General features: G+C 66.2%; 228 protein-coding genes, 1 tRNA gene and 10 pseudogenes (2 of these 239 cut by a window edge). 114 read left to right on the top strand and 125 right to left on the bottom strand.

Annotated elements, in window-relative coordinates:
• The 23 genes from rpoA to HND92_RS02350 form a co-directional block, all read right to left on the bottom strand.
• A protein-coding gene (gene rpoA, locus HND92_RS02460; RefSeq protein WP_011803867.1) for a DNA-directed RNA polymerase subunit alpha crosses the window boundary here: on the bottom strand, positions 1-428 show its 5' end (the start). The gene continues 565 nt to the left of window position 1, outside the view; the window shows 428 of its 993 coding nt (coding positions 1-428); the start codon lies at positions 426-428; its stop codon lies beyond the left edge, outside the window.
• A gap of 111 nt (positions 429-539) precedes the next feature.
• Positions 540-1,163, bottom strand: coding sequence for a 30S ribosomal protein S4 (rpsD, locus tag HND92_RS02455; RefSeq protein WP_011803866.1), 624 nt, complete (start codon positions 1,161-1,163; stop codon positions 540-542).
• Between the two features lie 88 nt (positions 1,164-1,251).
• A complete protein-coding gene (gene rpsK, locus HND92_RS02450) occupies positions 1,252-1,656 on the bottom strand; it encodes a 30S ribosomal protein S11 (RefSeq protein WP_011803865.1) in 405 nt (134 codons plus the stop codon).
• A gap of 17 nt (positions 1,657-1,673) precedes the next feature.
• Positions 1,674-2,039: a 30S ribosomal protein S13 gene (rpsM, locus tag HND92_RS02445; protein ID WP_011803864.1), complete on the bottom strand. Its 366-nt coding sequence runs from the start codon at positions 2,037-2,039 to the stop codon at positions 1,674-1,676.
• A 23-nt stretch (positions 2,040-2,062) separates the two neighbouring features.
• Entirely contained in the window at positions 2,063-2,176 is a 114-nt protein-coding gene (rpmJ, locus tag HND92_RS02440; RefSeq protein WP_003050535.1) for a 50S ribosomal protein L36, read from the bottom strand.
• A gap of 144 nt (positions 2,177-2,320) precedes the next feature.
• Positions 2,321-3,640 (bottom strand): preprotein translocase subunit SecY, encoded by a 1,320-nt coding sequence (secY, locus tag HND92_RS02435; RefSeq protein WP_011803863.1) that lies wholly within the window; start codon positions 3,638-3,640, stop codon positions 2,321-2,323.
• Between the two features lie 23 nt (positions 3,641-3,663).
• A complete protein-coding gene (rplO, locus tag HND92_RS02430) occupies positions 3,664-4,095 on the bottom strand; it encodes a 50S ribosomal protein L15 (protein ID WP_172205634.1) in 432 nt (143 codons plus the stop codon).
• A gap of 10 nt (positions 4,096-4,105) precedes the next feature.
• On the bottom strand, positions 4,106-4,288 hold the full coding sequence (rpmD, locus tag HND92_RS02425; protein ID WP_012655443.1) for a 50S ribosomal protein L30: 183 nt from the start codon (positions 4,286-4,288) through the stop codon (positions 4,106-4,108).
• A 14-nt stretch (positions 4,289-4,302) separates the two neighbouring features.
• Positions 4,303-4,824, bottom strand: coding sequence for a 30S ribosomal protein S5 (gene rpsE, locus HND92_RS02420; RefSeq protein ID WP_011803860.1), 522 nt, complete (start codon positions 4,822-4,824; stop codon positions 4,303-4,305).
• Between the two features lie 17 nt (positions 4,825-4,841).
• Complete coding sequence (rplR, locus tag HND92_RS02415; protein WP_011803859.1) at positions 4,842-5,207, bottom strand: 50S ribosomal protein L18; 366 nt, start codon at positions 5,205-5,207, stop codon at positions 4,842-4,844.
• 11 nt (positions 5,208-5,218) lie between these two features.
• Positions 5,219-5,752, bottom strand: coding sequence for a 50S ribosomal protein L6 (gene rplF / locus HND92_RS02410; RefSeq protein WP_011803858.1), 534 nt, complete (start codon positions 5,750-5,752; stop codon positions 5,219-5,221).
• Positions 5,753-5,776: 24 nt separating this feature from the next.
• Complete coding sequence (gene rpsH, locus HND92_RS02405) at positions 5,777-6,172, bottom strand: 30S ribosomal protein S8 (protein ID WP_011803857.1); 396 nt, start codon at positions 6,170-6,172, stop codon at positions 5,777-5,779.
• A gap of 20 nt (positions 6,173-6,192) precedes the next feature.
• On the bottom strand, positions 6,193-6,498 hold the full coding sequence (rpsN, locus tag HND92_RS02400; protein WP_011803856.1) for a 30S ribosomal protein S14: 306 nt from the start codon (positions 6,496-6,498) through the stop codon (positions 6,193-6,195).
• Between the two features lie 9 nt (positions 6,499-6,507).
• Positions 6,508-7,047 carry a 50S ribosomal protein L5 gene (gene rplE / locus HND92_RS02395; RefSeq protein WP_011803855.1) on the bottom strand — a complete coding sequence of 180 codons (540 nt, stop codon included), beginning with the start codon at positions 7,045-7,047 and terminating at the stop codon, positions 6,508-6,510.
• A gap of 9 nt (positions 7,048-7,056) precedes the next feature.
• Positions 7,057-7,377: a 50S ribosomal protein L24 gene (gene rplX / locus HND92_RS02390; protein ID WP_011803854.1), complete on the bottom strand. Its 321-nt coding sequence runs from the start codon at positions 7,375-7,377 to the stop codon at positions 7,057-7,059.
• Positions 7,378-7,387: 10 nt separating this feature from the next.
• Positions 7,388-7,756: a 50S ribosomal protein L14 gene (rplN, locus tag HND92_RS02385; RefSeq protein WP_011803853.1), complete on the bottom strand. Its 369-nt coding sequence runs from the start codon at positions 7,754-7,756 to the stop codon at positions 7,388-7,390.
• A 191-nt stretch (positions 7,757-7,947) separates the two neighbouring features.
• Entirely contained in the window at positions 7,948-9,546 is a 1,599-nt protein-coding gene (locus HND92_RS02380; RefSeq protein ID WP_172205632.1) for a glycerol-3-phosphate dehydrogenase/oxidase, read from the bottom strand.
• 102 nt (positions 9,547-9,648) lie between these two features.
• On the bottom strand, positions 9,649-11,382 hold the full coding sequence (locus tag HND92_RS02375) for an ABC transporter substrate-binding protein (RefSeq protein WP_123674860.1): 1,734 nt from the start codon (positions 11,380-11,382) through the stop codon (positions 9,649-9,651).
• A gap of 174 nt (positions 11,383-11,556) precedes the next feature.
• Positions 11,557-11,865 carry a DUF2160 domain-containing protein gene (locus HND92_RS02370; protein WP_011803850.1) on the bottom strand — a complete coding sequence of 103 codons (309 nt, stop codon included), beginning with the start codon at positions 11,863-11,865 and terminating at the stop codon, positions 11,557-11,559.
• 149 nt (positions 11,866-12,014) lie between these two features.
• On the bottom strand, positions 12,015-12,827 hold the full coding sequence (locus tag HND92_RS02365; RefSeq protein WP_012655440.1) for a carbohydrate ABC transporter permease: 813 nt from the start codon (positions 12,825-12,827) through the stop codon (positions 12,015-12,017).
• The gene (locus tag HND92_RS02360; RefSeq protein WP_172205630.1) at positions 12,820-13,716 is read right to left on the bottom strand and encodes a carbohydrate ABC transporter permease; all 897 of its coding nucleotides are present in this window, start codon (positions 13,714-13,716) and stop codon (positions 12,820-12,822) included. The genes HND92_RS02365 and HND92_RS02360 overlap by 8 nt, the downstream gene beginning before the upstream one ends.
• Positions 13,717-13,863: 147 nt before the next feature.
• Positions 13,864-14,934: an ABC transporter ATP-binding protein gene (locus HND92_RS02355; protein ID WP_172205628.1), complete on the bottom strand. Its 1,071-nt coding sequence runs from the start codon at positions 14,932-14,934 to the stop codon at positions 13,864-13,866.
• 1 nt (position 14,935) lies between these two features.
• The gene (locus HND92_RS02350; protein ID WP_103738502.1) at positions 14,936-16,018 is read right to left on the bottom strand and encodes an ABC transporter ATP-binding protein; all 1,083 of its coding nucleotides are present in this window, start codon (positions 16,016-16,018) and stop codon (positions 14,936-14,938) included.
• A gap of 382 nt (positions 16,019-16,400) precedes the next feature.
• On the opposite strand from HND92_RS02350, the gene HND92_RS02345 reads away from it, so the two are divergent.
• The 4 genes from HND92_RS02345 to proC all read left to right on the top strand — a co-directional run bounded on the left by HND92_RS02345 (position 16,401) and on the right by proC (position 21,292).
• Positions 16,401-17,666: a porin gene (locus HND92_RS02345; RefSeq protein ID WP_103738503.1), complete on the top strand. Its 1,266-nt coding sequence runs from the start codon at positions 16,401-16,403 to the stop codon at positions 17,664-17,666.
• Positions 17,667-17,982: 316 nt separating this feature from the next.
• On the top strand, positions 17,983-18,750 hold the full coding sequence (locus tag HND92_RS02340; RefSeq protein ID WP_172205626.1) for a DeoR/GlpR family DNA-binding transcription regulator: 768 nt from the start codon (positions 17,983-17,985) through the stop codon (positions 18,748-18,750).
• Between the two features lie 49 nt (positions 18,751-18,799).
• Positions 18,800-20,296: a glycerol kinase GlpK gene (gene glpK, locus HND92_RS02335; protein WP_135147792.1), complete on the top strand. Its 1,497-nt coding sequence runs from the start codon at positions 18,800-18,802 to the stop codon at positions 20,294-20,296.
• Between the two features lie 165 nt (positions 20,297-20,461).
• Positions 20,462-21,292, top strand: a complete 831-nt coding sequence (proC, locus tag HND92_RS02330) for a pyrroline-5-carboxylate reductase (RefSeq protein WP_172205624.1) — start codon at positions 20,462-20,464, stop codon at positions 21,290-21,292.
• 54 nt (positions 21,293-21,346) lie between these two features.
• Here proC and ubiA read toward each other — a convergent pair whose 3' ends face one another.
• Positions 21,347-22,219 (bottom strand): 4-hydroxybenzoate octaprenyltransferase, encoded by an 873-nt coding sequence (gene ubiA / locus HND92_RS02325; protein WP_011803842.1) that lies wholly within the window; start codon positions 22,217-22,219, stop codon positions 21,347-21,349.
• Positions 22,220-22,413: 194 nt separating this feature from the next.
• A pseudogene (locus tag HND92_RS02320) lies at positions 22,414-23,951 on the bottom strand (CHAD domain-containing protein).
• Positions 23,952-24,181: 230 nt separating this feature from the next.
• Between HND92_RS02320 and HND92_RS02315 the strand changes: the two are divergent.
• The gene (locus tag HND92_RS02315; RefSeq protein ID WP_011804582.1) at positions 24,182-25,144 is read left to right on the top strand and encodes an IS110 family transposase; all 963 of its coding nucleotides are present in this window, start codon (positions 24,182-24,184) and stop codon (positions 25,142-25,144) included.
• 16 nt (positions 25,145-25,160) lie between these two features.
• On the opposite strand, the gene HND92_RS02310 is transcribed toward HND92_RS02315, so the two are convergent.
• From HND92_RS02310 to recG, 3 genes are all read right to left on the bottom strand, one after another.
• Complete coding sequence (locus HND92_RS02310) at positions 25,161-25,679, bottom strand: Dps family protein (RefSeq protein ID WP_011803840.1); 519 nt, start codon at positions 25,677-25,679, stop codon at positions 25,161-25,163.
• A 77-nt stretch (positions 25,680-25,756) separates the two neighbouring features.
• Positions 25,757-26,722 carry a LysR substrate-binding domain-containing protein gene (locus HND92_RS02305; protein WP_012655431.1) on the bottom strand — a complete coding sequence of 322 codons (966 nt, stop codon included), beginning with the start codon at positions 26,720-26,722 and terminating at the stop codon, positions 25,757-25,759.
• A gap of 68 nt (positions 26,723-26,790) precedes the next feature.
• The gene (gene recG / locus HND92_RS02300) at positions 26,791-28,962 is read right to left on the bottom strand and encodes an ATP-dependent DNA helicase RecG (RefSeq protein WP_172205622.1); all 2,172 of its coding nucleotides are present in this window, start codon (positions 28,960-28,962) and stop codon (positions 26,791-26,793) included.
• Positions 28,963-29,020: 58 nt separating this feature from the next.
• Between recG and HND92_RS02295 the strand changes: the two genes are divergently transcribed.
• The 3 genes from HND92_RS02295 to HND92_RS02285 all read left to right on the top strand — a co-directional run bounded on the left by HND92_RS02295 (position 29,021) and on the right by HND92_RS02285 (position 32,368).
• Entirely contained in the window at positions 29,021-30,280 is a 1,260-nt protein-coding gene (locus HND92_RS02295) for an HD-GYP domain-containing protein (RefSeq protein ID WP_172205620.1), read from the top strand.
• Positions 30,281-30,383: 103 nt separating this feature from the next.
• Positions 30,384-31,484, top strand: coding sequence for a tRNA preQ1(34) S-adenosylmethionine ribosyltransferase-isomerase QueA (gene queA, locus HND92_RS02290; protein WP_172205618.1), 1,101 nt, complete (start codon positions 30,384-30,386; stop codon positions 31,482-31,484).
• Entirely contained in the window at positions 31,481-32,368 is an 888-nt protein-coding gene (locus HND92_RS02285; protein ID WP_103738511.1) for a DMT family transporter, read from the top strand. Before queA ends, HND92_RS02285 begins: the two co-directional genes overlap by 4 nt.
• On the opposite strand, the gene HND92_RS02280 is transcribed toward HND92_RS02285, so the two are convergent.
• The 8 genes from HND92_RS02280 to HND92_RS02255 form a co-directional block, all read right to left on the bottom strand.
• Positions 32,369-33,082, bottom strand: coding sequence for a uracil-DNA glycosylase (locus HND92_RS02280; protein WP_103738512.1), 714 nt, complete (start codon positions 33,080-33,082; stop codon positions 32,369-32,371).
• 54 nt (positions 33,083-33,136) lie between these two features.
• Positions 33,137-33,739: a diguanylate cyclase gene (locus HND92_RS19255; protein ID WP_253940090.1), complete on the bottom strand. Its 603-nt coding sequence runs from the start codon at positions 33,737-33,739 to the stop codon at positions 33,137-33,139.
• Complete coding sequence (locus tag HND92_RS19250) at positions 33,736-34,731, bottom strand: PAS domain-containing protein (protein WP_253940136.1); 996 nt, start codon at positions 34,729-34,731, stop codon at positions 33,736-33,738. Before HND92_RS19250 ends, HND92_RS19255 begins: the two co-directional genes overlap by 4 nt.
• Positions 34,619-35,806, bottom strand: a complete 1,188-nt coding sequence (locus tag HND92_RS19245; RefSeq protein WP_253940089.1) for a cache domain-containing protein — start codon at positions 35,804-35,806, stop codon at positions 34,619-34,621. Before HND92_RS19245 ends, HND92_RS19250 begins: the two co-directional genes overlap by 113 nt.
• A 142-nt stretch (positions 35,807-35,948) precedes the next feature.
• Complete coding sequence (gene trpC, locus HND92_RS02270; RefSeq protein ID WP_172205616.1) at positions 35,949-36,749, bottom strand: indole-3-glycerol phosphate synthase TrpC; 801 nt, start codon at positions 36,747-36,749, stop codon at positions 35,949-35,951.
• 70 nt (positions 36,750-36,819) lie between these two features.
• Positions 36,820-36,993, bottom strand: a complete 174-nt coding sequence (locus HND92_RS02265) for a hypothetical protein (protein ID WP_172205614.1) — start codon at positions 36,991-36,993, stop codon at positions 36,820-36,822.
• 10 nt (positions 36,994-37,003) lie between these two features.
• The gene (trpD, locus tag HND92_RS02260) at positions 37,004-38,038 is read right to left on the bottom strand and encodes an anthranilate phosphoribosyltransferase (RefSeq protein WP_172205612.1); all 1,035 of its coding nucleotides are present in this window, start codon (positions 38,036-38,038) and stop codon (positions 37,004-37,006) included.
• A gap of 97 nt (positions 38,039-38,135) precedes the next feature.
• Positions 38,136-38,705 (bottom strand): aminodeoxychorismate/anthranilate synthase component II, encoded by a 570-nt coding sequence (locus HND92_RS02255; RefSeq protein WP_135149597.1) that lies wholly within the window; start codon positions 38,703-38,705, stop codon positions 38,136-38,138.
• 1,158 nt (positions 38,706-39,863) lie between these two features.
• On the opposite strand from HND92_RS02255, the gene HND92_RS02250 reads away from it, so the two are divergent.
• The 32 genes and pseudogenes from HND92_RS02250 (at position 39,864) to HND92_RS02095 (ending at position 65,125) form a co-directional block, all read left to right on the top strand.
• Positions 39,864-40,610: a hypothetical protein gene (locus HND92_RS02250; RefSeq protein ID WP_107220025.1), complete on the top strand. Its 747-nt coding sequence runs from the start codon at positions 39,864-39,866 to the stop codon at positions 40,608-40,610.
• A gap of 118 nt (positions 40,611-40,728) precedes the next feature.
• Complete coding sequence (locus tag HND92_RS02245; protein ID WP_107220024.1) at positions 40,729-40,941, top strand: AlpA family transcriptional regulator; 213 nt, start codon at positions 40,729-40,731, stop codon at positions 40,939-40,941.
• 42 nt (positions 40,942-40,983) lie between these two features.
• Positions 40,984-41,859: a ParA family protein gene (locus HND92_RS02240; RefSeq protein ID WP_107220023.1), complete on the top strand. Its 876-nt coding sequence runs from the start codon at positions 40,984-40,986 to the stop codon at positions 41,857-41,859.
• On the top strand, positions 41,843-42,103 hold the full coding sequence (locus HND92_RS02235; RefSeq protein ID WP_107220022.1) for a hypothetical protein: 261 nt from the start codon (positions 41,843-41,845) through the stop codon (positions 42,101-42,103). The genes HND92_RS02240 and HND92_RS02235 overlap by 17 nt, the downstream gene beginning before the upstream one ends.
• The gene (locus HND92_RS02230; RefSeq protein ID WP_107220021.1) at positions 42,096-43,742 is read left to right on the top strand and encodes a ParB family protein; all 1,647 of its coding nucleotides are present in this window, start codon (positions 42,096-42,098) and stop codon (positions 43,740-43,742) included. The genes HND92_RS02235 and HND92_RS02230 overlap by 8 nt, the downstream gene beginning before the upstream one ends.
• Before the next feature lie 15 nt (positions 43,743-43,757).
• Entirely contained in the window at positions 43,758-44,318 is a 561-nt protein-coding gene (locus HND92_RS02225) for a DUF2857 domain-containing protein (RefSeq protein WP_107220020.1), read from the top strand.
• Between the two features lie 3 nt (positions 44,319-44,321).
• Positions 44,322-45,536, top strand: a complete 1,215-nt coding sequence (locus HND92_RS02220) for an STY4528 family pathogenicity island replication protein (protein WP_107220019.1) — start codon at positions 44,322-44,324, stop codon at positions 45,534-45,536.
• A gap of 441 nt (positions 45,537-45,977) precedes the next feature.
• Entirely contained in the window at positions 45,978-46,778 is an 801-nt protein-coding gene (locus HND92_RS02215) for a PFL_4669 family integrating conjugative element protein (protein WP_107220018.1), read from the top strand.
• Positions 46,775-47,302 carry a DUF3158 family protein gene (locus HND92_RS02210; RefSeq protein ID WP_107220017.1) on the top strand — a complete coding sequence of 176 codons (528 nt, stop codon included), beginning with the start codon at positions 46,775-46,777 and terminating at the stop codon, positions 47,300-47,302. Before HND92_RS02215 ends, HND92_RS02210 begins: the two co-directional genes overlap by 4 nt.
• A gap of 73 nt (positions 47,303-47,375) precedes the next feature.
• Positions 47,376-47,816 carry a single-stranded DNA-binding protein gene (locus HND92_RS02205; protein WP_107220016.1) on the top strand — a complete coding sequence of 147 codons (441 nt, stop codon included), beginning with the start codon at positions 47,376-47,378 and terminating at the stop codon, positions 47,814-47,816.
• A 277-nt stretch (positions 47,817-48,093) separates the two neighbouring features.
• Entirely contained in the window at positions 48,094-50,115 is a 2,022-nt protein-coding gene (locus HND92_RS02200) for a DNA topoisomerase III (protein WP_107220015.1), read from the top strand.
• Between the two features lie 515 nt (positions 50,116-50,630).
• The gene (locus HND92_RS02195) at positions 50,631-52,238 is read left to right on the top strand and encodes a DNA cytosine methyltransferase (RefSeq protein WP_107220014.1); all 1,608 of its coding nucleotides are present in this window, start codon (positions 50,631-50,633) and stop codon (positions 52,236-52,238) included.
• Between the two features lie 243 nt (positions 52,239-52,481).
• Positions 52,482-53,039, top strand: coding sequence for a hypothetical protein (locus tag HND92_RS02190; RefSeq protein ID WP_107220013.1), 558 nt, complete (start codon positions 52,482-52,484; stop codon positions 53,037-53,039).
• A 332-nt stretch (positions 53,040-53,371) separates the two neighbouring features.
• Positions 53,372-53,584 carry a hypothetical protein gene (locus tag HND92_RS02185; protein WP_087746539.1) on the top strand — a complete coding sequence of 71 codons (213 nt, stop codon included), beginning with the start codon at positions 53,372-53,374 and terminating at the stop codon, positions 53,582-53,584.
• 21 nt (positions 53,585-53,605) lie between these two features.
• The gene (locus HND92_RS02180; RefSeq protein WP_107220012.1) at positions 53,606-53,998 is read left to right on the top strand and encodes a hypothetical protein; all 393 of its coding nucleotides are present in this window, start codon (positions 53,606-53,608) and stop codon (positions 53,996-53,998) included.
• A gap of 175 nt (positions 53,999-54,173) precedes the next feature.
• The gene (locus HND92_RS02175) at positions 54,174-54,860 is read left to right on the top strand and encodes a hypothetical protein (RefSeq protein ID WP_107220011.1); all 687 of its coding nucleotides are present in this window, start codon (positions 54,174-54,176) and stop codon (positions 54,858-54,860) included.
• Between the two features lie 80 nt (positions 54,861-54,940).
• Entirely contained in the window at positions 54,941-55,678 is a 738-nt protein-coding gene (locus HND92_RS02170) for an ABC transporter substrate-binding protein (protein ID WP_135149596.1), read from the top strand.
• Positions 55,679-55,772: 94 nt separating this feature from the next.
• On the top strand, positions 55,773-56,051 hold the full coding sequence (locus tag HND92_RS02165) for a uridylate kinase (protein ID WP_135149595.1): 279 nt from the start codon (positions 55,773-55,775) through the stop codon (positions 56,049-56,051).
• Between the two features lie 282 nt (positions 56,052-56,333).
• Positions 56,334-57,158 (top strand): GTPase, encoded by an 825-nt coding sequence (locus tag HND92_RS02160; RefSeq protein WP_172205610.1) that lies wholly within the window; start codon positions 56,334-56,336, stop codon positions 57,156-57,158.
• A complete protein-coding gene (locus HND92_RS02155; RefSeq protein ID WP_172205608.1) occupies positions 57,155-57,373 on the top strand; it encodes a hypothetical protein in 219 nt (72 codons plus the stop codon). The genes HND92_RS02160 and HND92_RS02155 overlap by 4 nt, the downstream gene beginning before the upstream one ends.
• A gap of 92 nt (positions 57,374-57,465) precedes the next feature.
• Positions 57,466-57,819: a DUF3085 domain-containing protein gene (locus HND92_RS02150; RefSeq protein WP_135149322.1), complete on the top strand. Its 354-nt coding sequence runs from the start codon at positions 57,466-57,468 to the stop codon at positions 57,817-57,819.
• A gap of 149 nt (positions 57,820-57,968) precedes the next feature.
• Positions 57,969-58,811, top strand: coding sequence for a phosphoadenosine phosphosulfate reductase family protein (locus HND92_RS02145; protein ID WP_135149323.1), 843 nt, complete (start codon positions 57,969-57,971; stop codon positions 58,809-58,811).
• 4 nt (positions 58,812-58,815) lie between these two features.
• On the top strand, positions 58,816-59,325 hold the full coding sequence (locus tag HND92_RS02140) for an XF1762 family protein (RefSeq protein ID WP_172205606.1): 510 nt from the start codon (positions 58,816-58,818) through the stop codon (positions 59,323-59,325).
• A 264-nt stretch (positions 59,326-59,589) separates the two neighbouring features.
• A complete protein-coding gene (locus HND92_RS02135; protein ID WP_060853092.1) occupies positions 59,590-60,507 on the top strand; it encodes a DUF3577 domain-containing protein in 918 nt (305 codons plus the stop codon).
• A gap of 56 nt (positions 60,508-60,563) precedes the next feature.
• Complete coding sequence (locus HND92_RS02130) at positions 60,564-61,253, top strand: DUF3275 family protein (protein ID WP_151609211.1); 690 nt, start codon at positions 60,564-60,566, stop codon at positions 61,251-61,253.
• Positions 61,254-61,345: 92 nt separating this feature from the next.
• Positions 61,346-61,687, top strand: a pseudogene (locus HND92_RS02125) (hypothetical protein).
• A gap of 102 nt (positions 61,688-61,789) precedes the next feature.
• A pseudogene (locus tag HND92_RS02120) lies at positions 61,790-62,183 on the top strand (hypothetical protein).
• 16 nt (positions 62,184-62,199) lie between these two features.
• A complete protein-coding gene (locus tag HND92_RS02115; protein WP_172205604.1) occupies positions 62,200-62,460 on the top strand; it encodes a hypothetical protein in 261 nt (86 codons plus the stop codon).
• A gap of 78 nt (positions 62,461-62,538) precedes the next feature.
• A complete protein-coding gene (locus tag HND92_RS02110) occupies positions 62,539-63,186 on the top strand; it encodes a hypothetical protein (RefSeq protein ID WP_172205602.1) in 648 nt (215 codons plus the stop codon).
• Positions 63,187-63,224: 38 nt separating this feature from the next.
• Positions 63,225-64,358 carry a DUF6094 domain-containing protein gene (locus HND92_RS02105; RefSeq protein ID WP_256376607.1) on the top strand — a complete coding sequence of 378 codons (1,134 nt, stop codon included), beginning with the start codon at positions 63,225-63,227 and terminating at the stop codon, positions 64,356-64,358.
• A gap of 50 nt (positions 64,359-64,408) precedes the next feature.
• The gene (locus HND92_RS02100) at positions 64,409-64,729 is read left to right on the top strand and encodes a hypothetical protein (RefSeq protein ID WP_023103917.1); all 321 of its coding nucleotides are present in this window, start codon (positions 64,409-64,411) and stop codon (positions 64,727-64,729) included.
• A 90-nt stretch (positions 64,730-64,819) separates the two neighbouring features.
• Positions 64,820-65,125: a hypothetical protein gene (locus tag HND92_RS02095; RefSeq protein ID WP_172205598.1), complete on the top strand. Its 306-nt coding sequence runs from the start codon at positions 64,820-64,822 to the stop codon at positions 65,123-65,125.
• A 16-nt stretch (positions 65,126-65,141) separates the two neighbouring features.
• On the opposite strand, the gene HND92_RS02090 is transcribed toward HND92_RS02095, so the two are convergent.
• Positions 65,142-66,104 (bottom strand): IS110 family transposase, encoded by a 963-nt coding sequence (locus HND92_RS02090; protein WP_011804582.1) that lies wholly within the window; start codon positions 66,102-66,104, stop codon positions 65,142-65,144.
• Positions 66,105-66,443: 339 nt separating this feature from the next.
• On the opposite strand from HND92_RS02090, the gene HND92_RS02085 reads away from it, so the two are divergent.
• Positions 66,444-68,723, top strand: coding sequence for a helicase-related protein (locus HND92_RS02085; protein WP_172205596.1), 2,280 nt, complete (start codon positions 66,444-66,446; stop codon positions 68,721-68,723).
• A gap of 225 nt (positions 68,724-68,948) precedes the next feature.
• Here HND92_RS02085 and HND92_RS19520 read toward each other — a convergent pair whose 3' ends face one another.
• Positions 68,949-69,461: a GrpB family protein gene (locus HND92_RS19520; protein ID WP_216662902.1), complete on the bottom strand. Its 513-nt coding sequence runs from the start codon at positions 69,459-69,461 to the stop codon at positions 68,949-68,951.
• Positions 69,462-69,918: 457 nt separating this feature from the next.
• Here HND92_RS19520 and HND92_RS02075 point away from each other — a divergent pair, with 457 nt between their 5' ends.
• The 23 genes from HND92_RS02075 (at position 69,919) to HND92_RS01965 (ending at position 90,080) form a co-directional block, all read left to right on the top strand.
• Positions 69,919-70,503, top strand: coding sequence for a PilL N-terminal domain-containing protein (locus HND92_RS02075; protein WP_151609205.1), 585 nt, complete (start codon positions 69,919-69,921; stop codon positions 70,501-70,503).
• Positions 70,500-71,144, top strand: a complete 645-nt coding sequence (locus HND92_RS02070; RefSeq protein WP_168728112.1) for a hypothetical protein — start codon at positions 70,500-70,502, stop codon at positions 71,142-71,144. The genes HND92_RS02075 and HND92_RS02070 overlap by 4 nt, the downstream gene beginning before the upstream one ends.
• 14 nt (positions 71,145-71,158) lie before the next feature.
• Positions 71,159-71,884, top strand: coding sequence for a TIGR03759 family integrating conjugative element protein (locus HND92_RS02065; RefSeq protein WP_151609203.1), 726 nt, complete (start codon positions 71,159-71,161; stop codon positions 71,882-71,884).
• On the top strand, positions 71,866-72,456 hold the full coding sequence (locus tag HND92_RS02060; protein ID WP_151609202.1) for a transglycosylase SLT domain-containing protein: 591 nt from the start codon (positions 71,866-71,868) through the stop codon (positions 72,454-72,456). The genes HND92_RS02065 and HND92_RS02060 overlap by 19 nt, the downstream gene beginning before the upstream one ends.
• Positions 72,453-73,001, top strand: coding sequence for an integrating conjugative element protein (locus HND92_RS02055; protein ID WP_151609201.1), 549 nt, complete (start codon positions 72,453-72,455; stop codon positions 72,999-73,001). Before HND92_RS02060 ends, HND92_RS02055 begins: the two co-directional genes overlap by 4 nt.
• A 4-nt stretch (positions 73,002-73,005) precedes the next feature.
• Entirely contained in the window at positions 73,006-75,198 is a 2,193-nt protein-coding gene (traD, locus tag HND92_RS02050; protein ID WP_172205594.1) for a type IV conjugative transfer system coupling protein TraD, read from the top strand.
• Complete coding sequence (locus HND92_RS02045) at positions 75,195-75,944, top strand: TIGR03747 family integrating conjugative element membrane protein (protein ID WP_151609199.1); 750 nt, start codon at positions 75,195-75,197, stop codon at positions 75,942-75,944. The genes traD and HND92_RS02045 overlap by 4 nt, the downstream gene beginning before the upstream one ends.
• A gap of 98 nt (positions 75,945-76,042) precedes the next feature.
• Positions 76,043-76,426 (top strand): RAQPRD family integrative conjugative element protein, encoded by a 384-nt coding sequence (locus tag HND92_RS02040; RefSeq protein ID WP_088138674.1) that lies wholly within the window; start codon positions 76,043-76,045, stop codon positions 76,424-76,426.
• The gene (locus tag HND92_RS02035; RefSeq protein ID WP_053817027.1) at positions 76,423-76,656 is read left to right on the top strand and encodes a TIGR03758 family integrating conjugative element protein; all 234 of its coding nucleotides are present in this window, start codon (positions 76,423-76,425) and stop codon (positions 76,654-76,656) included. Before HND92_RS02040 ends, HND92_RS02035 begins: the two co-directional genes overlap by 4 nt.
• A gap of 16 nt (positions 76,657-76,672) precedes the next feature.
• The gene (locus HND92_RS02030; protein ID WP_088138678.1) at positions 76,673-77,032 is read left to right on the top strand and encodes a TIGR03745 family integrating conjugative element membrane protein; all 360 of its coding nucleotides are present in this window, start codon (positions 76,673-76,675) and stop codon (positions 77,030-77,032) included.
• Positions 77,033-77,044: 12 nt separating this feature from the next.
• The gene (locus tag HND92_RS02025) at positions 77,045-77,455 is read left to right on the top strand and encodes a TIGR03750 family conjugal transfer protein (RefSeq protein WP_047350881.1); all 411 of its coding nucleotides are present in this window, start codon (positions 77,045-77,047) and stop codon (positions 77,453-77,455) included.
• Positions 77,452-78,144, top strand: coding sequence for a PFL_4703 family integrating conjugative element protein (locus tag HND92_RS02020; RefSeq protein ID WP_047350882.1), 693 nt, complete (start codon positions 77,452-77,454; stop codon positions 78,142-78,144). The genes HND92_RS02025 and HND92_RS02020 overlap by 4 nt, the downstream gene beginning before the upstream one ends.
• Complete coding sequence (locus tag HND92_RS02015; RefSeq protein ID WP_047350883.1) at positions 78,141-79,058, top strand: TIGR03749 family integrating conjugative element protein; 918 nt, start codon at positions 78,141-78,143, stop codon at positions 79,056-79,058. The genes HND92_RS02020 and HND92_RS02015 overlap by 4 nt, the downstream gene beginning before the upstream one ends.
• Positions 79,048-80,466: a TIGR03752 family integrating conjugative element protein gene (locus HND92_RS02010; RefSeq protein ID WP_172205592.1), complete on the top strand. Its 1,419-nt coding sequence runs from the start codon at positions 79,048-79,050 to the stop codon at positions 80,464-80,466. The genes HND92_RS02015 and HND92_RS02010 overlap by 11 nt, the downstream gene beginning before the upstream one ends.
• The gene (locus HND92_RS02005; protein ID WP_003050109.1) at positions 80,447-80,896 is read left to right on the top strand and encodes a TIGR03751 family conjugal transfer lipoprotein; all 450 of its coding nucleotides are present in this window, start codon (positions 80,447-80,449) and stop codon (positions 80,894-80,896) included. The genes HND92_RS02010 and HND92_RS02005 overlap by 20 nt, the downstream gene beginning before the upstream one ends.
• Complete coding sequence (locus HND92_RS02000; RefSeq protein WP_003050106.1) at positions 80,896-83,778, top strand: conjugative transfer ATPase; 2,883 nt, start codon at positions 80,896-80,898, stop codon at positions 83,776-83,778. Before HND92_RS02005 ends, HND92_RS02000 begins: the two co-directional genes overlap by 1 nt.
• Before the next feature lie 24 nt (positions 83,779-83,802).
• The gene (locus HND92_RS01995; RefSeq protein WP_003050104.1) at positions 83,803-84,567 is read left to right on the top strand and encodes a thioredoxin domain-containing protein; all 765 of its coding nucleotides are present in this window, start codon (positions 83,803-83,805) and stop codon (positions 84,565-84,567) included.
• A 176-nt stretch (positions 84,568-84,743) separates the two neighbouring features.
• Positions 84,744-85,238, top strand: a complete 495-nt coding sequence (locus HND92_RS01990) for a JAB domain-containing protein (RefSeq protein ID WP_003050103.1) — start codon at positions 84,744-84,746, stop codon at positions 85,236-85,238.
• Between the two features lie 163 nt (positions 85,239-85,401).
• Entirely contained in the window at positions 85,402-85,848 is a 447-nt protein-coding gene (locus tag HND92_RS01985) for a TIGR03757 family integrating conjugative element protein (protein ID WP_087747799.1), read from the top strand.
• Positions 85,845-86,792: a TIGR03756 family integrating conjugative element protein gene (locus HND92_RS01980; RefSeq protein WP_003050097.1), complete on the top strand. Its 948-nt coding sequence runs from the start codon at positions 85,845-85,847 to the stop codon at positions 86,790-86,792. Before HND92_RS01985 ends, HND92_RS01980 begins: the two co-directional genes overlap by 4 nt.
• Before the next feature lie 10 nt (positions 86,793-86,802).
• Entirely contained in the window at positions 86,803-88,197 is a 1,395-nt protein-coding gene (locus tag HND92_RS01975; protein ID WP_003050095.1) for an integrating conjugative element protein, read from the top strand.
• Positions 88,194-88,541: a hypothetical protein gene (locus tag HND92_RS01970; protein WP_003050094.1), complete on the top strand. Its 348-nt coding sequence runs from the start codon at positions 88,194-88,196 to the stop codon at positions 88,539-88,541. Before HND92_RS01975 ends, HND92_RS01970 begins: the two co-directional genes overlap by 4 nt.
• Before the next feature lie 15 nt (positions 88,542-88,556).
• Positions 88,557-90,080 (top strand): conjugal transfer protein TraG N-terminal domain-containing protein, encoded by a 1,524-nt coding sequence (locus HND92_RS01965; protein WP_087747801.1) that lies wholly within the window; start codon positions 88,557-88,559, stop codon positions 90,078-90,080.
• Positions 90,081-90,086: 6 nt separating this feature from the next.
• On the opposite strand, the gene HND92_RS01960 is transcribed toward HND92_RS01965, so the two are convergent.
• The 3 genes from HND92_RS01960 to HND92_RS01950 form a co-directional block, all read right to left on the bottom strand.
• Complete coding sequence (locus HND92_RS01960) at positions 90,087-90,446, bottom strand: DUF3742 family protein (RefSeq protein WP_003050090.1); 360 nt, start codon at positions 90,444-90,446, stop codon at positions 90,087-90,089.
• 84 nt (positions 90,447-90,530) lie between these two features.
• A complete protein-coding gene (locus HND92_RS01955) occupies positions 90,531-91,163 on the bottom strand; it encodes an RES family NAD+ phosphorylase (protein WP_003050087.1) in 633 nt (210 codons plus the stop codon).
• 12 nt (positions 91,164-91,175) lie between these two features.
• Positions 91,176-91,802: a hypothetical protein gene (locus tag HND92_RS01950; protein WP_003050085.1), complete on the bottom strand. Its 627-nt coding sequence runs from the start codon at positions 91,800-91,802 to the stop codon at positions 91,176-91,178.
• Positions 91,803-92,117: 315 nt separating this feature from the next.
• On the opposite strand from HND92_RS01950, the gene mobH reads away from it, so the two are divergent.
• The gene (mobH, locus tag HND92_RS01945) at positions 92,118-93,980 is read left to right on the top strand and encodes a MobH family relaxase (RefSeq protein WP_003050081.1); all 1,863 of its coding nucleotides are present in this window, start codon (positions 92,118-92,120) and stop codon (positions 93,978-93,980) included.
• 50 nt (positions 93,981-94,030) lie between these two features.
• Here the strand turns inward: mobH and HND92_RS01940 are convergent, their stop codons facing one another.
• Complete coding sequence (locus HND92_RS01940) at positions 94,031-94,513, bottom strand: AAA family ATPase (RefSeq protein WP_013520789.1); 483 nt, start codon at positions 94,511-94,513, stop codon at positions 94,031-94,033.
• A gap of 139 nt (positions 94,514-94,652) precedes the next feature.
• Between HND92_RS01940 and HND92_RS01935 the strand changes: the two are divergent.
• The 7 genes and pseudogenes from HND92_RS01935 to HND92_RS01905 form a co-directional block, all read left to right on the top strand.
• Positions 94,653-95,867, top strand: a pseudogene (locus HND92_RS01935) (PHA/PHB synthase family protein); the annotation flags it as partial.
• Between the two features lie 87 nt (positions 95,868-95,954).
• On the top strand, positions 95,955-96,449 hold the full coding sequence (locus tag HND92_RS01930) for a universal stress protein (RefSeq protein WP_003050031.1): 495 nt from the start codon (positions 95,955-95,957) through the stop codon (positions 96,447-96,449).
• Entirely contained in the window at positions 96,449-97,519 is a 1,071-nt protein-coding gene (locus HND92_RS01925) for a lipid A deacylase LpxR family protein (RefSeq protein WP_228111768.1), read from the top strand. Before HND92_RS01930 ends, HND92_RS01925 begins: the two co-directional genes overlap by 1 nt.
• A gap of 150 nt (positions 97,520-97,669) precedes the next feature.
• A complete protein-coding gene (locus tag HND92_RS01920; RefSeq protein WP_172205590.1) occupies positions 97,670-98,566 on the top strand; it encodes a ribose-phosphate pyrophosphokinase in 897 nt (298 codons plus the stop codon).
• A 36-nt stretch (positions 98,567-98,602) separates the two neighbouring features.
• Positions 98,603-100,933 (top strand): xylulose 5-phosphate 3-epimerase, encoded by a 2,331-nt coding sequence (locus tag HND92_RS01915; protein WP_107219998.1) that lies wholly within the window; start codon positions 98,603-98,605, stop codon positions 100,931-100,933.
• A gap of 83 nt (positions 100,934-101,016) precedes the next feature.
• Entirely contained in the window at positions 101,017-102,375 is a 1,359-nt protein-coding gene (locus HND92_RS01910) for an MBL fold metallo-hydrolase RNA specificity domain-containing protein (protein ID WP_020307801.1), read from the top strand.
• Positions 102,372-103,889: a thymidine phosphorylase family protein gene (locus HND92_RS01905; RefSeq protein WP_107219997.1), complete on the top strand. Its 1,518-nt coding sequence runs from the start codon at positions 102,372-102,374 to the stop codon at positions 103,887-103,889. Before HND92_RS01910 ends, HND92_RS01905 begins: the two co-directional genes overlap by 4 nt.
• Before the next feature lie 271 nt (positions 103,890-104,160).
• Here the strand turns inward: HND92_RS01905 and HND92_RS01895 are convergent, their stop codons facing one another.
• Entirely contained in the window at positions 104,161-105,123 is a 963-nt protein-coding gene (locus HND92_RS01895; RefSeq protein ID WP_011804582.1) for an IS110 family transposase, read from the bottom strand.
• 214 nt (positions 105,124-105,337) lie between these two features.
• Between HND92_RS01895 and HND92_RS01890 the strand changes: the two genes are divergently transcribed.
• The gene (locus HND92_RS01890; protein ID WP_172209124.1) at positions 105,338-106,150 is read left to right on the top strand and encodes a LysR family substrate-binding domain-containing protein; all 813 of its coding nucleotides are present in this window, start codon (positions 105,338-105,340) and stop codon (positions 106,148-106,150) included.
• Positions 106,151-106,168: 18 nt separating this feature from the next.
• Here the strand turns inward: HND92_RS01890 and HND92_RS01885 are convergent, their stop codons facing one another.
• A complete protein-coding gene (locus HND92_RS01885; RefSeq protein WP_135147950.1) occupies positions 106,169-106,462 on the bottom strand; it encodes a helix-turn-helix domain-containing protein in 294 nt (97 codons plus the stop codon).
• 106 nt (positions 106,463-106,568) lie between these two features.
• Here HND92_RS01885 and HND92_RS01880 point away from each other — a divergent pair, with 106 nt between their 5' ends.
• Positions 106,569-107,231: a substrate-binding domain-containing protein gene (locus tag HND92_RS01880; RefSeq protein WP_135147951.1), complete on the top strand. Its 663-nt coding sequence runs from the start codon at positions 106,569-106,571 to the stop codon at positions 107,229-107,231.
• A gap of 118 nt (positions 107,232-107,349) precedes the next feature.
• On the top strand, positions 107,350-110,265 hold the full coding sequence (locus HND92_RS01875) for a Tn3-like element IS1071 family transposase (protein ID WP_003049965.1): 2,916 nt from the start codon (positions 107,350-107,352) through the stop codon (positions 110,263-110,265).
• Positions 110,266-110,508: 243 nt separating this feature from the next.
• Here the strand turns inward: HND92_RS01875 and HND92_RS01870 are convergent, their stop codons facing one another.
• The 3 genes from HND92_RS01870 to trpE all read right to left on the bottom strand — a co-directional run bounded on the left by HND92_RS01870 (position 110,509) and on the right by trpE (position 113,815).
• Positions 110,509-111,789, bottom strand: coding sequence for an integrase arm-type DNA-binding domain-containing protein (locus HND92_RS01870; RefSeq protein ID WP_003060765.1), 1,281 nt, complete (start codon positions 111,787-111,789; stop codon positions 110,509-110,511).
• 185 nt (positions 111,790-111,974) lie between these two features.
• Positions 111,975-112,319 (bottom strand): chorismate mutase, encoded by a 345-nt coding sequence (locus tag HND92_RS01865; protein ID WP_011803830.1) that lies wholly within the window; start codon positions 112,317-112,319, stop codon positions 111,975-111,977.
• Positions 112,316-113,815 carry an anthranilate synthase component I gene (trpE, locus tag HND92_RS01860; RefSeq protein ID WP_012655421.1) on the bottom strand — a complete coding sequence of 500 codons (1,500 nt, stop codon included), beginning with the start codon at positions 113,813-113,815 and terminating at the stop codon, positions 112,316-112,318. Before trpE ends, HND92_RS01865 begins: the two co-directional genes overlap by 4 nt.
• Positions 113,816-114,171: 356 nt before the next feature.
• Here trpE and HND92_RS01855 point away from each other — a divergent pair, with 356 nt between their 5' ends.
• A complete protein-coding gene (locus tag HND92_RS01855; RefSeq protein ID WP_011803828.1) occupies positions 114,172-114,774 on the top strand; it encodes a chalcone isomerase family protein in 603 nt (200 codons plus the stop codon).
• Between the two features lie 121 nt (positions 114,775-114,895).
• Positions 114,896-116,638, top strand: a complete 1,743-nt coding sequence (locus HND92_RS01850) for a methyl-accepting chemotaxis protein (RefSeq protein WP_172205586.1) — start codon at positions 114,896-114,898, stop codon at positions 116,636-116,638.
• An 81-nt stretch (positions 116,639-116,719) separates the two neighbouring features.
• On the opposite strand, the gene HND92_RS01845 is transcribed toward HND92_RS01850, so the two are convergent.
• Positions 116,720-117,799, bottom strand: a complete 1,080-nt coding sequence (locus HND92_RS01845) for an IS630 family transposase (RefSeq protein WP_005801445.1) — start codon at positions 117,797-117,799, stop codon at positions 116,720-116,722.
• Positions 117,800-118,079: 280 nt separating this feature from the next.
• Complete coding sequence (gph, locus tag HND92_RS01840) at positions 118,080-118,865, bottom strand: phosphoglycolate phosphatase (protein ID WP_011803826.1); 786 nt, start codon at positions 118,863-118,865, stop codon at positions 118,080-118,082.
• 167 nt (positions 118,866-119,032) lie between these two features.
• On the opposite strand from gph, the gene HND92_RS01835 reads away from it, so the two are divergent.
• A complete protein-coding gene (locus HND92_RS01835) occupies positions 119,033-119,398 on the top strand; it encodes a hypothetical protein (protein WP_011803825.1) in 366 nt (121 codons plus the stop codon).
• Positions 119,399-119,438: 40 nt separating this feature from the next.
• Here HND92_RS01835 and rpe read toward each other — a convergent pair whose 3' ends face one another.
• Positions 119,439-120,119 carry a ribulose-phosphate 3-epimerase gene (rpe, locus tag HND92_RS01830; protein WP_172205584.1) on the bottom strand — a complete coding sequence of 227 codons (681 nt, stop codon included), beginning with the start codon at positions 120,117-120,119 and terminating at the stop codon, positions 119,439-119,441.
• 111 nt (positions 120,120-120,230) lie between these two features.
• Between rpe and apaG the strand changes: the two genes are divergently transcribed.
• From apaG to HND92_RS01795, 7 genes are all read left to right on the top strand, one after another.
• Entirely contained in the window at positions 120,231-120,638 is a 408-nt protein-coding gene (gene apaG / locus HND92_RS01825; protein WP_172205582.1) for a Co2+/Mg2+ efflux protein ApaG, read from the top strand.
• Positions 120,635-122,617 carry a site-specific recombinase gene (locus tag HND92_RS01820; RefSeq protein WP_172205580.1) on the top strand — a complete coding sequence of 661 codons (1,983 nt, stop codon included), beginning with the start codon at positions 120,635-120,637 and terminating at the stop codon, positions 122,615-122,617. Before apaG ends, HND92_RS01820 begins: the two co-directional genes overlap by 4 nt.
• A gap of 181 nt (positions 122,618-122,798) precedes the next feature.
• A complete protein-coding gene (locus tag HND92_RS01815) occupies positions 122,799-124,064 on the top strand; it encodes a cation:proton antiporter (RefSeq protein WP_011803821.1) in 1,266 nt (421 codons plus the stop codon).
• Positions 124,054-125,178: a YbdK family carboxylate-amine ligase gene (locus HND92_RS01810; protein ID WP_012655413.1), complete on the top strand. Its 1,125-nt coding sequence runs from the start codon at positions 124,054-124,056 to the stop codon at positions 125,176-125,178. The genes HND92_RS01815 and HND92_RS01810 overlap by 11 nt, the downstream gene beginning before the upstream one ends.
• Before the next feature lie 15 nt (positions 125,179-125,193).
• Positions 125,194-126,168 carry a thiamine-phosphate kinase gene (thiL, locus tag HND92_RS01805; RefSeq protein WP_172205578.1) on the top strand — a complete coding sequence of 325 codons (975 nt, stop codon included), beginning with the start codon at positions 125,194-125,196 and terminating at the stop codon, positions 126,166-126,168.
• Between the two features lie 63 nt (positions 126,169-126,231).
• Positions 126,232-126,762 carry a phosphatidylglycerophosphatase A gene (locus HND92_RS01800; protein ID WP_011803818.1) on the top strand — a complete coding sequence of 177 codons (531 nt, stop codon included), beginning with the start codon at positions 126,232-126,234 and terminating at the stop codon, positions 126,760-126,762.
• 5 nt (positions 126,763-126,767) lie between these two features.
• The gene (locus tag HND92_RS01795) at positions 126,768-127,307 is read left to right on the top strand and encodes a CinA family protein (protein WP_172209122.1); all 540 of its coding nucleotides are present in this window, start codon (positions 126,768-126,770) and stop codon (positions 127,305-127,307) included.
• Positions 127,308-127,537: 230 nt separating this feature from the next.
• Here the strand turns inward: HND92_RS01795 and HND92_RS01790 are convergent, their stop codons facing one another.
• The 11 genes from HND92_RS01790 to argS all read right to left on the bottom strand — a co-directional run bounded on the left by HND92_RS01790 (position 127,538) and on the right by argS (position 138,661).
• Positions 127,538-128,368 carry a YecA family protein gene (locus HND92_RS01790; protein ID WP_135149295.1) on the bottom strand — a complete coding sequence of 277 codons (831 nt, stop codon included), beginning with the start codon at positions 128,366-128,368 and terminating at the stop codon, positions 127,538-127,540.
• A 481-nt stretch (positions 128,369-128,849) separates the two neighbouring features.
• Positions 128,850-130,151, bottom strand: coding sequence for a UDP-N-acetylglucosamine 1-carboxyvinyltransferase (locus HND92_RS01785; protein WP_172205576.1), 1,302 nt, complete (start codon positions 130,149-130,151; stop codon positions 128,850-128,852).
• Positions 130,139-130,624 (bottom strand): putative toxin-antitoxin system toxin component, PIN family, encoded by a 486-nt coding sequence (locus HND92_RS01780; RefSeq protein WP_172205574.1) that lies wholly within the window; start codon positions 130,622-130,624, stop codon positions 130,139-130,141. The genes HND92_RS01785 and HND92_RS01780 overlap by 13 nt, the downstream gene beginning before the upstream one ends.
• Positions 130,614-131,927 (bottom strand): class I SAM-dependent RNA methyltransferase, encoded by a 1,314-nt coding sequence (locus tag HND92_RS01775; protein WP_172205572.1) that lies wholly within the window; start codon positions 131,925-131,927, stop codon positions 130,614-130,616. The genes HND92_RS01780 and HND92_RS01775 overlap by 11 nt, the downstream gene beginning before the upstream one ends.
• Positions 131,924-132,367, bottom strand: coding sequence for a thioesterase family protein (locus HND92_RS01770; protein WP_172205570.1), 444 nt, complete (start codon positions 132,365-132,367; stop codon positions 131,924-131,926). The genes HND92_RS01775 and HND92_RS01770 overlap by 4 nt, the downstream gene beginning before the upstream one ends.
• Before the next feature lie 3 nt (positions 132,368-132,370).
• Positions 132,371-133,948, bottom strand: coding sequence for an RNA polymerase factor sigma-54 (locus tag HND92_RS01765; RefSeq protein WP_172205568.1), 1,578 nt, complete (start codon positions 133,946-133,948; stop codon positions 132,371-132,373).
• Positions 133,949-134,000: 52 nt separating this feature from the next.
• Positions 134,001-134,753 carry an LPS export ABC transporter ATP-binding protein gene (gene lptB, locus HND92_RS01760; protein ID WP_088888621.1) on the bottom strand — a complete coding sequence of 251 codons (753 nt, stop codon included), beginning with the start codon at positions 134,751-134,753 and terminating at the stop codon, positions 134,001-134,003.
• Between the two features lie 23 nt (positions 134,754-134,776).
• Positions 134,777-135,436, bottom strand: a complete 660-nt coding sequence (gene lptA / locus HND92_RS01755) for a lipopolysaccharide transport periplasmic protein LptA (protein WP_041838776.1) — start codon at positions 135,434-135,436, stop codon at positions 134,777-134,779.
• Between the two features lie 173 nt (positions 135,437-135,609).
• Positions 135,610-136,260 (bottom strand): thiol:disulfide interchange protein DsbA/DsbL, encoded by a 651-nt coding sequence (locus tag HND92_RS01750; RefSeq protein WP_011803808.1) that lies wholly within the window; start codon positions 136,258-136,260, stop codon positions 135,610-135,612.
• A 58-nt stretch (positions 136,261-136,318) separates the two neighbouring features.
• Positions 136,319-136,945, bottom strand: a complete 627-nt coding sequence (locus HND92_RS01745) for an SPOR domain-containing protein (protein WP_172205566.1) — start codon at positions 136,943-136,945, stop codon at positions 136,319-136,321.
• Between the two features lie 12 nt (positions 136,946-136,957).
• Positions 136,958-138,661: an arginine--tRNA ligase gene (gene argS, locus HND92_RS01740; RefSeq protein ID WP_172205564.1), complete on the bottom strand. Its 1,704-nt coding sequence runs from the start codon at positions 138,659-138,661 to the stop codon at positions 136,958-136,960.
• Positions 138,662-138,786: 125 nt separating this feature from the next.
• Here argS and HND92_RS01735 point away from each other — a divergent pair, with 125 nt between their 5' ends.
• On the top strand, positions 138,787-139,119 hold the full coding sequence (locus HND92_RS01735) for a PsiF family protein (protein ID WP_172205562.1): 333 nt from the start codon (positions 138,787-138,789) through the stop codon (positions 139,117-139,119).
• Between the two features lie 100 nt (positions 139,120-139,219).
• Here the strand turns inward: HND92_RS01735 and HND92_RS01730 are convergent, their stop codons facing one another.
• From HND92_RS01730 to HND92_RS01720, 3 genes are all read right to left on the bottom strand, one after another.
• Positions 139,220-139,675, bottom strand: coding sequence for a DUF2214 family protein (locus HND92_RS01730; protein ID WP_011803804.1), 456 nt, complete (start codon positions 139,673-139,675; stop codon positions 139,220-139,222).
• 39 nt (positions 139,676-139,714) lie between these two features.
• Positions 139,715-140,299: a DUF3016 domain-containing protein gene (locus HND92_RS01725; RefSeq protein ID WP_172205560.1), complete on the bottom strand. Its 585-nt coding sequence runs from the start codon at positions 140,297-140,299 to the stop codon at positions 139,715-139,717.
• 91 nt (positions 140,300-140,390) lie between these two features.
• Positions 140,391-141,329, bottom strand: coding sequence for a LysR family transcriptional regulator (locus HND92_RS01720; protein WP_135148174.1), 939 nt, complete (start codon positions 141,327-141,329; stop codon positions 140,391-140,393).
• A gap of 226 nt (positions 141,330-141,555) precedes the next feature.
• Between HND92_RS01720 and HND92_RS01715 the strand changes: the two genes are divergently transcribed.
• The 5 genes from HND92_RS01715 (at position 141,556) to HND92_RS01695 (ending at position 145,749) form a co-directional block, all read left to right on the top strand.
• The gene (locus tag HND92_RS01715; RefSeq protein WP_172205558.1) at positions 141,556-143,757 is read left to right on the top strand and encodes a malate synthase G; all 2,202 of its coding nucleotides are present in this window, start codon (positions 141,556-141,558) and stop codon (positions 143,755-143,757) included.
• 106 nt (positions 143,758-143,863) lie between these two features.
• A complete protein-coding gene (locus HND92_RS01710; protein WP_011803800.1) occupies positions 143,864-144,100 on the top strand; it encodes a cysteine-rich CWC family protein in 237 nt (78 codons plus the stop codon).
• Between the two features lie 23 nt (positions 144,101-144,123).
• On the top strand, positions 144,124-144,312 hold the full coding sequence (locus HND92_RS01705) for a 4-oxalocrotonate tautomerase (protein WP_011803799.1): 189 nt from the start codon (positions 144,124-144,126) through the stop codon (positions 144,310-144,312).
• 33 nt (positions 144,313-144,345) lie between these two features.
• Positions 144,346-145,113, top strand: coding sequence for a class II glutamine amidotransferase (locus tag HND92_RS01700; RefSeq protein WP_011803798.1), 768 nt, complete (start codon positions 144,346-144,348; stop codon positions 145,111-145,113).
• A gap of 126 nt (positions 145,114-145,239) precedes the next feature.
• Positions 145,240-145,749: a DUF4142 domain-containing protein gene (locus HND92_RS01695; RefSeq protein ID WP_172205556.1), complete on the top strand. Its 510-nt coding sequence runs from the start codon at positions 145,240-145,242 to the stop codon at positions 145,747-145,749.
• Between the two features lie 132 nt (positions 145,750-145,881).
• Here HND92_RS01695 and HND92_RS01690 read toward each other — a convergent pair.
• From HND92_RS01690 to HND92_RS01660, 7 genes and pseudogenes are all read right to left on the bottom strand, one after another.
• Positions 145,882-147,046: pseudogene (locus HND92_RS01690) on the bottom strand (zinc-dependent alcohol dehydrogenase).
• Positions 147,047-147,110: 64 nt separating this feature from the next.
• On the bottom strand, positions 147,111-147,572 hold the full coding sequence (locus tag HND92_RS01685; protein WP_012655393.1) for a hypothetical protein: 462 nt from the start codon (positions 147,570-147,572) through the stop codon (positions 147,111-147,113).
• Between the two features lie 212 nt (positions 147,573-147,784).
• Entirely contained in the window at positions 147,785-148,114 is a 330-nt protein-coding gene (locus HND92_RS01680) for a KGG domain-containing protein (RefSeq protein ID WP_088888622.1), read from the bottom strand.
• 276 nt (positions 148,115-148,390) lie between these two features.
• The gene (locus HND92_RS01675) at positions 148,391-149,068 is read right to left on the bottom strand and encodes an HAD family phosphatase (protein ID WP_172205554.1); all 678 of its coding nucleotides are present in this window, start codon (positions 149,066-149,068) and stop codon (positions 148,391-148,393) included.
• Positions 149,069-149,152: 84 nt separating this feature from the next.
• Complete coding sequence (locus tag HND92_RS01670) at positions 149,153-150,571, bottom strand: efflux transporter outer membrane subunit (protein WP_159597435.1); 1,419 nt, start codon at positions 150,569-150,571, stop codon at positions 149,153-149,155.
• Positions 150,568-153,720, bottom strand: a complete 3,153-nt coding sequence (locus HND92_RS01665; protein ID WP_172205552.1) for an efflux RND transporter permease subunit — start codon at positions 153,718-153,720, stop codon at positions 150,568-150,570. The genes HND92_RS01670 and HND92_RS01665 overlap by 4 nt, the downstream gene beginning before the upstream one ends.
• A gap of 10 nt (positions 153,721-153,730) precedes the next feature.
• Positions 153,731-154,861, bottom strand: a complete 1,131-nt coding sequence (locus tag HND92_RS01660) for an efflux RND transporter periplasmic adaptor subunit (protein ID WP_172205550.1) — start codon at positions 154,859-154,861, stop codon at positions 153,731-153,733.
• Positions 154,862-155,083: 222 nt separating this feature from the next.
• Here HND92_RS01660 and HND92_RS01655 point away from each other — a divergent pair, with 222 nt between their 5' ends.
• The gene (locus HND92_RS01655; RefSeq protein ID WP_172205548.1) at positions 155,084-155,857 is read left to right on the top strand and encodes an IclR family transcriptional regulator; all 774 of its coding nucleotides are present in this window, start codon (positions 155,084-155,086) and stop codon (positions 155,855-155,857) included.
• Positions 155,858-156,095: 238 nt separating this feature from the next.
• Here HND92_RS01655 and HND92_RS01650 read toward each other — a convergent pair.
• Together HND92_RS01650 and HND92_RS01645 are read right to left on the bottom strand one after the other, a co-directional pair.
• Positions 156,096-156,171: transfer RNA gene (locus tag HND92_RS01650), tRNA-Arg, on the bottom strand.
• A 52-nt stretch (positions 156,172-156,223) separates the two neighbouring features.
• Entirely contained in the window at positions 156,224-156,835 is a 612-nt protein-coding gene (locus tag HND92_RS01645; protein ID WP_011803787.1) for a TetR family transcriptional regulator, read from the bottom strand.
• A 163-nt stretch (positions 156,836-156,998) separates the two neighbouring features.
• On the opposite strand from HND92_RS01645, the gene HND92_RS01640 reads away from it, so the two are divergent.
• From HND92_RS01640 to HND92_RS01625, 4 genes and pseudogenes are all read left to right on the top strand, one after another.
• Positions 156,999-158,300: an efflux RND transporter periplasmic adaptor subunit gene (locus tag HND92_RS01640; RefSeq protein WP_172205546.1), complete on the top strand. Its 1,302-nt coding sequence runs from the start codon at positions 156,999-157,001 to the stop codon at positions 158,298-158,300.
• A gap of 18 nt (positions 158,301-158,318) precedes the next feature.
• A complete protein-coding gene (locus tag HND92_RS01635; protein ID WP_172205544.1) occupies positions 158,319-161,474 on the top strand; it encodes an efflux RND transporter permease subunit in 3,156 nt (1,051 codons plus the stop codon).
• Positions 161,475-161,498: 24 nt separating this feature from the next.
• Positions 161,499-162,940: pseudogene (locus tag HND92_RS01630) on the top strand (efflux transporter outer membrane subunit).
• A gap of 120 nt (positions 162,941-163,060) precedes the next feature.
• Positions 163,061-163,600: a cytochrome c5 family protein gene (locus tag HND92_RS01625; protein WP_012655387.1), complete on the top strand. Its 540-nt coding sequence runs from the start codon at positions 163,061-163,063 to the stop codon at positions 163,598-163,600.
• Between the two features lie 76 nt (positions 163,601-163,676).
• On the opposite strand, the gene HND92_RS01620 is transcribed toward HND92_RS01625, so the two are convergent.
• The 3 genes and pseudogenes from HND92_RS01620 to HND92_RS01610 form a co-directional block, all read right to left on the bottom strand.
• Complete coding sequence (locus tag HND92_RS01620; RefSeq protein ID WP_012655386.1) at positions 163,677-164,216, bottom strand: DUF2946 family protein; 540 nt, start codon at positions 164,214-164,216, stop codon at positions 163,677-163,679.
• Positions 164,217-164,256: 40 nt separating this feature from the next.
• Positions 164,257-165,260: pseudogene (locus HND92_RS01615) on the bottom strand (YheT family hydrolase).
• Between the two features lie 72 nt (positions 165,261-165,332).
• Positions 165,333-165,782 carry a nuclear transport factor 2 family protein gene (locus HND92_RS01610; protein ID WP_011803781.1) on the bottom strand — a complete coding sequence of 150 codons (450 nt, stop codon included), beginning with the start codon at positions 165,780-165,782 and terminating at the stop codon, positions 165,333-165,335.
• Positions 165,783-165,926: 144 nt separating this feature from the next.
• Between HND92_RS01610 and HND92_RS01605 the strand changes: the two genes are divergently transcribed.
• The 3 genes from HND92_RS01605 to HND92_RS01595 are packed head-to-tail and all read left to right on the top strand — an operon-like array spanning position 165,927 to position 168,036.
• Positions 165,927-166,532, top strand: a complete 606-nt coding sequence (locus HND92_RS01605; RefSeq protein ID WP_011803780.1) for a LemA family protein — start codon at positions 165,927-165,929, stop codon at positions 166,530-166,532.
• Between the two features lie 21 nt (positions 166,533-166,553).
• The gene (locus tag HND92_RS01600) at positions 166,554-167,459 is read left to right on the top strand and encodes a YgcG family protein (protein ID WP_172205542.1); all 906 of its coding nucleotides are present in this window, start codon (positions 166,554-166,556) and stop codon (positions 167,457-167,459) included.
• A 25-nt stretch (positions 167,460-167,484) separates the two neighbouring features.
• Positions 167,485-168,036 (top strand): TPM domain-containing protein, encoded by a 552-nt coding sequence (locus HND92_RS01595; protein ID WP_172205532.1) that lies wholly within the window; start codon positions 167,485-167,487, stop codon positions 168,034-168,036.
• Positions 168,037-168,084: 48 nt separating this feature from the next.
• On the opposite strand, the gene pdeM is transcribed toward HND92_RS01595, so the two are convergent.
• The 13 genes from pdeM to HND92_RS01530 form a co-directional block, all read right to left on the bottom strand.
• Positions 168,085-168,759 (bottom strand): ligase-associated DNA damage response endonuclease PdeM, encoded by a 675-nt coding sequence (pdeM, locus tag HND92_RS01590; protein ID WP_172205519.1) that lies wholly within the window; start codon positions 168,757-168,759, stop codon positions 168,085-168,087.
• Complete coding sequence (locus tag HND92_RS01585) at positions 168,746-171,592, bottom strand: ligase-associated DNA damage response DEXH box helicase (RefSeq protein ID WP_371814884.1); 2,847 nt, start codon at positions 171,590-171,592, stop codon at positions 168,746-168,748. Before HND92_RS01585 ends, pdeM begins: the two co-directional genes overlap by 14 nt.
• Positions 171,593-171,753: 161 nt before the next feature.
• Positions 171,754-173,433 (bottom strand): ATP-dependent DNA ligase, encoded by a 1,680-nt coding sequence (locus HND92_RS01580; protein ID WP_172205517.1) that lies wholly within the window; start codon positions 173,431-173,433, stop codon positions 171,754-171,756.
• A complete protein-coding gene (locus HND92_RS01575) occupies positions 173,433-174,533 on the bottom strand; it encodes a ligase-associated DNA damage response exonuclease (protein ID WP_172205515.1) in 1,101 nt (366 codons plus the stop codon). The genes HND92_RS01580 and HND92_RS01575 overlap by 1 nt, the downstream gene beginning before the upstream one ends.
• A gap of 127 nt (positions 174,534-174,660) precedes the next feature.
• Positions 174,661-175,077 (bottom strand): F0F1 ATP synthase subunit epsilon, encoded by a 417-nt coding sequence (locus HND92_RS01570; RefSeq protein ID WP_172205513.1) that lies wholly within the window; start codon positions 175,075-175,077, stop codon positions 174,661-174,663.
• A gap of 75 nt (positions 175,078-175,152) precedes the next feature.
• The gene (gene atpD / locus HND92_RS01565) at positions 175,153-176,559 is read right to left on the bottom strand and encodes a F0F1 ATP synthase subunit beta (RefSeq protein ID WP_047349360.1); all 1,407 of its coding nucleotides are present in this window, start codon (positions 176,557-176,559) and stop codon (positions 175,153-175,155) included.
• Positions 176,560-176,601: 42 nt separating this feature from the next.
• The gene (gene atpG, locus HND92_RS01560; RefSeq protein WP_172205510.1) at positions 176,602-177,468 is read right to left on the bottom strand and encodes a F0F1 ATP synthase subunit gamma; all 867 of its coding nucleotides are present in this window, start codon (positions 177,466-177,468) and stop codon (positions 176,602-176,604) included.
• 18 nt (positions 177,469-177,486) lie between these two features.
• Complete coding sequence (gene atpA / locus HND92_RS01555; protein ID WP_172205508.1) at positions 177,487-179,046, bottom strand: F0F1 ATP synthase subunit alpha; 1,560 nt, start codon at positions 179,044-179,046, stop codon at positions 177,487-177,489.
• A 46-nt stretch (positions 179,047-179,092) separates the two neighbouring features.
• Positions 179,093-179,635, bottom strand: coding sequence for a F0F1 ATP synthase subunit delta (locus HND92_RS01550; protein ID WP_011803769.1), 543 nt, complete (start codon positions 179,633-179,635; stop codon positions 179,093-179,095).
• A gap of 11 nt (positions 179,636-179,646) precedes the next feature.
• Positions 179,647-180,117 (bottom strand): F0F1 ATP synthase subunit B, encoded by a 471-nt coding sequence (locus HND92_RS01545; protein WP_172205506.1) that lies wholly within the window; start codon positions 180,115-180,117, stop codon positions 179,647-179,649.
• A 35-nt stretch (positions 180,118-180,152) separates the two neighbouring features.
• Complete coding sequence (gene atpE / locus HND92_RS01540; protein ID WP_011803767.1) at positions 180,153-180,401, bottom strand: F0F1 ATP synthase subunit C; 249 nt, start codon at positions 180,399-180,401, stop codon at positions 180,153-180,155.
• A gap of 51 nt (positions 180,402-180,452) precedes the next feature.
• A complete protein-coding gene (atpB, locus tag HND92_RS01535) occupies positions 180,453-181,316 on the bottom strand; it encodes a F0F1 ATP synthase subunit A (protein ID WP_012655375.1) in 864 nt (287 codons plus the stop codon).
• A 22-nt stretch (positions 181,317-181,338) separates the two neighbouring features.
• A complete protein-coding gene (locus HND92_RS01530) occupies positions 181,339-181,827 on the bottom strand; it encodes an ATP synthase subunit I (protein WP_172205504.1) in 489 nt (162 codons plus the stop codon).
• Between the two features lie 240 nt (positions 181,828-182,067).
• Between HND92_RS01530 and HND92_RS01525 the strand changes: the two genes are divergently transcribed.
• From HND92_RS01525 to lipA, 3 genes are read left to right on the top strand one after another with little or no spacing between them, the layout of a single operon-like run.
• Positions 182,068-182,364: a YbeD family protein gene (locus HND92_RS01525; RefSeq protein WP_088887827.1), complete on the top strand. Its 297-nt coding sequence runs from the start codon at positions 182,068-182,070 to the stop codon at positions 182,362-182,364.
• Between the two features lie 11 nt (positions 182,365-182,375).
• Positions 182,376-183,068 carry a lipoyl(octanoyl) transferase LipB gene (lipB, locus tag HND92_RS01520; protein WP_172205494.1) on the top strand — a complete coding sequence of 231 codons (693 nt, stop codon included), beginning with the start codon at positions 182,376-182,378 and terminating at the stop codon, positions 183,066-183,068.
• A gap of 17 nt (positions 183,069-183,085) precedes the next feature.
• Positions 183,086-184,066, top strand: a complete 981-nt coding sequence (gene lipA, locus HND92_RS01515; protein WP_011803762.1) for a lipoyl synthase — start codon at positions 183,086-183,088, stop codon at positions 184,064-184,066.
• Between the two features lie 71 nt (positions 184,067-184,137).
• Here the strand turns inward: lipA and ptsP are convergent.
• The 5 genes and pseudogenes from ptsP to HND92_RS01490 form a co-directional block, all read right to left on the bottom strand.
• A pseudogene (gene ptsP / locus HND92_RS01510) lies at positions 184,138-185,906 on the bottom strand (phosphoenolpyruvate--protein phosphotransferase).
• 18 nt (positions 185,907-185,924) lie between these two features.
• Entirely contained in the window at positions 185,925-186,194 is a 270-nt protein-coding gene (locus HND92_RS01505) for an HPr family phosphocarrier protein (protein WP_011803760.1), read from the bottom strand.
• Positions 186,163-186,612, bottom strand: a complete 450-nt coding sequence (locus HND92_RS01500) for a PTS sugar transporter subunit IIA (RefSeq protein WP_011803759.1) — start codon at positions 186,610-186,612, stop codon at positions 186,163-186,165. The genes HND92_RS01505 and HND92_RS01500 overlap by 32 nt, the downstream gene beginning before the upstream one ends.
• Complete coding sequence (locus HND92_RS01495; RefSeq protein WP_172205492.1) at positions 186,609-187,847, bottom strand: MFS transporter; 1,239 nt, start codon at positions 187,845-187,847, stop codon at positions 186,609-186,611. The genes HND92_RS01500 and HND92_RS01495 overlap by 4 nt, the downstream gene beginning before the upstream one ends.
• Positions 187,844-188,407 (bottom strand): hypothetical protein, encoded by a 564-nt coding sequence (locus tag HND92_RS01490; RefSeq protein WP_172205490.1) that lies wholly within the window; start codon positions 188,405-188,407, stop codon positions 187,844-187,846. The genes HND92_RS01495 and HND92_RS01490 overlap by 4 nt, the downstream gene beginning before the upstream one ends.
• A gap of 253 nt (positions 188,408-188,660) precedes the next feature.
• On the opposite strand from HND92_RS01490, the gene HND92_RS01485 reads away from it, so the two are divergent.
• The gene (locus HND92_RS01485; RefSeq protein WP_011803756.1) at positions 188,661-189,164 is read left to right on the top strand and encodes a TlpA disulfide reductase family protein; all 504 of its coding nucleotides are present in this window, start codon (positions 188,661-188,663) and stop codon (positions 189,162-189,164) included.
• 95 nt (positions 189,165-189,259) lie between these two features.
• Here the strand turns inward: HND92_RS01485 and HND92_RS01480 are convergent, their stop codons facing one another.
• Positions 189,260-189,721, bottom strand: coding sequence for a cytochrome c (locus HND92_RS01480; RefSeq protein WP_012655367.1), 462 nt, complete (start codon positions 189,719-189,721; stop codon positions 189,260-189,262).
• Positions 189,722-189,901: 180 nt separating this feature from the next.
• On the opposite strand from HND92_RS01480, the gene HND92_RS01475 reads away from it, so the two are divergent.
• Both HND92_RS01475 and HND92_RS01470 read left to right on the top strand, forming a co-directional pair.
• Positions 189,902-190,570 carry a cytochrome b/b6 domain-containing protein gene (locus HND92_RS01475; RefSeq protein WP_172205488.1) on the top strand — a complete coding sequence of 223 codons (669 nt, stop codon included), beginning with the start codon at positions 189,902-189,904 and terminating at the stop codon, positions 190,568-190,570.
• Positions 190,571-190,611: 41 nt separating this feature from the next.
• Positions 190,612-191,127 carry a GNAT family N-acetyltransferase gene (locus HND92_RS01470; RefSeq protein ID WP_172205486.1) on the top strand — a complete coding sequence of 172 codons (516 nt, stop codon included), beginning with the start codon at positions 190,612-190,614 and terminating at the stop codon, positions 191,125-191,127.
• A gap of 143 nt (positions 191,128-191,270) precedes the next feature.
• On the opposite strand, the gene HND92_RS01465 is transcribed toward HND92_RS01470, so the two are convergent.
• The 22 genes from HND92_RS01465 to HND92_RS01360 all read right to left on the bottom strand — a co-directional run bounded on the left by HND92_RS01465 (position 191,271) and on the right by HND92_RS01360 (position 206,905).
• Positions 191,271-191,777 carry a peroxiredoxin gene (locus HND92_RS01465; protein ID WP_041835851.1) on the bottom strand — a complete coding sequence of 169 codons (507 nt, stop codon included), beginning with the start codon at positions 191,775-191,777 and terminating at the stop codon, positions 191,271-191,273.
• A gap of 114 nt (positions 191,778-191,891) precedes the next feature.
• Complete coding sequence (gene rpsQ / locus HND92_RS01460) at positions 191,892-192,161, bottom strand: 30S ribosomal protein S17 (RefSeq protein ID WP_011803751.1); 270 nt, start codon at positions 192,159-192,161, stop codon at positions 191,892-191,894.
• Positions 192,162-192,170: 9 nt separating this feature from the next.
• Positions 192,171-192,368 carry a 50S ribosomal protein L29 gene (gene rpmC, locus HND92_RS01455; protein WP_011803750.1) on the bottom strand — a complete coding sequence of 66 codons (198 nt, stop codon included), beginning with the start codon at positions 192,366-192,368 and terminating at the stop codon, positions 192,171-192,173.
• 12 nt (positions 192,369-192,380) lie between these two features.
• A complete protein-coding gene (gene rplP, locus HND92_RS01450) occupies positions 192,381-192,797 on the bottom strand; it encodes a 50S ribosomal protein L16 (RefSeq protein ID WP_011803749.1) in 417 nt (138 codons plus the stop codon).
• A 2-nt stretch (positions 192,798-192,799) separates the two neighbouring features.
• Entirely contained in the window at positions 192,800-193,666 is an 867-nt protein-coding gene (gene rpsC / locus HND92_RS01445) for a 30S ribosomal protein S3 (protein WP_012655363.1), read from the bottom strand.
• 16 nt (positions 193,667-193,682) lie between these two features.
• Positions 193,683-194,015, bottom strand: a complete 333-nt coding sequence (rplV, locus tag HND92_RS01440; protein ID WP_011803747.1) for a 50S ribosomal protein L22 — start codon at positions 194,013-194,015, stop codon at positions 193,683-193,685.
• Between the two features lie 9 nt (positions 194,016-194,024).
• Positions 194,025-194,303, bottom strand: coding sequence for a 30S ribosomal protein S19 (gene rpsS / locus HND92_RS01435; protein ID WP_011803746.1), 279 nt, complete (start codon positions 194,301-194,303; stop codon positions 194,025-194,027).
• Positions 194,304-194,313: 10 nt separating this feature from the next.
• Positions 194,314-195,138, bottom strand: coding sequence for a 50S ribosomal protein L2 (gene rplB, locus HND92_RS01430; RefSeq protein WP_011803745.1), 825 nt, complete (start codon positions 195,136-195,138; stop codon positions 194,314-194,316).
• A 3-nt stretch (positions 195,139-195,141) separates the two neighbouring features.
• On the bottom strand, positions 195,142-195,456 hold the full coding sequence (gene rplW / locus HND92_RS01425) for a 50S ribosomal protein L23 (protein WP_011803744.1): 315 nt from the start codon (positions 195,454-195,456) through the stop codon (positions 195,142-195,144).
• Positions 195,453-196,073, bottom strand: coding sequence for a 50S ribosomal protein L4 (gene rplD / locus HND92_RS01420; protein ID WP_172205484.1), 621 nt, complete (start codon positions 196,071-196,073; stop codon positions 195,453-195,455). The genes rplW and rplD overlap by 4 nt, the downstream gene beginning before the upstream one ends.
• Positions 196,073-196,747 (bottom strand): 50S ribosomal protein L3, encoded by a 675-nt coding sequence (gene rplC / locus HND92_RS01415; RefSeq protein WP_011803742.1) that lies wholly within the window; start codon positions 196,745-196,747, stop codon positions 196,073-196,075. The genes rplD and rplC overlap by 1 nt, the downstream gene beginning before the upstream one ends.
• A gap of 250 nt (positions 196,748-196,997) precedes the next feature.
• Positions 196,998-197,309, bottom strand: a complete 312-nt coding sequence (gene rpsJ / locus HND92_RS01410; protein ID WP_003059431.1) for a 30S ribosomal protein S10 — start codon at positions 197,307-197,309, stop codon at positions 196,998-197,000.
• A gap of 27 nt (positions 197,310-197,336) precedes the next feature.
• Positions 197,337-198,527: an elongation factor Tu gene (gene tuf, locus HND92_RS01405; protein ID WP_172205482.1), complete on the bottom strand. Its 1,191-nt coding sequence runs from the start codon at positions 198,525-198,527 to the stop codon at positions 197,337-197,339.
• 184 nt (positions 198,528-198,711) lie between these two features.
• Positions 198,712-200,820: an elongation factor G gene (fusA, locus tag HND92_RS01400; protein WP_135149840.1), complete on the bottom strand. Its 2,109-nt coding sequence runs from the start codon at positions 200,818-200,820 to the stop codon at positions 198,712-198,714.
• Between the two features lie 155 nt (positions 200,821-200,975).
• Positions 200,976-201,449, bottom strand: a complete 474-nt coding sequence (gene rpsG / locus HND92_RS01395) for a 30S ribosomal protein S7 (protein WP_011803739.1) — start codon at positions 201,447-201,449, stop codon at positions 200,976-200,978.
• A 170-nt stretch (positions 201,450-201,619) separates the two neighbouring features.
• A complete protein-coding gene (gene rpsL / locus HND92_RS01390; protein WP_003059441.1) occupies positions 201,620-201,997 on the bottom strand; it encodes a 30S ribosomal protein S12 in 378 nt (125 codons plus the stop codon).
• A 150-nt stretch (positions 201,998-202,147) separates the two neighbouring features.
• Positions 202,148-203,311, bottom strand: coding sequence for a D-alanyl-D-alanine carboxypeptidase family protein (locus tag HND92_RS01385; protein WP_011803738.1), 1,164 nt, complete (start codon positions 203,309-203,311; stop codon positions 202,148-202,150).
• A gap of 84 nt (positions 203,312-203,395) precedes the next feature.
• Positions 203,396-204,043, bottom strand: a complete 648-nt coding sequence (locus HND92_RS01380; RefSeq protein ID WP_172205480.1) for an alpha/beta hydrolase — start codon at positions 204,041-204,043, stop codon at positions 203,396-203,398.
• 83 nt (positions 204,044-204,126) lie between these two features.
• Positions 204,127-204,468, bottom strand: a complete 342-nt coding sequence (locus tag HND92_RS01375) for a ferredoxin (RefSeq protein WP_011803736.1) — start codon at positions 204,466-204,468, stop codon at positions 204,127-204,129.
• A 9-nt stretch (positions 204,469-204,477) separates the two neighbouring features.
• Positions 204,478-205,575 (bottom strand): VanZ family protein, encoded by a 1,098-nt coding sequence (locus tag HND92_RS01370; RefSeq protein ID WP_172205478.1) that lies wholly within the window; start codon positions 205,573-205,575, stop codon positions 204,478-204,480.
• Between the two features lie 97 nt (positions 205,576-205,672).
• On the bottom strand, positions 205,673-206,101 hold the full coding sequence (locus HND92_RS01365) for a CopD family protein (protein WP_172205476.1): 429 nt from the start codon (positions 206,099-206,101) through the stop codon (positions 205,673-205,675).
• Between the two features lie 210 nt (positions 206,102-206,311).
• Positions 206,312-206,905, bottom strand: a complete 594-nt coding sequence (locus HND92_RS01360) for a ligase (protein WP_253940087.1) — start codon at positions 206,903-206,905, stop codon at positions 206,312-206,314.
• 278 nt (positions 206,906-207,183) lie between these two features.
• Here HND92_RS01360 and hemB point away from each other — a divergent pair, with 278 nt between their 5' ends.
• The 7 genes and pseudogenes from hemB to HND92_RS01325 form a co-directional block, all read left to right on the top strand.
• Positions 207,184-208,191, top strand: a complete 1,008-nt coding sequence (hemB, locus tag HND92_RS01355; protein WP_172205473.1) for a porphobilinogen synthase — start codon at positions 207,184-207,186, stop codon at positions 208,189-208,191.
• Positions 208,192-208,230: 39 nt separating this feature from the next.
• Positions 208,231-209,436, top strand: coding sequence for a magnesium transporter CorA family protein (locus HND92_RS01350; RefSeq protein ID WP_172205471.1), 1,206 nt, complete (start codon positions 208,231-208,233; stop codon positions 209,434-209,436).
• Positions 209,437-209,540: 104 nt separating this feature from the next.
• Positions 209,541-210,056, top strand: a complete 516-nt coding sequence (locus tag HND92_RS01345) for a MarR family winged helix-turn-helix transcriptional regulator (protein WP_172205469.1) — start codon at positions 209,541-209,543, stop codon at positions 210,054-210,056.
• A gap of 58 nt (positions 210,057-210,114) precedes the next feature.
• Positions 210,115-211,668: an efflux transporter outer membrane subunit gene (locus HND92_RS01340; RefSeq protein ID WP_172205467.1), complete on the top strand. Its 1,554-nt coding sequence runs from the start codon at positions 210,115-210,117 to the stop codon at positions 211,666-211,668.
• A 36-nt stretch (positions 211,669-211,704) separates the two neighbouring features.
• Positions 211,705-212,913: an efflux RND transporter periplasmic adaptor subunit gene (locus tag HND92_RS01335; protein WP_172205465.1), complete on the top strand. Its 1,209-nt coding sequence runs from the start codon at positions 211,705-211,707 to the stop codon at positions 212,911-212,913.
• A gap of 10 nt (positions 212,914-212,923) precedes the next feature.
• Positions 212,924-213,847: pseudogene (locus tag HND92_RS01330) on the top strand (DHA2 family efflux MFS transporter permease subunit); the annotation flags it as partial.
• 268 nt (positions 213,848-214,115) lie between these two features.
• Positions 214,116-214,760 (top strand): annotated as a pseudogene (locus HND92_RS01325) (MFS transporter); the annotation flags it as partial.
• Positions 214,761-214,847: 87 nt separating this feature from the next.
• On the opposite strand, the gene HND92_RS01320 reads toward HND92_RS01325, so the two are convergent.
• Entirely contained in the window at positions 214,848-215,537 is a 690-nt protein-coding gene (locus HND92_RS01320) for a dienelactone hydrolase family protein (protein WP_172205463.1), read from the bottom strand.
• Between the two features lie 107 nt (positions 215,538-215,644).
• Here HND92_RS01320 and HND92_RS01315 point away from each other — a divergent pair, with 107 nt between their 5' ends.
• On the top strand, positions 215,645-216,391 hold the full coding sequence (locus HND92_RS01315) for an SDR family oxidoreductase (RefSeq protein WP_172205461.1): 747 nt from the start codon (positions 215,645-215,647) through the stop codon (positions 216,389-216,391).
• Positions 216,391-217,029 carry a MarC family protein gene (locus HND92_RS01310; protein WP_011803724.1) on the top strand — a complete coding sequence of 213 codons (639 nt, stop codon included), beginning with the start codon at positions 216,391-216,393 and terminating at the stop codon, positions 217,027-217,029. Before HND92_RS01315 ends, HND92_RS01310 begins: the two co-directional genes overlap by 1 nt.
• A gap of 3 nt (positions 217,030-217,032) precedes the next feature.
• Here HND92_RS01310 and HND92_RS01305 read toward each other — a convergent pair whose 3' ends face one another.
• From HND92_RS01305 to HND92_RS01275, 7 genes are all read right to left on the bottom strand, one after another.
• Complete coding sequence (locus HND92_RS01305; protein WP_172205459.1) at positions 217,033-217,965, bottom strand: sensor domain-containing diguanylate cyclase; 933 nt, start codon at positions 217,963-217,965, stop codon at positions 217,033-217,035.
• 179 nt (positions 217,966-218,144) lie between these two features.
• Entirely contained in the window at positions 218,145-218,651 is a 507-nt protein-coding gene (locus HND92_RS01300) for a hemerythrin domain-containing protein (RefSeq protein WP_103736819.1), read from the bottom strand.
• A gap of 148 nt (positions 218,652-218,799) precedes the next feature.
• Positions 218,800-219,378, bottom strand: a complete 579-nt coding sequence (locus HND92_RS01295; RefSeq protein WP_011803721.1) for a hypothetical protein — start codon at positions 219,376-219,378, stop codon at positions 218,800-218,802.
• 76 nt (positions 219,379-219,454) lie between these two features.
• A complete protein-coding gene (locus HND92_RS01290; RefSeq protein ID WP_011803720.1) occupies positions 219,455-219,670 on the bottom strand; it encodes a CsbD family protein in 216 nt (71 codons plus the stop codon).
• A 244-nt stretch (positions 219,671-219,914) separates the two neighbouring features.
• Positions 219,915-220,592 (bottom strand): ABC-type transport auxiliary lipoprotein family protein, encoded by a 678-nt coding sequence (locus HND92_RS01285; protein ID WP_011803719.1) that lies wholly within the window; start codon positions 220,590-220,592, stop codon positions 219,915-219,917.
• Positions 220,593-220,609: 17 nt separating this feature from the next.
• Complete coding sequence (locus HND92_RS01280; RefSeq protein WP_172205457.1) at positions 220,610-221,587, bottom strand: MlaD family protein; 978 nt, start codon at positions 221,585-221,587, stop codon at positions 220,610-220,612.
• On the bottom strand, positions 221,587-221,651 hold the end of the coding sequence (locus HND92_RS01275; RefSeq protein WP_172205455.1) for an ABC transporter ATP-binding protein. The gene runs 778 nt beyond the window's last position; the window shows 65 of its 843 coding nt (coding positions 779-843); the start codon falls outside the window, past its right edge — the gene reads right to left on this strand; it ends in the stop codon at positions 221,587-221,589. The genes HND92_RS01280 and HND92_RS01275 overlap by 1 nt, the downstream gene beginning before the upstream one ends.

Genomic DNA, 221,651 nt, shown 5'->3' with positions numbered 1-221,651 from the left:
TCCACCTTGATCTGCATGTCCAGCTTGCCGCCCGCAGACAGCGTGGCAATGACGTGCTCGGGGTTCACGATTTCAACGTCGTGCGGCGTCTGGATGTCGCGCGCCGTGACGACGCCTTCGCCATCCTTGCGCAGGCTCAGCGTGACTTCGTCACGGTTGTGCAGCTTGAACACCACCCCCTTGAGGTTCAGCAGGATGTTGACCACATCCTCCTGAACGCCGTCAATGGACGAGTATTCGTGCAAGACACCGGCAATCGTCACCTCCGTTGCTGCGTAACCCACCATGGAAGAGAGCAGTACACGGCGAATGGCATTGCCCAGCGTGTGCCCGTAACCGCGCTCAAAAGGCTCCAACGCCACCTTGGCACGGTTGGGGCCAAGTTGCTCGACATTGATTGCCTTGGGTTTCAGCAAATTGGTTTGCATGCAGACTTCCTCTCAATACCCCCAGCTCGTTACACCGGTAAGGCTGGTGAAGCGCCTAAACCGCGATGCCTCGCGGTTCAGGGACGATTTCGGCTAACTTAAGGCTATGGTTTAACGCGAGTACAACTCAACGATCAGGGATTCGTTGATGTCTGCGCCGAACTCATCGCGATCCGGGACCTTCTTGAAGGTACCTTCTACCTTGTCGGCATTCACTTCGACCCAAACGGGCATGCCCACCTGCTGCGCCAATTGCAAGGCTTCAACAATACGTGCCTGCTTCTTGGATTTGTCGCGTACCGCAACCACGTCGCCGGCCTTGACCAGATAGGATGCGATGTTGACGCTTTGACCATTCACCGTGATGGCCTTGTGGGACACGAGCTGGCGCGCTTCGGCACGGGTCGAGCCGAAGCCCATGCGGTACACCACGTTATCCAGGCGGCACTCGAGCAGGCCGAGCAAATTAGCGCCTGTATTGCCCTTGAGGCGTTCAGCGGCCTCGAAATAGCGGCGGAATTGCTTTTCCAGCACGCCATACATGCGCTTGACTTTCTGCTTTTCGCGCAGTTGCAGACCATAGTCTGACGTGCGTGCGCCAGAAGTACGGCCATGCTGGCCTGGCTTCGAATCAAACTTGGCCTTGTCCGCGATAGAGCGGCGTGCGCTCTTCAGGAACAGGTCGGTGCCTTCGCGGCGGGAGAGTTTGGCCTTGGGGCCGAGATAACGTGCCACTTTTTATATCCTTGAATCGACTGCCGCAGCGGACTGCGGGAGCCACCATCGCGCCAGGCGATCGGTGGCGGTGGGCTTATGAAACCAATTAAATACGGCGGCGTTTCTGGGGGCGGCAACCGTTGTGGGGCACAGGCGTCACATCCGAGATGGAGGTGATGCGGATGCCGAGAGCGCCCAGCGCGCGCACCGAGGATTCGCGGCCAGGACCGGGACCCTTGATTTCGACATCGAGGTTCTTGATGCCTTGTTCAATGGCTGCGCGACCGGCCACTTCCGATGCCACCTGAGCAGCAAAAGGAGTCGACTTGCGCGAACCCTTGAAACCCTGGCCACCAGAAGAAGCCCAGGACAGAGCGTTGCCTTGGCGATCGGTGATCGTAATGATCGTGTTGTTGAAGGAGGCGTGCACGTGGGCGATGCCGTCCGAAATGTTCTTGCGAACCTTCTTGCGCACACGTTGCGCGGCATTATTGGCAGGAGATTTAGCCATAGTGATCTTTCAGAATCTTACTTCTTCAGTGCCGCTGCACCCTTGCGCGGGCCCTTGCGGGTGCGTGCGTTGGTGCGCGTGCGCTGACCACGCATCGGCAGACCGCGACGATGACGGAAACCGCGATAGCAACCAATGTCCATCAGTCGCTTGATGTTCATCGTGGTCTCACGGCGCAGGTCACCTTCGATGGTGAACTGAGCGATCTGGTCGCGAATCTTCTCCAGATCGGCATCGGTCAATTCCTTGACCTTCTTGGAATAAGCAATTCCGCATGCCTCGCAAATCTTGCGAGCACGGGTACGCCCGATCCCGTAGATGGCCGTCAGGCCAATCTCGGTGTGCTGATGGGGCGGGATATTGATACCAGCAATACGTGCCATGTTCGTCCTCTAATACTTCCCAATCAACCTTGGCGCTGCTTGTGGCGCTGATCCGTGCAGATCACGCGCACAACGCCCTTGCGGCGGATGATTTTGCAGTTACGGCAAATTTTCTTGACCGAAGCCGAAACCCTCATTGCATTCTCCTAAACTTGTCCAATCGTTCCGGCCCAGTGCGCGGAACACAAAATAAGTGCCCGCGATGGATCGAAGGGCATCAATAAGCCGTTGCTTCTTGGCGAACCCGCGACTATAGCGCATTCGCCAAAGGCACACGGACATCAGGTACCTAATGTCGTCTTGAAGTTAGCCTTCTTCAGCAGCGACTCGTACTGCTGCGACATCATGTAGTTCTGTACCTGAGCCATGAAGTCCATCGTCACGACAACGATGATCAGCAACGACGTACCACCAAAATAGAACGGCACGTTGTACTTCAGGATCAGGAACTCGGGCAGCAAACACACGAATGTGATGTAAACAGCCCCGGCCAGCGTCAGCCGCACCAGGATCTTGTCGATGTAGCGCGCGGTATGTTCACCCGGGCGGATCCCTGGAATGAATGCTCCGCTCTTCTTCAGGTTGTCTGCCGTTTCGCGGCTGTTGAAAACCAGAGCCGTGTAGAAGAAACAGAAGAAGATGATCGCCGCGGCGTAGAACATCACATAGACCGGCTGGCCGGGCGTCAGTGCCGCAGAAATATCACGCAACCACCGCATCGACTCTCCCGCACTGAACCAATTCACAATGGTTGCAGGCAGCAGGATGATGGACGATGCAAAGATTGGAGGAATCACACCTGCCATGTTGAGCTTCAAAGGCAGATGGGAGGATTGCCCACCATAGACCTTGTTGCCCACCTGGCGCCGCGCATAGTTCACCAGTATCTTGCGCTGACCACGTTCGACGAAGACGACGAAGTACGTCACCAGTCCCACGACGATCACGATGAAGATGGCTGCCAGGATGCTCATCGCCCCCGTGCGCACCAGCTCCAACAGACCACCGATAGAACTGGGCAGACCCGCGGCGATACCGGCAAAGATCAGGATCGAAATACCGTTGCCCAGGCCGCGCTCAGTGATCTGTTCACCCAGCCACATCAGGAACATCGTGCCGGCGGTCAGGCTGACCACTGCCGTGAGCCGGAAGCCGAAGCCCGGACTCAACACGAGACCTGCGGAGCTCTCCAGAGCCACCGCAATACCCAGCGATTGGAAAATCGCCAAGCCCAACGTTCCATAACGGGTGTACTGCGTGATCTTGCGGCGCCCGGCCTCCCCTTCCTTCTTCAACTGCTCGAATGTGGGCACCACATAGGTCATCAGCTGCATGATGATCGATGCCGAGATGTACGGCATGATCCCCAGCGCGAAGACCGTGAAGCGCGAGAGCGCTCCACCCGAAAACATATTGAAAAGGTTGAGAATGCCGCCCTGCTGGCCACTGAACAACTGCTGCAGCTGCGCCGGGTCAATCCCAGGAACGGGAATGTGCGCGCCGATGCGGTACACAACCAACGCGAGCAGCAGAAAGACCAGACGCCGGCGTAGATCGCCAAACTTACCGGTTTTTGCCAGTTGAGCTGCGTTAGTAGCCACAGATGCCTTTCGTCAGAACCAGATCAGGCCAGGCTACCGCCGGCCGCTTCGATGGCAGCCTTGGCGCCAGCAGTTGCGGTGATTCCCGACAGCTTCACAGCCTTGGAAATCTCGCCACTCTTGATCACCTTGACCACCTTGGCCAGCTCGCCCACCAGTCCTGCGTTCTTCAACGCCAGCACATCCACCTCAGCCAACCCCATGTTTTCCAGGGCGGTCAAGGAGATTTCCGCATTGAACTTCAGCAGGTGCGACTTGAAGCCGCGCTTGGGCAGACGGCGCTGCAAAGGCATTTGACCGCCTTCGAAGCCCACCTTGTGGTACCCCCCGGAGCGGGACTTTTGTCCCTTGTGGCCACGGCCAGCGGTCTTGCCCAGGCCGGAACCAATGCCACGACCAACGCGGCGCGCGGCGTGCTTGGCACCATCTGCGGGCTTGATGCTATTGAGTTCCATCATCAACCTCTCAGAGGACTTTGACCAGATAGCTGATCTTGTTAATCATGCCGCGCACTTCAGGCGTGTCCTTGAGTTCGCTGATGCTGTTGAGCTTGCGAAGACCCAGGCCACGAACGGTAGCGCGGTGCGATTCTTTGGTGCCAATCGGGCTGCGCACCAGTTGAATCTTGATGGTTTGTTGCGTTGTCATTGCACGCCTCCCTATCAGGCAGCGAAGAGGTCTTCGACCGTCTTACCGCGCTTAGCGGCCACTTCGGCCGGCGTAGTGGAATTGGTCAGGGCGTCAAACGTGGCGCGAACCATGTTGTAAGGGTTGGACGAACCGTGGCTCTTGGCCACGATATCGGTAATGCCCATCACCTCGAACACGGCGCGCATCGGGCCGCCAGCGATGATGCCGGTACCCTTGGGGGCCGGGGCCATCATCACCACGGCTGCGCCGTGGTGGCCCGTCACGTTGTGGTGAATGGTGCCGTTCTTCAGCGACACCTTCACCATGTTGCGACGTGCCTCTTCCATGGCCTTTTGCACGGCGGCGGGCACTTCCTTGGACTTGCCCTTGCCCATGCCCACGCGGCCGTCACCATCGCCAACCACCGTCAGCGCAGCGAAGCCCAGAATGCGGCCACCCTTCACGACTTTGGTCACGCGGTTGACCGCGATCATTTTTTCGCGCAGACCGTCGTCCTGACCTTCGCTCTGTACCTTGGGTTGAAATTTAGCCATTTTGTATTCCGCTCCGCTTAGAACTGCAGGCCGGCTTCACGGGCTGCATCGGCCAGGGCCTTCACGCGGCCGTGGTATGCAAAACCTGCACGATCAAATGCAACCTTCTCGACACCGGCCGCCTTCGCCTTCTCGGCGATGCGCTTGCCGATGATCTGGGCTGCAGCGGCGTTGCCACCCTTGCCCGAGCCACCGAGCGACTTGCGCACATCGGCTTCGGCCGTGGATGCGCTGGCCAGCACCTTGCTGCCATCGCCGGAGATCACACTGGCGTAGATATGGAGATTCGTACGATTGACCGTCAGACGCGCGACACCTTGCTGGGCAATGCGGATGCGGGTCTGGCGGGCACGACGAAGACGCTGCTCTTTTTTGGTCAACATGCTGCAGCTCCTTACTTCTTCTTGGTCTCTTTGATCGTGACTTTTTCGTCCGCGTAGCGGATACCCTTGCCCTTATAGGGCTCGGGCGGACGAACGGCACGGATCTCGGCGGCCAGCTGGCCCACCACTTGGCGGTCAGCACCCTTGATCACGATTTCGGTGGGCGTCGGCGTGGCAACGGTGATGCCGGTAGGCATCTCGAAGTTCACGGGATGCGAAAAACCGATGGCCAGGTTCAGCTTGTTGCCGGAGGCTGCTGCCTTGAAGCCCACGCCAATCAGCGTCAACTTCTTCTCAAAGCCCTTGCTCACACCGACCACCATGTTGTTCACCAACTGGCGCACGGTGCCGCTCATGGCATTGGCTTCACGCGAGTCGTTGACCGGCTCAAAGCTCAGCTTGCCTTCGTTGTTAGACACCTTCACCAGCGCGTTCTGCGCCAGCGACAGCACGCCACCAGCACCCTTGACACTGATCTGGTCGTCCTTGATGGACACATCCACGCCTGCGGGGATGCTTACCGGGGATTTACCTACACGGGACATTTCAGTCTTCTCCTCAATGCCACGTTAAGCGACGTAGCAAAGCACCTCGCCACCGACACCGGTAGCGCGCGCCTTGCGGTCGGTCATCACACCCTTGGGCGTCGTGACAATTGCCACACCCAGGCCGTTCATGACTTGCGGAATGGAACCACAGCCCTTGTACACGCGCAGGCCGGGACGGCTCACGCGCTCGATGCGCTCGATCACCGGGCGACCGGCGTAGTACTTCAGGGTGATTTCGAGTTCAGTCTTGCCGCTCTCGGACTTCACTTCGAAGCCGTCGATGTAACCCTCGTCCTTCAGCACCTGGGCGATGGCAACCTTCACTTTGGAAGAAGGCACCGACACGGTGGCCTTGGACACCATTTGTGCGTTGCGGATGCGGGTCAGCAAGTCAGCGATGGGATCACTCATGCTCATGTTGTATCTCTCCTGCCTGCTTACCAGCTGGCCTTGGTGACACCGGGGATGTCACCGGCAAATGCCAGTTCACGGATCTTTGCGCGACCCAGACCGAATTGACGGAAAGTGCCACGGGGACGACCGGTGATTTCGCAGCGGTTACGCTGGCGCGTGGGGTTGGCGTTGCGAGGCAGTTTCTGCAGGCCCAGACGGGCCGCTTCGCGCTCTTCGTCGCTGCGCTTGGCATCGCCGGCAATCGCCTTCAGTTCCGCGTACTTGGCGGCGTACTTGGCGGCCAGTTTTTCGCGCTTCAGTTCGCGCTGGATCAAAGCTACTTTAGCCATACGCTGCCTTTAGTTCTTGAACGGGAAACGGAAAGCCGTGAGAAGCGCCTTGGCTTCTTCGTCGGTCTTGGCCGTCGTGGTGATGCTGATGTTGAGGCCGCGCAAGGCATCCACCTTGTCGTACTCGATCTCAGGGAAAATGATCTGCTCTTTGACGCCGATGTTGTAGTTGCCACGGCCGTCGAATGCGCGACCGGAGATACCACGGAAGTCGCGCACGCGGGGCAGCGCGATCGTCACGAAGCGATCCAGGAATTCGTACATCTGCGCACCGCGCAGCGTCACCATGCAGCCGATGGCCTGGCCTTCGCGGATCTTGAAACCGGCGATAGCCTTCTTGGCCTTGGTCACCACGGGCTTCTGACCAGCGATCTTGGTCAGGTCCGCCACGGCGTTGTCCATGATCTTCTTGTCCGCCACGGCCTCGCTCACGCCCATGTTGAGCGTGATCTTGGTCAGACGGGGAACCTGCATGGGCGAGGTGTAACCGAACTGCTTGACCAGTTCGGGGGCGATCTTGTCGCGGTAGATTTCTTGCAGTCGTGCCATGTGGACTCCTTAGGCAGCCTTGATTTCGGCGCCGCTGGACTTGAACACGCGAACACGCGTGCCGTCGGCCTGCACCTTGATGCCCACGCGGTCAGCCTTGCCGGTAGCGGCATTGAAAATGGCCACGTTGGATTGGTGGATGGGCATGGCCTTTTCCACGATGCCGCCAGTCGTACCCTTCATGGGGTTCGGCTTGACATGCTTCTTGACCAGGTTAATGCCTTCGATGACCAGATGAGAGTCATCCTTGCGCAGCGACACCGTGCCGCGCTTACCCTTGTCGCGCCCGGTGAGCACGATGACTTCGTCGCCCTTGCGGATCTTGTTCATGGCGCGTCCTTCAGAGAACTTCGGGAGCCAGGGACACGATCTTCATGAAGCGCTCGGTACGCAGTTCACGCGTCACGGGGCCGAAGATGCGGGTGCCGATGGGCTCCAGCTTGGAATTGAGCAACACTGCTGCATTGCCGTCGAACTTCACGAGCGAACCGTCGCCGCGGCGGATACCCTTCGCCGTACGCACAACCACTGCGCTGTAGACCTCGCCCTTCTTGACGCGGCCACGCGGAGCAGCTTCCTTCACGCTCACCTTGATGATGTCGCCAACGCTGGCATAGCGACGCTTGGAACCGCCCAGCACCTTGATGCACAGGACGGACTTCGCGCCGGTATTGTCGGCAACGTCTAACCGAGATTCTGTTTGGATCATTTCAATATTCCCAACTTGCACCAGCGGTCGAATGCCCCGAAGCCTTTCAAGGCGGCCGACCTGCCAGTCAGTCTTGGGCCCGTCGTCCACGCCGCAAACCATTTGCGGCGCTTCCCGCTGGGCAGAAACCTCGCGCACTTAACGCGAAGCCCGGCAGTATCGCAAACTTAAAACCGGGCGTCAAGCGCTTTTTATACCGGCACCGTGGCGTAGTGTGCGGCCAACTCTAGGAACGCGGGCAGCTGCGGGTCCTGGCCGGGGATTTCCTCGCGCAGGATGTCCGCCACGCGCGGCGCCAGCGCGGCCGCCAGGCGCGCATCGAGAAACAGCACGCGCGAGCGCCGTGCGAGCACGTCCTCCACGGTGCGTGCGTACTCATGGCGCGCGGCAAAGCGCACCATGGCCTCGCTGAGCCCTTCGGCCAGTTGCACCTGCGAACCCGGAAGGGCTTGCACCCGCGCGGCCTCGTCACCGTAGGAATGCAGACCCTGGGGCGCGTTCATTCCCTGTCGCTCCCGGGTGGCACCGGCTCCTACCAGGGGCAGCGCAACGGTGATCCCGCCCGGGCGGCGCGGCAGCAGGTGTTCGTCCATGCACTTGAGCAGTACATCCTCGGCCATGGCGCGGTAGGTGGTCCACTTGCCGCCAGTCACGGTGACCAGCCCGCTGCGGCTGGCCAGCACGGTGTGTTCCCGGCTGATGCTCTTGGTGGCGGCGGCGTCTTCGTCCGAGGGCTTGACCAAGGGACGCAGGCCCACCCAGATGCTGCGCACATCGCTCGCCTGGGGGGCGCGCCGCAGGTAGCGCGCCGATTCCCCCAGGATGAAGGCCACTTCCTCCCGCATGGCCTGGGGCTCGCGCGCCAGATCCTGGCGTGGGCTGTCGGTCGTGCCCAAAATCACCTTGCCCAGCCAGGGCACCGCAAACAGCACCCGCCCGTCGGCCGTCTTGGGCACCATCAGCGCATGGTCGGAGGGCAAGAACTCGCGGTCCACCACGATGTGCACCCCCTGGCTGGGCGCCACCATGGGCTTGACGGGCTGGCCGCTCACATCGCCATCGCGCTGGCGCAGGGCATCCACCCACACGCCGGTGGCGTTGACCACGCAGCGCGCACGCACCTCGTAGCGCCGCCCGGTCTCGGCATCCTGGCAAACCACGCCCGCCACCTTCCCCCCGTCGTACAACAGGTCGTCCACGGGGCAGTAGTTGAGCAGCAGGGCCCCCCGCTGCGCGGCGGTACGCGCCAGGGCCAGGGCCAGTCGGGCGTCGTCGAACTGCCCGTCCCAATACTTCACGCCGCCCTTGAGCCCGTCGGCCATGGCCGTGGGCAGGCAGCGCAGGGTCTCCATGCGCCCAAGGAATTCGGTAGGCCCCAGGCCCGCCTTGCCGGCCAGGGCGTCGTACATCTTCAGGCCCACACCGTAGAACGGTGTTTCCCACACCTTGTAAGAAGGCATGACGAATGCCAACGGCTGCGCCAGATGGGGGGCGTTGCGCAACAGCGTGGTGCGCTCATGCAGCGCCTCGCGCACCAGGGCGATGTTGCCCTGAGCGAGGTAGCGCACGCCGCCGTGCACCAGCTTGGTGGCACGCGAGGAGGTGCCCTTGGCGAAGTCGTGCGATTCCAGCAGCACGACGGAAAAGCCGCGCGCCGCCGCATCCAGCGCCACCCCCAGGCCCGTCGCCCCACCTCCGACGACCGCCAGGTCGTAGGTCACGGGTTGAGCCAGGCGGGCCAGCAGGTCGGCCCGTACGGTTGCCAAAGGGGTGGAGGTGTCGCTAGTCATAAGGGGAATGGTCCGTAACCCTGGCGGAAAAATCAGGGTTTACCCTGAATTGTGACCGGATCCGCGGGGATGGGCCCGGCAAAGGGCCCATCCGCTGCGGCATCAACGCACCTTGCCGTCCTTCCAGGCCTGCAGCAGGGTGTTGTAGTTGATGGTTTCGCCCTTGGGCTTCTCATTGGCGAGCTTCTTCCAGGGCGCGTGCTGGTCGCTCAGCCACTTGGCCGGGTCACCCTTGGCGTTCAGCTTGGGCGCGCAGCGCTCCATGCCGGCGCGCTGCAGGCGGGCCATCACCTGGTCCATCTCGTCGGCCAGTGTGTCCATGGCTGCCTGCGGGGTCTTCTCGCCCGTGACGGCCTGGGCCACGTTCTTCCACCACAGCTGCGCCAGCTTGGGGTAGTCGGGCACGTTGGTGCCGGTGGGAGACCAGGCCACGCGCGCCGGGCTGCGGTAGAACTCGACCAGGCCGCCCAGCTTGGGCGCCATGTCGGTCATGGCCTTGGATCGGATGTCGGACTCGCGGATCGGCGTCAGGCCGACGACGGTCTTCTTCAGCGACGTGCTCTTGGCCGTCACGAACTGGGCGTACAGCCACGCGGCGGCCAGGCGGTCGGGGTTATGGTCCTTGAAGAAGGTCCAGCTGCCCACGTCCTGGTAGCCGTTCTGCATGCCCTGCTTCCAGTACGGGCCGTTGGGGCCAGGGGCCATGCGCCACTTGGGCGTGCCGTCGGCATTCACCACGGGCAGGCCGGGCTTGGTCATGTCGGCGGTGAAGGCGGTGTACCAGAAGATCTGCTGCGCGATCTGCCCCTGGGCGGGCACGGGGCCAGCCTCGCCGAAGGTCATGCCCATGGCTTCCTTGGGCGCGTACTTCTTCATCCAGTCCACGTACTTGGTGAGCGCGTAGACTGCGGCCGGCGAGTTGGTCGCGCCGCCACGGGCCACGCTGGCGCCCACGGGGGTGCACTTGTCGTCGGCCACGCGAATGCCCCATTCGTCGATGGGCAGGCCGTTGGGCGTGCCGATGTCGGCGCTGCCGGCCATGGACAGCCAGGCGTCGGTGAAGCGCCAGCCCAGCGACGGGTCCTTCTTGCCGTAGTCCATGTGGCCGTAGATCGGCTTGCCGTCGATGTTCTTCACGTCGTTGGTGAAGAACTCGGCGATGTCTTCATAGGCGCTCCAGTTCAGCGGCACGCCCAGGTCGTAGCCGTACTTGGCCTTGAACTTGTCCTTCAGGTCCTTGCGGTCGAACAGGTCGGCGCGGAACCAGTACAGGTTGGCGAACTGCTGGTCGGGCAGCTGGTACAGCTTGCCGTCCGGGGCGGTGGTGAACTTGGTGCCGATGAAGTCCTGCAGGTCCAGGCCGGGGTTGGTGTAGTCCTTGCCCGGGCCGGCCATGTAGTCGGACAGGTTCAGGATCTTGCCGTAGCGGTAGTGGGTGCCGATGAGGTCGGAGTCGCTGATCCAGCCGTCATAGATGGACTTGCCCGACTGCATGGAGGTCTGCAGCTTCTCGACCACGTCGCCCTCCTGGATCAGGTCGTGCTTGACCTGGATGCCCGTGATCTCGCTGAACGCCTTGGCCAGGGTCTTGGATTCGTACTCGTGCGTGGTGATGGTCTCGGAGACCACCGCGATCTCCTTCACGCCCTTGGCCTGCAGCTTCTTGGCCGCGTCGATGAACCACTTCATCTCGGCCATCTGCTGGTCTTTGCTCAGCGTGGAGGGCTGGAACTCGCTGTCGATCCACTTCTTGGCCTCGGCCTCGCCGGCCCAGGCTGCCTGCCCCAGCGCCAGCGCCGCGGCGGCGAACGCGATCGCCTTGAACTGCATCTTCATTGCTGTCTCCTCACAAGAACGCTCCCCGGGGGTTGGATGGGCGCCGGTGCCGGGGGAGAGTCGGCTGGCCCCTTTTATAAAAATGTGAGCTACTGGCGCTCGTTGTTATTGGGTTTTAGATATTTTTCTATCTCAAATCCCCGTAAATCAAGCGCACGCAGCTATCTTTTTTGACTACCCTTTGCGCAGCACCAGCGCCAGCACCAGCATGGACAGCACGAAGCTGATCCACACCGAGGGCTCGGCCTCCAGCGAGAACCACTGGGCCATCTTCTCGCCCAGACCCACCCAGGCCAGGTTGATGTACGCGGCGGTGAGCAGGCCGATGAACAGCCGGTCGCCGCGCGTGGTGGTCATGGGCAGAAAGCCCTTGCGCTCCACCGTGGGGGATTGGATTTCCCACACCGTCATGCCGATCAGCATGAGCACGATGCAGGTGAAGAACACCGCCACCGGGGTGGTCCAGGCCATCCAGTCAAACATGGGTGCCCCCCTGAGCGCCTGCGGCGCTTCCCCCCAGGGGGACGCAGCCGGTGGCCGGGCAAAACCCGTTCCACGGCTGCCGCTGGTATGGGACGCGTTGCGCGTGCCGCTGCGAATTGCGGTGGTTCATGTGTTGGCTTCCCTTCCCGTCAGACGCGGCCCATCGCGAACCCCTTCGCGATGTAGTGGCGCACGAACCAGATCACGATCGCGCCCGGCACGATGGTCAGCACCCCCGCTGCGGCCAGCGTCGCCCAGTCCATGCCGCTGGCGCTCACGGTGCGCGTCATGGTGGCCACGATGGGCTTGGCATTCACGCTGGTGAGCGTGCGTGCCAAGAGCAATTCCACCCACGAAAACATGAAGCAGAAGAACGCCGCCACGCCCACGCCCGCCTTGATCAGCGGCAGGAAGATGGTGAGGAAGAAGCGCGGGAACGAGTAGCCATCGATGTACGCCGTCTCGTCGATCTCGCGCGGGATGCCGCTCATGAACCCTTCCAGGATCCACACCGCCAGCGGCACGTTGAACAGCAGGTGCGCCAGCGCCACGGCGATGTGCGTGTCCATCAGCCCCACGGTGGTGTAGAGCTGGAAGAATGGCAGCAGGAACACCGCCGGCGGCGTCATGCGGTTGGTCAGCAGCCAGAAGAACACGTGCTTGTCGCCCAGGAACTGGTAGCGGCTGAACGCATAGGCCGCGGGCAGCGCCACGGTGAGCGAGATCACCGTGTTGATGGCCACGTAGATCAGGCTGTTGATGTAGCCCGAGTACCAGCTCTCGTCGGTAAAGATGGTCTGGTAGTTGGCCCAGGTGAAGTGCTGGGGCCACAGCGAGAAGCTGGACAGGATCTCCTCGTTGGTCTTGAAGCTCATGTTGACCATCCAGTAGATGGGCAGCACGGCGAACACCAGGTAGGCGATCAGGAACAGCGTGCGTTTCTGGAAGCGGGGCTCATTCATGGCCGGCACCCTCCTTCGGCGTGGTGCCCACGCGCTGCATCCAGTTGTAGAGGATGAAGCACAGCAGCAGGATGATGAGGAAGTAGATCAGCGAAAACGCCGCCGCCGGCCCCAGGTCGAACTGGCCCACGGCCTTGGTCGTGAGGTACTGGCTCAGGAATGTGGTCGCATTGCCCGGCCCGCCGCCCGTCAGCACAAAGGGCTCGGTGTAGATCATGAAGCTGTCCATGAAGCGCAGCAGCACGGCGATCATGAGCACGCCGCGCATCTTGGGCAGCTGGATGTAGCGGAACACGGCGAACTTGCTCGCGCCGTCGATGCGCGCGGCCTGGTAGTACGCGTCGGGAATGCTGCGCAGCCCCGCGAAGCACAGGAGTGCCACCAGCGGAGTCCAGTGCCACACGTCCATGGCCAGCACGGTGAGCCAGGCGTGGGTGGCGTTGCCGGTGTAGCTGTAGTCGAAGCCGATGGCCTCGAACGCCGCGCCCAGCAGGCCGATGTCCGAGCGGCCAAAGATCTGCCAGATGGTGCCCACCACGTTCCACGGGATCAAGAGCGACAGCGCCACGATGACCAGCACCGCCGACGACTTCCAGCCCTGCGCGGGCATGCTGAGCGCCAGCAGGATGCCCAGCGGAATTTCCACCAGCAGCACCGCCAGCGAGAACGTGAGCTGGCGCAGCAACGCGCCGTGCAGTTCCTCGTCGCGCAGCACGGCGGCGAACCATTCCGTGCCCACGAACACGCGGCGCTCGGGGCTGATGATGTCCTGCACCGAGTAGTTCACCACCGTCATCAAGGGCAGGATGGCCGAGAAGGCCACGCACAGGATCACCGGTAGCACCAGGAACCAGGCCTTCTGGTTCACGGGTTTGGTCGTACTACTCATGGCAGTGCTCCAGGGAGTGGGCATTGCCTGCGACGCGCACCACTGGTGCGGCGCAGACGGCGGGGCGCCCAGCAAGGGCCGCTCCGCAGCAAAGGGCGCCGTCCCCCATCCAGGGGGAAGCCGCGCAGCGGCTCAGGGGGTAGCCATTCATGGCAGCAGCTCCTCGTTCTTGTAGAAGCAGGTGTGCTCGCCCAGCACCTGCAGCCAGACCGCCTCGCCCGGCGCGGGCAGCGCCTGCTCGGGCGCGAAACGGGCCTTGAGGGACTGACCTTCCACGGTGGCCGTGAGCATCTGGTGCGTGCCCACGTCCTGCACGCGCGCCACGGTGCAGCGCAACGCGCCGGGCGCATACGCGTCGGCCAGCGCCAGGTATTCGGGGCGCACGCCCAGTTGCACGGCGCCCTCCGGCAGCGCACGCGGCAGAGCCCAGCGCTGCGCGGCCACGGTGATCTCGCCGCCCTGCACCTGCGCGGGCAGGAAGTTCATGCCCGGCGAGCCGATGAAGTGGCCCACGAAGGCGTGCTGCGGGCGCTCGAACAGATCGCCCGGCGTGCCCATCTGCACCACGCGCCCGCGCGTCATCACCACCACCTGGTCGGCGAAGGTGAGTGCCTCCACCTGGTCGTGCGTCACGTAGATCAGCGTGAGCTTCAGCTCGTGGTGGATCTGCTTGAGCTTGCGGCGCAGCTGCCACTTGAGGTGCGGGTCGATCACGGTGAGCGGCTCGTCGAACAGCACGGCCGCGACGTCCTCGCGCACCAGGCCGCGGCCCAGCGAGATCTTCTGCTTGGCGTCGGCCGACAGGCCGGCCGCGCGCATGTCCAGTTGGTGGCTCATCTCCAGCATCTCCGCGATCTGGCCCACGCGCTGGCGGATGCGATCGGCCGGCACCTTGCGGTTCTTGAGCGGGAACGCCAGGTTCTCGGCCACCGTCATGGTGTCGTAGATCACCGGGAACTGGAACACCTGCGCGATGTTGCGCTCCTGCGGGCTGGCGCGGGTGACGTCGCGGCCGTCAAACCGCACCTGCCCCTGCGAGGGCACGAGCAGGCCGGACATGATGTTCAGCATGGTGGTCTTGCCGCAGCCCGAGGGGCCCAGCAGCGCGTAGGCGCCGCCGTCATCGAAGACCATGTCCAGCGGCAGCAGCGCGTAGTCGCTGTCCTGCTGCGGATTCGGCCTGTACGAATGGGCCAGGTCGAGCTGGATGCGCGCCATGTCAGATCCCTCCCCGGCGCTGTGGCGCGCGCAGCAAGGCGCCGTCCGCGCCGAATACGTAGACATCGGCCGGCGACAGGTGCAGCACCAGCGATTCGCCCAGCTCGAAGTAATGCACGCCCGTGAACTGCGCCACCATCTCGCCCCAGGGCGTGTCGGCATGCACGAAGGTGTCCGAGCCCGAGATCTCCGCCAGCTCCACACGGCCGGTGATCGCCACGTCGCCCTCCCGCGGGCGGGCGTGCAGCGCACTGGCGCGCACCCCCAGCGTCAGTCCGGTCGCCGGTGCGTCCGCCAGCGCGGCGTCCGGCAGGGCGAGCACATCGGCACCGGCGGCCCGCACGCCGCCGGGCACGCGCTCGGCCGGCACCAGGTTCATCGGAGGATCGCTGAAGGCCCGCGCCACGCGCAGTGATGCGGGCGCGTGGAAGACCTCGGCCGTGGGACCGTACTGCAGCAGCTCGCCCTCGTGCAGCACGGCGGTGTACCCGCCCAGGAGCAGCGCCTCAGCCGGCTCGGTGGTGGCGTAGACCACGGTGGAGTCGCCCGCCGCGAACAGCTGGGTCAGCTCGTCGCGCAGCTCTTCCCGCAGCTTGTAGTCCAGGTTGACCAGGGGTTCGTCCAGCAGCATCAGCGGCGCCCCCTTGGCCAGGGCGCGTGCCAGCGCCACACGCTGCTGCTGGCCGCCGGAGAGTTCTGCAGGATGGCGCTGCAGGAACATGTCGATGTGCAGCCGTTCGGCCAGGGAGCGCACGCGGGCGTCGACACTCTTCTCGCCCCGCAGCTTCAGCGGCGACGCGATGTTATCCGCCACCGTCATGGAGGGGTAGTTGATGAACTGCTGGTAGACCATGGCCACGTTGCGCTCGCGCACCGGCACGCCGGTCACGTCGGCGCCGTCCACCAGCACCCGCCCGTGGGTCGGGGCGTCCAGCCCCGCCATGATGCGCATCAGGCTGGTCTTGCCTGCCTGCGTGGCCCCCAGCAGCACGGTGACCGCCCCGCTCTGCAGCGACAGGCCCATCTCGTGCAGCCAGGTCTGTGCCCCTACCCGCTTGCCGATGCTCTCCAATACCAGCTGCATGCAGCCACCCCTTGTTTGGTGTGACGCCAGCGCCGGTGCACGCTCGTGCAACGCCCGCTGCGCCAGGGCCAAGATCGTTCGATTGCGATCATTCTTGTTGCTTTGTGAGCGTTTCGAATCAAGGTTTACCCTGGGACTTTTCGTTTTGGTTCGCTTGCACACGGAACGAAAGGCATCAGCACCCCGTCGCAATTTACGAACGACCGTGCGTTTACCAGAGGTCCAACGCAAATACATCGCCGGGTTTTCCCCTGTCTCTAATGCAGCAAGCTCGGTAAAGCCACTCTTTACCGATTGAAACGTACCCCCTAGTCTCTGCTTCCACGGCACCACCCATTTCCTGGACCTGCCGAACCCATTCACCTTGCAACTCGGAGACGTTATGAAAAAAATCCATGCGCTGTCGGCAGTGGCTCTCGCCTGTGTGTCGTCTGTGGCGATGGCCCAGGCCACCACGCCCGGCGCAAGCAGCGTGATGATCTATGGTCTGGTCGACGTGGGCATCAACCACATCACCGGCGCACCCGGCGGCAGCATGACGCGCGTGACCAGCGGCAACATGGAAGGCTCGCGGCTCGGCTTCAAGGGCAGCGAAGACCTGGGCGGCGGCTACAAGGCCATCTTCACCATGGAAGCGCGCCTGGAAGCCGACACCGGCGGCCTGAGCAACCGCCCCATCTCCGGCGGCCGCCTGCCCGACCGCCTGAGCACCGCCACCTCGCTGGGCCTGCCCGCTGCGCTGCAGCCCGCCGTGACCGCGGTGGCCGGCCAGATCGGCAACTCCGTCGGCGTCAACCTGAACAACAGCTTCTTCGACCGCCAGATCTTCACCGGTCTGGTCACGCCGTTCGGCCAGTTCACCGTGGGCCGCCAGTACACGCCCGGCTACCTGGCCACGGCGAACTTCGACGTGATGAAGACCGAGTCCAGCCTGTCCCTGGGCCAGCTGGCGGCGATCCCCGCCTCGTTCGACATCCGGATCAGCAACTCGCTGCAGTACGGCCTGCAGGTCGGCGGCCTCACCGCCACGGCCATGTATGCCGCTGGCGAAGTGGCCGGCCGCACCACCGCACGGCGTCTGCTGGGCGCGATGGCCATCTACAAGGGTGACGGCTACTCCTTCGGCGGCGGCTACAACACCCGCAACAACGAACTGGGCCAGAAGTCCCTGACCACGGCCGTCATCGGCGCCACCGTGGACGTGGGCCCCGGCACGCTGACGGGCCAGTACGCAACCATCAAGGACAACAACCCGAGCGACTTCTCGGCCATCGCGGCGGGCCTGGCGGCCAACCCGGCCACGGCGCCCGTGGCCACCCTGGTGCAGAACGCCTTCCTGCAGGGCTTCCGCCAGGACACCCACCTGTACCAGATCGGCTACCGCCTGACGAGCGGCCCGCACACCGTGGCCGTGGCCTACAACAACATGGACGACCGCCGGCCCTTCAATGCCGACCGCTACTCCTACGGTGCGGCCTACACGTATGCGCTGTCCAAGCGCACCGACCTGAATGCCGTGGTGACGCACCTGGAGAACAAGAACACCTCGCAGGATCTGCTGGGTGGCAACGGCTTCCTGGGCGGCGTGGCCTCGGCCCCAGGCAAGGACGTCAACAGCGTGACGCTGTCCATCCGCCACCGCTTCTGATCGGCAGCGCAGCACCGGCGGTCCCTCGGACCGCTGGTTCACTCGCTTCCACCAGTCCCCCAATCCTCCACCCGGAGGATTTTTTTTGCCCGGCTGCGGAGCCTGCATGGCGGCAGGCTGCGCAAGCCTTGCATCGTCGCTCGCCAGGACGCTCCGGCCTGCGGCTTCAGCGCGTTTGATCGCCGGGCGTGTTGCTTTGTGAGTGTTTGCACCCCACGTTTACCCTGGACCTTTTCGTTTGGGTTCGCTTTACAGTGAGGGCGGCAGTCCTGTTCTCCGTGTTTCGGGCTGCTGCCTAGCCGCTGGAAGCCCCGCCGTGAACACCAACCCCCGCCAACTGCGACTGCTTGAAGAAGTGCGCACCCGCCAGTCCGCCACGGTGGAACAACTGGCCGACACGCTGGGCGTGACGCTGCAGACCGTGCGGCGCGATGTGCAGCGGCTGGCGGAGCTGGGGCTGGTGCGCCGCTTCCATGGCGGCGTGCGGGTGCCGGCCTCGACCGTCGAGAACCTGGGCCATCTGCAGCGCGAAACGCTGCATGCCGAAGGCAAGGCGCGCATCGCCCGCGCGGTGGCCAGCCAGGTGCCCAACGACTGCTCGCTGATCCTCAACATCGGCACCACCACCGAGGCCATCGCCCGGGCGCTGATGCACCACCGGGGCCTGCGCGTCATCACCAACAACCTGAACGTGGCAGCCATCCTGGCGGGCAACCCCGATTGCGAGGTGACAGTGGCCGGCGGCGTGGTGCGCGCGCGCGACCGCGGCATCGTGGGCGAGGCGGCGGTGGACTTCATCCGCCAGTTCAAGGTGGACATCGCGCTCATCGGCATCTCCGGCATCGAGCCCGACGGCTCGCTGCGCGACTACGACATGCGCGAGGTGAAGGTCGCGCAGACCATCATCGAACACGCGCGCGAGGTCTGGCTGGCCGCCGACCACACCAAGTTCAACCGTCCGGCCATGGTGCAGCTGGCGCAGCTCGCGCAGATCGACCGGCTGTTCACCGACGCGCCGCCGCCCGAGCCCTTCCCGGCCCTGCTGCACGAGGCCGGCGTGCAATGCACCGTGGCTGCCGCATGAGAGGCCCTCCCGGCGACTGAACAGCGCCCCAACACGTTACGCTCCGCCCATGACCTACCTGCTCGCACTCGACCAAGGCACCTCCAGCTCCCGCAGCATCGTGTTCGACGAACGTGGCCGCATCGTGGCCCAGGCGCAGCGCGAGCTGCCGCAGATCTATCCCCGCCCCGGCTGGGTGGAACATGACCCGCGCGAGATCTGGCGCACGCAGCTCGCCACCGCGCAGGACGCGCTGCGCGAGGCGCGCATCACCGCGCAGGACGTGCGCGCCCTGGGCATCACCAACCAGCGCGAGACCACCGTGCTGTGGAACCGCCGCACCGGCCAGCCCGTGCACCACGCCATCGTCTGGCAGGACCGGCGCGCCGAGCCCGCCTGCGCGCAACTGCGCGAACAGGGCCATGCCGCCGCCATCCAGGCCAAGACGGGCCTGCTGATCGACGCCTACTTCTCCGGCACCAAGCTGCAGTGGCTGCTGGACCATGTGCCCGGCGCGCGCGACGCGGCCGAGGCCGGCGAGCTGGCCTTCGGCACCGTGGACAGCTGGCTCATCTGGCAGCTCACCGGCGGCAAGCGCCATGTCACCGACGTGAGCAACGCCAGCCGCACCATGCTGTTCAACGTGCACACCAACCAGTGGGACGATGAGCTGCTGCAGCTCCTGCGCATCCCGCGCGCGCTGATGCCCGAGGTGCTGCCATCGGCCAGCGACTTCGGCGCCACCGACGCGGCGCTGCTGGGTGGCCCGATCGCCATTGGCGGCGTGGCAGGCGACCAGCAAAGCGCGCTCTTCGGCCAGGCGTGCTTCACCGCCGGCATGGCCAAGAACACCTACGGCACGGGCTGCTTCATGCTCATGCACACCGGCAGCCGCTTTCAGAAAAGCGAGAACGGCCTGCTCACCACCAGCGCGGCGCAGGCAGGCCGATCGCCCGAGTACGCCATGGAAGGCAGTGTGTTCGTGGGCGGCGCCGTGGTGCAGTGGCTGCGCGACGGGCTGCGCGCCATCTCGGCCAGCTCCGAGGTGCAGGCGCTGGCCGAAAGCGTGCCCGACTCGGGCGGCGTGATGATGGTGCCCGCCTTCACCGGCCTGGGCGCGCCCTACTGGAAGCCCGACGCGCGCGGCACCATCACCGGCCTCACGCGCGGCACCACCATCGCGCACATCGCGCGCGCCGCGCTCGAATCCATTGCCTACCAGAGCGCCGCGCTGCTGGCCGCCATGAGCCGCGACGCCGTGGCCGCAGGCGGCGCCCCGGTGAGCGAGCTGCGCGTGGACGGCGGCGCCTGCGTGAACGACCTGCTGATGCAGTTCCAGGCCGACCTGCTGGGCATTCCCGTGGTGCGCCCCGCCGTGGTGGAGACCACCGCCCTGGGCGCCGCCTACCTGGCGGGCCTGGCGAGCGGCGTGTATGCCAGCACCGACGAACTGTCTGCCCTGTGGCAGGCCGAGCGGCGCTTCACCCCCACCCTGCCGCGCAGCCAGGCCGAGGCGTTGATGGCGCGTTGGGAGCACGCCGTCGCGCAGGCCGTGCTACCCGGTTGACGTAAAAACCATAGCTGCTGGCGCTTGCTGCAACCCATTTTCAGACATAAAACCCTCTGAACTTCCTGCGTAGCAAGCGCGAGCAGCTCCTGTTTTTGAATCACTCTGAATGATGCTGGACGGCGCACAATGCCGCCTGACCTCATCGCTTCCCCGCCCCATCCCATGACAGCCAGCGCATCCCCCCTTCCCCCCATTGCCTTCATCGGCGGCGGCAACATGGCCAGCGCCATCATCGGCGGCCTGCTGCAGCGCGGCCTGCCGGCCGGCCAGATCGAGGTGGTCGAACCCTTCGAGCCCGCGCGCGCTGCGCTGCGGGAGAAGTTCGGCATCACCGCGCAGCCCGCGGCCGGCGATGCGCTCGCGCGCGCCGCGCTGGTCGTCTGGGCCGTCAAGCCCCAGACCTTCAAGGAAGCCGCCGCCGCCACCCGCGCCCACACCGCCACCGCCCTGCACCTGAGCGTGGCCGCCGGCATCCCCACGGACAGCATCGCGCGCTGGCTGGACACGCAGCACATCGTGCGCGCCATGCCCAACACCCCCGCGCTGGTGGGCAAGGGCATCACCGGCCTGTTCGACCGCCCGCAAGTGGACCCGCAGGGCAAGGCGCTGGTGGAACGCGTGATCGCCACCACCGGCCAGTTTGTCTGGGTGGAGGCCGAGGAGCAGCTCGACGCGGTCACCGCGCTGTCGGGCTCCGGCCCGGCCTATGTGTTTCTGTTCCTCGAAGCCATGACCCAGGCCGGCGTGGACATGGGCCTGCCGCCCGCGCAGGCCTACCAGCTGGCCGTGGCCACGTTCCAGGGCGCATCGGAGCTGGCCGCGCGCTCGCCCGAGAGCGCCGAGGTGCTGCGCCAGCGCGTGACCAGCAAGGGCGGCACCACGCACGCCGCCATCACGCACCTGCAGGCGGCACAGGTGCCCGCGCACTTCATCGCCGCCATGCGCGCGGCAGAGGCCCGCGCCAAGGAACTGGCGGCCGAGTTCGGCGCCTGATTCAGGCGTCAAAAATAGCTCCAGCGCTTGACAGTCAAGCGCTGGCAGCTATCACTAGCGTAGCAAATACCCTAGCGCCACGCCGGCAAAGATCGCCGCGCCGATCCAGTGGCTCTTGCTGAAGGCGGTAAAGCACCCCTCGCGCGTGCGGTCCTTGATCAGCGTGAAGTGCCATGCCACCTGCGCCGCCGCCACGCCCAGCCCCAGCCACAGCGGCCAGCCCAGGCCGTAGGGCGCGAGCACCCACGCCGTGAGCCCCAGGCACAGCACGAAGAAGCCCATGATGGCCGCCACGTCGAAGCGTCCCAGCGTGATGGCCGAGGTCTTCATGCCGATCTTCAGATCGTCGTCGCGGTCCACCATGGCGTACTCGGTGTCGTAGGCCAGCACCAGGAACAGGTTGGCCAGCCACAGCACCCAGGCCGTGGCAGGCACCCGGCCCTGCACGGCCGCAAAGGCGATCACGATGCCGAAGTTGAACGCAATGCCCAGGAACGCCTGCGGCATGGCGAAGAACCGCTTGGTGAACGGGTACAGGATGGTGAACAACACCGCGGGCACCGACCAGGCCACCGCCTCCCAGCGCGTGGTGAGCACCAGCACGAAAGCCACCAGCGTGAGCACCACGCCCACCAGCGCGGCCTCCCTCACGCCCAGCTGGCCGCTGGTGATGGGGCGCTGCGTGGTGCGCTTCACATGGCGGTCGAAGTCGCGGTCGGCAATGTCGTTGATGGTGCAGCCCGCACTGCGCATGAGCACCGTGCCGGCCACGAACACCGCCAGCAGGTGCCAGCCGGGAAAGCCGTCCGCCGCCACCCACAGCGCCGCCAGCGTGGGCCACACCAGCACCAGCCAGCCCGCGGGGCGGTTCCAGCGGATCAGGTCGAGGTACAGGGACAGGCGGGAGCGCGGGGCGACAGCGGACATGGAAGCAAGGGAAAACACAGGTTGCGCGGGGCGCCACGGGGCGGACACGGACACCTAAGGCACAAGGCCCGCGGACGACGCAGCACACGGGGGCGGGTGCCCGCCAGCGTGCGCCAAAGCCCGCTTTTATACGCCATGGCGGCCGGCGCGTCCGCGTGGTCGCACGGCACTGTCCTTGACCGGAAGACTGCCGTTCAACGGCGCGCGGCGTCCCGCAGGGGATCCCAGCCGCGCCCCAGCGCGGCGCCGCGCAGGAAGGCAACCACGGCGGCATCGCCCCCGCAGCCAGCCACCAGAGCGGCGGCCTGCGCCCAGTCGCGCTGCGCGCCCAGGCGCTCCTGCCACTGCTCGGCCGCGCCCCGGTGGCGGCCCATGCGACGGGGCAGCAGCGGCGCCAGCGACGTGCTGCCGTAGCGCAACCGCTTGGCGAGAATGCGGGCATGGTGCAGGCCTTCGTCATCGCCCGCCGTTTTGAGCGCCGCGCCCAGGCGCCGCACCAGCCGCTGGACGCGCTTGCGCACCCAGTGCCGCGCCGGCGCGCCGGCCAGGGCATCGCTGGCACAGGCGTCCACGCCGCACTCCCCCTGCGCGGCCAGCGCCCAGCCATGCAACCAGTCCTGCCAGGCCAGCAGCGCGGCGCCCACGGCGGGCCGATGGAGTGCGGCGCGCGTTTGCGCGCGGGCCTGGTCTGCGGCGGCATCCAGCGCGGCCTGCGCTGCCGCCCAGGCGGCGGCCTGCCGCGCGCCGCCCTGCGCGTAGTGCGCGGCCAACGCAGGCAGCGTCTGGGTGCGCGCCACATCCAGGTCGCGTAAATGTCCCAGGGACTGCAGCAGCGGCGCAAGCGCTGCGGCGGCGGGGCCGGCCGCGCGGCACAGGCCGGGGCGAAGAGGCGCGCCAGGCTGCGCAGCCGGCGCCAGCCCACGCGGGCCTGGTGCACCACCTCGGGCGCGTCGCTGCCCTGCTGCAGCGCAAACAGGTTGGCGCAGAACTGGTGGAAAGGCTCCTGCAGCACGCGTTCGGCGACCTGCGCAACCGTCATGCCGCGCTTCAGCGCGGGCGGCTGGGCCTCCAAGGCCGGGCTGGCCGGCGGGTGCAGCAGCGCGTAGCCGCGTGCGGCCTTGCTCGCGGCCAGCGGCAGCACCGGCACGTGCCGCGCGATGCGCCGCGCCAGCGCCAGCAGTGCCTCGGGTGGCCCCTGCAGCAACTCCAGCTCCAGTTCGCACAGCGGCGTGGCATGCGCCGCGCCGTCCACCGTGGCGGTCACGGCGCCCACGTCCAGCGCCACCTCCACCACGGCGCCGCCGCGCACCCGCACACGCCAGCGGGTGCGCACGAAGTCGGTGGTAAAGCACGGTTGCAGCGCGGCGGCCAGCACGCCATCGGGGTCCATGGCGGGCCAGGGCGTGCCCTCCAACCGGTGCAGCTCCAGCGCCGGGCCGGCCACGGGCATTTCCCACTCGCCGCGCTGGCTCAGCGCGGACGTGGTGTCGCCCGCGGTCTTGAGGGTCTGCAGCCAGCGGGCACCCGCGCCCTCAGGCCCCTCGCGGCGCAGGCGCAGGGCGACGCGCTGGCGCAGCAGGTCCTGCGCAGGCGTGTCGTGGTAAAGGCTGACCAGGTGCTCACGCACCGGCGTGGCCCGTGCCAGCGCCGGCACGCGCATGAGGCGCACCGCCAGCGCCGCCGCATCGCGCGGGGGCAGCGCCAGCTTGAGCTCTGTCTCGGTGGCGGACATGGCTCGGCCCGCGTGCGCAGCTGCGCTTGTATCTTTAAACCAGACCAGCGCGGTAGAGTCTGAACGCCGTTGAGGCGGCCAGACCGGCCCGTGCAGTTTGGTAGGCGCTGGGGTGATAGAGCCCGTGACTGAGTACAGAACGCATGGCCGCCGCGCTGGTCTTCGTGAAGCCCGAACGGTTACGCGCGCCTTGATTGAGCGCGCATGCACAAGCAAGGGATCTGAAGATCATGTCTGTTACCTCTGTGACGGTGGGCATCGACGTGGCCAAGGCGCACGTGGATGTCTGTGTGCTGGGTGCCAAGAGCAGCGCCCAGCGGTTTGACAACGATGCCGAAGGCCACTCGGCGCTGGCGGCTGCCCTGCAGCCCCTGGACGTGGGTCTGGTGGTGATGGAGGCCACCGGCGGCTACGAGGCCGCGTTAGCGTGTGCCCTGCAGGCCACAGGCCTGCCCGTGGCGGTCATCAACCCGCGCCAGGCGCGCGACTTCGCCAAATCCATGGGACGCCTGGCCAAGACCGACGCGGTGGATGCGCGCACGCTGGCCGAGCTGGCAGCGGTGCTGCTGCGCCGCGACGATCTGCAGCGCTTCTTGCGCCCCCTGGCCGATGAGCGCCAGCAGTGGCTCGCGGCCCTGGTCACGCGCAGGCGCCAGTTGCTGACCATGCTCCATTCGGAGCGCCAACGGCTGCAGATCACGCCCAAGAAGCTGCACGCCAGCATCGAGGCCATCGAGGCGGCGATCAAGGCGCAGCTCGATGAGATCGAAGAGCAGATGGTCACGCATGTGCGCGAGCACTTTGGGGAGCTCGACACGCTGCTGCAGTCGGCTGCGGGAGTCGGCCCGGTGGCCAGTGCCACGATGATTGCCGAGCTGCCAGAGCTGGGCCGGCTGAACCGGCGCGAGATCGCTGCATTGGTGGGCGTGGCGCCCATGGCCAATGACTCCGGCGGCAGCAAGGGCAGGCGGCGCGTACAAGGCGGGCGCTTCGAGATCCGCCGCGTGCTGTACATGGCAACGCTCACGGCCACCCGCTACAACCCGGCCATCAAGGCCTTCTACGAGCGTCTGAAGGCCGCTGGCAAGTTGCCCAAGGTCGCCCTGGTCGCTTGCATGCGCAAGTTGCTCACCACGCTCAACGCCATGGTGCGCACTGGAAAACCTTGGGACAAGTCGCTTCATTGCGCTTGACTTCGAAGACGGTTACTCAGTCCTCCAGCAGCGAGCGCAGCATCCAGGCCGTCTGCTCGTGCACCGTGAGGCGCTGGGTCAGCAGGTCGGCCGTGGGCTCGTCGCTGGCCTTGTCGGCCAGGGGAAACAGCTCGCGCGCAGTGCGGGCCACGGCCTCATGGCCTTCCACCAGGATGCGGATCATCTCGGTCGCCTTGGGCGGCTGGGCCGGCACGTCGGGCAGGCTGGTGAGCTGGCCGAACTGCGCGTAGGAGCCCGGCGCCACATGGCCCAGCGAGCGGATGCGCTCGGCCACCGGGTCCACGGCGTTCCACAGCTCTGTGTACTGCGCCATGAACATGGTGTGCAGCGTGTTGAACATCGGGCCCGTCACGTTCCAGTGGAAGTTGTGGGTCGTGAGGTACAGCGTGTAGGTGTCGGCCAGCAGGCGCGACAGGCCCTGCGCGATGGCGGCCCGGTCCTTGTCGCTGATGCCGATGTTGATGCGCGGTGCGCCGCTCTTGGTGCTGACGGATTTGCTGCTGGGCTTGGCCATGGTGCGTCCTTTCTGGGTGGTTGGGATGACTCTGCCATGACTGTACCAACTGCCGCGCCGCGCAGCATCGCCCTGCGTCAAGACAAGCGCGTGACGCCGGGCAACTCGCAGGCGTAGACAGCGTTGCGCAGCGCGGCGATGGCCTCGTAGCGCGTGAAGCTGCGCCGCCAGGCCAGCACCACGCGGCGCATGGGCGGCGGGCTGCCGTCGCTCTCCTTGATGGGCAGGTAGCGGATGTGCGTGTCGTCGCTCTTGCGCCGGCGTGCGCCCGTGTGCAGCGCATCCCGCGGCACCGACAGGCGCGGCACCAGCGTCACGCCCATGCCGGCAGAGACCATGTGCTTGATGGTCTCCAGCGACGAGCCTTCGAACGTGCGGCGAATGCCTTCGGCATTGCTCGCGTAGCGCGCGAACTCGGGGCACACCTCCAGCACGTGGTCGCGAAAGCAGTGGCCCGCGCCCAGCAGCAGCATGGTTTCGTTCTTGAGTTCCGACGCCGAGACCGCATCGCGCTCGGCCAGCGGGTGGCTGCTGGGCACGGCCGCCAGGAAGGGTTCGTCATACAGCGGCGCGATGGCCAGGCCGGTGTCGGGGAAGGGCTCGGCCATGATGGCGCAGTCGATCTCCCCGGTGCGCAGCATCTCCAGCAGCTTCACGGTGAAGTTCTCCTGCAGCATCAGCGGCATCTGCGGCGTGCGCGCGATGGCATGGCGCACCAGCTCGGGCAGCAGGTAGGGGCCGATGGTGTAGATCACGCCCAGCGTGAGGGCGCCGGCCAGCGGGTCCTTGCCGCGCTTGGCGATCTCCTTGATGGCGGCGGCCTGCTCCAGCACGCTCTGCGCCTGGCGCACGATTTCCTCGCCCAGCGGCGTGACGGAGACATCGCCCGCGCTGCGCTCGAAGAGCTTGACCTCCAGCTCGTCCTCGAGCTTCTTCACCGCTACCGACAGCGTGGGCTGCGAGACATAGCAGGCTTCGGCGGCGCGGCCGAAGTGTTTTTCACGCGCAACGGCGACGATGTATTTGAGTTCGGTAAGAGTCATGGCGAATCCGGCCGGCAGAATCGGCCATTGTGCAACGCCCGCCGCGCTGTGCGGCCACGGGCGGCCCATCAGGCTTTGAGATAGTCCGATTTTCCGCCAAGCCAGCGCTGGATGTGGCGCTCGGCCAGCAGCGGGTGGCGGTCCAGCATCTGCGGCGCCGTCTCGCGCGCCCATTCCAGCAGCAGCGTATCGGTGGCCAGGTCGGCAAAGCGCAGCAGTGCGTCGCCCGACTGGCGAGCGCCCAGGAACTCGCCAGGCCCGCGGATCTCCAGGTCGCGCCGCGCGATCTCGAAACCGTCGGTGGTCTCGGCCATGGCCTTCAGGCGGCCCTGCGCAGTCTCGCCCAGGCGGCCCGAGTCGCCCGTGGAGTACAGCAGCACGCAGGCCGAAGCCGCCGCGCCGCGCCCCACGCGCCCGCGCAGCTGGTGCAGCTGCGACAGGCCGAAGCGCTCTGCATGCTCGATGACCATGAGCGAGGCGTTGGGCACGTCCACGCCCACTTCGATCACGGTGGTGGACACCAGCACGCCCATTTGCCCGCCCTTGAACAGGTCCATCACGGCCTTCTTCTCGGCGGCGGGCATGCGCGAGTGCAGCAGGCCCACCATCACCGGCGCGCGCCCGTGCGCCGCGTCGCCCTGCAACGCCTCGCTCAACTCGGCGTGCGTGGCGGTGGCGTTGGACAGGTCCAGCGCCTCGCTCTCCTCGATCAGCGGGCACACCCAGTACACCTGCCGGCCCGCCGCCACCTGCGCACCGATGCGCTCGACCACCTCATCCTTGCGGCTGTCCGCGATCAGCTTGGTGACGATGGGCGTGCGCCCGGGCGGCAGCTCGTCGATGGTGGACACGTCCAGATCGGCGTAGTAACTCATGGCCAGCGTGCGCGGGATGGGCGTGGCACTCATCATCAGCAGGTGCGGCTCCATGCCGGCGTGCTCCAGCTTTTTGCGCAGCGCCAGGCGTTGTGCCACGCCGAAGCGGTGCTGCTCATCGATCACCGCCAGCGCCAGGTTCTTGAAACGCACCTGCTCCTGGATGACGGCGTGCGTGCCCACGACCAGCGCGGCCTCGCCGCTTTCGATGCGCGCGAGCATCTCGGCGCGCTCCTTCTTCTTCTGCCCGCCCACCAGCCACGCCACCTGGCGCCCGCGCGCGGCCAGCAGCGGCTGCAGCCAGCCGATGAGCTTGGCGAAGTGCTGCTCGGCCAGGATCTCGGTGGGCGCCATCAGCGCGCACTGCCAGCCCGCGTCCATGCACACCGTGGCGGCCAGCGCGGCCACCACGGTCTTGCCCGAGCCCACATCACCCTGCAGCAAACGGTGCATGGGCACCGGCCGGGCCAGATCGCGCGCGATCTCCTCACCCACGCGGCGCTGCGCGGCCGTCAGGCTGAAGGGCAACACGCCCAGCAATTGCTCGTGCAGCGGCGTGCCCCCTGCCTGCGTCTGCGGGCGCAGCGCCGGTGCGCGCAGGCGGGCGCGCTCGCGCTTGGCGGTGAGCTGCGACAGCTGCTGCGCCAGCAGTTCTTCGGCCTTCAGGCGCTGCCACGCCGGGTGGCTGTGGTCCTGCAGCGTGGCCAGCGCCACATCGGGCGTGGGGTGGTGCAAAAACAGGAGCGCCTCGCGCAGGCTCCATGGGTGCTGGAGGCCGTTTTGGCCATCAATCCGCACCCCCGAGGGAACCGCGGGGGGCTCCAGCCCCGGCGGCAGCGTCTCGGGCAATTCCACGCGCGTGAGGGCGCTCGCCACCGCGCGGCGCAGGTACGCCTGAGGCAGCTGCGCCACCGTGGGATAGACGGGGGTCAGCGCCGCGGGCAAGTCCCCTTCGGCCTTGCGGAACGCCGGGTGCAGCATCTGGCGGCCCCAGAAGCCTCCCTTGATTTCGCCGCGCACGCGCAGGCGCGCGCCAACGGCCATGGTCTTCTGGTGCGAAGGGTAGAAGCTGAAGAAGCGCAGCTCGCAGCTGCCGGTGCCGTCCTCCACGGTCACCACCAGTTGCCGGCGCGGGCGCATCTGCACCTCGCTGGCGGTCACCGTGGCCTCGATCTGCACCGTGTCGCCATCGCGTGCGCTGCGGATCGGCGTGATGCGTGTCTCGTCCTCGTAGCGCAGGGGCAGGTGCAGGGCCAGGTCAATGTCGCGCACCAGCCCCAGCTTGACGAGGGCCTGCTGTGCAGGGCTGGGGGCGGGCTTCGCGGAGGACGAGGCGGAGGTGGAGGAACGTGTGGGTCTGGGCACGGCAAAAAGGCTATCATGCCCGTAGTTACCGCACGTTACCGTCTCGTCGTCTCCCGTCATGCTCAAGCGTATCGAAGTCAAACATCTCACCCTGGGCATGTACCTGCATGAGTTCTGCGGCTCCTGGATGGAGCACCCCTTCTGGCGCTCGCGCTTTCTGCTGCAGGACCCGCAAGACCTGGAGCGCATCCGCGCCACGGAGATCCACGAGGTCTGGATCGACACATCCAAGGGCCTGGACATCGCGCCCGGCACGGCCAGCGTGTCCCGCGCCGAAGCCGACGCGCAACTGGACAGCGACTTCCAGCAACTGGAGGACCTGCCTGCCCAGCCCGCGCCGGCCCCGGCCGTGACGCCCCAGCCGGCAGGCATGGACCAGGAGCTGCGCCGCGCGGCGGCCATCTGCTCGCAGGCCAAGCAGGCCGTGGTCACGATGTTCGGCCAGGCACGCCTGGGCCGCGCCATCGATACCGCCGTGGCGCAGGAAATGGTCAACGAGATCACCGACTCGGTCACGCGCAACCCCGGCGCGCTCATCAGCCTGGCGCGGCTCAAGACGGCCGACGAGTACACCTACATGCACTCGGTCGCCGTGTCCGCGCTGATGGTGGCGCTGGCCCGGCAGATCGGCATGGACGATGGCGCCACGCGCATGGCCGGGCTGGCCGGGCTGCTGCACGACATCGGCAAGGCGGCCGTGCCGCTGGAAGTGCTCAACAAGCCCGGCAAGCTGACCGACGACGAGTTCACCGTGGTGCGCAGCCACCCCGTGGCCGGCTACGCCCTGCTGCAGGGCACCGACCTGCCCGGGCCCGTGCTGGACGCGTGCCTGCACCACCACGAGAAGATGGACGGCACGGGCTACCCCCACCGCCTGCCGGGCGAGCAGATCAGCACGCTGGCGCGCATGACTGCCATCTGCGACGTGTACGACGCCGTCACCTCCGACCGGCCCTACAAGCGCGGCTGGGACCCCTCGGAGTCGCTGCGCCGCATGGCGGAATGGACCCGCGACCATTTCGACAGCCGGCTGTTCCAGGCCTTCGTCAAGAGCATCGGCATCTACCCCGTGGGGTCGCTGGTGCGCCTCGCCTCGGGCCGCCTGGGCGTCGTGACAGAGCAGTCGCCAGGCAAGCTGATCGCGCCGCGCGTGAGGGTGTTCTACTCCACCCGATCCGAGTTGCGCATCCCCCCAGAGCTGGTGGACCTGTCCGAGCCCGACTGCCGCGACAAGATCATTGCGCGCGAGGACCCGGCACGCTGGCAGTTCCCCGACCTCGCGCAACTCTGGTCCGACCTGCCCGATCCTCGCTGGTAGCGCCCGAGGTGCACCAACGCGCTGCACGGCGGCGGCATCTTTGCGAGAATCGCGGGCTTGTCTTTCTGCCTTGGAACGGGCCCGTCCGGCCCTCAAGCCCCGCATGTCCTCTGCCTCCACCGCACCCCGCACCTTCACCCTGAGCGACTTCGACTTCGAGCTGCCCGAGCTGCTCATCGCCCAGCACCCGGCCCCCCAGCGCAGCGGCTCGCGCCTGCTGGACGGGCGCACCGCCCCGCCCACCGACCGCATCTTCCGCGAACTGCCCGACCTGCTGCAGCCGGGCGACCTGCTGGTGTTCAACGACACACGCGTGGTCAAGGCCCGCGTGTTCGGCGAGAAGGCCAGCGGCGGCAAGCTGGAGCTGTTGATCGAGCGCGTGCTCACCGGCAACGAGGTCGTGGCGCACATGAAGGTCAGCAAAAAGCCGCTGCCCGGCGCCACGCTCCACCTGGCCGGCGGCGCGGCCGCTGGCGGGTTCGACGCCACGCTGCTCGGCCGCTACCCGGATGCGGACGGCCCGCTGTTTCGCCTGGCCCTGCGCGGCCCTGCGGGCGAGAGCCCCTGGGAGCTCATGGAGCGCCACGGCCACCTGCCGCTGCCGCCCTACATCGAGCGCCAGCAGGCCGGCGGCAACGACCCCCATGCCGGCGAGGACAGCGAGCGCTACCAGACCGTGTTCGCGCGTGCGCCCGGCGCGGTGGCCGCGCCCACCGCCGCGCTGCACTTCGACGATGCCGTACTGGCCCGCCTGGCCGAACGCGGCATCGAGCGCGCCAGCGTCACGCTGCACGTAGGCGCAGGCACCTTCCAGCCCGTGAAGACCGAGGACCTGTCCGCGCACCGCATGCACAGCGAGTGGTACGAGGTGCCGCTGGCCACCCTCGCTGCCCTGGAGCGCTGCCGCACGCGCGGCGGCCGCGTCGTGGCCGTGGGCACGACCACGGTGCGCACGCTGGAATCCTGGGCCGCGAGCGGCCAGGCCGCGGGCGACACCTGCATCTTCATTACGCCGGGCTTTCCATTCCAGGTGGTCGATCTGCTGCTCACCAACTTCCACCTGCCCAAGAGCACGCTGATGATGCTGGTGAGTGCCTTCGCGGGCTACGAGCACATCATGCACCTGTACCGCCACGCGGTCGCGCAGCGCTACCGCTTCTTCAGCTACGGCGACTGCATGCTGCTGGAGCGGCCCCGCGCATGAGCGCCGCGCCGGCCGGGCACAGCCCCCGCACCGCCCTGGCCGGCATCGCGCTCACGGTGGGCGCCTGCGCCTCGTTCGCGCTGCTGGACACCGCCACCAAGCTGGTGAGCGCCACCACGCCGCTGCTGCTGGCGCTGTGGCTGCGCTATGTGTTCCAGTCGCTGGTCACCAGCGCCTATGTGCTGCCACGCAGCGGCTGGCGCCCGCCGCGCACGGACCACCCGCGCTATCAACTGCTGCGCGCGGTGCTGTTCGCGGCCACCAGCCTGTTCGGCATCTTCAGCATCCGCGCCATGCCGCTGGCGGAGTTCACCGCCATCGTGGCCGCCACGCCGCTGTGCGTGACGCTCGTGGCCGCGTTGTGGCTGCGCCAGCCGGTCAGCCCACTGCGCTGGCTGCTGGTGGCCACGGGGCTGGCCAGCGTGCTGCTGATCCTGCGCCCGGGCGGCCAGTCCTTCAGCGGGGTATTGGTGCTGCCGCTGGGCATGCTGGCCTGCGGCACGGGGTACCAGATCTTGAGCAGCCGCATGGCCGGGCAGGAGGCCCCCACGACCACGCAGTTCTACACCAGCTGGATTGCCGCCGGGCTGATGACGCTGGCGGCGCCCTTCGTGTGGACCGCCATCACCAGCGCCTGGGTATGGCTGGGGCTGGTGGTCATGGGACTGTCGAGCGCGCTGGGCCATCTGTTGCTGCTGCGGGCCTACGCCTGCGCAGCGCCCGCCACGATCGCGCCGTTCCTCTACACCCAGATCGCGTTTGCCATGCTGGCCGGCTGGGCGGTGTACGGCCACATGCCGGACCGCTGGTCGCTGCTGGGCATCTGCCTGATCGCCGCCAGCGGCGCCGCGAGCGCGTGGCTGACGGTGCGCGAGCGGCGCTGATCAATACCCGTGCTGCTGGCGGAACGCCCGCGCCTGGCCGAAGTGGCCGTTGCCGATGAACGGCACGGGCGGGCGCAGCGCCGACAACGGCGAGGGATGGTTGGAGGTAAGCACCAGGTGCCCCCGGTCCTGCGGGATGAAGGCACGCTTGGACTGCGCATGGCTGCCCCAGAGCATGAACACCACGGGGCGCGGCCCTTCGGCCACCTCGCGGATGACGGCATCGGTCAGCTGCTCCCAGCCCTTGCCCGCGTGGCTCGCGGCCTGGCCCTCTTCCACCGTGAGACAGGTGTTGAGCAGCAGCACACCGTTCTGCGCCCACTTCACCAGGCTGCCGCCCGGGTTGGGAAACGGTGGGAGGGGTACGCCCATGTCGCGCTGCATTTCCTTGAAGATGTTCTGCAGCGAGGGCGGCAGGCGCACGCCCGGCGCCACCGAGAACGCCAGCCCCTCGGCCTGGCCACGGCCGTGGTACGGGTCCTGCCCCAGGATGACCACGCGCGTGTCCTCGGGGGCCGTGAGCTGCAGCGCCCGCAGCGGCTGCGGCGGGAAGATGGCGGCTCCGGCCTCCAGCCGCGCCTGCAGGAAGGCCAGCAACTGCCGGCCGCGCGCGCTGGCAAAGAACGTGTCGACCAGCGGCTGCCAGCCCGGCGCGACAGGCCAGTCGGCGGGGTCGGCACTTTGCAGTTGCGTGGCGGCGGGAGTATTCAGCATCAAATCATGCTCCAAGGCTTATCCATTCTGCGCTGCAAGCTATATTTACGATAGCTAATCCATTCCATCATGCACCCGGTTGCGGCCTGCCGCCTTGGCGCGGTACAGGTTCGCATCCGCGCGCGCCAGCAACTGTTCGGGGGTGTCTTCGGCGCCGGGCACCACACAGGCCACCCCGGCACTCACCGTGACCACGGGCGCAACCGGCGAGCCGCGGTGTTCCATCTGCCGCGCATGCACGGCCCGGCAGAGCGCCTGCGCCTTGGCGCGCGCGCCGTCCAGGTCGCACTCGGGCAACAGGCAGACGAATTCTTCGCCGCCGTAGCGAGCCACGAGGTCGTGCGACCGCCCCAGGCCGCCGCGCAGCGCGGCGGCCACGGCGCGCAGGCAATCATCGCCCTGCTGGTGGCCATACAGGTCGTTGAACTGCTTGAAATGGTCGATGTCCACCATCACCACGGACAGGGGCTGGCCGCTGCGCCGGCAGCGCCGCCATTCGGCCTTGAGGGTGCGGTCCAACTGGCGGCGATTGGCCAGGCCCGTGAGCCCGTCCATGAAGGCCAGCTTGCGCAGCAGTTCATGTTGCGCGCGCTGCTCGGTCACGTCCACGAAGGTGGCCATGCAATGGTCGCCAAAAGCCAGCCCGCCGATGGTCATCGTATGCAGCCTGCCGTCGCGGTCGGTGACGCGGTATTCCCTGTCCGCGATCTCGCCCCCTGCGCGCCTGCCTGCGCCAGGTCTGCGTTCCACGCGGCGATGACCTGTTCGCGGTAGTGCGGATCGGGATAGGCGCGCGGCCACCACTGCCCCAGCGTGGGCACCTCGGCCTCGGTGTAGCCGAACAGGTCCTGGAAGCGCCGGTTGCGAAAGTAGATCACGCCCGCGGCATTGATCATGCACAGCCCGATGGGCATCTCCTGCATCAGATGCCTGAGCAGGCGCTCGGTTTCCTGCAGCTGCAGCGCCTGCTGCTTGGCCAGCGTCACGTCGTGGATATAGCCATGCCACAGCACGGCGCCCGAGGCCGTGCGCGCGGGCCGTGCCTGGCCGCTGACCCAGCGCTCGCGCTCCCCGGGCACGAGCACGCGGTATTCGGTGCGCCACAGCTCCAGGGTCTGCGCGGATGCCAGCACGCTCTCGCGCAGCGCCTGCAGGTCGTCGGGGTGGATGCGCGCGAAGACCTGCTCCGCATCCACGCACAGGGCCTGCGGGGGAAGCCCGTAGATGTCCTGCACCCCGGGGCTGGCGTACGGGAAGTGGCTGCGCCCGTCGGGCTCGCGCTGGTATTGGTACAGCGCGCCGGGCACGTTCTCGGCCAGGCGGTCCAGCGTCTCCTGGTGCTGCCGCTGCGCGGTCACGTCCGTGTGGGTGCCGATGAGGCGGGTGGGTCGGCCGCTGGCGTCGCGCGCGGTCACCTGGCCGCGGTCCTGCACCCATTTGTAGCTGCCGTCCCTGCAGCGCATGCGGTGCACGTTTTCATAGACCGCCGTTTCACCCGCCAGGTGGCGCGCCACGTCGGCGTGCACGCGCGCCAGATCATCGGGATGCACGCGGCTTTCCCATTCCTGCAGGCTGTCGCCGATGTCGCCTTCTGCGTAGCCGAGCATGGTCTTCCATACCGGCGAGAAATACACCGTGTCCGCGGCCACGTCCCAGTCCCACACGCCCTGCTGGGTGGCATGCAGCACCGCCTGCCAGCGGGCCTGCAAGGCGGCTTCCTGGGCAGCCAGCGCCTGCTCGCGGCGCCACAGCTGGCGGCGCCGGCGCTGCATGAAGCCCAGGCCCAGCCCAATGGCAACCCCCGTCAGCAGCCATGCCACACCCAGCGTCCAGGCGCGCGCGCCAGGCGGCGAACACCTGGCTCCAGTCCCGCGCGACGGCCGCAACCAACGGCTTGTCCATGTGCAGGTGCGCCGGAAAGATGGTGCGCAGCGCCACCAGCCGCTCGGTCGGGTCCGGCTCCATCGCGCCGACGAAGAGGCTTTCCATCCGCCCGCTGTCCAGGTGCGCCTGAAAGAGCGTTCCGGGCTGCGCCAGCGTGGCGCCCAGCAGCCCCGCCCGTTCGGGCACGCGCAGGAAGCGCACGCCGTCGCCGTGCACCAGGGTGCTCTCCACGTCGGGGGCGTAGCGCACGGAATCCAGCAAGGTCTTGAACTCCTCGGGGTCCAGCGTCGCCGCGACCACGCCGCCGGGCAGCCCATCTTCCGCCACCACCGGGCGCGACAACGTGATGGCCCAGATACCCAACACCGTGCGCATGGGCGCACTGACGATCAGCGAGGGCTGCTCGCGGCTTGCCAGCCGGCGCGCCGACTGGAAGTAATCGCGGTAGGCAAAGTTCTCCCCGAGCAGTTCGGCGCGGCTGGAGGCGACCACCGTACCCTCGGCATCCAGCACGGTCAGCGTGCGCACGCCGGTCATGGCGTCGCTGAAGGCCCGCAGCCGCTCGTTGAATGGCAAGGCGCCTTCAGGGCGCGCGCGCCACTGCGGCAGGTTCGCAACAATATCCCCCAGCGCCTGGTTCACGGCATGCAGTTGGCGCTCCAGGTTCTCATGGACGATATGCACCTGGTGCGCGACCTGCTGGCGCTCGCGTTCCTCGGTGTCGCGCCGCTCCAGGATCAGCACGACTGCGATCAGCGCCCCCAGCGCCAGCCACAGGCCCGCCAGCAACCACCACTCCCTGCGAAAACGCTCGGCCTGCGTATCCGGTCTCTCGCGCAAGGCAACTCCTCCATGCGGGCACGATAAGAATGGCCGGGTAACCGCCTCAGGCAGGCAAGGCTCATCGACGCGGCCCGATGACTTTCATGGGCCCAGTATGCCGCCACCGCCCCAACCCCGGGGGACGCCCGGCCTGCGGCCGTCAGGCGAACAGCTGGGCCAGCGCCCGCCCCGGGTCGGGCGCGCGCATGAAGGCCTCGCCCACCAGGAACGCATTCATGCCGGCATCGCGCAGCGTGTGCACATCCACCGGCGCAAGGATGCCGGACTCGGCCACCAGCAGGCGGTCGGCGGGCACTTCCTTCTTCAGGTCCAGCGTGGTCTGCAGGCTGACCTCGAAGGTGCGCAGGTTGCGGTTGTTGATGCCCACGAGCGGCGTCTGCAGGCGCAGCGCGCGCTCCAGCTCGGCGCCGTCGTGCACCTCCACCAGCACGGCCATGTCCAGGCTGCGGGCGATCTGCTCCATCTCGGCCATCAGGCCATCCTCGAGGCAGGCGGCGATCAGCAGCACACAGTCCGCTCCAAAAGCGCGCGACTCGTAGATCTGGTACGGGTCGATCATGAAGTCCTTGCGCAGCACCGGCAGCGGGCAACTGGCGCGTGCCTGCTTCAGGTAATCGGGCTGGCCTTGAAAAAACTGGCGGTCGGTCAGCACCGACAGGCAGGCCGCGCTGACCTTGCCGTCGCCCTCGGCGTAGCTTTGCGCGATGTCGGCCGGGATGAAATCCTCGCGGATCACGCCCTTGCTGGGGCTGGCCTTCTTGATTTCGGCGATCACGCCGGCCTGGCCCTGGTCGATCTTGGCGCGCAGCGCGCCCACGAAGTCGCGCGTGAGCACGCGGCTCTCGGCGTCGCGGCGCATGTCGGTGAAGGACACGCGCTTTTGCGCGGCGGCCACTTCCTCGACCTTCACGTCGCAGATTTTCTTCAGGATGTCCGACATGCTTGCTTCCTTGCTCCCCGCAGGGAGCGTCAATGGTGACGGCGCGCACTGGCGCCAGCGCCCGTCCCGCTCATTCGCGCGGAGGTACCGGGCCCTTGTGGCCTTGCGTGGGCGGTGCCGGGCCGCGCACCACCTTCATGATGATGCGGTGCATCACGATGCCCACGACGATGAACAGCAGCGACACGCCCAGCACGATCCACGTCGCGGGGTCGTTCCAGATGGGAGCGTCCAGCAGGCTCATCGCCGTGCGCTCAGGCCGCGAGCTTCTGGGTGTAGGCGACCAGCTGCTGCAGCTTGGCCAGGGCCGCGCCGCTGGCCAGGGCCTGCCGGGCGCGGCGCAGGCCGTCTTCCAGCGAGTCGGCCACATTGGCGGCATACAAGGCGGCACCGGCGTTCAGGCAGACGATGTCGCGCGCCGGGCCTTCGTCGCCCTGCAGCACGCCCATCAGCATGGCCTTGGATTCGGTCGGGTTCTCCACGCGCAGCGCCCGCGTGCCTGCCATGCGCAGGCCGAAGTCCTCGGGGTGGATCTCGTACTCGCGCACCGCGCCGTCTTTCAATTCGCCCACCAGCGTGCCCGCGCCCAGGCTGATTTCGTCCAGCCCGTCACGGCCGTAGACCACCAGCGCGTGCTCGGCGCCCAGGCGTTGCAGCGCACGCACCTGGATGCCCACCAGGTCTTCGTGGAACACGCCCATGAGGATGTTGGGCGCACCTGCCGGGTTGGTCAGCGGCCCCAGGATGTTGAAGATGGTGCGCACGCCCAGCTCCTTGCGCACCGGCGCCACGTTCTTCATGGCGGGGTGGTGGTTGGGCGCGAACATGAAACCGATGCCCACGTCGCCAATGCACTGCGCGATCTGCGCAGGCTGCAGGTTGATGTGCACGCCCAGCGCCTCCATGGCGTCGGCGCTGCCGCTCTTGCTGCTGACGCTGCGCCCACCGTGCTTGCTGACCTTGGCGCCCGCGGCGGCGATGACGAAGGTGGCGCAGGTGGAGATGTTGAAGGTGTTGGCGCCGTCGCCGCCCGTGCCCACGATGTCCACGAGGTGCTTGGTGTCGTGCACCTGCACCTTGTGGGAAAACTCGCGCATCACCTGCGCGGCGGCGGTGATCTCGCCGATGGTTTCCTTCTTCACGCGCAGGCCGGTGGTGATGGCCGCGGTCATGACGGGCGAGAGTTCGCCGCTCATGATCATGCGCATGAGGTGCAGCATCTCGTCGTGGAAGATCTCGCGGTGCTCGATGGTGCGCTGCAGCGCTTCCTGGGGGGTGATGGGGGTCATGGAAGTACCTCTATTTTGATAGCTGCTTGCGCTTGCTGTATATGCATTTCAAGCATTTTTCGCAGTGAATTCGTTGACAGGCAAGCGCTGGCAGCTATTATTTTTGATCCAGGAAGTTCTTGAGCATCGCGTGGCCGTGCTCGGTGAGGATGCTCTCGGGGTGGAACTGCACGCCCTCGATGGCCAGCTCGCGGTGGCGGATTCCCATGATCTCGCCGTCGTCCGTCCAGGCCGTCACCTCCAGCACTTCGGGGCAGCTCGCGCGCTCGATGGACAGGGAGTGGTAGCGGTTCACCGTGAACTGCTTGGGCAGGCCTGCGAACACGCCCGTCTGCGTGGTGGTGATGACGCTGGTCTTGCCATGCATGAGTTGCTGCGCCCGGATGATCTTGCCGCCGAAGGCCGCGCCAATGCTCTGGTGGCCCAGACACACGCCCAAGATGGGGAGCTTGCCGGCGAAGTGCTGGATCGCCGCCACCGAGATACCCGCCTCGGCCGGCGAGCAGGGCCCGGGCGAGATCACCAGCCGGTCGGGCGCACGCGCGGCAATGCCCTCCAGCGTGATCTCGTCGTTGCGAAACACCTCGACTTCGGCGCCCAGCTCGCCGAAGTACTGCACGATGTTGTAGGTGAAGCTGTCGTAGTTGTCGACCATCAGGAGTCTCATGATTATAAGTCCTTGATTTTATTGATGTTTCTCATTACACGCACCCTCCATTACTCACTTCATTACACACATCGACAGTCGCTTGCGATGGACGAAGTGCGCGCAGGTGCTTGCTGACAGCGGCAACGGATCTTGAGAGAAGTGGCAAAGCGCGCCAACGCGGCGCACTGGAGCAGCGCCTACGCCAGCATGGTTGGGCCGAGTGATGAGACGGAACGGGCAGACTCCCCCATCGCAGCGTCGCGGGGCGCGGAGCATCAGTTCGACGATGGGGATGATCAGCTAAGGGCATCGGGCAATCTCCTCAAATCTTGGAGCCGCCGTGCCGGGGAAGCCTTCTTGAAACCTTGCCTGCCGGTACGGCGGCAAGGTGCGGTCAAGACCGCAACGACATGCCGCTTCCTATTGGAAGCGCCACCACAGAGCGATGTTGGTCGAAGCGGTACGGGTCATGGACAGACCAAAGTATTGAATTTAGAAGCTAGAACTCAGCCCGAGTGCGCCCGAACGGAATTCCAAAGTAAGCCTTTGGGATTTTACCACGAGCATGTTTGGCAAAGCCACCTCCGACAGCACCGAGCCTCCAGCAGATCGCCCCCACCTCGGTTCCGACGACAGCGCTGCCCTGTCGAAGGTCGAAGAAGCAAAGAGCGAGTAGGCCTGCCACTTCGCATTGCCCCCCTGCGATCGTCAGATGCGGCCGGGATTTGTGAGCATGGAATCTGAGGTAAGCAGTCACCTTGGCCCGCACGTGCGTGATGCTATATCGCAATATCAGCATCCGGGCCAGATATGACACCGCCGCTTTCCTCTGCTGATCCGAGACCTACAGGCATAAATGGCGCTGCTCACGGCTTTGTGAAACCGTCGGCGTATCAGACCATACCGAACCGGTTTTGCGAGGGATAGCGCAGCGCATGACGCTGATACCGTGAGCGCCAATATCGAGCTTGCGTCCTCATCGCTCGATGGGCCGGCAACCGGTCAATTCTTGCACATCGAACAAGACGAGGCCACCTGCGGCGGATGCCAATCATCTCGCCCGCCTACGTTCAGGGCATCGTCCCAGGCATCCGCTGCAGGCCATAACGACACGACAGCCCTTGGCAGGGCAAGAAAGGAGCCGGTGATGTAGCGCTTCCGAAAGGAGACGAAGACATGCACAAGGACATTTCAACATCAAAGGTGTTCTATCGACCCATCGAAGCGGCCATCCGATGGGCCGGGTTGCTGCGGTACCTGCCGATGATCCTGGCCGCGATCGCATCACCGCGCTTCCTGCCACCGTCGCTGAACTGCCCGCGGTGGAACGAGTGCCGGCTGTACTCGGAGCGCATCTATGACGGCATCCTCAACGGAGACCTGCCCTACGGCACGGACGGGATCACGCTCAATGACCCGAAGCTACTGCAGTCGCCGGATTTGACCGTTCGCCATGTTGATCTGAAACGTTGGATGCGCACCCACTATCCTGAGCACCGGCCAGGATTCCTGTTCAGCCGTGGCGAACGCATGGCGCATCCTTTCATCACCATGGAAACAGGACAGGCGATCCTGGTGGAGCGGCTGGCCCTTCAGGCAGCGCTGGAGCAAGCCGGGCGCCAGATACGAGAACTGCAGGAGCAGCACGACACCCTGCTCAAGCAGTCCACCGTGCTGCTGGCTGCCAGCCAGTGCGAGATCAGCGAACGGGCGGAGACGACGTATCTCAACATCATCGGCGGGATGCTGACGCTGATGCTGGGCCAGTCCCCCTCGGGCGTGCCTTACTCCAGCTTCAAAACGCAGGAGGCCCTTGTCTCGGCATTGGTCGCCCACTACGGCGGCACCATGGGCATCACGGAGCGAACCTTGAACGGCAAGTTCGCCAACGCCAGGAAGTACGTCCGTAGCGCAAGCGCATGAGGTTTTCCAGCTTGTATGTGCAGTCGCGGAGATTGCATTTGCAATGTCTTTTCGTAGCGATGTCTATTGAATAGAGGTCACGCCAACAAACGCCACCGAGCGTTCAGGAGTGACCGACATGTCGCAAGCACCTGTCCTGCCACCGAACGAGCGCCGCATCTTGCGGCTCGATGAAGTCGAAGCCAAGTCGGGCTTCAAGCGCGCCCACATCTACAGCCTGATGAAGAAGCGCCAGTTCCCCCAGGCGCTGCGCCTCGGCATTCGCGCCGTCGGCTGGGATTCGATCGAAATCGACCAGTGGATCGCCGAACGCCTCAACAACCGGACCTGATCCGCTCTCCCTTGGACTTCCCATTCCCAGACGGAGAGCGCCATGCAGGTTGTATCCATCATCTCGACCAAGGGCGGCGTCGGCAAGACCACCACCGCCGCCAACCTCGGCGGACTCGTTTCCGATGCGGGCCTACGCGTGCTGCTGCTCGACCTCGACGTGCAGCCCACGCTGTCCTCCTACTACGAGCTGGCCCACCGCGCGCCCGGCGGCATCTACGAGCTGCTGGCCTTCAACGAGCGCGACCTCGGCCGGCTCGTGTCCCGCACGATCATCGCGGGGCTGGACCTGGTGGTCTCCAACGATCACCGGGGCGAACTGAACACCTTGCTGCTGCATGCGCCAGACGGGCGCTTGCGGCTGCGCCACCTGTTGCCGGTGCTGGCACCCCTCTACGACCTGCTGCTGATCGACACCCAGGGGGCGCGCAGCGTGCTGCTGGAGATGGCGGTGCTCGCCTCCGATCTTGCGCTGTCGCCCGTGACCCCGGAAATCCTCGCAGCCCGCGAACTGCGACGCGGCACCATGCAGTTGCTGGAAGACATCGCGCCGTATCGCCACCTCGGCATCGAACCGCCGCCGTTGCATCTGCTGATCAACCGCGTCCACCCCGTGTCCGCCAACGCGCGGCTGATCCAGCAGGCCCTGCGCGACCTGTTCCAGGACCACGCCGGCATCCGCGTGCTCGACACCGACGTGCCGGCCATCGAAGCCTATCCACGCGCTGCGACCCGTGGCCTGCCTGTGCATCGGGTCGAATACCGACAGCCGCTGGGCAGAGTCGCGCCCGCCGCGCTCGACACCATGCGCGCCCTTGCCGGCGAATTGTTCCCGCAATGGCAGGAGCAACTGGCCCGCGTGTCCGGCCGCCCGCAGCGCCCCTCTGAGATGGGGAGGCCCCATGGCGAACGCACATGAACTGGCGCGCGGCCACAAGCGGCTGCGCGCCCTGATCGAATTCGCGATCGGCGAAGGTTGGCACGTCAAGCGCACACCGAGCGGGCACCTTAAGTTCACCAAAGCCGGTTGCGCTGCGATCTATACCAGCTCGACCGCGAGCGACCACCGGGCGGCCCTCAATGCCCGCGCGCAGATCCGCCGTGCCGAGCGCGAGGCTCGCTTGGCCCAGGCCGCCAGCACGAAGGGATGCGGCCATGGCTGAGATGACCTCCCAGGACATGGCCGGCAAGCTGCTTGCCGCCGGGTTCGAGCGCAGCGGTCCATCGGCCACGGCCTTGAGCGATCCGATCGCCGACACGCCGATGGTCGTGACGCTGGACCAGTTGCGCCCTTACGACCACGACCCGCGCAAGAAGCGCAATCCCGCCTACGAGGAGATCAAGGCATCCATTCGCGAACGGGGCCTGGATGCGGCGCCGGCCATCACCCGCCGACCAGGCGAAGATCACTACATCATCCGCAACGGCGGCAACACGCGCCTGGCGATCCTGCGTGAACTCTGGTCGGAAACGCGGGACGAGCGCTTCTTCCGCATATCGTGCCTGTTTCGGCCCTGGCCCGCGCGGGGCGAAATCGTCGCGTTGACCGGCCACCTTGCGGAGAACGAGTTGCGCGGCGGCCTCACGTTCATCGAACGCGCCTTGGGCGTCGAGAAAGCTCGCGAGTTCTATGAAGCGGAAAGCGGCGCCACGCTAAGCCAGTCCGAACTGGCCCGCCGTCTGGGCGCCGATGGCTACCCCGTGCAGCAGTCACACATCAGCCGCATGGCCGATGCGGTGCGCTACCTGCTGCCCGCGATCCCGACCGTGCTCTATGGAGGGCTCGGCCGCCACCAGGTCGAGCGGCTGTCGGTCATGCGCAAGGCCTGCGAGCGCACCTGGGAGCAGTACGCCAAAGCCAAGTCGCTTCCTTTGGACTTCGAGGGGTTCTTTCAGGAAGTGCTGTCGCAGTTCGACACGCAGGCCGACGAGTTCTCGCCGCAGCGCGTGCAGGACGAGCTGATCGGCCAGATGTCCGAGTTGCTGGGCATCGACTACGACGTGCTGGCGCTGGACCTGACCGAATCGGAAAGCCGTCACCGTGCATTGGTCAGCGACCCGACGCCGTCCCCGGCACAACCGACCTTGCCCGATCCCGTGCCCCTGGCGCGGCCGCCACGTGATGCGTCAACGCCCGCGCCGACCGTGGCATCCCCTGTGGGACGGCCAGGCGCCGTGCCCCCACGCCAGGACAACGCGGCTGGCGAGGCGTCTTCGGGCAACCCAGTGGCAGCGTCGGGCGATCTGCTGCAGGGGCACATCGTCTCGCCGGCACCGACGACGGAGCGACTCCAATCCATCCAGCGCATGGTCGCCGACCAGTTGGGGGATGCGCTCCCGCCCGATTTCTCGGCCAACGTGCTGCAGTCCATCCCGGTGCAGGCCGGTGGCCTCTATCCCATCTCGGACGTCTGGTACATCGATCCCGGCTTGGACACACCGGACCGGCTGCGCATTCACATTGCTCAGTTCGCGCGCGAGATCGCGGCCGAAGCGGACCTGGACGGGTGCATCGATGACCGTCCCGATGGCATCGGCTTCGCATGCCGTGGCCAGGCCCCATCACCGGCGGGCCGCGCCGTGCTGGCGCTGCTGGCGTGCCTTGCGGGCCAGAGCCTCGCCGAGCTTGGCCTGGACAACGGGCAACTCGCCCTTGATCTGCCGGCACTGCTGCACGGCCAGGGTCAAAGCCACGACGCCACGTGCTTGAGCGACACCGCAGTGGTCAAGCTCTTTCGGCTGCTGCGTCTGGCTCGGCGCCTGCTGGATTTGGAAGCCAGCACCACGGCTTCCGGGACCTGAGCGAGGGAGTCCAGCATGTCTGCACCGCACCCCCTCAACCAGGCCGTCATTGCCCAGGCGCTGTATGACCTGCGCAATGGGCAACTGCGGCGCTGCAAGCTGATGGGGTTCGGAGAGGAAGAACTGGACGCGCTCAAGCACCCTGCGCTGATCAGCGTGCTGGCCAACGCCAATGTGTCGTGGTGTTCGGTGACGGTCAATCGCGAAGTGCTCCGGCGGCTGCTCAAACAGGCGCAGGACGTGGAGAAGGAGATCGCCACGGTCGATCGCATGTTGCGCCTGGGTGCCAGCACGGAAATGGTGAGCCGCTTTTACGGCCTCACCCACCAGGAAGTTGCGCTGCGGCGCGAGATCCTCGGCCTGCCTAAGCGCAAGGGGCGCCACCCTGTCTTGGACGAGACCCAAGATACGGAACTGTGGCGGCAATGGAAGGCCGTGACCAGCAGCAGAAACGTCGATCTGGAGGATGAAACCTCGATTCTCGATGCGGCAATGGACCTGGCCGAAGGCATGTCACTGCCGCTGTCGGTGGTCTGGGCCGCGATCAAGAACTGGGTCGATCAGGGACTGGGTTAAGCGATGGCCGTGGACGACCCCGCACCACGCGCACCGCGCCAAGGCCCCGTCGCCCTCGCCGATCTGTTCGCGGGCGCCCTGAAGGAACTCGCGCCCCGTTCCAGCGCACCCGCGACCGCACCCAGCGACGGCTTCCTCTTCAGCGGCAACCGGCACGAGAGCGTGCCCAGGCGACTGTTCCTCGATCGTCGGCTGACGCCGCTGGAACGCAATGCCTGGCAGGTGTTCCGGCTGATGCTCAACCAGGACGGGGTGACCGCGTTCCCCACCTATGAGCAGCTACGCCCCTGGCTGGCGTCGATGCCCTGCGCAGGATCGGCTTCGCATGAAACCGTGGCACGGGCGCTGACGCTGCTGCGCCTGACGCGCTGGCTGAGCCTGGTGCGCCGGCGACGCGACCCCAAGACCGGCCGCATCCTCGGCAACCTCTACGTGCTGCATGACGAGCCCCTGACCCCGTTCGAGGCGATGCAGTTGGACGCCGACTACCTGGAGTTGGTCAGCCAGGCCCTCGGCCACTCGGCCAAGGCCGTGCAGGTCGTGGGCCTGAACACCTTGAAGGAGATCGCGGACGACCCGCTGCTGTCCGGCCGCACCTTGCCGTCGCGGCTGCAGGTGCTTGCCGAGCGCCTGGCGCGCCAGGGCATCGGAGCCACCGAAAGTTATCCACAGGGGGGAGCCTCCCACGATTCCGAAGAAGGGCCCGCGAGCCTTCTTCGGAATGGCGAACGCCCCTCTTCGGATTCCGAAGCAGGGCCGAAACCCGCGTCAGACGCCTCTCTTCGGAATCCGAAGCAGGACCGTACAGTACGTAGTAGTCGTATTGATGAAGTACGTACTACCGCGCGTGAGCGTGAGCAGGCGCGCGCGATGCAGGGCATTCGCCTGCCCGAGCGCTTCCTCGATTTGAAAGAAGAGCAGCAGGCCGGCGCCATGGTGGCCTTGCAGCAGGTCGATGCCTCGCTGCGACAAGCCGTGCTGGACGAATGGGCGGAGCGCTGTCGTGGCAGCGCCATCCGCAACCCGGCCGGCTACCTGTTCGGCATCATCCAGCGGGCCATCCGTGGCGAGTTCAATGCGTGGGCCAAGCAGGCTGGGTCGGCACCGCCACCAGCCGCCACGCGAGATGCGCCACCTGAGCCCCCACGCAACGTGGTTCCGCCCGAGGTGGCCAAGCAGCACATCGACCGGCTACGCGAGCTTCTGCGCAAGAGTTGACCGCTTCGTGCGATCAGACCATGAAGCAGACGCCCATGGCGTTCAGTGGAGCTATCCCCTGGGGATAGTTCGTCGGCGGTGATGGATCTCGGATGCGGGCGGACCAGGCATCGAATGATCGCCCCAGACCGGGCCATCCGCGCTGAGCCCGGCGAATCGCTTTCGTTGGCGCTCCATGGAGCTATCCCCAGGGGATAGCCGTGATGCAAGGTGTAACGCCCTCATGCGGGGTCTGCACGATGCCTTTCTCAGCGCATGTCCGTCGTGCTCGGGGCGAACAGCGCTCCATGGTGTTTGGTGGAGCTATCCCCTGGGGATAGCTCTCACCCGCGCGCGACGATCACGACGAAACCGGGGCCTGGCCCATTTCGGTTTGTTGACTGACTGCCTTCCGCTGCATGCGGATGCTGGCGGCTCCCTGTCCACCTGCGAGCGCTCACCATGGCAACCAGCAACGAACCATTGCAACTCAACCTCGGCTCCCTGCGCAGCGCGATGTCGCTGACGCTGCACACCCACCACGCTTCCCGCATCTGGCACGGCCGCGCCGCCGCCGAAGGGCGACCTGGCATCGTCGGCCTGAACGGCTACATCGCGGTGATGAACAAGATGAAGCGCGGCTCGGAGCAGGACGACCCGTATTCAGACTGGTGGATGCTGCGCATCGAGGACAAGCTCGACCAGACCAGGACCACGCTGCAGACCTTGCGCGAACAGGTGGACCAGGCACTGGCGGGCGTGCCTGCGGCATTGAGCCTGGGCGAGAACCTCAATGTGCAACCCGTCAAGCTGCCGCTGTTCGTCAACGCGCAACTGGGCTTCGCGGCGGTCTATCTGCTGGCCGACTACGACGACATCGCGCGCAAGCTGATCCTCGCCCACCACACCGCGCTCATCGACCGCAGCACCTTGGAGCGCTGGCTCAACGAGGGCGCGCACGCGCTGCGCAGCCTGTTCTCGCTGGCCCAGCAGTACCGCTACTCGGGCTGCACCCGCGACGACTTCGCGGCGAAGAATGCCGCAGCGCGGGCGGCGCTGGAGAAATTCGGCGAACTGCCACAGGACGTGCTCGAAGGCATGCGCCGCTCGAAGTTTGCACCGCCCATCGTGCGTCGTGGCCTGCAGCAGCGCGGTGAGGGGCCTGCCGCAGCCGTAGGCGCTTCCCTTGCCAATGGCGACGAAGCCGCTGCTGCCGACTTGTCCGAAGGTGCACCCGCTGTCGGCGAGGACGAATCCGCATGAGCGATCTGAACCAGTCCACCCGCTACTTCCGGGGCCTGCAACAGGGTGCCTTCATGCGGCTGGAACACGCGGCCTCTCTAAAAGGCCTTTTAAAGCCTTTTAAAGGTAAGAGGGACTTCGAGGTCTGGGCCAGCCAGTGCTTCGCCATGCGCGACGAGTTGATCGGCCTGGCGCAGCGACAAGTGCTGCAACAGGCCATCGGGCATCCCTTCCACCTGCTGCCCATCGAACTGGCCCAGCAGACCACTGGCGCGGGAACGACGTTCTTGCGCTGGCGCAGGCACGACCGCTCGGCCATGGGCGTGGCCCTGTGGCAGGCACTGATGGCGAGCACCAGCACGCCGGTCAACCTGCTGGCCGATCTGCACGCGATCGAACTTCAGCGCATCACGCTGAACATGCAGATCAGCCTGTTGCACACCTTGGGCAGGCAGGCGCAGGAATGCGCCAGCAAGGCGGCCGAGGCGGAAGACGCCTACCTGCGCCGGCTCACGTCCATCCCCTCTGCAATGCGCGATCGGTGATCGCGTCGGGCACCCCAGCACGCGCCCGACGCCGACGAGGCACGGGTATTTCAACCACCACGGAGATCACACCATGAGCACGCATTTTTCCGGCGAAGGCAACATCGGCTCGCCACCCGAGTACCGGGAGTTCCCCAACGGCAACGACGAACCGCGGCGCTTGCTGCGGCTGAACGTCTATTTCGACAACCCCGTTCCCACCAAGGGCGGCGACTTCGAGGACCGCGGCGGCTTCTGGGCGCCGGTGGAAATCTGGCACCGGGACGCCGCGCACTGGAAAGACCTGTACCAGAAAGGCATGCGCGTGCTGGTCGTCGGCCGCATGGAGCGCGAACCCTGGACGGACAATGAGGATCAGCCGCGTGAGACCTGGCAGGTCAACGCGCGCAGCGTCGGCATCCTGCCATTCCGCATCGAGTCCGTGGCCCTCAGTCCGAAGCCGCAGGAGGCAGAACCCAAGCCCCAGCCCGCGCAGGAGCCGGCTGCGCCGAAAGAAGCCAAGCGCAGGAAGTGACCCGGCATGGAGGGCGGTCGCACGTCTTCGCCGCCCTCCATGCTCTCGCGAGCTATCCCCAGGGGATAGCTCCATCAACGTCCACCGGCTTCCACGCGCTCCCGAAAATCGCGGCTCCCGGCCCGCATATCCCCGGCTGCACGCCATCCCCGACCCAGCCATTCCATCCCGTGAAAGTGGTCGCCGCCGCATGCGGCTTGTTTGCTGCTGCCTCTGGTGGTGCTCGGCATCCTAGTTTCCAGCAACTCAGCGAACCACGGAAATCGGATGGACGAACATGCGGCTGTTCTTGTGCGAGAAGCCTTCCCAGGGCAACGACATTGGCCGGATTCTCGGCGCGACGCAGCGCGGTGAAGGCTGTCTCAGCGGCTCCGGCGTCACCGTCACCTGGTGCATCGGCCATCTCGTAGAAGCGGCAGCACCCGAGGTCTATGACGCGGCGCTCAAGCGCTGGTCGCTGGACCAGTTGCCCATCATTCCCCAGCAATGGCGGGTCGAGGTCAAACCGAAGACCGCCACGCAATTCAAGGTCGTCAAGGCGCTTCTGGCGAAGACGACCCACCTGGTCATCGCCACCGATGCCGACCGCGAGGGCGAACTGATCGCCCGCGAGATCATCGATCTGTGTGGCTACCGAGGCCCCATCGAGCGCCTGTGGCTGTCGGCGCTCAACGATGCCTCGATCCGCACCGCGCTCGGCAAGCTGCGGCCGTCGTCCGACACGCTGCCGATGTACTTCTCGGCACTGGCGCGCTCGCGGGCCGACTGGCTCGTCGGCATGAACCTCAGCCGGCTGTTCACGGTGCTGGGGCGGCAGGCAGGCTATGACGGCGTGCTGTCGGTCGGGCGCGTCCAGACCCCGACGCTCAAGCTCGTGGTGGACCGCGACCGCGAGATCGCGGCTTTCAGGTCGGTGCCGTTTTGGGCCATCGACGTGTCCCTGTCCGCAGGCGGCCAGGCTTTCAGCGCGCAGTGGGTTCCGCCCGAAGGCTGCACCGACGCCGCCGGCCGATGCGTGCAGCAGCCCATCGCTCAGCAGGCCGCGCAGCAGATCCGCGCAGCCGGCAGTGCCCAGGTGGTGTCGGTCGAGACCGAACGCGTGCGCGAAGGTCCGCCGCTGCTGTTCGACCTGGGCACCTTGCAGGAGGTGTGCTCCAAGCAGCTTGGGCTGGACGTGCAGGAAACCCTGGAGATTGCCCAGGCCCTGTACGAGACGCACAAGGCCACCACGTACCCGCGTTCCGATTCCGGCTACCTGCCTGAAAGCATGTTCGCCGAGGTGCCTGCGGTACTGGACAGCCTGCTCAAGACCGATCCGTCGCTGCGTCCGATCATGGGCCAGCTCGACCGTACCCAACGCTCGCGCGCCTGGAACGACGGCAAGGTCACGGCGCACCACGGCATCATCCCGACGCTCGAACCGGCGAACCTCTCGGCCATGAGCGAGAAGGAACTGGCGGTGTACCGACTGATCCGGGCGCACTATCTCGCCCAATTTTTGCCACATCACGAGTTCGATCGCACCGTGGCGAACTTCTCCTGCGGCCAGCAGACGCTTGCGGCCACGGGAAAGCAAGTCGTCGCCCGCGGCTGGCACCTGGTGCTGGCCGAGCCGCAGCCCGACGAGGATGGCGAGGCCACCGCGCGCAGCCAGGCTCTGCCCGCGCTGCGCGAAGGCATGGCATGCCAGGTGGCCGAGGCCGAGATCAAGGCGCTCAAGACGATGCCGCCCAAGCCCTACACTCAGGGCGAACTGGTCAAGTCGATGAAGGGCGTTGCGCGTTTCGTGACCGACCCGCGCCTGAAACAGAAGTTGAAGGACACGACGGGCATCGGCACCGAAGCCACGCGCGCCAACATCATCACCGGCCTGCTGACGCGGGGCTACCTCGTGAAGAAGGGGCGCTCCATCCGCGCCTCGGAAGCTGCCTTCACCCTGATCGACGCGGTGCCCGCAGCGATTGCCGACCCAGGGACCACCGCCGTCTGGGAACAGGCGCTGGACATGATCGAGGCCGGCCAACTCACGCTGGACGTGTTCATCGGCAAGCAGGCCGCATGGATTTCCCAGTTGATCGCGCAGTACGGCAGCACATCCCTGTCCATCAAGGTTCCCCAAGGGCCGACTTGCCCGCAATGCGGCGCACCCACACGCCAGCGCACCGGCAAGAGCGGCCCGTTCTGGTCGTGCAGTCGCTACCCCGACTGCAAAGGCACGCTGCCGGTCGAATCCGGCACGTCCAAGCGCGGGGCCTCGCGCCCGCGCCGTACCAGTGACAGCGGCCGCAAAGGCTCCTGAACGACCCCGTTTCCCGTGAGCCGTGCCCGCCATCGGCGGCGCGGCCCGTGTTCCGCACGCCCTGCGGGACGCCCAGCGCGCAACGCCTTCTTGTCCGCGTGCGCGTCCCGCCCGGCCGTCCCCGGCCACGGGACCTGAAGGTAGCTTCTCCGCGAACCGTTTCCCGCGCGTTCTGCTGATCTGCATTTTTCCGCCCGCTGCGAAGGGTCCCCCGATGGCTTGCCTGCGCGAGCCACCCGGAGACCCTTCGTGGTCAGCGGTATTCGGTGCCGGTGCCCGCCGGCGAAACACTGGGCTCCGTTTGTGTGTGGATACACGCCAGACGATGCCGGCCCCAGCCACGACATGGGCCGGGTGTGATTGCTGATGAGCAGACGGTTCTAGCGACGACCGGGCCTGCAACAGCCCACGGGTGGTTCTGTCCTCCCGAGCCGAAGGCCGCAGGGCCTTCGGCGTCTTTCTCCTGCCGATCAACGTCCCGGCCCGCCCAGGGCCACACGAACAGGAGACCCGACATGAACCCGCAACCTCGCACCCTTCGCGGTGCGCCCCAGGCCGCGCCACTGCTGTACGGCAGCGTGTGCAGCGGCATCGAGGCCGTGAGCCTCGCCTGGCAACCTCTCGGCCTGCAAGCCGCGTGGTTCGCCGAGATCGACGCCTTCCCGAGCGCCGTGCTCGCCCACCGCTACCCCCACGTGCCCAACCTCGGCGACATGACCGCGATCGCCCGCCAGGTGCGCTCCGGCATCGTGCCAGCGCCCGACATCCTGGTCGGCGGCACGCCGTGCCAGTCGTTCAGCGTTGCCGGCGCGCGCCAGGGGCTGAACGACCCGCGTGGAGCCTTGACCCTTGCCTATGTGGAGCTTGCAAATGCCATCGACCAAACCCGCCACCAAAACCGCCGCTCGCCGGCAACGCTCGTCTGGGAAAACGTCCCCGGCGTCCTCAACGACCGCAGCAATGCCTTCGGGCATTTCCTGGGCGCACTGGCCGGAGAAGGCCGTGCGCTCCAGCCGCCAGGGGAAAAATGGGCGCACGCTGGTTGTGTGTCTGGACCCCGCCGCCGCATCGCCTGGCGCGTGCTCGACGCTCAATATTTCGGTGTCGCCCAACGCCGCAAGCGCGTGTTTCTTGTGGCATGTGGTGGTGATGACCTCGATCCCGCCGAAGTACTTTTTGAGCGCCCAGGCCTGCGCGGGGATTCTTCTGCGGGCCGCGCGCCGTGGCAAGAAGCTGCCCGCGCTGCTGGACCGGGTGCTGCGGCAGCAGGCGAGTACTCGGGATACGCAGGACTGAAGCAGCCCTACGGTCAGGTCACGACGACGTTCGGATTCAGCGGCGGCACCGGCCCCGTCGATGTGGCGGCATGCCTGATGGCCGCGGGCCCCAAGCACGACATCCGCACCGAGACGTTCATGGTGCAGTCGGTCGCCGGCAGCATCGCCCATGCCCTCGATACCGCCAACAACGGCAAGGGCAGCAGCGAGGACGGCACGGGCAAGGGCGTGCCAATCATCGCCTTCACCGCCCAGGGCAACGGCGCGGATGCGACGATCGACCTGACGCCGACGCTGCGCGCTGGCGGGCATCGCAACAGCCATGCGAACGCCGGTGTCGTGCCTGCCATCGCGTTCGCGCAGAATAACCGCGGCGAAGTGCGCTTCGAGTCGGGCCACGGACAGGTGGCTTGCACCGTCCTGTCCAACGGCAAGCCAGGCTACGGGGTGCCGATGGTGGCCTGCGTTGCCCTGCGGGGACGGCCGCAGGGTCTTGCCGCCGAGCTGGGCGGCAGCGTAGCGGCCGCACTGCGCACCAGCGGCGGCGGCGCGGACAAGCCCCATGTGCTGGCCCCCGACTTCGAGGCGCATTTCCGCTACGACTGGAACGACCCCGGCCCCGGCGACTGGTCGCACTGGCGGGTGCGGCGGCTGATGCCCATGGAGTGCGAGCGGCTGCAGGGCATGCCCGACGACTACACGCTGATCCCATACCGCGGCAAGCCTGCCGCGGACGCTCCGCGCTACAAGGCGATCGGCAACTCCATGGCCGTCCCGTGCATGGCTTGGCTGGGCCACCGGCTGATGCAGTGCCTGCACAAGACGGGCTCGACCGCTTCGGTTTGATCGGCGACGCAGCCTGCGGGCCGCGCCATTCTCCTTCCTGCATTGCCGATGTATCGGCAGCAGCCCGCAGCCAGGGTGTCCAGGCTGCCGTGGGTTCCGCCCACGCCACCCGCCAGTTCGCTTCGGCATCTCACCGGCGAACGCTGCCCACCGGGGCATCGATGCCTCCTTTCTCCAACCCACGGGATGGTCGCCACGTCCCGTCAGGGGCATGTCGCCGCCCGGTCGATTTCAGGACTTCCCATGGAAACCATCACCAAGCAAAACCGCATCACGCTGAAGAACCTCAAGGTGGCCGACTTCGCCAGCGAGGAAACGCTGTGCTTCACCGCCACCATCGTGTTCGACGACACTCCCATCGCCGAGGCCCGCAACGACGGGCATGGCGGATCGACGTTCCTACGCGCACTCAACGGCAAGGCGGCGCTGCTGGCTCAGGCCGAAGCCTTCGCCAAGGGCCTGCCGCCCACGCCGCTCGATCTCGGCCAGGAGGGCGAAGATCCTCATTACATCGACATGACGCTCGACTTCCTGGTCGATGAGCTGGCCGATGCCATGCACGCGGAACGCAAGGTGCGAGCCGCGTTCAACCGCGACATCGGCAACAAGGTGCTGTTCATCAAGGACGGCAAACTGCTGTTCATCAAGGGCATCAAGCTCAAGGCCATTGCCGACCGCGCGGCGTACTTTGCAAAGCTGCGCAGCCGGCAGGCCCAGCCCATCGTCATCCTCGCCGAGCTTCCGCCCGAGCAGGCATTCGACTTGTGGAAGCAGCATGTCCTGGGCGACAAGCCCGACTGACCCAGCGCCACCGCACCCTCCTGACAGCCCCGCACTCGATGCGGGGCTTTTCTTTTCTCTGCGCCCATCAATCGGGGCTGGGCCGGATGCCGTTTTCCCACTGACGCCGAGCGGCCCTCGCACGAAGCTGCCCGCATGTTCGCTGATTCGTCAGCACATGCCAGCAGCCAGGGTTCCAGGCTGCCGCGGGTCTCTCCCGCGTCACCCACCAGTCCGCATCGCATCAATCTCGCGGACGCGCGTCCCCGTGACGCCGATGCTTTTTTTCCAACCGCGTGCGGGAGCTGCCATCCCGTGAGGGACGAGGCCCCGCTTTTCCAAGGAGCCCGTCCATGTCCCAGCAAGCCTCTTTCGGCCAGTTGGCCCTGACCTACTGCGGCAAGTTCCTGCCGCTCGAAGTCCTGCAAAGCGCCGCCGGCCACTACATCGGCACGCGCGATACCGAAGGTCCCGTTTCGCGGGAATCCCGCGAGTACTTCCGCAGCTATGCCGCGGCTCAACGCGCCCTCGAAAGAGGCGGCTGGTCCCAGCTCGCCGTTCCCTGATCCAACTGGAGAAATCACGTCATGAACCAGCTATTGCCGCGGGAAGTCGTCGATCAGATCATGCGGGAAGATCAGCGTTTCGCTGCCGCGCCCCAAGCCTTCTTCGAGGCCTGGAAGCGCGGTGTCGAGATTGCTGGTCCCGAGTGGTTCGGCGACGGCACCCGTGAAGGCCTGAACCAGGCCAACACCAAGTGGGATTTGCGTCCCGACATGCTGCGGCTCAACGATGCCCTCGGCGTCCTGAGCAGCGGCGAACGCATGTTCCTGTCCGCCATGGTCAGCTTCTACAACGCGCGCGAGGGCGGTGCCATGCTCAAGCGCTGCCACTTCCACGGGCTGTCGGACTTCGACGGTCTCGATCTGGAGCGCCGCAAGGTCATCGCCGACCTGCTGGTGAACTACAACGGCTGGTGAGCCGGTCTCCGGCACGCCACCGTCCTCTCGATCCCCCCCGTGAGGGACATGCGCCCACAAGGCCATGTCCCTCAATTTCTTCCCCATCGCCCGGCGCCAACGGCCTTGGGCGATTCCCTGCGGATGCCGTCGTCCGCATGGGCTGGCTCCGCTCACTTCCCCGAAAGGAGCCAGCATGGCAAACAACTACTACGAAGGCACGGGCGTTCTCGTGCTCGACCACGTTACTCCCGTCATCAAGGCACTGTTCGGTGCCTTCAGGCTGGACGAACACCATCCCAGCAATGGGCAGGCCTACATCGCCCAGATCGCCGAGACCAATAATCCGCGATGGACAGATGTGCTGGACGGTCTGGAAAACCTGGCCGCACAACTCGGCATCCCCATGCCCGACGACGAAGAGTTGTCGATTCCGCCTCTGCTTGAACGGCTGGCCGCGCACTTCGGCGCTGACCAGGACGGGGAGCTGGAGAACCTGATCGAGCACCACCAGTTCGAGGACAGCGCCGACCTGGAAGCCTTGCTTCTGATCGCCTCCCGCTTCGATGACGGCCATCACCTGACCGCCATCCAGTTCGAGGGCTGCTGGTATTGCAGCAAGCCAAGGCTGTTCGAGTTCGGTGGCCACGGCTGCTACCTGAGCCGCGAGGTACAGGTCTTCAGAACGTCCTCGCAGGCGCTCCAACTCGGCGACCAACTGCGCAAGGCCATCGTGGCCACCGACATCGAAGAGGCCTCGGCGTTGATCGCGTTGGAGGCCGCCAACCTGCTCGCCGGCATCAACGACGAGCATTTCCGCCTGAGTGTGCGCCATCGCGTCGCCGAACGACTGGCCCAGACGCCGACGATCAGCGCCGCCTGACGCATTTTCCACTTTCAACCCACCGGGTCCAATTCCCGGTGGCGGGGATTGGCTCCATTATTCAAATCTGGAGAGTTCCCATGTCCCAGAAACCCAATCCCTTTCTCCGCGGCTACTGGAATCTGAAAATCGTCCGCACGCTGTGCATCAGCTACGAGGACGGAAGCCCGCATGTCTGGCGAAACATCCACCAGAGCCAAGAACACCTCTCCGACGAGGAGCTGGTTTCATCGTCCTGCATCGTCACCAGCGATTTCGCCGTGGTCAGCAATGGTCCTCACCCCGTGAGTGCCGAGGTGCTGGCCGAATGCGATGCCGGTGAGGGCGTCAGCGGCCAAGGCGTGATCGGCGCCGTGGTCTATGCCATCCATGGCGACGACTTCGACGGCCGTCCGGTCCACGTCGGTGACACCTATTCGGCCGAGGCCGCGCGGGAAGTCGTGCAGCGCCTGAGTTTCGAGACCGGGTATTTCAGCCGGGCCTGGGAAATCAGCCGTGAGCACATCACCGTCGATACCTGGCACTACCTCGCCAACCTGGCAGACCTCGCCACGCCGGAGGCTTTCCTGTTCATCGCGTTCCGGGTTCCGTACAGCCCGGCGATCGGCATCAAGCTGATCTCCACGCCCTGGACGGACCAGAACCTGGAGTATGCCGAGGGCATCACCGCCGAGCAGCTTCGGCAGGAGCACCGGAACAAGGGCATGCCGGACGAACTGGCGAACATCCTTGAACTGGCTGGCCAGGCCGACGTGCGCATCCTGATCCTCGACGCCGACGCTTCCGTGCTACCGGGCCTGCCGCTGGCCGAGTCCTAGCAGCCACGCGACGCGCCATCCTTCCTCTTTCTCCCCCATACCAGCCCGTCTCCTGCCCGGAGCCGGGCTGGTTCATTTTCACAGGAGCACCCTCATGTTCCCCGACCTCATCTCGCCCGCGCTCGACTTCGAGCACCAGCTTGGAGCCTGCGTCAATGCCATGAGCCAGGACGACGCCATCGGCCAGATCCTGGTATTCGAGCGCATGCGTGGCACGCTGCACATGCGCCATATCGCCAGCGCCGACCTGGTGGACACCGACGTGGACGACTACGAAATGGTCGTGTTCGACGGTGGCAACACCAGCGGCGATACATGGAAGCATGTCTTCTTCCCGCGCCAGCGCGAGCACTACTTCGTTTACGAAGCTTGACCCCCCAAGCCCCTTCCGAGGGGCTTTTTCTTGCCCGCAGCGAAGGAAAGCGGATGCGGCGCGGTGCGGTTTCCTACGGGCGGACCGCTCACTCCAGGGCCATCCTTGCCCCATGTTCGTCGGCGTTGCCGACACATGCCCAGGCAGCCAAGACCTTCGAGGCTGCAAGCGCGGGAAACCGTGCTGGTCGTTTCTTCCTACGGACGTACCGCGTCCATCCACCCACAAGGGACCTCTCCCTTGTGGGCAGGGAATCCCTTGTTTTTCCTCAAGGAGATTCCCATGGATCGCTCTCTCATCAAGACCCTGATGCCTTCGCTTGTCGCGGGTCATGTGCCCCGCAACGTGCGGTCGATCAAGTACCGTGTGTTCGATGATCAGCCGCAGCCTTCGGCGCTGGGCTTCGCCTTCGATCCCCAGCCTTTCGACGGCAAGGTGGTCGCCGCGACGGACGATGCCATCGTCGTCAAGCTCAAACCCAGCGAGTTCGCGGTGCTCGACCCCAACCTGGTGACCGCCGTTCCCAGCGAAGGCGCCAAGGTGCATGTCCAACCGTATGCCCGCCACCGCTTCGACGGCCTGCGCGCGGACACCCCGGAAGTCATCACCGAGAAAACCTCGGATGGCACGCCTTACACCATCACGAGGCATATTCTCGGCTCCGCGCCAGCCAAGCTGCCCATCCCCGAGCCGCAGTGCATGGAGCTGGGCCAGCTCATCGAGCAGTTGGAGGAAATGCCGGCGCCCGACGGGTTCCGGCGCATCACCCACATGCTGGTCGATGCGGGCGCCCGGGATTTCACCTGGGTCGATCCCAAGCCGTCGAAGATCATCGAGACGCCTCCCTCCATCAGCTTCACGGTCTCAACCGCGAAGTTCGAGGGTCGGGTGACGGTGCTGTACGACCGCGCGGGCGATGCCTACGTGGTGGAACGGCACCGCAATCATGGTGAATTGTTCGAACTGGTCGATCGGCACGACGAGGTGTATTTCGACATGCTCGGTGAAGTGCTGGAGCGGCTCATCGACGACGGGCGCTGGCGCCTGATCGACGTGAGCGTGATCGACGCCAAAGCGGCCCGGCGGCGCCAGGCAGTGCTGACATGACGTCCAAGGTGAGCGACTGCTGGGTGGTTTATTCACCCAACGAGTCGGCAACCGGCAACAGCGCTGGCTTCTGGTCCAACGAGTTCGGCTGGGTCCCGTTCGACCAGGCGACGTGCTTCTCGGCGGAAGAGACCGGGAGCTTGCAGCTTCCGATCTCCACTGGCGGTGATGCGCGCTTCGTTCCATGGCAGGAGGCCCGGCGGCACTACGGCTGACGCCGAAGCCTACCGGCCGCATGCCCCACGGGCCTTCCATCCATCCGGGTGGAGGGCCTTTTCTTTTCCATTCCACACAGGAGATTTCAATCATGTCCCTGCGATTCAGAGGCTCCGACCTGCGCCCCGTGCTGGCCGAGGCGATCGCCACTCAGGGCCGCGTGATCCTCGCCAAGGATCAGGGCGTGTACTTCCTCGCCGAGCGCGGGGAACGACGCCCGGACGGTCGGGTGAAGCTGTTGGCCTATGCCGTCGGCTGCAACCCGGATACCGATCCGTTCGATGACTGGTGGGAGCTGGCACGCGCCGAACTGGGCGGCGACGACTTCGGCGAGTTCTTCGATCCGAAGGAAGGCGTCTTCGCACGCATCCTGCACGGCACGGACGACCTGATGCTGTCCGCCACCGCCACGCATCTGTCGCTGGAGGTGGTTCCCCCGGCATAGCGCAGCAACCGCCGCGCGGGCCCTCGCAGCCCCCATCCGGGGGCTTTCCTTTCTTCGTACCGCGGCCACCGCCGCGCGTGCGCGCTCGTCTCCGGCCGCCATGGCCTGCCTCGTCGGCCTGCCGCCGACATGCCCACGGAGACGACCGCATGCACGACCCGTTCAAGATCACCCAACCCACCTGCATCAGCTTCTCCGGGGGACGCACCAGCGCGTACATGCTCTGGCGTGTGTTGCAGGCCAATGGCGGCCTGCCTGCTGACACCGTGGTCTGCTTCGCCAACACCGGCAAGGAAGTGGAAGCGACCTTGCGCTTCGTGCGCGACTGCGCCGAACGCTGGCAGATGCCGATTCACTGGCTGGAATACCTGCCCATGGAGCCGGGCTTCATGCTGGTCGATTTCGAGCGAGCCAGCCGTCAGGGCGAACCGTTCGAGGCGCTGATACGCAAGCGCCAGTACCTGCCCAATCCCGTGGCGCGCGGCTGCACGACCAGCCTGAAGATTCGCCCGATGCACCGCTTCCTGCGGCACCTGGGCTGGACGGACTGGGACCAGATGATCGGCATCAGGGCCGACGAGCAACGGCGCGTCGCCAAGATTCGCGCACGCGGCCACTCCACCGAATCGACCCACGAAACCATGTGCATGCCGCTGGCGGATGCCGGCGTCACCGTGCGCGACGTGGGCACCTTCTGGCAGGCGCAGCCGTTCGACCTCGACCTGCTCACGGTCAACGGACGCACGCTCGAAGGCAACTGCGATCTGTGCTTCCTGAAGCCGCGCGGGCAGCGCCTGGCCCTCATCAAGGCCCGGCCCGAAGCCGCCGTGTGGTGGATTCGCATGGAATCCCTGAACTTGGCGAGCAAGCCCAGCGGCGCTCGGTTTCGCGCCGATGGCCCCAGCTACGCCGACCTGGCGCGCTTCGCCGCCGACCAGGGCGACCTGTTCGATGCCGCCGAGGAACCGCTCGCCTGCTTCTGCGGCGATTGATGCTGTGCGCACGGCATTGGCCTCGCCACGGCTGCAACTGGTGCCCGTGTCGCTGCGCACCGCCAATGCCTTCGTGCAGGAGCACCACCGACACCACCGCCCGGTTCAGGGGGCGAAGTTCGCGCTGGCGGTCACGCTGTCCGGCAGCGACAGTATTTGCGGCGTGGCCATCGTCGGTCGCCCGGTCGCGCGTCACCTGGACGACGGCTGGACCCTCGAAGTCACCAGGCTCTGCACCGATGGCGCGCCGAACGCCTGCAGCAAGCTCTACGGAGCCGCCTGGAAGGCGGCTAAGGCCCTGGGCTACACGCGGCTGATCACCTACACCTTGCCCGAGGAAGGCGGTGCCAGCCTGCGCGCTGCCGGCTGGCGGCTGGTCGGTACGCGCGGCGGCGGTACCTGGAGCCGCCCCAGCCGTCCTCGCGCCGACACCCCCGACCACCTGCGCGGCCCCAAGTGCCTGTGGCGCGCGCCTGACGGCGCGGACAAAGGGAAACGCCCGGATGCCGATTGATTGCTGTCGCGCGCGCGAGGCCCGGCCATGCTGACCCCATGCTTGCTGACGTTGTCAGCGACATGCCAGGCAACCATCGGTCTTCGAGGTTGCGTCGCAGTTCCCACTGCGTGACCGAGCCAGCTCGCACCGCATCCATCCGCGAGCGGCCACCAGTCTCTGGTGGCGGATGCTTTCGCCTTATCAACCCACCGCGGGGTTACGCACCTTTCCCCGCATGCGTGGGGCTGGTGTGTCTCCGCTTCTTCCCTATGGAGATTCACCATGAACACCACATCCAACGAGAAGTCGTATTTCGACCTCCACACCTCGGGCATCGGCTACATCCAGCGTGTCCGTGAAGTGCCTGTCCGGGGCGGCCGCCGTGCGCAGCCTTTCCTGGCATGCACCGTTGCCGCGCTGGTCGGCTCCGCAAAGGACCCCAGCTACCGCTACTTCGATGTCAAGGTCTCCGGTGCCGAGGCCAAGAAGCTGGTCGAACGCTATATCGGCGTTGATGATCCCAAGCAGCGCCCGCTGGTGCGCTTCCGCCTCGGCGACCTCTGGGGCGATGCGTACATCCGCGACAAGGGCGAGCGCAAGGGTGAAGCCGCCGCGTCCCTCAAGGCGCGACTGCTCAAGACCGAGCCGCTTGACCGGGCCGAACTGGCTTCCATCAAGCAGCACGAGCTGATCACCCGCGGCATCGGCTACCTCAGCCGTCCGAAGGACGTCACCCCCAAGGATGGCGATCCGTTCCTGTCGTGCTGCGTCGCGGCTCTGGCCGGGCCTGTCGGTGAACCGGACTATCGGTACTTCGACACCATCGTCGCCACCCCTGAAGCCGAGCACCTGGTTCGCCGGTGCGTGCAGGCCATCGAAGGGGACCGCAAGGTGCTGATCGCCTTCAAGTTGAACGACATGAAGATCGATCCGTACATCCGCACCAAGGGTGAGCGCGCCGGGGAGCCGGGAGCGAGCCTGGAATCGACACTGATCCACATCGGTCTGATCAAGATCGACGGCACCCAGGTCTATCCGACGAGCCAGGCGCAAGCCGAGGCGCCGCAGGCCGAGGACGCACCCGCGCCCGAAGCCGAGGACGCCGCCGGCACCGCTGCCGACCAGCCTGTCGAGCCCGCCGAGCGCGAGCCCGCAGGTGAGGTCGAAGAGCAGGAGCCGGCATTGGCTGCTTCGTTCTGATCCGGCATGGCCCCTCACGGGGCCTTGCCTTTTCCTATTCTTCAAGGAGAACCATCATGGCAGTCACATCGGCACCCGAGAAATCGGTCGCGCCCATCGTCGTCCCCGGCCAGCTCACGCTGCGCACCATCCGCGGCAAGAACGGCCCGTTCACGGTCGGCCGTCTCGCCACGCACCTCGGTACGTTCGAGGTCAAAGACCCGGAGCTGGAGCAGTACCCCGAAGGCAAGTACGACGGGGAATTCATCATCCGCTACATCTTCCCGAAGTCCTACCCGGTCGGCGGCGGCATGCGGTTCGAGATCCGTGCCAGCCTCGACGGAATGACGCTCAACGGCATCGACAAACTGAGCCGCGACGAAGCCCGCAGCTTCGCCACCCAGGACGTCGATCCGCTCGATGAAGAGCAAGGGGCGCAGCCTGCGGCAACGCCGGCCAAGCCCGCCAAGGCATCCAGGCCTGCCAAGCCCGCACCCGTGCAGGCGTCCGCGGACCCGCTGGTCGATACCACGCCCTTCGGCGTGGATGCGCCACCGCCTGCTGCGGCCGCTGCCCCCGGCAGCACCGAAGACGGTGACGCCGCGCTGTTCGGCTTGCTGTGGCCGCTGGGCGAGTCCGTGAAACTGGATTCGACCATCGACCGCCGCACCCTGCGCGCGCAGATCGCCCGCCTGGGCGAGCTGGGCTACGCGCTGGACTTCAAGACGCAGGAGTGGAGCCGCCAGGCCGAACCACAAGCTGCGTGAGCAGACGCCGCATGCGCGGTGTTCTTCATCCACCCGCCGGGGTTCCTTCCCCATGCGGGGGAGGCCCTGGCCATTTTCTGGAGGTCTCCATCATGTCCATCATCGCTTGCGATACCCCGCGTTCAACGCTGGATGAACCCGCGTGGCGGGAACTCTGCAAGGCGGCCGCCGCACACGCCCAGCGCGGTTGCGGCTTGTCCTAGGACCACTACGTGACGCTCTTCAGTTCGGAGATCGACGCGCTGGCCAATAGATTGCCGGAAGAGCAGCGTGCTCAGGCTCTCGAAATCGCCGCACAGGAATGGGACTACGCAACACCTGCCGAGCGGCAGGAATCCCAGGACTGGAATGCAACGCACGGCTACTGCTCGCACGGCATCGAGTTTGGCTACTGCCCGGCCGGTTGTGATCGAGACGATGACGACTGGGACTGAGGACAGGGCATAGGTTCCTTCGCGCACCTGCGACATTCCATCACCCGCTGGGGGTTCTTCCCCACGGGAGGCCTCCGGCTCAACTTTTCGAGGAGGCCTCTCATGGGCTGGTATTTCTCAAACCAATCGCGGTCCGAACTGATCGCGGAACTGATCGCAACGCAAGAGACCGAGCGCGCCAGCGTCAAGGTCATCGCTCACACCCTGCGCGGCAACGTGCTGTGGTCCGTCGCCGAAATGACCGCCAAGGTCGAAGGCGTGCATCGTGATCTCGCACCGGACCAGTCCCTTCGCTACATCCGCTGCGATCTGCTTGAACGCAGCGGCGGCCAGTGGGGACGAGTCCATGCACCCGTACTACTACACGTGCCCGCTGTCCTATCTGGACCTCGCACCGGAGCAGTCCGCCGACTGGCGTGCAGGCGTTCGCGCCTACCACGCACGGCGGCGCACACCCACGGCATCCGCGGCATCCGCCGCGGCGTCGATGGCCTGAGCCAGGAGGAACCGACATGGACCCGATTTTGGCTTCGCTCACGCCATCGCTGCTGGCACTCGTTGAAGGCAGTTTGTCCAACGACGAAGTGTCCTCCGACGAGGAAATGCTGGCGTACTTCATCGACAACGGCCTCACCGAGGAGCAGGCACGGCAGGCGCTGACCTATCGCGACCAGTACCTCAACAACATCTACCTGGACGGCTTCACGCCGATCACCGCGGTGGACGAGGCGCTTCACTTCAACCCGCACACCCGGCAGTTCGAGCCGGACTGAGCGGTTTTCTTCCACCCCCCCCGGGGCAGTACCTGCCCCGACGGGCGGTGCTGTTCCCGCTCATCCGAGGACACCACCATGCCCGCAAACACTTCTTCCACGCTGTACCGCATCGACGAATGCCCGGACGTGATGGCCGACGCCTGCGTTGGCGATGACCAGGGCAACCTGATCTTCCTGTCCATCTGGGCACGCGACACCGCCGTCCAGCAATTCCTCGCTCGCCTGACCCTCGGGCGCGACGAGCAGGGACTGGACCAGTTCCACGTCATCACCGACCAGGGCGGCAGCGTCCCGGTGTTCATCGGCAACGTCGATCGCCTGGAAAAGCGCATGACCCGCGCCTACCGGCGAACGCTGTTCGGTTCGCTGTCCAACGTGTGGCTGTTCGACCGGCGCTGCGTCAGGCCCGACAAGGCCAACGCCAGCGCATTGGCACTGCTGCCGCGCGACAGCGCCCACCGGCTTGACCGCCTGTGGATGCTGGTGCGGGACACCTGCCCGTTGCCGCTGCTCGACCACTGGCGCGAGACCGTGCTGGAACTGCTGCAAAGCCGCGAGATGCTGGCCCGCCTTCCGTTCGCCCTCGGGCCGCTGGAAGGCCATCGGCTCGCCATCGACGTGCCGGCGCTGACCCTGGCGCTGGGCTCCCTGATCCGCAGTGACGCGCTCACCGCCTATCCCTATCCGACCAAGATTTGGACGCCGGAAGCGGTAGCGGCTTGACCCCCTCGGAGGCACGTCTCGGCGTGCTTCCGTCTTTCATCCCCGCCAACCAGGAGACTTCCATGGCCCTCATGTTCCCGCGGCTCGCCCGCAATTTCGTCAAGAACGGATATTTCCCGACCGACGAACCCACGCTCGAAAGAGCCCTCAACGCACTGATGCCCAGCGATGGGCCGATGTGCATCCTCGATCCCTGCGCCGGCGAAGGCGTGGCGATCGCCGAAGCCGCCCACGCCCTCGGGCGCGAGCAGGCCAAGGCGTTTGCGGTCGAGTTCGACGCGGAGCGGGCACGCCATGCCCGCGGCCTGGTCGATCACTGCCTGCACGCGGACCTGATGGACACGATGGTCTCCAAACAGTCCTTCGGGTTGCTCTGGCTCAACCCGCCGTATGGCGACCTGTCCAAGGACGTCAACGGCAACATCGGCTATCAAGGTCAGGGACGTGCCCGCCTCGAAAAGCTGTTCTATCAGCGTTCGCTGTCGCTGCTGCAGTACGGCGGCATGCTGGTCTTCATCGTCCCCGGCTACGTGCTCGACGCGGAGCTGGTCGGCTGGTTGACGCGCCACTACACCGATCTGCGCATCTACCGAGCGGTGGAAACGCAGTTCAAGCAGGTGGTGATCTTTGGCCGAAGGGTGCGCCAGCGCGAGCAGGTGCCCGATGGCGTCAAGGCCGTGCGCAATCTGCTGCTGCAGGTTGGGCAAGGCGAAGTCGAAGCCGAGGAACTGCCGAGCGAATGGCCGTTCCTGCCGTACATCGTCCCCGCCAGTCCGGTCGAGCCGGAGCATTTCTTCCGCGTGACGATGGAGCCGGAGCAGTTCGCCGATGAGGTCGGTCGGCTGCAAGGCCTCTGGCCGTCGCTGGACACGCACCTGGGGGCCGCGCAGCAGTCGCTGCGTCCACCGGCGCGAGCCTTGTCCCACTGGCATCTCGCCCTGGCCTTGGCAGCGGGCGCGATCTCCGGCGTTGTGCGCTCCCAGACGGGGCGCGTGCTCGTCGTCAAAGGTGACACCCACAAGGACAAAACGCTCCAGCGGGAATTCACCGAACGCGAAGACGGCTCCATCGCCGAGACCCGCATCCTCACCGACAAGTTTGTGCCCGTCATCCGCGCGTGGGACATGACGCCTGGCTCCGCGACACGGGGCGAGGTGTTGACCATCCGCTGATCCACCGGACGCGCTGCCGTCCTGCTGTACCACATCGAAGGAGAAACACCATGTTCCCGAATCCGTTCAAGCGGCCAGCGCCGCACAAGCAACCGTTGTTCGCACCGAGTACGCTGAAGTTGAGCGAGAAGGTGCATTGGCTGGCCCGAAGAGGCCTGATCGACCCCTTAGCCTATGTCCAGCGCCATGTGCGCGGGGACTGGGGCGAGATCGATGAGGCCACACGCCAAGCCAACGACGTGGCGATCCAACAGGACAACCTGATGATCTCGCAGTTCAGGATCACGCCGGACCTGGCGCTAATCGTCAAGACCAGCGAGGACCACCAGACCACGGTGATCCAGCTTCCCGAAGAGCGGGACCTGATCTGACGTCCCCACATCGTCATCCTCATTCTCCTGACGGAGCCACTTCACTCCGGCAGGGGTGTCGTGGCTCAATGACCCATCAAGGAGGAGCCGATGGCATCGCATCGCATCGAAACCTACTGCCGGCGGCTGGCGTTCCCGATCGGGGCGCTTATCTTCAGCAAAGGCATTGACCGCCTGGTCCGCTCGGGTCGCCTCGACCCGATCCCGTACTTCAGGCGCCACACCCGTGGCGACTGGGGCGACGTCAACGTCCAGCAATGGCAGGCCAACAGCACCGCGCTTCAATCAGGCGCATCGCTGGAATCGCACTACGTGATCCATCCGGGGCTGGCCATTCGCATCGTTACCGACGCGGAGCGCCACGCCACCGTCATCGTTCTGCCGTCCGAGGACTGAGTAACCGTCTTCGAAGTCAAGCGCAATGAAGCGACTTGTCCCAAGGTTTTCCAGTGCGCACCATGGCGTTGAGCGTGGTGAGCAACTTGCGCATGCAAGCGACCAGGGCGACCTTGGGCAACTTGCCAGCGGCCTTCAGACGCTCGTAGAAGGCCTTGATGGCCGGGTTGTAGCGGGTGGCCGTGAGCGTTGCCATGTACAGCACGCGGCGGATCTCGAAGCGCCCGCCTTGTACGCGCCGCCTGCCCTTGCTGCCGCCGGAGTCATTGGCCATGGGCGCCACGCCCACCAATGCAGCGATCTCGCGCCGGTTCAGCCGGCCCAGCTCTGGCAGCTCGGCAATCATCGTGGCACTGGCCACCGGGCCGACTCCCGCAGCCGACTGCAGCAGCGTGTCGAGCTCCCCAAAGTGCTCGCGCACATGCGTGACCATCTGCTCTTCGATCTCATCGAGCTGCGCCTTGATCGCCGCCTCGATGGCCTCGATGCTGGCGTGCAGCTTCTTGGGCGTGATCTGCAGCCGTTGGCGCTCCGAATGGAGCATGGTCAGCAACTGGCGCCTGCGCGTGACCAGGGCCGCGAGCCACTGCTGGCGCTCATCGGCCAGGGGGCGCAAGAAGCGCTGCAGATCGTCGCGGCGCAGCAGCACCGCTGCCAGCTCGGCCAGCGTGCGCGCATCCACCGCGTCGGTCTTGGCCAGGCGTCCCATGGATTTGGCGAAGTCGCGCGCCTGGCGCGGGTTGATGACCGCCACGGGCAGGCCTGTGGCCTGCAGGGCACACGCTAACGCGGCCTCGTAGCCGCCGGTGGCCTCCATCACCACCAGACCCACGTCCAGGGGCTGCAGGGCAGCCGCCAGCGCCGAGTGGCCTTCGGCATCGTTGTCAAACCGCTGGGCGCTGCTCTTGGCACCCAGCACACAGACATCCACGTGCGCCTTGGCCACGTCGATGCCCACCGTCACTGAGGTAACAGACATGATCTTCAGATCCCTTGCTTGTGCATGCGCGCTCAATCAAGGCGCGCGTAACCGTTCGGGCTTCACGAAGACCAGCGCGGCGGCCATGCGTTCTGTACTCAGTCACGGGCTCTATCACCCCAGCGCCTACCAAACTGCACGGGCCGGTCTGGCCGCCTCAACGGCGTTCAGACTCTACCGCGCTGGTCTGGTTTAAAGATACAAGCACGGTTCAGCCGCTGGCCACCCAGGCCAGCACCTTCAACCACCGTCGGCCACGCGTCGATTTACTTCCCACCACGGGGCATGCCACTGCCCCGCTGGGGGTGGTGCATGCCCCTTTTTCTTTGGAGCATCACCATGTCCCTCGATCTCGAAACCAATGCCGCTGAAGCCGCGCCCGTACAGGGCGAACTGCTCGACGCGGAATCTTCCCCTCTGACCCTGAGCCTTCAGGATTTCGTCGGCGAGTTCGGCGACGAACTGCTCGACGCCCTCAACAGCGCGAACCCGCCGGTCTATACCGGCCAACCGCAGGCCCACCGGCAACTCATCGTCGCCAGCCTCAAGCGCAAGCTGTTCCCGGCCCAGGCCGAAGTCGTCCACGCTGCCGCCGAGCTGCTGATCGACCGTGGCGAACGCGCCGCGATCGTCAATGGCGAGATGGGCTGCGGCAAGACGACCGTCGGCATCGCCACGGCCGCCGTGCTCAACGCCGAAGGCTACCGCCGTACCCTGGTCCTGTCGCCACCGCACCTGGTTTACAAGTGGCGGCGCGAGATCCAGGAGACGGTGGCGGGCGCCAAGGTGTGGGTGCTCAACGGGCCGGACACGCTCGTCAAGCTCATCAAGCTGCGTGAGCAGTTGGGTGTCCAGCCCACGGGTCAGGAGTTCTTCGTCCTGGGCCGCGTCAGGATGCGGATGGGCTTCCACTGGAAGCCCGTTTTCACCACGCGGCGCACCCGCCACGGCGACGTGGCAGCGTGCCCGGACTGCGGCACGGTCATCACCGACCTCGACGGCGAGCCGGTCAACCCGGTCGCGCTCCAAGCCGAGGAGTCCCGCAGGAAGTGCAGCCATTGCGCTGCGCCCCTATGGACACTGATCCGCCCGCGCAGCCTGTCCGGTAGCGATCAGTCCTCGGCCGTCCTCAAAGCCTTGAAGCGCATCCCGACGATCGGGGAAGTCACCGCGCAGAAGCTGATGCAGAAGTTCGGTGACGGCTTCCTGGCCTCGATGCTGGGTGACAACATCCATGAGTTCATCAACCTCATGGACGGCAACGGCGAGCTGGTGTTTTCCGACCGTCAGGCCACGCGCATGGAACGTGCGATGGCCAACATGGAGTTCGGTTTTGGCGAGGGCGGCTATCAACCCTCGGAGTTCGTCAAACGCTACCTGCCGCAAAGCACGTTCGACCTGCTCATCGCTGATGAAGCGCATGAGTACAAGAACGGTGGCAGTGCCCAAGGCCAGGCCATGGGCGTGCTGGCGGCGAAGGCTCGCAAGACCTTGCTGCTGACCGGCACGTTGATGGGCGGCTACGGCGACGATCTCTTTTATCTGCTGTTCCGCGCCTTGCCTGGGCGGATGCTCGAAGACGGCTACCGGCCGACCACGAGCGGCAGCATGACGTCGGCCGCGATGGCGTTCATGAGGGACCACGGAGTCCTCAAGGACATCTATTCCGAGAGCACCGGCACGGCGCACAAGACCGCGAAGGGCACGAAAGTCAGTGTCAGAACGGTCAAGGCCCCGGGCTTCGGCCCCAAGGGCGTGTTGCGCTGCATCCTGCCGTTCACGATCTTCCTCAAGCTCAAGGACATCGGCGGCAATGTGCTTCCGCCGTATGACGAGGAGTTCCGCGAAGTCGCGATGGACACGGCGCAAGCCGCGGCCTACCGCGACCTGGCGGGTCGGCTGACCGCGGAGCTGAAACAGGCTCTGGCGCGACGCGATACGACGCTGCTGGGTGTGGTCCTCAACGTGCTGCTGGCCTGGCCGGATTGCTGCTTCCGGTCGGAGACGGTGGTGCATCCGCGCACGCGCGACACCCTGGCGTTTGTCCCGGCTCAGTTCAACGAGTTCGAGATCAGCCCCAAGGAGCGTGAGCTGATCGACATCTGCAAAGAGGAGAAGGCACAGGGCCGCAAGGTCCTGGCCTACACGGTCTATACCGGCACGCGCGACACGACGTCACGCCTGAAGGTACTGCTGGAACAGGAAGGTTTTCGGGTGGCGGTGCTGCGCGCAAGCGTGGATGCCAGCCGTCGCGAAGACTGGATCGCCGAGCAACTGGACCGTGGCATCGACGTGCTCATCACCAATCCCGAACTTGTCAAGACGGGGTTGGACCTGTTGGAGTTTCCGACGATCGTGTTCATGCAGTCGGGCTACAACGTATATAGCCTCCAACAGGCGGCACGCCGCTCCTGGCGCATCGGGCAGAAGCAGCCCGTGCGCGTGATCTACCTCGGCTACGCCGGTTCCTCGCAGATGACCTGCCTGGAGCTGATGGCCAAGAAGATCATGGTCTCGCAGTCCACCTCGGGCGACGTGCCCGAATCCGGGCTTGATGTCCTGAACCAGGACGGTGATTCCGTCGAGGTCGCACTGGCCCGGCAGCTTGTCGCCGCGTGATGCCTTCCACTTACGGCCCTTCGGGGCCGTTTTTTTGTCTCACGATGGCTCCAGCTCGGCGTTGCGCTGGATTTCGCCTAAGCCCGCCACAGCAGGTTTATCAAGGACGGGGATTCAAGAAGTTAGGCGCGGGCCAAGTCGCGCCCCCGAAGCTATGCTGATGGGCCATGCTTGCCGCGACCGTACGCCGGTACAGCCGCGCGAAAGCGGACATTGAAGTTGAGGCTAGGAAAAGCGAGACAATGCTTCCGCTTCGATTCGCTTAATCCAAGCGTCCTTGCAATCAGAGTACGCACGACTGTTTTCGGGATGTAGCGCTGCACATCGGCACTTCTCCCGTTCGTACTGATCTGCGAGGCTCGGCGAACTACGCAGAAGATCGCGGAAAGCGAGGTGTCTGCGGATAGCGGCGTCTCCATCCGCGAAGCAGTGAATTTGAATGAGGCGCTCACCCGTTTCAGGATCATGTAGGGTGCAATAGCGCCTTCCCTCGATGCCGTTGGCTCCGTGCCATACGTAGCCAAGGGCTTCAACGGCAGATCGTTCGCTATCCAATGCGGCCAAGTTCAGAACGACCGGCATAAGGTCGAGGATGGGCTTAGCGGCGATTCCCGGAATAGAAGTTGAGCCGATATGATGGACTTGGAGGATCGAGTCCACGCCCTGTTTAAGTCGCTCTGCTTCGTTCGCCGCTTGGTTCGCCCAGCGCGGGTCATGAGGTGCCAAACGGACAGGCATCGTTGACGGTAACATCCGGTTCCTCAAGAAGTGCGATTAAGGCTTGTCTCTCGTTGTTGGTTTTATCAGCCAGACAGATAGCCGACGAGCCACGAGATCTGACTTTCAAACCGGGACTCTGCTGTGCATTCCTCGGTTCTGACGCAGCGATCGAGCGCGTTTTGATGAACAGAATGAGCTGGCCGTCATTGGTAATCGACTCCGATACAGCGCGCTTAGCTTTCTACTGCGCCGCTCTTATATGGTTCCTAGCCCATGAAATCTCCGCTCTGCAAACTGAGCGGAAGTAGTGTGCCAAATATAACGTTTTGATTCCCTGGCGAGTTTCCCCAGGGACTCGTCACCGACCATCTTTTGTCGCTCCTAGCAAATCGGGCGCTGCCTGGTTCGCATTGTTTGCTGCCGCTCGTGGCCCGAGCGGCGATGGTGAGGGCTCGATGTTTCTGGACACCGAGCTATGTGCCCCTCTCCACCCTGGTTTCACCATCCCGAACGCCGCCTGCTGGCGGGATTTTTCGGCCTACTGTGGTCGGTGCTGGCCGGTGGCTGCGCGACGACGACTGCGCCGGTCGCGCCCGACACCATCGAGGAAGTCTCGGCCGCGCCCGAACCCGAAGCGCCCGAGTACATCCCGGTTGTGCGCTACGCCCGCTACACACTGGTCGAACTGGCCCCCATGGCGGCGCAGCGCGACCTGCTCTTGCAGACCATCGACGTGTCCATGCCCGAGGATGCCCGCGCCACGGTCGGGGATGGGGTGCGGCATGTGCTCAAGCGCAGCGGCTACAGCCTGTGCCAGAACGCGCATGCTGTGATCGAGCTGTACGCGCTGCCGTTGCCGGCGGCACACCTGCACCTCGGCCCCATGACCTTGCGCGATGCGCTGCTCACGCTGGCTGGTCCGGCCTGGGAGCTGCACGCGGATGACCGCGCGCGGCAGATTTGTTTCGAGCGGCCCGGCGACAACACCCCCGTGCCAACCGCAACCGCGGCGGTGCAGACGTTCCCGCTGGCGCCTGCGGTTTCGGGAGGCCAGCCATGAATGCCTTGCATCCCGCTCAACGCTCAACTGCCGCGGTCGTCGTACAGAGCCTGTTCTGGCTCTGGCTGATCGGCCTCAGCGTCATCGTGGCGCTCGGCTATCTGGCGATGCGCGACCAAACCGACCAGGAGCGGCTGGATTCCCGCCTGCAGCGCCTCGAAGCGCAGGCGACTGGCCTGGCCGAGACGATCGAGGCCATCCAGCAGCGCCCGGCCGTCGCAACGGCCGCTGACCTCAAGGACACCCGCCAAATCCTGGAAGCACGCGCCGCCCAGGTGGAGAAGTCGCTGAACGGCTATGCCGCCGCCGATGATCTTCAAGCACTGCGAGCGGAGATCGAGCAGATCAAGACGCGCCAGGCCGCCGCCCGCGCCGCAGCACCCGCCCAGCCGCGCGCATCACGCCCGGCCACCGCCTCCAAGGCCGAACCGCAGCCGCTGCCGTGCCGCGTCGTCGGCGCCGAGCTGCGCGCGGGCGAGCGCAGCGTGTCCGTCGCGCCGGCCAATGGGGATTTCACGCCCGACCAGCTCCAGGTGCTGCTGCCCGGTGATGCGGTCGGCCCATGGCGCTTGCAGGCCATCGAGGGCAATGCCGCGGTGTTTCAGGCCGGCGACCAGACGCGCCGCGTGGCGATTCCCTGACAGGAGCACACCCCATGAAGCCGTCGATCCTCCTTTGTGCGCTCGTCCTGGCGTCGGTGCAGTGGGCGACCTGGGCGCAGCAGCCCGCCACGGCCCCCGCGCGCAATGCACAGAGCCAGGAGCGCCCGCTGGCCGCCCTTGTGCTGGACGACCGGGCAGCCAGTGAATGGGGCCTGCAACCGCAGGAATGGGCTCGCTACCGCGAGCTGATGGACGGGCCGCTGGGCATCCAGTCGCCCAACCTGGACCCGCTGTCTGCCCTGGGTATCGAGGCCCGCACCGATGAAGAACGGCGCCGCTACGCCGAGCTGCAGGTGCAGGTGGAAGCGCGCCGCGTCGAGAAGCTGCTCGCCTACCAGCGCGCCTACGACGAGGCCTGGCAGCGCCTGAACCCCGGCATGCAGCGCGTGAACCTGCCCGACGACAAGCCAAGCGCCGGCATCGCGCGTGGCAGCGGCCGCATGGCGGTGTTCGTCAAGGACGGCTGCACGGCCTGCGGGCAGCTCGTGCAGCGCCTGCAATCCTCGGGCGCGGAGTTCGACCTGTATATGGTGGGCAGCCGCCAGGATGATGCCCGCATCCGCGACTGGGCCAAGCGCGCGCAGATCGACCCGGCGCGCGTGCGCGCCGGCAGCATCACGCTCAACCACGACGGTGGCCGCTGGCTGTCGCTGGGCCTGCCCGGCGATCTGCCCGCCGCCGTGCGCGAAGTGAACGGCCAATGGCAGCGCCAGCCGTAGCCGTACCCCTTCGCGCACTGGTGCTCGCTGCCGGCCTGTATGCCGGTGCCGCCCTGGCCCAGGAGGTTCCGCCACCGGCTTACCAACTCGCTGCCCAGCGCGCAGGCATCCCATCGACCGTGCTCTACGCCGTGGCCTTGCAGGAGAGCGGCATCCGGCGCAACGGGCGCATCGTTCCCTGGCCGTGGTCCCTCAACGTTGCCGGCCAGTCCCGCCGCTTCGCCACGCGGGCCGATGCCTGCTCTGGCTTGCAGCAGGCGATGCGCGCCACACCGCACACACGCATCGACGCGGGCCTGGGCCAGATCAACCTCGGCTACCACAAGCACCGCTTCACCAGTCCGTGCGACTTGCTGGACCCGTACCGCAATCTGGCCATTGCCGCCGAGATCCTGAAAGAGCAGCACACCCCCGGCGAGGACTGGCTGCTGGCGATCGGCCGCTACCACCGCCCCGCTGGCGGCGAGCCCGCCGCCCGCTACCGGCGCAGTGTGTCGCGCCACCTTGCCCGAGTGCAGGGCGCGCGCCCAACCGCCGCGGTACTCGCCGCGCACCAGGAGAGTTCCCCATGACCAAACCCCATCCGGCCCATCTCGCGTTCACGGGCCTGCTCATGCTGCTGGCTGGCCTGCCGTTGGCCTCGCGCGCCGGCGAACCGCTGATCGTGGTCGAAGACCGTGGCGGCACGTCGGCGCTGCCGTACTACGAAGCCCTCAACCTCCAGCCGCGCGCCGGTTCCCCGGCGCGGCCGCCCATCCCGACGCCCCGCGCTCCGGCCACGCCAGCGGACGAAGCCGCGATGCTGCCGGTGCGCAGCGCCAAGCTCACGCCCGGCACCGTCGCGCGGCGGGTGATCGAAGCGCCCGGCCTGCGGCCGTTCGTGGTCATCGGCGACGACGAGGCTTCGCGGGCGTGGTTGCAGCGCCGCGCCGCCGCTTTGCGCGAACGCGGCGCGGTCGGCCTGGTGGTCAACGTCGAGACTGCGCAGGGCCTGACGCGGCTGCGCGCCCTGGTGCCCGGCGTGCCGCTCGCGCCCGTGGCCGGCGACGACCTGGCCTATCGGCTGGGCCTGCGGCACTACCCGGCGCTGATCACGGCCACCGGCATCGAGCAATGAAGCCATGTCGGGGAAACAGCCGGTCGAGGTTCTGCTACGCCCAGCGGTGGAGCTATACACCGTCGCGGCGTGTGCAGGCGCCGCGTTTCTGTGCCTGGTGGCCCGATGGTCGCTCGCGCTGAGCCCGGCCATGGGCATCGGCAGCGCCTTGGCGTTCGGCGCCTACGGCGCGATCCGCTACCGCGATGCCCGCGTCATCCTGCGCTACCGGCGCAACATCCGCCGCCTGCCGCGCTACGTGATGACGAGCAAGGACGTGCCGGTCAGCCAGCAGCGGCTGTTCGTGGGGCGTGGGTTCCTCTGGGAGCAGAAGCACACCCATAGGCTGATGCAGACGTACCGGCCGGAGTTCCGGCGCTACGTCGAGCCGACGCCGGCCTACCGGCTGGCCAGACGCCTGGAGGAACGGCTGGAGTTCGCGCCGTTGCCGCTCTCGCGCCTGCCGAAGCTCACCGGCTGGGACGTGCCTTTCAACCCCGTGCGCCCGTTGCCGCCTGTGGGAGGCCTGCCAAGGCTGCACGGCATCGAGCCCGACGAAGTGGACGTCAGCCTGCCGCTGGGCGAGCGCGTCGGGCACTCGCTGGTGCTGGGCACCACGCGGGTGGGCAAGACGCGCCTGGCCGAGTTGTTCGTCACCCAGGACATCCGGCGTAAGAACGCCGCCGGCGAGCATGAGGTCGTCATCGTCATCGATCCCAAGGGGGATGCCGATCTCTTGAAGCGGATGTACGTCGAAGCCCAGCGCGCTGGCCGCGAAGGCGAGTTCTACATCTTCCACTTGGGCTGGCCGGAAATCAGCGCCCGCTACAACGCCGTGGGCCGTTTCGGCCGGATCTCGGAAGTGGCGACCCGGGTGGCGGGGCAGCTCTCCGGCGAAGGCAACAGCGCGGCGTTCCGCGAGTTCGCATGGCGCTTCGTGAACATCATCGCCCGCGCCCTGGTGGAACTGGGGCAGCGCCCGGACTACATGCTGATCCAGCGCCACGTCATCAACATCGACGCGCTGTTCATCGAGTACGCCCAGCATTTCTTCGCCAAGACGGAGCCCAAGGCCTGGGAGGTGATCGTCCAGATCGAGGCCAAGCTCAACGAGAAGAACATCCCCAGGAACATGATCGGGCGCGAGAAGCGCGTGGTGGCGCTGGAGCAGTACCTCTCGCAGGCGCGCAACTATGACCCGGTGCTGGATGGCCTGCGCTCCGCTGTCCGATACGACAAGACGTACTTCGACAAGATCGTCGCATCGTTGTTGCCGCTGCTGGAAAAGCTCACCAGCGGCAAGATCGCCCAGCTTCTGGCGCCGAACTACTCCGACCTGGCCGACCCGCGTCCGATCTTCGACTGGATGCAGGTGATCAGGAAGCGCGCCGTCGTCTATGTCGGCTTGGACGCGCTGTCCGATGCGGAGGTCGCCGCAGCGGTCGGCAACTCGATGTTCAGCGATCTCGTCTCGGTGGCTGGGCACATCTACAAGCACGGAATCGACGACGGCCTGCCGGGCGCATCGGCTGGCGCTCGCGTGCCGATCAACGTCCACGCCGACGAATTCAACGAGTTGATGGGGGACGAATTCGTGCCGTTGATCAACAAGGGCGGCGGCGCAGGGATGCAGGTCACGGCCTACACGCAGACGCTTTCCGACATTGAAGCGCGTATCGGCAACCGGGCCAAGGCAGGCCAGGTCATCGGGAACTTCAACAACCTGTTCATGCTGCGTGTGCGCGAGACGGCCACGGCCGAACTGCTGACGAGGCAGTTGCCGAAGGTTGAGGTCTATACGACCACCATCGTCTCCGGCGCGACCGACAGCTCGGACATCCGTGGGGCCACGGATTTCACCAGCAACACGCAGGATCGCATCAGCATGTCCAGCGTGCCGATGATCGAGCCGTCGCACGTCGTCGGCCTGCCCAAAGGCCAGTGCTTCGCGCTGCTGCAGGGCGGGCAGCTTTGGAAGGTGCGCATGCCGCTGCCGGCGCCGGCCCCGGACGAAGTGATGCCGCAGGATCTGCAGCAACTGGCGGGGTACATGCGCCAGAGCTACAGCGAGGCGACGCAGTGGTGGGAATTCACCAGTTCCCCGGCCTTGCAGGACGCGGCCTTGCCCGAGGACCTGCTGGATGATGCTGCTCTGGCCGAGCCTGGCGCGTTGGCCGCCGGCGCCGATGACGGCGCGGGCAACGAGGCCGCGCCATGAAGGACGCCGCCTCGACTGCGCAGCGGGAGCAGAACCAGCGCCAGGGCCTGATCGTCGGCACCATCACCTTGCCGTTCCGGCTGCTCGGGGTGCTGATTGGCTCGCTGCTGTTCTCGATCGTGGTGGAGTGCGTCGGCATGCACCTGTTCTGGAAGGACCAGGGCTGGCGCCACTCCCGGCAGATGCTGCAATACGAACTCGGGCACCTGTCCAACCACTTCACGCGCAGCGTGGTCGTGCAGGAGCCGGGGCGCACGGCGCACGAACTGGTCGATACCGGCTACGAGTGGGTGTTCGTGCGCTCGGGGTTGCTGGAGCGCATGAGCCGAACCGCCGAGCGCTCCCGTGCGCCCAGCCACGAGCCGACGCGCAATTTCCGCTACTACATCAGCCAGGTCTACGTCTGGGCCGAGAGCTACCTGATCGCCGCGGCCTTCACGACGCTGACTTTCCTCGTGCGCCTGCTGGTCCTGGTGCTCACGCTGCCGCTGATCCTCACCGCGGCCTTCGTCGGCTTGATCGACGGCCTGGTACGGCGGGACGTGCGTCGGTTCGGCGCGGGCCGGGAATCGGGCTTCATCTACCACCGCGCGAAAGCGAGCCTGATGCCGCTGGCCGTGCTGCCCTGGATCACCTACCTGGCGTTGCCGATCTCGGTGCATCCGCTGGTGATCCTGTTGCCCAGCGCGGCCTTGCTCGGACTGGCCGTGAGCCTGACCGCAGGCAGCTTCAAAAAGTACCTCTAGGTCATCAATCCGGTCGCTTCCGGGTTCCTATTGTTTGCGGCCTGAAACCGCCCTGATCTCCACGATCAACCCATTGCTGATCACACAGGAATGGCGCGATGGTGGCTTCGATCTGGCTGCGCGCCGCGCATCGCGGCATGCCCACTTTTCTCGTGACGGCCCTCGTGCTGGGTCAGTCCCCGATGGCGTTGGCCGAGTCCCCTGTGCAACGCCAGGAACTGGCCGCTGCGCTGCGCCAACTCGACGCGCTGGAGCGCACCGTCGCGGACAGCGCCGCGCATGCGCCGATCCAGCCGGGCGAGCGCTACCACTTCGACTACCCGCGGCTCCAAGCTGACTTGGCACGTGTTCGCGCCGGCATCCAGTTCCACCTGACGCCATCACGCGCCCAGCCCCGCGACCCCTCCGAACTGGGCGGCGACTACCGCACGGAGCGGGCCGTCGCGCCATCGCCGCCGACGCCTGCGGAGGGCAAGCCATGAACGGCGCCCAGGTCTCGGCATTTCAAGCCAACAGCGGCATCGCGCCTTCTGCGATGGCGACCGTCCTGGTCGGCGTCGTGTTCGCGGTCCTGCTCGTCTGGGGCGTCTGGGCCATCCGAACGGCCTACGTGGGGTGGTCCGAGAGCCGCCTCAACCAGCGCCAGTTCCTCGGCGTCGTCGTCCGGTTTTTGGCGATGTATCTCGTGCTGACCTTCTTCCTCCTCTCCTGACCTGAAAGGCCTGACCATGCAAAACCGCATCCTCAATTCCCATCTTGCCCAGCGCACCGCCGTGGTACTGGGCGCCGCCGCGCTGCCGGCGCTGTCGTTCGCACAAGGTCTGCCGCAGTTGGAGAACCCGACGCGGGGAACCGGCAACGGCATCATGGAGACCATCAGGAACTACGGCTACGACATCATCATGCTCGTGGCCCTGCTGGTGGTGGCGTCGATGTTCATCGGCGTCTGCTACCACGCCTACGGCACCTACGCGGAAATCCACACCGGCCGCAAGACGTGGGGCCAGTTCGGCCTCACGGTCGCCATCGGCGCCGTGCTGCTCGTGATCGGCATCTGGCTGCTCACCGAAGCCACCGGCATCCTGTAAGGCTAGGCCGGTATGTCCGATCAGCAGCACGTCCGTGCGGACGGGACCGTGACGTTCCTTCCGCACCGGCTCAACCGCCACCCCGTTGTCGTGCGCGGCCTCACCGCCGACGAGCTGTGGATCTGCTGCGGCTTGTCCGGCGCGGCCGGCCTGCTGGTCGGCGCGCCGCTTTCGTGGATGCTCCGCACCATTGCCATCGCACCGACGTTCGTTGTCCTGGGCGTGGCCTTGGGCGTGTTCATCGGCGGCGGCATCCTGCGCCGCCTCAAGCGTGGGCGCCCCGACACCTGGCTGTATCGGCAACTGCAATGGCGCATCGCCACGCTGCATCCGCTGATGGCGGGCTGGGTGGGCGGCCACGTGCTGATCTCGCGCTCCGGTTTCTGGACCACCCGACGGTCTGCCTCAAGGAGCGCACGATGAGCCGCTTCAAGAACGAGATCGCCCACCTGCAGGCGCACATCAAGACGCTTCGCCTGGGTGCCGGTGCCCTGGTCATCGTCGCCCTGGTCATGGGCGGCGGCTGGTGGAGCGCGCCGCGCGACCTGACCATCCACGTCCCGCCTGACCTGCGCTCGGGCAGCACCCGCAAGTGGTGGGAGGTACCGCCCGAATCGGTCTATGCGTTCACGTTCTACGTGTTCCAGACCCTCAATCGCTGGCCGACGAATGGCGAAGAGGACTACGCGCGCAACCTCCACACGCTCTCGCCGTACCTCACGCCGTCCTGCCAAGCCTTCCTGCGCGCGGACTACGACTACCGCCGCAGCACGGGCGAGCTGCGCCAGCGCGTGCGCGGCATCTACGAAATCCCTGGCCGCGGCTACGGCGACGACCCTACGGCGCGCGTGCGCACGGTCTCCGATCGCGACTGGGTGGTGACGCTGGACATCACCGCGGACGAGTACTACGGCGCGGAACAAGTCAAGCGCGCCCTGGTGCGCTACCCCGTGAAAGTCACCAAAGTGGACATCGACCCCGCGCGCAATCCGTTCGGCCTGGCGCTCGACTGCTACGCCGGCACGCCCCAGCGCATCAGCACCCCGGAGCCGACGCGCCCGGCATCCGGCGGCCTGTCTCCGCAAGCGCCTCAAGGAGGAACCACCCCATGAAGCATCCTGTACTCGCGCTGCTGGGGCTGCTGGCCGTGGCCGCCGCACCCATCGCCCAGGCGGTGGAAATCCTGCGCTGGGAGCGCATGCCGCTGGCGGTGCCGCTGAAGGTCGGCCAGGAGCGCATCGTGTTCATCGACCGCAACGTCCGCGTCGGCGTGCCTGCGGGCGTGGGCGAGCGCCTGCGCGTTCAAAGTGCGGGCGGCGCCGTGTACCTGCGCGCCAGCGAGCCGATCGAGCCGACACGGCTGCAATTGCAGGACGCCGACACGGGCGCGCTGATCCTGCTGGACATCGCCGCCGAACCACCCAAGGACGGGGAAGCCGAACTGGAGCCGGTGCGAATCGTCGAAGGCAACAGCACTCCAGCGCGCTATGGCAATCAGTCCGGTGGTGCCGACGAGACCCCGGCGCGCGCCCAGGACCAGGCAGGGACGCGAGCAGCGCGGCGCGAAACCCCGGTCCCGGTCGTGTTGACGCGCTTCGCCGCACAGAACCTCTACGCGCCGCTGCGCACTGTGGAACCGCTGCCGGGCGTCATGCGGGTCAACCTGCGCCGCGACATGGACCTCGGCACGCTGATGCCGACATTGCCCGTGCGCGCACTCGCGCTCGCGTCGTGGCGCCTGGAAGACCAGTGGGTCACCGCCGTGCGCTTGACCAACACGGGCGCGGGCTGGGTCACGCTTGATCCGCGCGTGCTGCAAGGCGACTTCCTCACCGCCACCTTCCAACATGAGGCGCTTGGCCCGCGCGGAACACCCGAGGACACGACCGTCCTGTACCTGGTGACGCGCGGTCGCGGCCTTGCGCAGTCGCTGCTGCCCGCGATCCACCGCTTCGACCCCGCCGCACATCTCCCGCTGCCGAAAGACAGGCCCACGGACGCCAAGGAGGCCCCCGATGCGCAGTAATGGACTCCTGAAGTGGCTGATGATCCCGGTTGCCTTGCTGGTGCTGTTCGTCGCCATCCGGCTGTTCTCGGGTGGCAGCACTTCGGCACCACCGGCCGCGGATGCCGGCGCCAAGCTCACGCCTGCGGAAATGAAAGCGTTGGGCATCGAGGGGGATACCCCGCGCGACACCGTGGCGACGCTCGTTGCCCAAGTGAAGCAGTTGCGCACCGAGCTTCAGACCGCGCTCTCGGACAACAAATCCCAGCGTGAGGAAAACCAGCGGCTGCGTCAGCGCGAGAACTCGATCGACCAGCGCATCAACTCTGCGCTGGAGTCCGAACGCTCCAACCTGCGGCGCGACCAGCAGCAGGCGGCCAGCGAGCGCCAGCAGACCGAGGGGCTGCTCGCTGACCTGCAGCGGCGCCTGGACAGCATTGGTGGGCGCGGTGGCAGCCATGCCGATCTGCCCGTGGGCCTGGGGCTGCAGGGGGGCGACGAGGCCGGGATGGAAGGCGGCATGCGCTGGGTTGAACCGGATGACGCGAAGCCTGCCGAGGGACGCAACAGGGGGCGCGGCACGGCTGGCGGCATGAGCTTCCCGACGAGCTTCGGCCCCGAGCAGAGCACGTTGCAAACCACGGCGGAAACCGTGGCGAACGCCGGGGCACGCGCCGCGGGCGTCAAGACCGCAAAGCCCGTCTATACCGTCCCCACGAACTCCACGCTCATGGGCTCGGTGGCGATGACAGCGCTGATCGGGCGTGTGCCGATCGACGGCACCGTCAACGACCCGTACCCCTTCAAGGTGCTGGTGGGGCCGGACAACCTCACGGCGAACGGCATCGACATTCCCGATGTGGCCGGCGCCGTGTTCAGCGGCACCGCCTCGGGCGACTGGACGCTTTCTTGCGTGCGCGGCCAGGTGCGCAGCATCACGTTCGTCTTCAACGACGGCACGATTCGCACGATCCCCGAAGACCGCGAAGGAAACCAGCAGAACAACCAGCAGCGCGATGGCTTGGGCTGGATCAGCGATCCCCACGGCATTCCTTGCGTCAGCGGCGAGCGGCGCAGCAACGCCCAGCAGTACCTCGGCTCGCAGGCCCTGATCACCGCGGCCGGTGCCGGCGTGGCCTCGCTCATCGAGAGCGACAGCGGCCGCATGTCCTATGTCGGCTCGGACGGCTCCATCGGCACCGTGGGCATCAGCGGCCAGGAGGCGGTCGGCCAGATTCTGGCGGGCGGCGTGCGGGACATGTCGGCCTGGGTCAACAAGCTCTACGGCCAAGCGTTCGCCGCCGTCTATGTCCAGCCCGGCGCGAAGGTCGCCGTCCACCTCGAAAAGCCGCTCGCCATCGACTTCGATCCCGAAGGCCGCAAGGTCGATCACCGCACAAGAGAAAGCCATGCTCTCGAACTTGAATAGCTTGGCCCGTGGCCTGGCGCTGGTCCTCGCCGTCGCGGCGCTCGCCGGCTGCGCCACCAGCAAGGAAAAGCTGCTGACCCACGGTGACCGCACGATGATGGACATCTGGCAGCAGGAGGCCGGGGACGGCGGTGGCGCAGCCGGACGGAACGCCGGCGGCCAACTGCTCGATGCGCGCCAGAGCCTGCGTCGGCCGCTGACCGACGCCGATATGCAGGCCGCACCTGCCGAGCAGATGCGCTACACGCGCACCGCGCGCAACGAGGTCCATCGCCAGTTCCAGCGCCTGCCCAATCCCGATCTCGTGATGTACGTGTACCCGCACCTGGCCGGCACCGATCCCGTGCCGGTGCCCGGCTACACGACCGTCTTCCCGCTGTACCAGCGCATTCAGTACGCGATGCCGGGTGAGCGCGTGGAGGACTACTGATGCGCTGGAAACTTCCCTGGCCTAAGCCGGCCGCGCTGAAGCTGGCCGCATCCGGCGCTGGTGATGACGAGCAGCCGGACGGCTGGCAGCGCCACATTGAGGCCTTGCGCCAAGCCGGCATCCCCGAACCCGGCTCGGCAGTCCGGGGCCGCAAACCGGCGACGGAGGCCGACGAGCAGGCGCTGTACGAGGTCGCACCGTCCTTCGTGGAACTGCTGCCCTGGGTCGAGTTCTTGCCCGAGTCAAGGTCCATGTTGCTGGAGGACGGCCAATCGGTGGCGGCCTTCTTCGAGCTGGTGCCGCTGGGGACCGAGGGCCGGGAACCGGGCTGGCTTGCCCACGCCCGCGACGCCTTGGAGAACGCGCTGCAGGACAGCTTCGATGAGCTGGACGAGAACCCCTGGGTGCTCCAGCTCTATGCCCAGGACGAGCCGAGTTTCGACCAGTACATGCAGACCCTGCGTGACTACGTGCAGCCACGTGCCCGCGGGACAGCGTTCACCGAGTTCTACCTGCGCTTCTTCGGCCACCATCTGCGTGCGGTGGCCAAGCCCGGCGGCCTGTTCGAGGACACGGTGGTCACGCGGCTGCGCTGGCGCGGGCAGACGCGGCGCGTGCGCATGGTGGTCTATCGACGTGCCACCGGGCAGGCAAGCCGCCGCGGCCAGACGCCCGAGCAGATGCTGAACATCGTCTGCGACCGCCTGTGTGGCGGGCTGGCGAACGCCGGCATCCAGGCACGGCGCATGGTCGCAGCCGACGTCCACGACTGGCTGCTGCGGTGGCTCAATCCGCGCCCCGCGATGCTCGGGCCCAGTACAGAGGACCGGGAGCGCTTCTACGCACTGGCGCGCTACCCGGACGAGACTGAGGCCGGCGAGATCGAACTGGCGAGCGGGCGGGATTTCAGCCAGCGGCTGTTCTTCGGCCAGCCACGCTCCGACGTGGAGCACGGCACCTGGTACTTCGACGGCATGCCGCACCGTGTGCTGATCACCGACCGGCTGCGCATGCCGCCCGGCACGGGACATCTAACCGGCGAGACCCGCAAGGGCGATGCGATCAACACGCTGTTCGACCAGATGCCGGAAGACACCTTGCTTTGTCTCACGATGGTTGCCACGCCCCAGGATGTCCTGGAATCGGATCTGAACCACCTGGCGAAGAAGGCCGTGGGCGAGACGCTGGCGTCGGAGCAGACGCTCAAGGACGTGCATGAAGCCCGCTCGCTGATCGGCAGCGCGCACAAGCTCTACCGGGGCACGCTGGCGTTCTACCTGCGCGGGCGCGACGAGGCGGAACTGGATCGGCGCGGCCTGGACCTGGCGAACGTGATGCTCAACGCTGGTTTGCAGCCGGTGCGAGAGGATGATGAGGTGGCGCCGCTCAACAGCTACCTGCGCTGGCTGCCGTGCTGCTACAACCCCGGCAAGGATCGGCGCCGGTGGTACACGCAACTGATGTTCGCCCAGCACGCGGCAAACCTGTCGCCGGTGTGGGGCCGTGCCCAGGGTACGGGGCATCCAGGCATCACGATGTTCAACCGCGGCGGCGGGCCGATCACCTTCGATCCGCTCAATCGCCTGGACCGGCAGATGAACGCCCACCTGTTCCTGTTCGGCCCGACGGGTTCCGGCAAATCGGCCACGCTCAACAATCTGCTGAACCAGGTCACGGCCATTTATCGGCCGCGCCTCTTCATCGTGGAAGCCGGCAATAGCTTCGGCTTGTTCAGCGACTTCGCCAGGCGCCTGGGCCTGACCGTGAATCGGGTCAAGCTGGCCCCCGGATCGGGCATCAGCCTAGCGCCGTTCGCCGACGCGCGCCGGCTGATCGAAACGCCCAGCGATGTGCAAACGCTCGATGCCGATGCGCTGGACGAAGACCTGCCACCCGATGCCTCAGCCATGGAGGCGGACGAACAGCGCGACGTGCTGGGCGAACTGGAGATCACGGCGCGGCTGATGATCACTGGCGGCGAGGACAAGGAGGAAGCCAGGATGACGCGCGCCGACCGCTCGCTGATCCGCCAGTGCATCCTCGACGCCGCCGAGCACTGCGTGGCCGAGAAGCGCACGGTGCTCACGCGCGACGTGCGCAATGCGCTGCGCACCCGCGGCCAGGACCCGACGTTGCCCGAGATGCGGCGCGTGCGGCTGCTGGAGATGGCGGACGCGATGGACATGTTCTGCCAAGGCACGGACGGCGAGATGTTCGACCGCGACGGCACGCCGTGGCCCGAGGCCGACATCACGCTGGTGGATCTCGCGACCTATGCCCGTGAGGGCTACAACGCGCAGCTCTCGATCGCGTACATCAGCCTCATCAGCACGGTGAACAACATCGCGGAGCGTGACCAGTATCTCGGCCGCCCGATCATCAACGTGACCGACGAAGGCCACATCATCACGAAGAACCCGCTGCTCGCGCCGTATGTCGTGAAAATTACAAAAATGTGGCGCAAGTTGGGCGCCTGGTTCTGGCTGGCGACGCAAAACATCGACGATCTGCCGCGCGCCGCAGAGCCCATGCTCAACATGATCGAGTGGTGGATCTGCCTGTCGATGCCGCCGGACGAGGTGGAGAAGATCGCACGATTCCGCGAACTCTCGCCGGCGCAGAAGGCGCTGATGCTTTCGGCACGCAAGGAAGCGGGCAAGTTCACCGAGGGCGTCATCCTCTCCAAGAGCATGGAGGTGCTCTTCCGCGCCGTGCCGCCGAGCCTGTATCTCGCGCTCGCGCAGACCGAACCCGAAGAGAAGGCCGAGCGCTACCAGCTCATGCAGCAGCACGGCGTCAGCGAGTTGGATGCCGCCTTCAAGGTGGCCGAGAAGATCGACCGGGCACGCGGCATCGAGTCGCCGGCCCTGGCCCTGCCCTGAATCTGCCGTGCACCGGAGAACGCCATGGAACAGAAACGCTCATCCATTCCGATGCAGGTCCAGGCGTTCCGCCGTCGGCGCTGGCGGGCCCGCTGGCCATGGGCGTTAGGCGCAGTGCTGGTTGCGCTGCTGCTGATCTGGCTCGTGTCCCGTTCGCCAGGCGAGTCCACGCCCCAAACCTCGGCGCCTGTCAGCGAGACGCAGGTGGCCGGGCCTCCTTGGCAGATGGGCAACCCGGCAGGTCGTTTCACGCTGACGCTCTACGCGGACCTCGAATGCCCGTTCTGCCGGTCCTATTTCCCTGTCCTCAAGCGTTGGGTAGCCGGCAATGCGGACGTGGCCTTGCAATGGCACCACCTGCCGTTGGCCGCGCATGAGCCGGCCGCGTCCGCCGAAGCGCGCTTGGTGGAATGCGCGGGCGAAGCCGGCGGCCATCCCGCCTTCTGGCAGGCTGTCGAGTGGGTCTATGTCCACACACACAGCGACGGCCAGGGCTTGCCCGAAGACCTGCGCCACCCCGCCCTGACGCCAGCCATCGAACAGTGCATTGCGAGCGAGCGGCCCGACGCGGCGATTCGTACCCAAACTGCGGAAGCCACGAACAGCGGCGTGACCGCCACGCCGTCGCTGCGGCTGCACGATCGCGAAACCGGCAAGGCGATCCTGCTGCAGGGCCCGATCGAGGGCGATGCCTTGCTGTCGGCCATGGACATGCTCGCGGCCGGCGATCCCGCCGCCACACCCACATCGGAAATGCCTGCCGACGTCGTCGGCGACATGCCCAGGTAGCCCCGGTCTTCAAGGCTACGGCGCAGTCCGCTGCGCTGACCACAACCCCGTTCGCCTCGCATCCTGGCCGCGAACGATCACCGCTGCCGCGGTGATGGATGCACCTTGTTCGTTCCCCAGGAGGGCTTGCCCTCCCAGGGCGAGTGCCCTCCGATCTCACCGTCTGGAGGTTCGCCATGTCTTTCGCCGTCAATGACTCCTGCCTGGAGTCGCTTTCCGCCATCGCTGCCCAACACGAGGACTGGATCATCCAGCAAGCCATCGTGCTGCTGGAGAGACGGGTCTTCAAAGCTGGACCGTGCCTCAGCCAACCGGCCGCTGTACGGGACTACCTGCGTCTGAAACTGGTCGCTGAGCCCAATGAGATATTCGCCGCTGTGTTCCTGGACAGCCTGCACCAGGTGCTGGCCTACGAGCCGCTGTTCAGGGGCACGATCAACGCGACTTCGGTCTATCCGCGTGTCGTCGTGCAGCGTGTGCTGGAGTTGAATGCCGCCGCGGTGGTCTTCGCCCACCAGCATCCTTCGGGCGTCTCCGAGCCGTCCAGCGCGGATCGCATGCTGACCCAGCAACTGCAAGCCGCGCTGGCGCTCATCGATGTGCGGGTACTGGACCACATCATCGTCGGCCAGGGTGCCCCGTTCTCCTTTGCGGAATCCGGCCTGCTGTAGCAATGGCACCGGCTCCTTGATCCACGCGGAGGCTTCGGCCTCCGCTTTTCATTGGCGCAAGACAAGCAGGTATGCGGGCAGTCCGCGATGCGCATTGTTTGTTGGGGCCGCATGGCGTTCGGCGTTTGACTATGGCCCTTGACAACTCTTGGGGGCGCTCGACATGCCAGCATCTTCATCCAGGTTCGCATCGGGCTGGCGAACCCTTGGCCTGGCCGTTGCGCTGCCGGCTTCCCTGGCCGTGTTCAGCCCGGCCAGCTTCGCCGCCGATGTGGTGGTCATCACCGACAGCCGTCACCCGGTCAGGACCATGGGTGGCGAGCAGCTGATCGAGCTGGATGAAGCGCCCCGGATCGAAGCGGAGCTTTCTGCGGCGCTGCCCGCCGATCCCGGACAGGCAACAGCCATCGTGAAGCGCCGGCTGAGCCAGGGGGGCGCTGACCTCCAGCGTCGCATCGCCACCGCATACCAGGGCGTTGCCGACGCATGGAGCCTGGGCATCACCACCATTCCGGCTGTCGTGGTGGATCAGCGCTACGTGGTCTATGGCGAGCCTGACGTGGCCCGCGCCATCGCGCGCATCGAACAGCACCGGAGGGCCGAACCGTGATCCGCTCATTCGACCTTCTGCGCCGCATGCGGGCTGCCGTCACCTCCGTGCTGCTGCTCAGCGCCACGGGCAGCTACGCCCTGAACACGGCGACCATCGTGGGTTCAGTGGCTTCGCCCGATTGCCTGGAGTACCGGGTGGTGGGTATCTGCTACTGGCTCTACTGCACCTGGACCGGCTGCACGGTGCGCACGTCCGTCAAGGTCAGGCACTACATCCCCGATGCGGTGGTTTCGTCCTACTCGAACACCGGCGAGAACCCCTGGGTCGAAGTGCGCGCCATGAGCACGCCCAACCCTTCGGCCCAGGCCGGCGGGGACGGCACCACCAATGAAGATCACGAAAACAATCTCGCGAAGTTCAAGAACGCGGACGTCATCGGCCACCCCGGCGTCGAGGTGTTCAACCAGTTCGTCTCGTCCTCGGGCTATTTCTGCGAGGGCGCAGGCACGGCCTTCATGCCGTACCTGCTCAGTACGCTGGACACGCCGGCCTGGCGCTACAACGTACCGGAGATGGTGTACCCGGAGGCATTGATCCCGGGCATGCGCGAGGTCGGCGCGCGCTCGACCCTGAACCTCTGGGGCAACGTCTATCCGCGCGGCGGCTTCCTGCACCAGACGGACGACCACAAGGCCGGTGCCGTGGTGGCCCAACGGGCCGGCGATGTGGTCACGCGCCGCGGGCAGATCCACGTCTATCAGCCGCTGCTCGCCAACTCCCGCGATGGCTACTGGCCGGCCGGCGCGCTGATGGAGGGCGATGCCTCGACCGGCAAGTGGCAGGAACTCACGCCCGTCCTGTCCTCGTCCTGCACGGTCTTCCCGCGCAACGGCTTCCTGACACAGGCCCAACAAGGCGACTACGCCTGGGCGTTGTGGCGGCCCTATGCGTGCTGCGAACGCCGGGGCCAGGTGTTCCTCGGCAGCGTCGATTTCTATTGAGGGTACGGCGATGAAGCGTCCTGAACTGATGAACCCATCCGCCAAGGTTCGCCGCCCGCTGCGCCCCACGGCGCTAGCCGGCGCGCTCGCCCTGGTCTGTGGCCTCGCGTGGGCGCAGGCCGGCTTCCAGACCAGCGGCCCCGTCATCGGCGATGAGGTCATGTACTCGATCGGCGGTGGCAGTGCGGTGTCCATGGGCCGCGCCGCTGGCATGCGTTCGATCGGGGTCGGCCTGGGTTGGAACAGCAACCTCATCTGCGGCGACATGAGCATCCAGACCACGCTGCGCAATCAGCTCAATGGGATCACGAATGGGTTCCAGCAGATCATGAGCAACGTGATCCAGAGCGCGACCAGTGCCGTGGCATCGCTGCCGGCGCTGATCATCCAGCGTGCCGATCCGGGGCTGTACAACCTGCTGACCAATGGTGTGCTGCAGGCGAGGCTGGATTTCGACCGCTCCAAGCTGACGTGTCGCGCGATGGCCGAGAAGATGGCCGAGACGGCGGGCGGCCAGCTCGGATGGAGCCAGATGGCGGAAGGCATGGCGCTGCGCGATGCGGTGTCGAGCACGGATGCCGTATCGGCGATCGAGCAGGCCGAGACGCGCCGCGGCAACGACGGCGTGCCCTGGGTGGGCGGCAGCAATGCCGGCGGCGCGGGCCAGTCGGCCATCCGGGTGGTCGGTGACGTGACGCGGGCGGGCTACAACCTGGTCAACGGGCGCAGCGTGACTGACACGTCCTCCATCGCGCCCGCCAGTTGCGCGAGCCTGTCCTGCCAGACCTGGACGTCGCCGCAGCAGGCGACCGAATGGGCGACGCGGGTTCTCGGGGAACAGGTACAGCGCACGTGTGATTCCTGCACCAAGACCGAGACCGTGCCTGGCGTCGGGCTGACGCCGCTGATCCAGGAGGAGTACGAGACCAAGCTGGAGGCCTTGCAGGAACTGGTCTCTGGGACGCGCAACACGACGTTCGAGAACCTGCATGCAGCCGGCAGCACCTCGCTGCCCATTACACGCGGCGTCATCGAGGCGCTGCGCGACGAGCCAGACCAAGACCTGCTGGCGCGACGTCTCGCGTCCGAGGTCGCGTTGTCGTCCGTGCTGGAGAAGGCATTGCTGCTCCAGCGGACCCTGCTGACCGGCAAGAAGGAACCCAACGTGGCGGCCAACCAGTTGGCGGTCGAGGCCGTGAACCACGAGAGCGACACGCTCGATCAGGAGATCCGCAACCTCAAGACCGAACTTGAACTGCGGCGCGAACTGGCGAACAACTCGCCCATGGCCATCATCCAGCGCCACGGGACGCGCGCGGCCGGCTCGCGCGGCATCTACGAAGGCGACCCGGTGCCCGACCGCCTCGATCGGTTGCAGCGGGGCAACCCGGGAGGCACGCCATGAACGCGGCCTGGCTGCGCCCGCGCTGGCTTTTCAGCCGGCGCGCGGCAAAGGCGCTGCTCCTGGCGGTGGTCATCATCGCCGCGGCCGTGGGCGCCAATCTCGTCGGCATCTACCTCGTCGGCAGCGTTGCCGGCTGGGAGCGGTGGCTGGCTGCCAGCGCGGGCTACTTCCTGGTGTGGCGGCTGTGCCTGTACGGCGCGACGGTCTATGGCTGGGTCTGGATGCGCCGCCGGCTGCTGGCCCGCGAGGAAGACGCGCAAGCGCGGCGACGCCTGGTGCGCAGCGAGATCGCCGGCGTCGTCGCCATCGTGGCGCTGGAAGCCAGCCTGCTGATGCAGAGCTGAAGAGGGAGCCGCGCCATGACGCTTTTTACGACCGACTACCTGGAGTACTACCTGACGCTGGTGTCCTGGATCGTCAACAACGGCATCTGGGCGGTGCTGGTGTCGAGCGGAGTATTCGCGCTGCCGTTCGTCGCCATCATCGTGCAGGAGTGGTTGAAGGCCCGTGCGGAAGGTGCCGACGAAGGCAACAAGGGCGTGCTCTCGGCTGCGCGCATCGAGAACCGGGTCTTCGTCGCCATCGTGGTGGTGATGTTCGCTGGCATCCCGTTCATCGACGTGGACCTCAACACCATCCAGTACGACAGCTCGCGCTCGGCCCAGTGCCAGGTCAGCGTGCCGCAGCCCACGGATACCGGCTGGTCGCAGTCCTTCAGCACCATCAACAACCAGTCGGCGAAGGTGCCGGTCTGGTGGGCTTTCATGCACGCGCTCTCGCGCGCCGTCACGAGCGCCTCGGTGGCGGCGATCCCATGCGGCACGGACCTGCGGCAGATGCGCATGGAGATCGACGCGACCCGCATTGACGACCCGGTACTGGCTCAGGAAGTAGCGGATTTCTCGCGGGATTGCTATGGGCCTGCGCGGGCCAAATTGTTCATGCAGCGCCCTCAGCTTGATGAGCAGCAGATGCACGACGTGACCTGGATAGGGTCGAGGTTTTTCACGGGCACGGGCGGCTACTACGACACCTACCGCTCAAGCACGCCGCGCGACGACTGGCCCTACGACAGCACCCGCGATGCGGGGCTTGCACAGGTGGGCAGCGGTGGCGGCTACCCGACCTGCAGGCAGTGGTGGGCCGATGGCGGCAATGGCCTGCGGGCACGCCTGCTGGGACAGGTGGACCCGAACCTGTTGAATCGCCTGGCAGGCTGGGCCGGGTTCCTGAGCAGGGCCGAGGTGGACGACTCGGTGATCCGCGCCATCGCGTCACCGCGGCAACAGAAATTGAACCAGGGTAGCGTCTATACGGACTATGGCGGCCAGATCGACAAGACCTTGCCGAACATCGTGACGCGGGCCACGGGAGACGTTGGGATGGCCGTCGGCGCGATTGCCGCGTTTCCCGCCATGGACGTCGTGAGACAGTCTCTGCCCATGGTCCTCGCCTTGCTCAAGATGGCGCTGGTCATCTGCATCCCGCTTGTGCTGGTCGTAGGCACCTACGATCTGAAGACGGTCGTTACCGTCAGCGTCGTGCAGTTCGCGCTCTTCTTCACGGACTTCTGGTTTCAGCTTGCGCGCTGGATCGATTCGACGATCCTGGATGCGCTCTATGGCTGGGGGTTCGGCTGGAATCGGCCGCACACCAACTTCGACCCGCTGGTGGGGCTGAACAACGCCTTCGGAGACATGCTCCTGATGTTTGTCACGGGCACGATGTTCATCGTACTGCCTACGTTCTGGATCATGGCCTTGGCTTGGGCGGGCGTTCGTGCCGGCAACGTGTTGCAAGGCCTCGCAGGAGCCACCGGAGATGCCAAGGCTGCTGGCGGAAGGGGAGGAAGCATTGCGATCAATGCAGTGTCGAAGAAGTGATCGCTGCTAGTCGTCCTCGACATGAGGATCAATGCGGAAACCGTCGTAGGTGTATAGGCCGAATCCTGCTGGTCCGTTTCGCCACTCTGGCTCGGGCAACTCCTCGCCCAAGTCGGTGTTGCGGGCCATCCAGGCAACCACCATGACGCACACCATCACCAGGGCCAGCCAGAAGGTGGTGTACAGCAGCACCCCGAGCGCAGCCAGCTTAACCATCCACACGAGCGCGGTGGCTCCAGCCGTCGGCATGCCCTTGGAAACCAACCAGTTCGACGCCCGCCGTTCACAGCGCGCGTAGGCACGCCATCCGCGGCCAAAGGCGCGGCCGAGGCGTTCTGCGGTGCTGGTGCGAGTCGTGGTGTTCATGGTCGTCTCCTACTGCTGAGGGATGCCTATTTCAGTTTGGTCCATTTCATTCTGTTTAGGGCTTCAATGTGTTCTCTTGCTGCTTCAGGACGCTTCGTCATCCGGTTCCAACGGGCCAGGGTCGGGCTCCACGCCGATGCGGTATGTAGCAACGAAACGCGGCCAGTCCACATGGTCAACGAGATCGATGTCCTCGATGACACTGACCTTCGCGCTGGCACGCTCGAACAGCGCGATGCTCTTGGCGGGATAGTTGTTGCGCGACGGATAGAGCACCCCGTCGAACAGCACCTGGCCGTCATCTCCAAGCATCGCATGCACCTGGGCCGACACCTGCTGCGTGTGCGTGTAGTCGCGGCTGGCCAACTGCTCCAGGTTCAGGCCGAAGTAGCCCGCCATGACGCCCGGCGCCGTGAGGTCGGCCAGAAGCACGTCGTCCATCACGCCCACTGCGCGCACCATCCGGCTCTGGACTTCTTTCAGCGCGATCGAGCGCTTCGTGTCCGCAAGCCACTGGTGCTTATGAAACACCGACTCCATCAGCGCCGTGGGCAGGTCGCGCCCCAGGTAGAGCACCCCGTAGGCCTGGGCCGGGTCATCGTAGCGATTGGTGCTGCTGCGGCCATAGTACAGCGGGCTGCCCCGATAGACGACGCGGCTCACATGCTGGAGCAGCTCACCGGCATCGATCAGGAACGAAGGCAGCTCGTGGCTCATGGCGATCTCGCTTCAATGCACCTGAACGCCCAGCACGTTGAACACGGCCTCGGCCACGTCGTCGATCGTGCCATGCGTCACCGCATCCACTGGCGAGCGGCCGCCCAAACCTTCGAGCGGTTCGGACAGTGCGCGGTAGATCGTCCAAGGGTCGATGCCCTCGACCTCCTGAAGCACGGTTTGGGTCAACTGCTGCTTCACCGGGTCGAGCTGCCAGTCGGGCAGTTTCTGGCCTCGCGGCCCCACGTTCAGCGCCAGCAGCCGACGGGCGAGGATGTCCTTGTAGATCTGCTGGCGCGACTTGTCCGCCAGCTTGGCGTACTCCGCGGGCGGCAGGTTGTGCGGCTGGTTGAAGGTTTCCAGCAGCACGGCGCGGCCTCGCTGGACGTCGGTTTCAGTCGGCGCCCAGCGCGTCTCAGCGCGCAGCGCAGCCGTCTTACGCTTCAAGGCGTGCTCCACCGTTTCACCTTCGAGGTTGGCTGGCAGCTTTACCGCCTCCACGCGCTCGTGAATGAACGCCTGCAACTCGGCCGCGAAAGCCGGCGCATCCCGGATTTCGACGGTATCCGCGAAGCGGCGCACATCCTCCACGGTGACACGCGGCAGACGGTCGGCAATGAATTCAATGGCGGTGGGCATGGTCATCTCCCAGGTAGGTTTGAGACAGGACTTACTCTAGTCGCCTTTGTCGCATTTGTCAACTTTGACGCCTAGAGAGCAACCTACCTGGCGAAAACAGCGTCTCCGCAGCATAGGCCGAGGCCAGCGGCTGGTCGCCGCGCAATCCATTCGTGCGGGTTCCACATTGACGCTGGAACCGCAACCCAGGCCCCGCTATACCGAAACGGTTAAAGGCCAAAGGGCCGAAACGGCAAGGGAATGGGGTGCAAGGGGAAAGGCCCTACCTCGAAAAGGCAAAAAGGCCTCCCGGTCGGCCCGCCACAGGACACCCGCATGCTCTCCCTGTTCCAGCGAAAACGGCCCCCGGTCGCCGGCGCGCCACCGCCAGCACCCGCCACCGTCCTCCCGAAAGGGTTGATGCGGCCCGAGTCGGCCGCATCGCTGCTGGCCACCCCGCGCCGGCAGAAGCTGCTGGAGCACATTTGGCAGCGCACCTCGCTGTCGCGCAGGCAATTCGCCACGCTGTACCGAGCGCCCCTGGAACGCTACGCCGAGCTGGTCCAGGCCTTCCCGGCCTCCGAGGCGCATCACCATGCCTATCTGGGCGGCATGCTCGACCACGGCCTCGAAATCGTCGCCTACAGTCTGAAACTGCGGCAGTCCCATCTGCTGCCCATCGGCGCCAGCCCCGAAGACCAAGCGGCACAGTCCGAAGCCTGGACCGCCGCCGTCGCCTACGCCGCGCTGCTGCACGACATCGGCAAGATCGCCGTCGATCTGCACGTCGAGCTGGCCGACGGCAGCATCTGGCACCCTTGGCACGGCCCGCTGCGCCAGCCATACCGATTCCGCTACCGCGACGATCGCGAGTACCGCCTGCACAGCGCCGCGACAGGTTTGCTCTACCACCAACTGCTCGACCGTGAGGCCCTGGACTGGCTCAGCGGCTATCCGTCCCTGTGGGCACCACTGCTCTACGTCCTGGCCGGGCAGTACGAGCACGCCGGCGTACTGGGCGAACTTGTCGTGCAGGCAGACCGGGCCTCGGTGGCCCAGGAGCTGGGCGGCGATCCGGCCCGCGCCATGGCTGCGCCCAAGCACGCGCTGCAGCGCAAGCTGCTCGACGGGTTGCGCTACCTGCTCAAGGAACAGTTGAAACTGAACCAGCCGGAAGCCTCCGATGGCTGGCTCACCGACGATGCCCTGTGGCTGGTGAGCAAAACGGTCTCGGACAAACTGCGTGCGCACCTGCTGTCCCAAGGCGTCGATGGCATCCCTGCGAACAACACCGCGGTGTTCAACGTCCTCCAGGATCACGGCATGTTGCAGCCGGCGCCCGACGGCAAGGCTATTTGGCGCGCGACCATAACCAGTTCCACCGGCTGGTCCCACTCGTTCACCCTGTTGCGCCTCGCTCCTGCGCTGATCTGGGAATCTGGCGAGCGACCGACGCCTTTTGCAGGCACGGTAGCGATCGACGCGGCAGTCGCCGAAAACGACGCCGAGGCGCCGAAAATGCCGCCTGCGGCCATGGCGAAGGCAGCCCCGAACGGTCAGAAACTTCCATCTTGGGAAGGCAGTAGTACCGTCACCGCCTCACCGCCTAAGGCCCAGCCCGTGTCCGATGTCATGGAGGACATGCTGGCAATGGTGAGCACGAGCGGCTCGCCTGGTGCCGAGCAGGATGTGGAGCCGGTCGCACAGAGAAGCTACCCCGCAGACCCCAGCACTCCTATGCCAGCGACTGCCGCAGTGCTTCCTTCGCCACCACCATCTACTGCTAAACCACCCCTAACAGCAGCGCCCCCGTCAGGCGAACATTTCATGATGTGGCTGAAACAGGGAATTGCTTCGCGCCGGCTCATCATCAACGACGCAAAAGCGCTCGTGCATTCCGTGAATGACACGGCCTACTTGGTCAGCCCAGGTGTGTTCCAGCGCTACGTCCAGGAGCACCCTCATGTCGGCACGCTGGCACGGCAGGACAAGATGCCGGATTGGCAGTGGGTGCAGAAGCGCTTTGAGAAACTGGGGTTGCATCGAAAGCACGACAGCGGCTTGAACATCTGGATCTGTGAAGTCACCGGGCCGCGCAAGTCCCGGAAGCTGCATGGGTATTTGCTGATCGATGCGAATTGGTTGTTCGATGCAGTACCACCCAACAATCCTTATCTCAGAGTTACGCAAGAGATTTGAGCATGGAGTCCTACGTGGCGGTGAGATACGGTAGAGTTCGCCTTGGTAGGTTAGCGGCTAGCCAAGGTGTCCAGCACAAAGTCAGCGCGTTGCGCCACTCTGATCTTGGGCAACCGCGATACCGCATAGCCCAGCGCTGGATAGGTGCGCTGAAGCCGCTCGAATTCAGCCCGCGCTTCATCCATGCTGTGACGGCGTTCTTCGTCCTGCACATAGATTTCAGGCCACGGCGGGGCCAGAAAGATGCGCGAGTGGTAGCGATGCGACTGGGCAATCGTGTCCAGAATAGTAGTGCCGTCCAGTGCCTGGGGTGCTGCCGCCGCGTCGATCAGGCCACGGTCGAAGAACACCCATTGCGTATTGCTGCGTGGCGCATTGGCATGGTTGTCTAGCGCAAGGTCGATGGCCCCGCGCAGGAAGGCCGTCATGTCGAGCCACGGCAGGGCCTGGCCGCCCGTGCGTGTTTGTTCCTGAACGATACGCCGTCCAGGCTCCTCAATTACGGCATCCCTGGATTTCCATTCAACCCCCACAAACGAGAACGACGATCAACTATCTCCTGAAAGGCCATCAGCATCCATCAAGGCCAGCATGCCAACAATGAGTGCGTGCATGCCCTGTTGAGTTCGGCCTCCATCTCGGCTTCCTCCGTCGCACGGTCTGCATCCACGCAACTTTCTCGACGACTTGCGTCGGCAACTATCCGGCCAGCCTCCCGCGGGAACGGAGAACTTCGTCGTTGGGCGCGACGTAGCGGTCACGGAAGGAAAAGTCGTTCTGAGAAATCGACTGATCGAACTGATTCAGTACACGCCCACTACCGAGAAAGTCCATCCCGAACCGATCATGATCATTCCTGCCTGGATCATGAAGTACTACGTACTGGATCTGTCACCGCATAACTCGCTGATACGGTATCTGGTTGCGCAAGGGCATACGGTTTTTTGCATCTCCTGGAGAAATCCGGATGCTGAGGATCGAGATTTGGGCATGGATGAGTACCTGGAGTTCGGCCTGCATGCAGCGCTGGACGCTGTGACTTCCGTTGTCCCCGGGCATGGAGTCCACGCGGCTGGTTATTGCCTGGGCGGAACGCTACTGGCCATTGGTGCTTCAGCCATGGCGCGTGATGGCGATACGCGGCTGGTGTCGGTAAGCCTGCTTGCCGCACAGACGGACTTCAGCGAACCGGGCGAGCTGAGTCTTTTCATCAACGAGAGTCAAGTGGCGCTGTTGGAGGCCAGCATGGCTCAAACCGGCTATTTGACCCCCGAACAGATGAGTGGAGCTTTCCAGTTATTGCGTGCCTACGATCTCATCTGGTCTCGCATGATTGACGAATACCTGTTGGGCGATCGTCGGCCAATGACCGACCTGATGGCCTGGAATGCCGATGGGACTCGCCTGCCTGCGAAGATGCATTCGCAGTATCTCCGGCGCCTTTACCTGAATAACGATCTCAGCGCGGGGCGTTATCCCGTCACGGGTCGCCCCGTTTCAGTGGGAGACATCGCTGTGCCGGTGTTTTGCGTCGGCACTGCCTCGGATCATATTGCGCCTTGGCGCTCGGTTTACAAGCTGCATCTCCTGTCTTCGGCCGAGCTGACTTTCGTGCTGACCACTGGAGGACACAACGGCGGCATCGTGAGCGAGCCCGGCCGAGGTAAGCGCCAATATCAAATCCATACCCGCGCGGCCGGTGATGGATACATGGCGCCGGATGAGTGGCAAGCGACGATGCAGACGCATCCGGATTCCTGGTGGCCCGCATGGTCGGCGTGGCTGCGAGAGCGTTCCGGTGATGTTGTTGCGCCTCCGCTCATAGGTGCTGAATCCAGTGGATACCCCACTGTTTGCGACGCCCCAGGGGAATATGTACGCAACTGAATAAGCGTATCCCGCGTCCGCTATTGCGACACGGTATACGCAATATCTGTTCGTCATCCCGTTCTACTCTGATAACTGGAGACATTCATGTACTCAAGAATCCTGGTTCCGCTCGACGGAAGTCCTACTGCCGATTTGGCGCTCCACCACGCTGCGGTGCTGGCACGCCTGAATGGCGCAACCATCGTCTTGCTGCACGTCATCGAGGAGATGAAGCATAGCAACGGCTTCGAGAGGCCGAGGATCTATATTGAAGAAGTGAGGCCGGGCTTCCTGGCGGCCGGGCAGAAGCTGCTGGACGAGGCGGCGCTGCGGCTGAGGCAGGGAGGCCTGGTGGTTGAGACCGTCCTTCTGGAAAGCAACGGCGAGCGCGTCTCGGTGCTCATCGCTCAGCAGGCACTGACTACTCAATGCGAGTTGGTGGTGTTGGGTACCCACGGACGCCGGGGCGTGGACAGGCTGCTGATGGGAAGCGATGCAGAGCAGCTCGCTCGCATCGCACCAGTTCCAGTGATGCTGGTGCGCCAGTCCCAATCGGTCATTGTGACTGCAACCCCTGGGCAGGGTGGCACGCCAGCGTGATGAAAGTTCAGTCCAGCGACCCCGCTGAATGGAGGCTGGAAGTCGCAGCCTCCTTGCTGCTGCTATTGCTGAGCGCCTCCGCACAGGCCCAGTCCTGCCACCAGGACAACCCGCTGCGCTCAACGGGAACGCTCAATCTGCGGATCGACAACGACATGTTCGGCGGCATTGGACAAGATCAAGGCTACTCCAATGGATTTCTCGTCAGCTGGGTCTCCCCCAACCTTGTGGACTATCGCGATGACCCTTGCCTACCCCGTCTCGTCCGTGGGCTGAATCGTTTTCTCACGGTGCTGCAACCCGAGGGTTTTGACGAACAGAACATGACCATCGGCTTCGGACAGATGATGTACACCCCCAGCGACAAAACGCGCAGCGATCTGATCAAAGACGACCGCCCTTTCGCCGGCGCAATGATGTTGAGCTTCGGCTACAACGCGCGGCGCGGCGATACGCTGCGTACCTCACAAATCCGCGTCGGTGTTGTGGGCCCCTCCTCCTTGGCCAGGCAAACCCAGAACTGGTGGCATGACACCATCGGCGTCGACAAATTCAATGGCTGGCGACACCAACTGCGCGACGAGCCTGTGCTGCAGTTGCTGCACGAACGCCGAACACGAGTCTTCAGGCAAGAAGACGTCAGCGGTTGGGGCTGGGATCTGACCCGCCACTGGGGTGGCAGCTTCGGCAACTTCGCCACCTACGCGAATGTCGGTGGAGAACTGCGCTATGGGCTGCGCCTGCCTGATGATTTAGGTACGGCACCGCTACGGCCTGCCGGAGAGAACACCTCGCCCGTGCGCACGACCGCTGGCAGCAACTGGAACGGCCACCTCTTCGTGGCGCTAGACGCTCGCTGGGTTCTGCACGACATCACGTTGGATGGCAATACCTTCAAGTCCGGCCATAGCGTTGATAAGCGGCCACTCGTGGCGGATGTCGGCTACGGCGTCGCGATTACCCAAGGCAACTGGCGCATCGCGATAGCCCGCTACCACCGCACACGCGAATTCCGGGGACAAAAAGAAATCCCGGTCTACGGAACGATCACTGTAGGAAGGAAATTCTGATGCCGGTCGATTCCTTCCTCGACTCCATACGGGCCGTCCTGTCGTTGTTCGTCGGCACGGGACTGATTGCTCGTGTGGAGTACTGACGCCGACCAAGCACCCGAGTTCGATAAGTGAACCAGGACAACCAATAAGAAAGGAGACAACCGCATGCAACGGCTCACCCTTGCCCTTCCAGGCAACGAACATTTCGCCGGTCGCCTCGCGCAGGCATATGGCAGCGATGTCGGCCGCATCGAAACGCGCCGATTCCCCGATGGCGAAAGCTATGTCCGATTGCATGGCGAACCTGCTGGCCAGATCGTGGATCTAATTTGCACGCTGACCCATCCAGACCCGCAGTTCCTGCTCCTGGCTTTTGCCGCGGACGCCGTGCGAGAGCTTGGCGCGCGCGAGGTGAACCTGGTTGCACCCTACCTGGCCTACATGCGCCACGACAAGCGATTCCATGACGGCGAAAGCGTGACGTCGCGGACTTTCGCACGCTTGGTCTCATCGACGTTCGACAAGCTGCTCACGGTGGATCCGCATCTGCACCGCTATCCGACACTATCAGCGGTCTACACAATCCCCACCATCACCTTGCATGCCGCGCCACTGCTGGCCGACTGGATCGCGAATCATGTCGAAGAACCCTTGATCGTGGGCCCCGACGAGGAAAGCGAGCAGTGGGCCGGCTCCATCGCCTCCCGCATCGGCGTGCCGCACGCCGTGCTTCGCAAGACACGCCATGGCGATCGCAGCGTGGACATCGATGTTCCCGACCTGTCGGTCTGGCGTGACAGAACGCCGGTGCTGGTGGACGACATCGCATCCTCGGGCCGCACGCTCGCTGTCGCGGCGCACAAACTCGCCGAACAAGGAATGCGCAAGCCGGAGTGCGTAGTGGTGCATGCCCTATTCGCCGAAGACGCCTGGAGCCAATTGACGCCGCTGTTCGCTCGGATCACGTCCACCGACGCGGTGCCGCATCCGAGCAACCGGATCGGTCTGGCTTCGCTGATTGCCGGCGCGCTTTCCAGCGGCCAGACCGATCCGCGAGCCTGATCTTCCACCTATCCCGCTATTTTCAAGGAACCCGAAATGCCCTCTCAGGCTAACCTCGCAATCGATTGGCGTGCCGGTTACGGGCCCATCGCGCACCAGTCCGAAACCATCGAACGTATGCAGACCCTCGTGCACCGCATGGTTGCGCAAGGGCGTGTGGCAGATGAAGCCTCGGCCCATGCGCTGCTGGCCGCAGCCGACCGGGTGGCCTGCATGGCCATGAGCGTAGTGGCGCATATGACCTATGCCCGGCGCATCGACCGAAGCGGCCGCCCTCTGGGCTCCGATGATTTCAAACAAACGCCCGAAGGCCACACCGGCGGTTCGCTCGACATGGTGCCGGCTTTCGTGGGTTATCTGTTGGCCAATGCACTGACCGGGACGACACGCGGCTGGCTAATGGGACAAGGGCACTGCGTGGCCGCGATCGAAGCGGTGAACGCACTGACCGGCGATGTGTCCGCCGCCCAGCGTGGACGCTACGACCGCAGCGAGGCAGGCCTGTCACGCCTGATCGAGGATTTCTACTCCTATGCCATCGATAAGCAGGGGCGGCCCGCGGTACCGCTGGGCAGCCATGCCGGGCCGAACACGGCCGGCGCGATCTCCGAAGGCGGCTATCTGGGGTTCGCCGGGCTGCAGTATGTGCACACGCCGTTGCCGGGAGAAAGCCTGGTGGCATTCCTCAGTGATGGCGCTTTCGAGGAGCAACGTGGCTCGGACTGGGCACCGCGCTGGTGGCGCGCCGAGGACTGCGGCTTCGCCGTCCCGATCATGATTCTCAACGGGCGACGCATCGAGCAGCGCACCCAGATCGTGCAGGAAGGTGGCGCTGCCTGGTTAGCCGAAGATCTGCGCCACAACGGCTTTGATCCCGTCATCATCGATGGACGCGATCCAGTGGCGATCGCATGGGCCATTGTCGAATCTGAAGACACGCTGAGCGCTTTCGCCGCACAATCGAACCGGCGCTATCCCGTCAAGTTCCCCTACGTGATCGCCGAGACGGAGAAAGGTTTCGGCTTCCCGGGCGCGGCGACCAATGCCGCCCACAACCTGCCGTTGGACGGCAATCCGCGCGAGCACGCGCAGGCACGCGAGGCCTTCAATGCTGGGGCTGCGGCGCTATTCGTGCCAGAGATCGAACTGGAAAACGCGCTCACCGTCCTGGCGAATCACGGCAAGAACCGGCGCTCGCGCGAAAGCGAGCACCCCATGGCTCGACGCCATCCAGCGAGTCCTCATCTGCCGGTGCCGGCCTGGGCTCCTACCAAGGTATCTGGCAGCGCCATGTCTTCACTGGATCGTTGGTTCGTGAAACTGGCGCAGGCAAATCCACAGTTGCGCGTCCGGATCGGCAATCCCGATGAACTGGCCAGCAACAAGATGGGAGCCACACTGGCACTGCTCAAGCACCGCGTCAACGTGCCCGAACCCGGCGTCCCGGAATCGACGCATGGCTCGGTGATCACCGCACTCAATGAAGAAGCCGTTGCGGCCGCCGCCCTCGCCAACAAAGGGGGGCTGAACCTGATCGTCAGCTACGAGGCCTTCGCGGTCAAGATGCTTGGATTGATTCGCCAGGAGATCATCTTCGCGCGCCGACAGAAGGAACTGGGCCAGCCGCCAGGCTGGATCTCCATCCCGCTGGTCGTCACATCCCACACCTGGGAGAACAGCAAGAACGAGCAGTCACACCAGGACCCGACCATTGGCGAAGCATTGCTAGGGGAAATGTCGGACACCGCACGCGTGTTGTTCCCGGTGGATGAAAACACGGCGTGCGCCGCGTTGCGAGCGGTCTACGCCAGCCGCGGCCAAGTGGCTTGTGTGGTGGTCTCCAAGCGCGACACGCCGAATCACTTCAGTGCCGCCGCGGCTCAATCGCTGATCGAGCATGGAGCAGCCCATGTAGCCGGCGATCCGTCCACCGCACAACTGCAATTCGTAGCGATTGGCGCCTACCAGTTGGAGGAAGCGCTCAAAGCCCATGCCCGCCTGGAGCACCATGGGCTTGCGTCGTGCATCACCGTGGTGGTCGAGCCCGGCCGTCTACGCATTCCGCGAGACGAACTTGAGGCCGCCTTCGTGCTCGGTGACGAATCCCTGCAAGCGCTCTTCCCGCCTCACCTGCCGCGCGTGTTGATAAGCCATACCCGCCCTGAGCCGATGCTGGGCGTGCTTCGCCGCATTGACAGCGGCCCTTCGAAGACGCGGGCTTTGGGCTACATCAACCACGGCGGCACCCTCGATGTGGCTGGAATGCTGATCGCCAATCGATGCACCTGGGTGGATGCCATCTATGCCGCTGCGCAAGTGACCGGCTGGAACAGTTCGCAGGCTGCTGCTGCCGCGACCGACGCGTGAATTTCAAGTGGTTCTGACACGGTCCGCAGTGACCGCGCCAGCTCCTGATTTCACAACCCACCAACAAGCGAGGAGACAACTTCATGCTCTCACTGACCAGCCTGGGCGGTGCCGGTACCGTCACCGGCTCCAAACACCTGATCACATATGGCAGTACCCGCATCCTGATCGACTGCGGACTTTTCCAAGGACTGAAGAACCTGCGCGAGCTGAACTGGCAGCATCTTGTCGTTGAGTCCAAGGACATCGATGCGGTTGTACTGACGCACGCGCACCTGGATCATTGTGGATATCTCCCCCGATTGGTGCTGAACGGGTTCCGCGGGAAGATTTTCTCGACGCCAGCCACACGGGACGTCGCCGAACTCATCCTGCTCGACAGTGCTTGGTTGCAGGAGAAGGATGCCGAGTTCGCCAACCGGAAGGGATTTTCCAAGCACAAGCCAGCCCTTGCCCTGTATCGGGTCCGAGATGCCGAACGCACGCTCTTGCAGTTCAAGCCCGTGCCACTGCATCAGGAGACGGTATTGCCGGGCGGTGCACGCCTGGTTCTACGCAGGGCCGGCCACATTCTTGGAGCGGCGACGGCGCAGATCGACATCGGCGGCAAGCGTTTGGTGTTCTCCGGCGACCTGGGCCGCTATGACGATGCGGTCATGCCTGATCCTGAACCCGTCACGGAAGCGGACTACATCATCATCGAGTCCACCTATGGCAATCGTCATCATGACCGTTCCGATGCCGTCGAAGCGCTAGGCGACATCATCGAGCGTACGACTCGCCGCGGAGGCACCGTAGTGATTCCCGCTTTTGCCGTAGGACGCGCGCAGTCGTTGATCTATGACCTATGGCTGTTGCGACAGCGCGGTCGGCTCCGCAACGTGCCCGTCTATCTGGACAGTCCCATGGCCACCAGCGCAACTGCGCTGCTGCACCGCCATGCCGACGACCACAAGCTCGCTCAACACGATTTCGAGACGGCATTCTCAGAAGTCACATACGTGCGCGACGTTGAAGAGTCCAAGGCGCTATCGGCGAATCGATACCCCAAGGTGATTATTTCCGCCAGCGGCATGGCCACCGGCGGCCGCGTGCTGCATCACATAGAAGCGTTTGGCGGTAGCCATCAGAACACGCTGCTGTTCTCTGGATTCCAAGCAGCAGGTACGCGCGGGCGCAAGCTGCTTGAGGGCGCTCGCGAAGTCAAGATCCATGGACGCTGGATGCCGATCAAGGCAGAGGTCGCCGAGCTTGCGATGTTGTCGGCTCATGCCGACAGCGATGAGCTGATGCGATGGCTGCGCGGCTTTACCAAGGCGCCGGAAAGAGTGTTCATTGTTCACGGTGAATCTGATGCCTCTGAGGCGCTGCGCGAACGTATCCAGCGCGAACTCAATTGGCACGCATCGGTGCCCATGCAAAACCAGGAGTTCGCCCTGTGAGTGCCCGCATCACGCCCCAGACACCCGCCTTGCAAGCATTGCGCATGCGACTGCATGCCCAGCATCAACCCGTCGTCTTGATGCGGACCGACTGCCATGTCTGCCGTGCCGAAGGGCTGGCACCGCGGTCACAGGTACTGATCATCGCCGGCGACCGAACTGTGCAAGCGCTGCTGTACCAAATCGACAGCGATCTGCTCAAAGCCGGACAGATCGCTCTGTCCGAGGCCGCCTGGGATGCCCTGGACATCCATGAGGGCGATTTTGTGCAGGTTCGGCATCCGCCAATGCTCGAATCGTTGTCGGCCGTGCGTGCGCGAATTCACGGCCACCGACTGCAAACGACGGAGTTGCAGGCGATCGTCCGTGATGTGGTCGATGGTCGCTATACCGATGTCGCACTTTCGGCCTTCCTGACCGCAACGGCGGTACTGCCTCTGGATATGCAAGAGACCATCCATCTCACCCGTGCGATGGTCGATGTCGGAGATCGCCTGCAATGGCAGGCTCAGATTGTTGTGGACAAGCATTGTGTGGGCGGATTACCGGGAAATCGCACCACGCCGTTGGTGGTTGCCATCGCCGCAGCCAATGGATTGGTGATGCCCAAGACCTCATCACGCGCCATCACCTCTCCCGCTGGCACGGCGGACACCATGGAAACGCTGGCTCCTGTAGACCTGGACCTGGATACGCTCAGAAAGGTCGTGGAGAAAGAGGGTGGATGCGTGGCGTGGGGCGGCGCGATGCACCTGAGCCCTGCGGACGACATCTTCGTGCGTATTGAGCGTGAACTGGATATTGACACCCAAGGACAACTGATTGCCTCGGTGTTATCCAAGAAGATTGCGGCAGGGGCGACCCACATCGTGATCGATATTCCGGTTGGGCCAACCGCAAAAGTCCGCAGCCGGGAAACTGCCGAGCACCTTGCGCATCACCTTTCAGAAGTCGCCGCGTCATTTGGCCTTGTATTGCGTTGCCTGTTTACAGACGGGAATCAACCTGTCGGAAGAGGTATCGGCCCGGCGTTGGAGGCGCGCGACGTGTTGGCCGTGTTGCGCAACGAGGCGGATGCGCCGCAAGACCTATGTGACCGCGTGGCGTTGGTGGCGGGTGCGGTGCTTGAGCTTGGCGGCGTCGCCAAAGAAGGGGAGGGATTTCGGTTGGCTCATGAGACGATCAGCAGTGGCCGCGCGTGGGAAAAATTTCAGAGAATCTGCGCGGCACAGGGGGGATTTCGTGAGCCGCCCCAAGCTCTCTATGTCGAACCGCTTCTGGCAACCACTTCAGGCCGAGCAGTACACATCGACAACCGTAAGCTTTCTCGTTTAGCCAAATTGGCCGGTGCGCCTGAGAGTCCAGCCGCAGGGATTCAATTGCAGGTGCACTTAGGTGACGAGATAACACGAGGACAGCCATTGATGTTTTTGCATACGCAAACCTCTGGAGAGATGGCCTATGCACTTGCATACGTACAAGACATTGGGGACATTGTAAAGATTGACCCTTAGCGCCGTAGATAAACAGGGCTCTTGAATGCTCGGTCAAACACAGCCCGATCTCTCGTTTGGAAAAGTTGAACGCCTACATCTCATGCTCAAGAACACATGAAAAAACATCGCTTAAAAGAGGTTTTCAACGCGCATAGCGTGGAGCAAACAGAAGGAGGTCGTCAGCGCCTGTATAGGAACATTGCTCATGGAACTGCGGCATCTGCGTTGCTTTATCGTTTTGGCCGAAGAGCTTCATTTCACACGGGCGGCTGAGTAACCGTCTTCGAAGTCAAGCGCAATGAAGCGACTTGTCCCAAGGTTTTCCAGTGCGCACCATGGCGTTGAGCGTGGTGAGCAACTTGCGCATGCAAGCGACCAGGGCGACCTTGGGCAACTTGCCAGCGGCCTTCAGACGCTCGTAGAAGGCCTTGATGGCCGGGTTGTAGCGGGTGGCCGTGAGCGTTGCCATGTACAGCACGCGGCGGATCTCGAAGCGCCCGCCTTGTACGCGCCGCCTGCCCTTGCTGCCGCCGGAGTCATTGGCCATGGGCGCCACGCCCACCAATGCAGCGATCTCGCGCCGGTTCAGCCGGCCCAGCTCTGGCAGCTCGGCAATCATCGTGGCACTGGCCACCGGGCCGACTCCCGCAGCCGACTGCAGCAGCGTGTCGAGCTCCCCAAAGTGCTCGCGCACATGCGTGACCATCTGCTCTTCGATCTCATCGAGCTGCGCCTTGATCGCCGCCTCGATGGCCTCGATGCTGGCGTGCAGCTTCTTGGGCGTGATCTGCAGCCGTTGGCGCTCCGAATGGAGCATGGTCAGCAACTGGCGCCTGCGCGTGACCAGGGCCGCGAGCCACTGCTGGCGCTCATCGGCCAGGGGGCGCAAGAAGCGCTGCAGATCGTCGCGGCGCAGCAGCACCGCTGCCAGCTCGGCCAGCGTGCGCGCATCCACCGCGTCGGTCTTGGCCAGGCGTCCCATGGATTTGGCGAAGTCGCGCGCCTGGCGCGGGTTGATGACCGCCACGGGCAGGCCTGTGGCCTGCAGGGCACACGCTAACGCGGCCTCGTAGCCGCCGGTGGCCTCCATCACCACCAGACCCACGTCCAGGGGCTGCAGGGCAGCCGCCAGCGCCGAGTGGCCTTCGGCATCGTTGTCAAACCGCTGGGCGCTGCTCTTGGCACCCAGCACACAGACATCCACGTGCGCCTTGGCCACGTCGATGCCCACCGTCACAGAGGTAACAGACATGATCTTCAGATCCCTTGCTTGTGCATGCGCGCTCAATCAAGGCGCGCGTAACCGTTCGGGCTTCACGAAGACCAGCGCGGCGGCCATGCGTTCTGTACTCAGTCACGGGCTCTATCACCCCAGCGCCTACCAAACTGCACGGGCCGGTCTGGCCGCCTCAACGGCGTTCAGACTCTACCGCGCTGGTCTGGTTTAAAGATACAAGCGTCTTCACATTGAGCAACCTCCTCTGTCCCGCGCCATCAAGGAGCTTGAGGACGAGTTAGGCGCTGTGCTCTTCGACCGGGACCGCCGGGGCACCCGACTGACCGCTGCGGGTGCCGTGTTCCTGCAGGACACTCGCCGGCTATTCACCGTCCTGGAGCAGGCCCGCGAGAACGTCAAGGCTGTCGCGGCGGGCTTGCGAGGCAGCCTGCGCATCGCCGTATCCGACGGCGCGCTCGATCCCCGGCTGTCGGCGTTTCTAGCCCGTTGCCGTGCCGAAGAACCCGAGATCGAGATACGGATGTCCGAAGTGCCTTTGGCCGAGCAGTTGCGCGGCCTGCGCTCGGGCGACTTCTGCATCGGATTCGCTCATACCGCCGACGTCGGTGATGGCATCGTCGCCGAACCTATCTGGCAGGACCCGCTGGTGGTCGCCTTGCCAGCCCGGCACGCACTGCTCGTCCACAAGGAGGTTCCACTCCATGAACTCCGGGGGCATCCTCTTGTCCTGTGCGATCCCCAGGTGTGCGAAGGCTACTGCCGCGAGTTGGCGCGCCTCCTGCAGACCCAGGAACACAAACTGAATGTCGTTGAGGAGGTTTCCTCGCTGGACATGATGCTCACCTTGGTCGGTGCCGGCTACGGCGTGGGCTTCATGACGGCGACCAAGATTCCGGTCAGCCAGCGACCGGACGTGGTGATCCGTCCATTGGCGCTGGATACAGCCGTGATCACCACCTACCTGCTTCGACTCGAAAGCAGCAACTCATCGGCTTCGCTGGTGCGATTTATCGACCGCCTCCGGGACCCTTCGAGCGACTGACGCAACGGACCGCACCACTTAAGATTGGGCATCGGCACGAAGATTGCGTTCCGTTGCACTCATCAGCTCTGCCGCACTTATGCTGAGGGCAGCGGAGATTTTCAGTATCAATGCGAGCGTGGGCATGTGCTCCCCACGCTCGATCTTGCCCATATGCGAGCGAGCTATACCAGCCATGGACGCGAATTCATCCTGAGCGACTCCCTGCGCCAAGCGGGCAGCACGCACCGCTTGGCCGAAGGCCAGTGCCGGCTCGGCTTCATAGGTGGTTGTGCCAGGGGGGCGGCCCGGTTGAACGCTGCGCTCCTGCATCACCAGAAGCGTCGATCAATCGACCGAATTTAACCACGTTAAAGATATCTCTTTTGGCTATCATGGTGGCTCGCCTTTTTGATCCGATCGCTTTGTGGGGGCTCTCATGCACGACGCCACCAGCCAGTTTTCCTTTTCCAATTTCAGGCTTGCCATAGCGCCTGGCGTACCGTCATCGCATCTTTCGGCATTGCTTGCGTTGCAGCGTGCGGAAGAGCCGGAAGTCACCATTTCGTTTCATGAGGTCACAGCCGATGATTTGATTGCGGGACTTCGGGAAGGCCGCTACGACGCGGGCATGACGCTTGAAGGATCGAGCGATCCGTCGCTGAAAAGCCAACCTCTATGGACCGAGAACATGGCCGTCGCCATGCCGTTGCGCTTTCCCTTACTTGACCAGGCGAAGCTCACGATCGCCGAACTGTTGGACTACTCCGTCTTTCGCTGGCCTGCAGAGAATTGCCCTTTGCTGGATCAGCGGCTGCCTTCTCTTCCCGCGGTGAGTCAACAGAACATTCAGCGTGTCTCTTCCTTCGAGATGATCGCGCTATGGGTCGCTGCCGGCTACGGCGTCGGGGTATCCGCGCAATCGCGCATTGAGCATGCGCAGGGATGGGGCATTCACACACGGCCGCTGTCTGACGGACCCTACGAGATCGTGACCCACCTGCAGCGGCCCTGCGGACAAGCCGACGTTGTTTCAGAGCGGTTCGAGCGCAGAGCACTGCAGGTCGCCAAGAATGGGGTCTCCTCGTTTTCAGTGCAATAAGTGACGGTACGCAAAGCTAGCACTGGCGCGGGGGTGGTCTGGGTAGACCGTTGATTTCATTGACTTTCCTGTTCGCTTTGTAAACGGGTATGGTGGCCTCCCACTTTTGAGGTTCACGATGCAGGGTTGGCACACAACGTTTTTGGGGATGCGTGGGCTCCCCCGCGATATCAGCGACTTCGAGATGAAGGCATTTTTCACCTTCGATGGTGCCGAGCGCGACGCAATCAATGCACGCCGAGGTGATTCCCACAAGCTTGGTCTGGCGCTCCATATTGGTTTCCTGCGCATGAGTGGGCGTTTGCTCGGTGCCTTTCGGGTAATTCCAGTAGCCTTGTGGCGCCACCTTGGCAACGAGCTTGGCATTGCAGCACCAGAAGTCGCCTCGCTGAGAGCCATGTATGAACGCGGGCGCACGCTATTCGATCACCAACAAGTAGCCTGCACGGTCCTTGGATTCCAGTGGATGAGCGAGCACCAGCGCCGCTCACTGGTACGTGAACTGCGCGACGAAGTGGCGCGCTGCGCCGACCGCGATCAGCTACTCGTGCGGGCGCGTCAATGGCTGTACAAGAACAAGCTGGTGATCGTGCACGAGCGGGCAATTCGGACACTGATTGCGGCGGCACTTGCCCAGCTTGAAGTTGAAACAGGCACCGCCATCGCCGCCAGCGTTGATCCAGCAACACTTGATCGCTGGCGAGCCTCAGTTTCAGAGCTGCGCCCAGATGGACAAACCCAGCAGAGTTGGCTATGGGCTGCACCGGCGAAACACTCAACCCGCCAAATCAGCGAGGTACTGGAGCGCATCGACCTGCTTTACACGCTGGACGTTCATAAGCACCTGGCAGACATCCCCGATCTCATCTTGCGCCGCTACGCGCGCCGACTTGTCTCCAGGCCGCCCTCAGCCGGAGCCAAGATCAAAGAGCCAGCGCGCACCGTGGAGGTCGCATGCTTTCTTCGGTATTGCCTGTTCACCACCACAGACCAGTTGATCCTTATGGTGCAGCGCCGGATCGCCGATCTGTGGCGTCAGGCTGCCGCCGATGTCCCCGCTACCGTCAATTGGGCCGCAATGTACAAAACGCTGCTCGGCGAACTTGTTGCCTTGAGCGCGCAAGGTGCGGTGCCAGATGCTGAGTTGCGTGCCCGTCTTGAAGCCTTGATCACCGAAACCCAGAAACGCAAACCACCGAGCAGGGCCTCCCTGGTCCGCGAGGGATTGATTGATGGAATTCGCCCCGTGCGGTCGTTGCTCGTCGCCATTGCAAAGCTGCCCTGGCAGGCCACCGGCGAGCATCCTGCCATCGAGTACCTTGCCAAGCTGCAAGCTTTATATCTCAAAGGATCCAGAAAGCTGCCAGTTGAAGTGGTGGCACCAAGTCTGGGAATGATCTGGCAGGTTTCGATCTCCAGCCCAGACCGGGAACGGGCGTTTCAGGCGTTGGAGGTGGCCACCCTGTTTGCCCTGCGCCGCGCGGTGCGCAATGGCTCGGTCTGGATTGAGCACAGCCTGAGCTTTCGGGGTCGTGCGCGCTTGTTCTTCACGGACGAGCGTTGGCAGGCAGAGTCCAAGAAACACTATGCCCGTCTATCGTTACCCAGCAAGGCTGCCACTTTCTTGAAGCCTTTGCTGGCCAGAGTAACTGCCGGTGTCGATGCGGTGGCCGCTGCAGCCCGCAGTGGCGTACTGCGCGTGGATGATGAACTCCATTTGTCGCCATTGCCCGCAGAGGACGAAGACCCAGAAGTGACCAAGCTGCGCGCGGCTTTGGATCACCGCATCGGTGAGGTTCAATTGCCGGAAGTGATTCTGGCCGTTGACGCCCAGGTGCGCTTTAGCTGGATCATGCTCGGACGTGAGCCGCGCTCTACCGACGAGCTGCTGATGGTCTATGCCGGCATCATGGCCCACGGCACCAGTCTGACTGCGGTCGAATGCGCGCGCATGATTCCGCAATTGTCTGCCACCAGCATTCGCCAGGCCATGCGCTGGGCGCGGGACGAACGGCGTCTGAGCCAGGCCTGCCAGGCTGTGCTGGAATTCATGCAGCGACACCCGATTGCCGCCACCTGGGGGCGGTCCGATTTGGCATCTTCTGACATGATGAGCATGGAGACCACCAAACGGGTGTGGCAAGCCCGGCTTGATCCTCGGCGCAACACACCTTCCATTGGAATCTACTCCCATGTAAAAGACCGGTGGGGCATCTTCCATGCGCAGCCCTTTGTGCTCAATGAGCGCCAGGCGGGCGTGGCCATTGAAGGTGTCATCCGCCAAGAAAAGCTGGAGACCAGCCAGCTTGCTGTGGATACCCATGGCTACACCGACTTTGCCATGTCACATGCCCGTTTGCTTGGTTTTGATCTTTGCCCGCGGTTGAAGGAACTCAAACAGCGCCACCTCTTTGTGCCACGCGGCACCAAAGTGCCCGCAGAAATCGCTGCGGTGTGCGAAGCCAATGTCGACGTCGCTTTGATCGAAAAGCATTGGGATAGTCTGGTGCACCTGGCAGCCTCGGTCATGAGCGGACATGCCAGTGCGGTGGCAGCTCTTGCGCGGTTCGGTTCTGCCGCCCAGGGCGATCCAATCTATGAGGCTGGCGTGCAATTGGGGCGGTTGCTGCGTACGGCGTTTTTGGCTGACTACTTTGTCAAGGACGCTTTCAGGAACGAGTTGCGCCGGGTGCTCAATCGGGGCGAGGCTGTTAACGCCCTCAAGCGCGCCATTTATACCGGCCGGATCAGCCCGGCGCAGGCCAAACGTGTCGATGAAATGCAGGCTGTGGCCGATGCGTTGAGCCTGATGGCCAACATCGTGATGGCGTGGAATACCTCACAGATGCAGGCGGTCCTGGATCGCTGGTCGAACCGCCGCCAGGTCATTCCACCGGAACTGATCGGGAAGATTGCGCCCACCAGGCTGGAGAGCATCAACTTGCGGGGTGTGTTTCGCTTCCCGGTTGACCGCTATGCTGACCAAATCCTGCCTTCGCGGCCAAATGCATCGATAACTGGCACCAATGGATGAAACCGACCACGGTTTGACGCCACGAATCGCAGATTTGAAAGTGAACAGGAAAGTCAATGAAATCAACGATCTACCAACACCACCTCCGCGCCAGTGCTAGCTTTTCGTACCGTCACTTATTGCACTGAAAACGAGGAGACCCCAGAATGCTCCAACCTAGTCGAGTGCCAATGTCCTCGTTCTGCGTCTTCAGTTCAAGGTGCTACACGTGCATTAGGCATTCCACTCGCCAAGCAGCAGACATCACTCGCGCTCTATGACACGGAGCAGCGCCGTTCTACGCTTCGACATGGGGCCAAACGCCTTCGTGACCCCTTCAACGGGTTTCCCTGCCTGCAATGAGTCAAGGATGTCAGCCCAGTCCTGCATGATTACCTTGCGGGACTCCACAAACTTCGTGTGATCGTAGGGCGCGCGCGATGAGTCCTTGCTCTTTTTGGAATGAGCGAGTTGAAGATCGACCCGCTTCTCCGGATATCCCAACAGTCCAAGGATCGTCGTTGCGGTCGAGCGGAAGCCATGGGACGAAAACCGTCCGCCATAACCCATGCGCTTGAGTGCTTGATTGAGCGTCGTTGCCGACATCACTTGTCCCGGCTTTCTGTAGCTCGGGAACAATACTTTGCCGCCGCCAGTTAGAGCATGTAGTTCCCTAAGAGCGGCCACCGCCTGCCGTGACAGGGGAACCAGATGGGGGCGTCGCATCTTCATGCGCTCGGACGGAATCGACCACATGGCGTTGTCCAGGTCGAACTCTTCCCAGGAGGCCTTGCGCAGTTCTACGGTGCGCACGTAGGTCAAAGCCATCAGCTTGAGGGCGAGGACTGTCGTCTGGTAACCCCCTTCGTTGTCCACACGATTGAGAAAGTCCGGGATCTCTGCCCATGTCAACGGAGGGTTGTGGCGGACCTGAGGGCGCTTGACCAGTCCCTTGAGCAAGGCGGCAGGATCGTATTCGCAGAGACCTTGGGCAGCCGCATAACTGAAGATTTGCCCACACCACTGGCGGATGAGGATCGCCACAGTCTTCGCGCCACGAGCCGCCACATCCTTGATGATGGGGCGCAGATGTGGAGCCCTGATGCTGCTGATCGGCAACTTGCCAATCCGGGGGAAAACATCCTTCTCAAGGTAGCTGGTGACCTGGTTGGTGTAGTACTCGCTCCAGTGAGCATTGCTGACGATCCACTCCCGAGCAACGGTCTCGAACGTGCGTTCGTATGTGTCGGCCTGGAGGGCGATCGCCGCCTTTTTCTCCACGATGGGGTCGAGGCCCTTCTTGACCAACGCCTTTGCCCGGTCCCGTTCCGCACGGGCTGCCTCCAGCGTGACCTTTGGGTACACCCCGATTGAGTACACCTGTTCAGCGCCGCCCAGCCGGTAGCGGTACCACCAGAGCTTGGAGCCGTTGGGCTGAACGCGCAAAAAGAGGCTGCCTCCGTCCCGGAGTTGGTACACCTTGGGCCTGGGCTGCGCCGTTTCCACTTTGCGCGCCGAGAGAAGATTGAGTGCTGTGAGTGCCATGTGTATAACGCCTCCAGTTTGGCCCGTTACACACTCCATTACACACATGAGCACTGGATTTGTCCAGCTTTCAGAATCGCTCGATGGACGATCAACCCTTTAAAAACATAGACTTAGAGTTGTTCCATGGAGGTTGATAGACGCCAGTAGACCTCAATCGTAGTTATCGACCATCAGCACGCGCGTCATGGCGTCACCTCCTGGCCCTTGCGGCCCTCTGCGCACAGGCGCGCGAATTCACGGTGTTCGTAGGCGATGTAGGCCTCCATCATGCTGCGGTAGATGGCCTCGATCACGTCGGGCTCGCCGCCCTCGGCCGCCGCACGCGCACGCACGCGCTGCACGATGGCCTCGATGCGCGCTTCGTCGCGCACCTGGTCTTCGCGCGGCTTGTTGAGGGCAGCCTGGGTCATGTAGCCGCCGCGCTCCACGAGCAGCGGCACCAGGATGTCGTCCAGCGCGTCGATGCGCGCGCGCACCTCGGCCATGCTGGCGCAGGGCTGGGTCTTGTCGATTGCACGGGTGGTCATTCCAGCCCCTCCTCCACCAATTCGGCCGCACGCAGCAGGGCGCGCGCCTTGTGTTCCGTTTCCTTCCATTCGAGCTCGGGCACCGAGTCGGCCACCACGCCGGCCGCCGCCTGCACGTAGAGCGTGCCGTCCTTGACGATGCCGGTGCGGATGGCGATGGCCACATCCATGTCGCCCGCATAGCTCAGGTAGCCGCAGGCGCCGCCATAAAGGCCCCGCTTGCTGGGCTCCAACTGGTCGATCAGTTCCATGGCGTGCACCTTGGGCGCGCCGGTGAGCGTGCCGGCCGGGAAGGTGGCCTTGAGCACGTCCATGCTGGTCATGCCGTCGTTGAGGATGCCCTCCACGTTGCTCACGATGTGCATCACGTGGCTGTAGCGCTCCACCGCGAAGGCCTCGGTCACCTTCACGGTGCCGGTCTTGGCGATGCGGCCGATGTCGTTGCGCGCCAGGTCGATCAGCATCACGTGCTCGGCGCGTTCCTTGGGGTCGTTCACCAGCTCCACTTCGGTGGCCTTGTCGGCCTCTGGCGTGGCGCCGCGCGGGCGCGTGCCGGCCAGCGGGCGGATGGTGACCTTCTGCCCCTCGGGCGTGCTCTCCTGGCGCACCAGAATCTCGGGGCTGGAGCCCACCACCTGGAAATCGCCGAAGTTGTAGTAGTACATGTACGGCGACGGGTTCAGCGAGCGCAGCGCGCGGTACAGCGACAGCGGCGATTCGGTGTAGCGCTTGTGGATGCGCTGGCCCACCTGCACCTGCATGAAGTCGCCCGCGGCGATGAGCTCCTTGGCGCGCTCCACGGCTGCCAAGTAGTCGGCCTTGGCAAAGCTGCGCTGTGCGGTGTGGCTCTCGGTGGGCCGCACCACGGGCGCGCTCACGGAATACTTGAGCTGGTCCTTCAGCTCCCGCAGGCGCTTCTTGCCCTTGGCATAGGCCTCGGGCTGGGCCGGGTCGGCGTAGACGATGAGATACAGCTTGCCCGAGAGGTTGTCGATGACCGCCAGTTCCTCACACTGCAGCAGCAGGATGTCGGGGCAGCCCAGCGTGTCGGGCGGGCAGGTGGCCTCTAGCTTTTTCTCGATATAACGCACCGCGTCGTAGCCGAAGTAGCCCGCCAGCCCGCCACAAAAGCGTGGCAGCCCCGGGCGCAGCGCCACCTTGAAGCGCTTTTGGTAGGCGGCAATGAAGTCCAGCGGGTTGCCCGGGTGCGTCTCCACCACTTGGCCGTCGGTCACCACCTCGGTGCGCGCCGCATCGCCGAAGCCGCTGGACCGCAGCAAGGTGCGCGCAGGCAGGCCGATGAAGCTGTAGCGCCCGAAGCGCTCGCCGCCGACGACCGACTCCAGCAAAAAGCTGTGCTTGCCGTCGCCCTTGCCATGGGCCAGCTTGAGGTACAGGGAGAGAGGGGTTTCCAGGTCCGCAAAGGCTTCCGCCATCAGCGGGATGCGGTTGTAGCCTTCGCTGGCCAGGCTTTTGAATTCCAGTTCAGTGATCACAAGAAGATTCCCAGCTCGTGCGGCGCGGTCGCTGGCTGCGCCAGTGCGCCGCAGGATCATTCAGAGGAGTCGGCCCCGTGCAGGACAGCACCTGTGGGACCACGGGCGCACGCTGGGGAGGCGCCCAGGTGCAGTCAGGGGTTCAACGACGCAGGCTTGCGCCAGGGCCAGGCTCCCCGGTCGCTGCAACCTGTGATGAACGTGTGGTGAATGAACATGGACCCGCAGTGTAGCAAAGCACTTTGTCACCTGCGCGGTGGATGCTGCAGCGCATCCACGCGAAAACCCTATTGCCGACCGCCCCTCGATGGCGCAACATTTAGAAACGAACGAGCGTTCTTTTTTGGAGTTGCGCAATGCCCTTCACCCGTCGTCGCACCCTGCAGTGGGGTGCTCTGGCCCTTCCCCTGTGCCTGGCGCTTCCGGCTCCCGCATCGACGGAGCCGACGACCGCAGCCGGCGTCAAGTTCGAGCCCACCCTCGACCTGGGCGGCAGCAAGCTGCAACTCAATGGCGCCGGTGTGCGCTACAAGGCCGTGTTCAAGGTGTATGCCGCAGGCCTGTACCTGGAGAAGAAGGCGTCCACGCCTGCCGAGGTCTACGCGCTGCGCGGCCCCAAGCGCATCAGCGTGACCATGCTGCGCGACATCGACTCCACCGAACTCGGCAAGCTGTTTTCGCGCGGTATGGAAGACAACATGGACAAGGCCGCCTTTTCCAAGCTGATTCCGGGCGTGCTGCGCATGAGCCAGATCTTTTCGGAGCACAAGAAGCTCATGGCGGGCGAACAGTTCGTCGTGGACTGGCTGCCCGGCACGGGCACGCAGGTGACGGTGAAGGGCGTCCCGCAGGGCGAACCGTTCAAGGAGCCCGAATTCTTCAACGCATTGCTGGGTATCTGGCTCGGCAGCCAGCCGGCCGACTGGAAGCTCAAGGACGCCCTGCTGGGCAAGGAATAAAGCCCATCGACCCACGCAGTGACGATGCGCAGAGAAAGCATGCCATTGCCCCCTTGATGGCGTTTTCAGCCATCTCACCTTGGTGATACACTTTATTGCAATTTCGCAGCAAGGGGCCTCTATGCATCTCAGCAACCTCAAGGTCGGCACGCGCCTGGCCTTGTCCTTCGGCTTGGTTCTGCTCATCACCGTGGTCATCGCGGCGGTAGGCATATGGCGTTTGCAGGAGTTGGCAAGCGTCACCCATCAGCTCACCAGCACGGACAACGAACGGCTGCGCGCCGCCAGCACATGGCGGCAGGCGATTGACCTGAACTGGGTGCGCACGCGCGCCGCCATCCTGGATGCGGACACCTCCCATCTCTCGAGCTGGCAAAGCGAGATTGCCAAGACCTCCGAAGAAGCATCCAAGGCGCAGGAGGTGGTGGAGCGGCTGGTGACCACCGACGAAGGGCGCCGCCTGCTCGCCGACATTGCGAAGACGCGCGAAGCCTATCGCGGCCCGCGGGCTGAATTGCTCAAGCGCAAGGCTGCCGGCGAGAGTGTGGGTGAGTTGCTCGACAGTCAACTCAAGCCGCTGGCCGACGCTTACCTACAGTCCATCGTTGCCATGGAACAGCGCCAGCGCGCGCTCTACGAAAGCACCCGCGACAACGCTGCCAAGCAGGCCACGCGCAGTCGCGCCATCCTGATGGTCGTGACCGCAGTGGCGCTGCTGGTGGGCGCGGGCGCCGCGATCTTGTTGAGCCGCTCCGTGACCGGGCCCTTGCAGTTGGCCGTGCGCGGCGCAGGCTTGATCGCCGAGGGCGACCTCACCCAGTCCATCCAGGCCCACGGCCGCGACGAAGCCGCGGCGCTGCTGAAGGCACTGGGCCACATGCAGGGCAACCTCGCTCGCGTAGTGGCCGGCGTGCGCGCCAATGCGGAGAGCGTCGCGTCGGCCAGCGCGGAGATCTCGCAGGGCAACCACGACCTGTCCGGCCGCACCGAGAGCCAGGCCAGCGCCCTGGAAGAAACGGCCGCCTCCATGGAGCAGTTGGGCGCCACCGTGCGCCAGAACGCCGACAACGCCCGCCAGGCCAACCAACTCGCCATGAATGCCAGCACCGTCGCCGTGCAGGGCGGCGAGGTGGTCTCCGAGGTGGTGGACACCATGCGCGGCATCAATGAGTCCAGCCGCAAGATCGCCGACATCATCGGGGTGATCGATGGCATCGCCTTCCAGACCAACATCCTGGCGCTGAATGCCGCCGTGGAGGCCGCGCGTGCCGGTGAGCAAGGCCGCGGGTTTGCCGTGGTGGCCGGCGAGGTGCGCGCGCTGGCGCAGCGCTCGGCCGAGGCCGCCAAGGAGATCAAGCAGCTCATCACCGCCAGCGTGGAGCGCGTGGAGCAGGGCTCGCAGCTGGTGGACAAGGCCGGTGCCACCATGACCGAGGTGGTCACCGCCATTCGCCGCGTGACCGACATCATGGGAGAGATCAGCGCCGCCAGCAGCGAACAAAGCGCGGGCGTGGCCCAGGTGGGCGAGGCCATCACCCAGATGGACCAGGCCACGCAGCAGAACGCCGCGCTGGTCGAGGAGATGGCCGCCGCCGCCAGCAGCCTCAGCGGCCAGGCCCGCGAGCTCGTCGAGGCCGTCGCCGTGTTCAAGCTGGCGCAGAACGCCTCCGCCCTGCCGCGCATGGCGCCCGTGCATGCCACCGCCGTGCCGACTCCCGTACCCGCCACCTCCGCGACACCCGCCGCCCCTGCCCGGCCCGCCACGCCGCCGGCGGCCGCCTTGGCACGTCCGGCAGCAGCGCGCCCTCAACCCGCGCAGGCGGCCCGCACGACTGCCGACAACGACGAATGGGAGAGCTTCTGAGGACCCGGGCGCCCCGCGCGGCGCCCATGGCGCGCATGCGGCCGGAGGAATTCAGCTAGTGTGGTGTCTCAAAAGTAATCATCAAATAATGGTACTCGCTGCCCGCGCCACAGATGCCAAGATGGTGTCCGCACTTTTATGCCACACGAACGGCTTGGGATCCTCGTTGTGACGATCAATGTATTCCCGTATGGATTGCTCCAGCTGAGCAACGCTGGTGTGGGCGCTGCGCTTGATCCACTGCTCGCTGATCTGGCTAAAGAAACGCTCGACCAGATTGAGCCAGGACGCTGAGGTGGGCGTGAAGTGAACGTGGTAGCGAGGATGGGCTGCTAGCCAGGCCCGCACTGCCTGCGTCTTGTGCGTGCCGTAGTTGTCCATGATCAGGTGGATGTCTTGTTCGCCAGGCACCGCTGCATCGATGGCTTTGAGGAACTGCAGGAATTCCACACTGCGGTGACGGCGCTTGAGCTGTCCTATGACTTTGCCAGTGGCCACATCCAGCGCTGCAAACAGCGACGTTGTGCCATGGCGCTTGTAATCGTGCGTGCGCGTGCTGGGTTTGCCAAACGTCAGTGGTAACCCTGGTTGGGTGCGATCCAGAGCCTGGATCTGGCTCTTCTCGTCCACGCACAGCACCAAGGCGCGATCGGGTGGTGCCATATACAGCCCCACCACATCCCGTACCTTGTCCACGAAATGGGGATCCGTCGATAGCTTGAAGGTTTCTTGCAGGTGCGGCTTCAGCCCAAAGGCATGCCAGATGCGCTGCACCGTCGCGGGCGATACGCCAGCGTGCCGACTCATCTGGCGCACGCTCCAGTGCGTGGCGTTGTCAGGCTTGCTCTGGCGAACCTTGTCCACAATGAGCTGAACCTGCTCGTCGCCCACACTGCGCGGGCGGCCAGCGCGCGGGGCATCGGTCAAACCCGCCAGACGATACGCCCGGTAGCGCCGCCGCCACTTGGAGACAGTTTGCACCGTCGTGCCCAAGCGTTGGGCAATCATGGTGCCCGACTCCCCATCTGCGCAGCCCAGCACGATTCGCATGCGCAGCTTCTCGTCCTCGGGCGCTTTGCGTACGCGCAGTCGCGCATGCAGCTCTGCGCGCTCGGCATCGGTGATCTGCAGCTTCGTGGCGGGGCGTCCAGGGTGGGCCATCAGCGTAGTCTCCTATAAGGAAGCTGATTCGACCAACACCGGTCAAAATAGTTCTATCTATTTTTGAGACACCACACTAGGGCCTGTTCACACTATTTTTGCCAGATGCGTTGCGATCAAAAAGGGCCAGGCGCAAGGCGCCAAACGAAGCTGGGGTGCTACCCCAGCGAGGCTTGGCAACGCCGCGAATGGCCCTTTTCGATCGCAACCCGGAGGGAACGGAGTGAAAACCGCGCCATTCGTCGTTGCCCTCCTAGCCAAGGCCCCGGCCTTGGCGTCGTCACGCGCCTAGATTGGCGCGGTTTTCACGCCATTCGCACTGGCAAAAATAGTGTGAACAGGCCCTAGCGATCAGCTCGGTGAGCGCATCCACGTAGCCGTCCGCGTCCACGCCGCGCACGGGCTGGCCGTGGTTGTAGCCGTACGTCACCAGCACCACGGGGCAGCCCGCCGCACGCGCGGCCTGGGCATCGTTGCTGGAGTCGCCGATCATCAGCGTGCGCGCGGGCGAGGTTCCCACCGCCTCGCAGGCCTTGAGCAGTGGCAGCGGGTCGGGCTTCTTGCGCGCGAACGCATCGCCGCCGAACACGTGGGTGAAGAAGCCGTCCAGCCCTTTGGCGCGCAGCAGAGGCCGGGCGAAGTCGGTGGGCTTGTTGGTCAGGCACACCAGCGGCCGACCGGTGCGGTGCAGCGCCGCAAGCCCTTCGGCCACGCCGGCGTACAGCGCCGCATACTGGCCGTTGATGGCCAGGTAATGGTGCTGGTAGCGCTCCCACGCCTGGGGATACAAGGCCTCGGCCTTTGCTTCCAATTGCATAGCTGTCAGCGCTTGCTGGTCGGGCGCTAGAACGTGTTTTAACACTGAACGCAGGAGATGCTCCGACCCCTTGCCGACCATGCGCTCGATCGCCCCCGGCGCGATGGCGGGCAGCTGCAGGTCGCGCAGCATGCGATTGAGCGCCTCGGCAAAATCGCCCAACGTATCCACCATGGTGCCGTCGAGGTCCACGATCGCGGCGTCGGTGCGCGCGAGCAGCGCGGCGAGGTCTTGTTGCACCCGTTCCATCCCTTGTCCTTGTCAGTCATGCATTGAGCGCGGGCAGTGTATGCGCTGTCCGACCCGTCCGACACACCACGGCGCCGCATGCGGACAGACGCCCCCCCGGGTGGCGCCCTACGCTGGACAGCCATTGTTGGAACCGTCAAAACCATCGCCCTTCAGGAGGTCATCCCATGGCATTGCATCGATTCACCGCCCTGCTTCCCGCCGCATTGCTGCTGTGCGCCGGCGCGGCGCAGGCTGCCAACGAAGTGCGCAGCCAGTACAGCAGCGACCGTGCCGCCTGCGCGTCCGTGCCCGCGGAAAGCCGCGCCGCCTGCGTACGCGAGGCAGGGGCGGCCGCCCAGGCCGCGCGCACGGGCCAGCTGTCCAGCAGCGACACCAGCATCTATGAGCGCAACGCGCTGGCCCGCTGCGAGGCCTTCAAGACCCCACAGGACCGGTCCGATTGCGAGGCGCGCGTGCGCAGCAGCGCCACGGTGTCGGGCTCGGTGGAAGGCGGTGGCGTGCTGCGCGAAGCCACCACGCCGGTGCAATAGGCTTTTTCAGCGGATTGCGATCAAGCCGCGCGGCGGCGCCTCACGCCAGTTCGGCGCGCATGGCGTCGATCACCGCCTTGTAGTCGCTCTTGCCGAAGATGGCGCTGCCTGCAACGAACGTGTCCGCGCCCGCATCCGCCACCCGGCGGATGTTGTCGGCCTTGATGCCACCGTCCACCTCCAGGCGGATGTCCTTGCCCGAGGCCTCGATGCGCCTGCGGGCCGCTTCGATCTTGCGCAGCGTGCTCTCGATGAAGCTCTGTCCGCCAAAGCCGGGGTTCACGCTCATCAACAGGATCAGGTCGATGTCCTCGATCACCCAGTCCAGCACGTCAAGCGGCATGGCGGGGTTGAAGGTCAGGCCCGCCTTGCAGCCCTGCGCGCGGATGTTCTGAATGCTGCGGTGCACGTGCGCCGAGGCATCGGGGTGGAAGCTGATGAGGTCCGCCCCCGCCTTGGCAAACGCCGTGGCCAGTTCGTCCACGGGCTGCACCATCAAGTGCACGTCGATCGGTACGGCGTGCCCTGCGGGCGTCACGGCATGGGGCTTGAGGGCCTGGCACACCATGGGGCCGAAGGTGAGGTTGGGCACATAGTGGTTGTCCATCACGTCAAAGTGGATCCAGTCGGCGCCGGCGGCGATGACGTTGCGCACTTCCTCACCCAGGCGGGCAAAGTCGGCGGACAGGATAGAAGGGGCGATGCGGTAGGTGCGGCTCATGGCCGCGATTGTCGCAGTTGACGCCGCTGCAGCGCGACGGTCGCATGCCGGGCACAGCCGGAGCGGGTCCTTGTGCGGCACGGGACTCACCATCGCCGCTACCATTGCACGATGCCGAAATACCAGTTCCAGGTGCAGGTGCAGCCGCAGTACCTTCCCGACCAGTCCGCGCCCGACGAAGGCGTATACAGCTTTGCCTACACCATCACGATCACCAACACGGGCGACGTGACCGCGCAGCTGATTTCACGCCACTGGATCATCTCCGACGCCAATGGCCACACCGAGCAGGTCAAGGGCCTGGGCGTGGTGGGCCAACAACCGCTGCTCAAGCCCGGCGAGGCATTTCAGTACACCAGCGGCTGCCGCCTGCGCACCGCCAGCGGCAGCATGCACGGCAGCTATTTCTGCGTGGCCGAGGATGGTGAGCCGTTCACCTGTCCGATCGAGCTGTTCGTGCTGGAGGCCTTCTCGCCCGGCCAACCGGGCCAGCCCATGGCGGCAAGGGTGCTGCATTGAGCCGCAGCGGCCCTGACCTGGCGCAGCTGCTCGCCGGGATCGACCCGACCGCACCGCTGGCACAGCGGCACCTGCAACTCATCGCCGTGCTGGATTGGGTGCGCGGCGACGGCCAGTCCACAGAGGGCGCCGCAGGCCGCGTGGCCCTGCTGGTCGAAGCGGCGGAACGCTCGCCCGACATCCAGGTGCGGCTGCAGGCCTGGTGGGCAGCGCTCACGCAGCAGGTGGACATCACCACGCTGCTGGCGGACTTCGGCTTTGCCCAGCGCACCTCCATGGCCAGCGAGCTGGCCGAGCGCGTGCGCTACAAACTGCTGCCCTCCAGCCCCGAAACGCTGGATGCGTCGGAGTTGTTCATGCTGGCGCTGCCTGGCGATTTCGACGCGCGCTGGCTGGCGTCGCTGGACGAAACCCTGCTGGGCCGCCTGCTGGCCGTGCTGGTGCCCGCCAGCGAGCAGGGCGGCGCCAGCCATTGGCAGCGCGCGCTGCTGGACGCCATCACCTACTGCGCCGGGCAGATCCTGTCCACCGGCTTTGCGCCCGAGCTGCGTCTGCGCATGAGCGAAGAGGCGCGCGAGGCCCAGCCCTTTCATGCGCTGATCCGCGATGTGGAGAGCCTGCGCGTGGAGGTGGAGCACCCGCTGCGCACCGGCGACCGCCTACAGGAAGCCGTGCAGCGCCTGCGCGAGCGCCTGGACGCCTGCCGCGCCGCCACCAACACGGTGTATGCGCACTTCGAGGACAACGGCATCTCCGTGGGCCTGGTGTTTCGCCTGCGCCAGCTGCGCGAGCGCATCCTGCGCGTGCGCGAGCTGCTGGAATGCCTGCTGTCGCCCCGCCCCGCCGTGGCGGCGGCCAAGTTCCTTGCGCGCCTGGTGACCGTGGGGCGCGAGCGGCGCAGCCTGCGTGCGCTGGTGGCGTCCAACTCGTCCATGCTGGCGGCCAAGGTCGCCGAGCGCAGCGCCGAGACGGGCGAGCACTACATCACCCGCACGGCGGGCGAATACCTGGCCATGGTGCGCAAGGCGGCGGGTGGCGGGCTGGTGATGGCCTTCACCACGCTGGCCAAGTTCGGGCTGTACGCGCTGGCGCTGTCCGCGTTCTGGGGCGGCTTCATGGCGGGCGTGAACTACGCCGTCAGCTTCGTGCTGATCCAGCTGCTGCACTTCACGGTGGCCACCAAGCAGCCCGCCATGACGGCACCCGCCATGGCCGCCAAGCTCAAGGACCTGGACGAGGCGCAGGGGCTGGAATCCTTCGTGGACGAGGTCGCGCATCTCGTGCGCTCGCAGGTGGCCGCCGTGCTGGGCAACGTGCTGTTGGTGTTCCCCGGGGCGCTGGCCCTGGCGCTGCTCATCGCGCAGATGCTCGGGCAGCCGGCCATCGGCACGGCCCAGGCGGAACACGTGCTGCAGTCGCTGCACCTGCTGGGCCCCTCGCTGCTGTTCGCGGCCTTCACCGGCGTGCTGCTGTTCGCGTCCAGCATTTTCGCGGGCTGGGTGGAGAACTGGTTCGTATTGCGCCGGCTGGACTCGGCCATCCAGTACAACCCGCGCATCACGCACATGCTGGGTGCTGCACGCGCCGCCCGCTGGGCGCGCTTTCTGCGGGGCAACATCTCGGGCTTTGCGGCCAACATTTCGCTCGGCTTCATGCTGGGGCTGACGCCGGCCTTTGCCGCGTTCTTCGGGCTGGGCCTGGATGTGCGCCACGTTACGCTGTCCACCGGGCAGATCGGCGTGGCCAGCGCCACATTGGGCATGGACGTGCTGCACCAGCCGGCTTTCTGGTGGGCCGTGGCCATGGTGCCCTTCAACGGTGCGCTCAACGTCCTCGTCAGCTTCTACCTGGCGTTCCGCCTGGCATTGCGTGCGCACAACGTGGGCAGCGTGGACCGCGCGCGCATCTACCGCGCGCTGCTGGCGCGCTGGCGCAGCGCGCCGCTGGGCTTTTTCCTGCCCCCGCGCCGCACCGTCTGATAAGGTGCGCCCACCGCAGGCTGCGCGCCGTCCTACAGAAGCAACGCGACCGCTGCAGATACATTCAGTTAACAGCCTGGGAACGTAGTCACGTTCCACGCAGCTGCAGCGCGCGCCCTTGGGGCAGGCTGCGCCCCGGCATCCAGCGGGCCTGCCCGCACGAGACAGAGGATCTACAACAATGAATGAGCTGATGAGCTTTTGGGCGCAGTGGCTGCGCCCATCGGCGGGGTTGCCCACGGTGCAGTGGTCGCTGCTGCTGGCCGTGGCCTCCATCACGGGCTATCTGGTGCAACGCTACAGCGGCCTGCCCAAGGTCGTGGGTTACACGCTCGTGGGCACCATCGTGGGCCTGCTGGGCTTTGGCGGCGCCGTGTGGCCGCTGCAGGGCATTGGCCTGTTCCTGGTGGAGCTGGGCGTGGCCGTGGTGCTGTTCGAGGCGGGCGGTCGCATTCCGCTGCGCTGGTTCCGCCATAACCCCATGGTGCTGGTGCAGAGCATCGCGGAGTCCGCCTTCACCTATTTCGCGGTGTACTGGACGATGCTGTGGTTCGACGTACCCGAGCGCGCCGCCGGCCCGCTGGCCCTGGTCGCGATGGCGGCATCACCGGCGGTTCTGACGCGCGTGGTGTCCGACACGCGCGCCGCCGGCCCCGTGACCGACCGTGCCGTGGTGCTCGCAACGCTGTCGTCCCTGTATGCGCTGGCGCTGGGCAGCGCGCAGGCCGAGCTCATCAACCGCCCCGGCGTGGGCCTGGTGGGCACGCTGTATCCCGCGCTGGTGGTGCTGGGCGTTTCTGTGGCCGTGGGTGCGCTGCTGTCGCTCATCCTGCGCCTGGCGTTGCGCGTGATGAGCCCGACGAGCGAGAACACCTCCATGCTGCTGATGGCCCTGATCGCCGCCAGCACCGCCGTCACCGCGCACATGGGCGGCTCGGCCCCGCTGGCCGCGCTGCTGGGCGGCATGCTGCTCAAGCAGCTGCACCCGCGCCCCTGGGCCTGGCCGCGGCAGATGGGCACCGCCTCTTCGCTGCTGACGATGCTGATGTTCGTGCTCGTCTCCACCGTCGCCGCGCAGGCCGACTGGAGCGGCCCGGTGGTCGGCGCCGTGCTGGCGCTGATCTTCGTGCGCCTGCTGGCCAAGGCGCTGGGCGTGGGCGTGGGCAACGTGGGCAGTGGCGCCAGCTGGCGCCAGGCCCTGTGGCTGAGCTGCGCCATGGCGCCGATGTCGGCCATCGCATTGCTGGTGGCCTCGCAGTTCGTGGTGGCCTCGGCCTCCACGGGCCACCTGATCGCGCGCATCGCCCTGCCGGCCATCCTGGTGATGGAAGTGCTGGGCGCAGTGATCGCCACCGTGGCCATCTACCGCGCGGGCGAAAGCTCCAAGCCCTGGGCGCCCCTGAGCAGCCGCGGCAGCAACACCGGAGACACCCAACGTGAGTCTTGAAGCCTTCCACCATTCCGAGCCCCTGACGCTGGGCGTCGAGCTGGAACTGCAGCTCGTGAGCACCAACGACTACGACCTCGCGCCCTACGCCGAGGACATGCTGCGCCTCATGAAGAAGGTGCCGCTGCCCGGCAGCGTGGTGCCCGAGATGACCAACAGCATGATCGAGATCTCCACCGGCGTGTGCCACAGCAGCTCCGAGGTGCTGGGCCAGCTCACGCAGATCCGCGACGCGCTGGTCAAGAGCGCGGACAAGCTCAACATCGCCGTGGTCGGCGGCGGCACGCACCCCTTCCAGCAATGGCACGAGCGGCGCATCTACGACAAGCCGCGCTTTCAGGAGCTGTCGCAGCTGTACGGCTACCTGTCCAAGCAGTTCACCATCTTCGGACAGCACGTGCACATCGGCTGCCCCGACGCCGACTCCGCCCTGCTCATGCTGCACCGCATGAGCCGCTACATCCCGCACTTCATCGCGCTGTCGGCCTCCAGCCCGTACGTGCAGGCGCAGGACACGCAGTTCGACTCCGCGCGCCTCAACTCGGTGTTCGCGTTCCCGCTGTCGGGCCGCGCGCCCTGCGTACTCACCTGGAGCGAGTTCGAGCAGTACTTCAACAAGATGACGCGCACCGGCGTGGTCAAGAGCATGAAGGACTTTTACTGGGACATCCGCCCCAAGCCCGAGTACGGCACCATCGAGATCCGCGTGTTCGACACGCCGCTCACCATCGAGCGCGCCGCGGCGCTGGCCGGCTACGTGCAGTCGCTGGCCGCGTGGTTCCTGGCGGAGCAGCCCTTCACCCCCACCGAGGACGACTACCTCGTCTACACCTACAACCGCTTCCAGGCCTGCCGCTTCGGACTGGACGCGGTGTACGTGGACCCTGCCAGCGGCGACCACATGCCGCTGCGCGACCACATCCTGCAGACGCTGGACCACGTGGCGCGCTACGCCGGCACGCATGGCGCATCGGGCGCGCTGCACATGCTGCGCGGTGAGACCGCGCTGGGCCAGAACGACGCCCGCTGGCTGCGCGAGCGCCAGCGCGAAGAGCAGTTGCTGGCCGAGGTCAGCCGCCAGGCCGCGCTGCGCTTTCGCGGGCACGACATCTGAACGCGGCAGCCGCCCATGGGTGAGTTCGACCTGATTGCGCGCTATTTCACGCGCCCGGTGCGCCGTGCGGCGCTGGGCGTGGGCGACGACTGCGCGCTGCTGTCGGTCACGCCCGGCATGCAGCTGGCCGTGTCCAGCGACATGCTGGTCGAGGGCCGCCATTTCTTTGCCGACGTGGACCCCGCGCACCTGGGCCACAAGGCGCTGGCGGTGAACCTGTCGGACCTGGCCGCCTGCGGCGCCAGGCCGCTGGCCTTCACGCTGGCGCTGGCGTTGCCGCGCGTGGATGCGCCCTGGCTGCAGGCGTTTGCGGACGGCCTGCTGCGGCTGGCCGACGCGCACCAGTGCGAGCTGGTCGGTGGCGACACCACGCAGGGGCCGCTGAACCTCTGCGTCACCGTGTTCGGCGAAGTGCCCACGGGCCAGGCCCTGCTGCGCAGCGGTGCGCGGGTGGGCGACGACATCTACGTGAGCGGCACGCCCGGCGAGGCGCGCCTGGCGCTGGATGCGCTGCGCGGCCGCCTGGCGCTGCCGCCCACCGCCCTGCAGCAGCTGCGCCCACGGCTGGAGCAGCCCACACCGCGCGTGGCGCTGGGTCTGGCGCTGCGCGGCGTGGCCAGCAGCGCCATCGACGTGAGCGATGGCCTGCTGGGCGACCTGGGTCACATCCTGAAGGCCTCGGGCGTGGGCGCCTGCGTGGACGCCACCGTCGCTACCAATTTACTAGCTGCTAGCGCCCAGCAGGCGGGCGCTGCAGCCGATTTTGACGCACAAACGCTGATGCAATGCGCGCTGGCCGGCGGCGACGACTACGAACTGGTCTTCACCGCCCCTCCCGCACAGCAGGCCGCCGTGCAGGCCGCCGCGCAGGCCAGCGGTACGCGCGCCACGCGCATCGGCCGCGTCGAGCCCGCGCCCGGCCTGCGTGTGGTGGACGGCCAGGGGCAGCCCGTGGCGCAGCACTTCGCCTCGTTCGACCACTTCGCCTGACCGCTCCCGCTACCGGGCCGGCGCCGCTGGTAGCATCGGCCGGCCCTTGCATCCTTGCCGCCCATGCCCGATACGCCGCCCCCCACCCCGCTGCCGCCCCACGCCCTGCGCCGCTTTCTGTTCGTGCACCCCGCGCACTGCATCGCGCTGGGCTTTGGCAGCGGACTGTCGCGTGTGGCACCGGGCACGGTGGGCACGCTGTGGGGGTGGCTGGCGTTCCTGGTGCTGCAACTGTGGCTCACGCCGCGCGGCATGGGGCTGCTGATCGCGCTGTCGCTGCTGCTGGGCTGGTGGGCCTGCACCGTCACCGCACGCCACATGCGCGTGGCAGACCCCGGCCACATCGTGTGGGATGAGATCGTCGCGATCTGGATCGTGCTGTGGCTGGCCATGCCCATGGGCTTCTGGGGCCAGCTCGCCGCCTTTGCGCTGTTCCGTTATTTCGATGCCGCCAAACCCGGCCCCGTGGCCTGGGCCGACCGGTTGTTCAAGGGCTTCGGCTGGCGCGGCGGCCTGGGGATCATGCTGGACGACCTGGTGGCCGCGTTCTGCACGCTGCTGGTGATCGCGCTGTGGCGCCACTGGTTCGGGTGAATGCCATGGAACTATCAAAAATAGAGCTGCCAGCGCTTGATGGACAAGCGCTGGCGGCCAATTTGATTCATATCGCCACCACGCTGCTCGCACGCGGCTGGATGCTGGCCACGGCCGAGAGCTGCACCGGCGGCCTGATCGCCGCCGCCTGCACCGACCTGTCGGGGTCGAGCCAATGGTTCGAGCGCGGCTTCGTCAGCTATTCCAACGCCGCCAAGACCGCGCTGCTGGGCGTGCCCGCCGATCTCATCACGGCCCACGGCGCCGTGAGCGAGCCCGTGGCCCGCGCCATGGCCGAGGGCGCCGTGCGCCACAGCGCCGCGCAGGTCAGCGTGGCCGTGACGGGCGTGGCCGGCCCCACGGGCGGCAGCCCGGACAAGCCGGTGGGCACGGTGTGGTTCGGCTGGTGCGTGGCGGGCGCCACCCATTCGGAACTGCGGCGCTTTGGCGGAGACCGCGCCGCCGTGCGCGCCGCCACGGTGCGCCACGCGCTGGGGCGGCTGGCGCAGTTGCTGGCCCAGTTGCCCGCCCCTTCGCGCTCCTGACGGTCCCACTGGGCCTGGCGGCGCCGTAGCACCTGGGCAGGCCCAGAGCGCAATACCGGGCCACCGGCTGCGTGCCGCCCACTCAATGCCGGCGAGTCGAACCGGGCCGCGTCAGGCCGGGCCGCGTCAGACCGAGCCGCGCCAGGCCGAGCCGCGCCAGGCCGGGCCGCGCCAGGCCAGCTACACCAGGCAAGGCCGCGCCAGGCGAGCCACACCTGGCCACAGCCGCGTCAAGCCGCGCCGCAGCACTTCTTGTACTTCTTGCCGCTGCCGCAGGGGCAGGGGTCGTTGCGGCCGGGCTGCTCGCCCTTGACGATGGTTTCCTGGCGCGGACCCAGGCTGCGCCAGAGCTGGCGCAGGTCGTACACGCCCCAGATGGCCTCGCCAAAGACCTCCAGCCGCTCCTGGCTGGTGCTGGGTGGGCCGTCCTCGGCGTACATGCAGATCTCGGGCTTGCCGGTGTCGTCCTCGGTGAGGGCGACGATGGATTCGAGCGCGCCGTCCAGCCACTGGGCGGCTTCCTTGTCGCGCGGGGTGGCCCAGTCCTCGGGCCAGTTCTCCACGGCGAACATGAAGCCCAGCGCCCAGACCTGGCCGAAGGAAGGAATCTCCTGCCCCGCCATCTCGGCGCGCTCCTCCTCGGGCAGGCTGGCGATGGCGCCGCGCATGTCGATCACCTCGGGCTGGAAGGCGTTGTCGGCGTCCAGCGATTCGGCCTGCTCGTCCAGTTGCGCCTGCACTTCGGCGCGGCGCAGCTCCCACAAGGCAAGAAAGCGCTCCTGCTGCGCCAGGTCCTTGAACGTGGGCACCAGCGGCAGGGGCTCGCCTTCGGCCACGTCCAGCTCCAGGCCGTCGCCCAGCAGCATGGGCAGCCATTCCGCCGCGGGCACGGGGCGGCGCGTGCAGACCAGCGCCGTCAGGAAGCCGTCGCAGAACTCCCACTGCGGCACATCTTCCTCACGCGTGCGCAGGTCGTCCAGCAGGCTGTCGAGTTCGTCCAGTTCATCCGGCCCCAGGGCGGGGACGGCGGCGGATGCGGGGGTATCGGAGGTGGCGTTCATGCGGAATCGGGCGGGGCTTGGACCCGCGGGCTAAGGAGGAGGAGAAACGGGGCCCCAGGAGGCCTGAGGCGCGCAGTGTAACGCCGCAGGCCGCGCATCAGCTATTGTATTAATAGCTGTTCGCGCTTATCACACAATCGCTAGAGCTTGATTTGGCCTAAAAACAGAAACGCCCCATGCCAAGGCAATGGGGCGCAGCGGTCGGTACCAAAGGGCCGTCTGGGCGGCCCACCCAGCCTTATTGGCTGGCGATTTCCAGATGGGCCTCGCGGGCTTCTTGGATGAACTCGAGGATCAGACGGACGGCTTCGCGCATGGTGTGGTTTCCTGACTGAGATGCTCATCCGGTGCGGAACGGCGCGCATCTCATACGCCGACCAACACCGGGTTAACCACTAGGTGTTAACCCTTAGGCGTAAGTATAAACCACAATCCACTTTTGTGCTGCAGCGCAGCGAAGGCTGGGGCGATCAGGGCGCGGCTACTCCTCTGCCGTCCACTCCACCCGGGCCCCCAGGCTGCGCAGGTTCTCCACGAAGTGCGGGTGCGCGCGGCGGATGGGCGTGGCGTTGCGGATCTCCGAGCGCCCCGGGATGCTGGCCGCCACCATGAACAGCGCGATCGCCACGCGGATGATGTAGGGGCTCTCCACCACCGCCGGCGCGAGTTGCCCGCCACCGAAGGTGACGATGCGGTGCGGGTCGGACTGGTACACATGCGCGCCAAACTTGGACAGCTCGCCCGTCCAGCCTAAAGCGCCGTCGTACACCTTGTTCCAGAACATGGCGTTGCCCTGCGCGCGCACGCCCAGCGCGATGAAGATCGGCAGCAGGTCCACCGGGAAATAGGGCCAGGGTGCTGCCTCCACCTTGGTCAGCACGTTGGGGGTGAAGGGCGTCTGCACCGTGAGCGGCCCGTCCACGAAGGCGCGCGACCAGCCGTCCCGGTGCTCCACGCGCACGCCAAACTTGGCAAACGTGCGGTCGATCAGCGGGAAGTTCTCCGGTGCGCTGTTCTTCACCACCACGTCGCCGCCGGTGATGGCCCCCAGCGCCAGGAAGGTGGTGATCTCGTGAAAGTCCTCGGCAAAGCGGAATTCACCGCCCCCCAGCTCGCCGCCGCCATGCACCGTAAGCCGCGAGGTGCCCACGCCCTCGATCTGCGCACCCAGCATTTGCATGAAGCGGCAGAACTCCTGCACGTGCGGCTCGGACGCCGCGTTGGTCAGCGTGGAGGTGCCCTGCGCGGCCACGGCGCACAGCACGAAGTTCTCGGTGGTGGTCACCGAGGCATAGTCCAGCCAGTGGTGCACCGGCGTGAGCATGCCCACGCGGCGCACCAGCAACGAACCCTCGGCCCGCTCCACCTGGCCGCCGAAGCTGCGAAAGACCTCCACATGCGGGTCGATCTCGCGCACGCCCAGGGTGCAGCCCTTCACGTTGTCCTCCAGCCGCGCCACGCCGAAGCGCGCCAGCAGCGGCGGCACCAGCATGATGGACGAGCGCATCTCCTCGGGCAGGCGGTGCGTGGCGGCGTCGAAGTGCGTGGCCTGGTGGTGCAGTTCCAGCGTGGCGCTGGCATGGTCCCAGCGCACCTCGCTGCCCAGGGTGCGGAAGATCTCCAGGATCTTGCGCACGTCGGTGATGTCGGGCACGCCCACCAGGCGCAGCGGCGCGCGCGTGAGCAGCGTGGCGCACAGCACGGGCAATACCGCGTTCTTGTTGGCCGAGGGGGTGACGCGGCCACGCAGCGGCGTGCCGCCATGCACGATCAGGTTGGACATGGTTCGCAAATCTCTTCAAAAACAATAGCTGCCACCGCATGCGTGTCCTGCGTCAACAGCCGTTTGCGCATGCAAAGCACAGCCTTGTCCTTGGACACGATGATGGCGCGGTGCGCGACCGCCAGGTCGATGAACTTCTGGTCGTCCGCGTCCTTGCAGGCCCAGGGCGCGCGCGGCGCCACCTCGACCAGGCGCACGCCCGCGTCGAACGCCGTCAGTACGTCATCCGCGCCCACGCCGTAATACGCCATGCGCGGCTGCAGGTGGGTGTACTGCAGCACGCGCTCCAGCTCGTCCCGCATGTGCTGCGTGGCAATCCAGTCCAGGCGCTGGGCCTGCAGCAGCGCACGCACGGTGGCCACGGCCGCGTCGGCGAAGATGAACAGGTCGAGCACGATGTTGGTGTCCAGCACCACGGCACGCACGCTCTCGCCCGCCGGCGCCACGGCGGGCAGGCGCAGCTCAGGACGCATCCGAGGCTCCGCCGGCCGGCGCACCGTTGGCCGCGCCGCCCTCCCCCGTGTGGCCGGCGCGCGGCCGATCCCGCACGGCGCCCGCCACGAGGTCGAAGCGGAACAGGCGGCATTCGATGGGGCCGTTCCACAGCGGCACGCGGCGCGACTCCTTCAGGCGCATCTTGCCGGGCAGCTTGAGGTCGGGCGTGAGCATCCAGGCCTGCCAGCCGGCGTAGTGCTTCTTCCAGTGCGCGGCCAACTGCGCGAAGAAGTCCACGCCGTCCTCGGTCTGCGCCGTCTCGCGGCCCATGCGCTCGACCGTGGACATGCGCTCACGCGCATTGCGCCCCGCCGTGCCGGCCGCGGCGATGCGCTCGCCATACGGCGGATTCAGCAGCATCACCCCGGGTTGTTCACTGGGCGGCATGCGCTGCAGCGCGTCGCCGCCGCGCAGCTGCACCGCGTCGGCCACGCCGGCGCGCACGGCATTGCGCTGGGCAAAGTCCACCATGCGGTGCGACACGTCGCTGCCAAAAATCGGCACCGAAGCCGCGGTAACGGCGCTGGCCGCTTCATCCTTGATAGCAGACCAGACATGGGCCTGGTGCGGCAATAGCTTCTCGAAGGCAAAGCGCCGCTGCAGGCCCGGCGCGATGCGGCAGGCGATCTGCGCGGCCTCGATGACCACGGTGCCGCTGCCGCAGCAGGGGTCGTACAGCGGCAGCGGCTGCTCGCCATGCGGGTCCCAGCCGGTGGCGGCGATCATCGCCGCGGCCAGCGTTTCCTTGAGCGGCGCGTCGCCCTTGTCCTCGCGCCAGCCGCGTTTGAACAGCGGCTCGCCCGAGGTGTCGATGTAGATCTGGGCGCGGTCGCTGGTCAGGTGCAGGTGCACGCGCACGTCGGGCCACTGCGTCTGCACGTCGGGACGCACGCCGGCCTTGGCGCGGAAGCGGTCGGCCACGGCATCCTTCACGCGCAGCGCGGCGAAGTTCAGGCTCTTGAGCGGGCTGTGCCGCGCCGTCACCTCCACCTTGAAGCTCTGGCGCGGGGTGAACCAGATCTCCCAGGCCACGTCGGCCGCGGCGGCATAGATATCGTCCTCGTTGCGGTAGGGCCGCTCGGCCAGTTGCACCAGCACGCGTTGCGCCAGGCGGCTGTGCAGGTTCAGGCGCAGCGCATCGCGCCAGGAGGCGCGCAGCAGCACGCCCGCGCGGCCCACGAGCAGGTCCTGCCCGGCCAGCCCCGTGAGGCTGTGCACCTCGTCGGCCAGATAGCCCTCCACGCCAGCGGCGCAGGGCAAAAAGAGTTGAAGCTGGTTCATTGCGGCTGTGCTGCGCGCTGCAGCAATGGCTGGAGCACGGATTCAGGAATGGGTGCGGGCTTGCGGGCCGCCCGGTCGATGAAGACGATGCCGGTCTTGCCGCGCGCGATCTCGCGCCCCTGGCTCTTCTCGGTCATCCGGAAGACGAGGTCGAAGCCGTAGAGGTTGAAATCCTGCGGCGTCATCTCCACGCGCAGCGTCTCGCCGTGGAACGCCTCGGACTTGTACTGCGCCACGATGTCGCCCACCACGGTGGACAGGCCCGCCACGTCGGCCTCGGGGTAGCCCAGCGACTTGAAGAAACGCACACGCGCCTCGGACACGAGGCTGAGCAACTGCGCGTTGTCCAGGTGCCCGCCCTGGTTGACATGGCTGATGTAGATCTGCAGCTCGGTACTGAAGCCGAAGTGCGGGGGAAGGTCAAAGACGACGCGTGCCATGGTTCAAAGTGCCTTGCGGAGGTTGGCCGGGGCGATCTTGAGCGCCTCACGGTATTTGGCCACGGTGCGGCGCGCACATTCAATGCCCTGCTCCTTGAGCATCTCGGCGATCTGGCTGTCCGACAGCGGCTTGTGCGGGTTCTCGGCCGCGATGAACTGCTTGATGAGCGCGCGCACGGCCGTACTGGAGGCGTTGCCGCCGGTTTCGGTGCCCAGCCCCGAGCCGAAGAAATACTTGAGTTCGTAGGTGCCTTGCGGCGTGGCCATGTACTTGGCGGTGGTCACGCGGCTGATGGTGGACTCGTGCAGGCCCAGTTCATCGGCAATGTCGCGCAGCACCAGCGGGCGCATGGCCAGTTCGCCATGCACGAAGAAGTTCTTCTGCCGCTCCACGATGGCGCGCGACACGCGCAGGATGGTGTCAAAACGCTGCTGGATGTTCTTGATGAACCAGCGCGCCTCCTGCAGCCGTGCCTGCAGCGCCTGGTGGCCTTCGCCACGGCCGCCGCGCAACGCACCGGCGTAGATGTCGTGCACGCGCAGACGCGGCATCACGTCCGGGTTGAGCTGCACGCTGAAGTTCTGCTGTCCGCCGCGGCCAGTTTTCTTGACGATCACGTCGGGCACGATGATGTTGCGGTCCACGTCGGCAAAGCGCCTGCCCGGACGTGGCTCCAGCCGTGCGATCAAGGCCATCGCGGCACGCGTGCGCTCTTCGCTGGTGCCGCAGGCCTGCGCCAGGCGGCGCACGTCGCGCTTGGCCAGCAGGTCCAGCGGCTGGCCGCAAATGGCCAGCGCGGCCTGGATCACGTCGGGGTCGCCCTCTTCGTCCTGGTCCATCGCGCGCAACTGCAGCGTGAGGCATTCGGCCAGTCCGCGCGCGCCCACGCCTGCGGGCTCCAGGCTTTGCAGCAGGCCCAGCGCCACGGTGAAACGGTGCACCAGTTCATCGAGTTGCTCGGGGTCTTCGGTGCCCGCCAGGCTGGCGGCCAGGTCCTGCAGCGGCTCGTCCAGGTAGCCGTCGTCGTTCAGCGATTCGATGAGGAAGCGCAGCGCGGCCATGTCCAGCTCGGACAGGCGCAGCGCCAGCGCCTGGCGGTGCAGGAAGGCCGTGAGCGACTCCTGGCTGCGGGCCAGCTCGGTGGCGTCCACCTCGTCGTCGCTCCCCGCGCCGGCACCGTTGCGCGCCGGGGCGTCGCCGCCCCACTCGCTGTCGTCGGGCGCCAGGTCTACCGAGCCGTCGCCTTCCCAGTCCGCGGGTTCGGCCGTCGTTTCGGCGGTGGAGGTTTCTGCATCATTTTGGCTTGTAGCGCTTTCCTGTCCTGCGCTGACAGCTCCTGAATAAATAGCATCTTCGGCTTCGCGGTCTTGCTCGCTCACCGGTGCATCGGCCTGGGCCAGGCCGAACTCCTCGCGCGGGGCCTCTTCCAGCGTGCGCTCCAGGAAGGGGTTCTCGTCGAGCATCTGCTCGACCTCCTGGGCCAGCTCCAGCGTGGACAGCTGCAGCAGGCGGATCGACTGCTGCAGCTGCGGTGTGAGCGCCAGGTGCTGCGAGACGCGCAGCGACAGGCCGGGCTTCATGGCCTGCAACCCACTGTCTGGTCCTGCATCGCGCCGTGGTCGCCCATCACTCTCACATGCGGAAGTGCTCGCCCAGGTACACCCGGCGCACTTCCGCGTTGTCGACGATGTCCGACGGCGTACCCTGAGCCAGCACCTGGCCGTCGCTGATGATGAAGGCGTGGTCGCAGATGCCCAGCGTCTCACGCACGTTGTGGTCGGTGATCAGCACGCCAATGCCGCGCGCCTTGAGAAAGCCAATGATGCGCTGGATCTCGATCACGGCGATCGGGTCGATGCCGGCGAAGGGCTCATCCAGCAGGATGAAGCGCGGCTGCGTGGCCAGCGCGCGCGCGATCTCCACGCGCCGGCGCTCGCCGCCCGACAGCGCCAGTGCAGGCGACTTGCGCAGGTGGTCCACGCGCAGCTCCTGCAGCAGCGCGGTCAGGCGCCGCTCCACCTCGGCGCGCGGCAGGGTGCGGCCGGCCTCGTCGGTCTGCAGCTCCAGCACCGCGCGCACGTTGTCTTCGACATTGAGCTTGCGAAAGATCGAGGCTTCCTGCGGCAGGTACGACAGGCCCAGCCGCGAGCGCCGGTGGATGGGCATGTCCGTCACGTCCTGCCCGTCGATGCTGATGCGGCCGCCGTCGCTGCGCACCAGGCCGACGATCATGTAGAACGACGTGGTCTTGCCGGCGCCGTTGGGGCCCAATAGGCCCACCACCTCGCCCTTTTGCACGACCACGGACACGTCCTTGACCACCTTGCGGCTGCCGTAGGACTTCTCCAGGTGCAGCGCCTCCAGGCGGCTGACGCCTTCGCTCATGCGCGCATCGTCCAAGGCCGCGCTCACTTTGCGCCGTCCAGGCTGGGGCTGGTACGCAGCGCGGGCGGCTCGGTGCGCACGGGCGGCGTGGCGCTGGTGCCCGAGGCAGGCTCCTTGGGCGCGAGCACCGCCCGCACCCGGCCGCCCGGCGTGCCGGCAGTGGCGCCGGCGGGCGCGGTCTTCTGCCCGTCCACGGTGAACACGTCCGTGAGGTTGTTGTAGACGATGAGGGCGCCGGCCAGCTCGTCGGTCAGTGTGGCCTCGCGGTAGCGGCGCAGCTCGGCGCGGCGGATGAGCTTCACCACGTCGGCGCGGCCGTCGTATTCGATGACCTCGCCCTCGCCCTCGACGAACTCGTCGGGCGCGCCCGGCGCGGTGTCACGTTTTTGCCGGAAAAAAGCGCGCTTGCCCGGCTCGGCCGTCACCACACCGTACTGGAAGCCGTCGGCATCCTGGCGCACCTCCAGCTGCGCGCCGCGCAGCACGATGGTGCCCTTGGTCATGACGACACGGCCGGTGAAAACGCTGGTCTGCTTGAGCTCATCGTGGCGCAGGGCATCGGCCTCGATGTTCATGGGCTTGTTGCGGTCGGCTTTTTCGGCATGCACCAGCGGCGATGCAGCCAGCGCCAGGGCCAGCGCTGCGGCGCGGGACAGGAGGAGGAAGGGCAATCGGGTTCTCATAGAGGGCACGAATCTTGCGGTCATTGTACTGACGCAAGCGCGCCGCCGCCGCAGTGGATCGCATCAACCCGTACAGGCCTGCCACCGGCTGTCATGCCGCCGCGCCAACCGGTGCGCAGGCATGAAAAAAGCGCGCCCGTAGGCGCGCTTGTCGCTGGTGGCGGCGGGGCGCTTCAGCCCTTGCGCGCTACGCCAACCAGGTGCTCCACCACCTGCAGCACGCTTTGCATGTTGCCGGCCATGGTGCCGTCGGTGTAGTAGCGGCCGGCCACTCCCATGGAGGGCACGCCTTCGACCTGGTAGCCGTCCTGCAGCTGCGACGCCTTGCGTACCTGGTTGGATACGGTGAAGGAGTTGTAGACCTCCTTGAACTTCGCCACGTCCACGCCCTGCTTGCCGATCCAGTCGAAGATCAGCTCGTCCTTGTTCAGCGGCAGGCGTTCCACGTGCACCGCGCGGAACACCTTCGCATGCAGCTCGGGCAGCTTGCCCATGCCTTCCAGCGCGTAGTAGAGCTTTTGCTGCGGCACGAAGCTCGCATTGAACGCCACGGGCACGCGGCGGATGTGCAGGTCCTTGGGCGCCGACTTGATCCAGGCCTCCAGCGAAGGCTCGAACGTATTGCAGTGCGGGCAGCTGTACCAGAAGAACTCGATAACTTCGATCTTCCCGGCAGGTGCCTCGGTTGCGACGGGCTTGCCCAGCTTGACGTAGTCCTTGCCTTCCTTGAACTGGCGGCCTTGCGCCAATGCGGGCGCCGCCAGCGGCAGGCTCAGGGCGGTGGCCGCGGAGGCGACGGTCAGAGAAAACTCACGGCGTTTCATAGGTTGGGATCACTCCTGGACAGCATGGAGGGTTGTGAGCGCCAGCGCGGGCAAAAGTTCAGCGCTGCACCCGGACCAGCGCGGACTCCACCCCCGCGCCATCGAGTTTTTCCTTCAGCGACTCGGCGTCGTCACGCTTGCCGAACGGGCCCACGCGCACGCGGAACACCGTGCGGCCGTTCTGCTCACGCTCGCTGACGCGCGCCTCCCAGCCCAGCATGGCCAGCTTGGCGCGCTGCGCATCGGCATCCTGCTGGGTGCGGAACGCGCCCGCCTGCACGAAGTACTCGAAAGGATCGGCACTGGTCGCGGGAGCGGGCGCCGCGTTGGCCTTCGCGCGGGCCAGGTCGCCCAGCGGGTCGGCCGACGTCGGTGCCGCGCCGGGCCGGCTGGCCGCCGCCCGCGGACCCGACGCAGGCTGGGCTGCGGCGGTCGCGGTGTCGGACGCGGGAACGGCAGCCGGCGCAGCGGGGCGCGCAGGGTTCTTGCCGTACAGCGGCGCGTTGGGGTCCCAGTTCTTGTTCTTCGTGGCCTCGTCCTGCTCGGACGCACGCGGCGTGCTCTTGTTCAGGAAGGGCACGGGCACCTTGGTCACATACACGGCCACGGCCAGCGCGGCTCCCAGGCCCACGACCACCCCGAGGATGAAGCCCACGATGGTGCCGCCGCGTTGCTGTTTCTTCATATCAGTGGTCACTTACATTCTGGCTGGCGCAGACACGCCCAGCACCGCCAATCCATTGTGCAATACCTGCGCTGTGGCGGCGACGAGCGCCAGCCGCGCCTGCTTGACGGTCTCGTCGTCCACCAGAATGCGTTCGGCGTCGTAATAGCTGTGGTAGGCGGCAGCCAGGTCGCGCAGGTAGAAGGTCACGTCGTGCGGCGCATTGCCGGCCGCGGCCGCGGTGAGCATCTCGGGATACTTGGCGAGCAGCAGCATCAGCGCCTGGGCCTGCGGGCCTTCCAGCGGCGACAGGTCCACATCGCGCAGCGCGGCCACGTCGTAGTCCTCGCGCCAGCCGCGCAGCACCGAGCAGATGCGCGCATGGGCGTACTGCACGTAATACACGGGGTTGTCGTTGTTCTGCGCCACGGCCAGGTCGACGTCGAAGGTGTATTCGGTGTCGGGCTTGCGCGACAGCAGGAAGAAACGCACCGCGTCCTTGCTGGTCCACTCGATCAGGTCGCGCAGCGTCACGTAACTGCCGGCGCGCTTGCTGATCTTGACCTCCTCGCCATTGCGCACCACGCGCACCATGGTATGCAGCACGTAGTCGGGGTAGCCCTGGGGGATGCCCACGTCCGCCGCCTGCAGGCCGGCGCGCACGCGCGCGATGGTGCCGTGGTGGTCCGTGCCCTGGATGTTCACCACCTTGGTGAAGCCGCGCTGGAACTTCTGGATGTGGTAGGCCACGTCAGGCACGAAGTAGGTGTACGTGCCGTCCTGCTTGCGCATGACGCGGTCCTTGTCGTCCCCGTAGTCGGTGGACTTGAGCCACAGCGCGCCGTCCTGCTCGTAGGTCTTGCCGTTGGCGACGAGGCGCTGCACGGTAGCGTCCACATGGCCGTTGGCGTAGAGGCTGGACTCCAGGTAGTACTGGTCGAACTGGAGGTTGAAGGCCTGCAGATCCTTGTCCTGCTCATTGCGCAGGTAGGCCACGGCGAACTGGCGGATGTTCTCGTAATCCTCGACATCGCCATTCGCCGTGAACGCGCGGTCATCGGCCTGGACGGTGGACTTGGCGAGGAAGGCGTCGGCGATGTCCTGGATGTAGTCGCCGTTGTAGAAATTCTTGGCCAGCGGGTTGTCCGCGTCGGTGGGCCAGCAGTCATCCCCCGGCTTGAAGCCCTTGGCGCGCAGTTGCGTGCTCTTGGTGAGGGTGTCGATCTGCACGCCCGCGTCGTTGTAATAGAACTCGCGGTGCACGCTCCAGCCCTGGGTGGCGTACAGATGGCTGATGGCGTCGCCGATGGCGGCCTGGCGGCCGTGACCGACGTGCAGCGGCCCGGTGGGGTTGGCGGAGACGAACTCCACCAGGACTTTCTCGCCGCGCGCCGGCTGGTAGCCATATTGCGCGCCTTGCGCCAGCACCTCGTGCACCACCTGCTGCTTGGCGGCGGGCTTGAGGCGGATGTTCAGAAAACCGGGGCCGGCGATCTCGATGGCCTGCACCCATTTTTGGAACGCGGGCGTGGCCTCCAGCGCGGCCTGTAGCTGTTCACCCAGTGCGCGGGGATTCTGCTTGAGGGGCTTGGCCAGCTGCATGGCGGCCGTGCACGCGAGGTCGCCATGGGCAGCGACCTTGGGAGATTCGAAGGCCGCGCGGCTGCCTGCGCCGGGCGACACCTTTTCCAGCTCGTCGGCCAGCGCCGCGAGCAATTCCTGTTTGACGGAGAGCATGGGGGCGGATTCTACGGGCCGACCCGTCATCCATTCGTGACCGCCCGGCGTTATGCTGGGTGGCCCGTGGGGCACTGCGTTGCCGACGGGCGCATTCACCTTTTCCTTTTTTGCAGGAGCATTACATGAAGAAACTGCTTCCCCTGTTGGCCGCTGCCGGCTTTGCCCTTTCGTTCGCCGCACACGCTGCGGACGCCCCCGCGACCGGCGCCTCTGCCCCCGCCAAGGCGCCCACGGCGCAGCAGACGCGCATGAAGACCTGCAATGCCGACGCCGGCGCCAAGAACCTCAAGGGCGACGAACGCAAAGCTTTCATGAAGGAGTGCCTGAGCGGCAACAAGGCGTCCACCCAGCAGGACAAGATGAAGAGCTGCAACGCGGACGCCGGTGCGAAGAACCTCAAGGGCGACGCCCGCAAGGCCTTCATGAAAGAGTGCCTGAGCGGCGCGGCCAGCTAAAGGACCGACGCACCGCACGGGCCCGCCCATCGGGCCTGCACGAGCAAACCCCGCGCGCCTGCCGCCCGCGGGGTTTCTTTTTTTGCCCTTCCCTCGGCGCTCAGCGCGTGCCCACGCCGCGTGCCAGGAAGACGGCCAACAGCGGAATCAGCGCCAGCAGATGGGCCTCGATCATCACCAGACGGCGCGTGCTGCGCACCTGGTCATCCGAGGGCAGCGCGCCGCCGGCGCGCACCGCTCGGCGCCAGCGCAGGAAGCGCATGGTCGGGACGATGGACATCAGCCCGATCACCACGAACAACGTGACCTTGGCATGCAGCAGCGGCTGCGACCAGTACCACGCTCCGCCCTTCATGCCCCACCAGGTGCGCGCCAAGCCCGTGGCCAGCACCAGCAGCGCCGAGATACCGTACAGCATGTCCACCCGCGCCAGCCGCTCGACTGCGGCCGCGTTCATCCACTCCTTGCGGCACAGCGCGGTCTCGCTGGCAAGGAAGGTGGCGGCCATGAGGAAGGCCAAGATGTGGGCATAGGCGAGCAGGGCTTCGGTGGTCACGGGTTTCCTTTCGGCAGAGGTACGCGCGGCGCGCACAGGTCAGGGGCGGCGCGCGGAGAACTCCTGCGCCACCCAATCGTCGATCAGCGTCTTTTCGTGGCGCAGCTTGTCGCCAGTATAGCGGTCCCCGCGCATCTGGAATGCCAAGCCCGGCAGCGTGCGACTGCCTTCGGCCAGGGTGCGGCCGTCGGGCGAGAGGCGCTTGAACTCCAGCGCGATGCGCGGCGGATGCACGTCGCGCACCACGCGCACCGCCTGGGCGGTGGCCCCCGCCGCGGGCTCGAATGCACCGGCGCGGCGCACGTCGGTGATGTGCACCTCCGCGCGCTCGCCCTCCGGCAAGGCTGCGGCCACGCGCTCGGCCAGGTGCTCGCACAGCGCATCCATCCAGGCACGCCGGGCCGCGGCGGGCTCGTGCGGGGTTTGCTCGCGCGCCTCGGCAAAGCCGGCCGGATCCGCGTAGGTGACACTGACCATGCCGGCCGGCACCCCGTGCGCGCGCGGCGTGGTTTCCGCGTGCCGGGCGGGCAAGGCGCAGCCGGCGACCAGGGCCAGCGCCATGACGGCCAGCATCCAGCGAGCGGCGGGCAACGCGGGGAGAACAGAAAGAACGGGAATGCGCATGAAAGCTCCTGTATGGTGGGCCGTGCGTACGGCCCCGGCATGATGGGGGCCGGGCGGGAGGAATGCCGCGGCATTGTGCCCCGCGTTCATGTCAGACAGAGGCGGGCCGTGCCCAGAATTCGGGCTGCGCGTAATGATGCTTCAGGTACTCGATCCACAGCCGCACGCGCAGCGGCAGGTGCTTGCGCTGGGGAAAGACGACATAGATGCCGTTGGGCGGCGCGGCGAACTCCTCCAGCACCGCCACCAGGCGGCCGGCCGCGATCTCGGACTCCACCTCCCAGGTGCTGCGCCAGGCGATGCCCCAGCCGCCCAGGCACCAGTCGTGCAGTACCTGGCCGTCGGAACAATCGAGGGGCCCGCCGGGCTTGAAGTGCACGACCTCGGTGGCACCAGCGCCGCCGGCCACCGGCACGCGAAACGCCCAGCCGCGCGTTTGCGAGGCATCGCTGGAGAGGGTCAGGCAGTCGTGCTGGGCCAACTCGCCCGGGTGGGTGGGCGTGCCGCGCCGCTGCAGGTACTGGGGCGTGGCCACGCACAGGCGACGGTTGTCCGCCATGCGCACGCTGACCAGGGACGAGTCGGGCAGGTCGCCCACGCGCACGGCGCAGTCGTAGCCCTCGCCTGCCAGGTCCACCACGCGGTCGCTCAGGTTCAGCGAGAGGGTCACCTCGGGGTGCAGGTCATGAAAGCGCGGCACCAGGGGCGCCACATGGCGCCGGCCAAAGCCGGCGGGCGCAGTGACGCGCAGATGCCCCGTGGCCTTCACGCCGCCGGCGGATACGCTGGCCTCGGCGTTGGCCACGTCGGACAGCAGGCGCTGGCAGTCCTCCAGAAAGGCGCTGCCCTCGTGCGTGAGCGAGATGCGCCGCGTGGTGCGCACCAGCAGCTTCACGCCCAGGTGCTCCTCCAGCGCGTCCAGGCGCCGCCCCATGATGGCCGGGGCCACGCCCTCGGCCTTGGCGGCGGCGGTGAGACTGCCCCGCGTGGCCACCGACACGAATGACTCGAACGCTTTGAGTTTGTCCATGAATACAAGCCAAATCAGGCTTCAAGCCTTATACAGCAAGCGCAAGCAGCTATCAATTTCATGAAAGCACGCACCGTACTCCCCATGCGGAGTGTGCCAACCTTTGCAAAAAAGTCATTGGTTAAGAGATATGTGCGCGATTTATTAATGGAAATATTTCCAATACAGTGGCATGCAAGGCTCCTCCATGGGCCACGGCTTTTCAATTACCGCTAGGGGGTTTCTCATGACCGCACGTACCCACGTCCACGGCCTGCAGGTGGCCAACGAACTGCACGCCTTCATCAACGAGCAGGTGCTGCCGGGCACCGGCGTCGAGCCGGCCGCCTTCTGGAAGGGCTTCGATGCCCTCGTGGCCGACCTGGCGCCCAAGAACGCGGCCCTGCTGGCCGAACGCGACCGCCTGCAAAAGGAACTGGACACCTGGCACAAGGCCAACCCGGGCCCCATCCAGGACATGGCAGGCTACCGCGCCTTCCTGAGCCAGATCGGCTACCTGGTCGAGCCCCCCAAGGGCGCGCAGGCCACCACCACCAACGTGGATGCCGAGCTGGCCATCCAGGCCGGCCCACAGCTGGTGGTGCCCATCCTGAACGCACGCTACGCCCTGAACGCCGCCAACGCGCGCTGGGGCTCGCTGTATGACGCGCTGTACGGCACCGACGTGATCGGCGAAGAAGGCGGCGCGGAGAAGGGCAAGGGCTACAACCCCGTGCGTGGCGCCAAGGTCATCGCATTCGCACGCGACTTTCTGGACCAGGCGGCCCCGCTGGCCAGCGGCTCGCACAAGGACGCCACGGCCTACAAGGTAGAGGGCGGCACGCTGGCCGTCACGCTCCAGGGCGGTGCCACCACCGGCCTGAAGAACGCGGCCCAGTTCGTGGGCTACCAGGGCAATGCGGCCGAGCCATCGTCCGTGCTGCTGGTGAACAACGGCCTGCACATCGACATCCGCGTGGACCGCAACACCCCCATCGGCAAGGGCGACGCCGCCGGCGTGGCCGACGTGGTGGTGGAAGCTGCGCTGTCCACCATCCTGGACCTGGAAGACTCCGTGGCCGCCGTGGACGCCGAAGACAAGGTGCTGTGCTACAGCAACTGGCTGGGCATCCTCAAGGGCACGCTGACCGACACCTTCGACAAAGGCGGCAAGCAGGTCACGCGCGGCCTGAACCCCGACCGCGAATACACCGGCGCCGACGGCAAGCCCGTGAAGCTGCACGGCCGCTCGCTGATGTTCGTGCGCAACGTGGGGCATCTGATGACCAACCCCGCCATCCTGTGGGGCGGCGAGGGCAAGGAAATTCCCGAGGGCATCCTGGACGCCATGGTCACCACGGCCATCGCCATCCACGACCTCAAGGGTGGCGCGGGTGGCATCCGCAACAGCCGCACGGGCAGCGTCTACATCGTCAAGCCCAAGATGCACGGCCCGGCCGAAGTGGCGTTTGCCAACGAATTGTTCGGCCGCGTGGAGCAGGTGCTGGGCCTGCCCGCCAACACCGTGAAGCTGGGCATCATGGACGAAGAGCGCCGCACCAGCGTGAACCTGAAGGCCTGCATTGCCGCCGCTCCGGCGCGCGTGGCCTTCATCAACACCGGCTTCCTGGACCGCACCGGCGACGAGATACACACCGCCATGCAGGCCGGCCCCATGATCCGCAAGGGCGACATGAAGAGCAGCGCCTGGATCCAGGCCTACGAGCGCAACAACGTGCTGGTGGGCCTGTCCATGGGCCTGTCCGGCCGCGCGCAGATCGGCAAGGGCATGTGGGCCGCGCCCGACCTGATGAAGGCCATGCTGGAGCAGAAGATCGCCCATCCCAAGGCCGGCGCCAACACCGCCTGGGTGCCCAACCCCACGGGCGCCACGCTGCACGCGCTGCACTACCACCAGGTCAACGTGGCCGCCGTGCAGGCCGAGCTGCTGAAGGTGGACGCCGAGGCCGAGCGCGACAACCTGCTGACCGGCCTGCTCACCGTGCCCGTGAGCAGCAACCCGAACTGGAGCGAGACCGAAAAGCAGCAGGAGCTGGACAACAACATCCAGGGCATCCTGGGCTACGTGGTGCGCTGGATCGACCAGGGCGTGGGCTGCTCCAAGGTGCCGGACATCAACGACATCGGCTTGATGGAAGACCGCGCCACGCTGCGCATCTCCAGCCAGCACGTGGCCAACTGGCTGCTGCACGGCGTGGTGACCGAAGGGCAGGTACGCGCCACGTTCGAGCGCATGGCCGCCAAGGTGGACCAGCAAAACAGCGGCGACCCGCTGTACCAGCGCATGCACGGCCGCTTTGCCGAGTCCATGGCCTACCAGGCCGCCTGCGACCTGGTGTTCAAGGGCGTAGAGCAGCCCAGCGGCTACACCGAGCCGCTGCTGCACGCCTGGCGCCAGAAGGTGAAGGCCGCGCAGAAGAAGGCTTGATTGCTATTCAAACAATAGCTGCTAGCGCTTGATGGACGGGCGCCAGGGGCCATTTTGACCACAACGGCACCCACGGGTGCCGTTGTGCTTTCGTACACTCTCCCCCATGCCCACCACCGCTCCCTCCACCACGCGCTGCCCGCTGTGCGGCCAATCCAACGGTTGCGCCGTGGCCGCCGGGTTGCCGGCGCAGCAATGCTGGTGCATGCACGAGAGCGTTTCGCGCGACGCACTGGCGCGCCTGCCCGCCGAGGCGCGCGGCCGCGCGTGCATCTGCCCGCTGTGTGCACGCGAAGAGCCCGCTGCGCCGCAGGCCCCGGCACCCGTCGTTCCCAACCCCTGAACCCCAACCGGAATCCCACCACCATGCCCACGTACCACATCGAGATGATGGAAGGCCGCACCGTCGAGCAAAAGCGCAAGCTGGTCGAGGAGATCACGCGCGTGTCCGTCGAAATCCTGGGGGGCTCCCCCGAGTCGGTGGACATCCTGATCACGGACGTGAAGCGCGAGAACTGGGCCACGGGCGGCAAGCTCTGGCTGGACCGGCAGTAAGCCGCCCTCCAACGCACCACAGGCCGATCGCCCATGTGCCAGCTCCTTGGCATGAATGCCAACACGCCCACCGACGTGACCTTCAGCTTCACGGGGTTTGCGCAACGCGCCGGCAACACGGCCGACCACACGGACGGCTGGGGCATCGCCTTCTTCGAGGGGCGCGGGCTGCGCCACTTCGTGGACCATGAGCGTGCCACCGATTCACCCGTGGCGGAGCTGATCCGCCGCTACCCCATCAAGAGCCGCAACGTCATCGCCCACATCCGCAAGGCGACCCAGGGCGTGGTGAGCCTGGAAAACTGCCACCCCTTCGTGCGCGAGCTGTGGGGGCGCTACTGGGTGTTTGCGCACAACGGCGACCTCAAGGACTTCCGTCCGCGCCTGCACGCGCACTTCCACCCGGTCGGCACCACCGACAGCGAGCATGTGTTCTGCTGGCTGATGCAAGAGCTGAGCAAGTCCCACGCGGGCATGCCGAGCATCGAGGAGCTGACGCTGACGCTGCGCGAGCTGGCGGCGCGCATTGCGCCCCACGGCACCTTCAACTTCCTGCTGTCCAACGGGCAGGCGCTGTGGGCGCACGCGTCCACCCACCTGTACTACATCGAACGCCGCCACCCGTTCTCGCAGGCCCAGCTGTGCGATGAAGACCTGCGCGTGGACTTCTCCGCGCACACCACGCCCAACGACAAGGTGGCCGTGGTCGTCACGGCGCCGCTGACCTCCAACGAGCAATGGACCGCCTTCCAGTCGGGGGAGATGCGGGTGTTCGTGGACGGCCAGTGCCAGGCCGCCTGAGCGCCCCGGCCGGCGGAGCCGCCTTGCAGTGGCGGTAGGAGACGGCTGACCCGCCCCTCCAGCACGGGCCGACAGCCCCTTCGCAGGGCCGTTCCGATACTGGCCCTTTTTTCTAGGGGGACAGCCATGCCAAAAATCTGCACCGCCAGGCTGGTGACCGCGGCCTGCGGGTTGGTGCTCGCCGCAGCGGCCCATGCCGATGCCAGCACGAAAGACCGCGAATTCCTGACGCAGGCCGCTACCGGCGGGCTCTACGAGGTCCAAGCCGGCAAGCTTGCACAGAACCGCGCTACGGCCAACGAAGTGAAATCGTTTGGCGCGATGCTGGTGAAGGACCACACCGCCGCCAACGACGAACTCCGGGCCTTGGCGGCGCGCAAGGGCGTCGCGCTGCCCACCACCCTCCCTGGCGACAAGCAAAAGCAGCTGGACCAGCTCGCCAAGGCCCAGAAATTCGACCAGGAATTCCTCTCGCAGGTGGGCCTTAACGACCACCGCAACGATATCGCGCTGTTCGAGGCGGCCGGCAAAGACGCAGACGATCCGGAGATCCAGAGCTTCGCCCTCAAGGCGCTGCCGAAACTCAGGGCACACAAGGACCACGCCGAAGACCTGGCGGTTTCCATCAAGCGATGAAGGCCCGGCCCATGGGTGGCCGCATCGCCACCCGCGTGAGGGAGGCGATGACTGACTCCGACGGCCGGTGGCCTGCCCAACCTGGCCCGACCTCACCGTACGCGGGCAGCAGCACGCGCGGGTAGCAGCGCGCTAGGGCGTCAACACCACCTTGCGGCACTCCTCTTCCTTCTTCTCGAAGATTTCATAGCCGCGCGCGGCATCGGCAAGCTTCATGCGGTGGGAAATGATGACCTCCGGCCGCATGCGGCCGTTGGCGATGTGTTCCAGCAACTGGGGCATGTACTTTTGCGCATGCGTCTGCCCCATGCGGAAGGGCAGCCCCTTCTCGAAGGCGTCACCGAAGAGGAAGCCGTGGATGAAGCCGGCATAGACCCCCGGGCACGCTGAGGACTCCGCCGCGGCGCGTCGCGGCGATGCACTGGCGCAGCGCCTTGCCGCTGGAACCCTCCAGCCGCACGGCGGTGAGCGCCGTCTCCAGCGCGCTGCCCTTGGCCTCGAATCCTACGGCGTCGATCGTGGCGTCCACGCCGTGCCCACCCGTGGCCGAGAGAATGGTTTCGGCCGGGTCCTCGTCCTTGTCGAAGTTGATGGGCACCACGCCGTACGTGGCCTGGGCAAACTGCAGCCGGTACTCGTTGTGGTCCACCATGAAGACCTGCTCCGCGCCAAGGAAGCGCGCCGCCAGGGCGCTCATCAGCCCCACCGGTCCCGCGCCGAAGATCGCCACAGAAGAGCCCGGACCGATCTGTGCATTGACCGCCGCCTGGTAGCCGGTGGGAAGGATGTCGGACAGGAAAAGCACCTGCTCGTCACTCAGCACCTGGGGCACCTTCAGCGGCCCGACGTTGCCGTGCGGCACCCGCACGTACTCGGCCTGCCCGCCGGGGTAACCGCCGTAGAGGTGGCTGTAGCCGAACAGCCCTGCACCCGCGGTGGCGTTCTTTTTGTTGAGGATGGCGCCGCGTCCCGGATTGGTGTTCTCGCAGGCCGCGAACAGGGTTTTGTCGCAATAGAAGCAGGATCCGCAGGCGATGACGAACGGCACCACCACGCGATCACCAGGGCGCAGCGCCGTCACTGCAGGGCCCACCTCTTCCACGATACCCATGAATTCATGGCCGAGGATGTCGCCGTCCTTCATGCCAGGGATCTTTCCCCGGTAGATATGCAGATCCGAGCCGCAGATGGCCGTGGCAGTGACGCGCAGCAGCACATCGTCCTGTGCGAGCAGCACGGGGTCGGGCACGTTTTCCACGCGCACGTCCTTGGCGCCTTGGTAGGTGAGAGCTTTCATGCGATCACTCCGTCAATGGCCGGGGACAGCGAGCGCACGGCGCGCCGGGCTGTGCGCCGGGGTTTCAGATTTCCATGCCTTCGGGTTCGCCGGCTTCGATCAATGCGCTGTTCAACAGCGTGACGTCCGTTGCCAACGCGTTGCGGCGACCATCGCCGCCGATGCGGAAATGGGCCATGGGACTGTTGACGAACTGGAGCGCGGAGCCAAAGCAGGGGGAAGGCAGGATCAGCGTTCCCACCGCGGCGTTATCGACCAGTTGGAACGTCGGCAGCATGACGCGGTTGGACTCGGAAAACCCGATCTTCAGAAACGTGCGGAAGGACCCAGCGCGCATCCCTGTCAGTTCGATGAAGCCGGTGGCCATGGGCACGGTGAAGCCTTCCGCGCTGAAGGTGTCGATGCCGGAAAGCAAGGCCGCCCGCACATGCTTGACCTTCGTGACGACGTAACTGTCCCAGTCCGGTTGAAAGGTCTGGGCTTTTTGCAGATTCGTTCCCCAGGGATGGGGAGTTGATGTGGTCATGGGTAGTCCTATGGGTGCGGACCAGATGCTGTATCCACCAGAGTTCGATCACGTTTGAAACGTCTCATCCTGCGGACATGCCCTCGTACGGGATGTAGGAGCACGCTTATATGGCTGACAGCTTGGGGCTCAAGCGCGCGTGCCGACCCGCGCGGGACACCGGCTGGATCGAAGGCCCTGCCTACTGCGGGCCTCCGGTCCCGTGCCAGACGTCAACGGTCGTTCTTGTGGCTCTGGCTGCCGGCGCGCGCCTGCTGCTCGCTGCTGCCGCCCCGGGTATTGCCCGAGCCGGAAGAGGCGTTGTTGCCCCCGCCGCCATGGCTCTTGGCTCCCGCGGCGCGGGCCTCCTGCGATGTGAACTCGTGGGCGTTGCCCGAAGCGTGCGCTGCACGCCCCCCCTCTGCGGCGATCTCGCGCTGGCGGTCGGGGTCCATTGAGGCAAATCCGCGCCCCGAGCCCGACTGCCCTTGGTTGTTGTCCCGGCTCCCCTGGCTCTGATTGCGGTTGCCTTGGTTCTGGTTGCCCTGATTGGTGTTTGCCATTTCCATCTCCGGTAAGTTGAACAAGTCACACGGAAACTGCCGTGTGAAGTTCACTGTCGGGGGACTGCAAAGGGCCAACCGTAGGCTAGGGACTACCCGTCCGTAGGCGCGGCTTGACGAATGGACGGTGGGAACCACAAAAAAGCCCTTGGGAACAAGGGCTGGGGAATGTGGCGCGGCTGGCGGGGGTCGAAATGCCCGTTGGCAGGACGCGAAAGCACTACGTTATTGATAGCTGCTCGCGCTTGTTTCGTAGGGACTGAGGCCACTTTCGACTCACAACCCCCGCAGCGCCTGCAACAACACAGGCAGCTCGGCCATGTCGGTCATCACCTGCAGGGCGCCGGCGGAACGCAGGGCATCGGGCGAGCCGTGGCCCACGGGCGACGGGCTGTAGCCCACGACGGTGGCGCCCGCTGCCACCCCGGCCATGACGCCCGTGACCGTGTCTTCCACCACCAGGCAGCGCGCGGGCGGCACGGCGACCGATGCGGCGGCTGCCAGGTACACGTCGGGCGCGGGCTTGGTGGCGGGCATTTCGTGGCCGCTGAAGATGCGGCCGGCAAAGTACGGTGCCAGCCCCACCTGGGCCAGCTGCATCTCGACCTTGAAGCGGTCGGCGCCCGATGCGCAGGCAATGCGCCCCTGCAGCAGCGCATGCACCGCGTGCACAGCCTGGGGCGCGTTGGCAATGGCCACCAGCTCGGTCTGCAGGCGGGCGTTGCGGCGCGCGTAGAACTCGGCCATCCAGGCGTCGGTGAGCGGGCGGCCGGTTTCGGCTTCGATGCGGGCGGTTTCGCTGCGCACGGTTTTGCCGATAAACAAGCGCATGCACTCGTCGGGCGACAGTTGCCAGCCGGCCTCGCCCAGCATTTGGCACAGCACGCCGTTGGTGATGGGCTCGCTGTCCACCAGCACGCCGTCGCAGTCAAACAAAATGGCTTCAAAGGTCATGGAGCGGATGATCGCAGACCTGCCGCGCGCCGGGCTGTCGGCCCGTGCAGCGCGGCGCAACCGGCCGGGCGGGCCGGGTGACTATCAGGCGCCGGGCTGCGCATCAGCCACCAGCATGCCGCCGCCCAGGGCCTTGAACAGCTGCACTTCGCTCAACGCCTGCTGCAACCCGGTCTGCACCGCGCCCAGCTCGGCGCTCAGCAGGTTGCGCTGCGCGTCGATCACGGTCAGGTAGCCCTCCACGCCGGCGTCGTAGCGCAGCTGGGCCAGATCCAGGTATTTGCCCGAGGCCTGCACCAGGCTTTGGTTGGCCTGCAGCTGGCGCACAAAGGTGTGGCGTGCCGACAGGCCATCGGCCACTTCGCGGAACGCCGTCTGGATGGCTTTTTCGTACTGCGCCACACGCATGTCTTTTTGCAGCGTGACGTAGTCCAGGTTGGCCGCCAGCCGGCCCGCGTTGAACAGCGGGATGCTGATTTGCGGCGCAAAGCTCCAGGCGCCCGAGCCGCCGTTGAACAGGCCCGACAGGTCGCTGCTGGCCGTGCCCACGCTGGCGGTCAGGGCGATGCGCGGAAAGAAGGCCGCGCGCGCAGCGCCGATGTTGGCGTTGGCGGCCCGCAGTTGCTGCTCGGCCGCCAGGATGTCAGGGCGCTGGGCCAGCACCTGCGACGGCAGGCCCACGGGCAGCTGCGCCAGTTGCCAGTCTGCAATGCCCACCCGGGTCTGCAGTACCGATGGGGGCAGCGGTGCGCCCACCAGGGCCTGCAGCGCGTTCAGGTCTTGCTCCACCGCCCGGGTGAACTGGGCGTGCTGGGCGCGGGCGCTGTCCACCGCGGTTTGCGCCTGGTGGCGCTGCAGGTCGGTGGCAATGCCGTTGTCCACCTGCGCCACGATCAAGTCCAGCGCCCGCTCATTGGCGGCCAGTGTGCGCGTGACCACGTCCAGCAGCTGCTGATCGGCCTGCCAGGTCATCCAGGCGCTGGCGGTGGCGGCCACCAGGCTCAGCTGCGTGGCCTTGCGGGTGCTGTCCATCGCCAGGTAGTTTTGCAGCGCCTGATCATTCAGGCTTTGCACGCGGCCGAACAGGTCCAGCTCGTACGCGGCCATGCCCAGCCCCACGCTGTAGGTGCTGGCGGTGACCGCCTGCGGCGTGCCGGCCACGTCGGCGGGCACGCGCTGGCGCGAGCCGCCAGCCTCGGCGCCTATGGTGGGCAGGCTGTCGGCCTTCTGGATGCGGTACAGCGCCTGGAAGGCCTGCACGTTCAGCGCGGCGGCGCGCAGGTCGCGGTTGTTGTCCAGCGTCAGCTCGATCAGCGTGCGCAGCTGCGCATTGCCAAAGAACTGTTGCCAGTTCACCGGCGCTGCCGCCTGGGTGCTGCCCGCTGCGGGCTGCGGCCATTCGGCAGGCACGGGGGCGGCGGGGGTTTGGTGCTTCGGGACCATGGAGCAGGCGCTCAACAGCCCCGCCAGCGCGATGGCGCCGGTCAGGGTGTGCAGTTTCATGCGGTTTTCTCCTGGATAGGGGTCACGGGCGCCGCAGGCCGGGCCTTGCGAAAGCGCTGGGTGATGCTGGCAATCACATAAAAGAACAGCGGCACGAAGAAGATGGCCAGGAAGGTGCCCGCCAGGGTGCCGCCCACCACGCTGGTGCCAATGGAGTGCTGGCTGCCACTGGACGCGCCCGTGGCAATGGCCAGCGGCACCACGCCCAGCACAAATGCCAGAGACGTCATGACGATGGGGCGCAGGCGCAGGCGGGCGGCCTCCACGACGGCCTGGAACAGCGGTTTGCCTTCGTCTTCATACAGCTCGCGCGCAAACTCCACGATCAGGATGGCGTTCTTGGCCGCCAGGCCCATGGTGGTGATCATGCCGATCTGGAAGAACACGTCGTTGGTCAACCCACGGCCCAGTGTGGCCAGCACCGCGCCCAAAATGCCCAGGGGCACGACCAGCATCACCGAGAACGGGATGGACCAGCTCTCGTACAAGGCGGCCAGGCACAAAAAGACCACCAGCATGGACAAGGCCATGATCCACGCGCTTTGGTCGCCGGCCTTGATTTCTTCGTACGACAGGCCGGTCCACACCAGATCCACACCCGGGGGCAGCTGTTTGGCCATGTCTTGCAGGATGGCCATGGCTTCGCCAGTGCTGACGCCGGGGGCGGTGCTGCCCACAATCTGCACAGCGGGCACGCCGTTGAAGCGCTCCAGCTTGGCGGGGCCGTACACCCATTTGCCGGTGGCAAAGGCGCTGAAGGGCACCATCTTGCCGACGTTGTTGCGCACATACCATTTGGAAAAGTCTTCCGGGCCCACGCGGGCGTCGGCCTTGCCTTGCAAAAACACCTTCTTCACCCGGCCGCGGTCGATAAAGTCGTTGATGTAGGCCGAGCCCCAGGCAATCGACATGGTGGCGTTGATGTCCGCCAGATTGAGGTTGAGCGCGCGCGCCTTCTCTTCGTCGATCTCGATCTGGTACTGCGGCTCGTCCGACAGGCCGTTGGGGCGCACCAGGGCCAGCTTGGGCGATTGCGCGGCCATGCCCAGCATCTGGTTGCGCGCCTGCATCAGCACCTCGTGGCCCACGCCGCCGTTGTCCTGCAGGAAGAAGTCGTAGCCAGTGGCGTTGCCCAGCTCGATGATGGCCGGCGGCATGATCGGGATGATCATGGCGTCGTTGAGCTGGCTGACAAAGCCCCAGGTGCGGCCGTACAGGGCTTTCAGGTGCTGGTGCGCGCCCTTGCGTTCGTCAAAGGGTTTCAGCTCGACAAACAACAGGCCAGAGTTCTGACCGCGACCGGCGAAGTTGAAGCCGTTCACGGCCATCACGCTGTGGACGGTGTCTTTCTCGTTCTCCAGCAGGTGCTGGCTCACGGTCTGCAGCACTTGGTCGGTCCGCGCGGCCGAGGCGTTCGATGGCAACTGGACTTGCACCAGCATCGTGCCCTGGTCTTCCTCGGGCAGAAATGCCGTGGGAATGCGGGCAAACAACGCTACCAGGCCCGCCAGCAGCAGCACGTAGATCAGCAAAAACCACTTGTTGCGCTTGAGGATGCCCTCCACGCCCACGGCATAGCCGCTGGCGCTGGCGTTGAACACCCGGTTGAACCAGGCGAAGAACTTGGCGGGCTTCTTGCCCGGCACGGGCGCCTTCAGGATGGTGGCGCACAGCGCAGGCGTGAAGATCAGCGCCACGAGCACCGACAGCGACATGGCCGCCGCAATCGTGATGGCGAACTGGCGGTAGATCACGCCGGCGGAGCCGTCCATGAACGCCATGGGCACGAACACGGCCGAAATCACCACGCCGATACCAACCAGCGCGCCAGAAATCTGGCCCATGGACTTGATCGTGGCCTCCTTGGGCGACAGACCTTCGACGTGCATCAGGCGCTCGACGTTTTCCACCACCACGATCGCGTCGTCCACCAGCAGGCCGATGGCCAGCACCATGGCGAACATGGTCAGCAGGTTGATGGTGAACCCCGCCACCAGCAGGACGCCGAAGGTGCCCAGCAGCACCACGGGCACGGCCAGCGTGGGGATGATGGTGGCACGTATGCTTTGCAGGAACAGCAGCATCACCAGGAACACCAGCACGATGGCTTCGAGCAGGGTCTTGATCACCGAGTCGATCGACACCTGCACCACGGGCGAAGTGTCGTACGGATAGACCACCTTCACGCCCTGCGGGAAGTTGGGCTCCAGCTGGGCAATGGTGTCGCGCACGGCGGCGATGGATTCGAGCACGTTGGCGCCGGTGGACAGGCGCAGCGCCAGGCCCGAGGCGGGCTTGCCGTCGTACTTGCCCGAGATGCTGTAAAACTGCCCGCCCAGCTGCACGTCAGCCACGTCTTTCAGGCGCACTTGCGCGCCGTTGGGCCGCACCTTGAGCATGATTTCGCGGAACTCGTCCGCCGTCTTCATGCGGGTCTTGCCCAGTACCGTGGCCTGCAGCTGCACCTTGTCGTTGATGGTGGGCAAGCCGCCCAGCTGGCCGGCAGAAATCTGCACGTTCTGGCTTTGCACGGCCGCAATCACGTCGGTGGGCGTGAGCTGGTGTGCGTTGAGCTTGGCAGGGTCCAGCCAGATGCGCATGGCGTAGGGCGCGCCGAACAGGGTGAAGTCGCCCACCCCTTTGGTGCGCGAGACCGGATCCTGGATGTTGGAGGCAATGTAGTCCGCCAGGTCTTTGGAGTTCATGCGCCCGTCTTCGGACACCAGGCCCACGACCATCATGAAGTTCATCTGGTACTTGGCCACGCGAATGCCCTGCTGCTGCACTTCCTGCGGCAGCATGGGCGTGGCCAGGTTCAGCTTGTTTTGCACCTGCACCTGGGCAATGTCGGGGTCGGTGCCCTGCTCGAAGGTCACGACGATCTGCATGGAGCCGTCTGACTCGGATGCCGAGGTGATGTAGCGCAGGCCATCCAGGCCGTTGAGCTGCTGCTCGATCACCTGCACCACCGTGTCCTGCACGGTCTGCGCCGATGCGCCGGGGTAGGTCACCGAAATCGAGATCGCAGGCGGCGCCACGTTCGGATACTGGCTGATGGCCAGGCCCTTGATGGCCAGCACCCCCAGCAACATGATCACGATGGCGATCACCCACGCAAAAATGGGGCGGTTGATAAAAAACTTGGACATCGTGCTTCCTTCAGTCGCCCTTGCCCACGGCGTTCACGGCGTACAGGTCGGTCACGATGTCCACGTTCTGGGCAGGCACCGGCTGCACTGGCATCTCGCCACGCAGCTTCTGCAGGCCTTCGGTGATCACGCGCTCGCCGGACTGCAGGCCGCCTTCCACCAGCCAGGTGTTGCCCACCGTGCGCACCGCGTTCACGGGGCGCGGCTTGGCCACGTTGTCATCGCCCACCACCCAGACCATGGACTTGCCCTGGGTGTTGCGCCACACGGCCTGCTGCGGCACCAGCAGCGCCTCTGGCTTGGTGCCCGTCTGCAGCTGGGCGCGCACAAACATGCCCGGGCGCAGCAGGCCGTCGGGGTTGGCAAAAGTGGCGCGCAAGGTCACAGAGCCCGTGCTTTCATCCACATTGACCTCAGAAAACTTGAGCGTGCCCGGCACGGGATAGACGCTGCCGTCCTCCAGAACCAGGCGCACTTTGGCGCTGGCCTGGGCATTGGCGGCCTGCAGGCGCAGGATGTCCGTCATGGACTGCTGCATGTCCACATGCATGGGATCGATCTGCTGCACCGTCGCCATGGGCTGCGCCTGGCCCACACCGACCAGCGCGCCTTCGGTCACCTGCGAGCGGCCAATGCGGCCCGCGATGGGCGACAGCACCTTGGCATAGACGGTGTCGATGCGTGCCAGCTCCACGTCAGCCTGCGCGTTGCGCCAGGCACTCATGGCGTCGTCGTACTGCTGCTGGCTGATGGCGTTTTTCTCGCGCAGCACGGCATAGCGCTTGGCAAGGTTCTCGGTGCTTTGCAGCTGGGCCTGGGCCTTGACCAGGCGCGCATTCATGGTGGCCGGGTCAATCTGGTACAGCGCCTGGCCCTGCTTGACCACGCTGCCCTCTTCAAACAGGCGCTTTTGCACGATGCCGCTGGTCTGGGGGCGCACCTCGGCCACGCGCGAAGCCACGGTGCGGCCGGGCAATTCGGTGCTCAAAGTCACCGCCTGGGTCTGCACGGCAAAAACGCCCACGGCAGCAGGGCCCTGGGGGCCGCCCTGGCCCTCGGGTTTGCCGCCGCATGCCACCAACATGCCTGCTGCCGCCACAGCCAAAGCCGCACGGGCCGCCGTTGGAAACTTCACGCTCATGAGTTCACGCTCCTCGTAAAAACAGCCCCACTCGGGCGGATCGGGAAGAAAACACAAAAAGGACAGAGTTCCTCCAGAGAACAACTGTCCTTATGTATCGATTAGCGGTGCAGTGTATCACTGGGCGATTAAAATAACGGGTCATCAGGGATCCCCCCCTTGCCTCCAAGGCGATGAGCCTCCCCACTTGCCTTTCAGGCTTTTTTCTGCACCAATTTTTCAATGCCAGCACCACAAGACACCGATGAACGGCAGCACAGCGGCATTCAGGTCATCGCCCGGATGAGCCGCATCATGCGAGCGCTCAGCACACACAGCCAGCTCAGCGGCATGAGCCTTGCGGCCATCGCGGCCGAGGTAGAGCTGCCCCGCTCGACCGTGCAGCGCATCATCAACGCCCTGGTGGCCGAGAACATCGTGGAGCCCGCAGGCCCCACCGGCTTCCGCATGGGCCCGGCGCTGGGGCAAATGCTCTACACCACGCATTCAGACGTGGTGCCGGTGCTCACGCCCCATGTGCAGCAGCTGTCCATGAAGCTGCAGGAAACCGTCAGCCTGGCCCGTTTGCAGCTGCAAAAGCTGCACGTCGTGGATGCCGTGGTGGGGGAACAGGTGCTGCGCGTCGTTCCGCAGCTGGGCATCATGCCGCCCCTGGAGATCACCGCCGCAGGCAAGGTGCTGCTGGCGCGCCTGGATGAGGCATCGCTGCAAGCCTGGATTCAGCAAGAGCTGGGCGACCGTCCGCAGCAGGCAGCCGCCTTGCGGCAGACCCTCGACACCGTCCGCCAGCAGGGCTACGCCCTGGACGATGGGCAGATCATTCCAGGCGTCTCTGCCATTGCCGTGGCCATCAACACCTACCGCGGCGCCTACGCCATGATGGTGCTGGCACCGTCGGTACGCATGCAGGCGCAGCTGGAACTCTTCAAGCAAGAGCTTTTCAGCCTGCGCACGAACCTGGAGAAACTGCTCAACAGCCCCACTGGGGTGCGCTGAATCATTTTTAAGCCAAATCCGGCTCAAGCCCTTTTATATCAAGCGCTAACAGCTATTAAATCAGGAGCAAATCCAACCACCTTCGGCCCTGCATGGGCCAACGCAGTGGACGGGGGCTTGGTGGGACGGGGGGACGCGCGGAGTACAGGCGGGGACGAATAGGCCCGCTGCTCGGCAACGACAGCATGGCTCCTGGACAGGAGCCCCGGCGTTCGGTGCAAATCGTTGGCGTTGATTTTGGTGCGGCTGGCGGGGATCGAACCCACGACCCTTGGCTTCGGAGGCCAATACTCTATCCACTGAGCTACAGCCGCTTAAAGGATGACCACCCTCATCACGAGGGTGGAGCGGGATTATTGCACGGCCTCACAGGCAAAAGCCCAGACCGCGCAGATATGCGTCGATGGTCTGGCGGCTGGCGGCTTCCAGGTCGAAATTGGCATCGTTGAGCAGCCACGACTGCAGCAAGCCATCAAACAGCGCCTGCACGCCCATGGCCGCAACCGGGGCCGATAGGGGCAGGTCGATGCCTTGCGCCGCGGCGGCCAGGCCCAGCTCCCGGGCAATCTGCGCCTGGAAAGCCGCGCACCCTGCGACATGATGGCGTTTCACGGCCTCAAAGTCTTCGACGTATTCAACCCGGTACAGCGCGATCTCGAAAACACGGCGCATGCGCTCATCGTGCGCGACGGCGCCTTGCACGCCCTGCACCAGGCCGCGCAAACGCGCCAGGTGCGCCATGCCTTGGGTGTCTTCAATGGCCTGCATCAGCGGATGCGTGACGCGATCCAGCATGGCATTGAACAAATCTGCCTTGTCCTTGAAGTGCCAATAAATGGCGCCACGGGTGGTGCCGGCCACGGTGGCAATATCGGCCAAGGACGCGCGAGAAACGCCCTTCTCGTAAAAAACATGCTCAGCCGCATCCAGCAGGCCATTGCGCGTGGCAGCCGCATCTGCCTTGGTACGCCGTGCCATCGTGGGAACCTCCGAAACGCGACGCTGCGCGGGTAGTGACATTTATACATACATGGATGGATGGATGCTGCATTCCTTTTTGCGCCATTGTCATTCGCTGATGCCAACACCCACCGCCAGCGTCACGAAGCCTCGCCGCACACCGCCCTCCCAAAGGACTCCCATGCCCCTCCTGAACCACGCGATGGCGCCGACTATCCGCCAGGCCCAGCGTACCCCGGCAATCGTTTCTTCCCTGGCCCTGGCAGGGGTTCTCACCCTCAGCGCCTGCGGCCAGAAAAATGATGCCGGCGGCGCCCCTGCCCAGCCGCCCACCCCCGAGGTGGGCGTGGTCGCGGTGCAGGCCAGCAGCATCGGCCTGGTCACCGAGCTGCCCGGCCGGCTGGAGGCTTCGCGCGTGGCGCAAGTGCGCGCGCGGGCCGCGGGCATTCTGCAAAAACGTGTTTTCACCGAAGGCAGTGACGTGAAGGCAGGCCAGGTGCTGTTCCAGATCGACAGCGCTCCCTACCAGGCCAGCCTGGCGCAGGCCGAGGCCAGCGTGGCGCAGGCCGAGGCCAGCCTGGCGCAAAGCCGTGCGCTGGCCGAGCGCTACCGCCCGCTGGTGGCCGTCAACGCCATCAGCAAGCAGGAATACGACAATGCGGTCGCCGCGCAGAAGACCGCCGAAGCCAATGTTGCCGCCGCCAAGGCCGCGCTGACCACGTCGCGCATCAACCTGGGCTATGCGACGGTCACCGCTCCGATTTCCGGCCGCATTGGCCGCGCCCTCGTCACGGAAGGCGCGCTGGTGGGCCAGGGCACACCCACCGAGCTGGCGGTGATCCAGCAGATCGACCCCCTGTATATCAACTTCACGCAGTCCGCCTCGGAGGCCATCAAGCTGAAGGCCGCCATGGCCAGCGGCAAGTACAAGCAGTCCAGTGCCAATGCGGCCAACGTGCGCGTGGTGCTGGAAGACGGCATCGTGTATCCGCAGACCGGCCGCCTGCTGTTCACCGACCTCACCGTGGACGCCACCAGCGGCCAGGTGACCCTGCGTGCCGAAGTCCCCAACCCCGAGCGCGCCCTGCTGCCCGGCCTGTACGTGCGCGTGCGCCTGGAGCAGGCGCAGGTGGACAACGGCATCTTGCTGCCCCAGCAGGCGGTCACCCGCTCGGGCAAGGCCGACACGGTGCTGGTGGTGGGCCCGGACAACCAGGTCACCCCGCGTGTGGTCAAGCTGGGGCCTGCACAGGGCTCCCATTGGGTGGTGCTCGATGGCCTGAAGTCGGGCGAACAGGTCATGGTGGATGGCTTTCAGAAGCTGCCGCGCGGCAAGCCCGGCGATCCGATCGTCGTCAAGCCCGTCGCCTGGCAAGCCGCTGGTGCCGCCCAACAGCCCGCCACAGCGCCCGCATCAGCAGCGCCCGCAAACCCCGCCTCGGCGGCCTCCAGTCAGCCGGCCCCTGCGGCGGCCAAGCAATAAAAGACAGGAGCGCGGCACATGGCCAAGTTCTTCATCGAGCGCCCCGTCTTCGCGTGGGTGATCGCTATTTTCATCATGGTGGTCGGCGCCGTGTCGATCACCCAGCTGCCCGTGGCGCAGTACCCCACCGTGGCTCCCCCCACCATCCAGGTAACCGTTGCCTACCCGGGCGCGACGGCGCAGACCCTGGAGGACACCGTACTGTCGGTCATCGAGCGTGAAATGAACGGCGCCACCGGTCTGGCCTATATGGAGACGACCAGCCAGGCCAACGGCACCGGCACCATCGTGCTGAGCTTCGAGCCCGGCACCAATGACGACCTGGCCCAGGTGGACGTGCAAAACCGCCTCTCGCGGGCTACTCCGCGCCTGCCGGCGGCCGTTACGCAGCAAGGCGTGCGCGTCGAGAAGTCGCGTGCCAACTTCCTGCTGTTTTCCATTCTCACGTCCGACAACCCGGACATGAACATCGACGCGCTCAACGACTACGCGGCGCGCAACGTGGTGCCCGAGCTGCAGCGCCTGCCGGGCGTGGGCGGTGTGACCCAGTTCGGTGCCGAGCGTGCCATGCGCGTCTGGATAGACCCTGCCAAGCTCAAAGGCTTCAACCTGTCGCTGGATCAGGTCAATGCCTCCATCCGCGCGCAAAACGTGCAGGTGTCCGCCGGCAACCTGGGCGAGCTGCCCAGCCCAGCGGGCCAGACCATATCGGCCACCATTGTCGTGAAGGGCCAGCTGTCCACACCCGAAGAGTTTGGCAACGTCATCCTGCGCGCCAACACCGACGGCTCCACCGTCCGCATGAAGGATGTGGCGCGTATCGAGCTGGGCGCGCAGACCTACAACTTCAGCGGCCGGCTCAATGGCTCGCCCTCGGTGGGCATGGGCGTGCAGCTCACCTCCAGCGCCAATGCGCTGGCCACTGCCGACGCCGTCAAGTCCAAGCTGGCCGAGCTGCAAAGGTACTTCCCGCAGGGCGTGGCCTACACCATCCCCTACGACACCTCCACCTTCATCTCGGTGTCCATCGAAAAAGTGGTCTATACCCTGCTTGAAGCGATCGGACTGGTGTTTCTGGTGATGTTCCTGTTCCTGCAGAACTTCCGTTACACCATCATCCCCACCATCGTGGTGCCGGTGGCCTTGCTGGGCACCTTTGGCGCACTGCTGGCCATGGGCTTCTCGATCAACGTGCTGACCATGTTCGGCATGGTGCTGGTGATCGGCATCGTGGTGGACGACGCCATCGTGGTGGTGGAGAACGTGGAGCGCATCATGGCCGAGGAGGGGCTGCCGCCGCTGCAGGCCACGCGCAAGGCCATGGGCCAGATTTCTGGCGCCATCGTGGGCGTGACCGTGGTGCTGATCTCGGTGTTCGTGCCGCTGGCGTTCTTCGCGGGCTCCACCGGCAACATCTACCGCCAGTTCGCGGCCACCATGGGCACGTCGATTGCGTTCTCGGCCTTCCTGGCACTGTCGCTGACGCCCGCGCTGTGCGGCACGCTGCTCAAGCCCGTCGCGGAAGACCACCACGAGAAGAAAGGCTTCTTCGGCTGGTTCAACCGTGTCTTCAAGAGCACCACGCACCGCTATGAGTCGGGCCTGTCCCGCCTCGTGCGCCGCGGCGGCCGCATGCTGATCATCTACGCCGTGCTGCTGGGCGCGGTGGCGGTGGTGTACATGCGTCTGCCGACCTCGTTCCTGCCCAATGAAGACCAGGGCTTTCTGATCTCCAACGTGCAACTGCCCCCTGGCGCCTCCCAAGAGCGCACCCGTGCAGCATTGACCAAGGTGGAAGAGTTCATGCTCAAACAGCCTGAAGTGCGCGACATCGTCACCGTTTCGGGCTTTTCGTTCTCGGGTCAGGGGCAAAACGCCGGCCTGGCCTTCATCACCCTCAAGGACTGGAGCGAGCGCCCCGGCGCCGCGCACTCCGCCGACGCCGTGGCCGGCCGCGCCATGGGCGCGCTGTCGGGCTTCCGCGATGCCTTCATCTTCGCGCTCAGCCCACCGCCGATTCCCGAGCTGGGCACGGCCTCGGGCTTCACGTTCCGGCTGCAAGACCGTGGCAGCAAGGGTCACGATGCGCTACTGGCGGCACGCAATCAGCTGCTGGGCATGGCCTCGCAAAGCAAGGTGCTCGCCGCCGTGCGCCCCGACGGCATGGAGGACGCGCCACAGATGCAGATTGACATCGACCGCGACAAGGCCAATGCCCTGGGCGTGTCCTACGACCGCATCGCCAGCGCGCTGGCGACGGCGCTGGGCTCCACTTACGTGAACGACTTCCCCAACCAGGGCCGCCTGCAACGGGTAGTGGTGCAGGCCGACGGGTTTGCGCGCATGCAGCCCGAGTCGGTGCTCGACATCCCTATCCTCAACGACAAGGGCCAGGTGCTACCCCTGTCCACGTTTGCGTCCACGCGCTGGATCACCGGCGCCATGCAGACCGTGCGCTACAACGGCTATCCGTCGATGAAGATCGCCGGTGACGCCGCCCCGGGCTACAGCACGGGCGACGCCATGGCAGAGATGGAGCGCCTTGCCTCCCAGCTACCAGAAGGCTTTGGCTTTGAGTGGACCGGCCAGTCCCGCGAGGAAAAACTTGCCGGCTCGCAAGCCCTCGTGCTGTATGCGTTCGCGCTGCTGGCGGTGTTTTTGTGCCTGGCGGCGCTGTACGAGAGCTGGTCCATTCCGTTCTCGGTGATGCTGGTCGTACCGCTGGGCGTGCTGGGCGTGGTGCTGGGCGTGCTGCTGCGCGGCATGGCCAACGACGTGTACTTCCAGATCGGTCTGGTGACCATCATTGGTCTGTCGGCCAAGAACGCCATCCTGATCGTCGAATTTGCCAAGGACCTGCAGGCCCAGGGCAAGAACATCATCGAGGCCGCGCTGGAAGCCGCCCACCTGCGCTTTCGCCCCATCGTCATGACCTCGCTGGCGTTCACGCTGGGCGTCGTGCCGCTGTATCTGGCCTCCGGCGCGAGCTCGGCCAGCCAGCGCGCCATCGGCACCGGTGTGGTCGGCGGCATGATCACCGGTACCGTCCTCGCCGTGGTTTTCGTGCCCGTGTTCTTTGTGGTGGTGCGCAGCCTGTTCCGGGGCAGCGAGCGACAGCACGATCACGACGCCAAACTGGCCCAGCAGCACAGCAGCAGCGGCACAGAAGCCTGAAGCCCCCCGCCGGAGCAAGACACCATGCACAAGCACAACCTGCACAGCACGCGCCCGGCGCGTGCCCTGTCCACCCTGACGGCAGCGGTACTGCTGGCCGGATGCAGCTTCATCCCGCACTACGAGCGGCCCGCGGCGCCAGTGCCGCCAACCTACCCGCTGGCAAGTGCCAGCGCTGCAGCCCCCCAGAGCGCCGCCAGCATCGACTGGAAGGAATACTTCACCGACCCCCGCCTGCAGCGGCTGATCGGCATGGCCCTGGGCAACAACCGCGACCTGCGCGTGGCCATGCTCAATGTCGAGCAGGCGCGCGCGCAGTTCCAGATCCAGCGCGCCAACCAGTTCCCCACGGTCAACGCCATCGCCAGCGGCACGCGCCAGCCCAGCGCGACCACGGGCAGCTACGCCAATCAGTTCCAGGTGGGTTTGGCATCTCGGCCTGGGAGATCGACTTCTTCGGGCGCGTGGCGGCCCTCAAGGAGCAGGCCCTGGCCCAGTACCTGGCCACGGACGAGGCGCGCAAGTCGGCGCAGATCAGCCTGGTGGCGGCCGTGGCCTCGGGCTGGCTCACACTGATGGCCGACGAGGAGCTGCTCGACATCTCGCGTCGCACGCTGGAAACGCGCGATGAGTCGGTCAAGCTCACACGCCTGCGCCTGGAGAACGGCGTGAGCTCCGAGCTCGACAACCGCCAGGCCGAGAGCCTGGCCCAGGCCGCACGCGCCACCTATGCACAGCAGCAGCGCCAGCGCATGCTCGATGAAAACGCGCTGGTCCTGCTACTGGGCCAGCCGCTGCCCGACGACATCCGTGCCAGCCTGCCCTCCTCGCGCCTGGCCGACGCCACGCCCATGCAGGCGCTGCCCGCGGGCCTGCCTTCCGACCTGCTGGTGCGCCGCCCGGACGTGCGCATGGCCGAGCAGCAGTTGATCGGCGCCAACGCCAACATCGGCGCGGCGCGCGCGGCGTTTTTCCCGCGCATCTCGCTCACCGCCCAGTTCGGCACCGTGAGCGATGAGCTGTCGGGGCTGTTCAAGAGCGGCTCGTGGGCGTTCTCTCTGGCGCCGCAACTGGCCCTGCCGATCTTCGATGCCGGCCGCAACCAGGCGGGGTTGGAGTCCGCGCGCGCGGGCCGCGAAATCGCCGTGGCCCAGTACGAGAAGTCCATCCAGACCGCGTTCCGCGAGGTGTCCGACGCCCTGGCCGGCCAGGCCACGCTGCAGGAGCAGGTCGACGCCCAGCGCGCCCAGGCGCAGGCGGATGCCAAACGCTTCGAGCTGTCGGACCTGCGCTATCGCAACGGCGTGGCCAGCTACCTGGACCTGCTGGATGCGCAGCGCTCGCTGTTCGCCACCCAGCAGTCACTGGTGGTGACACGCCTGCAGCAACTGCAGAACCAGGTGACGCTCTACAAGGTGCTGGGCGGCGGCTGGACCGCTCCCGCCGAAGAGACCCCACGCTCCTGACATAGGTCACGACGCGCGCCTGCCCGTTTTTTCCCCAACGGGCGGGCGTGGAGCGCGCTCCTATAATCGAAAAGTCTTTTCCCTTCAGCCCCCAGTACAACAGAATCACCAGAGGATCCCATGAGCGACACCCACGACGAAGCGCATACCGGACCGATCAAGAACCCCAAGCAACTCCTGGTCACCGTCATTTTTGCGTTTGTGCTCCCGGTGTTCGCCATCATCGGCCTGGTGCTGTTCGTCACGGCCGACAAGAAGCCGGCGGCCGGCTCCGCCAACCCCGAACTGGCCGTGGCCCAGCGCATCCAGAAGATCGGCAACGTCGAGGTGCGCGACGCCAACCGCCCGCTGCGCACAGGCGAAGCCGTCTTCCAGGGGCAGTGTGCCGCCTGTCACGCCACCGGCGCCGCGGGCGCGCCCAAGCTGGGCGACGCCGCCGCCTGGGCGCCGCGCATTGCCACGGGCTTCGAAGCCCTGGTGCAATCGGCCCTCAAGGGCAAGGGCGCCATGGCACCGCAGGGTGGCGGCGACTTCGACGACACCGAGATCGCGCGCGGCGTGGCCTACATGGCCAATGCCGCCGGCGCCAAGTTCGAGGAGCCCAACCGTCCCGGCGCCGAAGGCGGCGCGGCCGCTGCGAGCGCACCTGCCTCCAACTAAGGCCCTTTTCGCCTCGTCACAAGCCGGCCGCGTGCCGGCTTGTTGGTTTCTGGCCGGGGGTTTTCTGCAGTGCGCGTTACGCCGGCAGTGGGCCCGCAACCGCCTGCGGGCTCGGCACAAAGCCGTAGGCACCGGGCAGGTCGGCCGCCAGCACCTCGCGTGGCGTCCAGCGGCCCTGATCGATCTGGCGTGCCAACGCCTCCACATCCAGGCTGTGCACCAGGCCCAGGCCGGCGGTGCAGGCCAGGTACACGCGGCCGGCCTCGTCCACCAGGCACTCATTCGCCCGACCGGCCGGCCGGCCGGTGTGCGCCACGGGCTCGCCGTCGGCGCCCAGACGCCAGATCAGCGGTGTGGCCTCCAGTTCCACATAGACGCGCTGCGGTCCGTTCTGGAAGAACCAGCGGCCTTCACCATCCGCCTCATAGTTGCGGTGGATGAATTCGATCAGCTTGGCATGCTCCAGCCGCGTTCCGCGCGCCACGGCGAAGCCGCCCTGTAACTGCACGGCGTCATCGCGCAGGTACCAGTGGCCGCGCGCATCCAGCCCCAGCCAGCCGTAGCAGGCCGGCACGTTGGGCCATTTGGCGATGGCCTGCTTGACGATGTCATCCATGACAGCGATTGTGCGCCCTCGTCCGCGCCCCCGCAGGCATTCACCCCAGCGCCGCGTGGTCGGCCAGCCAGGCAGCCACGGCTTCGGGCAGGGCGCGCACATGGCCGGGCCAGCCGCCCTGCGCAAAGCCGACGTGGCCGCCATGCGCCGGCTGCCAGAGCGTGACCGCGGGCGCCACCTCACCGTCGCACGGCAGGCTGGCGCCGGGCACGAAGGGATCGTTGCGCGCATTGACCAGCAGCGCCGGCACGCGCACCGCAGGCAGCAGCGGCTTGGCCGACGCGCGGCGCCAGTAGTCGTCCGCATCGCGAAAGCCGTGCAGCGGCGCGGTGAAGATGTCGTCAAAAGCGTGCAGATCGCGCGCGGCCAGCAGGGCCGCGCGGTCGAACAGGCCGGGGTACTGCGCCAGCTTGGCCAGCGCCTTGGGCACCATGGTGCGCAGGAACATGCGCGTGTACACCTGCCGGTTGAAGCCCCGCCCGATGGCGTGGCCGCCGGCCGCCAGGTCCAGCGGAGCGCACACGCTGGCGATGGCGTCCGCGCTGGCGAGCGCGCTGCCGCCCTGCTCGCCGGCCCAGCGCATCAGCGCATTGCCGCCCAGCGACACCCCCACGGCCAGCAGCGGCGCCCGCGCCCCACCGCCGGTCCGCTGCAACCCGGCCAGGCGCCGGAGGATCCAGTCGATCTCTTCATGGTCGCCCGAATGGTAGGCGCGCGGCGCGCGGTTGATCTCGCCGCTGCAGCCGCGAAAATGCGGCACGGCAAAACCCCAGCCGCGCTCGCGGGCCACGCCGGCGAAGGCCTGCGCATAGTGGCTGCGCGACGAGCCTTCCAGTCCATGGAACAGCACCAGCAGCGGCGCGGGGCCGCGCCCGCCGCGGCACACGGCCGCAGGAAGTCCACGTCCACGAAGTCGCCGTCGGGCGCCAGCCAGCGCTCGCGCACATAGGCCGGCGGCGGCCCCAGCGTGCGCCGCGCCCACAGCGCGGGCCAGATGGTCTGTGCATGGCCGCCGGGCAGCCACCAAGGCGCTTCATATTTCATAGCTGGCAGCGCTTGCTGGTATTGTGCTGAAGGCCCATTTGATCCATAAACCAGCCTACCAAAGGCTTGGCATCAATGCAGCAGGTGCCCGGCGGGCGCAGCGCCCTCGGCCTCGTGCATGCCGGCGGCGCTGGCATGGTGCGCCACCAGGCGCCAGCCTTGCGGGGTCTTGTGGTAGACGTTGGTGGCCTGTACCACGGCCTCGCGCGGACCGTCGGGCAGCATCACACGCACATGTTCCAGCACGCTGTGCACGGCACTCGCCAGGGCCTGCACGCGCATCACCTGCGCGGGATGCACGTTGAGGCCGCCCTGCTGCAGCAAGGTGGCGAACGCCGCGCGGATGGCGGCGGGCCCCACGTGGCGCGCGGCGCCGGGGTGCACACAGACGATGTCGTCCTCGTCGGCCCAGCAGGCCATCACGCGCTCCACGTCGCCGGCTTGCAGGGCGTCGTAGAACGCGGCTTCCAGATCGTCGGGGGAACCGGCCAGGGCGGCCGCGCGCAGCGGGGTTCGGGGCATGGCGAAGTGTCGGTGGTTGCAACCCAGCCGCGTATTGTGCCGTTCGATGGCCCTGTCATGCGCCTGGCCGATGCATGCACAATGATGGGCATGCGCGGCGCCGTGCCGCCCGTCTTTCTTCTGCATTGAAAAGGCCTCTTCACCATGAAACGACTCATCGCCATGCTTTCCGCCGTGCTGGCCCTCTCGGGCTGCGGCTACAACGACTTCCAGCGCCTGGACGAGCAGTCCAAGGCCGCGTGGAGCGAAGTGCTCAACCAGTACCAGCGCCGCGCCGACCTGGTGCCCAACATCGTGGCCACCGTCAAGGGCGAGGCGGCGTTCGAGCAGGAGACGCTGACCAAGGTGATCGAGGCGCGCGCCAAGGCCACCTCGATCCAGGTGACGCCCGAAACCCTCAACAACCCCGAGGCGTTCAACAAGTTCCAGCAGGCGCAGGGCGAGCTGTCCAGCGCGCTGTCGCGCCTGATGGTGGTGGCCGAGCGTTACCCGCAGCTGCAGGCCAACCAGGCCTTCCGCGACCTGCGCGTGACGCTGGAGGGCACCGAGAACCGCATCACCGTGGCACGCAACCGCTACATCCAGACCGTGCAGGAGTACAACGTGCTCGCACGCAGCTTCCCCACCAACCTCACGGCCATGGTGTTCGGCTATGAACCCAAGCCCAGCTTCACGGTGGCGAACGAGGCCGAGATCTCTGCGCCGCCCAAGGTGGATTTCTCCAGCCCCGCACCCGCCTCCAAGCCCTGACATCGGGGTTGTAAGCAAAATATGCCGCTAGCGCTTGCCCTTCAAGCGCTGATAGCTATATTTCTTGTAGCTATCGGAGCCCTCCCCGCCACCGCGCAGCCGCTGCGCGCGGTGCCTGCGCTGCAGGCGCGCGTGATCGACCAGACCGGCACGCTGAACGACGCGCAGCGCCAGAGGCTGGAGGCGCGGCTGGCCGCCATCGAGCAGCAGCACGGCTCGCAGGTGGTGGTGCTGATGGTGCCCACCACCGCGCCCGAGGACATCGCCGCCTTCGCCAACCGCGTGAGCAACGCCTGGAAGATCGGCCGCAAGGACGTGGGCGATGGCGTGCTGGTGGTCGTGGCCAAGGACGACCGGCGCATGCGCATCGAGGTGGCCAAGGCGCTGGAAGGCGCCATACCCGACATCGCCGCCGCGCGCATCATCGACGGCGCGATGAAGCCGCGCTTTCGCGAGGGCGACTTTGCCGGCGGGCTGGACGCCGCGGTGCAGCAGATCGGCGCGCGCATCGCGGGCGAAAACCTGCCCGCGCCGCAAAGCAGCCAGCAAGGCGACGGGCAGGGCCGCGGCGCGTCCGCGGGCTTTGACTGGACAGACCTGGCCGTCTTCCTCTTCTTCGGCGTGATGGTGGCAGGCCCCGTGGTGCGCCGGCTGTTCGGCCAGCGCCTGGGCGGCCTGGTGATGGGCGGCGGCGCTGGGTTCCTGGCCTTCATCGTCACCTCCAGCCTGCTGCTGGCGGGTGGCGCGGGGCTGCTGGCGCTGCTCTACACCTGGATCTTTGCGGGCCGCGGCGGCCCCGTGGTGTGGCACGGCGGCGGCGGCTGGGGAGGCGGTCACGGCGGTGGCTGGGGCGGTGGAGGCGGTGGTGGATTCGGCTCGGGCGGCGGCGGAGACTTCGGCGGCGGCGGTGCATCGGGCGACTGGTAGGGCGGCAAGCACAGAGCGAAACACCATGGTCACACCCTCTTCATCCCCACCTTCCGGCGTGCTGGCGCGCCTGGCGCGGCTGCTGCGGCACCGTTGGTCCGACGGCGGCCTGCACCAGGCCCTGCCACCCGAGGTGCTGGAGCGCCTGGGCCAGCGCGTGGCCGCCAGCGAGCGCCGCCACACCGGCCAGATCCGCATCTGCGTGGAAGGCGGCCTGCCGCTGTCGTACCTGTGGCGCGGCGCCACGGCGCGCGAGCGCGCGGTCACGCAGTTCGGCAAGCTGCGTGTGTGGGACACCGAACACAACAACGGCGTGCTCATCTACCTGATGCTGGCCGAGCATGCCATCGAGATCGTGGCCGACCGCGCTCTGGCGCGCCGCGTGCCCCCGGCGACATGGCGCAGCATGGTGTCGCACATGGCCGAGGCTTTCCGCCAAGGCCGGTACGAGGACGGTCTGACCCAGGCGCTGAGCGAGGTCTCTGCGCTGCTCGTGGAGCACTTTCCGGCCACCGAGGGCGTGGACTGGCCGAACGAGCTGCCCGACGCTCCCGTCATCCCGGGCACGGTGGACTGAGTACCAGAGCACGCCTTGCGAGGCGGAACTCCCTTTTCGATCACCCCTTCAGGGCAACGCCCAGACGCGCCCCGCCCCCACCGCGAAGCGCTGGCGCCCCGGCGCGGCGGGCACGGCATGGCCGCCGGTGAACTCGCCAAAGGCCGGCAACACCAGCAGTCCCGGCTCCGCCACGAAACAGGGCATGCGCAGCGCATCGCGCCCGCCGCCGTACAGCACGGCCGTGGGGTGCAGGTGTCCGGCCAGCACCCACTGCCCCGCGCGGTGCTGTGGATGGTGGCAGCAGGCGAAAGGTCCCAGAGACCAAGGCTCCTCCACGATGCGCGCGCCCAGCCACGCCGGTGGGTCGCCCGCGTGGCGGTCGTGGTTGCCGCGCACCAGCACCAGTTCCAGTGCCGCATGGTCCTCGCGCCAAACGGCCAACGCGCGCAGCAACGCGGGCGCGTGGGCCTCGGCCGCATGCAGGAAGTCGCCCAGCACCACCAGGCGCTGCACGCCGGGGTGGCGCGCCAGCAACTGCGCCAACCGATCCAGGTTGCCCCGCGTGGTGCCCGCGGGCACGGGCAGGCCGCGCGCGCGGAAGGTGGCGGCCTTGCCCAGGTGCAGGTCGGCCAGGCACAGCATGGCGCCCTCCGGCCACCACAGCGCGCGCTCGGGCAGCAGCCACACGGTGGTGCCGGCCAGGTCCACGGCCAGGTCGGCGGGCGGATCAGGCGCATGCATGGGTCACAGGCGCGGCAACGGGCGGGAAGGTTTGCGCGCGCGGCGCGGGGAACGGCCCCGCGCCGCGGCCGGCGCGGCGCCCGTGCCCTCGGAGGCATCGGCAAAGTCCAGCGTGCCGCGCAGTGCGTCGGTGACGGCGGACGATGCTTCCTGCCGCGGGGGGCGGCGCGCCGGCGGCGCGGCGGGTCAGGGGCACGACGTCCTGCACCGGCGGGGCCGGTACGGGTTTGCGCGCGCTGGCGGCGGCTTCCATGTCGCCCAGCATGCGCGCGATGCGGTCGGCCAGCGCCTCGTTGCTGAGCTGCTCGCGAAAGCGCTCCACCATCAGCGCAAAGGCCAGCGGCCCGGGTCGCACGAGAGGCTGCACCATGAGCTGCTGCGCCTGCATGCGTGTGAGCGTCGCCAGCAGCTGTGCCACGTCCAGCTCCTGGCTCAGCACTTCCTGGTCGGCCTGGCGCAGCAGCAGGTTGCCCGCGTCATAACGCCGAAAGACCTCGAAGAACAACTGGGAAGACGCCTGCAGCTGGCGCGCACTGCGCTGCTCGCCCGGGTGGCTTTGAAAGATGAGCCCCGCCACGCGCGCAATCTCGCGAAAGCGCCGGCGCGCCATCTCGGTGGCGTTGAGGCTGGCCAGCACCTCGTGCAGCAACGCTGCGCGCGCGTCACGCTCTTGCGGCACCGACTCGGGCGCCGTGGCGTTGGCAGTGTTGCGAATGGCCAGCGCCTCGTCGGGCGCCAGAGCGTGCGCCTGCCGGGCGGCCTGCGGCGCGGCGGCGTCGGTGCGCAGCAGGTCGGGCAGCAAGGCCGGCCAGTCGCGTTCTGTGGCGGACAGCAGCTCCAATCCATAGTCGTTCACGGCGATCGAGAAGGTGCCCGGCACCCCCTGGGCCGCACGCCAGGCGAACAGGCTGGCCAGCCCGATGTGCGCATGCCGGCCGGCAAACGGGTAGAGGAACAGGTGCCAGCCCTCGCGCGTGCGCAGCGTTTCGGCCAGCAGCGTGCCCGGCGTGGGCAGGGCGGACCAGCGGCGCTGCACCTCCAGCAGCGGGCGCACGGCGCGCAGCTCGGGGCTGGCGTAGCGGCCCCGCCCCGCCTGCGCGAGCTGTTGCACCACGTAGTCGGCCAGCACGGTGGACAGCGGCATGCGCGAGCCGTTCCAGCGCGGCACCGTGGGCTGGCGCCCCGGCGCGCGCCGCACGAAGGCGGTCATCTCGCGCGTGCGCACCAGTTCCAGCACCTGCCCGGCGAACACGAAGCAATCGCCCGGCGACAGCCGCGCGATGAAGCCCTCTTCCACCGCGCCCAGGCGAGCGCCCTGCAGAATCTGCACCTGCATGCTGGCATCGCTCACGATGGTGCCGATGTTGGCGCGGTGGCGGCGTGCCAGGCGCGCATCGGGCAGGCGCCACACACCGTTCTCGTCCGGCACGACACGGCAGTAGTCCGGGTAGGCCGCCAGGGCGCTGCCGCCACGCGCAACGAAGTCCAGGCACCACTGCCACACGCCGCGCGGCAGCGCGCGGTACGCGGCCGTGCGGCGCACCTCGGCATACAGCGCCTCGGGCTCGAAGCCCCCGCCCAGCGCCACCGTGGCCAGGTGCTGCACCAGCACGTCGACAGGCTGGTGCGGCGAGACGCGCTTTTCCACCCGCCCGGCATGCACCGCGGCGCGCGCGGCAGCGGCCTCCACCAACTCCAGGCTGTGCGTGGGCACCAGCGTGATGCGCGAGGGCCGCCCTGGTGCGTGGCCCGAGCGGCCGGCGCGCTGCAGCAGGCGCGCCACGCCCTTGGCCGAGCCGATCTGCAGCACGCGCTGCACCGGCAGGAAGTCCACGCCCAGGTCCAGGCTGCTGGTGCAGACCACGGCGCGCAGGCTGCCGCTCTTGAGCCCCGCCTCCACCCATTCGCGCACGCTGCGGTCCAGCGAGCCGTGGTGGATGGCGATCTGCCCCGCCCAGTCCGGCCGCGCGTCCAGCAGCGCCTGGTACCACTGCTCGGCCTGCGAGCGCACGTTGACGAACACCAGCGTGGTGCCGGGCGACTCCTCCAGCGCGCGCACCACCGCCGGCAGCATGGCCAGGCCCAGGTGACCGGCCCAGGTGAAGCGCTCGGGCCGCTCGGGCAGCAGGGTATCCACCACCAGGCGCTTTTCCACGCGGCCGCGCACCAGCGTGCCGCCCTCCCGGCCCAGCAGCGTCTGCATGGCCTCGGGCAGGTTGCCCAGCGTGGCCGACATGCCCCAGACCAGGAGCCGCGGGTTCCAGCCCGCGAGCCGCGCCAGCGCCAACTGCACCTGCACGCCGCGTTTGTTGCCCAGTAGCTCGTGCCATTCATCCGCCACCACCAGGCGCACGCGGGCCAGTTGCTCGCGCGCGTCCGCGCGCGCCAGCAGCAGCGACAGGCTTTCGGGGGTGGTGACGAGCACCGTGGGCAGACGCCGCGCCTGGGCGCTGCGTTCGGCGCTGCCGGTATCGCCCGTGCGTGCGCCCAGGCTCCAGCGCGCCAGGCCGGCATGCTGTGCGGCCAGGGCCTGCAGCGGCGCCGCCAGCGCACGCAGCGTGTCGGCGGCCAGCGCGCGCATGGGCGTGATCCACAGCACGGTGAGTGGTGCGGTCCGCGGTGCTGCTTCGTTATTTATAGCGTGTACCGCCGAATGGACAGGCGTTACAGGCCGTTTTGACTCCAAGTCCGCAAAGGCCTGCAGCGCCCCGAGCCACACCGCATAAGTCTTGCCGGCGCCCGTGGTGGCATGCAGCAGGCCCGAGCGTCCCTGCGCGATGGCGCGCCACACCTGGCGCTGGAAGGCGAATGGCGCCCAGCCGCGCGTGGCCAGCCAGCCGGTTGCGAGGGGGGAAGCGCGGGGCGGTCACGGCACCCCCCGTTGCACCGCGCGGCCAAGGGATTGCCGCCGCACAGGCCATGGCATTTCAAGGGGAAACGGCCCGCAGCGCCCGTCCATCCAGCGCCAGCAGCTCTTGTATTCATAGCGCCAGATCATGGCGTAGCAGTCAACAGCGCTGCCAGCGTATCCAGCGAATCAGCCTCGTCCACCGGCTTGTCTTCACGCCAGCGCAGCATGCGCGGGAAGCGCACGGCGATGCCGCTCTTGTGCCGCGCGCTGCGCGCTATGCCCTCAAAGCCCAGCTCGAACACCAGCGTGGGCCGCACGCTGCGCACCGGGCCGAAGCTCTCCACCGTGGTTTTGCGGATGATGGCGTCCACCCGCGCCATCTCGGCATCGGTGAGGCCCGAATACGCCTTGGCAAACGGCACCAGAGTGCGCCCCTCGGTTCCCTGCGGCGCACTCCACACGGCGAACGTGTAGTCGCTGTACAGGCTGGCGCGGCGCCCGTGGCCGCGCTGCGCATAGATGAGCACGGCGTCCACGCTCATCGGGTCGATCTTCCACTTCCACCAGATGCCCACGTCCCGGGTGCGGCCCACACCATAGTGCGCCGTGCGCCCTTTGAGCATCATGCCCTCCACGCCCAGGGCACGCGCGCTGTCCCGCAGGCGGGCCAGTTCGGCCCAGCTCTGTCCCGGCAGCACCGGGCTGGGCACCAGCGCCGGGTGGTCGACGCGCGCCAGCAGCGCGTCCAGCCGCGCGCGCCGCGCCTGCAGCGGCAGGCCGCGCAGGTCCTGGCCGTGTTCCTCCAGCAGGTCGTAGGCCAGCAGCACCACGGGCACCTCGCGCAGCAGCTTGGCGCCCAGCGACTTGCGGCCGATGCGCTTTTGCAGGTCGGCAAACGGGCGCGGCTGCGCCGGCGCATCCGCTCGCGCGGGCTGCCAGACGACGATCTCGCCGTCGAGCACCGTGCCGTCGGGCAGGGCTTCGTCACCCAGCGCCTGCAGTTCGGGGAAGCGATCGGTCACCAACTCCTCCCCGCGCGACCACAGCCAAGTGGTGCCCCCGCGCCGCACGAGCTGGGCGCGGATGCCGTCCCACTTCCATTCCACGATCCAGTCCGCCGGCGGGCCGAGCGCGCCCTCAAACTGCGCCACCGGCAGCTGCAGCGGGTGCGCCAGAAAGAAGGGATAGGGATGGCCCTGGGCTTCCACAGCCTGCGCGCCCGCACCATCTCCCTGGGGCGCCACGAGGCGCTGGTAGTCGGCCGCCCCGGGCTGCGCGCCCACGTGGGTGTAGCCCATGAGGCGCTGGGCGATGCGCTTGGCGTCCACGCCGCTCACGGCCGCGAGCGCCTGCGTGACCTGCAAGCGCGCCACGCCCACGCGGAAGGCCCCCGTGATGAGCTTGAAGTACACCAGCCGCTCCTCGGGCGCCAGCCGCGCCCATTGCGCACCCAGTCGTTCAGCCTGGGTGTCGGGCGCCAGGCCGCGCAGCGGCAAGAGGTGTTCGCGCATCCATGCGGCCAGCCCCAGGGCGTGCGCCTGCGTGGGCGGGGGCAACAGCAGTGCGATGGTCTCGGCCAGATCGCCCACAGCCTCGTAGCTTTCGTCGAACAGCCATTCCGGCAACCCCGCCGCTTCGCGCGCCACCGCGCGCAGCAGCTTGGTGGGCACGAGTTGGCGTGGTTTGCCACCCGCGAGGAAGTAGACGGCCCAGGCGGCATCCTCGGGTGGCGCACCCCGCAGATAGTCGCGCAGCGCGGCCTGCTTGGCGAGGCTGGACGTGCTGGCATCCAGCGCCTGGTAGAGCGCGGCGAAGGCCTGCATCAGGAGGTGCCTCCGGTCGCGTCGCCTGCGTCGCCTTCCGGTGCAGTGGGCGCTGCAGTTGGCGCGTCGGTCGGCGCTGCCTCGTCCTCGTCGCCGTATTCGGTGGCGAAAGCCTGGGCATCCAGCCCTTGCTCGCGCAGCCAGCGCACCATGACGGCCACGCTGCCATGGGTGACGAACACGCGCTCGGCCCCCGTGGCGGCAATCGCCTGCTGCAGCCCCGGCCAGTCTGCGTGATCGGAGAGCACGAAACCACGATCCACCCCGCGGCGGCGACGCGTGCCGCGCAGCTGCATCCAGCCGCTGGCAAAGGCATCGGCGTGGCGTGGGAAGCGGCGCATCCACGGACTGCCTTGGGCCGAGGGCGGCGCCAGCACCAGCGCGGTCTCGCGTGTCGCCGCATCCAGTGACGCGTCGGTGGCCCCCTGCGTGGGCGGCAGGCGCACGCCGGCGGCGCGGTAAGCGGCATTGAGGGGCTCCACCGCGCCATGCATGAGCAGCGGACCAATGCTGGCATCTACGCCATGCAGGATGCGCTGCGCCTTGCCGAACGCATAGCAAAACAGCACCGAAGGGCGGCGCATGGCCGCGTTGGAACGCCACCAGTCGTTGATCTGGGCTTGCAGAACGGCCTGGGCGGGCCAACGGTAGATGGGCAGGCCGAAGGTGGATTCGGTGATGAACGTGTCACAGCGCACGGGCTCGAACGGCGCGCAGGTGCCGTCGGCCTCCAGCTTGTAATCACCCGAGGCCACCCACACGCGACCGCCGTGCTCCAGCCGCACCTGGGCCGAGCCCAGCACATGGCCCGCAGGGTGCAGTGAGATGCGCACGCCGTTGTGGTGCAGGGGTTCGCCGTAAGCCAGCGTCTGCAAGGCGATGTCCGCCCCCAGCCGACCGCGCAGGATACCCGCGCTGTGCTCGTGCGCCAGGTAGTGTCCGTGCCCGCGCCGCGCGTGGTCGCCATGGCCATGGGTGATGACGGCCCGGTCCACCGGCCGCCAGGGGTCGATATAAAAGCCACCCGGTGGACAATACAGCCCTTCGGGGCGCGCTACCACCAGGTCGCCTGCCGCAGTCTCTGCCAAAGGGTTGACCATGGCCCATGCTAGCGCCGCGTTGGGCCTGGCTGGCGTCGGACGGCGCCGATGGACGAGCGCCATAGCGGCCCCCCTAACGACAAAAGCCGCCCGAAGGCGGCTTTTGCGATGGAAGGCGACCAGTCGATCAGCGCTTCTGGCGGAACTTGCGCAGCGCGGCAATCTGCGCTGCCATCACGGCCAGCTCGGCCTGGGCGCGCGCCAGATCGATCTCGCTCTTGGCGTTCTTCAGGGCTTCCTCGGCCGCAGCCTTGGCTTCCTGCGCCTTCTGGTCGTCCAGGTCACGGCCACGGATGGCGGTGTCGGACAGCACGGTCACGCAGTCGGGCTGCACTTCCAGAATGCCACCGGCCACGAAAACGAACTCTTCATTGCCGTCAGGCAATTCGATGCGCACCGAACCCGGCTTGATGCGGGTGATGAGTGGCGTGTGGCGCGGATAGATGCCCAATTCGCCCGCTTCGCCGGGCAGCGCGACGAAGCGCGCCTCGCCGGAGAAGATGGACTCTTCGGCACTGACCACATCAACATGGATGGTGTTCATCTTTGCTCCTAGAAAAAGGGAATGGCAAGCCTGTGGGGCTCACGAGGGCCGGACGCGGGGCCGGCCTTCGGACCATCAGGCCACCTTCTTCGCCTTTTCGAAGGCTTCGTCGATGGTGCCAACCATGTAGAAGGCCTGCTCGGGCAGGTGGTCGCATTCGCCAGCCACGATCATCTTGAAGCCGCGGATGGTCTCGGACAGCGGCACGTACTTGCCAGGCGAGCCCGTGAACACCTCGGCCACGTGGAACGGCTGCGACAGGAAACGCTGGATCTTGCGGGCACGGGCCACGACCAGCTTGTCCTCGGGGGCCAGCTCGTCCATACCCAGAATGGCGATGATGTCGCGCAGTTCCTTGTAGCGCTGCAGGGTACCCTGCACTTGGCGGGCCACTTGGTAGTGCTCTTCACCCACGACCTGCGGGTCCAGCTGGCGGCTGGTGGAGTCCAGCGGGTCCACGGCAGGGTAGATACCCAGAGCGGCGATGTCACGCGACAGCACCACGGTGGAGTCCAGGTGGGCGAAGGTGGTGGCGGGCGACGGGTCGGTCAAGTCGTCGGCAGGCACGTACACGGCCTGAATGGACGTGATGGACCCGACCTTGGTCGAGGTAATACGCTCTTGCAGACGGCCCATTTCCTCGGCCAGCGTCGGCTGGTAGCCCACGGCGGAAGGCATCCGGCCCAGCAGGGCGGACACTTCGGTACCAGCCAGCGTGTAACGGTAGATGTTGTCCACGAAGAACAGCACGTCGCGGCCTTCGTCGCGGAAGGACTCGGCGATGGTCAGGCCGGTCAGGGCCACGCGCAGACGGTTGCCCGGGGGCTCGTTCATCTGGCCGTAGACCATTGCCACCTTGGACTCGCCCAGGTTCTCCAGATTCACGACGCCGGAGTCGGCCATCTCGTGGTAGAAGTCGTTGCCCTCACGGGTACGCTCACCCACGCCAGCGAACACGGACAGACCCGAGTGCGCCTTGGCGATGTTGTTGATGAGCTCCATCATGTTCACGGTCTTGCCCACACCGGCACCACCGAACAGGCCCACCTTGCCGCCCTTGGCGAACGGGCACACCAGGTCGATCACCTTGATGCCGGTCTCGAGCAGTTCCTGCGAAGGGCTGAGCTCGTCATAAGCGGGGGCCTTGCGGTGGATGGAAGCCGTCAGGCTCTGGTCCACGGGGCCGCGCTCGTCGATGGGGTTGCCCAGCACGTCCATGATGCGGCCCAGCGTGGCCTTGCCCACGGGCACGGTGATGGGGTTGCCGGTGTTCGTGACCATCAGGCCACGCTTGAGGCCGTCCGAAGAACCGAGCGCAATGGTACGCACCACGCCGTCGCCCAGCTGCTGCTGCACTTCCAGCGTCAGGGGCGAGCCCTCGAGCTTCAGGGCGTCATACACCTTGGGCAGCTGGTCGCGCGGGAACTCCACGTCCACCACGGCGCCGATACATTGAACAATCTTGCCTTGCACTTGAGCCATTTGATTTGCTCCAAAAATTTAAACCGAGACCCGAAGGCGGCATCAGACTGCCGCGGCACCTGCAACGATCTCCGAAAGTTCTTTCGTGATCGCCGCTTGGCGCGTCTTGTTGTAGACCAGCTTGAGCTCGTTGATGACGTTACCGGCGTTGTCGGTGGCGGCCTTCATGGCCACCATGCGCGCGGACTGCTCCGAGGCCATGTTCTCTGCCACTGCCTGGTAGATCAGCGACTCGACATAGCGCACCAGCAGTTCGTCGATCACGCTCTGCGCGTCAGGCTCGTAGATGTAATCCCAACCATGGCCGGTCTTCTGGGCCTGCATCTGCTCGGACGACAGGGGCAGCAACTGCTCCACCACCGATTCCTGCTTCATGGTGTTGATGAACTTGGTGTAGCTGAGGTACACCGCGTTGATCTTGCCTTCCGCGTAAGCATCCAGCAGCACCTTCACCGGTCCGATCAGCTTGTCCAGGTGCGGCGTATCGCCCAGCCCGGTGGCATGCGCCACGACCTTGGCCCCCACGCGGTTGAGGAAGCCCAACCCCTTGTTGCCAATAGCCACCGACTGCACATCGACACCCGTAGACTGCAGTTCGCGCAGCTTGGTGGTGACGGCGCGCAGCACGTTGGTGTTCATGCCTCCGCACAGGCCCTTGTCGGTCGTCACGACAATGATGCCAGCCGCCTTCGCATCGTTCGCCTTCATGAAAGGGTGCACGTACTCAGGGTTGGCCTCGCCGAGGTGGGCGGCAATGTTGCGCACCTTCTCGGCAGGGGGTCGGGCGGCACGCATGCGGTCTTGCGCCTTGCGCATCTTGGACGCGGCCACCATTTCCATGGCCTTGGTGATCTTCTTGGTGTTTTCCACCGATTTGATCTTGCCGCGTATTTCCTTACCTGCTGCCATGATGGTTCCTCGTCCGATTTAAACGAACGACTTCTTGAACGCCGTGATGACTTGCGTCAGTTCGGCCTCGTCCTTGCCTTCCTTGTCGAACGCGCGGTTCTGCTGCAGGCGGTCCAGCAGCGCACCGTGGCTCGTCTTCAGGTACTGGTGCAGGCCGGCTTCGAAGGCCAGCACCTTCTTCACGTCCACGTCGTCCAGGAAGCCCTTGTTCACCGTGAAGAGCGTCGCGCCCATCAGGGCCGTGCTCAGCGGGCTGTACTGGGGCTGCTTGAGCAGTTCCGTCACGCGGGCGCCGCGATCCAGCTGCTTGCGCGTGGCTTCGTCCAGGTCGGAGGCGAACTGCGCGAACGCCGCGAGTTCACGGTACTGGGCCAGGTCGGTACGGATACCGCCGGACAGGCCCTTGATCAGCTTGGTCTGGGCGGCACCACCCACGCGCGACACCGAGATACCGGCGTTGATGGCGGGGCGGATACCAGCGTTGAACAGGCTGGTTTCCAGGAAGATCTGACCGTCGGTGATCGAGATCACGTTGGTTGGAACGAAGGCAGACACGTCGCCGGCCTGGGTTTCGATCACGGGCAGTGCGGTCAGCGAACCCGTCTTGCCCTTGACCTCGCCCTTGGTGAAGGCTTCCACATAGTCGGCATTCACACGGGCTGCACGCTCCAGCAGGCGGCTGTGGAGATAGAACACGTCGCCGGGGAAGGCTTCGCGGCCTGGCGGGCGGCGCAGCAGCAGCGAAACCTGGCGGTAGGCCACAGCTTGCTTGGACAGATCGTCGTACACGATCAGCGCGTCCTCGCCACGGTCGCGGAAGTACTCGCCCATCGTGCAGCCGGAGTAGGCCGACACGTACTGCATGGCGGCGGACTCGGAAGCCGAAGCCGCCACGACGATGGTGTATTCCATGGCGCCGGCCTGTTCCAGAGCGCGCACCACGTTCTTGATCGACGATGCCTTCTGGCCAATGGCGACGTAGATACACGTCACGCCCTGGCCCTTCTGGTTGATGATGGCGTCGATGGCCACTGCCGTCTTGCCGGTCTGGCGGTCGCCGATGATCAGCTCACGCTGGCCACGGCCGATTGGCACCATGGAGTCGATGGACTTCAGGCCGGTTTGCAGCGGCTGGTCCACGGACTGGCGCGCGATCACGCCGGGAGCGACCTTCTCGATCACGTCCGTCATCTTGGCGTTGATCGGACCCTTGCCGTCGATCGGCTGGCCGAGAGCGTTCACCACGCGGCCGATCAGTTCCGGGCCCACCGGCACTTCCAGAATGCGGCCCGTGCACTTCACGGTATCGCCTTCAGAAATGTGTTCGTACTCGCCCAGAATCACGGCGCCGACGGAGTCGCGCTCGAGGTTCAGGGCCAGGCCAAAGGAGGGCTGACCGTCTGCCGCAGCAGGGAATTCGAGCATTTCGCCCTGCATCACGTCCGACAGGCCGTGGACGCGCACGATACCGTCGGTCACGGACACCACGGTGCCCTGGTTGCGGATGTCGCTGCTGGCTGCCAGACCTTCGATGCGGCTCTTGATCAGTTCAGAAATTTCTGCGGGATTGAGTTGCATGACTCTTTCCTTCTTTCTTGGGGGTATAGCCGAGACCTCACGCCCATCAGGCGGTGAGGGCAGCTTTCATTTGTTCCAGACGGGCTTTGACGGAAGTGTCGAGCACCTCGTCGCCCACCACCACGCGCACGCCGCCGATCAGGGTCTCATCCAACTGCACGGAGAGATTGAGCTTGCGACCGAAGCGCTTTTCAAGCGTGGCACCCACATCGGTCAGAGCCCCCGCATCCAGCGGGAAGGCGCTGTACACCACGGCATCCGAAGTGCCGTGGCTGCGATTGACCAGCGTACGGAACTGGGCCGCGATTTCAGGCAGCGCCTGCACGCGCCCGTTGTCGATCACGGTACGCAGGAAGTTCTTGGCCAGGTCAGGCAATGCCGAGCGGGCCACGCCCACGATGACGTCGAACACCTGCTCGCCCGTCACCTTGGGGTTGTCCGCCAGTTGGCGCAATTGGGGATTGGCGGCAATCGCCGCCAGCTCGTCCACCCAGGCTGTGGCGCCATTCAGGTCCACACCGGCTTGGTCGGTGCAGGCCTTGTACAGCGCCTCGGCGTAAGGGCGGGCAATGGTGGCGAGTTCAGCCATTGAATGCTCCCTTACAGCTCGGTCTTCAGACGGTTCAGCAGATCGGCATGAACGCCGGCATTGACTTCCTTGCGGAGAATCTGCTCAGCCCCCTTGACGGCCAGGGCCGCCACCTGCTCGCGCAGGGCTTCACGTGCCTGGATCGCTTGCTGCTCGGCCTCGGCACGGGCAGCAGCGACGATCTTGTTGCCTTCGTCGTTGGCGCGCGCCTTGGCCTCTTCGATGATGGCCTGTGCGCGGCGCTCAGCGTCGACCAAGCGTGTCGCGGCTTCGTTGCTGGCGGCAGCCAGTTCCTGCTTCACACGCTGGTCGGCAGCAGCAAGCTCGGTCTTGGCACGATCGGCAGCTGCGAGACCATCGGCGATTTTCTGGGCTCGCTCATCCAGCGCCTTCGCAATCGGGGGCCACACGAACTTCATCGTGAACAGCACCAGGATCAGGAAAACAATGGCCTGAACGAACAGGGTCGCGTTGATACTCACGGCAACACCTTTCTTTCTAGGGCGTTGACGGAGGCTTAGGCCAGAACGAAGGGGTTGGCGAAAGCGAACAGCAGAGCGATGGCCACGCCGATCAGGAAGGCGGCGTCGATCAGACCTGCCAAGATGAACATCTTGGTTTGCAGTTCGTTGATCAGCTCAGGCTGGCGTGCGGAGGATTCCAGGAACTTGCCACCCATCAGGGCAATACCGATCGAAGCGCCGATAGCGCCGAGGCCCACGATCAGACCACAAGCCAGAGCGACGAGACCGAGAATGTTTTCCATGATGACTCCTAGGATGAAAAGAAAGGAAGGTTGAGAAAGGAAACGAAAGGATCAGTGAGCTTCATGCGCCTGGCCGAGATAAATCAGCGTCAGCATCATGAAAATGAAGGCCTGCAGGGTGATGATCAGGATGTGGAAGATCGCCCAGATAGAGCCCGCAATGATGTGCCCCACGGGGAGCAACACACCAGAGAGCGACATAGCCGCTGCGCCACCCATCAGGGCAATCAGCATGAACACCAACTCACCAGCGTACATGTTGCCGAACAGTCGCATGCCATGCGACACGGTCTTGGCAACGTATTCAATGATCTGCATGAGCAGATTGACCACGCCCAGGATCAGGGCGAAAACGGGGTTCTTGCTGGTACCGAAGGGCGCGGTCACCAGTTCATGCGCCCAGCCGCCCATTCCCTTGATCTTGATGCTGTACACGAAGCACAGGATCAGCACGGCGCTGGACAGACCCAGGGTGGTGGACAGATCGGCGGTGGGAACGACGCGCAGGTAGGCATGCGAGTCACCTGTGGCGCCCTGCCAGAGCACGGGCAGCAGGTCCACCGGCAGCAGGTCCATGGCGTTCATCAGGAAAATCCAGACGAACACGGTGAGCGCCAGAGGTGCAATGAACTTACGGCTTTGCGCGTTGTGGATGTTGGCCTTGGCCTGGTTGTCCACCATCTCGACCAGCATCTCGACAGCCGCCTGGAAGCGGCCTGGCACGCCGGAAGTGGCCGTGCGGGCAGCGAGCCACATGACGAACAGACCCAAAACACCCAAGATCACGCTGACGGCAACGGAATCGAGGTTGACAACCGAGAAGTCGATGATGGACTTCTGCTTGATGTTCTGGAGATGCTGCAGGTGGTGAACGATGTATTCACTTGCAGTCGGGGCGTGCGCATCTGCGGCCATCGGACAACTCTTCTCTCAAATATCAATCGGTTCGTCGGACACCAGGCCGCGCCAGCAGCGCGATCCAGTACGTTTTCATCGTTACCACCATGCCGACCAGCAACGCCAGCCAACTGAGCCCCGGCACTACCCGGGGCGCCGCCGCCAACATGGCGACGGTCAATGCAATCTTGACCAACTCCCAACCCAGAAGCCCGACCATCGCAGCACCAGCCGTGGAGCGCGTGCGCGCCATGCCACGGGCAAACAGCGCCGCCGGCACCACGACGGACAGAGCCCCATACCCGGCGGACCATGCCACCGGCAGCCTGCCCGTCAGCCACCATGCCAGCAGGGCCACTGCCGCCCCCACCGCCGCCTGGCCCCAGACAATGCGCCAGACCGACAGCGCCGGATGGCGTGACCGCCACTCCCGCGCCTCTTGTGCAGTCAGGGGCTTGAAGTCGGAATCCTCAACCTCAGATTCAGTCTCGGAGGCGATTTTTTTATCGTTGGAAGACGCCTGCGCCACAGACCAAAACTTTCACAAAACCCTTGATTATAAGTAAAAACCCCGGCCGATCCACAATCGGTAACGGAGCGCGGGTGGATCACTGCACATAGCCGCACCATTGTGGCAACGCGCCAACGCCCATTGTGGTGCAGCGCGGCCACGGGGCCCGCCTAAAGCCACAGCGAACCGCGGGTATACCATTGCCACCCGCTTGGGGCATCCCCTTCCCTTCGGCCCCTCCGGCCTTGAAAGAGCCTAATGACGACGCCCAACCAGCCCTCTTCCGCCGATCCTCGCAAGGACTCGTTGATCGAATATCCGTCCCGCTTTCCCATCAAGGTCATGGGAGCAAACGTGAACGGGTTCGTGCATGCCGTCACCGAGGTTGCGCGCCGCTTCGACCCCGACTTCGACGCTTCCACCATCGAGTTGCGCGACAGCCGCGCGGGCAACTATCTGGGCGTGACCATCACCGTGACTGCCACCAGCCGGGAGCAGCTCGATGATCTGTACCGGGCTCTGACCTCGCACCCGATGGTCAAGGTCGTGCTCTGAACGTCCGCACCATGGAGTTGCGCATGCTGGGCCGGGTGGACTACCCGGCCACGGTGGCCGCCATGCAGCGCTTCACGGAGGAGCGCACTGACGAGACGCCCGACGAGCTGTGGATTTGTGAGCACCCCGCGGTGTACACACAGGGCCTGGCCGGCAAGAGCGACCACGTCCTCTCGCCCGGCGGCATCCCCGTCGTTGCCACCAACCGCGGCGGGCAGGTGACGCACCATGGCCCCGGCCAGGTCGTAGCCTATCCGCTCATCGATCTGCGCCGTGCGGGCTACTACGTCAAGGAATACGTGTACCGCATAGAGGAAGCCGTGATCCGCACGCTGGGCCACTACGGCGTGACGGGCCACCGCGTGGCCGGCGCGCCCGGCATCTACGTGCGCCTGGACGATCCGCACGGCCACAGCATGCTGCCGCAGCGCCCGCAAAAACGTACCCACGCCGACGGCCCACCCCAGCCGGACTTCACCGGCTTGGGCAAGATCGCCGCGCTGGGCATCAAGGTCGCGCGCCACTGCACCTACCACGGTGTGGCGCTGAACGTCGCCATGGACCTGGAACCCTTCTCCCGCATCAACCCTTGCGGTTACGCAGGTTTGCAAACGGTGGACCTTTCTACAATCGGCGTCCACATCCCCTGGGACGATGCCGCGGCCATGCTGGGCCAACAGCTCGCACGCCGCCTCGCGCCCTGACCTCTCCCTCAGCAGCCATGAGCACTCCCGACGTCGTGCGCGAAGCGCAGTCCACCGAAGCCTACAACCCGCTGGCCAAGCAGAAGGCCGCGGCCAAGCTGTCGCGCATCCCGATCAAGGTCGAGCAGGGCGAGGTGCTCAAGAAGCCCGAGTGGATTCGCGTGAAGGCAGGCAGTCCCACCACGCGCTTTTACGAGATCAAGAACATCCTGCGCGAGCACAAGCTGCACACGGTGTGCGAGGAAGCCAGTTGCCCCAACATCGGCGAATGCTTTGGCAGGGGCACGGCCACGTTCATGATCATGGGCGACAAGTGCACGCGCCGCTGCCCGTTCTGCGACGTGGGCCACGGCCGCCCCGACCCGCTGGACAAAGACGAGCCGCTGAACCTCGCCAAGACGATTGCCGCGCTGCGCCTGAAGTACGTGGTCATCACCAGCGTGGACCGCGACGATCTGCGCGACGGCGGCTCGGGCCACTTCGTGGAGTGCATCCAGCGTACCCGCGAACTCTCGCCCAGCACGCAGATCGAGATCCTCACGCCCGACTTCCGCGGCCGCGACGACCGTGCGCTCGAAATCCTCAAGGCCGCGCCCCCGGACGTGATGAACCACAACCTGGAAACCGTGCCGCGCCTGTACAAGGAAGCGCGCCCCGGCTCTGACTACCAGTTCAGCCTCAACCTGCTCAAGAAGTTCAAGCAACTGCACCCCGGCGTACCCACCAAGAGCGGCCTGATGGTAGGCCTGGGCGAGACGGACGAGGAAATTCTGGAAGTCATGCGCGACATGCGCGCCCATGGCATCGAGATGCTGACCATCGGCCAGTACCTCGCCCCCAGCAACAGCCACCTGCCGGTGCGCCGCTACGTGCACCCCGACACCTTCAAGATGTTCGAGGAAGAAGCCTACAAGATGGGCTTCAGCCACGCCGCAGTGGGTGCCATGGTGCGCTCCAGCTACCACGCCGACCAGCAGGCGCACGCCGCTGGCGTTTGACTCGGAATACAAGTCAAATCGGCCTCTAGGCCAATACTGACAAGCGCCAGCAGCTATTATTTAAATAGCGATTAGGGCGCTTGCAACGACGCAGCCGGATCGTCCGCATCCAACAGTTGCTGCGCCCACTCGCCCAGCTTGCGCGCGTCGGCGCGCAGCACCTCCTGCTTGACGGCCAGGATCTGCGCCGGCTGCATCGAGAAGCTGCGCAGGCCCAGGCCCAGCAGCAGCCGGGTCATGGCGACATCGCCCGCCATCTCGCCGCACACGCTCACGCTCTTGCCCTGGCGCGCGCCCTCCGCGATCACGTCGGCCACCAGCCGCAGCACGGCCGGGTGCAGCGGGTCGTACAGGTGGGCCACGGCCTCGTCCGCGCGGTCGATGGCCAGTGCGTACTGGATCAGGTCGTTGGTGCCGATCGAGAGAAAGTCGAAGTAGCGCAGGAACTGGCGCACCATGAGCGCCGCAGCCGGCACCTCGATCATGGCGCCCAGCTGCACCGCACCGTAGGCAGCGCCGCGTGCGTCCAGCTCGGCGCGCGCCAGGTCCACCTGGGCCAGCGTCTGCCGGATCTCGCTCACATGCGCGAGCATGGGGAACAGCAGCCGCACCGGGCCGTGTGCCGCAGCGCGCAACACCGCGCGCAGCTGGGTGCGGAACATGGCCGGATCGGCCAGGCTCCAGCGGATGGCGCGCAGGCCCAGCGCCGGGTTGAGCGAACTGTCCTTGTACCCCTTGTCCAGAGGCTTGTCGGCGCCCACATCGACGGTGCGGATGGTCACGGGCAGGCCCTGCATGCCCTCCACCGCCTCGCGGTAGGCGCGGTACTGCTCCTCCTCGTCCGGCAGGCGGCCGCTGCGGCCCATGAACAAAAATTCGCTGCGAAACAACCCCACGCCCGCCGCGCCCGCGCGCAACGCGGCACCCGCATCACCGGGCTGCTCGATGTTGGCCAGCAGCTCAATGGCCTGCGCATCCAGCGTGACGGCCGGCGTGTGGCGCAGCCGCATGAGGCGCTCGCGCTCCAGCGTGATCTGGCGCTGGCGAAAGCCGTATTCCGCCAGGATGATCGGCGTGGGGTCGACGATGACCACGCCGGCATCGCCGTCGATGATGACCCAGTCGTCCTGTCGCACCAACTGGCTGGCGCTGCGCGCACCCACCACGGCGGGGATGTCCATGCTGCGCGCCACGATGGCCGTGTGGCTGGTCTTGCCCCCCACGTCGGTCACGAAGCCGGCGAACACACTCTGCTTGAACTGCAGCATGTCGGCCGGCGACAGGTCGTGCGCCACCAGCACCAGCGGCGCATCGGCCGCGCCGCCCAGCAGGAACTCCGCCTCCGCACCCGCCTCGGCCTGGCGGCGCGGGCGGAGGGCGGCGGCGCGACGGGGCTGGCCACGCCGCGCATGTGGCGCAGGATGCGCTCCACCACCTGCTCCAGGTCGGCCTTGCGCTCGCGCAGGTACTCGTCCTCCATTTCGTCAAACTGGCGACTGATGATCTCCAGCTGCGTGGTCAGCGCCCACTCGGCGTTGTAGAGGCGGTCGGTGATCCAGTGCTTGACGCCGTTGACCAGCATCTCGTCCTGCAGCAGCATCAGGTGCACGTCCAGCAGCGCGGCCAGCTCGGGCGGCGCGTCGTGCGGCATGTCGGCCTGCAGGCGCTGCAGCTCCTCGGCCACCGCGTCCCGTCCGCGGCGCGCACGCAGGATCTCGGCCTCGACCTGGCCGGGCTCGATGAAGTAGTGCACCACCTCCATGCGGCTGGATACCGCGAGCACCGCCCGCCCGATGGCGATGCCGCGCGCGACAGCCAGACCGTGGATGGAGAAGGTCATGCGTGCCTCGCCTGCGGTTTATTCGCCCTCGCCGAACTTGCCATCGATGAGCGCGACAAGCGCATCCATGGCTTCCTGCTCCTGCGCGCCATCGGTCTCGATCTCGACCTCGGACCCCATGCCCGCCGCCAGCATCATCACCCCCATGATGCTCTTGGCATTGATGCGGCGCTCTCCCTTGCGCATCCAGACGTCGCAGGGAAAACTGCCCGCCATCTTGGTGAGCTTGGCGGAGGCGCGGGCATGCAGGCCCAGCTTATTGCTGATGGTGATGTTCTTCTTGATCATGAGACGGACGTCGGTTTTGATTCTGCGGCGCAGCCGCGCCCACCTGCATCACGCCCTGCGTGCCACCCACGAGGGCGCGTGCCACCAGCGCATCCAGCGGCTCGCTACGGTAGCTCACGGCGCGCAGCAGCATGGGCAGGTTCACGCCCGCCACCAGGCGGGACTGCAGGCCGTCCACCAGCCGCTGGGCCACGTTGCAGGGCGTGGCGCCGAACAGGTCGCTCAGCACCAGCACCGAGGCCTCGCCCTGCTGCTCCATCAGCGCGCGGGCGGCCGACAGCGTGGCCTCGGGGGCCTCATGGGGCGGCACGTCCAGCGCCAGCACCTCCTGCCAGCAGTCGGGGAACACGTGCAGCGCGCATTCACGCAGCGCATGGGCCAAAGGGGCGTGGGCGATGATGAGAAGGCGCGTATTCATGGGGTACTGCAGTGCAGTGCATTATCACCGTGCCCGCGCCGCGCCATGAACCATGCATAGGCCCCCGCCGTGCAGGCCAGGTGCAGCGCCATGGCGGCCCGGTAGGCGCGCGCCATGTCCAGCCCGGCGGCCACGAATGCGTCCACCGCCAGGCCAATACCCCATTGCACGGCAAACACCCCCGCAAAGATCACCAGGTTGTACGCCGACAGCGCGCGCCCCGCCAGCGCCTGCGGGAACGCCAATGCCACCGCGGGCTGCGACAGCGCCACGCTGGTGCATGACACGCAATACAGCGCCCAGGCCGCGGCGCCCGCACGTCCGCCCGCCAACACAATGCCCGCCAGCACCAGCAGCGACAGCGGCAAACTCGCGGCCATCACCGGGTCGGCCCCGCCCACGCGACGCAGCAACCACGGGCTGGCCATGCCCCAGGTCCAGAAGGTGAGCAGCATGCTCACATTGATCCAGAACAGCCCGGTGGCGGCCTGCAACGGCGTATAGCCGGCCACGTGCTGCATCCAGGGCGCGGCCCACAGCGTCTGCACCGCGACCATGCCGCCATAGCAGAAGAAGCCCAGCGGCGCCGTGCGCAGGAAGTACGGATGGCGCCACACCTGTGCATAGCCCGTTTCTACGCCTGCTCCCGACTCTGCCGGCGCCTGCGGCCAGCGCGGCACGCCCAGCGCCAGCAGCGCCATGGCCAGCACGATGAGCGCCGCCAGCCCCCAGAACAACGGGCGCCACCCTGCCAGTGGCAGCAGCCACTGCACCGGCAGCGTGGACGCCACCATGCCCAGCGAACCGGTCATCAGCATCCAGGAGTTGGCGCGCAACTGCGCACCGGGCTCCAGCCAGCGCCGGAATCCCGTGAGCGGAGCCATCAGGCAGGCGCTGACGCCCGCGCCGCACAGCATGCGCCCCGCAAGCAGCCCCGAGAAGCCCGTGGCCCAGGAGAACACCAGGCACCCGGCCACCGCCACGCCCAGAAAGCCGAGCAGCACCGTGCGCGGGCCGTGACGATCGAGCCACCGGCCCAGCGGCAGTTGCGTGAGCGCGAAACCCAGGAAGTAGCCACCCGCCAACAGCCCCAGGTCGCGCGCGTGCAACTGAAACTCGGCCTCCAGTGTGGGCGCCAGAGTGGCGGTGATCGCGCGCAACAGCGCCGAGATAAAGTAGGTGAACGCAAAGGCCAGGAAGACGACCACGGCCGTGCGCCGCGTGAGCGCGCTCATGGCTGCAGCGCCAGGCTGGCGAAGAAGGTGTCAGCCGCCGTGGCCGTCGTGCGACGCGGCGCATAGACCGCCGCGTGGTACAGACGTGCCTGGCCGCCCTCCAGGCGCGCGAACCACACGGCATCGACGGTGACGGCCGAGCCGCCGGGCGCCTGGCCCTGCGCCTGCAGCCGCACCGACTGCGGCACAGCCAGCGCGCGCGTGGGCACGAAGGCGACGGGTGCAGCCGGCTGCGAAGCGCGCATGCCGGCCTGTACGGCCGCCTGCCAGCGCGCCAGCATCGCCCCGGCCTGCGCCGCTTCGGCCAGCGGCATGTGGGATACGGCGAAGGTGGCGCCATCGGCCTCGCAGCCGACCATGGCGAGCGGCACGGCGCCCGTGCCCAGGTCCACGGGCCGGCTCGCATACTCGGGCTTGCAGGGCAGCGTCAGCGCCAGGCCGGCGTTGGGCAAGGTGACGCTGCGCCAATTCAGCGCAGGGCTGCAGGCGGCCAGCGCCAGCATGCTGGCCGCGAAGGCCAGGGTCAGGAGACGGCGCGCGCCGGCAGGAGCAAGGGTCATGTGCCTGATTATTCCCAGCGCCGCCCTGGCTGGCTGCTGGCGGTTGCCCCTCTAGACGGCGCACGGTATGGACCCCAGGGCTTTACGCTGGCGCAAACCGCGCGCTCGCGGCCGGCCGTCCGGTGAACTTACCGCCTTGCTGGCAATCCCATGGTGGCGAGTGCTGGAACGCCCCGCGCGGCACAATCCCGTACCTATCGCGTCAAACACACGAACGGCCACCCGAACGGCGGCCCACACGGAGTACCTGGTTATGCAGATCAAGAAATGGCTGGCGGCGGGCGCCCTGGTGGCGGGCGCTGCCGTGGGCGCCGTGGTGGTGCTGGGCTCGGGCACGTCCCAGGCACCGCAGTCCACGTTCGTTCTGCTCGACGGTTCGCAGCAGACCACCGCCGACCTCAAGGGCAAGGTGGCGCTGGTGAACTTCTGGGCCACCAGCTGCACCACCTGCGTGGCGGAGATGCCCGAGATCGTCGCGACCTACGACAAGTACAAAGGCCAGGGCTTCGAGACGCTGGCCGTGGCCATGAGCTACGACCCGCCGAGCTACGTGGTCAACTTCACCGAGACGCGCAAGCTGCCGTTCAAGGTGGCCATCGACAACACCGGCGCCGTGGCCAAGGCCTGGGGCGACGTGAAGCTCACCCCCACCACGTACATCGTCAACAAGCGCGGAGAGATCGTGAAGAGCTACATCGGCGCGCCCGATTTCGAGGAGCTGCACAAGCTCATCGAACGCCTGCTGGCCGAAGCCTGAGGCACCTTTCTTCAGAAAAAAGGCCGATTTCCTGAACGAAATCGGCCTTTTGCGCTTATGCAGCAAGCGCTAGCAGCTACTAGTTCAATAGCGCATCAACGTGCGCGGTAGGCGTCGTGGCACGCCTTGCAGGAATTGGCCGCCGGGCCGAACGCGGCCTTCAGGTTGTCCAGGCTGCCCGTCTTGGCGGCGGCGGCCAGCTTGGCGGCCTCGGCCTGGAACTTGTCGGCATGCTCCTGGAACTTGGCCTGTTCGGTCCACACGCCGGGCTTGGCCTTGGTGGGAGCGCCCTTGTCCGTGCCGGGGCCGAAGCCGGCCCACGGCAAAGCGGCCAGGGCGGCGACGGTATCGGCATTCTCTTGCGCAGCCTTCGCGTCGAACGGCACGCGGCCATTGGCCATTGCGCCGATGCGGCCGAAATGCTGTCCCATCACGAACAGCGCACCCTGGCGGTACTTGATGGCATCTTCTGGCTTGGCGAACTGGGCAGCAGCGGGCAGCGACACCAGCGTGGCGGCTGCTGCGGTGGCGGCAAGAGCGAGGGCTTTGATTGGCATGGAATGCACCTTGTCGTGGGGAAGGGAATGGCTGCGGCGACGGCTGGACGCCCTGCGCCGGCGCGCAGTATGGCGCGGCCGCGTGACGCCATGGCCGCAAGCGCCCGAAGGGCAGTCGGATATAGCCCGACGGGGGCACGCTGGGCACAATAGCCGCGTCCTCCGCTCCCCCGCTTCGCCATGCCGCACACCGTACGCATCTGGGATTTGCCGACCCGGCTGTTCCACTGGTCGCTCGCCGTGACCACCGTCGCCCTGGTCGTCACCGCCAAGCTGGGCGGCAACGCCATGCAGTGGCATCTGCGGCTGGGCTACGTGATGCTGGCGCTGCTGGCCTTTCGCCTGGCCTGGGGCCTGGTGGGCGGACGCTGGTCGCGTTTTGCGAGCTTCCTACCCACACCCGCGCGCCTGCGCAGCCACTTCGCCAACCAGGAAGGCAAGGTGACCAGCCCTGGCCATTCGCCGCTGGGCGCACTGTCGGTCTTTGCCCTGCTGGCGGTGCTGCTGGCCCAGGTAGGCACCGGCCTGCTGAGCGACGACGAGATCGCCTTCGCCGGTCCGCTCACGCGTTTCGTTTCTGGCGAGTGGGTATCGCAGGCCACTTGGTATCACAAGGACGTGGGCCAATTCCTGCTGGTGGGGCTCGTCGCGCTGCACCTGGCGGCGATTGTTTTCTATACCCTGGTGCGCCGTCAGGCCCTGGTGGGCCCCATGGTGCACGGCGATCGTCAACTGCCCGGGGCCACACCCGCGTCGCGCGACGATGCGCTCAGCCGCGCAGGGGCGGCCCTTGTGGCGGCTCTGAGCGCGCTGCTGGCCTGGTGGGTCGCCAGCCTGGGGGCTTTTTGAGTGCCCACAGCGGTGCGGCTACACTGGCCCCTGCCTTTTTCATGCCGAATTCTTTCTGCACAGTGGACCATTCCCCTGACATTACGCTGCTGAGCCCCGCCCTGCCCCACGAGATGCACGTGGTGCGCGACATCTTCCAGGAATATGCCGACACCCTGGACGTGGACCTGTCGTTCCAGAACTTTGCGCAGGAACTCGCCACCCTGCCGGGCGAATACGCGCCGCCGCGCGGCCATATCCTGCTGGCCGAGGTGGAGGGCAGCATTGCCGGGTGCTGCGCCCTGCGGCCGCTGGACACCGCCGACTACCCCAACGCCTGCGAGATGAAGCGCCTGTACGTGCGCAAGGCGTTCCGCGGCTTCGGCCTGGGGCGGCAGTTGGCCGAGGCCATGCTGGACCAGGCACGGCAGGCCGGCTATGCCTGCGTGTTGCTGGACACGCTGGACGGCATGGAATCGGCGCGTGCGCTGTATTCCGAACTGGGCTTCGAGGAAATACCGCCGTACTACCACAACCCCCTGCCGGGTTCGCACTACCTGAAAGCGGAAATTTACTAGCCTTTTAGGCCTCTAGCGCTTATCTGGAAAGCGTTAACAGCTATCCAAATAATAGCAAAGCCGCCCACATCTCGCGACGGGGCGGCGTTTCGCCTGCGGCGTGGTGCCAGCACCGGAGCCCTCCGATGCCAGCACCAGCAGCCTCAGCCCTTGGCCTGGCCGAGCAGCGTAGCGGCGTCGCTCACCTCGAACTTGCCCGGCGCCTCGACGTTCAGGGCAACCACCTTGCCGTCCTTGACCAGCATGGAATAGCGGTTGCTGCGCAGGCCCAGGCCCTTGCCGTTCAAGTCCAGCGTCAGACCGGTGGCCTTGGCGAAGGCTGCGTCGCCGTCCGCCAGCATGCGCACCTTGCCATCGGTCTTCTGGTCGCGCGCCCACGCGCCCATCACGAAGGCATCGTTCACCGACAGGCACCAGATCTCATCCACGCCGGCAGCCTTCAGGGCGCCCGCCTGCTCCACGTAGCCGGGAACGTGCTTGGCCGAGCAGGTGGGTGTGAAGGCGCCCGGCACCGCGAACAGCGCAATCGTCTTGCCCGCGGCGGCCTTTTGCACATCCACCGGGTTCGGGCCGAGGCTGCAGCCATTGCCCTCGACTTCCGAGTACTCCATCAGTGTGATGGCGGGCAGCGTGTCGCCGACTTGGATCATGAGAATCTCCTTGCTGGGTTGGAGGGCCCCGGCAGGATCTGCGGGCCCCAAAAAGAAAAACGACCCACATTGTGGGTCGTTTCTCGGAGGCGCGCAGACGGCGTCTGCGAAGGCTTAGAGCAGCCCGGCCTTTTGCACCAGGCGCGTGGCCACCCAGTTCTTGGTCTTGGAGAGCGGACGGCTCTCCGTGATCTCGATGGTGTCGCCCATCTTGTACTCGCCATTCTCATCATGGGCGTGGTACTTGCTCGACTTGATCATGATCTTGTCGTAGATGGGGTGCTTCACACGGCGCTCGACCAGCACGGTCACGGTCTTGGCGCGCTTGTCGCTGACCACCTTGCCAACCAAGGTGCGCTTGAGGGATTTTTTAGCTTCCGTCATGTCGGCTCCTTACTTGGCGGCTTGCTTTTCAGCAAGAATGGTCTTGGCGCGGGCGATGTCGCGGCGCGTGGCCTTCAGCGTGGCGGTGTTGCCCAGCTGTTGCGTGGCCTTTTGCATGCGCAGGCCGAAATGGGCCTTTTGCAGCGACTTGATTTCGGCTTCCAGGCCGGCCACGTCTTTTTGGCGGAGTTCAGCAGATTTCGTCATGTTGATTTCTCCTTAGGCGCCAATCTGACGGGCAACGAACGTGGTGCGCAGCGGCAGCTTGGCGGCAGCCAGGCGGAACGCTTCGCGGGCCAGTTCTTCAGGCACGCCAACGATCTCGAACACCACCTTGCCGGGCTGAATCTCAGCCACGTAGTACTCGGGGTTGCCCTTACCGTTACCCATACGCACTTCAGCGGGCTTGGTAGAGATCGGCTTGTCGGGGAACACGCGGATCCAGATACGGCCACCACGCTTGACGTGGCGGGAGATCGCACGGCGTGCGGCCTCGATCTGGCGGGCCGTCAGACGGCCACGGTCCGTGCACTTCAGACCGAAGTCACCGAAAGCCACCGAATTGCCACGCGTGGCAACGCCGGTGTTGCGGCCTTTTTGCTCCTTACGGAACTTGCGGCGAGCAGGTTGCAGCATGTTTATTCTCCTTTACCGTCCGCCGCTGCGGCAGCGGGCGCGCTCTTGACGCGCTTAACGGAATCGCCACCAGCGCCGGCAGGCTTGTCGCTACCGTCGGCAGGGGCTGCATTGGTGCCCATCGGGCGGCGGCCGCCACGGCCAGCACCGGCGCGGTCGCCTGGGCGGCCATCGCGGCGCGGGCCACGGGGACGGCGCTCTTCTTCAGGACGCGGCGTCTCGGCGGCGGGCAGGTCGTTGCGGCCCAGCGTGTCGCCCTTGTAGACCCACACCTTCACGCCGATCACACCATAGGTGGTCTTGGCTTCGGAGGTGCCGTAGTCGATGTCGGCGCGCAGGGTGTGCAGCGGCACACGGCCTTCGCGGTACCACTCGGTACGGGCGATTTCGATGCCGTTCAGACGGCCCGAGGACATGATCTTGATGCCCTGGGCGCCCAGGCGCATCGCGTTCTGCATGGCGCGCTTCATGGCGCGGCGGAACATGATGCGCTTTTCCAGCTGCTGGGTGATCGAGTCGGCGATCAGCTTGGCATCGATTTCGGGCTTGCGCACTTCTTCGATGTTCACGGCGACAGGCACGCCCAGGCGGGTTGCGAGTTCCTTCTTCAGGTTCTCGATGTCCTCGCCCTTCTTGCCGATCACCACGCCGGGACGTGCCGAGAAGATCGTGATACGGGCGTTCTTGGCAGGACGCTCGATCAGGATGCGCGACACGGCGGCGTTCTTCAGCTTGGCCTTCAGGTACTCGCGCACCTTGATGTCTTCGGCCAGCATGCCGGCGAAGTCACGGTTGCTGGCATACCAGCGGCTGGCCCAGTTGCGGCTTACAGCAAGGCGGAAGCCGGTAGGATGGATTTTCTGTCCCATATTCTTCCTTTAGGCCTCAGTTACCCACGGTCACGTAGATGTGGCACGTGGGCTTGCTGATGCGGTTGCCGCGACCCTTGGCGCGCGCGGTGAAGCGCTTGAGCGTGGTGCCTTGCTCGACGAAGATGGTCTTGACCTTCAGGTCGTCGATGTCGGCGCCGTCGTTGTGCTCGGCGTTGGCGATGGCGGACTCCAGCACCTTCTTGACGATCACGGCAGCTTTTTTCTGCGTGAAGGCCAGGATGTTCAGGGCTTGGTCCACTTTCTTGCCGCGGATCAGGTCAGCGACCAGGCGACCCTTGTCCACCGACAGACGGACGCCCCGGAGGACTGCACGTGTTTCAGACATGGTCGTTCCTTACTTCTTCTGGACTTTTTTGTCCGCGGGGTGACCCTTGAAGGTGCGCGTCAGGGCGAATTCGCCCAGCTTGTGGCCCACCATCTGGTCGGTGACATAAACCGGCACGTGCTGCTTGCCGTTGTGCACGGCAATGGTCAGACCGATGAACTCGGGCAGAACCATGGAGCGACGCGACCAGGTCTTGACTGGCTTCTTGTCCTTGGTAGCAATGGCCTTTTCGACCTTGGCGACCAGGTGATGGTCAACAAACGGACCCTTTTTGAGAGAACGAGTCATTTGCTAGCCCTTACTTCTTGCGACGCGACACAATCATCACTTGTGTGCGCTTGTTGTTGCGGGTGCGGTAGCCCTTCGTCAGGTTGCCCCATGGGTCAACAGCATGACGGCCCTCGCCGGTACGGCCCTCACCACCACCGTGCGGGTGGTCGATCGGGTTCATGGCAACGCCACGCACCGTGGGACGGATACCCATCCAACGCTTCACACCGGCCTTGCCCAGTTGGCGCAGGCTGTGTTCTTCGTTGGCGACTTCGCCGATCGTGGCGCGGCACTCGATGTGGATCTTGCGCACTTCGCCCGAACGCATACGCACCTGGGCGTACACGCCTTCGCGGGCCAGCAGCGTGGCCGACGTACCAGCGGAGCGGGCGATCTGCGCACCGGCACCGGGCTTGAGCTCGATGCAGTGGATGGTCGAGCCCACGGGAATGTTGCGGATCGGCAGCGTGTTACCGACGCGGATCGGCGCCTCGGAGCCGCTGACGATCGTGGCGCCCACTTCCAGGTTGCGCGGAGCAATGATGTAGCGGCGCTCGCCGTCGGCGTAGCACACCAGGGCGATGTGGGCCGTGCGGTTCGGGTCGTACTCGATGCGCTCCACCTTGGCAGGGATGGCATCCTTGTTGCGACGGAAATCCACCACGCGGTAGTGGTGCTTGTGGCCACCGCCCTTGTGACGGGTGGTGATGTGACCGTTGTTGTTGCGGCCGGCCTTCTGGAACTGGGGTTCCAGCAGACCTGCAAACGCTTCACCCTTGTACAGGTGGTCACGCGAGATCTTCACCGCGCCGCGCTGGCCCGGGGAAGTCGGTTTGATCTTGATAACGGCCATGGTTTACGCAGCCTCCCCGGACAGGTTCAGCTCTTGACCTTCCTTCAGCAGCACATAGGCCTTGCGCACGTTATCGCGGCGGCCCATGGTCTTGCCAAAGCGTTTGGTCTTGCCTTTGGTGTTCACCACAGAAACGCCCTTCACTTCCACCTTGAACATGAGTTCCACGGCGGCCTTGATCTCGGGCTTGGTTGCGTTCTGCAGCACCTTGAACGTCACAGCATTGGACTTCTCGGCAACCATGGTGGCCTTTTCGGACACGATGGGAGCGACCAACACTTGCATCAGACGACCTTCGTCAAACTTGAGCGTGCTCATGCGAACATCTCCTTGAGTTTGTCGATCGCGCCCTTGGTGACGAGCACTTTCTTGTAGTGCACCAGCGACACGGGATCTGCATAACGCGGCTCGGTCACGAACACGTTCTTCAGATTGCGGGATGCCAGGTACAGGTTTTCGTCCACTTCATCGGCGATCACCATCACCGATTGCAGGTTCATGGCCTTGAACTTGTCGGCCAGGACCTTGGTCTTGGGCGTATCAAGCTTCAGGGAGTCCACCACAGCCAGACGGCCTTCACGGGCCAGCTGCGACAGGATGGAAGCCATGCCAGCGCGGTACATCTTCTTGTTGATCTTCTGCGAGAAGTTTTCTTCAGGCAGGTTCGGGAAGATGCGACCGCCCCCACGCCACAGAGGCGAGGAGGTCATACCGGCACGTGCATTGCCAGTACCCTTTTGCTTGAAAGGCTTCTTGGTCGAGTGCTTGACCTGCTCGCGGTCCTTCTGGGCGCGCGTGCCTTGACGGGCGTTGGCCTGGTAAGCGACGACGATCTGATGGATCAGGTCTTCGTTGTACTGACGGTCGAACACGGTCTCGGGCACACCCACCTTGGACGCTGCCTGGCCCTGTTCATTCAGGAGTTCGAGCTGCATTAGTTCGCTCCTTTGGAAGCTTGCGCCTTGACAGCCGGACGCACCGTGACGAACCCACCCTTGGAGCCCGGAACAGCGCCCTTGATCAAGAGCAGTTGGCGTGCTTCGTCGATGCGAACCACGTCGAGGTTTTGCGTTGTGACGGTGACATCACCGAGGTGACCCGTCATCTTCTTGCCAGGAAACACGCGACCCGGATCCTGCGCCATACCGATGGAGCCAGGAACGTTGTGCGAACGGCTGTTACCGTGCGAGGCGCGCTGCGAACCGAAGTTGTGGCGCTTGATCGTGCCGGCGAAGCCCTTACCGATCGAGGTGCCCTGCACGTCGACCTTCTGGCCCACGGCGAACACATCAGCCACGGGCACAGCAGCGCCAGCGGCGTACTTGCCTGCGACTTCGGGGGTCACGCGGAATTCACGAATGATTTCACCGGCTTCAACACCCGCCTTGGCGAGGTGGCCAGCTTCAGGCTTGGTCACGCGAGATGCCTTGCGCGAACCGAACGTGACCTGCAGGGACACGTAGCCATCGTTCTCTTGGGTTTTCACCTGGGTCACGCGGTTGTTGGACACATCCACCACCGTGACGGGCACTGCGTCCCCGTCATCGGTGAACAGACGCATCATGCCCACCTTGCGGCCCAGCAACCCGAGGGAGTTGCTCAGACTCATTGGTTGTTCTCCAAAACTTCCGCCGCCCCGACTTCAATTGGCCAGAACGTTTGCACGACGGGCGCCGGCCTCGACGGCTTGCACCTATGTGCGCGAAAGAAGGTTGATAAAACTCCGCATCACGCATCCAAAATTGGACGCAAAAACGCGAAGCCGCAAAGTATAACGCGGACTGCTTTTACAAGCAAGTCCGCGTTGGGGGTGCCCGGCCCACATTGAGGGCCGGGACGAAGCAAGCAACAGGAAGGGATTACTGGAGCTTGATTTCGACGTCCACGCCAGCCGGCAAGTCCAGCTTCATCAGGGCGTCCACCGTCTTGTCCGTGGGATCGACGATGTCCATCAGGCGCTGGTGCGTGCGGATTTCGAACTGGTCGCGGCTGGTCTTGTTGACGTGCGGCGAACGCAGGATGTCGAAGCGCTTCATGCGCGTCGGCAGGGGCACGGGGCCCTTGACGATGGCGCCGGTACGCTTGGCGGTGTCAACGATCTCGGCTGCAGACTGATCGATCAGCTTGTAGTCGAATGCCTTCAGGCGGATGCGGATCTTTTGCTTGGACATTGTGTATTCCTTCAGTGCTTTGCTGGATTACGCAATGATCTTGGCAACGACGCCGGCGCCCACGGTACGACCGCCTTCGCGGATAGCGAAGCGCAGGCCTTCTTCCATGGCGATGGGGTTGATCAGCTTCACAGTGATCGACACGTTGTCGCCGGGCATCACCATTTCCTTGTCGGCCGGCAGCTCGATGGAGCCGGTCACGTCGGTGGTACGGAAGTAGAACTGGGGACGGTAGTTGTTGAAGAAGGGCGTGTGACGGCCGCCTTCATCCTTGCTCAGCACGTACACCTCAGCCGTGAAGTGGGTGTGGGGCTTGATGGAGCCGGGCTTGCACAGCACTTGGCCGCGCTCGACGTCTTCGCGCTTGGTGCCGCGCAGCAGCAGGCCCACGTTGTCGCCAGCCTGGCCCTGGTCCAGCAGCTTGCGGAACATTTCCACGCCGGTGACGGTGGTCTTTTGCGTGTCGCGGATACCGACGATTTCGATTTCTTCGCCGACCTTGATGATGCCGCGCTCGATGCGGCCGGTCACCACGGTGCCGCGGCCGGAGATGGAGAACACGTCTTCCACGGGCATCAGGAAGGCGCCGTCCACGGCGCGCTCAGGCGTGGGGATGTAAGTGTCCAGGGCTTCGGCCAGGCGCATGATGGCGGGCTCACCCTTGTCGGACTGGTCACCTTCCAGGGCCAGCTTGGCGGAGCCGCGGATGATGGGGGTGTCGTCGCCGGGGAAGTCGTACTTGTCCAGCAGCTCGCGCACTTCCATCTCGACCAGCTCGAGCAGTTCCTCGTCGTCGACCATGTCGCACTTGTTCAGGAACACGATGATGTAGGGCACGCCCACCTGACGGGCCAGCAGGATGTGCTCGCGCGTCTGGGGCATCGGGCCGTCAGCGGCCGAGCACACCAGGATGGCGCCGTCCATCTGAGCGGCGCCGGTGATCATGTTCTTGACGTAGTCGGCGTGGCCGGGGCAGTCGACGTGGGCGTAGTGGCGGGTGGCCGTTTCGTATTCCACGTGCGAGGTGTTGATCGTGATGCCACGCGCCTTTTCTTCAGGGGCGTTGTCGATCTGGTCGTAGCCCTTGGCTTCGCCGCCGAACTTCTTGGCCAGCACCGTGGCGATGGCCGCCGTCAGCGTCGTCTTGCCATGGTCCACGTGACCGATCGTGCCCACGTTCACGTGGGGCTTGGTACGTTCAAACTTACCTTTTGCCATTTTCGAACTCCAAAAGAGCAATGCCTGTGTGAGGGTTTAACGTCTGCATCCGGTTGCTGGTTCGGCCCGCACAGTGCAACAGGACGGCACCGGATCGCAGATTGCAAGAAACTTGCTATAAAAACAGGAGCCGCCTGCGCTTGATGGACAAGCGTTAGCAGCTCTTTTTGCTTATATGCCCGGCTTACTTGGCGCGAGCCGCAACGATGGCTTCGGCCACGTTGCGCGGTGCTTCGGCGTAGTGCTTGAACTCCATCGTGTACGTCGCGCGACCTTGCGTCATGGAGCGCAGCTGCGTGGCGTAGCCGAACATCTCGGACAGCGGGACTTCGGCCTTGATGGCCTTGCCGCCGCCGACCATGTCGTCCATGCCCTGCACCATGCCACGACGGCTGGACAGGTCACCCATCACGGTGCCAGCGTAGTCCTCGGGCGTCTCGACTTCCACGGCCATCATGGGCTCGAGGATGACGGGGTTGGCCTTGCGAGCCGCTTCCTTGAAGCCGAAGATGGCGGCCATCTTGAACGCCTGTTCGGACGAGTCCACGTCGTGGTACGAACCGAACGTCAGACGCACGCGAACGTCCACCACAGGGTAGCCCGCCAGCACGCCGGAGGTCAGCGCTTCTTCCACACCCTTCTGCACCGCAGGGATGTATTCGCGAGGAACCACACCGCCCTTGATTTCGTCGACGAACTCGAAGCCCTTACCTGCTTCCAGGGGCTCCAGCGTGAACACCACGTGGCCGTACTGACCCTTACCACCGGATTGGCGCACGAACTTGCCATCCACATCGGTGACGGTCTTGCGCACGGTTTCGCGGTAGGCCACCTGGGGCTTGCCCACGTTGGCTTCCACGTTGAACTCGCGCTTCATGCGGTCCACGATGATTTCCAGGTGCAGCTCGCCCATGCCGGCGATGATGGTCTGGCCCGATTCTTCGTCGGTGCGCACGCGGAACGACGGGTCTTCGGAGGCCAGGCGCGACAGGGCAATACCCATCTTTTCCTGGTCAGCCTTGGACTTGGGCTCCACGGCCTGTGCGATCACGGGCTCGGGGAACACCATTTTTTCCAGCACGATGGGCGATTCGATATCGCACAGCGTGTCGCCGGTGGTCACGTCCTTCAGGCCCACGCAGGCAGCGATGTCGCCAGCGCGAATTTCCTCGATTTCCTGGCGTTCGTTGGCGTGCATCTGCACGATACGGCCGATACGCTCCTTCTTGCCCTTCACGGCGTTGAACACGGTGTCACCCTTGGTCAGGACGCCCGAGTACACGCGCACGAAAGTCAGCTGACCCACGAACGGGTCGGTCATCAGCTTGAATGCCAGGGCCGAGAATTTCTCGTTGTCGTCGGCCTTGCGCGACAGCTTCTTCTCTTCGTCGTCGGGATCGGTGCCGGCCACATCGGGGATGTCCACGGGCGAGGGCAGCAGATCCAGCACGGCGTCGAGCATGCGCTGCACGCCCTTGTTCTTGAACGCAGAGCCGCACAGCATGGGCTGGATTTCCGTGGCGATGGTGCGCTGGCGCAGGCCGCCGATGATCTCGGCCTCGGACAGGTCACCCTCTTCCAGGTACTTGTTCATCAGCTCTTCGCTGGCTTCGGCGGCGGCTTCCACCATGTTCTCGCGCCACTTCTTGCAGGTGTCGACGAGCTCGGCGGGGATCTCGCCGTATTCGAACTTCATGCCTTGCGAGGCCTCGTCCCAGATGATGGCCTTCATCTTCAGCAGGTCGACCACGCCCTGGAAGTTGTCTTCCGCACCGATCGGCACCACGATGGGCACAGGGTTGGCCTTCAGGCGCAGCTTCATCTGGTCATAGACCTTGAAGAAGTTGGCGCCGGTACGGTCCATCTTGTTCACGAAGGCCAGGCGGGGCACCTTGTGCTTATTGGCTTGGCGCCACACAGTCTCGGACTGGGGCTGCACGCCACCCACGGCGCAGTACACCATAACGGCGCCGTCCAGCACGCGCATGGAACGCTCCACCTCGATGGTGAAGTCCACGTGGCCGGGGGTGTCGATGATGTTGATGCGGTGCTCGGGGCGGGACAGGTCCATGCCCTTCCAGAAGCAGGTCACGGCGGACGAGGTGATCGTGATGCCGCGCTCTTGCTCTTGCTCCATCCAGTCGGTGGTGGCTGCGCCGTCGTGCACTTCGCCCAGCTTGTGGGTCACGCCCGTGTAGAACAGGATACGCTCGGACGTCGTGGTTTTGCCAGCGTCGATGTGTGCGGAGATACCGATATTGCGGTAGCGCTCAAGGGGTGTTTTGCGAGCCATGATGAATCCTTGGTTGATCGCTTGGGTTTCGGAGCCGCACGCTGCGCGCGACTATTGTCTTAAGGGCCTCCATCAACACAAGGCCGCAGCGCGCTTGTGCACGCCTGCGGCCTTTATCGTGATCAGAGATGAACCCTTGATGACTTCCGTCTGGTTTAGAAGCGGAAGTGGCTGAAGGCCTTGTTGGCTTCGGCCATGCGGTGCACTTCGTCACGACGCTTCATGGCGCCACCACGGCCTTCGGTGGCTTCCATCAGCTCGTTGGCCAGGCGTTGGGCCATGGACTTCTCGCCACGCTTGCGGGCGGCTTCCTTGATCCAGCGCATCGACAGGGCCAGACGGCGCACGGGACGCACTTCCACGGGCACCTGGTAGTTCGCACCGCCCACACGGCGGGACTTCACTTCGACCATCGGCTTCACGTTGTTGATGGCCGTGACGAACACTTCCAGAGCATCCTTTTCAGGCTGCTTCTGGGAGATCAGATCCAGGGCGCCATAAATGATGCGCTCTGCAACTGCTTTCTTGCCGCCTTCCATGATCACGTTCATGAATTTGGACAGCTCGACATTGCCGAACTTGGGATCCGGCAGGATTTCACGTTTGGGGACTTCGCGACGACGTGGCATTTTTTACCTCTATCTTTGCTTCAGTTGGCACCATTCCCGGCACCGCGAGAGCCATTCAGGACTCCCACTTACTCGACCCGCGCAGAACACCTGCGTTTAGGGTCACTACGCTGTGTCACCGCGCCACGCGGGAACAGCACCGAAAAATCTCAGACCGAAAGGCCCAGGGCTTACTTGGCCTTGGGCTTCTTCGCGCCGTACTTGGAGCGGGCCTGCTTGCGATCCTTGACGCCTTGCAGGTCCAGCGAACCGCGCACGATGTGGTAACGCACACCGGGCAAGTCCTTCACACGACCGCCGCGCACCAGCACCACGCTGTGCTCTTGCAGGTTGTGGCCTTCACCGCCGATGTAGGAGATCACCTCGAAACCGTTGGTCAGGCGCACCTTGGCGACCTTACGCAGAGCGGAGTTAGGCTTCTTCGGCGTCGTGGTGTACACACGGGTGCACACGCCACGGCGCTGGGGGCAGTTTTCCATAGCAGGGCTTTTGGATTTGACAACTTCGACCGTGCGGCCCTGACGCACGAGTTGGTTAATGGTTGGCATTAATACGTCCCTAAACGTGAATTGCTATAAAAAGCGAAAACGTGAAACCCTTCGGAAATTCCGAAAAGCCTTCTAATGTACCAGTTTGGAAGCGGACAGGCAATCCGGGGACGATGAACCCCCGGCTGAGCCGCCTCCAAAGCGTGGCGATTACTTGATCCAGAGGCGAATGGCGTCCCAGGCACGGCCGAAGATGCCGGCCTGTGCCACATCCTCCAGCGCCACCAGGGGCACCTCGGCCACCTGCTGCTCACCCAGCTTCACCTTCAGCGTGCCGATGGCCTGTCCCTTGGTGAAGGGCGCGACCAGCGGGTCCTTGCGCACGATCTCGGTTGTGACCTTGCCCGCGCTGCCCGAAGGCACGGTGATCACGATGGCTTCGGGGCGGCCGATCTTGAGGGTGCTCTGCGTGCCCTTCCACACGGCGGGCGTGGCGGCAGCCTGGCCAGCGTCGAACAGCTTCACCGAATCGAACGCCGTGTAGCCCCAGTTCAGCAGCTTCTGGCTCTCGTTGGCGCGGGCGTTCTCGCTCGCGGCCCCCAGCACGATGGACAGCAGGCGGCGCTGCCCCACATTGGGAAACTCGCGCTTGGACGTGGCGACCAGGCAATAGCCCGCGGCGGCGGTGTGGCCGGTCTTCAGGCCGTCCACCGATGGATCGCGGAACAGCAGCATGTTGCGGTTGTTGCTGTTGGAGGCGGGCGTGCCCTCGTAGCGGTACTGCTTGGTCGAGTAGTAGTGCATGTACTCGGGGAAGTCCTGCATCAGCCGGGTGGCCAGCGTGGCCAGGTCGCGCGCGGTGGTAGTGTGGCCGGGCTCCGTCAACCCCTCGGGGTTCTTGTAGGCGGTGTTCGTCATGCCCAGCGCCTTGGCCTGCTCGTTCATCAGGCGCACGAAGTTTTCCACCGTACCGCCCACACCTTCGGCCAAGGCCACGGTGGCGTCGTTACCCGACTGCACGATCATGCCCTTGAGCAGGTCGTCCACCGGAACCTGCATCTTGGGATCAATGAACATGCGCGAACCCGGCATCTTCCAGGCGCGCTCGCTCACGGGCAGGCGCTGCTCCAGCGTGATCTTCTTGGCGCGCAGTGCGTCAAAGACCAGATAGCCCGTCATGAGCTTGGTCAGCGAAGCCTGCTCCACCGGCGCGTCGATGTCCTTGGTCGCCAGCACCTGGCCGGCCGTCACGTCCACCAGCATGTAATTGCGGGCGGCGATCTCCGGCGGTTGGGGCACCTGCGCCCAGAGGATGGCGGGGGCCATCAGGGCGGCGCAGGCAAGGGTTCGCAGGGAGGACAAAAGAGACTTCATGGTGGGAACAGGCACTCGGGAAACGGGAGAAGAAACGGCCCGACCGCATGGCCGGGACAAGAGAAGAGAAATGGTGCCGCGCCGTCAGGGCGCGGATTGCAGGTGGCGCATGACCAGGCCCTTGAGCAGCGGCAATTGTCCGTGAAAGAAATGACCGCCCCCAGGCACAACCGTAACCGGCAGTGTCTGCGGGCGCGCCCAATCCATCACAGCGGACAGGGGCACGGTGTCATCGGCTTCGCCGTGCACGACCAGGGTGCGCAGATGGGCCTCGGCGGGTACGTCGGCCACGTTGAACCGGCTGGCCGCCGTGCCCACGAGCACGGCGCGTTCCACTGGGCGCTCGGGCCACAGCCGCGCCAGCGCGTGGCTGGTGACGAAGGCGCCGAAGGAGAAACCCGCGAGGGCAATCGGCACGGCGCCAGGCCCCTCGGGCGTCACCTGGCGGACGACGGCCAGCAAATCCTCCAGCTCACCGCGCCCTTCGTCATGCACGCCAGCGGTACCGCCGACGCCCCGGAAGTTGAAACGCACGGCCGTCCAGCCGCAGGCCACAAAGGCGCGCGCCAGGGTCTGCACCACCTTGTTGTCCATGGTGCCGCCGAAGAGCGGGTGGGGATGGGCGATCACCGCCACGCCGCGCGGCGGTACGCCGTCGGCCGCGGCATCGCGCGCAGCCTCGATGGCGCCCGCGGCGCCCGTGAGGGTCAGGCGTTCGGTCTGGGCATTCACGTTGCTATCCAATCAAGAGCTGCCCGCGCTGGATGGGAAAGCGCTGGAGCCCAAAACACTACAAAAAGGATAGTGAGCGCAAATCAGCGGCCAAGTTCCGGCGGCGTGAGCAAGCGCTCGACCACCACGCCGTTCTTGAGGTGCGACTCCACGATCTCGTCGATGTCGCTCTCATCCACGTAGGTGTACCAAGTCCCTTCGGGATAGACCACGGCGATGGGGCCGCCGGCGCAGCGGTCCAGGCAGCCCGCCTTGTTCACGCGCACCTTGCCGGGGCCCATCAGGCCTTGCTGCTTGACCAGCATCTTGCAGCGGTCAAACGCCTGCTGTGCGCCATGGTGGGCGCAGCAGTTCTCGCCGTTCGTGCGCTCGTTCAGGCAAAAGAAGATGTGGCGCTGGTAGTACTGGGGGGTGGTGTCGCTCATGGCACGATTCTAGGAGTCGCCATCGCGGCGCGACACCCGCAATACCACATAGACGAGTGCCCCATAGGGCCAGAGCCAGCCCAGCCACTGCCCCAGGCCGTAGAAGCGGATGAAGCGCCCCTGCTCCCAGGCCTGCAGCGTCTGTGCGAAGTAGGCGCTGGTGGGCGCCTGGTTGAGCAGGTTCAGGTGCAGCATCAGCGCCAGCAGCAGCAACGCCGCGCAGCCGCGCCGCGGCACGGCCGCCATCGCCAGGGCCGCCCCCAGGGCAACGAGCACGCCCATGCGGGCCGGCAGCGTGAGCCACTCCCAGGCGTGCGTGGGCCCGTAGCTCAACAGCGATGACAGCGCCGTCACGCCCACGCCCACGGCGGCCGTCGCCAGTGCGAAGGCCATGCGGCGCCCCGCATGGCGCATGACGCAGTAGCCCAGCAGGCAGGGGATCAGCAGCCCCAGCGCGACGGCCATGAGCTCGGCGCCCGGCGACAGGAGCTCCAGCGGCGCCTCGCGCACGGGCAGCCACTGCAGAAACGGCGTGTCCTGCAGCGCGTCGATGAGCGCGGCCTCCAGCCGCTCCCACATCTGCCCCAGGCCAAAGGGCAGCGCCGCCGGGAACAGCAGGGCCCAGGGCCACAGCGCCAACAGCACCAGCGCGCCGCGCGCATGCGGAACGAACCAGCGCTCGCGAAAGCGGCTCCAGCGCGCAATGGCCCCGAAGCGCTCCAGCAGCGCGGCCGCCAACGCTCCCAGCAGCGCACCGGTCGCGTTGAGCGCGAAGTCCATGTTGGACGGCACCCGCCGCGGCAGGAAGATCTGCAGGTATTCCATGCTCAGCGACAGCAGCGCACCCGCCAGCGCCGCCAACGGCACGGCCGCGCGCGGCCAGCCAGAACGCAGGCCCGCCAGGGCCAGCAGGAACCCCAGCGGGGCATAGCCCGCGATGTTCATGTTGACGTCGAACCAGGTCCAGTACGGCGGCGGGATGCGCGCCGAGAAGAACACCCAGGGCGAGATTCCCTGCTCGCGCCACCCGTCGAACGGGAACAGGCTGGCGAAGATGATCAGCGCCACGTAGATGAGCGCCAGAGGCCAGGCGGACGTCTTGTGCATGCCCTCTCAATCACCTCGTGCCGTGGCCACTGCCGCCCGCCGCGCGCCGCCCCCATTGCAAGGGAACGAAGCCGGGCAACGCTGCAGCCGCTGCATCTCAGAACGGCTTGACGACCACCAACACCACGGCGACCAGCAGCAGCAGCACCGGCACCTCGTTGAACCAGCGGAACCAGCGGTGGCTGTGCTGGTCCGCGTTGGAAGTCAGCCTGCGCAGCAGTACGGCGCAGGCGTGGTGGTAGCCCACCGCCAGCAGCACCACGGCCAGTTTGGCGTGCAACCAGCCGTTGCCCGGCCCCTTGCCGATGCCGTAGCCCAGCCACAGCCACAGGCCCAGCGCGATGGCGGGGACCGACAGCAGCGTGGTGAAGCGCAGCAGCTTGCGCGCCATGAGCAGCAGGCGCTCCCGCTCGGCCACCGACCCGGGCGCCACCATGGCCAGGTTGACGAAGATGCGCGGCAGGTAAAACAGGCCAGCAAACCAGCTGGCGACGAAGACGATGTGAAAAGCTTTGACCCAGAGCATCGGCGCAGTGTACGTGGCGGTGCCGGCGCTGCATGACCCGGTCGGGACCCGGAACCGCCATGAGGCAAAAAAAATGCCCGGAAATCCGGGCGGAAAACCCCGCCGCGTCGCAGGCAGCGGGGCCCGCTCAGGGAGGTGAAGCGGGGGGCGGAGGGGCCGCCCGGGGCCAATCTAGCACCCACCGCCAGGGTGCGCAAGATGGAGCGTCCGCTAGGGACGGTTCGGCGCCGTTGCCTGGCGCGCGGAGTCGTCCGCCGCCTCGCCCGCGCCGTCGCCCGCTTCTTCACCCAGCGTCTGTGTCAGCGCCACGCGCAAGGCGCTGGCCATCTGCTGCGCATCCGGCGCACGGGCACTGAGTTCGGCGCACGAAACGGTGCGCGCGCGCAGTGCAGCTTCGTCGCCCTGCTGGTCCAGCGCCTGGCACAGCAACGCCCAGTCCGGGGGCGTGACCAGGGTGCCCGCCACCAGCAGCACGCCGGCGCGCTGGCGCCGCTGGGCCAGGCCGACCAGCTTGCGGCCGGCCACATCCACCACTTCCCACGGTGCAAGGCTGCCGTAGCAGGCCCAGGGCACCACCGGCCCGCCGCGGGCGTTGGCAGCGGCAACCTGATCGGGCGGCAACGCCCGCGCCGCCACGCCCCACGGGGCCAGTACCTGCGCATGCAGTTGGCCCAGCCCCTGGTAGCTGTCGGGCAGGCGGCCCTGCACCCAGGGGTGCGATGGCGGCAGCACCACCGAGCAACTCACCATCCACGGGCCGCACAGCACCGCACCACCGCCCGAGGGGCGCTGCAACAGCTCCATGCCGAGCGCCAGGCGCGCGTGCCCCGTCCAGATAGGCGCGCTGCGAGCAACCCAGCACCACGGCGGGCGTTTCGTAGGTCCACACGCGCCAATAGGGCCGCGTCACTGCGGTTTGCATGTACCGCTGGTTCCAGCGGTGCTCCTGTGCTGCGGTGGTGATGGCGCACTCCTGGCGAGATGGCAAGTGGCACAGGCTACCACCAGCGGCCACGGGCAGGCCCGCGCAAGGATGAGCGCAGGGGTGGAGCCCGGCATGGGAGTGAAGGACAATCGACGCCATGCATCTGTCCAGCCCCACCCCCTTTCCCGCCAATCGCCCGCGCCGCCTGCGCCGCGATGCATTCACCCGCAACCTGGTGCGTGAGACCGTGCTCACGCCGCACGACTTCATCTACCCGGTGTTCGTGCACGAAGGCACCCACCTGCGCGTACCCGTGGCCTCCATGCCCGGCGTGGAACGCCTGAGCCTGGACCTGCTGCTGCCCGTGGCTGAAGAGTGCGTGAAGCTTGGCGTCCCGGTGCTCGCGCTGTTTCCGTCGATCGATGCGGCGCTCAAGACGCCCGACGGCAAGGAGGCGCTCAACCCCGACGGCCTGATCCCGCGCGTGGTGCGCAAGCTCAAGGCCGAATTCCCCGACCTCGGCGTGATGACCGACGTGGCGCTGGACCCCTACACCAGCCACGGCCAGGACGGCCTGCTGGACGACACCGGCTACATCCTGAACGACGAGACCGTGGAACTGCTGGTAGGCCAGGCTCTGACCCATGCACAGGCCGGCGTGGACATGGTCGCGCCCAGCGACATGATGGACGGGCGCATCGGCGCCATCCGCGAGGCGCTGGAGGCCCACGGCCAGATCTACACCCGCATCATGGCCTACAGCGCCAAGTACGCCAGCGCCTTCTACGGCCCGTTCCGCGACGCGGTCGGCTCGGCCGCCAACCTGGGGCGCAGCAACAAGAACGTCTATCAGATGGACCCGGCCAACACCGACGAAGCCCTGCGCGAGGTGGCGCTGGACCTGGCCGAAGGCGCCGACATGGTCATGGTCAAGCCCGGCATGCCCTACCTGGACGTGGTGCGCCGCGTGAAGGACGAGTTCAAGGTGCCCACCTTCGCCTACCAGGTCAGCGGCGAGTACGCCATGCTCAAGGCCGCCGCCGCCAACGGCTGGCTGGACCACGACAAGGTGATGATGGAGTCGCTGCTGGCCTTCAAGCGCGCGGGTGCCGACGGCGTGCTGACCTACTTCGCGCTGGACGCCGCGCGTTTGCTCGCAAAATAATAGCTGCTTGCGCTTGCCCCATAAGCGCTGGAGGCCGATTTGACCCCAACCCCGCAGGCGATCCGCATCTTCCACCTGCAGCCCGGCGCCCAAGCGCGGGAAATGCCCGAGCTGCCCACCCAGCCGCCCGCGCGGGGGTTTCACTGGATCGCCTGCACACGTGCGGCGTTCAGCACCGAACTGCCGCGCCTGCAGGGCGTGCTGCAGGCGCTCACGGGCCAGCAGCTGGTGGACTTGCACGTGTCCGACCTGCTCAACGCCCAGCTACCCTCGCATTACGACTACACCTCGCAGTACGACATGCTGGTGGTGCGCCGCCTGAGCGCATCGCTCGCCCCCGCGGCCGCCCCGCTCATGCCGGCGGCGGCGCGCGGCGGCCCGCCCGTACTGCGGCGCATCGACACCAGCCCCGTGGGCTTCGCGGTGTTCGACCAGGTGCTGCTGTCGGTGCACCCGGCCGACTGCTCCGTGCGCGATGCCTACGCGGCGCGCCTGATCACCCCACCGGCTCCGACGACGACGCCCCCGCCCGAGGCGCCCAACGGCAACGCGCTGCCCACCACGCCCACCGAAGCCGTGGTGCGCGAACTGCGCACCGGCCCTGTGGCCGGCACGCGCCTGCCCGCCAGCCCGGCCGACCTCATGCTGCGCATGGTCAACCAGATCGTGGACAACTACCTGGACCTGCGCCGCGAGCTGTCGCGCCAGCTCGACCACTGGCAGGCCGAGCTGCTGCAGCCGCGCACACGCTTCAACAACTGGCGCGCCCTGATGGACGCGCGCCTGACCCTGCACCAGCTCGACGAGATCTGCGAAGACCAGCGTGCCGCCGTGCAGGCCTGGTGCGCGGTGCTGGAGACCTGGGCCCCCTCGTCGGACACGCCGGCGGCCCTGCGCGAACTGGACCTGCTCAAGGTGCGCAGCCGCGACGTGCTGGAGCACATCGAGCGCGTGGTGCACCACGTGCGCCGGCTGGAGCAAAGCACCGAGGCCACGGTGCAGATGCACTTCTCGGCGCAGAGCAACCGCACCAACGACATCATGCGCACGCTCACGGCGCTCACCGCCGTGTTCCTGCCGCTGAACCTGATCGCCGGCATCTTCGGCATGAACTTCGAGTTCATCCCCCTGGTGCACAAGCAGGACGGCTTCTGGTGGGCCATGGGCAGCATGACCGCCACGGCCGTCGGCCTCACGCTGTTCTTCTGGCGCAAGCGCTACCTGGCGCGCACCGGCCAGGGCTGACCCCTTCCCCGCACGCGCGGCTGCACGGCCACGCCGTCCCGGTTACCAGCAGGGTTGTGTTTTCTTGCTTTGACAATTATTGACCAGTCAACTATTGACGCGGCATGAATTCACCTTCCATTCCGCCCCCCCTGTCGGCGGATGTCGCCTGCCCGCTATCCGACCCCGAGCTGCCGGTGCCGTTCGAGATCGAGCGCAGCATCGGCTTTCAGATGCGACGCATCACCACCCTGCTGGGGTATGAGGTGGAGCGCCGCATGGAGCCCCTGGGCCTGACCGACGCGCAGTGGAAACCCCTGCTGCGCCTGCTGCTGGACCCGCCCGGCACCGCCGCGGCCCTGGCGCGCATGTGCCACCTGGACGCGGGCGGCCTCACGCGCCTGCTGGACCGGCTGGAGGCCAAGGGCCTGTGCCAGCGCGAGCGATCGCAGGAAGACCGCCGCGTGGTGCATGTCGCGCTCACGCCAGAGGGCCAGGCCGTCGCCGCCCAGCTGCCCGCCCTCCTGGGCGAGGTGCAGGACCAGCTGCTGCAGGGTTTCTCCGCCGAGGAAGAGGCGCAGTTGCGCGACTTCCTGAAACGCATCTACGCCAACGTACGCCCTCCAGAAGGCGGGCCATAGGCGCCAGCGCCTGGGCCTTACCGCCCGCCCCGTTTGCCCTTTGCCGAGAGACCACAACATGAAAAACCACCTCTCACCCTCCAGCGCCCCGGCGCTTATTCCTCCGACCGCGCCCCGCGGCAGTGCGCTGCTGTATGGCGCCACACTGGCCATCGCGCTGCTGGCCCTGCCTCTGCTGTCGGGCTGCGCCGACATGGCGGGTATCGACTCCCACGCCCGGATGCGCGACCCTGCCTCCCTGGGCCTGGCCGCTGCGCCCTCATCCAGCGCAGATGCTGCTGTGCAGCCGCAGACTGCGGTCTCCGCCGACTGGTGGCGCAGCTTTGGCGATGCGCAGCTGGATGCGCTCATCACCCAGGCCCTGCAAGGCAACCCCGGGCTGCAGCAGGCCGCAGCCCGCATCGCGCGCGCCGAGGCCTTTGCCGACACCGCCCGCGCGGCCCAGAGCCCGCAGGTCAACGGCAGCCTGGACGCCACGCGCCAGCGCTACAGCGCCAACGGACCCTACCCCCCCGGCCAGGCCGGCGCCATTCGTAGCGTGGAAACCGCCCGCCTGTCGGGCAGTTGGGAGCTGGACTTTTTCGGCAAACACCGTGCCGCTCTCGCCGCCGCGCTGGGCGAGGCCCAGGCCGCGCGCGCCGACGCCGAGGCCGCGCGCCTGCTGCTCGCGAGCCGCGTGGCGCAGGGCTACTTCCAGCTGGCACGCTTGCAGGCCCAGCGCGCCGTGGCCGAGCGCACGCTGCAGCAGCGCACCGAAATGCTGCAACTGGTGCAGCGGCGCGTGCAGGCCGGGCTGGACACCCAGCTGGAGCTGCGCCAAAGCGAAGGCGCCCTGCCCGAAGCGCGCCAGCAGATCGAGGCGCTGCGCGAGCAGGAAGCCCTGGCACGCAACGCGCTGGGCGCGCTGATTGCAGACCCCCAGACGGCCCAGACGCTGACCCCACGAGCGCTGGCAGCTATCCATTTTTCAGAAACCCCCGCCGCCGTGCCGGCCGACCTGCTGGGCCGCCGCCCCGACGTGGCGGCCGCGCGCTGGCGCGTGGAAGCCGCCACCCAGGACATGGGCGTGGCGCGGGCGCAGTTCTATCCCAACGTGAGCCTGACCGCCTTCGTGGGCCTGGCCAGCGTGGGGCTGGACCGTTTCATCGAGGCCGGCAGCCGTGAATGGGGCGTGGGCCCGGCGCTGCGACTGCCGATCTTCGATGCCGGCCGCCTGCGCGCCAACCTGCGCGGCAAGGCGGCCGACCGGGACGCCGCCGTCGAAAGCTACAACGCCGCCCTGCTGGAAGCGGTGCGCGATGCGGCCGACCAGCTGGCCAGCAGCAGCTCGATCGCACGGCAGATCGCGGAGCAGCGCCAGGCCGGCGAGTCCGCACAGGCCGCCTATGGCATTGCGCGGCGCCGCTATGAGGCCGGCCTGGGCACCTACCTGCAAGTGCTGTCGGCCGAAAGCCAGGTGCTGGCCCAGCGCCGCCTGGCCGTGGACCTGGCCGCGCGGCGGCTGGACAACCAGGTGGGCGTGATGCGCGCCCTGGGCGGTGGCTATGCAGCCACGCCGCCGCCCACGGCGCAAGCCCCGCAAGCGGCCCCCACGGTGGCGGCCGCCCGCTGAATTCGCCCCCATCCCCCTTTTTTGCCCTTGTCCACCATGACCGCAACTCCTTCCACCCCTTCCGCCGCATCGAAGGCGGCCCGCCGCAAGGCGCTGTTCACCCTGGCCGGCGTCGTCGTGCTCGCCGGCTGCGCCTGGGGCCTGTACGACTGGCTGGTCGCCAGCCACTACGAGCACACCGACAACGCCTACGTGCAGGGCAACGTCATCCAGATCACGCCGCAGACCGGCGGCACGGTGATGTCCATCCTGGCCGACGACACCGACTTCGTGCGCGCCGGCGCCGCGCTGGTGCAGTTGGACCCGGCCGACGCGCGCGTGGCGCTGCAGCAGGCCGAGGCCAACCTGGCGCAGGCCGTGCGGCAGACACGCACGCTGTACGCCAACAACAGCGCCCTGGCCGCGCAGGTGCGCCTGCGCGAGGCCGAGGCCGCACGCGCCCAGGCCGAGATCGCGCGCGCCGAGGACGACCTGCGCCGCCGCCAGGCCCTGACCGGCGAGGGCGCCGTCTCGCAGGAGGAACTGCGCCACGCGCAGAGCCAGCTGCAGACCGCGCGCACACAGCTGGCCGCTGCGCAGGCAGGCGTGGCCGCCGCGCGCGAGCAGCTCGCCAGCAACCAGTCGCTCACCCAGGGCGTGGCCGTGGCGCAGCACCCCAGCGTGCAGGCCGCAGCCGCCAAGGTGCGCGAGGCCTACCTGGCCGATCGCCGCACCGCCCTGCCCGCACCCGTGGACGGCTACGTGGCGCGGCGCACGGTGCAACTGGGCCAGCGCGTGGCCGCGGGCACGCCGCTGATGACCATCGTGCCGCTGCGCGAGGTCTGGGTGGACGCCAATTTCAAGGAGAACCAGCTGCGCAACCTGCGCCTGGGCCAGCGCGCCACGCTCGTCGCCGACCTGTACGGCAAGAAGGTGGAATACACCGGCACCGTGGCCGGGTTGGGCGTGGGCACGGGCGCGGCCTTCGCGCTGCTGCCGGCGCAGAACGCCACCGGCAACTGGATCAAGGTGGTGCAGCGGGTGCCCGTGCGCATCGCGCTGGATGCCGGGCAGCTGGCCGAGCACCCGCTGCGCGTGGGCCTGTCGATGAACGTGAGCGTGGACACGCAGGACCGCAGCGGCCCCGCGCTGGCCGATGCGCCGCGCAAGGACGCGGTGGCCAGCACGGCCGTGTACGACACGCTGGACAAGGGTGCCGATGCCGACGTGGCGCGCATCATCCGCGCCAACCTGGGCACGCTCTGAGCCGACGCGCATGACCGCACCCGCACACACACCGCCGCTGCCGCCGCCACCCCTCACGGGCAGCGCCCGGCTGTGGGGCACGCTGGCCCTGTCGGCGGCCACCTTCATGAACGTGCTGGACACGTCGATCGCCAACGTGTCCCTGCCCGCCATCGCGGGCGACCTGGGCGTGAGCCCCACCCAGGGCACCTGGGTGATCACCAGCTTTGCCGTGGCCAACGCCATCGCGGTGCCGCTCACGGGTTGGCTGTCGCAGCGCTTCGGGCAGGTGCGCCTGTTCGTGGCGAGCGTGGCGCTGTTCGTGATCGCGTCGCTGCTGTGCGGCCTGGCGCCCAACATGACGCTGCTCATCGCCGCGCGCGCGCTGCAGGGCTTCGTGGCGGGGCCGATGATCCCGTTGTCGCAGTCGCTGCTGCTGTCCAGCTACCCGCGCGCGCTGGCGGGGCTGGCCATGGCCATGTGGTCCATGACCACGCTGATCGCGCCGGTCATGGGGCCGCTGCTGGGCGGTTGGATCACCGACAACATGACCTGGCCGTGGATCTTCTACATCAACGTGCCCGTGGGCATTGCCGCCGTGGTGGTCACCTGGGGCATCTTCCACCAGCGCGAGACAGAGCGGCGCGCGCTGCCCATCGACTCCATAGGCCTCGCGCTGCTCGTGATCTGGGTGGGTGCCATGCAGGTCATGCTGGACATCGGCAAGGAGCACGACTGGTTCGAGTCGCCCTGGGTGGTGGCCTGCGGCCTGGTCGCGCTGGTGGGCCTGGTGGCCTTCGTGGTCTGGGAGCGTGGCGAGGACCACCCCGTGGTGGACCTGGCGCTGTTTCGCATCCGCAATTTCTGGGCCGGTGCGCTGGCCACCTCCGTGGGCTACGGGCTGTTCTTCGGCAACGTGGTGCTGCTGCCGCTGTGGCTGCAGCAGTACATGGGCCAGGGCCTGTTCACACTATTTTTGCCAGATGCGTTGCGATCAAAAAGGGCCAGGCGCAAGGCGCCAAACGAAGCTGGGGTGCTACCCCAGCGAGGCTTGGCAACGCCGCGAATGGCCCTTTTTGATCGCAACCCGGAGGGAACGGAGTGAAAACCGCGCCACGCGTCGTTGCCCTCCTAGCCAAGGCCCCGGCCTTGGCGTCGTCACGCGCCTAGATTGGCGCGGTTTTCACGCCATTCGCACTGGCAAAAATAGTGTGAACAGGCCCTACACCGCCACGCAGGCCGGCGAGGTGATGGCGCCCGTGGGGCTGCTGGCCATGGTGCTGTCCCCCCTGGTGGGCAAGAACATCGCCAAGGTGGACCCACGCCGCTTTGCCACGCTGGCCTTCCTGGTGTTTGCGCTGGTGCTGTGGATGCGCTCCAATTTCAACACCCAGGCAGATTTGGCCACCATCATGGTGCCCACCATCATCCAGGGCGTGGCGATGGCGTTCTTCTTCATCCCGCTGGTCACGATCACGCTGTCGGGCATTGCGCCCGACCGCATCCCGGCGGCCTCGGGGCTGTCGAACTTCATGCGCATCACGGCCGGCGCGGTGGGTACGTCCGTCACCACCACGCTGTGGGAGCGGCGCGCCAGCCTGCACCATGCCCAGCTGACCGAAGGCCTGCACCAGGGCCACCTGCCCTTCACACAGGCGCTGCAGGGCCTGCAGGCCGGGGGTCTCACGCCCGAGCAGGCACTGGCCCAGGTGGAGCGGCTGGTGAACCAGCAGGCCTTCATGCTCGCGGCCAACGACATCTTCTATGCCTCGGCCCTGCTGTTCCTGCTGCTGATCCCACTGGTGTGGCTGGCCCACCCCACGCGCGCTGCCAGCGGCAGCGCCGACGCCGCGGCCGGTGCGCATTGAGCGGCGATGTCGATGCGAAAACGCTATCAATAATCTAGCTGCTAGCGCTTACCAGGTGGGCGCTAGCAGTGATTTTCTCTATAAATCTCAGCCGACGTGCCGTGCCAGGAAGGCGAGCGTGCGGTCGCGCGCGGTCATGGCGGCGGCCTCGTCGTAGCTGGCGCGCTGGTCACAGTTGAAGCCGTGGTCCGCCGCGTACACATGCACCTGCGCCTCGGGGTGCGCGCAGGCAAAGGCCTGCACGCTGTCCAGCGGGATCCACTGGTCGCGCTCGCCAAAGTGCGCCAGCACCGGCACGCGCGGCTGGCGCGCCACCTCGGCGGGCGTGGTCATGCCGCCGCCGTAGTAGGGCACGGCCGCGGACAGCCCCTGCAGCATGCAGGCCGCGCGCCAGGTGAGCAGCCCGCCCCAGCAAAAGCCCACCACGCCGACCTTGCAGTCGCTGTGCCGCGCGGCATAGTCGATGGCGGCCTGGATGTCGGGCATCACGCCCGGCGCGGGCAACCCCTCCACGGCGGCCTTGAGTGCCCGGCCGGCCTTCATGTCGGCATCGCTGTAGCCCAGGTCCACGCCCTTTTGCACCCGCGCGAAGGTGGACGGCGCCACCGCCAGGTAGCCGCGCATGGCCAGCCGGTCGGTCACGGCGCGGATGTGGGCGTTGACGCCGAAGATCTCCTGCAGCACCACCACCGCGCCGCGCGGCGCGCCGTCGGTGCGCGCCACCCAGGCGGGGGCCGTGAATCCGTCGCTGGCGGTAAGGTCCACCCACTGTCCCATGTCGTGTCTCCTGAGGCGTTGAGCGAAGGGAATGCAGGCGCGTGGACGATACGCGTCAGCGCCGCAAACCTGTTCCAATGCGCCATTCTTGCAGGAGTCACCCGTACATGGACAAGATTGTTCTGATCACCGGCGGCAGCCGGGGCATCGGCGCTGCCGCCGCCGTACTGGCCGCGCAGCGCGGCTGGGCCGTGGCCATCAATTACCTGCGCCACGCCGAAGCCGCGAACGGCGTGGTGCGCCAGATCGAGGCCGCGGGCGGGCACGCCATCGCCGTGCAGGCCGATGTGGCGGTGGAGGCCGACGTAGTGACACTGTTCGAGACCGTGGACCACCGCCTGGGGCGCCTCACGGCACTGGTGAACAACGCGGGCGTGGTGGACCGCCCTGCCCGCGTGGACGAAATGCACGGCGAGCGCCTGCGGCGCATGTTCAGCATCAACGTGCTGGGCGCCTTCTACTGCGTGCGCGAGGCGGTGCTGCGCATGAGCACGCGCCATGGCGGCGCCGGCGGCAGCATCGTCAACGTGTCCAGCATCGCGGCCCGGCTGGGTGCACCCCATCAGTACGTGGACTATGCGGCGTCCAAGGGCGCGCTGGACACGCTCACCATAGGCCTGGCGCACGAGGTGGGCGGCGAGGGCATCCGCGTGAATGCCGTGCGCCCCGGCCTGATCGACACCGATATCCACGCCAGCGGCGGCCTGCCCCACCGCGTGCGCGACCTGGCAGGCCAGGTGCCCATGGGGCGCGGCGGCACGCCCGAGGAAGTGGCCGAGGCCATCGTGTGGCTGATGTCGGACGCGGCCAGCTACACCTCGGCCACGCTCATGGACATTGCCGGGGGCCGCTGATGGACTTGAAGCCGCTCATCACGCTGCTGGCCATCGTGAATCCATTGGCCATCGTGCCGTTCTTCATCCACTACACCAGCGGTTTCAACGCCGCGCAGCGCCGGCGCACCGTCCAGGTGGCGGCGTTCAGCGCGTTTTGCGTGATCGCGGCCTGCGCGCTTGTCGGTCTGCAGATCCTGGACTTCTTCAACATCTCGCTGCAGAGCTTCCAGGTGGGCGGGGGCATGCTGCTGCTGATCAGCGCCATGAACATGCTCAATGCGCAGCCGGCCGAGGCCAAGCCGCACACCCACGAGCTGGAGCAGGGCGCCGAGAAGGCGGCCGCGGGCAGCAGCATCGCCGTGGTGCCGCTGACCATCCCGCTGCTCACGGGGCCGGCGGCCATGTCCACCGTGGTGATCTACGCCGACCGCGCGCAGAGCATCTGGCAGCACCTGGCGCTGGTGGGCTACGGCGTGGTGGTGGGCGCGGCCACGGCGCTGTGCTTTGCACTGGCCGAGCCCATCGAGCGCGTGCTCGGCAAGACGGGCATCAACGTGATGACGCGGCTCATGGGGCTGATCCTCGCGGCGCTGGCCGTGGAGGTGATGGCCGACGGGCTGAGCAAGCTGTTCCCGGTGCTGGCCGCGCGTTCATAGCGGTCAGGCCGTGGCCTCGATGCGGTTGCGCCCCGCGTGCTTGGCACGGTAAAGGCAGCGGTCCACCGTTTCCAGGAACCGCTTGGAGTCATCCTGCGTGCCGGGCAGGGCCGTGCCCATGCCCACGCTCACCGTGAGCTGCTGGCCCAGGGGCGAAGCCGCATGGACGATACCGGCGTGGGCCACCTCCTGCATGCAGCGCTGCGCCACCGCGCGCGCGGAAGATGCCTCCGCGCCGGGCAGCAGCAGCACGAACTCCTCGCCCCCGTAGCGCGCCAGGCAGTCGCGCGGGCGGTGGGCGGCCTGCTGCAGCGCGCGGGCCACGCGCCGCAGGCACTCGTCGCCCTCCACGTGGCCGTACTGGTCGTTGTAGCTCTTGAAGAAATCCACGTCGAACATCAGCAGCGACAGCGGCTCGCCGGTGCGCTGCGCCTCCTGCCATTCGCGCTCGTACTCCGCGTCGAACTTGCGGCGGTTGTTCACGCCCGTGAGCCCGTCGCGGAATGACAGTTCCTGCAGCACCTGCTGCAGTTGCAGCAACTGGTGCTCGTTCTGCTTGCGCTCGGTGATGTCGAACATGAAGCCCACGAGCGACACCACATTGCCCTGCAAGTCGCGCACCACATGCACCACGTCGCGGATCCATACGTAATCCCCGCCTGTGGTGAGCGCGCGGTAGTCCGCCTCGTGGTCCACGCCCGACTGGGACTGCGAAATGCAGAAGTTGACCACCCGGTCCCGGTCGTCGGGGTGCATGCGGTCGGCCCAATCCTGCACGGTGCGCCAGCTGGTGGGCGCCCAGCCCAGCAGGTCCTCGATCTGCGGCCCGATGTAGGCAAAGGTCGCCGTGGCCCAGTCGATCTTCCACGGAATGGCGCGCGTGGATTCGAGCAGGGTGCGATAAAGCGCGCTTTCGGGTGGTTCATGCGGCGTCATGGGGGCTCCGGCTGGCCGTGAAAACGCAGCAAGCTTAGCGGGGCGACGCGACAGCAACCGTGGCGGGCGCGGGACGCCACACCGCGCCACTCCGGCACAACCTGTCGCCACGCGCCACACGCACCCGGCGCGGCGCCGCACCGCCCCAGTTTTGCAGTTCTGTTGAGCCGGCCGATCGTTCAGGCCACGGCGGCGGGCTGGGCGGGGGTGTCGTCACCCGAAGAGCAGGCCCCACCGCAGCCGTGGATCAGATCGTCGGGCAGCGCGCCCGGCGTCTGCACGCTGCCCGTGGCGGGGTCGAAGCCCACGCGGCGCAGGTGCTGGGCGAGGGACGCGTCCATGGCGTCCGTATGCTGGGGGAACCATACGGCCAGCTCTGCAGCCATCTCACGCAGGACATGCAGCTCGCCCTGGCGCGCGCGGTCGGTGCCCTCGCGCATGATCTTGAGCACCACCTGGTGCTGCGTGCTGTGGCAGTTGCCCGCGGCAAAGCGGGTGGCCTGCATCCAGCGGTCCTCCTGGGCGAAGTGGGCGTCGGTGTGCGCCACCAGGTCTTCCCAGGCACCGATGAGCGCCACGTCGTCTGCGCTCTCCACGGCCTGCAGCAGTGCCACGAATTCCTGGTGCGTGTGGTCCATCTGCGGCAGATCCAGTGCGAGTTCCTCGGACCATTGCAATGCGGCCATGGGCGGTCTTTCCTTCCTGTGCGGCGTTGTGAAGCGGCGCGAGCTTAAGAAAAACCGCCACCGGCGGTATTGACACATGTCATGTCGGTGCCGCTGGTGGGGGACAAAAAAAGCCCCGCCAGAGGCGGGGCTGCACATGTTTGCCGGTTTATTGGCCGTAGGTGCGCTTGGCATCGGCCACGCACTTGTCCTTGGCGTCACCGCTCATGGTGTCGCAGCGCTCCTTCGCAGCCTTGTAGTTGGCTTCGCGCTGGGCCTCCGCGGCGTCCTTCTTGGCCTCTGCGACATCGGCGCGCTTCTCGGCGGTGGAGTCGGCAGGCTTGGCCTGCGCGCGCTGCACCTTGGCGTTTTCCTTGGCGGCCACATGGGCGGCCTTGGCGTCCTTCACGCAAATGTCCTTGGCGTCGCCCTTCTGGTCGTCGCATTTTTCCTTGGCCACTTCATAGTCAGCGTCGGCACGGGCCTCGTTCACGTTGTAGGTGGCCTTGTCGCTGGGCTTGTACTGGGCTTCCAGCTCGGCCTTGGCCACCTTCTCGCGGCCCTTGGCCTCCTTCATGCAGACGTCCTTGGCGTTGCCCTTCAGGGTGTCGCACTGCGCCTTGGCGGCCTTGTAGTCAGCGCCGATGCGGTCCTTGCCGGCGTTGTATTCCTCCTTGGTCATGGCCATGCCCGAAGTGGCCATCAGGGCAGCGGCCGCCAGGGCCAGCAGATTGCGTGCGTTTTTCATGGAATGTCCTCCAGATGAATGTGATGGAAATTGGATCCCGCAGGGCGCGCGAGTCGTGCCCCTGCGGCGCGTTGCGTCAGTCGTAGCGGAAGTCGGGGTTGCGCTGTTCCCAGCCCTTGAGCTGTTCCTCGGCCGCCTCCCGGGCCAGCCCGTGGCGCTCCTGCAGCTTGCCCAGCAGCTGGTCGCGCTTGCCGGCGATGACGTCCAGGTCGTCGTCGGTCAGCTTGCCCCATTGCTCCTTCACTTTGCCCTTGAACTGCTTCCAGTTGCCTTCAATGCGGTCTTCGTTCATACGTCACTCTCCTGTGGCGGTTGTTGAGGGATCGCCTGCCTGGCCCCTGTATGGCGCCGGGCATTGCGAGGCGATGAATGGACTCTAGGCAGGTGCCCGGCGGCAGCGCGTCGGTGCGCGCACGCAAGCCGCGTCAGCCCAGGGCGACAGCGGCATGTAGGCCTCCACCCCGTCGCCGGTGCGCGGTGGGCAAAAAAAAGAGACATGCGCAGCATGTCTCTGGGGGTGGGAAGGGCGCAGGCGCTCAGCGGCCGGACTGCTCCACCCATGCGGCCAGCTCCTCGGCCACCTGGGCCGCCGCATCGGCCAGGGCCTTGGCGCCGCCGGCGGCATCGGGCGTGGCGGCATCGCGCCGCGCCACGAACACCCGCTGCGCGACCAGCGTCTCACCCGCGGTGCTCGCGTCGGCCAGCACGGCGCGCACACGCACCAGGCCGGCGCTCGCCTGGGGCGCGCCGAACACATGGCTGAACTCCTCCAGCTCCAGGCGCAGCACGCTGGGCATGCGGCCGCGCTCCAGCAACACGGCCATGCCGTCGTCGCCTGAGAGCACCGCGCGGCGCTGGCCCAGGCGCTCGCGCACCGCCTGGTGCAGCAGCACGGCGGGTGGCAGGCTCCAGCGCGCCTGGGTGTAGGGGCGCAGTTGCTGGGCGTTGGTATAGGCCAGCCGGTACAGCAGCGCGGTGCTGCCCTCGGGCAGGCCCGTGGCGGTCACCTCGGCCAGCGCGATCGGGGGCAGCGGCGCGCTGGCCGCGGGGCCCGGCGCCTGCAAGGGACCGGGGCCGAAGTCGTACACATCGGCGCGCACCGGCGGCTCGGGGAGGATGGAGCAGCCCGCCACCAGGGCCAGGGATGCTAAGCAAAATATGGCCTTAGCGCTTATCTGATAAGCGCTAGCAGCTATCTTTTTGATAGTCATCATAGGATCCTTGCGATGTGTCATTGCTGTGCTGCGGGGGCGGTGAAACCGGGCTCGCCCGGTCCCGCGGCCGAGCGACCGGGCCCGTAGATGAGCGACTGCGGGTTGTCGTTGATGCCCGAGGCCGTGCGGCCCACGCGGCGCGCGGCGCGCGCGGTTTCGTCGGCCGCATGGTTGATGCGCGGCAGCGTGACGCGGCCGAAGCGGTCGGCCGCGCCGGCCAGCGACTTGGCGCCCGCGGCGATCTCGTCGAGCGCGCCGCCCTCGGCCTGCAGCGTGCGGATGGCCTGGCTGACGTCGTTGGCGGCCGTGGCCGCGCTGCTGCCCGCCTGGCGCAGCGCCTGCAGGGTCTGCTGCGTGTCCTGCACCAGCGGCGGCACGCCCGCCAGCGCGGGGTCCAGACGGGTGGTCACGGTGTTGTCCAGGCGGCGCGCGAGCTGGTCGATGCTGCCCGCCGCGTCGCCCAACTGCTTCAGTGCCGTGGAAAAGCGCTGCTGGTTCTCGTCGCCCAGCAGGGTGTTGATGCGCTGCGTGGCCTCCTGCACCTGGCCCAGGATGGCCGGGCCCTGCTCGGCCAGTTGGCTGAACGAGGAGCTGTGCAGCGGCAGGCGCGGCAGGCCGCTGGCGCCCGGCGGCGGCGCGGGCAGCGGCGCCTCCGCGTCGTCCAGCTGCACATGGGCCAGGCCCGTCACGCCTTGGTAGCCCAGCGTGGCGAAGGTGGTGGGGCTGATGGGCGCGTCCGCATTCACGGCGATACGGATCAGCACGTTGCCCGAGACCTGCGGGTCAAAACCGATGTGCATGACCTTGCCTACGGCCACGCCCTTGTAGCGCACGGCTGCCTGGGGCTGCAGGCCGCTCACGCTGTCCTTGCTGGACAGCTCGTAGAGCTGGTAATCGGTCTGGTCGCGCGTGAGCCACATGCCGAGGCCGGCCAGCAGCGCCGCCACGGCGATCACGAAAATGCCTGCGGCCAGGGCATGGGACTTGTTTTCCATCAGGCTTCCTTGGACGAAGAGGCGGCGGGCGGCTGGGCCATGGCACGGCGGCCGCGTTCTCCGA

This window comes from Diaphorobacter sp. JS3050 (genome assembly GCF_013154915.1).
In the GTDB taxonomy this organism is placed as follows: domain Bacteria; phylum Pseudomonadota; class Gammaproteobacteria; order Burkholderiales; family Burkholderiaceae_C; genus Diaphorobacter; species Diaphorobacter nitroreducens.
Note: the sequence above shows the minus strand (reverse complement) of the source record. Positions and strands in the feature narration are given on the sequence as shown.

Bases quoted from the DNA above. Each gene is read 5' to 3' on its own strand.
- rpsK (WP_011803865.1), bottom strand. From the start codon at position 1,656: ATGGCTAAATCTCCTGCCAATAATGCCGCGCAACGTGTGCGCAAGAAG.
- rpsM (WP_011803864.1), bottom strand. From the start codon at position 2,039: ATGGCACGTATTGCTGGTATCAATATCCCGCCCCATCAGCACACCGAG.
- rpmJ (WP_003050535.1), bottom strand. From the start codon at position 2,176: ATGAGGGTTTCGGCTTCGGTCAAGAAAATTTGCCGTAACTGCAAAATC.
- rplO (WP_172205634.1), bottom strand. From the start codon at position 4,095: ATGGAACTCAATAGCATCAAGCCCGCAGATGGTGCCAAGCACGCCGCG.
- rpmD (WP_012655443.1), bottom strand. From the start codon at position 4,288: ATGACAACGCAACAAACCATCAAGATTCAACTGGTGCGCAGCCCGATT.
- rpsE (WP_011803860.1), bottom strand. From the start codon at position 4,824: ATGGCTAAATTTCAACCCAAGGTACAGAGCGAAGGTCAGGACGACGGT.
- rplR (WP_011803859.1), bottom strand. From the start codon at position 5,207: ATGTTGACCAAAAAAGAGCAGCGTCTTCGTCGTGCCCGCCAGACCCGC.
- rplF (WP_011803858.1), bottom strand. From the start codon at position 5,752: ATGTCCCGTGTAGGTAAATCCCCGGTAAGCATCCCCGCAGGCGTGGAT.
- rpsH (WP_011803857.1), bottom strand. From the start codon at position 6,172: ATGAGCATGAGTGATCCCATCGCTGACTTGCTGACCCGCATCCGCAAC.
- rpsN (WP_011803856.1), bottom strand. From the start codon at position 6,498: ATGGCTAAAGTAGCTTTGATCCAGCGCGAACTGAAGCGCGAAAAACTG.
- rplE (WP_011803855.1), bottom strand. From the start codon at position 7,047: ATGGCACGACTGCAAGAAATCTACCGCGACAAGATCGCCCCCGAACTG.
- rplX (WP_011803854.1), bottom strand. From the start codon at position 7,377: ATGAACAAGATCCGCAAGGGCGACGAAGTCATCGTGCTCACCGGGCGC.
- rplN (WP_011803853.1), bottom strand. From the start codon at position 7,756: ATGATCCAAACAGAATCTCGGTTAGACGTTGCCGACAATACCGGCGCG.
- HND92_RS02380 (WP_172205632.1), bottom strand. From the start codon at position 9,546: ATGACTAGCGACACCTCCACCCCTTTGGCAACCGTACGGGCCGACCTG.
- HND92_RS02375 (WP_123674860.1), bottom strand. From the start codon at position 11,382: ATGAAGATGCAGTTCAAGGCGATCGCGTTCGCCGCCGCGGCGCTGGCG.
- HND92_RS02370 (WP_011803850.1), bottom strand. From the start codon at position 11,865: ATGTTTGACTGGATGGCCTGGACCACCCCGGTGGCGGTGTTCTTCACC.
- HND92_RS02365 (WP_012655440.1), bottom strand. From the start codon at position 12,827: ATGAATGAGCCCCGCTTCCAGAAACGCACGCTGTTCCTGATCGCCTAC.
- HND92_RS02360 (WP_172205630.1), bottom strand. From the start codon at position 13,716: ATGAGTAGTACGACCAAACCCGTGAACCAGAAGGCCTGGTTCCTGGTG.
- HND92_RS02355 (WP_172205628.1), bottom strand. From the start codon at position 14,934: ATGGCGCGCATCCAGCTCGACCTGGCCCATTCGTACAGGCCGAATCCG.
- HND92_RS02350 (WP_103738502.1), bottom strand. From the start codon at position 16,018: ATGCAGCTGGTATTGGAGAGCATCGGCAAGCGGGTAGGGGCACAGACC.
- HND92_RS02345 (WP_103738503.1), top strand. From the start codon at position 16,401: ATGAAAAAAATCCATGCGCTGTCGGCAGTGGCTCTCGCCTGTGTGTCG.
- glpK (WP_135147792.1), top strand. From the start codon at position 18,800: ATGACCTACCTGCTCGCACTCGACCAAGGCACCTCCAGCTCCCGCAGC.
- proC (WP_172205624.1), top strand. From the start codon at position 20,462: ATGACAGCCAGCGCATCCCCCCTTCCCCCCATTGCCTTCATCGGCGGC.
- ubiA (WP_011803842.1), bottom strand. From the start codon at position 22,219: ATGTCCGCTGTCGCCCCGCGCTCCCGCCTGTCCCTGTACCTCGACCTG.
- HND92_RS02315 (WP_011804582.1), top strand. From the start codon at position 24,182: ATGTCTGTTACCTCTGTGACGGTGGGCATCGACGTGGCCAAGGCGCAC.
- HND92_RS02310 (WP_011803840.1), bottom strand. From the start codon at position 25,679: ATGGCCAAGCCCAGCAGCAAATCCGTCAGCACCAAGAGCGGCGCACCG.
- HND92_RS02305 (WP_012655431.1), bottom strand. From the start codon at position 26,722: ATGACTCTTACCGAACTCAAATACATCGTCGCCGTTGCGCGTGAAAAA.
- HND92_RS02295 (WP_172205620.1), top strand. From the start codon at position 29,021: ATGCTCAAGCGTATCGAAGTCAAACATCTCACCCTGGGCATGTACCTG.
- queA (WP_172205618.1), top strand. From the start codon at position 30,384: ATGTCCTCTGCCTCCACCGCACCCCGCACCTTCACCCTGAGCGACTTC.
- HND92_RS02285 (WP_103738511.1), top strand. From the start codon at position 31,481: ATGAGCGCCGCGCCGGCCGGGCACAGCCCCCGCACCGCCCTGGCCGGC.
- HND92_RS02280 (WP_103738512.1), bottom strand. From the start codon at position 33,082: ATGCTGAATACTCCCGCCGCCACGCAACTGCAAAGTGCCGACCCCGCC.
- HND92_RS19255 (WP_253940090.1), bottom strand. From the start codon at position 33,739: ATGACCATCGGCGGGCTGGCTTTTGGCGACCATTGCATGGCCACCTTC.
- trpC (WP_172205616.1), bottom strand. From the start codon at position 36,749: ATGTCGGACATCCTGAAGAAAATCTGCGACGTGAAGGTCGAGGAAGTG.
- HND92_RS02265 (WP_172205614.1), bottom strand. From the start codon at position 36,993: ATGAGCCTGCTGGACGCTCCCATCTGGAACGACCCCGCGACGTGGATC.
- trpD (WP_172205612.1), bottom strand. From the start codon at position 38,038: ATGACCCCCATCACCCCCCAGGAAGCGCTGCAGCGCACCATCGAGCAC.
- HND92_RS02255 (WP_135149597.1), bottom strand. From the start codon at position 38,705: ATGAGACTCCTGATGGTCGACAACTACGACAGCTTCACCTACAACATC.
- HND92_RS02250 (WP_107220025.1), top strand. From the start codon at position 39,864: ATGCACAAGGACATTTCAACATCAAAGGTGTTCTATCGACCCATCGAA.
- HND92_RS02245 (WP_107220024.1), top strand. From the start codon at position 40,729: ATGTCGCAAGCACCTGTCCTGCCACCGAACGAGCGCCGCATCTTGCGG.
- HND92_RS02240 (WP_107220023.1), top strand. From the start codon at position 40,984: ATGCAGGTTGTATCCATCATCTCGACCAAGGGCGGCGTCGGCAAGACC.
- HND92_RS02235 (WP_107220022.1), top strand. From the start codon at position 41,843: ATGGCGAACGCACATGAACTGGCGCGCGGCCACAAGCGGCTGCGCGCC.
- HND92_RS02230 (WP_107220021.1), top strand. From the start codon at position 42,096: ATGGCTGAGATGACCTCCCAGGACATGGCCGGCAAGCTGCTTGCCGCC.
- HND92_RS02225 (WP_107220020.1), top strand. From the start codon at position 43,758: ATGTCTGCACCGCACCCCCTCAACCAGGCCGTCATTGCCCAGGCGCTG.
- HND92_RS02220 (WP_107220019.1), top strand. From the start codon at position 44,322: ATGGCCGTGGACGACCCCGCACCACGCGCACCGCGCCAAGGCCCCGTC.
- HND92_RS02215 (WP_107220018.1), top strand. From the start codon at position 45,978: ATGGCAACCAGCAACGAACCATTGCAACTCAACCTCGGCTCCCTGCGC.
- HND92_RS02210 (WP_107220017.1), top strand. From the start codon at position 46,775: ATGAGCGATCTGAACCAGTCCACCCGCTACTTCCGGGGCCTGCAACAG.
- HND92_RS02205 (WP_107220016.1), top strand. From the start codon at position 47,376: ATGAGCACGCATTTTTCCGGCGAAGGCAACATCGGCTCGCCACCCGAG.
- HND92_RS02200 (WP_107220015.1), top strand. From the start codon at position 48,094: ATGCGGCTGTTCTTGTGCGAGAAGCCTTCCCAGGGCAACGACATTGGC.
- HND92_RS02195 (WP_107220014.1), top strand. From the start codon at position 50,631: ATGAACCCGCAACCTCGCACCCTTCGCGGTGCGCCCCAGGCCGCGCCA.
- HND92_RS02190 (WP_107220013.1), top strand. From the start codon at position 52,482: ATGGAAACCATCACCAAGCAAAACCGCATCACGCTGAAGAACCTCAAG.
- HND92_RS02185 (WP_087746539.1), top strand. From the start codon at position 53,372: ATGTCCCAGCAAGCCTCTTTCGGCCAGTTGGCCCTGACCTACTGCGGC.
- HND92_RS02180 (WP_107220012.1), top strand. From the start codon at position 53,606: ATGAACCAGCTATTGCCGCGGGAAGTCGTCGATCAGATCATGCGGGAA.
- HND92_RS02175 (WP_107220011.1), top strand. From the start codon at position 54,174: ATGGCAAACAACTACTACGAAGGCACGGGCGTTCTCGTGCTCGACCAC.
- HND92_RS02170 (WP_135149596.1), top strand. From the start codon at position 54,941: ATGTCCCAGAAACCCAATCCCTTTCTCCGCGGCTACTGGAATCTGAAA.
- HND92_RS02165 (WP_135149595.1), top strand. From the start codon at position 55,773: ATGTTCCCCGACCTCATCTCGCCCGCGCTCGACTTCGAGCACCAGCTT.
- HND92_RS02160 (WP_172205610.1), top strand. From the start codon at position 56,334: ATGGATCGCTCTCTCATCAAGACCCTGATGCCTTCGCTTGTCGCGGGT.
- HND92_RS02155 (WP_172205608.1), top strand. From the start codon at position 57,155: ATGACGTCCAAGGTGAGCGACTGCTGGGTGGTTTATTCACCCAACGAG.
- HND92_RS02150 (WP_135149322.1), top strand. From the start codon at position 57,466: ATGTCCCTGCGATTCAGAGGCTCCGACCTGCGCCCCGTGCTGGCCGAG.
- HND92_RS02145 (WP_135149323.1), top strand. From the start codon at position 57,969: ATGCACGACCCGTTCAAGATCACCCAACCCACCTGCATCAGCTTCTCC.
- HND92_RS02135 (WP_060853092.1), top strand. From the start codon at position 59,590: ATGAACACCACATCCAACGAGAAGTCGTATTTCGACCTCCACACCTCG.
- HND92_RS02130 (WP_151609211.1), top strand. From the start codon at position 60,564: ATGGCAGTCACATCGGCACCCGAGAAATCGGTCGCGCCCATCGTCGTC.
- HND92_RS02115 (WP_172205604.1), top strand. From the start codon at position 62,200: ATGGACCCGATTTTGGCTTCGCTCACGCCATCGCTGCTGGCACTCGTT.
- HND92_RS02110 (WP_172205602.1), top strand. From the start codon at position 62,539: ATGCCCGCAAACACTTCTTCCACGCTGTACCGCATCGACGAATGCCCG.
- HND92_RS02100 (WP_023103917.1), top strand. From the start codon at position 64,409: ATGTTCCCGAATCCGTTCAAGCGGCCAGCGCCGCACAAGCAACCGTTG.
- HND92_RS02095 (WP_172205598.1), top strand. From the start codon at position 64,820: ATGGCATCGCATCGCATCGAAACCTACTGCCGGCGGCTGGCGTTCCCG.
- HND92_RS02090 (WP_011804582.1), bottom strand. From the start codon at position 66,104: ATGTCTGTTACCTCAGTGACGGTGGGCATCGACGTGGCCAAGGCGCAC.
- HND92_RS02085 (WP_172205596.1), top strand. From the start codon at position 66,444: ATGTCCCTCGATCTCGAAACCAATGCCGCTGAAGCCGCGCCCGTACAG.
- HND92_RS19520 (WP_216662902.1), bottom strand. From the start codon at position 69,461: ATGCCTGTCCGTTTGGCACCTCATGACCCGCGCTGGGCGAACCAAGCG.
- HND92_RS02075 (WP_151609205.1), top strand. From the start codon at position 69,919: ATGTGCCCCTCTCCACCCTGGTTTCACCATCCCGAACGCCGCCTGCTG.
- HND92_RS02070 (WP_168728112.1), top strand. From the start codon at position 70,500: ATGAATGCCTTGCATCCCGCTCAACGCTCAACTGCCGCGGTCGTCGTA.
- HND92_RS02065 (WP_151609203.1), top strand. From the start codon at position 71,159: ATGAAGCCGTCGATCCTCCTTTGTGCGCTCGTCCTGGCGTCGGTGCAG.
- HND92_RS02060 (WP_151609202.1), top strand. From the start codon at position 71,866: ATGGCAGCGCCAGCCGTAGCCGTACCCCTTCGCGCACTGGTGCTCGCT.
- HND92_RS02055 (WP_151609201.1), top strand. From the start codon at position 72,453: ATGACCAAACCCCATCCGGCCCATCTCGCGTTCACGGGCCTGCTCATG.
- traD (WP_172205594.1), top strand. From the start codon at position 73,006: ATGTCGGGGAAACAGCCGGTCGAGGTTCTGCTACGCCCAGCGGTGGAG.
- HND92_RS02045 (WP_151609199.1), top strand. From the start codon at position 75,195: ATGAAGGACGCCGCCTCGACTGCGCAGCGGGAGCAGAACCAGCGCCAG.
- HND92_RS02040 (WP_088138674.1), top strand. From the start codon at position 76,043: ATGGTGGCTTCGATCTGGCTGCGCGCCGCGCATCGCGGCATGCCCACT.
- HND92_RS02035 (WP_053817027.1), top strand. From the start codon at position 76,423: ATGAACGGCGCCCAGGTCTCGGCATTTCAAGCCAACAGCGGCATCGCG.
- HND92_RS02030 (WP_088138678.1), top strand. From the start codon at position 76,673: ATGCAAAACCGCATCCTCAATTCCCATCTTGCCCAGCGCACCGCCGTG.
- HND92_RS02025 (WP_047350881.1), top strand. From the start codon at position 77,045: ATGTCCGATCAGCAGCACGTCCGTGCGGACGGGACCGTGACGTTCCTT.
- HND92_RS02020 (WP_047350882.1), top strand. From the start codon at position 77,452: ATGAGCCGCTTCAAGAACGAGATCGCCCACCTGCAGGCGCACATCAAG.
- HND92_RS02015 (WP_047350883.1), top strand. From the start codon at position 78,141: ATGAAGCATCCTGTACTCGCGCTGCTGGGGCTGCTGGCCGTGGCCGCC.
- HND92_RS02010 (WP_172205592.1), top strand. From the start codon at position 79,048: ATGCGCAGTAATGGACTCCTGAAGTGGCTGATGATCCCGGTTGCCTTG.
- HND92_RS02005 (WP_003050109.1), top strand. From the start codon at position 80,447: ATGCTCTCGAACTTGAATAGCTTGGCCCGTGGCCTGGCGCTGGTCCTC.
- HND92_RS02000 (WP_003050106.1), top strand. From the start codon at position 80,896: ATGCGCTGGAAACTTCCCTGGCCTAAGCCGGCCGCGCTGAAGCTGGCC.
- HND92_RS01995 (WP_003050104.1), top strand. From the start codon at position 83,803: ATGGAACAGAAACGCTCATCCATTCCGATGCAGGTCCAGGCGTTCCGC.
- HND92_RS01990 (WP_003050103.1), top strand. From the start codon at position 84,744: ATGTCTTTCGCCGTCAATGACTCCTGCCTGGAGTCGCTTTCCGCCATC.
- HND92_RS01985 (WP_087747799.1), top strand. From the start codon at position 85,402: ATGCCAGCATCTTCATCCAGGTTCGCATCGGGCTGGCGAACCCTTGGC.
- HND92_RS01975 (WP_003050095.1), top strand. From the start codon at position 86,803: ATGAAGCGTCCTGAACTGATGAACCCATCCGCCAAGGTTCGCCGCCCG.
- HND92_RS01970 (WP_003050094.1), top strand. From the start codon at position 88,194: ATGAACGCGGCCTGGCTGCGCCCGCGCTGGCTTTTCAGCCGGCGCGCG.
- HND92_RS01965 (WP_087747801.1), top strand. From the start codon at position 88,557: ATGACGCTTTTTACGACCGACTACCTGGAGTACTACCTGACGCTGGTG.
- HND92_RS01960 (WP_003050090.1), bottom strand. From the start codon at position 90,446: ATGAACACCACGACTCGCACCAGCACCGCAGAACGCCTCGGCCGCGCC.
- HND92_RS01955 (WP_003050087.1), bottom strand. From the start codon at position 91,163: ATGAGCCACGAGCTGCCTTCGTTCCTGATCGATGCCGGTGAGCTGCTC.
- HND92_RS01950 (WP_003050085.1), bottom strand. From the start codon at position 91,802: ATGCCCACCGCCATTGAATTCATTGCCGACCGTCTGCCGCGTGTCACC.
- mobH (WP_003050081.1), top strand. From the start codon at position 92,118: ATGCTCTCCCTGTTCCAGCGAAAACGGCCCCCGGTCGCCGGCGCGCCA.
- HND92_RS01930 (WP_003050031.1), top strand. From the start codon at position 95,955: ATGTACTCAAGAATCCTGGTTCCGCTCGACGGAAGTCCTACTGCCGAT.
- HND92_RS01925 (WP_228111768.1), top strand. From the start codon at position 96,449: ATGAAAGTTCAGTCCAGCGACCCCGCTGAATGGAGGCTGGAAGTCGCA.
- HND92_RS01920 (WP_172205590.1), top strand. From the start codon at position 97,670: ATGCAACGGCTCACCCTTGCCCTTCCAGGCAACGAACATTTCGCCGGT.
- HND92_RS01915 (WP_107219998.1), top strand. From the start codon at position 98,603: ATGCCCTCTCAGGCTAACCTCGCAATCGATTGGCGTGCCGGTTACGGG.
- HND92_RS01910 (WP_020307801.1), top strand. From the start codon at position 101,017: ATGCTCTCACTGACCAGCCTGGGCGGTGCCGGTACCGTCACCGGCTCC.
- HND92_RS01895 (WP_011804582.1), bottom strand. From the start codon at position 105,123: ATGTCTGTTACCTCTGTGACGGTGGGCATCGACGTGGCCAAGGCGCAC.
- HND92_RS01885 (WP_135147950.1), bottom strand. From the start codon at position 106,462: ATGCAGGAGCGCAGCGTTCAACCGGGCCGCCCCCCTGGCACAACCACC.
- HND92_RS01880 (WP_135147951.1), top strand. From the start codon at position 106,569: ATGCACGACGCCACCAGCCAGTTTTCCTTTTCCAATTTCAGGCTTGCC.
- HND92_RS01875 (WP_003049965.1), top strand. From the start codon at position 107,350: ATGCAGGGTTGGCACACAACGTTTTTGGGGATGCGTGGGCTCCCCCGC.
- HND92_RS01870 (WP_003060765.1), bottom strand. From the start codon at position 111,789: ATGGCACTCACAGCACTCAATCTTCTCTCGGCGCGCAAAGTGGAAACG.
- HND92_RS01865 (WP_011803830.1), bottom strand. From the start codon at position 112,319: ATGACCACCCGTGCAATCGACAAGACCCAGCCCTGCGCCAGCATGGCC.
- HND92_RS01855 (WP_011803828.1), top strand. From the start codon at position 114,172: ATGCCCTTCACCCGTCGTCGCACCCTGCAGTGGGGTGCTCTGGCCCTT.
- HND92_RS01850 (WP_172205586.1), top strand. From the start codon at position 114,896: ATGCATCTCAGCAACCTCAAGGTCGGCACGCGCCTGGCCTTGTCCTTC.
- HND92_RS01845 (WP_005801445.1), bottom strand. From the start codon at position 117,799: ATGGCCCACCCTGGACGCCCCGCCACGAAGCTGCAGATCACCGATGCC.
- gph (WP_011803826.1), bottom strand. From the start codon at position 118,865: ATGGAACGGGTGCAACAAGACCTCGCCGCGCTGCTCGCGCGCACCGAC.
- HND92_RS01835 (WP_011803825.1), top strand. From the start codon at position 119,033: ATGGCATTGCATCGATTCACCGCCCTGCTTCCCGCCGCATTGCTGCTG.
- rpe (WP_172205584.1), bottom strand. From the start codon at position 120,119: ATGAGCCGCACCTACCGCATCGCCCCTTCTATCCTGTCCGCCGACTTT.
- apaG (WP_172205582.1), top strand. From the start codon at position 120,231: ATGCCGAAATACCAGTTCCAGGTGCAGGTGCAGCCGCAGTACCTTCCC.
- HND92_RS01815 (WP_011803821.1), top strand. From the start codon at position 122,799: ATGAATGAGCTGATGAGCTTTTGGGCGCAGTGGCTGCGCCCATCGGCG.
- thiL (WP_172205578.1), top strand. From the start codon at position 125,194: ATGGGTGAGTTCGACCTGATTGCGCGCTATTTCACGCGCCCGGTGCGC.
- HND92_RS01800 (WP_011803818.1), top strand. From the start codon at position 126,232: ATGCCCGATACGCCGCCCCCCACCCCGCTGCCGCCCCACGCCCTGCGC.
- HND92_RS01795 (WP_172209122.1), top strand. From the start codon at position 126,768: ATGGAACTATCAAAAATAGAGCTGCCAGCGCTTGATGGACAAGCGCTG.
- HND92_RS01790 (WP_135149295.1), bottom strand. From the start codon at position 128,368: ATGAACGCCACCTCCGATACCCCCGCATCCGCCGCCGTCCCCGCCCTG.
- HND92_RS01785 (WP_172205576.1), bottom strand. From the start codon at position 130,151: ATGTCCAACCTGATCGTGCATGGCGGCACGCCGCTGCGTGGCCGCGTC.
- HND92_RS01780 (WP_172205574.1), bottom strand. From the start codon at position 130,624: ATGCGTCCTGAGCTGCGCCTGCCCGCCGTGGCGCCGGCGGGCGAGAGC.
- HND92_RS01775 (WP_172205572.1), bottom strand. From the start codon at position 131,927: ATGAACCAGCTTCAACTCTTTTTGCCCTGCGCCGCTGGCGTGGAGGGC.
- HND92_RS01770 (WP_172205570.1), bottom strand. From the start codon at position 132,367: ATGGCACGCGTCGTCTTTGACCTTCCCCCGCACTTCGGCTTCAGTACC.
- HND92_RS01765 (WP_172205568.1), bottom strand. From the start codon at position 133,948: ATGAAGCCCGGCCTGTCGCTGCGCGTCTCGCAGCACCTGGCGCTCACA.
- lptB (WP_088888621.1), bottom strand. From the start codon at position 134,753: ATGAGCGAAGGCGTCAGCCGCCTGGAGGCGCTGCACCTGGAGAAGTCC.
- lptA (WP_041838776.1), bottom strand. From the start codon at position 135,436: ATGAGAACCCGATTGCCCTTCCTCCTCCTGTCCCGCGCCGCAGCGCTG.
- HND92_RS01750 (WP_011803808.1), bottom strand. From the start codon at position 136,260: ATGAAACGCCGTGAGTTTTCTCTGACCGTCGCCTCCGCGGCCACCGCC.
- HND92_RS01745 (WP_172205566.1), bottom strand. From the start codon at position 136,945: ATGAAGAAACAGCAACGCGGCGGCACCATCGTGGGCTTCATCCTCGGG.
- argS (WP_172205564.1), bottom strand. From the start codon at position 138,661: ATGCTCTCCGTCAAACAGGAATTGCTCGCGGCGCTGGCCGACGAGCTG.
- HND92_RS01735 (WP_172205562.1), top strand. From the start codon at position 138,787: ATGAAGAAACTGCTTCCCCTGTTGGCCGCTGCCGGCTTTGCCCTTTCG.
- HND92_RS01725 (WP_172205560.1), bottom strand. From the start codon at position 140,299: ATGCGCATTCCCGTTCTTTCTGTTCTCCCCGCGTTGCCCGCCGCTCGC.
- HND92_RS01720 (WP_135148174.1), bottom strand. From the start codon at position 141,329: ATGGACAAACTCAAAGCGTTCGAGTCATTCGTGTCGGTGGCCACGCGG.
- HND92_RS01715 (WP_172205558.1), top strand. From the start codon at position 141,556: ATGACCGCACGTACCCACGTCCACGGCCTGCAGGTGGCCAACGAACTG.
- HND92_RS01710 (WP_011803800.1), top strand. From the start codon at position 143,864: ATGCCCACCACCGCTCCCTCCACCACGCGCTGCCCGCTGTGCGGCCAA.
- HND92_RS01705 (WP_011803799.1), top strand. From the start codon at position 144,124: ATGCCCACGTACCACATCGAGATGATGGAAGGCCGCACCGTCGAGCAA.
- HND92_RS01700 (WP_011803798.1), top strand. From the start codon at position 144,346: ATGTGCCAGCTCCTTGGCATGAATGCCAACACGCCCACCGACGTGACC.
- HND92_RS01695 (WP_172205556.1), top strand. From the start codon at position 145,240: ATGCCAAAAATCTGCACCGCCAGGCTGGTGACCGCGGCCTGCGGGTTG.
- HND92_RS01685 (WP_012655393.1), bottom strand. From the start codon at position 147,572: ATGACCACATCAACTCCCCATCCCTGGGGAACGAATCTGCAAAAAGCC.
- HND92_RS01680 (WP_088888622.1), bottom strand. From the start codon at position 148,114: ATGGCAAACACCAATCAGGGCAACCAGAACCAAGGCAACCGCAATCAG.
- HND92_RS01675 (WP_172205554.1), bottom strand. From the start codon at position 149,068: ATGACCTTTGAAGCCATTTTGTTTGACTGCGACGGCGTGCTGGTGGAC.
- HND92_RS01670 (WP_159597435.1), bottom strand. From the start codon at position 150,571: ATGAAACTGCACACCCTGACCGGCGCCATCGCGCTGGCGGGGCTGTTG.
- HND92_RS01665 (WP_172205552.1), bottom strand. From the start codon at position 153,720: ATGTCCAAGTTTTTTATCAACCGCCCCATTTTTGCGTGGGTGATCGCC.
- HND92_RS01660 (WP_172205550.1), bottom strand. From the start codon at position 154,861: ATGAGCGTGAAGTTTCCAACGGCGGCCCGTGCGGCTTTGGCTGTGGCG.
- HND92_RS01655 (WP_172205548.1), top strand. From the start codon at position 155,084: ATGCCAGCACCACAAGACACCGATGAACGGCAGCACAGCGGCATTCAG.
- HND92_RS01645 (WP_011803787.1), bottom strand. From the start codon at position 156,835: ATGGCACGGCGTACCAAGGCAGATGCGGCTGCCACGCGCAATGGCCTG.
- HND92_RS01640 (WP_172205546.1), top strand. From the start codon at position 156,999: ATGCCCCTCCTGAACCACGCGATGGCGCCGACTATCCGCCAGGCCCAG.
- HND92_RS01635 (WP_172205544.1), top strand. From the start codon at position 158,319: ATGGCCAAGTTCTTCATCGAGCGCCCCGTCTTCGCGTGGGTGATCGCT.
- HND92_RS01625 (WP_012655387.1), top strand. From the start codon at position 163,061: ATGAGCGACACCCACGACGAAGCGCATACCGGACCGATCAAGAACCCC.
- HND92_RS01620 (WP_012655386.1), bottom strand. From the start codon at position 164,216: ATGGATGACATCGTCAAGCAGGCCATCGCCAAATGGCCCAACGTGCCG.
- HND92_RS01610 (WP_011803781.1), bottom strand. From the start codon at position 165,782: ATGCCCCGAACCCCGCTGCGCGCGGCCGCCCTGGCCGGTTCCCCCGAC.
- HND92_RS01605 (WP_011803780.1), top strand. From the start codon at position 165,927: ATGAAACGACTCATCGCCATGCTTTCCGCCGTGCTGGCCCTCTCGGGC.
- HND92_RS01600 (WP_172205542.1), top strand. From the start codon at position 166,554: ATGCCGCTAGCGCTTGCCCTTCAAGCGCTGATAGCTATATTTCTTGTA.
- HND92_RS01595 (WP_172205532.1), top strand. From the start codon at position 167,485: ATGGTCACACCCTCTTCATCCCCACCTTCCGGCGTGCTGGCGCGCCTG.
- pdeM (WP_172205519.1), bottom strand. From the start codon at position 168,759: ATGCATGCGCCTGATCCGCCCGCCGACCTGGCCGTGGACCTGGCCGGC.
- HND92_RS01580 (WP_172205517.1), bottom strand. From the start codon at position 173,433: ATGCAGGCCTTCGCCGCGCTCTACCAGGCGCTGGATGCCAGCACGTCC.
- HND92_RS01575 (WP_172205515.1), bottom strand. From the start codon at position 174,533: ATGGTCAACCCTTTGGCAGAGACTGCGGCAGGCGACCTGGTGGTAGCG.
- HND92_RS01570 (WP_172205513.1), bottom strand. From the start codon at position 175,077: ATGAACACCATCCATGTTGATGTGGTCAGTGCCGAAGAGTCCATCTTC.
- atpD (WP_047349360.1), bottom strand. From the start codon at position 176,559: ATGGCTCAAGTGCAAGGCAAGATTGTTCAATGTATCGGCGCCGTGGTG.
- atpG (WP_172205510.1), bottom strand. From the start codon at position 177,468: ATGGCAGCAGGTAAGGAAATACGCGGCAAGATCAAATCGGTGGAAAAC.
- atpA (WP_172205508.1), bottom strand. From the start codon at position 179,046: ATGCAACTCAATCCCGCAGAAATTTCTGAACTGATCAAGAGCCGCATC.
- HND92_RS01550 (WP_011803769.1), bottom strand. From the start codon at position 179,635: ATGGCTGAACTCGCCACCATTGCCCGCCCTTACGCCGAGGCGCTGTAC.
- atpE (WP_011803767.1), bottom strand. From the start codon at position 180,401: ATGGAAAACATTCTCGGTCTCGTCGCTCTGGCTTGTGGTCTGATCGTG.
- atpB (WP_012655375.1), bottom strand. From the start codon at position 181,316: ATGGCCGCAGATGCGCACGCCCCGACTGCAAGTGAATACATCGTTCAC.
- HND92_RS01525 (WP_088887827.1), top strand. From the start codon at position 182,068: ATGACGACGCCCAACCAGCCCTCTTCCGCCGATCCTCGCAAGGACTCG.
- lipB (WP_172205494.1), top strand. From the start codon at position 182,376: ATGGAGTTGCGCATGCTGGGCCGGGTGGACTACCCGGCCACGGTGGCC.
- lipA (WP_011803762.1), top strand. From the start codon at position 183,086: ATGAGCACTCCCGACGTCGTGCGCGAAGCGCAGTCCACCGAAGCCTAC.
- HND92_RS01505 (WP_011803760.1), bottom strand. From the start codon at position 186,194: ATGATCAAGAAGAACATCACCATCAGCAATAAGCTGGGCCTGCATGCC.
- HND92_RS01500 (WP_011803759.1), bottom strand. From the start codon at position 186,612: ATGAATACGCGCCTTCTCATCATCGCCCACGCCCCTTTGGCCCATGCG.
- HND92_RS01495 (WP_172205492.1), bottom strand. From the start codon at position 187,847: ATGAGCGCGCTCACGCGGCGCACGGCCGTGGTCGTCTTCCTGGCCTTT.
- HND92_RS01490 (WP_172205490.1), bottom strand. From the start codon at position 188,407: ATGACCCTTGCTCCTGCCGGCGCGCGCCGTCTCCTGACCCTGGCCTTC.
- HND92_RS01485 (WP_011803756.1), top strand. From the start codon at position 188,661: ATGCAGATCAAGAAATGGCTGGCGGCGGGCGCCCTGGTGGCGGGCGCT.
- HND92_RS01480 (WP_012655367.1), bottom strand. From the start codon at position 189,721: ATGCCAATCAAAGCCCTCGCTCTTGCCGCCACCGCAGCAGCCGCCACG.
- HND92_RS01475 (WP_172205488.1), top strand. From the start codon at position 189,902: ATGCCGCACACCGTACGCATCTGGGATTTGCCGACCCGGCTGTTCCAC.
- HND92_RS01470 (WP_172205486.1), top strand. From the start codon at position 190,612: ATGCCGAATTCTTTCTGCACAGTGGACCATTCCCCTGACATTACGCTG.
- HND92_RS01465 (WP_041835851.1), bottom strand. From the start codon at position 191,777: ATGATCCAAGTCGGCGACACGCTGCCCGCCATCACACTGATGGAGTAC.
- rpsQ (WP_011803751.1), bottom strand. From the start codon at position 192,161: ATGACGGAAGCTAAAAAATCCCTCAAGCGCACCTTGGTTGGCAAGGTG.
- rpmC (WP_011803750.1), bottom strand. From the start codon at position 192,368: ATGACGAAATCTGCTGAACTCCGCCAAAAAGACGTGGCCGGCCTGGAA.
- rplP (WP_011803749.1), bottom strand. From the start codon at position 192,797: ATGCTGCAACCTGCTCGCCGCAAGTTCCGTAAGGAGCAAAAAGGCCGC.
- rpsC (WP_012655363.1), bottom strand. From the start codon at position 193,666: ATGGGACAGAAAATCCATCCTACCGGCTTCCGCCTTGCTGTAAGCCGC.
- rplV (WP_011803747.1), bottom strand. From the start codon at position 194,015: ATGTCTGAAACACGTGCAGTCCTCCGGGGCGTCCGTCTGTCGGTGGAC.
- rpsS (WP_011803746.1), bottom strand. From the start codon at position 194,303: ATGACTCGTTCTCTCAAAAAGGGTCCGTTTGTTGACCATCACCTGGTC.
- rplB (WP_011803745.1), bottom strand. From the start codon at position 195,138: ATGGCCGTTATCAAGATCAAACCGACTTCCCCGGGCCAGCGCGGCGCG.
- rplW (WP_011803744.1), bottom strand. From the start codon at position 195,456: ATGAGCACGCTCAAGTTTGACGAAGGTCGTCTGATGCAAGTGTTGGTC.
- rplD (WP_172205484.1), bottom strand. From the start codon at position 196,073: ATGCAGCTCGAACTCCTGAATGAACAGGGCCAGGCAGCGTCCAAGGTG.
- rplC (WP_011803742.1), bottom strand. From the start codon at position 196,747: ATGAGTCTGAGCAACTCCCTCGGGTTGCTGGGCCGCAAGGTGGGCATG.
- rpsJ (WP_003059431.1), bottom strand. From the start codon at position 197,309: ATGTCCAAGCAAAAGATCCGCATCCGCCTGAAGGCATTCGACTACAAG.
- tuf (WP_172205482.1), bottom strand. From the start codon at position 198,527: ATGGCAAAAGGTAAGTTTGAACGTACCAAGCCCCACGTGAACGTGGGC.
- fusA (WP_135149840.1), bottom strand. From the start codon at position 200,820: ATGGCTCGCAAAACACCCCTTGAGCGCTACCGCAATATCGGTATCTCC.
- rpsG (WP_011803739.1), bottom strand. From the start codon at position 201,449: ATGCCACGTCGTCGCGAAGTCCCCAAACGTGAAATCCTGCCGGATCCC.
- rpsL (WP_003059441.1), bottom strand. From the start codon at position 201,997: ATGCCAACCATTAACCAACTCGTGCGTCAGGGCCGCACGGTCGAAGTT.
- HND92_RS01385 (WP_011803738.1), bottom strand. From the start codon at position 203,311: ATGAAGTCTCTTTTGTCCTCCCTGCGAACCCTTGCCTGCGCCGCCCTG.
- HND92_RS01375 (WP_011803736.1), bottom strand. From the start codon at position 204,468: ATGAGCGACACCACCCCCCAGTACTACCAGCGCCACATCTTCTTTTGC.
- HND92_RS01370 (WP_172205478.1), bottom strand. From the start codon at position 205,575: ATGCACAAGACGTCCGCCTGGCCTCTGGCGCTCATCTACGTGGCGCTG.
- HND92_RS01365 (WP_172205476.1), bottom strand. From the start codon at position 206,101: ATGCTCTGGGTCAAAGCTTTTCACATCGTCTTCGTCGCCAGCTGGTTT.
- HND92_RS01360 (WP_253940087.1), bottom strand. From the start codon at position 206,905: ATGGAGCTGTTGCAGCGCCCCTCGGGCGGTGGTGCGGTGCTGTGCGGC.
- hemB (WP_172205473.1), top strand. From the start codon at position 207,184: ATGCATCTGTCCAGCCCCACCCCCTTTCCCGCCAATCGCCCGCGCCGC.
- HND92_RS01345 (WP_172205469.1), top strand. From the start codon at position 209,541: ATGAATTCACCTTCCATTCCGCCCCCCCTGTCGGCGGATGTCGCCTGC.
- HND92_RS01340 (WP_172205467.1), top strand. From the start codon at position 210,115: ATGAAAAACCACCTCTCACCCTCCAGCGCCCCGGCGCTTATTCCTCCG.
- HND92_RS01335 (WP_172205465.1), top strand. From the start codon at position 211,705: ATGACCGCAACTCCTTCCACCCCTTCCGCCGCATCGAAGGCGGCCCGC.
- HND92_RS01320 (WP_172205463.1), bottom strand. From the start codon at position 215,537: ATGGGACAGTGGGTGGACCTTACCGCCAGCGACGGATTCACGGCCCCC.
- HND92_RS01315 (WP_172205461.1), top strand. From the start codon at position 215,645: ATGGACAAGATTGTTCTGATCACCGGCGGCAGCCGGGGCATCGGCGCT.
- HND92_RS01310 (WP_011803724.1), top strand. From the start codon at position 216,391: ATGGACTTGAAGCCGCTCATCACGCTGCTGGCCATCGTGAATCCATTG.
- HND92_RS01305 (WP_172205459.1), bottom strand. From the start codon at position 217,965: ATGACGCCGCATGAACCACCCGAAAGCGCGCTTTATCGCACCCTGCTC.
- HND92_RS01300 (WP_103736819.1), bottom strand. From the start codon at position 218,651: ATGGCCGCATTGCAATGGTCCGAGGAACTCGCACTGGATCTGCCGCAG.
- HND92_RS01295 (WP_011803721.1), bottom strand. From the start codon at position 219,378: ATGAAAAACGCACGCAATCTGCTGGCCCTGGCGGCCGCTGCCCTGATG.
- HND92_RS01290 (WP_011803720.1), bottom strand. From the start codon at position 219,670: ATGAACGAAGACCGCATTGAAGGCAACTGGAAGCAGTTCAAGGGCAAA.
- HND92_RS01285 (WP_011803719.1), bottom strand. From the start codon at position 220,592: ATGATGACTATCAAAAAGATAGCTGCTAGCGCTTATCAGATAAGCGCT.
- HND92_RS01280 (WP_172205457.1), bottom strand. From the start codon at position 221,587: ATGGAAAACAAGTCCCATGCCCTGGCCGCAGGCATTTTCGTGATCGCC.